The organism is Paenibacillus polygoni (assembly GCF_030263935.1).
GTDB classification, from domain to species: domain Bacteria; phylum Bacillota; class Bacilli; order Paenibacillales; family Paenibacillaceae; genus Paenibacillus; species Paenibacillus polygoni.
The window spans coordinates 4,660,686-4,891,371 of the sequence record NZ_CP127162.1; the positions used below are offsets into that span (position 1 = coordinate 4,660,686).

A 230,686-nucleotide genomic window follows, 5' to 3' on the forward strand; every position below is an offset into this window, starting at 1 on the left:
CTAAAATCCGTAAATAGAATCTGCTGCGTACCAATCCCAATCGTTTCGAGTATGGCATTAGCAAATCCGTACGTACCAAACAGGCCGATAAATGCGTAAGCTTTAAGCAAAAGATTAATCCAGCTTGGCAAAATAACGAGTAACAACCATAACTGTTTATGTTTGGTTTTCGTAAGTAAATAAGCTGTTGGATACGAAATGAGCAGTGCAAACACAGTAATGAGCAGTGCATACCAGAATGAGCTTAGTGTCATTTTCAGATATACAGGTGTAAAGAATTTGATATAATTCTCAAACGTAAATTGACCTTCTACATTGAAGAAGGAGTAATACACAATTAACAGAATCGGAGCAACGACGAAGAAAATGATCCAAAACATGTAAGGGATCAGGTAGAAGTTGCGGTTCTTTAAACTACGATTCATGATTTACCTCTTGAACCTTACCCTCTGAAGACTTCTGTGCATCCTCAACATTGGATTCATAAGATTCCAGACGTTTATCAAATTCTTCTTCGGTTTCACCAAAGCGCATAACATGAATGGCTTCTGGATCAAAATAAAGACCGATTCTTTCCCCAACGGTAGCCCGCTTCGTAGAATGTACAAGCCATTCGTTGCCCATATCATCGTAACTTGAAATTTCATAGTGTACGCCGCGGAATAACTGAGAGTCTACCCGTACTTGGAGTTTTCCTCGCTCAGGTGTTGTAATCTCAAGATCCTCTGGGCGAATAACAATCTCAATCGGTTCGTCAGGTCTAAGCCCTTGGTCAACGCACTCATACGTCTTCCCTGCAAACTCAACTAAGAAATCTTGTTTCATTTTTCCTGAGACAATGTTGGATTCCCCGATAAAATCAGCTACAAATCGGTTAATCGGTTCATCGTAGATATCAAGTGGTGTTCCGCTTTGCTGAATGACCCCTTCGTTGAGTACGAAGATTTCATCAGACATCGCAAGTGCTTCTTCCTGATCATGAGTTACAAAAATAAAAGTGATACCCAGACGTTGCTGAAGTTCGCGCAGCTCATACTGCATCTCGGTGCGAAGTTTGAGGTCAAGCGCAGACAAAGGCTCGTCCAGCAGAATGATCTCTGGTTCATTAACGATAGCCCGGGCAATTGCTACCCGCTGACGTTGACCGCCAGACATTTCAGTAATCTCCCGGTTTCCGTATCCAGCCAGATTGACAAAACGAAGAGCGTTCTCCACTTTCTCTTTGATCTCTGCATTCTTCATCTTTTTGATCCGCAGCCCAAATGCTACGTTCTCAAATACATTCAGATGCGGGAATAATGCATAGTCCTGAAATACGGTGTTGACCTGACGTTCATGTGCAGGAACACGGTTAATAATTTTGCCATTAAAATAAATATTTCCTTCGGAAGGCTCCGTAAAGCCTGCAATCAGCCGAAGGATCGTAGTTTTGCCGCATCCTGATGGACCCAGCAGCGTATAAAATTTACCGCGTTCGATTTCAAAGCTGACCGATTTAAGGATGGGATCATCCTCGTCATATCGTTTTGTCACGCTTTCGAACCGGATAATGGAGTCTTGGTTTATCATATGATAGAAAAACCTCCTTTTTCAGGGGATTACCTTGCGCCTTCTAGTTCATTTAAGCATATTACTGCAGATCCGTTCGGGCACATGTCGCAACTTATTATATAGAAATCATCTAATTGCGCAACCCATTTTTTTATCATTCTATGAAGTTTACTTCTTTCTTCGATATTTTATCCCGGGCATATTTCCAATATTATATTTATCGCCCAATAAACGGAATAAAAGCCGTATCTATAAACTTCAAATTTATCGTTACTTCCGCAAAAAAGCATCTCCTAAGGTTTTATTGACCTCTGAGATGCTCTGGTCCTTGCTCTATATATTGTACCATTTCGTATTCACTTAGCCTACGATTCTATGAATTTACCAAAAAAACAAAATATTTTATCCATGAAAAGGACACTTAGCGACAGCAGGATTTGCTTCTTCCTTCTGACTGGACGCCTTCTCCGAAAGGTTGTCATCCTGATTTTTCGTGTAAGGTGCTGGTTGATGAAAGAAATTGGGCTTTTTCACTTGATTCGAATAGGACTTATGAAAAATATGTGTCGTCGCCGGAGACAATGGCGGAATAAGCCAGGTCCAATTTCCGGTCACTTCTCTGCCGGCCGCAGCTTCCTTCTCTTCAAACTTTGAGAGATGATTGGCAGCCGTATGATGGTCCACGATGCTGACGCCGCTCTTCCGGAAGGAGTGAAGCACCGCGATATTCAGTTCCACGAGTGCCTTATCCCGCCAAAGGCTTGCTTCACTTGTTGTATCCAGCCCCATAACCTTTGCCATAGCGGGAAGTTTATTATAACGGAAAGGGTCCGCTAGATTTCTTGCTCCGATCTCCGTTCCCATATACCATCCATTAAAAGGAGATGCCGGATACTGAATCCCCCCAATCTCCAGCCTCATATCGGAAATCATAGGTACCGCATACCATCTAAGACCAAGCGACTCCATCTGAGGATAATCAGGATGTTCGATGTCCACTTCCATGATCAGATCCTTCGGTATCGGTACATACACAGGCTTACGGCCTGCTACTTCTATGACAAGCGGAAGCACATCGTAATCCGTACCCCTGCCTTGCCAGCCGAGTTTCATTGCTTCTTTGGTGAAGGCGACGGAAGCCGGATCCCCCACTATACCGCTGCTCGTTTCATAACCAGCATAACGAATGAGCTGATGGTTCCAGATGCGGACTGGATCGACTCCTTCCGGCGTTCTTGGAGCAAAAAGAGTAAGCAAAGGAATCACTTTCCCGTGATTGGTAGCTGTACGGATATGCTGAAATAAACACTCGGCAACCTCTTCTGCAGTCCCTGCCTCTCTCGCATCTACAAGCCGTATGGATTGCCACGATAATCGTCCTATACAGCGATTACTGTTACGCCATGCCAACTTAATCCCATACTCAAGCTCCTGCTGGGTATGTCTATACGTACCTGAATCTTCTATTTCCCGCTGAATGTCAAGAAGCCGGGCTTCTGCCGCTTCACGGCGAAGACCCAGCTCCTCATAACAAGTGTATATAAATGTGCTTGCTTCTTGCCACATATCATGTGTATTTGTCATACCGATAATCTCCTCATAATAACGCGTCATACCAGAGAACTCGTCCTAAACTCAGGAGAACGAATGGATTATTTCCATTATACGGTTCGACTGCTTACAAAACCATCATATGAGTCATATGTTCACTTTATATTCACCTAATCGAGAGTTTAGCTACTTATTTGCCAAGAAAAGCATTAAGCATCCAAATATGTTTTTGCAGCGTTTCTTGGTTGCCAATCATCAGATCAGCTGTGCTGTCATCACCGATTTCTTCGGCTGCTTCTTTAGCTTCTTCGAGCACTTCAACCATAGTCGTAAAGTCTTCAACCAAAGCCTGAACCATTTGTTCTGCTGTTTTGCTGCCCCCTGCTTCTTGAATTGGAGAAAGACTCAGATGTTCTTTCAGTGTAGCAACCGGAGAACCGCCAATAGCAAGCAAGCGTTCTGCTACAACATCCATATGTCCTGTTACTTCGTTATAGAATTCTTCAAATTTCTCATGCAGGGTGAAGAAGTGAGTTCCTTTTACATACCAGTGAAAGTTATGAAGTTTTGTGTATAGCACAGACCATCCAGCGATTTGCCGATTTAATGCATCATGTAGTTTTTGCACACCTTGTGATTGGTTGGTTTGATTGGTTTGAGTTGTCATATTAAGATCTCCTTTTTATTTGAAAATGTAATCGAATCAATTCCAAAGACTATTGGCTTATGAAATGGATTCAAGTAAGTAATAAACAATGTTGATTTAGTGATACTTGTCATAGACTTTTAATTATACGCTTTTAATTTAGACTTAATCTAAATCCTAATATCATTATAGCATGGTTTTCGAAAAAGGGAAGCTTACTCCCCTCATTTAATAGATGAAGATTTGATGAAACGCAGCAACAGAGGCATCTTTTGTACTGACAAGGTTAGAATGCCCCATCTGGATATAAAAAAACATGGAAGAACGATCAAAAAGTCTTGGTGATCGTTCTTCCATGTCTTACATTTACACCTTTTGCAGTCCTGCGATCGAAAGCAAGCTATCTTTGATTTCCTCATAGTTATGAACGATAAAATGCGGACGATGGTCCGATTCGGCTTCCGCGTTCCGGTGATTGTACCAAAGTACGGTCCAGCCTGCTTTGATCGCCCCTACCACATCATTTCGCCATGAATCTCCAATGTAGTAACTGTGCTCAGGAGAAGTCTTTGTGATCGCATTTACATGTTCAAACAGTCTAACATCTGGTTTGGCATAACCAACTCCACCGGATACAAAGATCATATCCTCCGGAATGTACCGATGCACTTGCAGTGCTTTCAGCTTCTTCTGTTGGTGCTTCGCTGGTCCATTTGTAATTAGACCCACCTTTATTCCTGAATGAGTCAGTGTCTCCATCAGTTCCATAGCACCATGGAAAGGCTGAATCTGAAACTGTCTATTTACATAAGCTGTCTGAGCAGCTTCCGCTTCTTTTTCATTGAGGAAGATCCCAAATTCCGCTAAAGCCAGCATAAAGCGGCGTCTTCGCATATCAGCTAACGCCTCTTTTTCAGGGACAGCAGATAAATTCTTCTCTTCTGATAACAAATCGCTATAATAACGGAACCGGTAATAAATATCTTCATATGGCATATCATCCGCTAAACCTACAGCCTCCTGCAGGGCAGAGCGAAGTGGTGATAAATGATCATAGAGTGTGTCATCGACATCAAAGAACACTGCTTTTTGTACGCTGTCAGCCAAAAGATTTCCTCCTCTTCCTACATCTCAGTTAACACATAAATACCGTACGGATTGGTGATATGAGAACTCTCTTCCTCAAAGAAACTTTCCTGATGATGGTATTGATACGTGGTCCCATACAATTTGAACTCATTTAATTTATCTTTCGTTCCTTCCCTTGCATTCATCATAAGGTACAAAAACTGGGACATGACCTGCAAGGAGGCATCCGGATCTGTATCTTTGCTCAAGGCTACATCAGGCAAACCAAACATCTGCATCCCGCAGGAGTAAAAATAATGTTCATCCTGCATATAACTGATCATCGTATTCAGCAATTGATCAAGCCGCGCTTCTTCGCCGATCATATTCCACTCTTCTGGAGTAAATGCTTTATCACAATTCTCGATTTTCACAGCAACTCCCCCGCAAGCCAGCAGCATCTGTACAGGAGCTATCATGCGCTGGACTGCTTCGGCGGAACCCATGTAGCCAGACAGATAGATAACTTTTGTATGCTTCTCTACCTTTTGCATCGTCTTGTCCGAGAAATCACCTTTAGAGGATAAATAGAAAGCTTCCGCGAGTTTTGGGTCCTGCTCTTCAATCCTTATTTCAAAAGCACGGTTTCGCTTGGTATCGAGCAAGAGACCGCCAGTAAGAGAATACTCCCCGCTGCTCTTTCTTGTCAGTTTTCGTATCAGTTTGTCTTCATCTTTCCATTGTCCTGGAATACATAGGACAAGCTTATCATTCATCTGTAATTCCCTTCTTCCTCGCCTAGCCTTACTATAAAAACAAACCACTGCCCTTCTTCTAAGCGCTCAGCAGCAACTTGAATGAACGGCAGTGGTTGATATTGCAAAAGTTATTCTTTATGATCCTTTGCTTCTATAGATGAAGCTTAGTATCTTTTTGGTGCTGCTTTTTTTGCTAACTCTGTGAGATAGGAGAAAAATGCATCCGGGTCGGTATCATAGACAAGATTAACTGGTTTTCCAGCTGGATCTATTACGGTGCGTCCCTGACTTGGCCCATCTGGAATTACGCTGCACTTCACCACTTTGCGCTTTACTAGCTCTTCTCGTCCCAGCGCAGCTGTGGTAAGTACATCCCACAAATAATAGGTTGAATTGGTCTCGCTGTATACAAGCGGAGGTACTCCCGAATAACAGTTACCAAGGAAGTCTACGCCTTCATAGCAGCGCTCTTTCGCCCAGCGATTACGCACTGCCGGCGTGAGCGGTACTTTGTTTGTACTTTCAAGTGCAACAAGGTCAATCTCAATCCCTGTCTGCCAAACTTGATAAGCTGCTTCTGGGTCCCAATATACATTCCATTCTGCCGTTCCATCGTGCTCTGGTTCCTGGACATTCCCTTTTTCAAAGGTTCCTCCCATCCATACCAGCTTCTCAATCTTCTCTTCAATCTCCGGTGCCTCTTCCAGAGCGCGAGACAAGTCTGTAAGGGGTCCCGTGAATACGAGAATTGTTTTTTCTTCCGTCTTGCGTATGGTCTCAATAAGATGCTTATGTGCAGGTAAATCAGACAATGGAGCTTCCATTGTTCCGGATTCATTCAATATAGGAAGTGCATCCACATAAAAAGAATGGATGCGCCAATCGCTTGGAAACGGGTTTTTACCACGAGAATTCGATTTCGATACTTCGACCTGATACGTGCTGAATCGATCGATAATTTTACGACTTGCATCCGTGGCTGGTTCGAGATAACCATCTGCCGGAATAATAGACACCCCTGTCACTTCCACGTCCTCCATCTGTAGAAGCATAAACAGTGATACAAGGTCATCTACTCCGCCGTCATGATTAAAATATACTTTTCTCTTCGTCATGTTTGAAAAATCCCCCTGCTGATCTTATCTATTGGTGTGAAAACTTATCTCATATGTTCTCATCTTAATTCTTTATAAAGTGCAAATGCAACCATTCCTCCTCTGAAAATCCAGAAGTAATAGAAAAAGGGGATGTCAGCAAAATCAAAATTTGCTGACATCCCCTTCATTTCTTTATTTTCCACTATTAATGAAAAGTATGAACTTGCTCTTCTTTCGCAGCCACTTTTCTTTTACCAGGCCAGAAAGCAACTTCTCCAAGCACCATGGTAATGGAAGGTACAAGGAAAGGTCTTACAATAAACGTATCAAGTAGTACTCCAATCGCTGTAATAATACCAAACTGAACAAGTACCTGAATCGGTAAAGTAGCAAGCACGGCAAAGGTACCGGCAAGAATGAGTCCAGCCGAGGTAATGACAGAACTCGTCTCTCCTACCCCTTCTTTGATCGCTTGTTTCAGCGGCATTGTTTTACTCTTTTGCCAAATGCTCGAGATCATAAAGATATTATAATCTTCTCCTAATGCTACTAGGAACACAAAGGAGTAAAGCGGAATTGCTCCTTGAATTGCATCCGCACCAAGTCCGTAATGAATAACGAGCCAGCCAAGACCAAGTGCCGAGAAATACGATAAGATTACGGTAGCAACCAAATATACCATCGCCACCAAAGAACGAAGATAAATTAACAGCAGCAAGCTGATTAGACCCACAACGACTGGAATGATGAGTCTTGCATCATGTTCTCCGGCAAGTTCCGTATCATATTGTTCAGCTGTTTGACCGCTAATCCATACTTTATCATCGGATGCAGTCACACCTGCACTCTCAAGAGCAGATACCGCTTCAGAACGAAGATCGGGAATGTGCTGCATTGCTTCAATGGAATATGGATTCATGCTAAGTTCCACTTGATAAGCGAGAATGTCGCTATTTACAGATCCTTCTTCAGGTTCCGAAACCATTCCTACATAATCTAACGCTTCCAGACGCGATTTCACATCTATATCTTTACCTTCCGTATCCAGCATCAACTGTACTGGGGCAAGCTCTCCTTCCGTGAATTGTTCCCCAATAAGCGTAAATCCTTCTCTTGAGGGAACATCTTCTGGGAAAGAAGACAATAGATCATACGTGTATTTAATCTGAGGTGAAAAGGAAGCTAAAATTCCGAGCACCACAATGGTTGATACGATGACAGTCCAAGGACGCTTTGTCACCACACTGCCAATCCAGCTTTCTTTTTTCTTACGCGGAGCCGGTACCGGCTTCCCTTTTTTACGAGCACGTTCTGCCTGCATCTCTGCTGTTCTTGGTACAAACGGATAGAAGGATGCACGGCCGAAGATAGCCAAGAATGCGGGAACCAACGTGAGACTCGCAATAAACATGATAAGAATGGACAAACTAAAGGGAACTGCAAAGCGCTCGTAAGCACCATATTCAGCTAGCAGAAGAGCGAAAAGTGAGATAACCACCGTAAATCCACTCATTGCAATCGCACCCGAAGAGCTTGTTATCGCTTGGAACAACGCTTTACGTTTATCTGCTTCATTCCATAAAATCTGACGGAATTTAGAGATAATAAATAGACAGTAATCCGTTCCTGCGCCAAACAGCAGAACCGTCATGATGGAAATGGACTGTGAATCAACAGTAATGATCCCTTGTTTTGCTAGATATCCTAAGATCGGACTCGTCACAATGTATGCAAAGCCAACTGCAATTATTGGAATCACAGCAAGCAGCGGCGAGCGGTAAATAAGAAGCAAAAAAATAAGTACAAGCATCACGGTGCCGATAAGAAGGGATACGTCCGCATTCTCAAACAATCCGGTCGCATCTACCGAGATGCCGACAGGACCTGTTACACGAGCACTAAGCTCATCTCCACTGTCTATGTCGGCATCAAATGGATTCGTTCCGAATATAGAAGTCATGCTGGACTTGATTCCATCAAGACCTTGCCCTAGTTCTTCGGCATCTGCTTCGACTTCAAAAAACACAGGCAGCACCAGCGTGCTTCCATCTTCAGATAACTGTGCCGACAGCGCTGGCGGCGGTAATTTATGTAGAGGGATCACCGCTGTTTGATGAGGAACAGGCTTCTCCTCCAGTTGAAGAGTTAACTCCTGCAGCTTTGTCAGATCTTCAGTAGCGAGTCCTGACTCTTTATGGATAACAATTAGAGCAGGGATGCCCGAATCACTCGGAAACTCACGATCTGCTACCATCTGCGCAATGACAGAAGGTTCATTTTCTTTCAAATTGGCTGCATTGTTATTTTCCTGTTCACCAACAGCAGGCCAAATGAGGTTTAAAACAACGGCCAAGATGACCCACACTAAAACCGTGATCCATTTTGTTTTTTTACCAGCGACCCATTTTCCATATCCACCGGGTTCTTTTTCTTGCATTGTAAAAGTCACATCCTTCTTTTTTCATGTTTTTATTGAAATGAACCGCAGGTCATAATACAATCTAGAAGTAATTATATATACCGGTAGGTTAATTATCAACAACTATTTTTGAAATTGGCGGTGGATTCACTTATACTGCTCATCAGGAGGAATCATGATGACTAAACAACCACCTCGTTCACCCGGACGTCCTAAACAAACTTCGGATGAAGTGTCCACCTATGATGCGATTCTAGGAACAGCCTCCAGGCTGTTTATGGAAAATGGTTATGAACCCGTATCTCTGCAGCAGATTGCGAAGCTATGTAATGTTACGAAGGCCTCCATATACTATCACTTCACGAGTAAGCCAGAACTGTTCAAGATCGCTGTCACCAGTATGCTGCGGCGCGGCTACGAACAAACACACAAGTGTTTGATGAAAGCAAATACTTTGAAAGAAGGTCTTCTCTTTATTGCAGAAGCCAAAATTACTACACCTCACGCGGAAATGGAAACGATTCTTCGTGAAGCAGAGGCTTTTCTCAGCAAAGAACAGATCCAAGAGATTAGAGATGGCGAGCGTGCCATTCATCAGCTTTTAGCGGATCATTTTGAGCATGAATTCCAATCTGGAGTTATCAAACAGAAAAATCCTCTTCTACTTGCCCAGGCTTTCTCCGCCCTGCTCATGCTGGGTAATCGTGAGGATATTACGAGTAAATATGCAAGGCCCAGAGAGCTTGCAGAAGAACTAGTTGAGTTATTCTGGCAAGGTGCGGGTTCGTAAGAAAACGGTCTGTTTGTTAAAAATTAAGAAAGGCCCGTGAGGGCTTTTTTTAATTTATACAGATAAAACCCTCTCTAAATGGCATCAGGACCGCCCACTAAAAAAGTCAGTTTATGATCAAGTACGGAAATTTGCGCAGGGGTACTAAGATACACCTCTCCATCTGTATCTGCCTGTTTCTTTTCATCGGTTCGAAGCTTGATATTACGGGCTTTGTAATAGAGAATACTGTCATTCTTCGGCTGCCACTCTCCTTCAGGTTTACGAGCTAATAATTCCCTTAGCAGCGGCAGTCCCGTCTGGCGAATGATTAAAATATCAAATTGGCCGTCTATCAGTGCATCTGGAGCAAAAGGGAGGGCACTCGATCCAAGCGATCGGCCGTTAGCGATATAAATCATCACTGCTTCATCTTGAATTAGCTTTCCATCAGCTTCCATCTCAAAAGCAAAGGGCACTGCTGAGCGGATCGTTTGCAGTGTACTAATAAAATAACTTAGCTTGCCGAGTGAACCTTTTAAGTTCGGATCGATATTTTCCGATGTTTCCGTAATAAGGCCTACCCCAAAAAAGTTCGTAAATACACGCCCGTTCGCATAGCCGAGATCGATATTGATGGTTCTTCCTTCAAGCATCATACGTGCAGACTGCGTAACGTCCACCGGCATTCCGAGTGATCTTACAAAATCATTACACGTTCCGCCTGGCAGAACTCCCACGACTGGCGGATGAATCAGCTGTGTTAACCCATTGATGCATTCATGGACTGTTCCGTCCCCGCCTAAAATAAATACCGCATCTACCTCACTGCCGCGCTCAAGACATATCTTCTCTCCGTCCCCAGGACCTGAAGTCTGAATGATATCCAGTTCCTTAATGGCAGGTGCCAGCACAGCTACGGCAGAACTAACCAAGCCTCCTGCAGCAGATCCTGCTGCATCATTATGTATAAGCAGCGCTTTTGTGATCTTCATAACCGAGCCCCCCTACTCCTCTTATTACCCCTCTTTATGATGCTTGCTACCCTTTCTTTACCCGCTGTAGACAGACTGTTAACCGTTACACAACATCATTTTTAAACCAACTTATTCCATATCTTATTACTTAGAGATGTTATCTATCACCTTGATTCAGGGTAATAACTTTACAAATTACATCTTTATAACCAAGGAGGCAATTTCTATGATTCCTGCAACACATAAAGAGCTGGAAGAAATCAGAACACAGTGTCGGTCCATGGTAAAGAGCCGGGCATTTGCCTCTGGAAGCACCTCACTCATTCCGATCCCGGGAACTGATGTTGTTGCCGACGTCGGAATTTTAATGCAGCTGCTTCCCGCTATTAATGAGAAATACGGTTTAGCCAAAGAAGATGTAGAGGGTATGGATGCTGAAACCAAAGCTGCCTTTTATGGACTCGTCCTATCGATGGGCAGCGCTGTAATCGGAAGGCTCGTTACTCGAGAAGTAGTCATTAAACTGCTACAAAAAGTTGGGGTGCGAATGGCAGCAAAACAAGCGACACGATTTGTCCCTTTTGCAGGGCAGGCCTTGTCTGCTGTACTCAGCTTCTCAGCAATGCGCTATATCGGCAACAAACATGTAGAAGACTGTTACCAAGTTGCATTAAAGCTCCTGGAAGATCAACGAGCGAAAGAGACTGTACTCCCAGATAACTCTGAAATCCTCAGCAGAATAACGGAATCCGTTCCTATCGACAGTCATGCTCATTCTAAGAATGAATCAGCAGACACGGCACCTAAGGAATAACCGAATTTATCATGAAAAGATAAAAAAACACCGATTCTCTAACATAACAGATGCCCGTCTGTCAAAAGAAAATCGGTGTTTTTTCAGTTTCTAGCCAGCTTCGGAGAACTGACTGTTATATAGATCGGCGTAGAATCCGCCTTGTGCAAGTAATTCTACATGTGTTCCCTTTTCAATTACATCTCCATGATTCATGACGAGAATCACATCGGCATCACGAATGGTGGACAACCGGTGAGCAATAACAAAGCTGGTCCGGTCTTTCATCAGTTCGTTCATCGCTTGTTGGATCGCAATTTCGGTTCTCGTATCTACTGAACTTGTTGCTTCATCCAAGATCAGAATCGATGGATCTGCGAGAATCGCACGAGCAATGGTAAGAAGCTGTTTCTGACCTTGCGAAATATTCGAGGCTTCTTCATTCAGTACCGTGTCATAACCATCCGGCAGCGTACGAATGAAATGATCCGCCCGGGCAGCAATGGCAGCCTGCCGAATCTCTGCTTCGGTTGCTCCTTCTCTTCCGTAGGCAATATTGTCACGAATCGTACCATTGAACAGCCAGGTATCCTGCAGAACCATACCGAACATTTCACGGAGTGCACCACGCGGCATATCGGTAATATTAACCCCGTCAATTCGGATTTCTCCGCCCTGAATCTCATAGAAGCGCATCAGAAGATTGATCAGTGTCGTTTTACCAGCACCCGTAGGGCCGACTATGGCTACCGTTTGTCCAGGCAACACATCCAGATTCATATCTGAAATAAGGGTCTGTCCGCCTTCATATCCGAATTTCACATGTTCAAAGGTAACTGCGCCTTGAACCTCTTCCTGTGCTGCGTTACTTCCTACTTCTTTCACTTCTTCTTCTTCATCAAGCAGTTCAAATACACGCTCGGCTGAAGCTACAGTAGACTGAATGACGTTCGCGATATTGGCCAGCTGCGTAATCGGCTGAGTGAACTGACGAGAATACTGGATAAAAGCAAGAATGTCTCCCACTAAAATTCTCTCTTTGGTGACTAAAACTCCGCCTACGATACAAATTAATACATATCCTAGATTTCCAATAAACTGCATCAGCGGCATGATGAGTCCAGAGATAAACTGAGCCTTCCAGCCCGTATGGTACAGCTTTTCATTAATCTCATCAAAATCATGAATGGATCTTTCTTCACGTCCAAAAGCTTTGACTACATTATGACCAGTGTACATCTCTTCCACATGCCCATTCAGTTCGCCAAGTTTCTTCTGCTGACCGACAAAATATCCTTGAGAACGTTTAGCAATCATCGTTACGACAATGACACTAAGCGGTAACGTTAAAAACGTAATGAGTGTCATCCACGGACTGATTGTGAGCATCATTATGATTACCCCGATAACGGTCACAAGCGAGGTGATGAACTGCGTTATGCTTTGCTGCAAGGTGTTACTAATGTTATCCACGTCATTCGTCGCACGGCTAAGGGTTTCTCCATGAGTGCGTCCGTCAAAATATTTGAGCGGCAAACGTGACAGCTTTTCGTTGATCTGCTCTCTCATCTTGTATACAATTCGCTGTGCTACACCAGACATTAAATATTGCTGAGCATAGCTGAATAGAGAACTTAGCAGATAGAGTCCGCCCAGCAGCATCAAGATACGGTAGATAGCCGTAAAGTCAATTGGCATAGCAGGCTGACCAGACATCTTCGCAAGGGTCGGTTCCGCTAAAATATTTGTAGCACGTGCCATAATCTTCGGTGCAACAATCGTAAACACGGTGCTCAGAATCGCCATAATAAAGACGAGTATCAGCATATTATTCTCTGGCTTCAGATATTTGATAAGCCGTTTCATGGTTCCTTTAAAATCTTTTGCCTTCTCTACAGGACCTCGGCCTGGATGTCCGCCGGGATGACCTGGTCCTGCAGGCGGCGGTGTATGTTTCTTACTCATGCGATCTCCTCCTCTGATAGCTGTGAGGATACAATTTCACGGTAGACTTCGTTATTAGCCAGCAGTTCGCTGTGAGTACCGCTGCCCACAATTCTTCCTTCATCCATAACAAGGATGCGGTCTGCATCTCGTACTGTACTCACGCGCTGGGCAACAAGAATGACCGTTGAGTTTGACGTTTCCTCTTTCAAAGCAGCTCTCAAACGGCTGTCCGTTTTAAAATCAAGCGCAGAGAAACTATCGTCAAACACATAAATTTCAGGTCTGCGTATCAAGGCTCTTGCGATGGATAAGCGCTGTTTCTGACCACCCGATACGTTATTCCCGCCTTGCGCGATGACACTATCGTACCCCTGTTCCATTTCGCTGATAAAATCAGAAGCCTGTGCTACCGAGGCCGCATGCTCGATTTCTTCCTGGGTCGCGTCTTCCTTACCATAACGAAGATTGTCTGCAATAGTTCCCGTGAACAAGATTGCCTTCTGCGGTACGTAGCCAATTTTTGACCGCAGGTCATCCTGTGTCATCTGTCTGACATCTACGCCATTCACCTTCACACTGCCCTCTGTCACTTCATAGAAGCGAGGAATGAGACTAAGCAGCGTTGTCTTACCTGATCCAGTCCCGCCAATAATAGCCGTTGTCTCGCCCGGTTTCGCAATAAAACTGATCCCTTCAAGAGCATATTCTTCAGCACCTGGATATTTGAAAGAGACGTTATCAAACTCCAGTGTTCCATGAAGCTTGTTCGGTTTTACAGGTGTATCTGGATTTTTTAGTTCCGGTTTCATCTCCAGCACTTCATTAATGCGGACAGCAGAAGCCGATGCTCTTGGGAGCATAACGAAGATTACGGAGACCATAATCAATGAAAACATAATCTGCATTGCATACTGGATAAATGCCATCATATTACCGACCTGCATGTCTCCCGTATCAATACGAAGACCGCCAAATCCGATGATCGCAATGATGGTAAAGTTCATGATAAGCATCATGGACGGCATCATAAAAGCCATAATTTTATTTACTCGAATAGCTGTTTGGGTTAAATCCTGATTTGCTTCTTTAAAACGTTTTTTCTCAAATTGTCCTCGGTTAAAAGAACGAATAACCCGAATACCGGTCAGCTGTTCACGCAGCACCAGATTCAATCGGTCTAATTTTTTCTGAATGGCTTTAAATAAAGGAAGCCCTTTAAAAGCAATAAGCGCTACGGTTCCTGCCAAGATCGGCAGAGATACTACAAGAACCAGTGAAAGCTTGGCATCTTGTGAAATCGCCATGACAAGTCCCCCGATAAACATCAGCGGAGCACTAATCATCATTCTCATCATCATAAGCAGTACATTTTGCACTTGGGTAATATCATTCGTTGTACGTGTGATGAGTGACGCTGTTCCAATTTGGTCAAATTCCTGCAGCGAGAAATTTTCGACATGTCTAAACACTCGGCTGCGTAAGTCACGCGCAAACTTCCCAGATACTTGAGAAGCGAGGAAGCTGACTAAGATCGAACATAGCGCTCCGAGCAGAGCAATAAACAACATTAATCTTCCTACACTCCAGATATAAGGTACATCTCTGTTGGGTATGCCGTTATTCACAATATCTGACATGAGTGTGGGTAAGTATAAATCAGACATCGCTTGTAAAAATACGAAGATAATGACAAGGATCACCGGAAGTTTGTAAACATTCAGCATCCTTAAAAGTTTCAGCATAAATTCTCACTTCCTTCTTTTCTTCTTCGTTCTTCCTTCTCTTTCCGAACCATGTCATGGTACTCATGAACTCGGTTTAGAAGCAGGGTAAGCTGCTTTGTATCCTCTTCTCCGAGATACTCCACAAGACCTTGCATCGTAGTCATCATTTCTCTATGGACCTCTCTAACTACTTGCTGGCCTGCTTCCGTAATTTTAATGCGGACGACCCTACGATCATCTGGATCTACTTTCCGCTCCACTAAACCTGCTTCTTCCAGAGTCCTGATTACAGGTGTAATCGTAGGAGATTTTACACGAAGGAGGTTGCTGATCTCCGAAGCCTTCAATCCTTCAATCTGCTCCTTCGTCGTGGGTCCCTTCTCCATATATTCGCTGATCTTACATACAACGGAGGCAGGATCGCGTTCGGTCTCCGTACCTCTAATCAGCGCTGTTAAAAGCATGATTTCGCTGGGGTTACGTCCTTCGGTTTTTCGTTGTTTCCATATCCCCCGATTAAACTTCATAAACGTATAAAGCAAACTTTGTACGGTTGTATCTTCATTCATTTTTGTAAATCCCTCCTCTAAAGCCGAATTACCCTTTCATCCCTTCTGAAATTAATGGCAACCTTAGATTGTTAGGCATCCTAATTAACTTCAAGCAAGCAAATTATATTCCCCGAAATCATGAATGTCAACTGATGTTTAATACAGAATAAAGTTCCCCTTCCAGCTTGTTTTTATGAAGCTGTTCTAAAGCTTTAGGCTACATAAGAAAAGCGATGGCATCGTTGCCACCGCTTTCCTCATACCTCTACTATTCCCTAGCTGTAGACACCTGGGAACTGAACTCAAAATACTGCCTTGCATTTCGATATGAAATATCTTGCACGATATTCCCAAGCAGCTCAATGTCATGAGGAACTTCTCCTTGCTCTACCCATTCTCCAAAGAGATTACACACTAACCTGCGGAAATATTCATGCCTTGGATACGAAAGGAAACTTCTTGAATCGGTCAGCATCCCGACAAATCGGCTGATAAGTCCCGCATTCGCGAGTGCTTTCATCTGAGCAAGCATTCCGTCTTTGGTATCGTTAAACCACCATGCAGATCCGAGCTGGATCTTGCCTGGAATCCCGTCCCCTTGAAAACTTCCCGTTATTGCAGCCAGCACCTCATTATCCCTCGAATTAAGTGAATAGAGGATGGTTCTTGGCAGTGCATCTTCGCTTGCAAGCGAATCAAGGAGACTAACTAGCGGACCTGCGATCAGGCTGTCATTAATTGAGTCATAACCCGTGTCCGGTCCAAGCAGATGGAACATTCTCGTATTGTTATTTCGTGCTGCATTGATATGGAACTGCATGGTCCAGCCCCGAGCCGCATACAACTTACCTAGGAAAACAAGCGTATACGTCTTGTATTTCTGCTCATCGTTCAAGCTCACCTTCGCGCCAGACCGAGCTTGTTCAAAAATAGCAGCTGCCTCTTCTTTTGTTGTATCTGCATAAGGAACATAATCAAGCGCGTGATCGGAGACCCGTCCTCCAACAGAGTGAAAGAAATCCACCCTCTCTTCCATGACTTGCAGGAAGGTATCATAGTCTTCTATCTTTCGCTTAGCAACCTGTTCAAGCTGGGTTAACCAGGGACGGAAGCCCTCACGATTGATCTCCAGTCCTTTATCAGGACGGAAAGAAGGCAACACTTCGGTATCGAAGTCCGGAATCTCTTTAATTAAAAGGTGATATTCCAGCGTATCAGCCGGGTCATCTGTTGTACAAATCACAGTAACATTGGATTTCGTTATAAGATCACGTGCACCAAAACCTTCACTATTCAGTTTGGCATTTACTTTTTCCCAAATCACAGGTGCATTCTTCTCATTAATCAGTTCATATACACCAAAGTATCTTTGCAGCTCTAGATGTGACCATGCATAGACCGGATTTCCGATTGCCAGTGGTACAGTTTTAGCCCAGGCCATAAACCGGTCATAGTCGCTGACACTTTCATCCCCGGTTATGTATTTCTCTTCTACTCCATTTGCACGAAGCAGCCGCCATTTGTAATGGTCCCCATATAACCAAGCCTCCGTCAGATTACGGAAGGTTTTATTTTCGTAAATTTCCTTAGGACTTAAGTGACAGTGATAATCGATGATGGGCATATCCTTGGCATAGTTCTCAAACAACGTAATCGCTGTGTCGTTCGTGAGCAAAAACTGCTCATCCAGAAAAGACTTCATCTACCCTTTCACGCTCCCTATAAGTTCCTTTTAGTTCGTTTCGGTTTACTTACTACCTAAAGCTACACTGTTTTCCCAAAAAATTCAATATAAATTGACAGCGCTAACAAAACCTTTTTTTCTATAGAACACCTTTTTCCATCTTCATGGATTTATGACAAGGTACTTGCTAAGTGATCTAACTCATTGAAGAAGTTCTGTCTTTCATGCAAAGTGTAACGAAATGTACCAAAGGGGCGAACTTGAATGGCAAAAGTAATTTCCAATATGCACCTGAATGAAAAAGTGGGTCTGCTTGAGGTGGAATGTGACCGCGGAGGAAGACCTGGACAGTTCTACATGCTTCGAGCCTGGGATACCTATCCGCTCCTCCCAAGGCCTATTAGTATCTTTGATTGTACGGATCACAGCATCCGTTTTCTATACCTGGTTGTTGGCGAGGGAACCCGCCGTCTATATCAGCTCCGCGCAGGTGACAACCTGACGCTGGAAGGACCATTTGGCAATGGTTTTCCTGAACTGAGCGGAAAAATTGCGCTGATCGGCGGCGGAATTGGAATTGCACCTTTCTATTATGCAGCAAAAAACTATGAGAATGCAGATGTCTTTCTCGGTTTTAGCGATCAACCTTATCTCGTAGAAGAATTCAAACAAGTCTCTTCATCCGTTACGGTTAATGTTGGCGGTACGATTTTGGACACCCTGTCGTTTTCGGATTATGACCATGTCATCGCATGCGGCCCTGAAGGGATGCTGAAAGCAGTTCAAGCGAAACAAGCTGCAGAGCAGACCACGGCGAGCGTCTATGTTTCTCTGGAGAATAAAATGGCTTGCGGTGTTGGTGCTTGCCTTGCTTGCAGCACAAAACATACAACAGGACGCAAAAAAACGTGTACGGACGGTCCTGTTTTTCGAGCAGAGGAGGTTTCTTTTGTATGATCGATCTTTCATGTAATATTGCAGGTATTTCATTTAAGAATCCCATCGTCATGGCCTCTGGTACCTTTGGTTTTGGACGGGAATACAGCGGATTCTACGATATTAATAAACTAGGCGGATTTGTAGGTAAGGGCCTTACCTTGCACCCCAAAGAAGGCAACAACGGGACTCGTATGGCGGAAACCGCAGCAGGAATGATGAATAGTATCGGTCTTGAGAATCCAGGGATTCATGCTTTTCTTACCCAAGAATGTGCTTACTGGCAGTCGCTGGATACTGTTCGAATTGTGAACCTTGGCGGCGGAACGCTTGAGGATTATAGAACCGGCGCAGAGCTTATTCAAGAACATGAGCAGAGCGTCCGCAAAGAGACCGGCCGATCCTCCATTGATATGATTGAGCTGAATATCTCCTGTCCGAATGTAAAAGAAGGCGGAATGGCTTTTGGCATTCAGACGGATGCAGCTCGTCATGTCGTACGTGCCGTGCGAAACAAGACAAACTTGCCTCTTATTGTAAAGTTGTCGCCGGGTGCTGAGAATTTAGCGGAAATGGCAATTATGTGTGAGCACGAAGGAGCAGATGCTCTCTCCCTCATTAATACCATCTCTGCTATGAAAATCGATATACGCAAGCGCAAAAGTGTATTCGAGCATGGTTATGCCGGGCTGTCTGGCCCTGCGATTAAACCGATTGCGCTTCGTATGGTTCATCAAGTTGCCCACGCGGTTACCCTGCCTATTCTCGGTATGGGCGGAATCACAACGGCTGAGGATGTGATTGAGTTTATTATGGCGGGCGCTGATGCCGTTCAGGTAGGCACGGCTAATTTTATTAATCTTCGTACAGGACCCGATCTAATAGAAGGCGTTACAGCCTGGATGGAACAAGAAGGCGTTCAGTCGCTTGATGAAATTCGCGGCATCATCAAATTGATTTAATAGATTGAACTCGGGTCATCTAACCTAGAAACAAAACATAAGTTTTATTTTATATACAACCTCTCTTTCGTTTAAAGCGTCCTTTCCAGCAAAGAGCGTTATAATAAACATGAAAGAGAGGTGTTTTTATGCAGATTCAATTTCTTGGAACCGGCGACATGTTCAGCTTTGAACAGGATCATAACAGCGCTATGATCGAGCATGAAGATACAAGGCTCATTATTGATTTTCCCGAGTCTAACAGCAAGGTACTTCACAAATTAGGAATCCCCCTCAGCGATGTACGGGATGTGTTTATTACTCATCTGCATGACGATCACATCAACGGCTTACAGCAGCTTGGCTACTATGCACAAGTATTTGGCGATCATAAACCGACTTTGTATATTCACGAACAATTGGTTGACCCGCTGTGGCACACACTCGAACCCGGAATGAAGTACACCGTAGGCGGTGAAAAAGCACTCGAGGATTATTTTCATCTCGTACCGCTCCAAGAGGGGACTCCCTTCACGATTGGCGGGATAACGTATGAGATGACCAGAACCGAGCATGTGCCAGGGATGATAAGCTGCGGTCTGCTCGCAAGAGGGTATTTCTATTACAGCGGAGACGCTACCATGGATCAGGATCTTCTGCTGAACATTAATCAAGATGTAAAAGTTATTTTCTATGAATGCCATATGCAGGACGTAACCATCAGCTCGCACACATCACTCGGCGATATTCAGGCCCTGCCCGAATCCATTCAGCGGAAAATACGGCTCATGCATTACCATGACGGGTACGCAAATAGGGAAGTGAGAGAACGATTTAACCAAGAATCACTGGCAAAGCTTGCCCATCCGCTAGAGGTGATTGAGCTATGACAGATCATCACCCGAATAATCATCAACCGAATAACAAAAACACCCCTCCTCAGGAGGGGCGTTCTGTTTCACCTACTGCATCCATTGCAAAGGTAGCACTCTACACAAGTGTCACCATCGTTATTGCTTTTGTGCTGGTGAGTTTATTCAGTTCAATAGGCTTTAATATAATTGTGATAACCCTGAATCTTTCTACCCCTATTCAGTGGACTACCCTGTATATCTTGCCTTGGATTTTTCTCTACTATTTCATTCAGTTCGTCAGGGCTTTTGTGAAAGGGAAGCAGGGTTAATGAGCTGGTATTCTCTCCACTCTTCAGGCAGTAAGGAGCGATAAGGTTCCTGGGTAAAGCGATCATCAATCAGCACGAGCACGCCTTCATCTTCTTCGGTTCGAATGAGCCGCCCGCCTGCCTGAAGCACTTTATTCATGCCTGGAAAAACATACGCATAGTTAAATCCATTACGCCCTGTTTTATTAAAATAATCCTTCAACATGTTGTTCTCCATGCTAATCTGCGGAAGTCCCGTTCCCACTACTATAACGCCGTTTAGTCGATCCCCTGGCAAATCCACACCTTCTGAGAACACACCCCCAAGCACGGCAAAAGCAAGCCGAGTTCGCTCTGGATGCGGTTGAAAAGCTTGCAAGAAGGCATCGCGCTCCTCTTCGCTCATGAAGGATTGCTGGATCACTGTATCGATTCCTTTGCCCTGCTCCTGAGTAAAGGCATCATATACCTCCTGCATGTACGCATAAGAAGGGAAAAAGACAAGCAGATTCGCATGCGGCCGCTCTTCAGCGACTTGCTGAATCAGCTTTGCGATGACCTGCTTCGAGCGCTCGCGATCATTATAGCGGACCGAGACAGGGACAAGCCTTACATCCAGCTGATCCTTACTGAATGGAGAAGGAATACTGAGTGTATAATCCTCCTCCCCTGCGCCAAGCATATCCCGGTAATAATTCATCGGTGACAGGGTCGCTGAGAAATGAATAATGGAGCGGTACCCTTTTCCTGCTTGCCGCAGCAGCTCCGAGGGATCCAGACAGAAGATTTTGATTTTGAAATCACTGCGAATGATCTCCGCATAGGTAAGATAACGTTCGTCATAGAACTTCGCCATCCGAATAAAGTTTTGTGCTGCAAAGTAGGTACTAAGCAGTTCTTCCTGTGCTTCTTCACTTACCTTAGATGCCGCCGTTCCCGTAACCAGCTCGATTTCTGCGGTCTCTACAAACTTCTCCAGTTTTTGAATTAGTGCTTCAGGAAGTTCTGACTGGATGATCCGTCCATCGGCATTGCAATTATTCTTAACGGCAAGCAAGAAGGAATTCACCTCTCCTGCTGCGCGTGATACACCTTCATTTGCCGTCTTATACTCGCTCTTGATTCCAAGAAACACAGATTTAACAAGTTCTGCTGAGAACATGTTTCTGCCTCGGTCCACTAAGTTATGTGCCTCATCGACTAGAACGGCTGTCTTTTTCTTCTGGTCTTCCATCAGCCGCTTCAGAGATACTCTCGGATCGAAAATATAGTTATAGTCACAGACGACCGCATCTGCTGCATAAGCGATATCCAGAGAATATTCAAACGGACATACCCTGTGTTTGCGTGCATACTGTTCGATCACGGGCCGTGTCATGATCGTCTCATTTTTCATAATATCGAGAACAGCTCCGTTAATCCGGTCATAGTATCCTTCACATAATGAGCATTTTCCTGCATCACATGCTTCCTCTTCTTTAAAACAAATCTTGTCTTTAGCTGTAATCGTCACGCTGCTCACATGAAGACCCTGTGCCTGCATCCTAGCAAAGGCTTCTTCTGCTGTGGCTCTTGTCGTCGTCCGCGCAGTAAGATAAAAGATTTTGCTGATATGTTTTGCTCCCATCGCTTTCACAGCTGGAAACAAGGTGGACATCGTCTTTCCGATTCCTGTAGGTGCCTTTGCCATAAGTCCCGCACCTTCTTGAATGGTCTTAAAAACAGCACCAGCAAATTTCCGCTGACCCGCCCGGTAATTCGGGAATGGGAACGGCAACGCCTCTATGGAAGCATTCCGCTCCTCTTCATGGATACGGAGCATGTCCGCATAAGGAGCATACGCTGCTACAACCTCGTGTGCGTAAGCTTCCAGCTCCTCAAAGGTATAAGCTTCGAGTAATTTTCGCTGTTCTCCGCTGCCCGTACGTACATAGGTAAGCTGAACCTGCATACGGGGCAAGTTCTGTGCTTTGGCATGCATATAAGCATACATTTTCCCCTGCGCCCAGTGAACTTGTAGTCCTTCTCCCAAGTCCTCCAGCGGTGCAGCGGTTGATTTGATCTCATCAATTGTCCACTCTCCGTTTAGCTGGATGAGCCCATCACAGCGCCCTTCGATGTGAAATAACAGCTCCTCATGCTGGATATCGGTTGTAAGAAAGACTTCCTTCTGGTCTGTTTCCGCATAGGTTTTCTGAATGCTCTGATGAATCCGGGTTCCTTCATGCATCGTAGCATTCGTTCGGAAACCGCCTGTAATACTGCCGCTGCGATAGACGTACTCTACCAGCGGTCTTACCGATATGGAAATATCGTAACTCAATTCATCACCCGCTCCTGGTCTTATTCATCTCTTCACTGTAACAGAACAGGATGCCAGAAACCAGTGAACAACAAGTTAGAAAAACCAAGTATTATACAATAAGTAGATTACATTATTTGTAATATAATGAATGAAACAAACACACAAAGGAGACTAGGCATGCTCTTTATGATTATTTTGCTAGGGATCGTTATTCTTATCCTCCTTTTGGATATTAGAAGCAAATTGCCAAAGAGACGAAATATAGTAAAAGAAGAAATTGATAAATCGAGGCAAGTAAGAAAGAAACTCCAAAATGAGCGAACAAGATATCGTAAAAAAGACGGCGATCAATAGCTAATCGATCTGCCAAGTTTAGAAAGCGACCTGTTTATATGCTATATTTTGATGGTAATACATGTTATCTCAAATAGTGCACAGGAGGTTGTTATTATGTATCTTTATATTTTCTCATCACCGATCACAGATGCACGCGAGGAACATCACTACGTCACGCTCCATGGCGAAGAAGGTACACGTTACATTATCGAAATGGATAATCCAATCGAGGGAGAAGCAGCGGTTCCCGGATATGAAGTCATTGATGCAAATGGCACGATCGCAGGCAGTAACTTCATCGTCATGAATAACATCCCTGTTACCGAAGAGGGACGAGAAGCATTTGAAGCACGATTCATGAACCGGGCACGTAAAGTGGAAGGCGAATCTGGTTTCTCCGGGATCCGTGTACTTCGTCCACTGAACAGTGACACGTATGTCATTCTGACCGCATGGGTATCCAAAGAAAGTTTTGAAGCATGGCAGAAGTCTCAAGCCTATTCCCACGCACATGCTAAACGCGATACAAGCGAAGGTATTGCTGCACAAGCACCGTCAATCTTCGCTCGTCCATCCTTTGTAACGACGTACACCGCAGAGTAATCTAAAATAATATAGCCCCGTCCACTCCCTGTTCTAACCTGAATAGGGGTGGACGGTTTTTTGTGTGTTCTTTTTTTGCGCACTCATTTTTTGGGTGCTCTTTTTGTTTAATTTTTTTGTTCTCTTTTTGTTTATCTCTTTTTGTGCACTCTTATTTATGTACTATTTTTTTGAGTACTCTTTTTGTTTATTGATTCTTTTGTGTACTCTTATTGTTTATTATTTTGCGTACTCTTTTTTGTGCACTAAACTTTTTATATGCTTTTTTACACTCTTTTTTTATGTACTATATTTTTGAGTACTTTTTCTGTTTAATCCCTTTATAGGTATTCATATTTTACTTATTATTACTTTACATATTTATATTTGACCTACCCACATTAGCGCTAATATCCCTTCGCCCATATCCCTTTTTCTATTCCTTACTTCATTTTCCTTGGACTCGTTGCTCATCTCAGGGAGCAACGATGTCCCTTACCGCCCCCCACTTTGGGGAAGGACTGATCTTACCCGGCACTTTCGGCACTGCGCAAGCGTAACTCAAGGGAATAAGGAGATTACGAGATCGGCGCGACTTTGGCTTTGGCTGGACCTCCTCGCCTTGAATCCACCCTGTCCAGACAAAACAAGCGGAGCAGAGAGCACGTAATCACCGTCTCCCTTCTCTCCAACTTCCACATCACCATCATCCTCATCTCCCCGACTTCTGCACTAACACCGTCCCCCTCTTCCGCTAACCTGTGCATTACTGGGTATATTACTCTAAAGTGATGAATAGATTGTCTTTTGACATCCCCAAGCGTGCATAGGATAATATTTCTTACAAATGCGGAGATGCATATATTCTAAAATAAGATATAATAAAACCATTATTTTACATTATAACTTGTCGCATGGAATAGTTTGTCGCATGGAAATGAAGGAGGGAACCTGTTGGAACGCCAAATCTGGAGCAGATGGATTACGAAGCCATTTGTATTCTTCACCTTAATTATGATTATAAAAAGCTACCTGACTTGGTATGCCATCTTTGACAACATTCCTTTCTGGCAACCTTTACTCACCGAGGTTCCTTTTGTATGGCTTATTTTTTGTTTTATTGAGCGCTTTGCTCATAAACGTAAAATTGGCTATTACATGATTGCCAATCTGGTCATTACGATCGTTTTCTTCGCTGCCATTATGTATTACAAATATTACGGAGTCATCGTTACCTATCATGCCTTAGCTCAAGTGAACCAAGTGACTTCCGTCAACAGCAGTGTTTTCTCTCTGCTTGCACCCTATTATCTGCTGATCTTTGTTGATGTTATTGTGCTTAGTGTTTATTATATTCAGCGCAGGATTAGGCAAAAGAAACAGGGTTCTAGATCAAATATAACCTTGCCTCGCATAGGTAAGCGGACAGCTGTCGTTATCTTTGCTTTTTCTGCGCTGCTGACCCTCTATAACATTTGGCCGAATCGTGCCAGCATGAATGAGCTGAATCAAGCCGAATCGATGGGGATACTCAATTACGAGGCATATATGATTGCCGCAGATAAACCAAGTGATCCCGTACCTGCTGACCAGATTACCCAAGATAAAATCAATGAACTAAAAGGGTTCTCCGCCGATCAGCCTGCCATTTCTACTTATTGGGACGCAGCCAAAGGACGGAATGTCATTATTATTCAAATGGAGTCATTTCAAAATTTCCTAGTCGGGCTTCATATTGATGGTAAAGAAATCACACCTAATTTGAATAAACTTGCAAAAGAAAGCCTGTATTTCCCTCATTTCTATCAGCAAGTCGGACAAGGGAATACTTCGGATGCAGAGTTTGTTGTGAACTCTTCTTATTACATTCCAGCTAGAGGGGCTTCTTCCCAGATATATGCCGGTTATGAAGTACCTAGTTTAGCCAAACTGCTGGATCAATACGGATATAACACAACCACTTTTCATACGAACAAGGTAGAGTTCTGGAATCGTAAAGAGATGTATGCAGCGCTAGGCTTCGGAAAATATTACGATATGGACTTTTTCGGTAATGAAGATGCCGTTGCCTTTGCTGCTTCCGATGAAGTGCTGTATAAGAAGACATCTGAAGAACTGAAGTCCCTCCAGGACACGGATAAGCCTTTCTATTCTCAGGTCATTTCCATGTCCGCGCATCATCCGTATCATCTGCCTGAAAGTAAATATAAAATGGAGCTTCCAGCGCGTTATGAAAACACGCTTGTAGGTGATTATATAAGAGCTCAGAACTACGCTGATTATGAACTTGGTATTTTCATTGATCAGCTGAAAGATAACGGGGTGTGGGATAACAGCCTCATTGTTCTATATGGAGATCATCTTGGACTCCCGCTCTATTCACTTGAGGAAGATGATCGGGTCCTGATGAAAGAAATTTTCGGACGGGATTATACCCGCGCAGATATGATGAACATTCCGCTCATTATCTCTGCACCGGGTGCTACTCACGGGGCTCGTATTGATCAGCTTGGAGGTCAAGCCGATATTGTTCCTACTGTGGCAAGCTTGCTTGGCATATCCATGGACGATTACATCCATTTCGGTCAGGATCTGCTGAATGGGCATTCTAACCTTCTTCCTGAGCGCTATTACCTTCCTTCTGGATCATTGATTACCGAAGAAGGCATGTTTATTCCAGGCAGCGACTATGAAGACGGTACACGGTATCCCCTTCCTTTAATTGAAGAGACAGCCGATCCTTCGTTTGTATCTGCTCTGAATCCACCGCCGGATGCGCTGAAGGAAGCAGGCAAGAACATAAACAAGGGAACCGTCAGCAAAGACAAATACGATCGTGCGCTTGAGCTGCTTCACCTTTCAGACAGCTATGTAACCCAGTTACCGAAGCGATAAATCACCATTTTCCTTAGTAAAATAGCAAACGCGAAGAACCCTCTGTACTTGTATAGAGGGTTCTTCGTATATTTTGTTTACTACTAGAGCTAGAGCTACTAAAGACATTAAGGAACTATAGGAACTAGAGACACCGGAGGAATCCAGATGCGCTAGAGCCAATAGATGTATCGCCTCTATTATATCTAGCAAAGGGGCTCATCATTGGCCTTTTTTAGCATCGGCTCGGTGAATGCGATCCATTCCCTGACCGCGAAGGATTGATAACGATCTTTACGCCAAACCATGCCAAGTTCCCAGGGGATACGTTCGTGAAGCGGCAAGATACATACTTCCTCCACATCCAGCTCCCTGCAGATCGTCTCCGGCATGAGCGCCACACCAAGCCCTGCTGCTACCATATTGCTGATTAGATCCCACTGGGCACTTTCATAGATAATACGAGGCTGGTAGCCTGCTTTTTGACAAGCACCAATAATACGATCATGCAAAGTAAAGTCTTCACGAAACAAGATAAATGCATCTTCCCGAAGTGCTGATAAATGAATCTCTTCTTCACCAGCAAGCGGATGTGTAGGATGAAGCACGACTTTAAGTGATTCTGTAACAAATATATATCCATCTAGCAGGGAATCATCGGTTGGCAAGACCGTAACACCAATATCCAGTGCACCGGATACCACGTCTTTCTCTACTTTTTTCCCGCCATCCTCAAACAGCTGAATAGTTATATTTGGATACTGTTTGTAGAACTCTCCGATGACCTTTGGGAAGAAGCTCGCACCAATCATAGGCGGAAGCCCAATCCGGATATGCCCCTTTTTGAGATGCATTAAGTCATCGAGTTCTGAGGACAAGTTATGAAAAGAATTCACAATCTCTTGGGCCTGTCTTGCAAAGACTTCTCCCGCATCTGTGAGTTCGACTTTCTTCCCGTACCGATCAAGAAGAGTCACTCCTAATTCTTCTTCCAAATTTTTAACCGTCTTACTGATCGAAGGCTGGGTTATATAGAGGGCCTGAGCTGCTTTGGTAAAGCTCTTTTGCCGCGCTACTTCCAAAAAATAATTCAGATGCCTAATGTCCATAAGTGAACTCCTTCCCTACTATAGATAAAAGGAATAGTAGAAATGCTTAATATGCATTTTACTCATGAAAGAGTTTAATGTAAAATTTTCAGTAACAAAACATTCCAATTTCAAAGTGAATTATTACCTATATAGCTTTGTTTTTCTAAGGAGGTCCATCACATGAAACAAACAGGAAAGATCGTATTTCAGGTCCTGATCCTGCTTTTGTTCGCTCTGCTTATGAACGGGATGGCCAATCTCCTGCACCTGCCTATTCCTGGATCGATTCTTGGTATGGTGGTTCTGTTCATCCTTCTGCAGACTCGTATTATTAAACTCAGCTGGATTGAAGCCGGTGCAAGCTGGCTGCTCGCAGAGCTTCTATTATTTTTTATCCCCTCCGCTGTGGGGGTTATGAATTATTTCGACATGATGAAGCAAGATGGTTTCAGCATTCTGCTCGTCATTCTCATCAGTACATTTCTTGTGATGGCTGTATCTGGACTTATTGCTACCATCATGACAAAAAGAAAGGAGAAAAAACAAAATGACCGCATTACTATGTCTCGTGTTCACTCTAGCCATCTACCTGCTAGCCAAAAAAATGTATAAAAAGATGCCTAAAGTATACTTATCTCCCCTTATCATTGTGCCTGTGGTCATTATTGTTGCTCTTCTGACGACGAATACCTCTTATAGCTCATATAACAAAGGCGGCAGTATACTAACGTTGCTCTTGCAGCCCGCAACCGTTGCATTTGCGATTCCGCTTTATAAATATCTGAAAGAACTCAAGCAATACTGGCGTGAAATTGTGACCGGTGTATCGCTCGGTTCGCTAGTAGCCATCACTTCTTCTGTCCTTGTTGCCAAGGGACTCCACCTTGATCCGGGACTTGAATCAAGCTTACTGCCACACTCGATCACAACACCCATTGCCATGAATGTAGCTACCATGGTTGGGGGCGTGCCGCAAATCACTGCTGTCTTCGTCGTGATGACGGGACTCATGGGGCTATTAATTGGACCTTATACCCTGAAATTGTTGAAAATTGACGGGGAAATTGCTCGGGGAATTCTATATGGTACAAGTGCGCATGGTACCGGGACTTCCAAAGCATTCGAATTCAGCCCGCTAACCGGGACAATCTCCAGCATATCCATGGTACTCTCCGCGATCATCACTCTGGCCATATCCCCTGTTCTATCGATGTTTTTGTTCTCTTAATACACCTTCTATCCCTTTTTTTTCAAAAAAGTTATTGTATTGCAGGACACTCTTACCTTAAAATGAAAGAACGATAACATCGCTGATTAGCGGGGGAGATTACCCATGAAGAGAACCGGTATGAAAAGAGCGCTCGACCGCCTTGGCCGCATTGTCCTACCAAAAGAAATGCGTGATACCATGGAGATAGATATCGGCGACCCGCTTGAGTTCTTTATTGAAGGTAAGGAGCTAATCCTTCGTAAATACAAATCTACGCTATGCATTTTTTGCGGAAATGTAGATACTGAAATGTATTTCAAGGAGCAGTTTATCTGCAAGAATTGTGCCAAAGAGTTAAAAATCGCGGAAAATCTAATCGATATTTCAGCAGGCGAACGACAAGAAAAGACACTTTCTGAGCATGAACGACGTGCAACCTATTTTATTAAGCCAGAACTGTCAGCAAAACCTAACGTACATAGACATCCGTTCGCCACAAGCTCCGACGAATTTGCCCGTGATGTAAGACCGAAGACAGCGCAAATGCTGCGTAAGATGAAAGAAATAATAGATACACATCCCGGTATCTCTCAGAATCAAATCGCGGAGAAACTAGGGATCAGCCAAGGGCGTGTATCTCAGCTCAAGAAACTTCTTTAGTAAACGGTATCATGCAGGAACATCAGATTTTAAAGTAGCAGTTACATGACAAAAAGATATACCAAGTGAACAAGCCCCTCTTCATTAAGAAGAGGGGCTTGTTTCTTGTACTTTCTCTGAAAAAGAAATGACCGAAGATTACCTTATACCCATTTATCTGTCGACTCAGAAATAAACAGCCGATCTCCGTACCTGGCAGACTGTAATGCAGCTACAGTAACTGCCTGTGTACGGAGTGCATCTTGGTAATCTGAGCGAATGAGGCTTCGATCTCCTGTCCGAACAGCATGCAGAAAGGCTTCATTTTCACGCTGATAAGGGTTATTCTCACCCGCTATGGTTTGCTTCCCTTCTGCTGTAGAAATGACCAGCTGTTCAGGATTCCACTCCCATATGCCTTCCGCGGTATAGAAAGTAAGTCCGGATCGTCCCGCTACTCCCTCAGGTAAAATACAGGTGTTCATAATATTGGCTACTGCCCCATTTTGCATCTTTAAGTTTACCGTCCCTACATCGGGAACCGTAACTCCTTCATGAAGCTTGTGCATGCTGCGCCCTGCATACATTGCCTGTACCTCAGATACTTCGCCGGCTACATAGCGTAGTAAGTCGACAATATGCGTGGTCTGTTCAATAAACTGCCCGCCAGAGCCTTCTAGGTCACGCCACCAAGCTACGCCTGGCATTCCTCCATTCCAGCAGCCACTCGCCATCCCGATCGTTTGTCCTGCTAATGCCTGCTTAAGCTTTTCTGCGTTCTCCTGATATCGAAAATGATAGCCTACAGCTGTCAGCAGACCCTTCTCACGAATGGCAGCTTCAATTTGCATGGGCAGCTCCAGATCAACCGACAGCGGCTTCTCCACAAAGAAGGGGATACCCCGTTCGATTAATGCTAACTCTATCTCTCCATGCGCCATCGGCGGAACACAGATATAAACAGCATCCAGCTTTTCCTCTTCAAGCATCGTATGGAGATCTTCATAAGGATTTGCCTCATATTTTACAGCCATCGTCTGTGCCTTTTCGAGACTCGTACCGAGAATCGCTTGTATCTTCACATCTTCTGCCTCCTGAAGCAGATCGGCATGCACTTTACTAAACCACCCCGTACCCATAATTCCGATGTGTAACATCATGTCAGCATCTCCTTTATATCTAATCTAGACCCGCTGCGGCTTTGCTTCTCGGATCAGTTGTTCAAGCTCCTGGTTATACATATCTTGTTCCATGTCCGTCCAAGCATTTGCCTCAGACATATAAGCTATAACGGCCGATTTATACTGCTCCACTTGCTGAATTCGGAAAAATAAGCTGCCCGTTCGCCGTACGAAGAAGTCTGCCGGTGTTACCGCCATCTCTTCTTCCATCGCATACTGAAGCTGAGTGAGTAATGGAGCAGGCAGATCATATTCCTGACCGTCTTGCTCTAATCGCTCTGCGATCTGATACAGCCGCTCCGTATTGGAACCATACATCGCAGCTAGAGAGGATGCTTCTTCCTGAGTAAATCCATACTGCTGTCCTTCATTTATCAGTTGTTCCACAAAAGCACGATACCCGCCGCTTCCACCGACATGGCCTCCTGAGATCGGCATTTGTTTTGTCTGACAAGAACGGAACACATGCCCACTCGTCTCAGAGAGTAACTTCGCAGCTAAATCTACGACCGTTTCCGCCATCTTTCGATAGCCGGTTAATTTGCCGCCAGCAATCGTGATCAGTCCTGTTTCTGACTGCCAGATTTCATCTTTTCGTGAAATTTCAGAGGCGCTTTTTCCTTCTTCATAGATAAGAGGACGGATTCCTGCCCAGCTCGATTCCACATCATCGTAAGTAACTCCGGCACTCGGGAACATAAGCTGAATCGCCTTCATGACATAATCCAGATCCTCAGGTTCTACCTGGGGGTGAGCCAAATCTTCCTCATAGACCGTGTCGGTCGTACCCACATACGCTTTGCCCTCTCGAGGAATCGCAAAAAGCATACGGCCATCCGGTGTATCAAAATAAACAGCCTGCCTTAGCGGAAAGCGGCTCTGATCAATGACTAGATGCACACCCTTTGTGTGCTGCAGCACTTTTCCTTTTTTGGAATGATCCAGCTCACGAAGTTCATCTACCCAGGGACCGGCTGCATTCACCACTTTCGCTGCTCGAACCGTGAATTCCTTTCCTGATATCAAATCTCGCACGAGCGCACCTTTGACCTGCTGATTTTCATAGAGAAACTGATTTGCCTTTACATAATTTACTGCATGAGCTCCCTGCTTAACTGCTTCTTTCATCACTTCAATGGTAAGTCTTGCATCATCCGTCCGGTACTCCACATAGTAACCCCCGCCTGACAGGTCCTGATCATTCAGCAAAGGTTCCTTTTGCAGTGTCTGTTCTTTATTCAGCATCACTCTGCGCTCATTCTTCTTCACTCCAGCGAGGAAATCATACACTCGAAGGCCAACCCCGGTCATGAATTTGCCATACGTTCCTCCCTTATAAAACGGAAGCAGCATCCACTCGGGTGTCGTAACGTGCGGGCCATTCTCATATACAATCGCTCGCTCTTTACCGACCTCCGCTACGACATCAACTTGAAATTGTTTGAGATACCGAAGGCCTCCATGCACAAGCTTCGTAGAGCGACTGGACGTCCCGGCGGCGTAATCCTGCATTTCCACTAAAGCCACTTTCATCCCGCGGGATGAAGCATCGAGAGCGATCCCTGCGCCTGTAATTCCTCCGCCGATAATGAGTAAATCATATGTATTCTTCTCCATCCTATGGATCATTTCTTGTCTTGATATCCCTGCAAATCCTGCCTTCATATGAGAAAACCTCCGCCCCGATCATTTCTATAACCTATGTAAAAAAGACCGCAAAATAGCACACGGGATATTCCCCAAGTGGATTTGCAGTCTCTCCTTCTCTTCCAGACCCATATTTACTTTTATCTGTATCTTACCACGCAGCTGCATGATTGACACAGATTCTTCCATTTATATTTTAAAAGCCATGGCAGCATGTACTGCTCTTTGCCAGCCGCTATATAATCGTTCTCGCTCTTCTTCCTTCATCACCGGTTCGAAAATCCGCTCTGAAGCCCATTGTTCACTAATCTCTTCACAGCTGCTCCAAAAACCAACAGCAAGACCCGCTAAGTAAGCTGCTCCGAGGGCTGTCGTCTCACCAATGGTCGGTCTTTCCACCGGACAGCCTAAAATATCACTCTGAAATTGCATCAGCAAGTTATTTCTTACCGCACCGCCATCGACTCGCATCCTTGCCAGCCCATTACCTGAATCCTGCTGCATCGCTGTTAGTACATCCCTCGTCTGATAAGCAAGCGACTCCAAGGTAGCACGAATGAAATGCTCTTTGGTTGTTCCTCGGGTCAGGCCAAACATCGCTCCCCGCACATCGCTGTCCCAATAAGGGCTGCCGAGACCTACAAACGCAGGCACAAGGTATACGCCATCCGTAGAATCTACCCGGGAGGCATACAGCTCACTGTCTTTGGAGTCTCGGATCATACGCAGTCCATCCCGCAGCCACTGTACAGCCGATCCGGCGATAAAAATACTGCCTTCGAGTGCATATTCCACCTTACCGCCAACGCCCCAAGCAATGGTTGTAATTAGTCCATGTTTTGAACGGATCGCAGTCTCACCGGTATTCATCAGCATAAAGCAGCCTGTACCGTATGTATTCTTAATATCACCCTCACGGTAGCAAGCTTGACCGAATAAAGCAGCTTGCTGGTCGCCTGCGGCTCCTGCGATAGGAATCTCAGCACCAAAGAAATGATAAGGCACGGTATAAGCATAGATTTCAGATGAACCTTTCACCTCAGGCAGCATCGCAGCAGGAATTTGCAATAGATCTAAAATCTCTTGATCCCATTTCAGTTCATGAATGTTATACATCATTGTACGGGAAGCATTTGAATAGTCCGTGACATGCGCTTTTCCGCCTGACAAATTCCAGATCAGCCAGCTGTCAATCGTTCCAAAGAGCAACTCGCCTTTTTCCGCTCTCTCCCGCGCTCCCTCTACATGATCTAGAATCCACTTCACTTTTGTCGCAGAGAAATAGGGGTCGATAAGAAGCCCTGTTTTCTCACGGATCAGATCCTCTAATCCATCTTCTTTCATCTTCGAGCAAATATCTGCCGTCTGTCTGGACTGCCAAACAATCGCATTATAAATGGGATGTCCCGTATCCTTCTCCCATACCACTGCTGTCTCCCGCTGATTCGTAATACCGATGCCGGCAATCTGTGCAGCGTTTACCCCTGACTCAGCTAAACAATTCGCAATGACAGCTAGGATTGAACTCCAAATTTCACTCGCGTTATGTTCCACCCACCCCGGCTTCGGAAAATACTGCGTAAACTCGCGCTGAGCACTATAGACGATATCCCCTTTTTTATTGAATAAAATCGCTCTTGAACTTGTTGTTCCCTGATCCAAAGACATAATATATTGCTCCATTGTTTACCTCCTTACGTTCTCCTTCTCTTTACTCACCTTTTACTTATTTTTCACTTCTCTTTTACTTACGTGTATTCTTTTCTATTCCTCTAAATGATTGAAGGCATTATACCTGGTAATACTTCAATAATAGCCCGGTATCTTTTACCATTCATCCATCCTGATGAAAGCAACTATGATGAAAAGGATTCATTCTCTGTAATTCTTATCTCATCCAAGCCATATATTCTAATCAGCCTGCTCGCCAGAAGCTAAATGCAAGTACCCAATTTTATGTATAGTTAATCTATATGCTGGCTTTGCGGAAGTCAACCATGAGTCATTAAGCGGGGGGGGCAAAACCTGGTCTTTTCATTACATATAAGGAGTGACACCTATTTATGCTGAAAGCTCTACAAAGACTCGGCAAATCATTAATGCTGCCAGTCGCTGCGCTTCCCGCTGCCGGGATTTTGCAAGGCTTCGCACTCATTGACTATCAAAAAGACATTCCGCTCGGAGCTGTCGGCGGATTTATCAACCAGTACATCACTCCTTTTCTGAGTGCGGGTGCTGGAACGATCTTTAGCAATCTTGCGATTATATTTGCTGTGGGTGTCGCCATTGGTTTGGCTGGGGATGCTGTCGCTGCCCTGTCTGCGGTTATCTCGTATTTGATTCTTGTAAAGGTTATGGAACAGGTTCCGCTTGTTTTTGACTATATACCGGACGATGTGAAGCTGGATACCGGGGTGCTTGGCGGTTTTATTACAGGGATTCTATCTGCCTATCTCTATAGGCGTTTTCACAATATGAAACTGCCGGAGTGGCTCGGCTTTTTTTCTGGGAAGCGTTTTGTGCCCATCATTACATCGATTACCACGATTATTCTGGCTGCTTTGCTTGGTATGATCTGGAGTCCTATACAAGACGCCATTGCTGTCTTTGGAAATTGGGTCGTCGGTCTCGGAGGAACAGGTGCCTTTATTTTCGGTGCAGCAAACCGCCTGCTTGTTCCTGTCGGACTTCATCATGTACTGAATTCTATTGCTTGGTTCCAGATTGGTGACTTTACGAATGCAGCGGGTGAAGTGGTTCACGGGGACCTAACGCGTTATTTTGCAGGAGACAAGACAGCTGGCGTCTTCATGTCCGGATTTTTCCCGATTATGATGTTTGCCATGCCGGCAGCTGCCCTTGCGCTTATACATACCGCTAGACCTGAGAAACGTAAAATGGTTAGTGCCATCTTTATTGGTTCAGCGCTGGCTTCTTTCCTTACTGGGATTACAGAGCCGCTGGAGTTTTCCTTTATGTTCCTTGCCCCTGTTCTTTATGTCATTCATGCGCTGCTTACCGGCTTGTCCGGACTCGTTATGTACTTGCTTGATGTTAAGCTTGGGTTTGCTTTCTCGGCGGGTCTGATTGATTACCTGCTGAATATCAAGTTATCGACTAACCCTTTTCTGCTCCTTCCAGTTGGTCTCGCCTTTGGCGTTATATATTACTTCCTGTTCCGCTATGTTATCGTCAAATTCAATCTAAGAACACCAGGACGCGAAGATAGTGATGCAGAGGTCCTAGAGACAGCAGAAGAACCCGAAGTACCTGCCATGAAATCAACATTAGAGGAGATCAAAGCAGAAAGAGTGCTCCGAGCCATTGGCGGCACGGATAACATTGAAAGTATTGATGCTTGTATTACCCGCCTGCGTCTCGTGGTACGAGATGAGAATATTGTGAATGATATCGAACTAAAAAGAGCAGGTGCGGCGGGTGTTGTGCGGCTCGGTCATGGTGCTGTTCAGATTATTTTTGGTACTTCTTCTGAAGCGCTAAAAGATGAAATCAAGAAAAAAATGTAATACAAAGATCAAGTGAGAAGCCCGGCGCTTACAGCGGCAGGCTTTTTTTATTTATTTTACTTAGCTGTCGTTCTTTCTCTGTTTGAAGTCATAACAAATTAGGCACGCAGGAGGATACATATCATCACATATAAAGCATAAGATGGTATTAAATCTAGTCTATTACCACCAAAGGGGGCATCTTCAAGATGAAACAGAGAACCTGGTCACTCGTTATCCTAATTGCGGTTCTTGTTATCAGCGGCTGCAGCTCTTCACCCACTGCAGATCCATTGTCATCCAACAAAAAGATAACGCTTACATTATGGTATTGGAACCGTAGTATTGATGATCAACTGCTTCAAAAAGCAAAAGAACAGTTTCCCAACATTCATCTAGTGACCCAAAAGATTGGCGGTGACTTCAAGTCCAAATTAAAGACAACGATGGCGGCCAAGTCTGGCGAACCCGATATTGTTGCTCTAAATGACTGGATTATGGAGCTGTTCCCAAGCCAGGATCGTTTCTACGATCTTTATGAGTTTGGAGCCGCTGAAGTGAAGGATCAGTATCTAGACTGGAAATGGCAACAAGGGGTTACACCGGATGGTCAGATGATTGGCTTCCCAATGGATACCGGACCAACGGCTCTATTTTACCGAGAAGATTTATTTAAAGAAGCCGGGCTGCCAACCGATCCTGAAGAAGTGCATAAGCAGATGAGCACATGGGACGATTATAGGCAGGCGGGTCTTACCCTGAAGGAAGCATTCAACGGAAAGGTCTTTATGTATGACAATATTGAAAACGTATACAACGAGATCATCTCACAAAGTGATAAGAAGTATTTTACTCCAGAAGGAGATTTTATAGGGGATTCGAATGAGACCATTCGTGAGGCTTGGGACATGTCAGTCGCTTTTCATAAGGACGGACTCATTGCAAATGCAGACCACTGGACACCCGAATGGAACGCTGGTGTGAACAAAGGGAAGATCGCTTCTTTCGTAGGCGCGGTGTGGATGAAACAGCCTCTCCAAGAAGCAGCTCCAGATACCGCAGGAAAGTGGCGGGTAACAAGAGCTCCAGGAGGAGACGGAAATGTAGGCGGCTCGTTCATGGCCATTCCAAAATCAAGCGAGCATCCTAAAGAAGCTTTTGAAGTCATTAAGTGGCTCCAGAACCCGGAGAACCAGCTGACAATGTTCAAAACAACCAACCTATTCCCGTCCACCCCGAGCGCTTATGACAGTGACACAATTCGGGAAGGTGAACCTTTCTTTGGAGGACAAGCGACAGGTGAAGTTTTTGCAGAATCAGCACGAAATGTCCAAATCTCCTTCTTCGGAGAACGGTATCCTGCCGTTCACGGGGTGATGACACGCTGGCTGAATAATATTGCGAATCTTGATCCAGCTACTGCCTTCGATGAAGCGATGCAGCGGGTAGAACGAGAACTGAAGCGATAAGCCCAAATGAAAAGGAGGTACCTTTATGCAGCAACCTGTAAAGCATAAACCTACACAAACCTATATGCCGGTCCCGCCAAAACGCCAGCTTGCTAAGGAAATTTGGAAGAACCGGGCCGTGTATACCGCTATCTCCCCTTTTTATCTCTTGTTCGCTGTCTTCGGTTTGTTTCCGATCGGATTCTCACTCTATCTTGCCTTTCATAAATGGGACGGCATTGGCGAGATGACATTTAACGGATTCAATAATTCCAGCTATATGCTGACCGACCCCGAGTTCTGGCAAGCCGTAGGCAATACCTTTATGATCTGGATTTACTCTACGATCCCCATGCTCTTCTTTGCTCTAATTGTCGCTTTTTTACTCCATGCCCCTTTTATCAGGTTCAAAACCTTTTTCCGAATTGGATTCTTTCTACCGAATGTTACCTCGATTGTAGCTGTATCTATTATTTTCGCTGCCTTATTCGCGAACAACTATGGGATTTTAAATTATGTAATGGGTGTATTCAATCTTCCTCTTGTTGCTTGGCTCGATGTGCCTTGGGGAATTAAAGCCGCTCTTTCCTCTATGGTCATCTGGAGATGGACCGGATATAATGCCGTTATTTATCTTGCCGGGCTGCAGAGTATTCCAACTACCTTATATGAAGCTGCCAAAATCGACGGTGCTACGGGTATTCAGTCTTTTTTCCGTATTACCATTCCGCTCCTTCGTCCCGTTATTCTCTTCACCGTCATCACTTCCACAATCGGGGGTATGCAGCTCTTTACTGAGCCGCAGATTCTGCTTGGCAATAATGGCGGAACCGGCGGAGCAGGGATGACAATTGTCCTCTATCTGTACCGTGAATCATTTATCAATAATTACTTTGGTTACGGGGCAACGGTGGGCTGGGGGATGTTCCTGATTATTGCCTTGTTCTCATTCATTAACTGGAAAATCGTTCAAGGTCCATCATCCAAATAGAAGGAGTGAGGTTCCATGAAGCAGTCAAAGTTTACATCGTTTATTCTCTATCTTGGCTTAGCCATCGGACTTATGATCTCCATGTTTCCCTTCTATTGGCTTATTGTGATGTCGACCCGAACCACATCGGATATTTATCAGTTTCCTCCAAAACTTTGGTTTGGCGGGGAACTGTGGAATAACATTTCGCGGGTCATGACACAGATTGACTTTTTTGGTGCCTTTTTAAATACCTTATTCGTAGCAACGGCGGTTACGGTACTCGTGCTTTTCTTTGATTCACTGGCGGGATTTGCTTTTGCTAAGTATGAATTCCCGGGAAAAAAGATTCTGTTCGTCATCCTGCTCACGACCATGATGGTTCCTTCACAGCTCTCTCTTGTTCCTTCCTTTGTCATTATGGCAGAGCTCGGCTGGGTCGGAACGTTCAAAGCCCTGATCATCCCTGGAATGGTCAATGCCTTCGGCATCTTCTGGATCAGACAGTATGCTGAAGGTTCGATTCCAAGCGAGCTGCTCGATGCCGGCCGCATGGATGGTGCAGGTTTCTTTCGAATCTACTTTAATGTAGCGCTGCCTATCTTGCGTCCCGCGTTCGCTTTTCTAGGAGCGTTCACTTTTATAGGAGTATGGAATGATTACCTGTGGCCGCTCATTGTCCTTACGGATGAGAAAAAGTATACGCTTCAGATTGCCTTGTCCCAATTAAATGGACTCTATAATACCGATTATTCCATGATTATTGCCGGTACACTGCTTGCCATAATTCCACTTATCATCATGTTCTTATTTGTGAGCAAGCAGTTTATTTCCGACATTGCAGCGGGTGCGATTAAAGACTAGACTCGCTTTCCTTTTCCACTGTTATTTCTGTTTCATCTAAAAAAGAGGGAAGATTAATGGGTAGTATTAGAGGTTAATGCATAAGTATAGCTCTCAAGGCTTTCATTCGTAAAAAGAACACGGAAAGTGGTCATAGCCCCGTCAAGTAGACATTAAAAAAAGAGGATTTTCCATTTACGCGGCGACTTTTTCCCGGAATTCGATTGGGGAGAGGTCGCCGAGTTTGTTTTGGAAACGTTCCTTATTGTAAAATGAAATATACTCCGTAATTTGGCTTCTTGCTTGTTCCAGATTATTAGGCTTTTCCAAATACAGCTTTTCCGTCTTTAAGTGGGAAAAGAACGACTCGATACAAGCATTGTCATAGCAGTTTCCACGTCGGGAATGACTCCCTGTCAACTGCTTCTCTTCAAGCAACTTAGCATAGCTTTTCGAGGTATACTGAAACCCTTGGTCCGAATGGAGCAAAGAGGGTCCATCTTTTAGTTGCTGCACAGTGTCCATAACGAGTTTTAGGTCATTGCGCTCGGAGAGTTCCCAGGCTACTATTTCGTTGTTATATAAATCCATTACAGCCGAGAGATAAGCAAATTCATGCCCAATCCGGACATATGTAATATCTGTCACAAGCTTCTGCACAGGAGCAGTCGCAGAGAATTCCCGATTTAAGACATTAGGGAACAAGGCCGATGGTTTGCGGCCACAAAACGGACGTTTCTTGCGAATAACAGAACGAATCTGAAGTTCTCTCATTAAGCGACGGACCTTCTTGTGATTCACAACGAAGCCTTCTTTTCCTAAAGCAGTACGCATTCGCTTGTAACCGAAATACGGACGAATTCGATGAATGCTCAAGATGTGTGCCTTTAGATCTGCATCACGATTTGCTCGTTTCTCTCGATGAACTAAATTCTTCTTCCATTTATAGTAGCCTGCACGTGATATTTCAGCGATTCTACATAGCCAAACTACGGGAGCCACTTTGCTTATTTCTCGAATGGACTGGCACCGGGCTTCGAAATCCAGCTTCCCTCCCCGTGCAAGTTTGGATTTAGCTTTTTTAGATATTCTACCTGCGCTTTCAGATATGCATTTTCTTCTTCCGCACTACTAAAATGCTTCTTCGCCCAACGTCCCCGGTAATCCTCAAACCCCTCACCATTTTGGCATTTACGAACCCATGTGATAATCTGGCTCTCACTTTTGATTCCAAACTTCTCCATGATTCGACTGTACGTCCACCCTTCTTCTACTCGCAAACGGACAGCCTCTTTCTTCGTTTCTTCACTATATCGATTAAAAGTTTGACCTTTCTTCGCTGACATAACAAAAATCCCCTCCGGTTTTCCAGTGTTTGAGTTCATTGTAACATGTTCTCTTTTTTCACTGTCTACCATGAGGGGATAATACCAAAAGGGCCGCTGCTGTTGCGGTCTTTTTCTATTTTTCAGGAAGAAGGTGTATTCAATGGGCACAAGTCATGAGGCTTCCTATATGATTGGAGTCGATATTGGTACCACCAGCACCAAGGCTGTCCTGTTCCAGGAAGATGGAACAATTATTGCGGAGGCAAGTCAAGGCTATCCCTTACATACCGAAGGCGCAATAAAAGCAGAGCAAGACCCTGATTTGATCGTGAAAGCCGTTGTTTATTCGATTCAGGAGGTAATGACGAGTAGTGAACTACCCGCTGATAAAATACAGTTTGTCTCCTTCAGCTCTGCTATGCACAGTGTGATTGCCATGGATCATTCGGGTAATCGGCTTACCCCCGTTTTGACTTGGGCAGATAATCGCAGCGCAGCATATGCAAAACAGCTTAAGAAAGACAAGACTGGTCAAGAAATTTATACAAGAACAGGTACACCGATTCATCCGATGTCCCCGCTCACCAAGATCATGTGGTTTACTCGGGAACAGCAAGACCTAATGCCTCAAATTCATAAATTCATATCGATTAAAGAATATGTATTCTATCAGTTCTTTGGGGTATACATGGTTGATCACTCTATCGCTTCCGCCACAGGACTCCTTCGCATGGATACCTTGGACTGGGATGAAGAAGCCCTGCGTTTGGCAGGGATCTCGGCTGATCATTTATCGGAGCTTGTTCCTACGATGCATGTGATACAAGATCTCCATCCCTCCTATGCTGAGCAGATGCATCTCTCCCCTTCCACTCCTTTTGTGGTAGGTGCGAGTGACGGTGTGTTATCTAATCTAGGCGTAGGGGCCATTGACCCCGGCGTTGTTGCCATTACTATCGGTACGAGCGGGGCGATACGCACCGTAGTTGATCGCCCTATTGCTGATCCGAAAGGCCGTTATTTCTGCTACGCGCTAACGGAGCAGAAGTGGGTAATCGGCGGCCCTGTGAATAATGGGGGCGTGATTTTCCGCTGGATCCGTGACGAACTCGCTTCTTCTGAAGTCGAGACAGCAAAACGGCTGGGCATGAATCCTTATGAAGTACTCGCTGCTATTGCAGAAAAGGTTCCTGCCGGTTCGAATGGACTTTTATTCCATCCTTATATGATGGGAGAAAGGGCGCCTCTATGGAATCCTGAAGCCCGCGGTTCCTTTTTTGGCCTGACGCTGCAGCATAAGAAAGAACATATGGTACGCGCCGCTCTGGAAGGAGTTCTGTTTAATCTATATACCGTCATGCTCGCCATTGAGGAACAGATCGGAAGACCGAAAACCATTCACGCGACCGGCGGTTTTGCTCGTACAGAATTATGGCGGCAGATGATGGCTAATATTTTCGATCAGAAAGTTGTTTTTCCAGACAGCATCGAAAGTTCTTGCCTCGGTGCAGTAATTCTCGGGATGTACGCAACAGGGAAAATCGACTCTCTTGATGTAGCAAAAGACATGATGGGCTCTACCTATCATCATGATCCTGAAGCAGAACCGGTTTCCGTCTACCGCGAGCTGCTGCCTATCTTTATTCGGATTTCTCGCAAATTTGAAGAAGAATATGCGGCAGTTACTGCTTTTCAGATCGAGATGGAAGAACGGCTTCCTAAAAACATTTAACGCATCATAAAAGCATCCGACCTCCCCCTGTTCTGAACGGGATAATCGGATGCTTTTTTATCTAATATAATGAATCATATACTTCATCAGGCCAGTGAAGCTCTACGCCCTGCTCCTGCAGCAGTTGCTGAAAGGAAGCCAGATGCTCTGCTGATTCGTATACCTGTTTTGGACGAATACCATGGGTCACGCTGTATGCAGCAAGATATCCTGCTGCCTCACCTATATTCCATTCCGTTGGATGCAGGCGATAACATCCATTAGCGATCTGCGTCATCCCGATATTTTTACAAGCCGGAAGATAGTTGGTCATCCGTATGGGAATGAAGGAGCCAAGCGGAATTTCATAAGGGTAATTTGGTATGTAGAACGAACGCTGAGACTTTGTCGTAGGATGCAAGTCCAGATGATAACTTCCTACGCCCACACTATCTGAATAACGCTTAATCCCCTGGTCGCCGCGCAGTTCTTTACTCACATCATGCTCACTAATCGTATACAGGGCCTTAAGTCTCCTCGATTCCCTGATATATGCAGTCTTTGCGAGACCATCTTCCGTCCCGAGTACATCTCCGCGAAGCCTTACTCCCGGATAACCTTTGCCTCCATCTAATCTCGGTGCTTCGGTCTGCAGCCAGTATACGAGCGAGAGTGTCAATTCTTTCGCTTGCTCTGCATGCGCCCTCTTCTGCTCCGCTGTCACACCAATGACAGGAGCTAAGTAATAATCATTTTGTGCCCAGTTGAGTAGAGTAACTTCACCGGACGGCAGCGGTTCACGCCATATGAATGGATCGACGATACGGCGGTAGGTCCACAGCGAAGGAATCCCCTGATCATTAGGGAACATCGTATACTGTTTCCGTTTAGCGGTATCCTTCACATCTGCGGTAAACCAGCTGAGGATAGGAATATCCCCGAAGAGCGGCGTATAACTTCTCCAGAACTCGTAATTTGCTGGGCGGGGGATTGTAAAGTTTCCGCCTTCTACATACTCTACTGCTGCCACATGTGTAATGGACTGAATATCTTCCGGATCCGCTTCATCCAGCGCATGGGGTTCACCGGTCTGCCGGACTGATTCACTGCCAATTAGATACTCTGTGCCTGTCATCGGCAATAGGTCTCCGTTATCCGTACCATCCAAAAAATATTGTCCGGTCAGCTGATATTCTTCGCCGCTCTTCTCATTTCTTGCTCGCACTGAAATAATCTCTGGACCTTGCGTATCTGCGGAGATAGCTGTCGTGTTATATAGAATTTGAATTTGTCTTGTATTCACATAAGGAGCGAGCATATCTTCCAGCACACGCAGTGCAACTTTGGGTTCATGTGCGATCCGGCTTACCCAACCATTACCCGGGTTTAAAATAGAATTACCCATTGCCTCATCGGTGAGTGGATAATTATTTTTATAATAAGCTCTGACACGGTCCCGAAATTCGCGGTAACTTGCCGTACAGCCAAAAGATTCAATCCACCTGTGTTCATCCGGCGGTACAGCTTGTGAAGTAAGCTGTCCTCCAATCCAGTCCGTTTCTTCCGTCATAACTACACGTTTTCCTGCCTTAGCTGCGGCCCTGGCTGCAGCCACTCCCCCAAGACTTGCTCCGATGATGACGATATCTGCTTCCATGAACGTAGTCTGCATCATGCTTCCTCCATTCGAATGAAGTTAGTTACTCGGCTAAGTGTTAATTTCTTAATAGCTTCGATCGATGACGGCTCTTGCCGTCTTTTCTTTCATCTGTTTTGTCAGCACAACATTACGGCGGGCCAAACCCTCGCAGATAAGATCAATGATGAATAATTGCGAAATTTTAGCCCCGATCGAACCGCCTTCGAGCGGCATCTCTTTACCGGCGGTAAGGAGCACAATATCTGCTATCGCTGTAATCGGTGATTTGGCATAATTCGTGATGGCGATCACTTTAGCTCCATTTTCTTTGGCTTTCATCAGCATATTATTGGTATCTATCGTACTTCCCGAAACACTGATCCCAAAGGCTACATCTCCTTCTGACATACTGACCGCCATCATCGCCTGAATATGACTGTCGGTTGCAGCTTCCGATCTTCTCCCTATACGAAGCAGCCGGTTCTTCGCATCCAGTGCGGTAATTCCTGAAGCTCCCACTCCAAAAAATTGCACATGTCTCGCTTCGTCTATCCATTCAATGGCCTGCATCAAGTTCTCTTTTGCAAGCAAACTCATGCTCGATTTCAGAATATTCACATTTGTCTCGTAGATCATTTTCACAAAATCACTATGATCCTCATCTTCGTCTTCGTCCTGACCATCTGTCCTTCTCACCCCAACATTCTGGGCAAGCGATAATTTAAAGTCTTGGTAGCCGTTAAATCCAATTTTTCTGCAAAACCGCATAACGGTGGTCTCCCCAACACCCGCAAAATCAGCAAGTTCGGTAACCGAGTAATACATGAGATCATCGGTATTCGCCAGGACACTTTCCGCTACTTTTTGCTCTGACCTTGTTAGGGAAGGTAAATACGTATGAATCCGATCATTCATTTCCATTGAGTAGGATCACTGCCTTCCGTGCGGCATCGGCAAACCGTTTGGTAATCAGCTGTGGTCTGGAGATTGCAGAGCCGACGACCACGGCGTATGCTCCAAGCCGAAGTACTTCTTCTACCTGTGAAGGTTCTTGAATCCTGCCCTCGGCAATGACAGGTATAGTTAGTTTATGGACTGCTTCTTTTATAAGTTCGAGATCCGGTCCTTGTAGATTTGGAGAATACGGTGTATAGCCAGAGAGTGTCGTTGATACACAGGTAACCCCAAGAGAAGCTGCATACTCGCCCTCCTGAAGCGTTGATATATCTGCCATGATCGGTATATTCAGTGAACGCATATAATCTACCATCGTCTCAAGTGTGATCTCTCCAGGTCTTTTACGCTGCGTGGCATCTATGGCAATCATATCTGCTCCTGCTTCAATCAATTCATCGACTTCTCTGGGAGTAGGAGTGATATATACCTCTGAATCAGCGTAATCTCGTTTCACGATCCCAATGACAGGCAGCTCTACAGCTTGTTTGATTGCTCTCACATCTTCGGCACTGTTGGCCCGAATCGCAACAGCTCCTCCTGCCTCGGCTGCTTTTGCCATTTTTGCCATCGTATCCGAACCGAACAGAGGCTCTCCGGGCAAAGCTTGGCACGAGGCAATGAGTCCCTTCCGAATCTGCTTCATAATGAGTTCCAACGTTGATGCACCTTCTTTCCTTCATCCTTCTCCTAAGTACGAAAACTATCTATCTGTATCCATTGATCTACTCCTGCGTATATTTCACTTTCAATCCGACTTCAAACGTACGATTCCATGGCATATAACAATCGGTGATCGTTACCTTACCCTCGGAACCATTGATCTTCTCTTCTAATACTTCTGCTAATCTCGCTCTTACATAACTTGCTACTTCACCGCGAGGCCCATCCAGCAGAAACTTGTTATATCCCATCTGATCTACGAGACCAGCATTCAGCTCTTTCCGCACGATGGCGCAGTAACCCGCATCCTCAGCATATCGAAGGGATAGAAAATCGAGATGTTCCTGCGTACGTCCATAATGGGTGTATAGAAGGGCCTGGGATATCACGGTCCCGAGTGAATTTGAACTTGTGTTCCAAGCGGCATAACCTGCCAGCTGAAACAGCATTCCTTTTTGACGCAGCATCTTTACAAGCTTCAGATCTGCCCCGTTGGCATATCCTACATCGGCTACCGCTACCGCTTTTCCCTGCTTCAGCAGGTAACTCCCGTACTCCACCAGCTCCATTAAATTTCGGTACACATCATAACTGAAAAAAGGATGTTCCTGCGAAACAGCTTCCATCATGGTCTCTCCAGGTGTGCTTGCCAGTAAGATGAGGTCCGCTTCCGCTGCACTCGAAGCAATCAGTGCACCTGCCGCAGTAATCTGGTATTTCAGTGTTTCATAGAAAAAACGATCCTCATAAACCGGGGTCACAAAAGCCCCTTGAATGGAAGACAGCCTTGGATATACAAGCGGCTGTACCCCTTTCCACTCGTTAATCAGCCTCGCCATCAGCGTACATCCCACCTCATCGGCTCCCGGATACATATACGCTTTCAGTTCCAGATCCAGTTCTCCAATACGCTGCCTTGCTACCTGCTGATCCTTTGCTGTATAACCATACGGTGCAGAGTCGTCCTGCGGAAAAATCAGAAACTCAATCGTCCCGTCTTTTACAAGTTCCAGCACAGCTTTGTTCGCTTCCATATTGATTTTTCTTCGGCCTAAATAATCATTCAGCACCTCATCCGGCAGGCGGCTATTGATATCGCTCAGTTCCTCCAGTTCTTCTGGCGCTACAATATTCAGCTCTTTTCGGTGATCAATGTACCCCTTCCGGAAAATTTCGCGGCCCCAGTCGGCATAATAATCCGGTTCTTCATCCGAGATCGAATACTGCGGACAACGCATGATGAGCTGGAAGGCCAGCAGTTTCAGTTCAGGACGCTTCTCTTTTATTTTTCGCAATCGGTTCAGCCGTTCGAGTAATACGGTTTCACTAAAATAATGCAGGCGAGAAGGGATGATTCCTCCATACAGCAATGTATCCAGCGCAATAACCGCTCCATCTGCGGTTTCTATTTTCTCTTCGAGCCATGTCCACAGTTGTTCCCAGTCTCCCGGTGTTTTCTTTTGTCCCATCATGGACAATGGGGGGCGGTCGATTTTATGCTCCGTTCCTTGGACAAGCATGTACGGGAATTCGTAGTTACATGGTCTTTCATCTAAAGGGATAAAGGTGATTTGCACGTTATCACTCCTCGCTTGTATTCGGGGGCTCCTGTTCGGGCGCTCCTGTTCTGGCCTCTTCGCTCCGACTTGTTTTGAATGCGAAGGGTTTCTAGGTAGAGGAATCTCTGCATTCAAAGCCAAAAGTCGCTCAGAATCCAGAACACTCGCTCTGCAAGGGGGACTTGGGGGCGGGGCGTTTCACTCCACCCTTACCTCAATATTAGGTGCTCCTGTTCTGACTCCTTCGCTCCGACTTGTTTTGAATGCGAAGAGTTTCTAGGTTGAGGAATCTCTGCATTCAAAGCCAAAAGTCGCTCAGTATCCAGAACACTCGCTCTGCAAGAGGGACTTGGGGGGCGGGGCGTTTCACTCCACCCTTACCTCGATATTAGGTGCTCCTGTTCTGACTCCTTCGCTCCGACTTGTTTTGAATGCGAAGAGTTTCTAGGTTGAGGAATCTCTGCATTCAAAGCCAAAAGTCGCTCAGTATCCAGAACACTCGCTCTACAAGGGGGCTGGAGGGCGGGGCGTTTCACTCCACCCTTACCTCAATGTTAGTTAGTTTGATGCCTTTGGCATGTCAGCCTAATATCCACTTGGCTGACTGGTTTGTTAGGTGTTTTTAGCCTTCGGCGTCGATCTGCCGTTTCTACACTAGGCAGATGAGGTAGGGCAAAACCTCTGTAGCCTTCGGCGTTTGTCTGCCATTTCTACTTTAGGCAGACGGGGTAGGGCAAAACCCCTCTAGCCTTCGGCGTTTGTCTGTCGTTTCTACTTTAGGCAGACGGGGTAGGGCAAAACCTCTGTAGCCTTCGGCGTTTGTCTGCCTTTCTACTTTAGGCAGACGGGGTAAAGCAAAACCTTGTAGCCTTTGGCGTTTGTCTGCCTTTCTACTTTAGGCAGACAGGGTAGGGCGAAACCTTGTAGCCTTCGGCGTCGATCTGCCTTTCTACTTTAGGCAGACGGGGTAGAGCTGTCTCTTGCTGCTTCCATTGGCAAGGGGCAACTTATCCTTTTACAGCTCCGGCGATGCCTTCCATGTAGTAACGCTGTGTGAAGAGGAAAACCAGGATGATAGGGATAACAGAAATCATTGTTCCGGCGGCGATCCAGCCGAAATTATAAGAGAACTGTCCATTTAGGTAGGTCAGTGCAGAAGACAGCGGATACTTATTCGTATCCTCAAGAATAACAATCGGCCACAGGAAGCTATTCCAGAATGACATCACCTCAAGCAGCGCAATAACAGCAATCCCTGGTTTCACCAAGGGTAAAATGAGCTGCCACCAAATCCGGAATTCGGATGCGCCGTCCATCTTCCCTGAATCTCTCACATCAATTGGGATACCAAGGAAAGTCTGCCGCATCAAAAAGATATTAAATACGGAAACAGCTGCGGGCAGCACCACACCCAAATACGTATTCATCAAATGCAATTCTTGTATCGTTAAATAGTGCACGATCATTGCGGTGGAAGAAGGGATAATCATGGTGGCAATCATCGTCACAAACACGAAATTTCTGCCCTTAAAACGGAACACCGCAAGCGGGTATCCGGTCATACAAGCTAGTACAATATTAAATACTACGCCAAGTGCGGTAATAATGACGGTATTCAGGATGTACCTTGGAAAGTTAAGGAACGCCCATACCTGTACGTAGTTATCAAAATCAATAAACGTTGGAAAGATGGCAGGTGGTGTAGCAAACACATTTCTGCCCGGCATTAAGGAAACGCTAAGCAGCCACAGGAAAGGTCCCATCATAAAGATAGCCAGCAGAATCAAAAAGAAATAAGTAACCGCCATATTCATAATCTTGCGTACGTTTTTTGCTCTTCTCGTCGTTTCCATCAGTAAGGATTGACACCGCCTTTCTGATTGAACTTAAATACGAGCACGCTTAGTCCGCCGATCAGCACGCTGACGATTAATCCAAGCGCAGAGGCATAACCGAAGTTAAATTGGTTAATCCCTTTTTCAAAAATATACACACTCGATACGAGCGTTGACGTTCCGGGTCCGCCTTTTGTCAGAATATATACTTCGTCAAAGACCCGCACTGCACCCATGACAGAAATCAAGGAACAGAAGAAAATATGGGGACGCAGCAGCGGAAGGGTAATACTCCAAATCAGCTGAAGTCGGTTCGCACCATCCACCCTTGCTGCCTCGTACAGATCATTCGGAATCCCTTGCAGACCTGCTAAATAAAGCATCATATAATATCCAAGCGCCTTCCACATGGTAATGAACATCAAGGTCGCAAGTGCCGTTTCACTAGCAGATAACCACGAGATTTGCTCACTAATAATTCCTACTTTCATAAGCAGGTAGTTCACTACCCCGTTATTACTTAGGAGCCAGCTCCAGATCAGCGCCACAGCCACCATCGAAGTAACAACAGGAATATAGAACGCGGCACGAAACAGCTTAATTCCCGGAATGCGACTATTCACCAGGATAGCCATCAGGATGGAGAAAATCTGAATGAACGGCACTACGATAACATACAGCAGTGAGTTCCATAGCGAGATCGTGAAGTTCTTATCTAGAAAAGCATTTTTAAAATTAGTCAGCCCGACATATTTGGTCTCTGCGATGACAGAATAGTTCGTTAGTGATAACGGAATTCCGTAAAGAATCGGCCAAAATACGAATACGGCGATAATGATCAGCCCCGGGGTCATGAAAGCCCAGGCAGCAAAAGACTCGGAGCGAATCCATCTCACTTTACATTCCTCCTCATAAACAGCAGGAGGCAAGAACAAGTCCTGCCTCACTTTTTGGTTTATCTGTTAGAGCTGAATCTATTTTCATATCTCATTACTATTGTTTCAAAATATTATTGACCTCAGTTTCCATCGACTTAAGGGTGGCTTGAATCTCTTTCCCATTTAGCAGCATATCTTGTAATCCGCGGGCTAGAGCAGAGTTAATGTCCGATGCATTCGGTACGCCCACCATATGGTCGGTTGCTTTATCAAGACTTTGACTCGAAGCAAGTTTTGCTTCTGCTTCAAGTGAACCATCGGATTCCGTAAAGAATGGATCTTCTACTGATTTTTTAGTCGATGGCAGTGTATTTGCCTCTTTAGAGAAAGCAGTTTGGTTCTCTGCATTGGTAATGAATTTAGCGAACTCTGCTGCTTCTTTTGGATGCTTAGATTTACTAGGTACAACAAGGTCCATGGAATTTGATAAACGAAGCCCTGCTTTTCCAGTTGGAAGAGATACGGCTACTGTATTCTCGTAAATTTCTGGAGCGGATGTCTTAATAAAGTTGATAAATGTTGGTCCTGCGAGTACAAAAGCAGTCTGCTCTGCAGAATAGAACTGAACCTGCTTCCCAAGATCGGAATCTTCTTTAACGATGAGTCCTTCATCCATCAGTTTCTTGAGGTTCTCTACTGTAGCTGCCATCTCCGGTGTGTTAAAAGCAGCGGCGGATTTATCTTCATTAAGAATCGGGATACCATCAATGGTCAGCAGTTTCGTAACCAGATTTAAGGCATATCCCATTTTGCCTGTCTTTTCTTTTACTGTACGAGCCCAGTCTGCAAGCTCTTCTCGCGTTTGAGGCGGGCTTGCTGGATCAAGTCCGGCAGCTTCCACTATTTTTTTGTTCATAAAAAGAACTTCCGTGCCTGTGTACCACGGCAATGCATATGCTTTATCTCCAAGAACGGTTGAATCGAAAATTCCATCAAAATATTCGGCTTTTTCTTCGGCGGTGAGGTATTCATTTAGATCAACCAGAGCTCCTTTGGTGCCCATCTGGTTGGCAAATTCCGTATTGAGGTTTACAACGTCGGGGCTTGTGTTACTTGCACTGCTCGTGAGCAGCTTCTGTGTAATAGCATCATAGGGGTAATCCTGCCATTCGATTGTGACATTCTCATGGGCAGCTTCGTACTCGGTAATGAGCTTGTTGAAATAATCGTTAAACTTGGGCTGCAGTGCAATCGTCCAGAACTTCAGTGTAACGGGTTCACTGCTTACTTCCCCTTTTCCCGGATCAGCAGGTTTCGGATCAGCCGGTTCTGCCGTACCTCCTCCACCTGAACAAGCACTAATAAACATAGCTAACAGTAAAACGGTAAGGCAGGTTAGCTTCATCCCTTTTCTGTTTCTTCTCATTCCTTTTCCCCCTTTAGCTTTGGAAAATGTCATTTTTGAAGAGAACAATATGATGTGAGAATCTCGGAAGTTTTTTACTTCTAATTCCCTTTGTGGGAGATTATAGCAAAACAATCCTAATAAAAAAAGGTTTTTCCACTATTTTTATAAAAAGCGGAATATTTTTTCTTTTTAGACTAACACCCCTGTTTTACTTGGTTTATCTTCATATGAGCCGCTTGTCTCTTCCCTTCTTAAGCCTTCTGCATATTCTAATAAATCATTTGGAAGACTAGTTATCATACTTAGACTCCCGGAGGAAACCGCTGAACATGAAGAAAATATTCTCTATATACACTCAAGATTTAAACCGCATTGTTCACAATTGGCCTGCCCTGGTCATTATTCTAGGTCTCGTTATCCTTCCTTCTCTCTATGCTTGGTTTAACATTGAATCTTCTTGGGACCCCTACAGCAATACCGGTGGAATTAAAGTGGCTGTCGTAAGCAAGGATGAAGGAACAGAGCTCCTAGGCAAATCCATAAATGCAGGGCAAGAAATCATAGATACACTACATACGAATAACAAAATTGGCTGGGTTTTCACGAGTGAAGAAGAAGCTTTATCCGGGGTGAAAAAAGGGCGCTATTACGCCAGCATTATCATTCCTGCAGATTTTTCTGCCGGGCTTGCTACTGCACTTTCGGATAACCCCTCGGAGCCGGAACTCGAGTATTATGTAAACGAAAAAATAAATGCCGTTGCACCCAAAATCACTTCTTCGGGTGCGACGAGTATTGTGAGCGAGATTAGCAGTAATTTTGTGAAAACGGCAAATGGCGTGATCTTCAAAGCATTTAATGAAATAGGGGTGAAGCTGGAAGAGGAGCTCCCTTCCATTGAAAAGTTAAAAGCCCTTGTTTATCGTTTTGAAGATATGGTACCTGATCTAGTAAAGGCAGCAGATACCGCAACTCAAGATGTAGCTGATCTTAAAAAGATGGTGGAACAGGTAAAAGAAATTCTGCCATCCATGGAGCAAACCGTAAATCAGGCTTCTGAATTCTCGGCTAAACTTGCGGACGTGCTGCCTAAGGTACAAGATACCCTAGAATCTGTATCACCGCTCATCAAACAAGACATCACTCTGATTAACCAGGCAGCCAGTTCTGCCCTCACCGCACTTGAAGCTATTCAAAATGCGGCGCTCACCCCAGCAGAGATTACCGAGCGCCTTGATCATCTTGAGCCGAAGCTTACTTCGCTTCTCCAGTTGACCGAAGATGCAAGAGGATGGATAGAAGCGATTCAGAACTTTTTGCCGGAACAGGTGTATACCAATTTTATTTCAAAGCTCTCATCATTGTCTGACAGATTAACAGCGCAGCTGAATGCGATAAACAGTATCCGCGGCGCGCTTGAAGAGGGACAAGATCCATCTGAACTGCTGGACAATCTATACAACGCAGCGCAAGAAACAGCTTCCATCAGTAAAAATATACTCCTTCGGTATGACAGTGAAATTGCTCCTGCTGTGAAGACGGCGGTGGAGAAAGCAGCCGATACTGCCCAAAAAGCTAATCAAACGCTGCAGACAGCGGTAACAGCTTTGCCTCGTATTAAAGAAATCATAGCAGACGCTGAAAAGGGCCTGATTGCAGGGGGAGAGGCTTTGACGAAGGTCAAGTCTGAACTGCCCGAGGTCCAGAAAAAAATAACCGAAATCGCTAATAGTATTCGTGAGTTTGACCGTACCGGCAATCTGCAAGAAATTATTGATTTATTGCAGATTGATTTTCAGAAAGAGAGCAGCTTTTTTGCCTCTCCCGTATCTTTAGTAGAACATAAACTCTATCCCATTCCGAATTACGGATCAGCCATGTCTCCCTTTTTTAGTACCTTATCTCTGTGGGTGGGAGCACTGCTGCTTGTCTCTCTGCTGTCAGTGGAAGTACATGAACCTTCCCACTTGGAAAAAGAGGAGAATCACTCTAGTAATCACCAGGTAAAATCCTCTTATCAACCTTATCAAGTGTACTTTGGCCGCTACCTGACTTTTATGACACTGGCACTGTTGCAGTCGCTGGTAGTTACACTTGGTGATATATTTTTACTGCACGCCTATGTGCATGACCCTGTATATTTTGTATGGTTTGGAATGCTGATCAGCAGCGTATTCATGATCATTGTATATACACTCGTCTCCGTCTTTGGCAATGTAGGTAAGGCAATAGCTATCGTCCTGCTTGTCTTGCAGCTTGGCGGAGCAGGCGGTACATTTCCTATTGAAGTGACCCCTTTCTTTTTTCAGCTGATTCATCCGTTCCTTCCTTTTACGTATGGCATCAGCCTCATGAGAGAAGCGACCGGGGGCATCTTATGGGAAGTGATCACAAGAGATATTGTAGTTCTTCTGCTCATGGCTGGACTCTTTATGCTGCTTGGTTTGTTACTTAAGAAACCGATCAATCAATTGTCAGAACCACTCGTTAAAAAAGCGAGAAAAAGCAACATCATTCATTGATATTTGACAGCTCAATCAGTTCACAATTCCCCAACATTCTCCCTCTGTTCTGCGCTATAATGGTGAGTAAGAACGGAGGGAAATTTATGAAAAAGAAGATACTTACTACCTTAATAATCATTCTTATTCTTGCTGCTGGCGGCATAACAAGCAAGATGTTGAGTGCTCAAACGATTATTACTCCCGCTGAGGTCGTAAGCGCTTTAGAGAGCAAAGACATTCAATTGCTGCCGGCAAGTGAGAGCACTGATAAACCGCTTTTAAATCACGTTCCTGCAGTTCAATATATTCTGCAACCTGAAAATGCTACAGGTCAGCCCGAAGCTTTATCTATCTTCACTTATGCATCCGCAGATGCTTTGCAAGATGCAGTAACCGAGCTAGAGCAGCAAATCGATTATTTAGATAATGCTCCTGCTGTATATGAACATAAGAACGCACTGATTCTGCACTGGAAAGGCGATTCCCCTTCTGATTCTCTAAATCAGATTCTAGAAGAAGCTCTTTTAGATCTATAAAATTGATCTGTCGTTTTGATCTGTAATATTGACGTTAGTAAACAGCATTTTACGCTATAGATAACATCTGCCTTAGAAGATGCAGGTAAGGTTAAGTCTATAAAGTGGATGTTGTCCTCGCATATAAACTGCGATTCCTTTCTCGGGATTTGCAGTTTTTTGTTATAAAAAGATCGACAAATTACAAACCTATATTTAATATAAATGTATAATATAGAAGAAAGTGGTGAATTCCTCATTATGCTTTATGCAGGAGCCCTTATACTATCCATAGCTATTGTTGTTTTTCTAATTCCCCCGCTCGGGCGTCTGGCCCTTCGAATCGATTTTGTAGACAAGCCCCGGGAAGATGAAGAACGTAAATTACATAAGAAACCGATTCCTTTAACGGCAAGTTATGCGATTTTCATCGGTTTTTTCATTACATATCTTCTGTTTTCAGGAGAATATACTTGGCAGACAGGGGCTTTATTTTTAGGCGGATTACTGCTTCTTATCATTGGCACCGTGGATGACTGGTTTAAGACTAAGGGAAAAGATTTCCCTGCTCTGCCCAAAATGGTAGTTCAGATGTCTGCTGCTGTCATTGCCTACCTTGCTGGGATTCGCTTCAGCGGTTTCTATAACCCGTTCAGTGAAGAATATATTTCTCTTCCTGTCTGGCTGCAGTTTACCCTCACCATTCTCTGGATTTTCGGTGTAACAACAGTAATTAACTTCTCGGATGGAATGGATGGTCTAGCTGGAGGGTTGTCCGCTATTTCGGGAACAACTTTGTTTATTGTGGCACTGACCATGGGACAAGGGAATTCTGCCATGCTGGCTATTGTACTCGTGGGTGTGACCATCGGATATCTCAAGTTCAACAAACCGCCTGCAAGAGTCTTTATGGGAGATGCCGGAGCCACTTTTCTTGGTTTCATTCTTGCCGTTATTGCCTTGGATGGTGCCTTCAAGCAGGCTACGGTACTATCGATTCTCATTCCGATCCTGGCGCTTGGTGTTCCTATTTTCGACAACCTGTTTGTTGTGGTCAAAAGATTTCTGGGCGGCAAAGCCATCTATCAAGCAGATGCCAGTCAAGCACATTATAGACTGCTTCGTGCCGGGCTTTCTCAAAAACAAGTTGTTGCCGTTCTATGCCTTGTCAGCGTCTGCTTATGTTTGTCTTCCATCATTCTTATGCTCGTTCAAATGTAGTCTTCTATCTTAGCGAAGCAGGACCGACAGGTCCTGCTTTTCTGCAACAAGAGGCAGCCTTACAGTAAATGTCGTTCCTTGTCCAAGGGAGCTCTCTACACATACTGTTCCCCCGTGCATCATTACGATCTTTTCAATAATGGAAAGTCCAAGTCCACTTCCCCCGCTCGAATGAGTTCTTGATTTATCCGCTTTATAAAATCGTTCAAAAATATGTTCCTGATCCTCTTCCGATATCCCAATTCCTGTGTCCTCCACCCGAACTATCGCTTCTTTTTCATCTGCTTCCAAGAAAACTTGAATTGTCCCCTTTTCCGGAGTGAACTTAATCGCATTGTGAAGAAGATTTACCCATACCTGAGATAACAAGTCCGGATCAGCCTCCATATTAATCTGCCTCAGGCCTACAATCATCTCCAAATCTTTGGCAAGCCACTGCGGCTCACAAGCCAGGATTAAAGACTGAATCTGCTTATCCAGCCTCATCGGTACAGGATAGAACGGATGCTGCTCGGAATCGAGAGATGCAAGCCGCAGCATGTTCTCAGACAACTTAGAGAGCCGAACACTTTCTTTTTCAATAATATCTAAATAATGATTCCGTATATCCTCACTCAGCTTTTCTTCCTTCAGTATTCTTGCAAAACCACTGATCGAGGTGAGAGGGGACTGAATTTCATGAGACACATCAGAAATAAAATCCTGACGCATGGACTCCAGCTTGCCCAAGTTAGCTGCCATATCGTTAATGCTTTCGATTAGTTGTTTCATAGGTCCCGCTTCATACCTGTCATCAGGGTTGATCATTACTCCAAAATCACCCTTGGCAATTCTACTCAGTGCATCAAAAATTATTTGGTTAAATATACGTTGTCGTTTATCTAAAAGTTTAGACAATAGGTACGTTAACAATCCAAACATAAAGAATCCAAGAAATGAATTTAATAACTGAAGAAACAAGGGTCGCAACTGCCATCCAATCCAGGAGGTTAGAAAAAATGCTATAGTCCAGCATATGAACAGAGTGAGAGTAACCCAAAGTAAGCCTGCGACGAATTTAATCAGCATTTTTCCCTTTAAAGTATGATCTCTCATCTTTTCACCTCGAATCGGTAGCCTAGACCACGAATCGTCCGTATCGTAAAAGCATGATCATCAGACTTAAAACGATCACGCAGCCGGCCAATATGTACATCTACAGTGCGTTCCACTCCTTCATAATCATAGCCCCATATCCTTTCAATGAGCTGGTCACGAGGGAAAGTTTTCCCTGGGTAACTTGCCAGCAAGAATAAAAGTTCAAACTCTTTTAGAGGAAGCGTTATCGCTTCCTCTCCGTCATAACATTCGAATGTACTGCGATCAAGTTTTAATTTACCTATCTCAACTTGCTGTGAAGCAGCAACTCGGTAACGTTTAAGGAGTGCATGTACCCGAACAACCAGCTCCATCGGATCAAAGGGCTTTACAAGATAATCATCAGTACCAAGTTGAAACCCTCTAACCTTGTGCGTAATTTCGCCCTTTGCAGTAAGCATCAACAGCGGAATGCTGTTATAGTCGTCAGCTAACTCCTTGCAAAGATCCCAGCCATCCATACCCGGCATCATAATATCCAGAATGACAAGATCAACCTTTATCTTCTCCAAGACTTCAAGTGCTTCGATTCCATTGGAAGCTTCTGCGGTAGTAAAACCTTCTTTCTTTAGCAGGTGATTTAACAGCTCACGAATATGTGAATCATCATCTACAATAAGAATCGTTGGCATGATAAATACTCCTTTTTTGTATACTTCAATTAGCGATTTCGTTCTGATCTCGTGAACATCAGCGTTCCGACAACGGTAAAGACAAGGAAGAATCCAGCCATCACAATCAGGTTAGTAACCGGATGATGGAGAACAATCTGATCATATACGGGAGTGCCTGCATAAAATACGGCACGTGCAAAGTCAATGCAGTATGTCATCGGCATGATTTTAGCAAGAATACCTAATATTCCAGTAGAATGCTGAATTGGAATCATTGCACCTGAGAGAAACATTTGCGGCATAATTAGCAGAATGGAACCCATATCTGCCGTCTTGCTGTCTTGGACAAAACCGATAAAAAATATTCCTAATGCTCCACCCACTAAACAGAATAGCGGAGAGATGAGAAACAAATATACGATATGTATTCCACCTAGTGGGATTTGCATAAGAAGAGAAATAATCAAAATCCCTATTAGACCAACGAGACTAGTAAAACTTGCACCGATCATTTTACCAAGGATAATAGAATACCTAGAAATCGGAGAAACGTAAAGTTCTTGCGTAAAGTTAGTATTTCTCTCTTCTATTAAAGAACTCATACCAGTAACAAGACCAGTAAAAATATTATTCACCATCATACCAATCATTATAAATTGTAGATAATTATACGAGGCCAGCCGCCATGTTTTGAGACAAACTCCCACCCATAATGCCCATAAAAATAACAGGCATAATAATACTTACAGCTAAATAAATCGGATTTTTTATACTTTTTGTTATTTCGCGTGCTGCTATTGCTATTACGGCATTTCCTTCTCTTTTTGTTAAAGCAATCATTTTACTACTCCCTTTCATTTTGTTGTACCAATTCTAGATAAGCCTCTTCGAGAGTAGGCTGATGAATCTCAAGCCTTGTAAGCGGTGTGCGAAGCTGCGACAGCAGCTGCTGTGGCGTTTGTTCCTGATACGTGACCTTCAAAGCGTCATTTACCTCTGTAAAATCTGTCTGCAATGAAATCAGCTCTTCCTTTAGTTCTGTAAGATCGCTTGCTCCAATGATCATTGATCTATCACCCAACAACTGCCGCTTGATCTCATCAGGTGTACCTAGGACTGCTATTTTCCCCTTTGTAACCATACAAACTCGGTCCGCTTCCTCAGCTTCTTCAAGATAATGCGTTGTAAGAAAAATGGTCATGTTCTCTTCCTTGCGAATTTTTTGTAAATACGCCCATAGAGATTGACGTGCGGATGCATCAAGTCCCTGTGTCGGTTCATCTAAAAATAGAATCTGCGGCTTATGCATAAGACTTCGCAAAATTTCGAGCTTCCTTTTCATTCCTCCTGAAAATCCTTTTACTTTTTTAAATAGGTTTTCATGTATACCTACAATTTCCGCAAGCTCTTCAATTCGCTGTTTATAAGCAGCAGGCATCATACTATAGAACGGTCGATACGGATACACCCCATATACACTCACATGTAATCGAATATTTTCCTCAGCCGTTAAATCGAGATCAAGACTTGGGTTCTGAAAAATAATGCCTACATTTTGGCGCACCATAGATGCCTCTTTTTCAACGTCATAACCTGCAATTTTAACCATTCCTTCTGTCTTTGATAACGTTGTGGTTAATATGGAAATCGTCGTGGTTTTGCCCGCACCGTTTGGGCCTAGAAGAGCAAAAAACTCTCCTTTCCCTACCTCAAAGCTAATGCCATCTACTGCTGCCCGTTCACTATTTTTATATTTCTTCTTTAAGTTTTCTACTTGTATAATCGTCTCCACTTTTTGCCGACCTCCTCAATATCGCAGTCCAGTCAGGTTATATTACCTTCTCTCCTGAGGACGTACTTAAGGATAATGGAGATTTGTAAACTGAATTTAAACTGTGAAATGCTTTTTCATTTCAGTATGGATATTAAATCAGCACCTAGACGGAAAATAATTCTCTTGTTCATTGAAAGAATTCAACCGCATATTTCATAAAATCGAGTGATTTGGATATAAGAAGAACCCTCATCATACGTCACCATGCCGGCATCATGCGGATTATATAATGCATACAGGGAATTTGAATTATGACGAGAGTTAGAATGAGATTTATGACGAAATGTATGATGTAGAGGAGTAAAAGTGCCGCAGGACCGACAGTTCCTGCTTTTTTTCGTTTAAAAGCGTTAAAACTACATGATAAACATTTGCAATAACTTTTACAGACCCTAAAAACATGTTCTGAGGCAACTGCCCATATACTATAACGTTCGTGCTAACATCCGCATCAAGAAAGGAGCTGTGCGATGCTCTCTTCTTCCATTGTTGTATTTCCTCCGCGTGAACCGGGCCCCTTGCTTACCAAACTCTTATCTGTGCTGTGTGAGGAATATGATGTCTATTATCTGTCTGAACCTAAGCTTCAAGAAGGAGAACAGGTAAAAAACGAAGCACAACTCGCCGAGCTGCCGTCAGATGTGCTTTTACTCACGCCCTCCGAACTTCATACCGTCTGTGCAGAAGATACCCTTGCTATTGTTGCTCATCCATACTGGCTGCATGTGGCCGCTTCCCAAACAGAAGCACAGCTCATCATGCTCGATTTCGAAGATGAAGAAGACGCAAGCAGTCTATTCCATACTTGCTCAGAACAACTTCGGGCCATATCTTCGCTTTATTGTTCCCGCTCTGAGATGAAGTGTCTGGATGCGACTTTTCGAGGGACGCCAGCTCTATTCTTGGATGAGGAACAAGGAAGCCTAGACCTGGACCTTTTTATACATGCAATCCATGAAATCACGGAGGATGTCCCTGTCTCTGCCCCTGAGATTCAGTGGACTAAGCGTAAAGCGCACTACCGTGCTATGAGAGAACAGAACGGACCTCATGAGACATTTTCATTTCTTTTAGCTGTATATCATTACTTATTAGGAGAACAAGAAGCACTGCATTATGGAGAAGAGGCCTTTCTGCAGGCAGTGATAAGCGGTCAGCATCAGTCTCTGATCTCTCATTACCGGTTTCTATCCGCCATTCATGCAAAGCTAGGCAACCTGCAAACAGCAGCAAATATATACGGGATTACGGCCTTTGGTGAAACCGAGGCAAGACAATATGAGAACATCCTATTTCTTCTGGCTGAAGATCAGGAAGTCCTTGCACGAGCGGAATTACTTCGACTGAATGATGACTATGGGGCAGCATTCACTCTTATTAAGCAGCTCCCTGCTGATCATCGTATTCGTCTCCTGCTGTTTCATATGTACCGAGAAACGGGACGACTGGAACTTGCTCTATCACAGGTTCACTCCTCTGACTTGCTCTCAGCAGAAGAACGGTATCTGTTTCGCCTGTTGTGCGGCCAAGTGGAAGCAATCCGCGGAGAACGGCACGCAGCCATTCGCCTATTTCTAGAGGCATCTGCCGAGAAGGAAGAGGCTCTTGTTCATATCGCTGCGCTAGAGGTACTGGATGACAAGGTTCATAATTTACTGAAAGGGAGCTGATTGTACTGATGTCAGATCCTTCTCCCTCTATCTCTAATGTACGTAAACCAGAAGGTAATTCATTGACCGCCATGCTGCAAGTACACAATGAGGAACATCGCTACTTGGAAGAGGTACTTACGGACCTCTCTACGTATGTTGATCACATTGTTATCGTTGATGATGCCAGTACAGATCGTACAGTCGAGATCTGTAAGTCATTTGAGAAGGTAATCAAGCTTGTACAGCTGCCAGCATCCTTATTTGCAGAGGAATGGAAATTACGTTCTATCCTGTGGCAAGCCGCTGCTTCTACTTCTCCCGACTGGCTGCTTGCTGTTGATGCTGATGAATTGTATGAAGAACGGGCCAAGCGTAATATACGAGGGCTTATTAATCAGAATCGTTATGACTCAGTCAGCTTTCGGCTCTATGATCTGTGGGGCAGCCGGCAGTATTACCGGGAAGATAACTTGTGGCAAGCACATAAAGGGGCAACCATGACACTTGTTCGCTTTTTCAAAGACTATCCCTACTTTTATCCCAAAATGCAGCATCATGTACCTCGGCTGCCGCTTACCTGTTCCGCGCTTCCAGGGCTTACCACAGACTTACGTATCAAGCACCTGGGCTGGTCAGGACCACTCGAAGAACGGGTTGAGAAATATGTCCGCTACAAAAAAATGGACCCGGAAGGGCGATGGGGAAATGTTGCCCAGTATGAGTCCATTCTGGATCTGAAACCCAACCTTCTGGAATGGAAGGAGGAAGATTAATTGTACGTCAGCATTCTTACGCACAGCTTTGCAGACGGATATAACCGTGATTTCGAGAGGCTATTTGGAGGCGGGCTGGAACGATATATCTACGAGCTCTGTCAGGTGATTCGCTCACTCGGTCATACTCCACAGGTTCATCAATTATCCTACTATGATTCTTTCCACCGCCATATTGAAGAGATTGAAGTGTTTGGATATGCTTATGATCCGCAGCGTATACCGGATGCATTTGAGGAGATGGCTTCAAAGGCAAAGGGTCCCCTCATTTATGCCAGCTGTATATGGCATCCGCTGCGTTATTCCCCGAATAGTCTCGGGATATGTCACGGAATTAATTGGGATCGCCCAAGTCTTCCAACTGAAGTGAAACAGGAAGTAGCGGTCTCAATACAACACGCTCTGGATCATTTAGAGACTATTGTGTCGGTTGACTCTCATTTTCTCACCTTTTGCAGAGCCGTTTGTACCTTTAACGATCCGCAGAAGATTATCTTAATTCCAAACGCAGTTGATACTCATTATTTCAAACCGCTGGAGTCTGCTTTAAAAGAAACAGAACTTGAAGAGCATACTTTACGCAAAAAAACCAATTACAGAAAGGTTCATCTTCACCAGTCAGAAGAGGAGCTTGAAGCAAGTGACGAGGAACAGCCGGGACGGATACGAATTCTTTTTCCACGTAGAATTAGTCTAGAGCGTGGAATCATTCCGATGATGCTTTCGGCTGACTATTTATTAGGTCTATACCCTCAACTCGAAATTGAGTTTGCAGGAGAGCGGGTACAGGGAAGCACCGTGGGCAGAGCTTTTGAAATGTGGATGAAGCATCATCCTCATAAAGCACGCATTTTTTCCAAAAGCTATCTTTTTGATGAGATGATTACCGCCTATCATATGGCAGATATCGCGGTTATTCCTACGATTTTCTCTGAGGGAACTTCCTATGCCTGTCTAGAAGCCATGAGCTGCGGACTTCCGGTTGTAGCAAGCAATGTCGGCGGTCTCAATGATCTAATACAGGATGGCAATAACGGCCTGTTAGTCTCACCTGAAGAATCTCATATTACAGCTGCCCTATGCCGCCTTATTGACGATGAAGACCTCCGGTTACAGCTTGGCAAGCAGGCACGGCAAACCGCACTTAGTTATGATGAAGAGAAGTGGAAATCGGCTTGGAAAAAGGTACTGATCCCCTTCCTCAGATAGCGTGACGTCTATCTAGACTACAATAGCACAAGCGGATGTAATTCAGACCTTTTCAGCGGTGTGCTGATTACATAGGTAAGAGCATTCCATCCGCAGCGTGCGATATGCACCTCTGAAGCGGGTATATATTTCTCCTGTTGTTCTTGTAGAAATGACCTTAGTTTCGTATCAGACAGCAGCTCATTTTCCCCAGGAATCATCCGGGTATGAAGAGCAATCCACAGCATATAGCAATGACTTTTCAGGATTTCATCCGGCTCTTGATCTCGTTTCCGTTCTCGTTTCCCTTCCCGCTGTAGTTCCTGCTCTAGCAAAGAACGCAGCTGCTCTACTACCCAAATCGGTGCATGAACGAGTGCCATCTTCATCGCTGGAGATAGGGCAGACAGCAGCATCCCAGGAGATGGATCACTGCGCAGCATAGAAGAAAAACCGTACCATGCACCGATACGAATGAACATTTGGCAGGCATCCGCGGCAGAGGAGAATCGATGCAATTGAGGTTTATCCAAACCAGTCTGCATGCCGCGATGCCCTAATTTGAGTGCAGTCTTGCTATATTCTAAGGCCGCTTGGATGGTTTCTGTCGGTTCACGGTGGGCTGGAGATTGTACCCACGGCTGAATATAACGGCAGGCCGTGCTGTATTCTCCGATCTGTGCTTGTAAAAGTGCTTCTATCCAGGGTTGGGCCAAAAAGGCACCCTGCAGGTCTTCTTTATGTTTTACAATCCAAGCTGGCTGTTGCAAATCGAGCATGAGATAAAATACGAGCAACTGTACTTTTTTCGGAATTCCATGCTTCTTCACCCAATCATTCAACTGCTCTATCTGCCCGGTACCAACAACAAGCGGAAGCCATCTCTGCCATGCCGGCACATAATCTGGTCGGTACTCAAGAGAAACCCTATAAGATTCACAAGCTTTCTTCCACTGACCTTGCCGCTCTAGCAGCATCCCTTGTAAATAAGCGGTCCGGTAAGTCCCCGCTCCCGACACCGAGGTATACTCCCTCGATATACACATACCATCCAGCACATGAAGAGCCTTGTTATCTTGTCCCTCATCCATGAGGAGTACAGCATGAAGCTCCTGTAGATCAGCAAAGTTAGGAAAAGCAGTCAGTCCTTGCTCAATCTGCTGCAGTGCATCTTTTGCCCGGCCTGTTTCTCTAAGTGCATACATCGTTTTTAGGAACAGATCGGAAGCATAACCTTCCGTAACAGGCAGACTCGCAAGCAGCGGTTCAAAGATAGGAAGTGCCTGCGAATAGTCTGCTTGCTGAAAATATTCTGTGCCCAGGGCATATAGCAGTTCTCTGTTTTTTGAATCAGCAGCCAGCGCCTCCTTAATAAGCCGAAGATTGCGCTCGGTTTTATTTTTTTGTTCAATAATATGGGTGAGGTAGCCGTAGTGAATAATTTCCAGGTCACAGCGCTTTAACTGCTGACCCGGCTTCGCTTGAACTGCAGAGGCAATCTGTTCGTGAATGGATCCGCTAAACTTTATTTCGGGATCATTACGAAACAACCGGCACACATAGTCTGTTACCTGCTCATCGCCTTGGTGTCCAAGTAGACTTTTGATTTGCAGTTCATATCCTGCAGCCGCTTCATCTGCACAAAGTGCACACAATTTTTCTTTCTGACCATCAGCAACACATTCATCTGCATCCAGAACGAGAATCCATGGCTTGGTAGCGAGTTTTAAAGATTCATTTCGTGCAGCTGCAAAATCAGACTGCCATGAATACGAAATGACCTGTGCGCCGTATTTTTCTGCTATGGAACAGGTTGCATCTACCGAGCCGGTATCGAGAATGATCACTTCCGATACCATATCAGCTACGGAAGACAAGCACTGGGAGAGAACCCATTCTTCATCTCTGACAATCATACAAAGGGACACAGGAGAATCTGGATTCATTCGCGTATAAGCCTCCTCTTATCCTTAGTGGATGTGATCTACCTAAATCCGTCTGGCCATGGAAGTCTAAGCCGAATATGCTGGACAAGACGAGTGTTCACATCACCATTTGCCTGCGTTTGGATTGCAGATAGATGCCCGTCTGCTGCCGAAACCATACTGCTTACATACTTCTTCGTTCCCACTAGAGCTGTCTCAGACAAGGCTTCTCTGTTCTTTTCTAAGATACTGCGCCAGACGCCTGTAATCCCTACAAACATCTCTCTCTTCCCCGCATGATCCGCTGCTTCCAGAAGTTCTGCAAAGCTAGACCAAGTCTCCTCGGTTAAAGGCTTTAACTCCTTATCTATCCCCTGTTCGATGAGGAGAATGGCCTGATCTTTAAAGACCTGCTTCTTCCCTGCACCAGAAGGGATATCTAAACTCCACATCAGCCAATCTTTCTCTTGTTCAGAAAAGTCAGGGTTCTCGTGCAGCAGACGAGCTGCACTCTCCCAATCCCCGCTCCGCCACCGCGCCATGGGCTTACTTACATGGATCGTCTTATGAAGAACGGACGGCTGATCCCATTCCTGCAAAATGGATAAGACAGCTAAGTAGCATCTGCTATCATTCAGGATTCCAATCATTTTCCACATTGCTTCTTGTGATTCTATACGAAAGCGTGCCTCGATAAGCTCTGGCAGTCGCTCCTCCTGTCTAGTAACCTGCAGGATACGGCAGATCCGGTATAACGGCGGAAGCAGACTTGGCTTATACCGAACTGCCTCGACATAGGCATCTACGGCTTCTTCGAGCGCTTCTCTTTGTTCCGCATACTGACCTAGCATATAGAGCGTTTGGAAGGTGCCGATCCCTTCCTCTGTATGGTACATCTCCGCTGCAGGCCCCATATGGAGGGCTTCTTGAAGAATCTTTTCGGCCTCCTCTGTTCTCCCGAGCGTATTCTGGGTAAAGGCCTCAGCATGCAGCAGATCTGTATAGCCCGGGTACAGTCTACGCCCTTCCGCAATCTTTTCCATTGCCTCTCCCCATTGCCCAAGTGCCTGCAGACATCGCACTTCATATTTAAGAACCAAATGCGCATAACTGACACGTGCGGGGTCTAAGCCGCTCCATGACTTCTGAAAACACCTTAACGCCTGCTGTAGTTCCCCCATTCGTAAGTACTCCACACCCAGATTGTAATCATGAAACGGATTCCCAGGATCTTCTTCGATAATTTGCTGGAGCAGCTCCATATTTCGATTCACTTTGTTCTTAGCAGAGACAATCGTCTCGCTGTACCCGTAATGATGAATAATTACATCGGTCATATGAAAATGAGCTTCTGTCCGTTGACTCACAATGGATTCGGCGATCTGTTCATGAATTCTTCCCTGAAAACGGTACTCTGGTCGATGCCGAAACATACGAAGTACCGGATTAATCGTGACTCCACCCGAACCGTTTCCTGTATAATTATGGATTTGTAAAAAGTAACCTTCGATCCCATCCTGCTGCGCCCAAATCGGAAGTTCTCTTGCTCCCTGTTCATCTATTCTTTCATCTGCATCAAGAAACAGAATCCAGTCACCGGCAGCTGCCTCAAGCCCCGCATTTCTAGCCGCCGCAAAATCATGAGACCACGTAAAGTGGACGATAGAAGCGCCGTAACTTTCTGCGAGCTGAACCGTGTTGTCTGTTGAACCCGTATCCACAACGATGATTTCATCAACAGCTCCCTGTACACTTTCAAGACATGCGGGCAGCATTTGTTCCTCATCTTTTACGATCATGCATAGAGAAATGGTTTGACTCGGCAATTCTCACACCCCTCTCCTTCTTGCCTGACCGTCCCAAGCTGTTTTCCAGTTCAGGTCATCTAACCTTTGCAGACTGCCCGTGAGATCGGCAACATCCTGAGCTAAGGTAGCATATGTGCTTTCTGAGGTTTTTGCAGTTTCAGTATTCAGCATTCGTACAGCCGCTTCTCTTGCCAGTTGCAAGCAGCTGGCTGCTGCCCCTATCCTAGCGCGGTTATGATCTTTGGATAGTGTGACTGCCTGCTCAAATAAAGCAAGGGACTCCGAGTAGTTCGCACGGTCATACATAAATTCGGCCAGGTGAGACATCCCCTCTAAATGAAGGTGCCCTTTTGCTAATTGCTCTAAGTACTGCTCTGCTGCCTCCAATCGGTAACCGTGTTTATATAAAAGATCCGCTGCTGTACCAGGTGACAATAACCCAGCCTTTTTCATGAATAGCAGCAGATCTTTCTGCCCGCAGGCTGCCGCTCGGTCCGCTAGTTTCTCTGCTTTCTGAAGTAGTATTCCTAAATCCAGCTGAGGAAGATCTTGAGTTTCATTCTGCTGTTTTATGTTTAACAACTGCCGCTCTATCTCCAAATAGAACACGCTGTCCTCATTACTATGCTTATAGAACACTTGCGGTAATGGCTCAGCACAGGACCATGAACAGATCGCCCAGTCCATTACGGCTAAATCTATTTGCTTCTGATCGTATGGAGATATCGGCAGATTACTGAATTCCTCAGTAAGTCCCTTGATTCGCTCTAATAACAGCTGGGATCGCTGTATTGCTTGGGGCTTTCTTTGGGTCTGAATCAGACAGGCGCGGGCCCAGCTTTCCTCTTCTATGCCAATGGATTGCACAGGCAGAATGGATAGAGCCGCTTCATATGCTCCGCACGACATGAGTGCATAAGCCGCCTTTTGCAGATGTCCGGGGTTCTCTCTGTCGATTAACTCCACTAAAACTTGCTGAATAGAGGGATCTGCTATCCCTTCTTTTTGCAGCAAATCAGCTAACCCGCTTATCGCCGGAAGATAACCTTGATGTGCCTTTATAGCAGCCCGGTAGTGATCCTCTGCATCGGATGATCTCCCCTTGCGTTTATCTATTTCTGCCATATGGGTGAGTGGAATATAGCTGTCTGCCCCAGCCTCCGTAACATAAAGTGCAACTTGGTTCTGGGTAGAAATAGAGGACTTCACTGCTTTTTCAAAATAGCCATAAGCTTGCTCAGACATCCCGTACTCCTGTTCAACAAGCCCAAGCAGAGTGTAAAGATCAGGATAATCTCTATACCGCCTGATTTCTGCCAGCAATAAATTCCTTGCCTGTTCTAACTCCTGGTTTGCATAAAGCAGCTTTCCTAAGTCCCGTACTAAAGTCGCTCGGTATGGAGCATTCACGGGGCTGCTACTTAGTGCCTGCAAGAAAGCTATTCTAGCCTGCTCCCTATCTTCTAATTGGCAGTACGTTACCCCAAGATTGTAGAGATGAAAAGCATCATCCGGGTTTATTAGTAGCGCCTGCTGGATTATTTTCAAATTACGCAGAGCCGTCTGTCTACTCTCAATGACCGCAGGAAGATACCCATAATGATTCACTTTCAGCGGACAGATGGAAGGAGGCATGGAGGCTGTTTTTGTCCTAGTCGAAGAGCATTTCACTCCATGCCCTATATTCAGCCGAATATTCAGTCCGATCTCTCCCAAAGACTCTTGATCTGCTTGAACAAGCTGTTCGTGAATCAGCCCTTCATACCGGTAACCATATCTATTTCGAAACACGCGCGGTGCAAAATAATGAATACACTCCTCGGGACCAGATCCCGTCCAGTTCACAAGTTCAATCAGACACTGGCTTCCTTCTTCCTGACTCAGAAACTCCTTAATCTCTTCCTGCCCGGCTATCACCTGTTCATCTGCATCCAGCACTAGAATCCAATCTGTATTTGCATGCACTAACCCTGCATTACGGGCTTTTGCAAAGTTATGCTCCCACGGACTGCGAATTACCGTCGCTCCGTACTCTTCTGCTATGGCAATAGACCGATCGGTAGAACCCGTATCGACAATAATCAGCTCATCAGCCAGCGTATGAACCTGTTCCAAACATGCGCCTAGCCATTTTTCTTCGTTATATACAATCAGGTGAACTCCCAAAGTAGGAATACTCATCGTGAACTCTCCCCCGGTTACAAAAAAAATACATGGGCCTCTGTTGAGGCTCCATGTACGTATATGTGTGCAGCGCTTATTATGTGCCTTGTCCGTTGAAATACACACTAATGGTGGCAGGTATTCCTGGCGTGCTGGATCTATAAGCAAGCCTTGTATATTTGAGAAAACGCTGCGGAACAAGCACATCAACAGATCCTGCAGCAATTCCTGTAACTGTATCCACATCAGTGAACCAGTTCGTACCATTCGCGCTGATTTCAACCCTTGCATCCGCACTGCCTGTTGTCCCTGAGTTATACACAAAGAAAGAGTAGGTTCCAAACACACTTGTCGTGACTGGAGATAGCGGGGTGTAAGCATCCGCTGTAGTAATGCCAAGCGTCGGAATTTCCTGAAAGCTTTTCTGTGATATGGATGTAATACTATCTAGTCTTCCGGCTGTAATGGTTGCTCCGAGTACACTTGTGATCGTACCGTTCAGCAAACTCGATAGAGTTCCTGCTGTGATGGTTGTTCCCAGTACACTCGTTATCGTCCCTGCGGTAATTGTGGTTCCTAGTACACTCGTCAGCGTTCCCGCTGTTATCGTTGCTCCGAGCACACTTGTCAGTGTTCCATCCAACAAGTTCGTGAGTGTACCTGCAGTGACTGTGGCTCCTAGCACTCCCGTTATCGTCCCTGCGGTAATTGTGGTTCCGAGTACGCTCGTCAGCGTTCCTGCTGTGATCGTTGCTCCGAGTACACTTGTCAGGGTTCCATCCAACAAGTTCGTGAGTGTACCTGCTGTGACTGTCGCTCCCAGCACGCTCGTCAGTGTTCCATCCAGCAAGTTCGTAAGTGTACCTGCTGTGACTGTCGCTCCCAGCACGCTCGTCAGTGTTCCATCCAGCAAGTTCGTAAGTGTACCTGCCGTAACTGTAGCTCCTAGCACACTCGTCAGCGTTCCCGCTGTGATCGTTGCTCCGAGTACACTTGTCAGTGTTCCATCCAACAAGTTCGTGAGTGTACCCGCCGTAACTGTAGCTCCCAGCACGCTCGTCAGTGTTCCATCTAACAAGTTCGTGAGTGTACCTGCCGTAACTGTGGCTCCCAGTACTCCCGTTATCGTCCCTGCTGTAATCGTTGCTCCGAGCACACTCGTCAGTGTCCCGTCCAACAAGTTCGTGAGTGTACCTGCCGTAACTGTAGCTCCTAGTACTCCCGTTATCGTCCCTGCTGTGATTGTAGTTCCGAGTACGCTCGTCAGCGTTCCCGCTGTGATCGTTGCTCCGAGCACACTTGTGAGTGTCCCCGCCGTAATTGTCGTCCCGAGTACACTTGTAATTGTACCCGCAGTAATGGATACGCTCGTGATGATAGGCATGTTACTAATCGTACCATCCAAAATAACACCCACCAGATTACCTGATGGATCCGTACGCACAGGATGGGATACTTCGTCATTATCCGTACCATATATCAGCGTTCTTAAATTGTCCGGGTTTAAATTAAAACTTGAAAAGTTTGGCATCAAGGGCCTCCTCCATAGAACATGATCTAACACCGCAGCAGTGCTACGTCATTCTATGCCAGGACCCAGCGAGTAGTAACGGCTCAAGCCGCACTCTTTTTTTCAGGGTAAGGACAACCCAAACCAAAGACTCATTTTTTCCATATACTAGTCTTGGATAATATTTATCATTAGCCGTGTTCAAGCAGCCATAACGAAGGAAACTTAGGAACTGAATTCTACTAAAGGAGGAAGATTGATGACCAACTATCATGTATTTAATTCACCCAATCGGCCTTTGTACACACAGCAGATGAATACTTATGTATCCCCTGGTGTTGAAGCTACTCCTGATGCAGGAGCTGCGGCCGCTGGAAGACTGTTCTCCTTAACAACGGGAAACGTTGCGGTAGCTTCGGGTAGCAGTCTGTTATTACAGGTAGTTAACCCCGCAGGCAGCGGTCGTACTCTATACTTCTCGCAAGCGATTGGGGGGACTACTGCTGCTGCTTCGCTTATTTTATACCGGGGAGGCACGTTAACTGGCGGAGCTGGATTGACTCCGATTAATAATCTTTTTGGAAGCCCGATTACAAGTGTAATGACAGCGCAGCAAGTAACGGGTTCCATTACAGGAAGCCCTGTCAGCATCATGAGCATTCCTCTAACCTCAGGTGCTTATCAAGTTCGGCTTCCGGGGACAATCCTTGTTCCACCAGGTCAATCCGTAACATTTAGTCTTGGAACAGGTGCACTGACGGGATCCATCAATGTAAGCTGGTGGGAATTTTAAAATGAAAAGTTATGAAGGAGGGATACTACTCTATGCCTAACGATCACATTTTTAATAGTGCGAAAAAACCTCTGCAACAGCTCCAACTAAATACGTATCAGTCCCCCAGCGCAGCAGCTCCTACAGAAGCGAGTGCAAGTCAGGCGGGAAGGCTGTTTACAGCAGGAGCAACGAACTCAGCTACGCTTGGACTGCTTGGCGGATCTTCTATCATTACCATACAGCTGACCAATCCCGCAGGCAGTGAAAGAACCGCATATATTTCTCGCATTTCGGGCGGCATCAATGTTTCACTTAGCTTGTTATCCTCATTTACCGGGTCTATGACAATTAGTAGAAATGGTACTTTAACAGGACCGACTACACTGACAGCCTCTAACTTAAATTTTGCAAGCAGTAACTCAAGTCTTATGACTGTCCGCTCATCTACCTCTGCTTCTACTGGAGGAACTTCCATTCTCTCCATGCCTCTAGCTCCAGGACCCCTTGAATATAACGAGTTCGGAGATTTTATCATCCCTCCAGGTCAATCTTTCTCAATAACCATAAGCGGCGCTTTGTCTGTTGCAGGGGTTCTTGCCAGTACAGCCAACCTCGTCTTTTGGGAGGTCTAGACAGACTCTGCCTCTGTTCTTTTCATAGATTTTGTGGTTTCTTTGTTAGACTTTTCGCCCCATAAGAAGGAACCTAATGCAAAACCAATAAGTCCAATCACAGCCACCGTACATCCAATCCAAAAGAAGGTCGCTTGCACCCCAGCAGATTCAATAACAAACCCTCCAAAGAGCGGTGCAGATACAAGCACGACACTAACCACCGTATTACTTATACCAAAGACACGTCCGACCATATCCTGGCGGCTTTCTTTTTGCATAATGGTCTGGTTGGTTACCATGAATAGACCATTTCCTACTCCGATCAGAACAGCAAACAGGACAATAGATAGAGCCCCATGTGCATCCCCAAGCAGTCCCAATCCAGCGATGCCAAGTCCAATTCCAAGGTATCCGCCTCCGAGTCCAAGCACATAGGAGAGCTGCCCTATCCTATTAATAAGTACCATAACAACAACCGACCCTGCTCCAATGGCTGCTACAAGAATACCAAGCATCGACTCCCGGTCTGGAGCTATTTCCCTAAGCAGTACGGTAAACTGATAATCAATCATGAGCAGCGCAAATAACCCAAACACAGCATATATTAAAGTGCAGATCAGTATTCTCTGCTGAAAAAGATACCCCCATCCTTCCTTCCATTCAGTCCATAGGGAGGGATGCCCGCTGGCAGAATCTATTGCCTTCGATTCCACGTCAAGTTTCTCCTCTTCAAGGGACAAGTTCTCAGTGAGCAACAACTTGTCCCTCACCGATTCCACACCCCTTATACTCCACAACAATGATGCGGAGGCAAATCTCGCACAAGCTCCAATAGCGATACATACTTGCGGTGAAAAAACGGCAAGTGTTACTCCTCCGAGAAGAGGACCTGCAATTTTGGAAAACTGGTTAACCAGACCATTTAGTGAAGTAGCCTGAATGAGCTGTTCTTCCCTTACGAGCGATCTTGTCATCGCTTGATGTGCGGGCATGATAAAAGAAGAGACAGCTGCACGGCACATGAGTATAGGAATGACCGCATAAGGATGGGAAGCCGTGAGGAGGATGAAGGTAAGCATACCTGTTAAGAGATCTGCCAACATCATGAGCTTTACTTTTGGAAAACGGTCTGCTGCCACTCCTGCAAATGAACCAAGAATAAGACCTGGCAATGCCATCGCCACAGGAACCAGGGCTAGTGTAACCGGGCTTGCTCCCCACCTGTACACCATAATAATCTGGATCGCAATTGCATCAAACCATTCTCCAAAAGAAGCCGTCGCATAAGCGGTAAACATCCGCATAAAATGTTTGTTTTTCAATAAGCTGCTCTCGCTTTTGCGTTTGGGTGTTATAAAATTGATTGTCATATGAAGAATCCCCCGTCACCGTAAGTTTGTTCTTACGATAACGGAACATTGTCAGAGGAATATCAGACAGAAGCGAGGAAATTTAATATTCTGTCATGTGCTGGGCCTAGTAAAGCATCATATTGATGCTTCTCATTTAATTCAGCGAGAATACGCTTCAGCTTTAGCTTCAAAGTTTTGGTCTCTTTTTCAAGAGTTGGGTGAGGATTTCGATCTATATAACGCAGGAACTGTCCAAGCGAGATGAGCAAATGCGGGGTGCTTTTAGACTCGTAATATACTTGCATTCCTAAATCAACAGAAGAGATCGCATCTTGAATAATCCCCTGCGAATACTGCCAGATTCCCTCCAAGAAATGAAACCGAATCAGCTCTCGAAGATAAGGTGTATCCTCCAGCATGAGACGGATTTGATCCATCTTCTTGTTCACTTTATCAGGTTCATTCTGCAAGATATAGAGGTACAGCTCAGCAGCAGCCACTGGAATATGAAACCCGATCAGTTCATCTTCCTTTACAACCCAGCGGGTCTCGATTAACCGTTTCTCCGCCTCTGCAAATCGGCCATTCTCTGCATAGATGTCTATGATATTCAGGATATACATCTCCCTATGCTGATGAGGAGACAGCAGACCCGATTGAAGGATCTTCTCTAAAAGTCCAAGTGCTTCTTCAGGCGGAATAAGGATCCCATATAGAATCGATATCCAGTAGAGCTGATCGTGAACAGGCGCGGTGTGGTCATGTACAAAATAGGCCAGATCTCCATCTAGAAAATGCAGATATCTGGAATAGTATGAATTAACCTCAATCCCAAGTACCTCCTGCTGCGCAGCAAGAGCCATCATGGAGTCGCCTTGACCAAGCAAATGATATTTCTGAAACAGCTGACCTACCGCCGCTTGTAATTCCGCATCATAGAGGGAGGGACGCATACGCGGACCATTCGTTTCATGTAAGCTCAGTCGATATCCTGTACCGCGTACGGTAAGAAGTTCGAATTCAGGAAGAGAAACGAGCTTTTTACGAAGCCGATAAATGTGATCATCCACCGTACGCTCTGAAGGGTATTCCATCCCCCACACCTGATTCAGAAGATGCTCCCTGGTAAAGGTTTGCCCTTGATGGCGAGCTAAAAAGATAAGGAGTGCATACTCTTTTGCCAGCAAGTATTGCTTTGCCTGACGGGGTAGTAACAGAGTAGATGCCTTCATCAAAATCAATCATGAGATCTCCTCCGTTTGTCTTTATCGTTCACTCTCTTTCATCTCATTTTACACGCTGCGCTAACGACATTACTTCCGCATTTATTAACAAAAAAACCGGCACTCTAAGAGTGCCCGCTTCCTGTTCCATGCTCTAAGAGCATGGCTCTAACCAAGATCTCTACCCAAGAACAACCCGATCATCAGCGAGTGTTGTTCCGCTAATCTGCTCGAACTCCCGCAGCAGTTCAGTCACGGTGAGGGATGCTTTGCGCTCCGCATTTACATCAAGGATAATCCGGCCCTTATCCATCATAATCAGCCGGTTCCCCAGCCGAATCGCTTGTTCCATATTATGAGTTACCATCAGGGTAGTCAGGTTCATTTCTCGGACAAGCGTTTCTGTGATGCTCGTAATCAGCTCAGCCCGTGATGGGTCAAGTGCAGCAGTATGCTCATCGAGAAGCAGTATCTCAGGGCGAGTAAATGTCGCCATAAGCAGGCTGAGCGCCTGTCTTTCCCCGCCAGACAAGAGTCCTACCTTGGCTCTAGTCCGATTTTCAAGTCCAATCCCGAGCTTCTCCAGTTGTTCCCGGAATAGATGCTTCGTCCCCTTACTAATTCCAAAAGAAAGCCCTCTTGATTTGCCGCGGCGGTAAGCCATCGCGAGATTCTCTTCAATCGTCATCTGAGGCGCAGTCCCTGCCATCGGGTCCTGAAATACCCGGCCGATCCACTGACTCCGCTTATATTCTGGCAAACCGCTTATCGTCTTATCTTTAATTCTCACTTCTCCGGCATCGGGTCTCAGTACACCTGATATCACATTCATCAAGGTAGATTTGCCTGCCCCATTACTACCGATGACTGTTACAAAGTCGCCTTGGTTTAGGGTTAAATTCGCATCCATCAACGCAATTTTTTCATCTACCGTACCTGGATTAAATAATTTGGAGACATGATCAATGTGCAGCATTATAGACCACCTCCTACATTTTTTCCTGTATACCCTGTTCCAGATAACAGATCTGCCGTCCGCTTCTTCGCCATCTTCTTCTGCTTTATTTTTCGCTGAGTGGAAGGAATAAGCAGTGCCAGAATGACGATCACGGCAGTAATAATCTTAAGGTCCGAAGTCTCCAGCCATTCGATACGATAAGCTAACATGACCACAATTCGGTATACAACCGAACCAAGAATGACGGAAACAATTGCCCAAAAGATACTCCGCTTACCAACAATCGCTTCCCCGATGATGACAGAAGCCAGTCCGATCACGATCATTCCGATCCCCATCGAAATATCTGCAAATCCAGACTGCTGTGCAATAAAAGCACCGGACAAAGCAACAAGACCATTGGACAAGCTGATCCCTACGAGCTTGGTTATGTCTGTATTCGCACCAAAGCTGCGAATCATACGCTCATTGTCACCCGTTGCGCGAAGGGCAAGTCCTAGATTTGTTTTAAAGAAAATATCAAGAAGCAAGATCACGATGACAGAAATGATCAGCATGAAATACAGAGGAGATACACCTGTAAACAGCGTATCCGTATTAATCAGCGACACGTTGGGAGCTTTGAGAATTCGCATATTAATCGAATAGAGGGCAATCATCATCAGAATACCGGATAACAGGCCATTGATTTTCCCCTTGGTGTGCAGCAGTCCTGTACATGCCCCCGCCGCAACTCCTCCGCCAAAAGCAGCCAGGGTGGCAACCCAAGGAGCGTGTCCCGCTGTTATCATCACTGCCGCAATGGCCCCGCCTGTCGTGAAACTTTGGTCAACCGTTAGATCGGGGAAGTCGAGAATCCGAAATGTAATATATACGCCCAGCGCCATGAGTCCATATAAAAGCCCCAGCTCAATCGCTTTTGGCGTGGATGCAAGCAGTTCGAGCAGTGTACTAACCATACTTTTCTCCTCCTAGTTAAAGAGAACAGGGTGAGAGTCCCGCCCTGTTCCGCATTGCTGTCCTGTTCCTAGTTACCATTCAGTTTGCCTAACCTAAATACCATACATCTTGTCTAACCTATTACTGAATAATATTGGTTTCCTGATCTGTTACGCTTGCCTTCATTTCCTCTGTGACTTCAATTCCTTGTTCTGCAGCCGCACTGAGGTTAAGAATAAGATCAAGTTTGTCTGGTACGGTAATCGCAAGATCGGCTGGATTTGCACCATTTTTTAGAATATCTACAGCCATTTCGCCTACTTGATATCCATGGTCAAAATATTTAAAACCTACGGTTGCGAATGCACCTTTCTCTACCGTATCACGGTCACTGGAGAAGAACGGAATATCTTTATCGTTCGCAATTTTGATAATTGTATCTACTGCACTTACCACGGTATTATCGAGTGTAATGTAGAGGGCATCGACTTTGCCGACTAGGGAATCTGCTGCCTGCTGTACCTCGGACGTATTCGTGACTGAGGCTTTAATGAGTTCAATATTATGCTCCTTGAAAGCTGCTTCCGCATTGCCCGCCATAACTACCGCATTAGGTTCTCCTTCATTAAGTACAAGGCCGACTTTTTTAATCTCCGGCATTTGCTGTGCAATGAAAGAAGCCAGTGTCTTAATTGCCTCTGGATTCGTATCCGATGCTCCTGTAACATTGCCGCCCGGTTTCTCTAGATTGGTCACAAGTTTTGCATTCAGAGGATCTGTTACCGCAGCGAATAGTACAGGCTTATCTTTTACCTGCTGGACAACAGCTTGAGCAGAAGGGGTAGCTATACCGAGCACAAGATCACTTTTATCTGTAGCAATCTTCTGAGCAATGGATAGGTTATTCGCAGCATCGGCTTGGGCATTGCTGAGGTCAATCTTCAGATTGTCTTCCTCTACCAGACCACCGTCCTTCAAAGCAGCCATAAAACCTTCTCTTGTGGCATCTAGCGAAGGATGTTCAACGTACTGCGAGATCGCAATGGTATACATCTTCTTTTCGCCTGCGGAATCTCCGCCTTCTCCGCCCGAGGTACCGTTCGTCCCCGTACTCCCTGCATCGTTTCCACAACCTGCTGCCAAAGCCATCGAAGCACCAAGAATCAAAGACATCCACATTTTTTTCTTCATATTATAAGACCCCTCTCTTTTTCTTCTCGCTTACTGTACTCCCACTTCATACATACCTCTTACACACGGTGTTACATAGTAGCATTACTGTGTTAAAGCGTGCGGAGCTAAAAAGGCATCATCCCTTCAAGTTCCTCCAAGATGAACCGTTTGCAAGAATTAGAAAACGGGTCACCCACGCGTTTATTAACGCATGGTCAGAAACAACTTTTCCCTAATATTACGGGTGCTTGTACTATTCGTCAATTACTACTTTTACTGGAAGTTACAAAAATAAAAAGAAAACGCCACAATGGAACCTAAGTTCCATTCTGACGTTTCCCTAATTAAGATGATTTTATCTTATACGTACAGCAGCGTCCGCCTTTGGCAAGGCATTCGGTGCGGGTTACCGAAGCTTGCAGCAGGGATTCGAATAATTCTAACTCACAGCGGCATGCCTGTTGATATACATCGGCAACCTCAGAAATCGGGCAATTATATTCACGCAGAATATAACCTTCTTCGTCTTCTGTAAGTTCCGTCATATAACCGCCATCATTTTGAATCCGTGCCAAAGAATGAACCCGGCTCTCTAGATCTTTGTCTTCCATCTCTTTAATATATCGTTCGCGAAGCTTGTTTCTGCGCCTCTCAAACAATAAATCGATCATTTCCTCACCGGCTTCGTCTTGCAGTTCCTCAAGCAGATCCAGCGTAACCTTTGGATAGGTTTTGGGGAACAATGTTTCACCTGTATCCGTGAGTCCATACACGGCAGAAGGACGGCCAGCAGTCTGCCGAACTAGATGAGGGGCAATATACCCGTCCTTCTCCAGTGTTGCAAGGTGCCTGCGTACCGCCATCTCTGTAATCTTCAGTTCGGCAGTGATCTCACGGGCACTCAGCGGACCTTGAAGCTTTAACATGTGCAGCACTTGCTGGCGTGTTGACATATCTCTTGGTGCACTCATAAGAATCACCTGCTTTCGTGTTTATGAGATCGAAGCAGCCGCTACGTTCGCTTTCTCCCGGCAAGCATCCGAACAGTACAAGTCATGCTCTTCCGCACAAGAATCACAGGACACATACTGTAAATTACATGTCGGGCAGTTCACATATTGGTCTTCTATCGTTCCGCAGTGATAGCAGGAAGCAATCACAATATCTTCGTCTGTACGGTTAATCGGTACAGAAATACGTTCGTCAAATACATAGCATTTACCGTCAAACAGTCTGCCCTGAACCTCAGGATCTTTACCATAAGTAACAATTCCGCCTTCAAGCTGAGCGACATCCTGGAATCCTTCTTTTAGCAAGAAACCGGTAAGTTTCTCACAGCGAATCCCGCCTGTACAATACGTAATGACTTTCTTGTCTTTCACATCGCTGAGGTTCTCACGAATCCACTGCGGGAATTCACGGAAAGACTCGACTTCAGGGCGGATCGCTCCGCGGAAATGCCCAATTTCATATTCATAATCGTTACGGCCGTCAATTACCACAACATCATCGCTTTGCAGCTCTTCATAAAATTCCTTAGGAGAGAGACGTTTGCCGAACAAGACGTTTGGATCCAGCTCTTCTTCATAGCGGAAAGTCACTAGTTCTTTTTTGTGACGCACAAACATTTTTTTGAACGCGTGACCTTCTACTTCGTCAATCTTAAACCAGATATCGCTAAACAGCGGGTTTGCTTTCATATCCTGCATGTATTGCTCTGTTTGCTCATAAGTTCCTGATACCGTTCCGTTGATTCCTTCTTCCGCAATCAGTATCCGGCCTTTCAGTCCTAGATCCTTGCAATATTGTAAATGTTCCTGAGTTAACGTCTCTGGATCATCAATGTGGACAAATTTATAGTACAGCAGTACACGGTAATTAGATTGACTCATTCTCTGTTTCCACCTGTCATTATTTATAGTTCCAAGCTATGAATTAGACGACAACAACGAGGAAGCAAACCTTACGATTGTTCACTTCACAGTTCAATTACAGACCTTTAAACAACAAGAAGCAGCCACAAGAAGGTTTAAAAGTTCCCTCTGCCGCTACATGTGTAAATTCATGGTCAAAATGATATTCCTAGTCTAACGAAGTGTCCCCACTTAGTCAATATAAAGGTATAAAAAGTTGAATAAGCCCTTATCATTGTTCCTCTCTTTCTTTCATAAAAAACGCCCTGTACTCCCTCGCTTAGGAAATACAAGACGTTCTTATTTTGCTAGCTTATTAAGCTTTGATAGATCCCTGAGTTACCCCGTTAATAATCCACTTTTGAGCAAAAATGTAGATGATAATCATCGGCAGCATTGCCATGAGATAGGAAGCGAATGCAAGGTTAAAGTCCGTGTTAAACTGTCCTTGGAAAATATACTGCACAAGCGGCAGGGTATACTGACGCTGATCACTAATCATAATGAGCGGCAGCAGGAAGTCATTATATGTTGATAAGCACGTCAGAATTCCGACGGTAGCACTCATGGGAGCAAGCAGCGGGAAGATAATGCGCCAGAATGTACCCCAAGTCGTTGCTCCATCCACTTTCGCCGCTTCTTCCAGTGCCATGGGGATCGAACGAATATAAGCCACATAGATAAAGATATTAAAGGCAAGACCATACACCGTATGCAGAAAAATGAGACCTACTAAATTCGTCATATGCAGACCAGACGTTAATTTTACGACAGGCAGCATAATAATTTGGAAAGGAATAAACATGGCACTGACAAAATAAAAATATAATCCTTTAAAAAATTTATGATTCATATTTCTGGCGATCGCATAAGCAACAAGCGAATTTGTCAGCAAAGTAAGCATGACGGTTGCTGTAGTAACCAATGTACTGTTCCCGAGTGCTCGGAAGAATCCCGTCATCTCAATTGCTTTTGAGAAGTTACTCCACTGGATATCCGCAGGAAAAGCGAAGATGGACTGACGCATCTGTTCCGGGTTTTTCAGTGCGATGGTAACGGTCATATAGAGCGGAAACAACACAACGATGGTCCCGAGAACAATCAGGGTCATGACGATCCAATTCGTACGATTACGAGATTTCTTCATTATACGTCACCCTCCCTTCTCTGCAGGAAGCGTAGTTGTATGATCGAGATAAAGGCAATCAGAATAAAGTAAATGATGGCATTCGCCGACTGATAAGCAAATTCCCCGCCTTTAAATCCGCCTGTGTAGATCAGATGGGCAATGGACTGCGTTGCCCGCCCAGGTCCGCCATCGGTCATGGCAACAACAAGGTCAAAGACCATAAGCGAGTTCTTCATCGCAAGTACCATATTAATCGTAAAAAAGGGAGCGATCAGCGGGAATGTAATACTCCAGAATTCACGCCACTTACCTGCCCCGTCTAGATTTGAAGCTTCATATAAATCCGTTGGGATCGTCTGCAGACCCGCTAGATAAAGAATCGTGTTAAAAGCAATCCCTTGCCAAATGGCAACGGTAACTACACCGACCCAAGCCAGATCCTGACTGCCTAGAATGTTTGTTGTCAGTGCCGTTAGCCCAAGGCTTTCTCCCCATAATGGAAATACGTTAGAGAAAAGATAATTAAAAATATAGCCGACAATCAGAATACTCAGAATATTCGGTAAGAAGTAGACTGCACGAAAAAAGTTACGAAACTTAATCTTGGCATTTAGACCAAGCGCAATGAGTAAACTGATGATATTAATAAAAATAGTAGCCACCACAGCAAACCTGATGGTAAACCAGTAAGCATTCCCAATATTGCTGTCCTGGAACAGGTTAACGTAGTTTTTGAATCCAATAAAATCATATGTATCTCCGAAACCGTTCCAATTGGTGAATGAGTAGTATAGACCCTGCAAGGCAGGCAAAGTCATAAATATAAAGAAAAGTACCACAGCAGGCAGAGTCATCCAGTAATACGGAGTGAGCCGGTTCTTCATCTTCCATCCTCCTTCGTGAGGAGAGGGACTTTTGGTTCCTTATTTTCAAAAGCCCGTTCTCTCGTCAATCTCTTGTTGATTTATCTGCGATTCGCTACCTTATCCCACTCTTTATCGAGTTTGGCTAGATACGCGTCAATATCTCCATTTTGCAAAAACTCCTGTACGATGGAATTGAGCTCTACTGCCGAAGGAATATAGTGATCGGCAAAGTCTGTGACTTGTCCTTTTTCGATGTAAGGAATTACACCCGCGACACTTGGGTCCTCCTGCTTTACACCCTCTACAGCAGAAAATAAATTCTGTTCTGTAATGTACTGTTTAATGTTGTCTTCACGAAGCAAAAACTTAATAAATTCCATAGACTCCTCTTTATATTTTGTATCATTCGATACCGTCAGGAGCGTATCAATTCCATTAACAAGATTGATCTCTTCTGGGTTGTTACTCGTCGGAAAAGTAAAAAAGCCAATTTCGATATCCGGATTCGCTTTTCTTATTTCCGGGATTGCCCAAGTTCCTTGTATGTACATATAGGCTTCGCCATTTGCAAACGCTCGGTTACCGTCAGCATACGTTTTACCAAAGTTATCACTATGTCCGTAATCTAAAATGGCCAGCTGTTTCTCCGCGATTTCTCTGTACCTTTCCTGAAAAGTCGTTTTGTCTTCTCTGCGATCGATATAAAAATCAATCCCTTCTAGATTCAGAGCTAACGCATTAAAAGAAAGGCTCGCTTGCCAATCATCTTTGTAGGTTAAGTAAAATGGAATTTTTCCTGCATCCTTAATCTTTTTCGCGGTTTCGAGCAGTTCGTCCCAAGTCTTCGGAACGTCCAGCCCCATTTCTTTGAAAAGCGTTTTGTTATACATAATGCCGTTTGCATTCGTTGCATAAGGGATACCGGTCAGCTCATCCATACCGCTTGTATCTGTCACCATCTGAAGGTAACTCGGATTAATGAGATCGATCATCTCTTGATCCGTTTGTTCCATAAAAATATGGCTTTGAGAGAGCACTGAGAAGGTATCCGTCGCTCCAAGCGCTATGATGTCAGGGACATCATTTTTGACAAGTCTTGTCTTGAGCACCGTCTCCGCATCTGGCGGATTCACTTGTGTTACCTCAATCTTGGATTGTTCACTATTGAATTTATCAACCAACTTGTCGAAGGATTCCTTTGCCTCCGATTTATTCTGAAAAAACTCCAGCTGAATCTTGTCCGATGCTCCGCTGGTACTGCATGCGCTCAGTGTCAGCACGGCTCCTCCGATAAGTAAAAGCAGCTTACAACCTTTGAGTATACTAAATCCCATGGTAGCCCCCTCCTCATGATGTACATAAAATCGCTTACATTTCCCTATGTAAAAATTGCACTGTGCTGATCCATCAAAACGATTCACATAGCGCCCAAATCAACCATTTATCCTTATTAACCTAAATCACACAAAATTACACATTTTCTTGTATTTTTCATACCAAAATGCATACACGAAAAAAGGCCACCTCAGCAAGGAAATGAATCCTTGGAGATGACCTTTGTGTACCATTATCATCAGTTACTACGTTGTCCAAATCTGAATAAATAACGCGATAACCATCATCAGTCCGCATAATACGGAAGACTGCTGGGAAGCTCCAAATAGAGGTAAATAAGCTTCCGTAGGATTTTCTTTGTCACTTAGTGTTTTATACACTTTATAAAGTGGAATAATCGAAATGATCGCAATAAGACCATACACCGGCAGAGCATCAAATGCAACGGCGATAATCAAAAATACATAAGCAAGACTCGTCATCATTTTTGATGCGCGCAGCCCCTTCTCTTCACCCCACACGACAACTAAAGTGTCCTTACCTGCTGCAGCATCCGCATTTCTGTGCAAGAAATGATGATTATACAAAAGCATCGTAGTAAGCATCCCGATTGGGAACGACAGTAACAGCGGTGTAAGACTAAATTCGCCGGTCTGTACATAGTAAGCACCGAGCACAGGCAGAACGCCAAAGGAAATGAAGATTGCCATCTCACCATACCCTTTTCCTCGGTAACCTAACTTCAGCGGGGGTGCTACATAGAAATAAGCAAGCAATGCTCCGACCACAGCCAAAGCCAGAATAGGCCAACCGCAGATCATGGTAAGTACAAGACCGCATACCGCAGCAAGCAGCAAGAATGCCCATGTAATACTTGCAAGGCGCTTTTCCGTTATTTTACCTGATGTAAGAATCGCGGAATGTGTAGCAATGTCACCTTCTAGCTCGACCGCTTTGGTATCCGCCCCATTGCGGTAATCCCAGAGATCATTGATGAGATTCGAGAAAATATGTGCAGATACGGCCCCCACCAGTGTGACTAAAAATAAAAACCAATGAAACTCTCTCGTCACTGCATAAGCAGCTACCGTTCCGAGAATCACGGGAACAATCATAACCGTAATTGAAAATATCCGGGTAAGTTGTTTGAAAAATTCCCATTTTTTCATGATGTAATAAAAGCCTCCTACAAAAATTCATGACTATTGTATAAATACTTTGTGACAATGTTCACACAATGTTAAATTATACACCCAAATTGCCAATTTTGTCATAGGAAAATTATATACTTTTCAAAAAATTAATTCTGAAGATAGCAACGAACGGTATTATGAAATTGATTCTTTTAAGGAAAATTCCTTTTCTTTTGTTGAGAAGAAAAATAGTTCAAGATCATCCCTATAATATAGAGAATGATTCCTGCATTTAGAGCCAGATCGGCGATATTCATAATACCTCCGCCTTCCGAGAAGACAATAAAATCCGTTACGGTTCCATGCCAGAACCGATCGATCATATTCCCCGCTGCACCCCCGACAAGAAATCCTGCTCCCGCATTCGAAATAGGACCCTGAATATCCCCTTTGGAGCGATAATAAAGAATAATACAGATAAAGATGACAGCAACTACACCAAATAAACGAGCATACCCCTGAAATAAGCTGAACGCCATACCTGAATTCTCATAATGCTGGAGTTCATAGATAATCCCTCTTACAGGAATCACTTCAGATATTGCGATATGGTCACGTACCCACCACTTACTAAGCTGATCAAGCAGAATAACAAGAAATGCCGTAAAGTAAAATACCATCGCTTCCTCCTTATCCGTGCAATATGTAATCTGTATGTACCTTACTAATGTACCATAGCCGCAGCTTGTACATCTAAGTGAGATTATAGATCACTGCATACAAAAGAGGCCCCTCACGAATGAGAGTGCCTCCTAGATCCATTAGTTGATAGCCGATAATACATCGATCAGCATCTGTTTAAATGCCTCACGATCTATATCTTCACATACACGTACATTCGGGGTTTGCCCAAGACGACCATTGATATCAACAACGCTGTATCCTCTTGTATATTGCCCTGCTGCTTCTACATCGACAAAATAGGTGCCCGACTTCGTCATAATCGATTCATTCGCAGCCACTGCCATTAGAAGCGTATCTGGGTGTGTTGTGCCCGGAAGCTTATGTACCTCTTTATTAAACTGCATAACCACTTTATTGATATCGATGAAGAATTGAGATCCTTTTGTACCTAGAGCCGCAATTTCTTCATGATCTGCATCATCCATCACCGAATAACGAGTACACATCTCCCAGCCGACCATCGTCATTGGGATGCCAGAGTGGAGTACAATTCGTGCTGCCTCAGGATCGGTATAGAAGTTATATTCTGCTGCAGGCGTGATATTACCAAGTGCATTATTCGCCCCGCCCATGATATAGATATGAGGGATAAGCGGAATAATCGTAGGGTCTTTTTGAATCGCCATAGCAATATTCGTCAGCGGTGCAATCGCTAGGATATGAATTTCCCCAGGATTTGCGTGTACCGTCTCAATGATATAATCTACCGCATGTTTGGTTTCAGGACGCTGAACTGCTTTTGGAAAATGAGCTCCACCCATGCCGTCATCCCCATGTACATCATCGACATAACGGTGCTGAGCTGTTCCAAGGGTAAGCATGGGACGCTCGATCCCTTTATATACAGGAACTTGTCCGCTTTTGCCTGCTACTTGTACCGTATATAGTGCGTTCTCTACTTCCTGATTAAATTCCACGTTTCCCCCGGTGATCGTAATTCCTTCTACCTGAAAATAATGGAGCGCTGTCAGGATCGCTATTGTATCGTCTCCTGCCGTATCCGTATCAATAATCACTCGTTTCATCTGTATACACTCCCTGTTGTCTAGTTCTTTGTCATAAAAAAACTTGTACATCCTTCATTATTGAACCATTTCCTTCATCATTCTTGCAAGTATTTATCCTGCTTCTGACCCGATTAGGTTGATCTCTCATATGAGTAAATTATCCGTTAATCCTCTTCCTTTATTTGCATTCCTTCTTACTTTTCGTTACCATTTTAAAAAGAACTCATTACGATTACACAGGAGGATTATTATATGTTAGAAATGCAAAGCTTTATCCAGCATTGGAACACCCACCGTGAAGTGCTACATAAACTCGTCGAACTAAATCAAGAAGGACTTGCTGAGTTTATACCATGGGATGGCAGCATGAGTTATGGAGAACTTGCTCTTCATATCGCCGGAGCGATGGAGATGTTTGCAAATACGGTGGTTCGCGGCGAATTTACGCCTCCACAAGCAAACCATGAGTGGACTACGATGGAAGATGTTCGTAACCTCGTGCATCGTTATACAGAATCTACATCCTCCCTGCTTGCTTCTATTACCGAAGAGCAGTTGCAACAAGAAATTGCTTTGTTCGGACAAAAAGCACCCGGCTTTGCGATTCTAACTAGAGCTCTTGACCATGAAATTCATCATAAGGGTCAGCTGTTCACCTTTGCTCGTGTAGCAGGAGTTAGTGAACTTCCTTTCTTTATGTAAAAAGTAAAAAACATCAATTTGTCATCTTTGAGCCAGTCCTATATGAGATTAGTAGTGGGCTGGTTCTTCTTTTTAACTGCTTCATTTATTTATTTCCTGTTATTGAATTCATTTTCTTGAGATGTGGGTAATGAGTAATAACTTAACTTGGGGGGTACTTTCTTTTGAAAAAGTGGAATGTAGTTATCATGGGGATCATCCTTGTTCTCGTCCTTGCAGCTTGCGGCAATAACGATGCTGAGCCAAGCACAGGGGGTACAACAGAAGGAGCTCCAGCAGCAAACGACCAAACTTCAGGTAACAACGAAAACGTAAATGATGCAGAACAACAAACCCCTACAGCAGAAGAATTACTCACACAGATTACCGAAGCAAGCAAGGGAATAAAGAGTTACTCTATGGATAGCAAAATCGAACAAAATCTCACAGTTACCATGGATGGCCAAGAGCAAAAGCAAGATGTAAATATGGATATGAAAACCGATCTGGTGCTGAACCCTGTCTCTGCATATCAAGAGATCAAAACCTCCTTGCCCGGTCAAGAGGGTACACAGGAGATCAAACAGTATATAACGGAAGATGGGGTATACACGCAAATGGGAGATGCTTGGATGTCCCTGCCTGAAGAATCCACCGCTCCCCTGCTGGAACAGATGAAGAATCAGTCCAACGCAGGTTCTCAGTTCGAACAACTGAATAGTATCGCAAATGATCTCAAGGTTGAAGAAGAAGGAGATGTCTACTGGCTGAAAGCTAACCTTTCCGGCGATAAAGTCAAAGAACTTGCAACCACCATGCTGTCTCAAAGCGGTGCCACCGATCCGCAAATGGCAGCCATGATGCAGCAGATGAACATTAAATCCATGGACATTTCCTATAGTGTAGATAAAGAGACCTACTATCCAAAAGACCTCGTCTACTCCATGGATATGGATATGGACATGGATGGTCAGGCCCTCGCGATTATAATGAAGATGGACAGCTCACTTAGAGATTACAATAAGACGGAAAGCATAAAAGTACCGCAGGATGTAATCGATAGCGCGGTTCAACAGCAAATGCCAGCGGAGACAACAACTCCATAAAAGACATAAAAGAAAAATAGCGACTGATCCCTTGTGGGAAGGTCGCTATTTCTTTTAACTATAAAGAACCTAATTAAATGCTCGCTTCGTTATCGATTTTCTATTAATTATAATTTGAAATTTGAACGGAAATCCACTTTTAATCAATATCATTTCGAATTTCTTTAACTTGATGTGCCAAATCGACCTGAGGGTGATCCAAATCTACTTTTACCTTACCTTTACGCCGCAATTCTCGCCATTCATTCAATTGCTCTTCCGTCTCTAGCTTGAGTTCAGCAATCTCTTTTGCACGATCGAAAATGTATTTGGATGTATAAAGCAATCGATAGATACCTAGACCACCCGAGATAATTGGCTCTTCTCGTTTGACCCATTTTTCGACCGATAACTTCACATAAAGCTTATCTTCCGTTCCCTTTCTAGCAGGGCGTTCCTTGATTTCACCTCTCCGTACGACTTTCCAATCGCTTACCTTGCCATACCAATGAATTCCCGTTTCACCCGTACCAGAGAATTTTCCTTTCGACTGATAAAGGGCGACGTACTCAATCTGTGTAAGAATTGTGTGGTCAGATATATTCTCAAGGGGTAGATGGTAGTAATGATATTGTAGTGCACTTTCTAATTGAGTAACTTCTCTTAATGAACCTACCAGAACATTTTTACCGGATAGCTTATCCTGATAATAACTTTTCGTCCCGCGAGGACGGGTTGATCGCTCGTATGCTTTTTCTGGACTATCCATAATAATCTCATCCAAGAATGCATCCATTAACTCCGTAGAGTTTGGTAAAAAGGGAAACGCACCGACGTTAACGAGCTCAATGCTTTTATAAAATTTATGTTCACGATACGTTTTTTCGTCATGATAGGGAAATAGCACGTAAGCTCCAAACATACTTCGTTCTAATTCCTGCCCCCCATCAGCATACACAATCGCATCTCTATACCTATGCATGGTATTAATATCATCCTCTTCAGGCCCAGGCTGCTTGTACTTCTGATAATAGTAAGAACCTTCATAGGCAGGATTAATCCGATATTTAGCATCAAAGATATATTTGTACTCCATATCAGACTCATTCTTTTTCAGGGTCAATACATTATCTGGTTTTTGTCCAAGGGTTGCACTACGGTCACCACGCGGCAGAGCATTATAGTACAGTGTAAAAATTTCTCCCGTTTTCTGATTACGGTATACCATTTTGGCTGCTTGCGATTTATCCAGCGTAAAAAACATACCCGTACGATTAACCTTGATGATATCTTGTTTTAACAACTCATATTTGCGGGCTAGCAGCTCATTAATCTTCAGGAAGCACCAGTATTCGTACAGCTGGGCTAAGTCCTTCATAGACAATCGGAATAAATCACTGTGAACCGTGAGCCCTTTCATCAGCATTAAGTAACTTCGATATACCTCTCTATATCCTGGTGCCATCTGCAGTACCAGCGTGACAGAGAGTTGTTTCATTTCCCCTACATATTTCAGAAAGTCCAGTTGCAAGAGCCGTTGTAACTGATTCTGCATGGATGTTATTTTCTTATCCAACAAAGGGTCCTGGAGTTTCCCTGATACAGCGAGTTTCGTCTTCATCTGTTTCAGTTTCTTAGAGACTCGCCTTAATACCCATCTAACAAAACGATTCTCCATCGTATCATACTCAGCATGACGTTTCGTTTCGAGGGCATGCGTTGGGTACAGCCTTTGCCCTTGATGCGGAATAAAACCATGCTGTTCATGATGCGTAAGAAGATGTGGATGTTTTGTTATGTAAGCTATATTCTCTTTGCCGGCTTTCTTTACTTTAGACGCATCGACCACTCTCGGTTCTTTTTCCAGCCTATAATGAGGATTTACATGAATCCGTTCTACGGCTTGTTTAAGCTGGTCAAAAACATACTGTAAGATTGTAAAAAATTCCGTAAGACTCTGATGATGTGTCTCTTTTAAACCCGTTAGATGATAGGTTTTCCTCAAAAAATCAAACGACAAATTATATATCTGCCGATTAATATCACTTAAGATCATCTGGTAATCTCTTTTGTAATCCATCTTAGAGGGATAGATTTCAAGTTGCAGCTGGAATAACGGTCTACCTCGGTACTGAAGTTCTAGCTCTGTAAGCCCTACCTCATTCTGAAAATTCAGAATGCCAGAAAGAATTGAACGGCCTAGTGGCTTTACAGCCTGACGAATATAAACATTGTTATGATGAAAAGTAAGTTCTGCCGTTTGCTTTTTTTCAATCACAAGTTCATAGGACTGCGTTTCATAGAATAAAGGGTAGCTTTTGTCCCCTGTCTTCCATAGAATCAACTGCCCCTGTTCCGGCGAAAAAACATACATATTCTCTAGTACAAGCTCATCCGATAGGATCTCCATCTGCAAGGTATTTGAATCGATCCATGCTCCTGTATCCTTACGATGGAGCTGTAGAGATTCTACTGCAGGATGATACGGCTTTCCCTGGATATATAGGTTAAAAAGATTTGTCTCTATTCGAATGAGCTCTACACTTTGATTAAGAAAGCCAGTATGAGGTGAATCCATCTTCCTCCAACCTCCGTAACATAAAGGCAATCTTTCGTGCAGATAGCGGATATTTCACGTCTCCATCCTGTTGCTTTCTGCCGTATTTCCCATACAAATCAGAAGCATCATCTAGCAGATCCTTAATTGGGATAGACTTACCTAGAGCTTCCTGCATCAGCTGCAACAACACTCTTTTTACAGATAAGCTGCTCCCCTGAATTCTTGGTAATATCTTTTGAAGAAGTTGTCCGTCAAAAGCCTTATCATGTGGCATCAGGTCAAAGCGCTGATTATACACCATATAAAAACAAATGGAGTCACGAATTCGGAAGCCAACATGGGAATGTATTTCTTCGAGAATATCATTGATTCGAACAAGCTTGTCCGTTGTCGAATGCACCAGATCTTGATATGTACTGTACACATCAGATAACTGTAAATAATCACTTCTCAGAAACAGATTATTTACCGCAGGAGAAGCAAAACCTTCTTCCTCAACATAATCAGGATATTGCTCAAGATTAATGTAGTTGAACTCAATCGTGTTGGCGCGGTCCAACACCTTTTTGCTGAACGGATGCGTCGTCTCATCCATATTAACCGTTCCAATAACGTACACGTTATCTGGAAGAGATACACCGCCGTACAATGGCTGGTCTTCCTCTCTTAATGACTCAGACCCAATCAGAGGAGAAGTAATAATACGGTCACTGTTCCATTCCTGGGTTTCCATGACGCTCAGAATATCACTAAAATAATACTCCACTCGTGCCAAGTTCATCTCATCTAGGCATATAAAATAAGGCTTGTCCTTATTCTCCCGCTTAGATGCTTCTACTAGCACTTCCGTTAATCTTCCGGGTCTAAAGATGCCCGCAAGGTCTTTGTAACCTAAGAGATCAGACGGATCACTCCAGTCCGGCCTAACGGGAATCAAAGTAAATTGTCCGTTATCCATCGTAGCACCTAATGCTTCAGCAAAAAGTTTTACCAGCTTCGTTTTCCCTGTCCCCGATACACCAGCAAGAATGACAAAGGGCTTTGACTTGAGAGACAAGTAGAAGTTTTCCAAGAGGCCATCTGGATATAGGAACCCTTTATGGTGAATATACCTTTTTACTTGTTCCAGTTGTTCTTTCACTGTTAATGTCACCGGATTTGGCTCCTTATCTGAAGTAAGTTCTTCTCTACTGTGAAGCACAATATCTACATATTGATTATAGTTAGAGACTAAGTTCCGGAGGTCCTGTATAAGCTCGTCATCCTCTGGTAGATCATCCCGTTCGTATTTGATATAAGCTACCGTAGAAACTTGGTAGTCTCGGCCTAGACCGCTTCTATCCGTGAGAAAGATATTCTCATCTTTATGTAGTCCTTCTAATGGAATCAGGTTACGAATTTCATCTGTTTTCTTTTTGAGATATTCATATTTTTTAGTATACCCATCCTTGGGAGGGTTTTTGACTCCTTGAGCCAAAGTAAGATATACCGCCTTCATATCTATAGAAAATAAATAAACTATATATTCCCCTCGCTGAGTCGTTTTGGTTATTCTCCTATCCATTACAGCAATCCAAGGGATATCTGCCCATTTCCCTTTCCCAGTAGACCCCTCAATCAGATATTCATTACCCAAAGAAAGAAGATCCATTAATTTATTCGGGATAGTTTTCCTTACCAGGATCCCTAATGGATGTTGCGTAAAGGGCTCTGTTTTAGCTTGCAGATATGTGTTCATGATTTGGGATAAAGCATTGTGAAGGGAGAAAGAAGGTTGCTCTCTGCTCAATTCCAGTTTTTTATTATATTTATTTAGCTCTTCCATGGCGTATTCTTTCAGCTCTTTAAGTGTCTCTTCGTTGAACCATTCTGGATTGACCAAGGTGAGAGTCTGATTGGCTTGATCGAAATTGAGTATGGCTGATAGGGCCTCGATCGGTGTTTTTAGCAGTCCCTTTGTTTGTGATAGAGTGAATTCATTCCATCCAGAAGCTTTCTGTTCTGGTGGAGTATCTACCGTATTCCCTGCTTCACTCTCTTGTTGAAAGTATGCCAGGAACTTTTGGGCTATTTGGTCTATTGAAGCCTGATACGAGTGAGTTCTTTGATAAAGTTCAATGATAGATAAGATAAGGACCATTTTGTATGATTTTTGTTTAGCTCGAAAGATATTAGAAAGTGCCTCTGGTAGCATGATAACCTCCAAGTAAGAAAACATGATTAATGTAATTATAAAGAAATAAAAGCAGATTCCCAATTAAAATTAGGAAACTGCTTTAACACTACTCGTGATGGCGTCTTTCCACTTATGACTATTGCCAAGAAGAGATACATCAATCGCCTGCTTATTCTTCTCCCGCTAGAATCCATGCTCTTTTCAAGGGGATTTCTGCTTTAATATCAGCATCTAGTGAATCATATGATTCTAAAAGCTCATTAATAATTGCTTTTTGGTCCCATAACCTCACGTTAAAAAACTGTGATGCCATTTCTCTATCTACGGAACTCTTAAATCCTCCCCAGGATACAAGTAGCCCGTGGCTAGCTTTGTGGTTATGCATTGTTCCGATTAGTTGATCTAACGTTGGTCTATCTACGGGAGTGTCCGATGTTTTCACTTGGACGCAAATTTTTGGTGTCCCAAAACCTAGACTGCCTGGGGCCGCTAAAATATCTACTCCTTTGTCTGGACCTTCTGGACTTATGTAAGTTGTAAAACCTTTTGCTCTTAAGATAGCATCTATGATTCTAGCCATACCATGCCCTTTAAATTTACGTATGATATATTTTGCTATTGCGTCATTTGCATATTCCTCAATATCAAACATACTCTCAGCTTCTTCCTGAGAATCTTGGCTATCCATATTAATTTGAACTTTTGAGCTGCCACTAATCCAATTATTTTTATGCATTGTTTTGATACGTTCTTCTGCATCGTTTCTAGATATTCTACATACCGTCATAAAAGCCCCAAATGAATATAAAAGATCCTGGTCGAAATTAGTTCTTGGAATATCAGTAGCAAACCAATTCACTTTACGACTATGAAAATATGGATTACTATTGTTTGGATTAAACTCGTAATTACCTGTAATCTCGCCAATGTGAATTGCAGACTTGTGTTTGCTAGGCAAGATAACCCAATCTCCTATTTTCATCTCACTTGCAATCGGCATAATTTGACTTGCCCAATTCCTTGCTCTACCTAGTTTCTCAACCTCATAATCATTCATTAAATATTCAATTAACTGAGTTCTTTCTTTAAAATTTCTAAGATCAATATTTAGCTCATCCCAAGTTAAATAAATTCTATTTTCGTTTAGAAATTTCGACTCATATTCACCAGACTTTCCAGCACGGAATAACCATAACGCCATTTTCATATCCCCCTAAATCCATATGTTTCGGTATAAATTTTTCATGTCATTTACCACGTAATTTGATTTATGTACCTTGGTACCTTTAAAACTCAAATAGATCGAACCAATGTCTATAGCTTTTATTTTAAGAAGAGAAGAAGAACCTATCACAAGCATTACATAAGAACTACCCTTACCATTATATAGAACAAATTGGCTATATAATATATAAATTTGCAAAAAATGAAGGTCGAGATAGCAAATTTGAGATTATATCCTGTATTCCTCTTCTACTCTTCGCTTTTACGTAAGTCGGAGTCATAAACCCGCCCTAATGGGCGGAGACATCCTAAACTATTTCTTCTAAACCACATATCCTCAAACCCCTACCTACTGCTCACTCCGTTTCACCCCATAATCATCATAGTTCCCAAGATAAGTACTCAGCTTCCCTGAATCCAGAGACCATACCTTCCCCGCAATGCGATTAATAAAATACCGATCGTGTGAGATCGCAAGTATGGTGCCTTTGTATTCGTCCAGTGCTTCTTCGAGTGCTTCACGAGAGGTGATGTCCAGATGATTGGTCGGCTCATCGAGCAGAAGTACATTTGGCTTCTTGTTCACAAGAACCGCTAGACGGAGCCGAGACCATTCACCGCCGGATAACTTGCCGATCTCCCGAAACACTTGCGGACCATAGAACATGTACCTCGCGAGCACCGACCTCGCCTCTCCTTCTTCCATGGGGGCATGCTCACGGAAATAAGAGAGTACGGTTTGTTTTGGCTCCTGAATTTCTTCCTGCTGTGCCAGATAGCCTACACTAACTCCCGCGCCCCATTCCATGTATCCAGCATCCGCGGCCTCCTGATCTAATAGCAGCTTGAAAAAGGTTGTCTTGCCAGATCCATTTGCACCAAGCAGCGCAATCTTATCCTGATAAGCCATCATGCCTTCTACTCCATCTAAGATGGTCTTATCTCCATAATGCTTGGTGAGTGCTTCAAATAGAAGCACGATCTGACCAGAACGCTGATCCGGTTTAAGTGCAAATTCGGCTTGTTTCTGTACAAGCTTTGGCTTCTTCATCTGCTCGATTCGAGCAAGTGCTTTGCGAATCGATGTGGCCCGCCGGAAGAATTTTTCATTCCCGCCGACCCGTCCCCATTCTTCGAGCTGACGAATGGTTTCTTTCATCTTCTTGATTCTCTTCTGCTGTTCTTGGTATTCGGTAAACTGCTGCATGAGCCGTTCTTCCTTTGCAATGACATAACGGGAATACGTTCCTGGATAGGAGAATGCTTCTCCATCTTCTAACTCGATGATCTGACTTACCACCCGGTCCAGAAAATAACGGTCATGCGACGAGTGAATACACGCACCGGGATAGTTTCGTAAAAACTGCTCCAGCCATTCCACACCGGAGAGATCCAGGTGATTCGTTGGTTCATCTAATAGCAGTAGATCGGGCCTTCGAATGAGCTGAGAAGCGAGGACAATCCTTGTCTTCTCCCCGCCTGAAAGGGTGCTGAAACTTCTACCATACATCGCTTTATCTATCTGCAGACCGGTTGCCACCATATCGATGCTGGCATCCATCTCATAGCCGCCTTCTCGCTCATATTCTTCTTGGAGAACCGCATAACGGTGCAGCAGCTTGGCTAGGAAATCCTCATCTGCGGCCGCTTCGAAGCTTCCCATTTGCTGTTCTAACCGCATCATTTTCTGCCGCATCAGCAGCAAATCCTCGAATCCATGAGCGAGCACCTCATGTACTGTCTTCTGCTCAAATTCCGCAGGAATCTGGGGCAAGTATCCGACTCTTACCTCTTTCTTCACCGCAAGCATGCCTGCGTCCGGTTTCTCCATCTTGGAGATCAAGGACAGTAAAGTAGACTTTCCACTCCCGTTCACACCAATGAGCCCTACTTTTTCTCCTTCTTTTACTTCAAAAGTTACATTATCCAGCACGAGGTTTGCCCCGTGGTATTTCTTTACGTTTTGTCCGTTTACGATGATCATATTTGTATCCTCCTGAGTAGGAAGATGCATCTCACCACACAAAAAAAGAGCCGCGGGAACAAGCCCGCGACCCTTCACTCGGAAATAGGTATTACAATCCGCTTGAGGTTAAGGTAGGCATCTTCTCGAAATGGTTAATCTTATCTAAGGCAAAATGGACAGACTTCTCCCGTGATAAGAAACCTCTGAAGAAAATGCCAGACAGTACCATTGGCAGCTGGCTCAAGCGGCTGTTCACCATTTCAATATTCACCTACCTCACCTCCTTTTCTAAAGTTATGACTAACTGAATCAATTTCATAATACCTTCAGCTGCTTTAATCTAAGTATATAGATCAAAATGGTTTAGTTTGTCTATATAGTTTCAATTTCAATATTTTATTCACCTATGATATTGATTCGACTATATCACATAAACCTGAGCTATAACACCTGGCACGCGCCAAGAAAATAACTATAACGGTTTATTACCGAAGCCATGATTCAAAAAAGGCCCGATACCCTTCCTTCATCACGGTTCTTGAAAAAGCACCAAATGCATACTCCCTGTTATCTTCCGATACTTTGCGAGGTGCAGCGGATGCCATATTAAGCAGTTCAAAGAAGTTGCGTTCATTCCCGCCAAACGTATGGGTCGAACTGATATGTCCATAACAAGGATGCTCTGGCTTCACGACCATTTTCCCCATCGCCATCGCTTCAGTCAGGGGCATCGCAAACGTATCAAAACGCGAAGAGCTCCAGTACACCTTAGTCGAATTCATCAGCTGAAACACTTCATCCTGACTAAGTGCAAACTTCAGTTTCACGTTATTTGGGATGTCGTATTTCTTCATACTTTCTCTATAGCGCTCCCCGCCGAATACCATGTAAACTTCTTTATCCGGATTCTGATGCGCATATTCAATAACCAGATCAGGGCGGCGGTTGGCTTCATCCCGTCCGATCCACAGAATGCGGTTGTCGACGACTGCAGAGGGATCATAATGTTTATGGGCTAGTCCTTCATCAAAACCAATTGGGATCACCGTTACATCATGAACACCGTACTGAGCCGCCATCTCCCTTTTCAGGAAATCGGTCTGCACAATCGCTTTGTCCACGATCTGGTAGAAAGGCTTCATCATTTCGTACCCTGTGAGAGCAGGGTCAGGAAAGCTGTGCGGAAACAGCACGCTGTTCTTCAGAAACATCTTGAGATATGTAAAACCAGAAACCGTATAGATGACATGGTCGATATTCTGTGAATAGATCTGATCGAGAACGATATCATAGTTGACTAGGTCGCCTTTTTCATGCTCATATCCTGGAACCCAGTCATAACCGCTCACGTGACGCTCTGGTGAGATGAATACAATCTCTACACCCAGCTCTTCCCCAATGGCTTTTAGCCGATCTGCAAAAACCCGGGGTCCTTGCGCTTCCGTAAACTGAATTTTACGCATCACGAGTCCTACTTTATCCATCAACGTATCCTCCTTTTTTCCATAGCACAAAAAAACCGCCATATGGAAGGAGAATCCTCGCCGTATCGCGGTACACTTACAGAGCTTTGCTATTTTTACAAACACTTACTTATGCAAAAACGATTATGGTACTAACTCGTTACCCTTTTCTCATTGCTTTCAAATCATTTGCTGCGTTGGATAACACGGGCAACATTCTCATTTCCCGTTCCATCGGTGAGGAACATAAACTGCATTGCGGCTCGCTATCGAATGCGAAATCATCACGCATCCAACCTTTGCAGTCGTCATTGGTACAAGACCAGACCTTCGTGTTCTCCTCGGGGATTTCCTCTGATACTTGACGTCTGTACATGAATACTTCCCCCCTATCTACAGAATAGACGAACTCGATCGCATACTCCGTATCGCTTTTTTTTGGAATGAAAACAAGAACTGCCTTCAACTTGTCAGTCAAAGGCAGCTTGCAGGTCGGATTAGTATACTTTTACTACGTTCTCTGCTTGTGGTCCGCGGTTACCTTCTACCACGTTGAATTCAACGCGTTGTCCTTCGTCGAGGGTTTTGAAACCTTCGCCTGTGATTGCGCTGAAATGTACGAAAACGTCGCTTCCGCCTTCAACTTCGATGAAACCGAAGCCTTTCTCTGCGTTAAACCATTTAACTGTACCTGTTTGCATTTGGTCATTCTCCTTTACACTTATATTAATATGGTTATTTTCTTTGAAAAAAATTCACATATTGGAAAAAGTGTCATTTTCGGAATGAGTCTCTTTCCAAAATGTGAATTACATGACAGAACTAATAATAGCATAATTACCAAATCAACGCAAGAGATCACCACATAAAAATGGTTTAATTTGACATAATATTTAGACTTAAGACGATCCCCATTACTTATCATCTCTTCCTATTACTTATCTTCGCTTCTTCATTATTTCCACAGAAATAGGGGTTTCATACCAATTCCGTATATAATATCATCGATTTATTGCTATATACCGCCTTTTTTCCAAAATATTCTTTTACTAAATGCACAAAAGATAAGAAGCATACCGCTCGGCATGCTCCTGCTTATTCGTGCTATCTTTTAATCGAACGCGTCCAAAATCCACCATGGAATTGTTTGGGTTCTACTGTAATAATAAAAGCTTTTGGATCGAGTTGTAAAATCGTCTCATAGAGCTTTTTCTGGTTTTTACGTTTTGCCAGTATTTCCATTACCAGCCGATCTCCATCTCGGCCATTGCCAAGCCAAGACGTTACGCCATATCCCTTTTCCCGAAGTGTGGTTACAATCGTACCGCGGGTCTGATCACATATTACCTTGACAGTTATGTAGCCAAGTGCAATTTTTTCTTCAATCCAAGCACCAACCAGAATGCCCAGTCCATAACCAAGTGCATATACCACAAGAGCTGAGATCTGGTCTAAGTAGCTGAGCACCATATTCAGTCCTAGTACATAGATCACGATTTCGACCATACTGATCAAGGCTGCGATGTACTTCTGGCCCTTTAAAGTTAGAATCATGCGTAAGGTATACGCCGAGACATAAACAATCTGGATCGCAAAAATGAAAAGTAGCGTTTGAGCCAAGGCTATCACTCTCCTTACTGCAGAACTTTCCGCAAAACAAAACCATACCATCCAAAATACCACATCTTTGTTCTCATGAAACCCCTTTTCATTAAAATTTCATAGGATAGAGGCTTTTATATGAGTTGCAAAATGAGTTCATTACCGATAGAAACGTTATTTATCAGTTCATTCACAAGAAAAAAGAGCACCTGTCATTACAAGCAGGTGCTCTTCGTACTCTTTTCGCCTGAATGCGATATGAATGTAATGGATTTAGTCGTCCTCACGGTCGATATCAACAGATAAGATGTCTCCTGTATTTGCATCAATCGTAACTTCGGCTTCGTAGTGATTATTTACAAGTTCGATTTCATATTCATAACGACCATCGTCAAGATCAAGCTCTGTGCTGATTACTTTACTGTTATCCAGTTGTTTTAACGCAATTTGGGTTGCTTGTTCAAGAGAAACTTTTACAACTGCCTCCGAAGCGGGTACTTCAAAGTCAAGGTCTTTAGACACGTTAAGCACTTCTCCTGTATAAGCATCGATGTATACCGTAGCATCCACTTTATCTGACTCGATCTCTACTTCGTAGTATACTTTTCCGTGATCTTTCTCTAAATCAATATCATCAATGGTACCTTGTACCTCTTTAAGTGCTGTTTCTTTCGCCTGCTCCGCAGTAATCATTTTGTTTGTTGAACTAGTTGAACTAGATGTAGTTGTAGAGGATAGTTGACTAGCTTCCACTGTTGACTCTGCACCTGTAAATGCTGCTGCACCACCAATTAAAAGCGCCGCACTCAGAACTCCGCCTGCTAAAATACGTTTATGTTTCTTCATGTCTCATCGACTCCTCTTCTTGTTTTGTTATTCACGTCTCACTTGCTTACAAATATATCTTACCTCTGCCAAATGAGAGTAAAGAAAGAGTTAGATTAGAATTTGATGAGAAAAGAAAAAGAGCTTCTAAGAATTAGTCATCCCAGGTTACAGACTGGACTTGTCCGGTGATTGCATGAATTTGAATAACGGCTTCTTTATCATCGTCCGTCTCAATTTCAACTAAATAATAAGGATGGTTGGTGTCTTCCCCTCGAAGTTCGGTATCTTCTACTTCACCTTCTACTTCTGCCATCGCAATTTTCTCTACTTCTTCTTCCGCCAGAAATTTTTGATTCTCTTCTTCCTCGTCCTCTTCGTCATCCTCTTCATCGGTGGTAATCGTTTGTCTTGATAACACTTCTCCCGTATAAGGATCGATCTCAAATAAAGTACGCTCTGTATCTGTCTTTACTTTGGCTTTGTAGATATCTTGATCGTCCTTCGTAATCAGCTCCAGGAAGAGCAGTTTGCCTCCTGTCTCACTCAGCAGCTTCTCTTTCACCGTATCCCTGCTCAGAATAGCATGTTCCTTCACACCTGACTTACTGATCTGCTGAATTGAGATAATACTGCCATCGCTGCTATCCACGATAAATTCATAGGTTCCTGTATCCGTGCTTATTCGCAGGTGATATTCCCCATTCTCAAGCGTACTCTTCTCCACTGTACCTGGATATTGGCTTATTACCGTCTCCTCTACTGCCTCGGCAGACAGAACGGAATCTGCATGATTCCATGGCTGAACAAACAAGAGAACAAGTCCAATCAGAACGGCAGCTCCGGCTCCCGCATATCCTAGTTTTTCTTTTATATACATAATAGAAAACTCCTTCCTATTTACACTTCACACCTGCCACCAGTATAACTCTTAACAATGAGAATTCTCTGAGAAAAGCAAATCATCTTGCCTTTCTGCTTAGGCAAGATGATGAACTGGGAACTGTATATATGCTGTGGTGCCTTTACCATAAGTACTTTCCAAACCAATTTCCGCCTTAATCTGCGCAGCAATCTCACTTGCTAGTGCCAAACCAAGACCTGTTCCGCCCTGTTTACGCGATCTTGCCTGATCCACCCGGTAGAAACGGTCAAACACTTTGGGAAGTTCATCAGCAGGAATGCCCGGACCATAATCCGTTACGCTTATGGTAACGTAACTGGCATCAGGCTGAACACGGATAAGGATGGAGTCCTCGCTATATTTTCTGGCATTATCCAGTAAAATAACAAGCAGCTGCTTTGCCTTGTTGATATCCGTATAAGCATAGCAAGGTTCTGATGAGGGAGTTTCCACCTCAATTTCCCTCTGGTACGCTGTCCCGTAAGAACGGGCCATATCATTTACCATACCGGCTAGATCGTGTTGCTCTAACGCAATGCTAAACGACTCGGTTTCTCTCGCCATCATAAGCAGCTGTTCTGTCATCTCTCGCATCCGGATGGCTTCCGAGTGAATAGCTTCAACGGATTCTTCAAAAAGGTCTGGGCGCGACATGCCTCTCCTCTTCAATAGACTGGCATAGCTTTCAATCACCGTCAGCGGTGTCTTGAGTTCATGAGAAGCATTGGAGACAAACTGCTCTTGTTTCTCATAATTTCGCTTCAGTCGGCCCATCATTCGGTTAAACGTCTCACCCATCTCGTATAGCTCGTCTTTGGACTGATTCTGCAAATCAAGGGTCTTAAATCCGCCCCCGTCTTCAATGATCCTCATTGTCTGCGTCATACTTGATATCGGCCGGATGATAATGCTTCCAAGCAGCCGGCTTGAAGCAAATACCGCCAGCAGCGCAACTAGAGACACGGAAATCAAGACAACCTGGAGCACCTTCAGATTGTTATCTACACTTGCAAGGCTTTCTGTCACCTGAAGGTTCACTACTTCTCCATCGGCCCATATCACGGGCATGGATACAAAGACATAACGTACACCTTCTATTTTTAACACTTCGGTATGTTTATTCGGATAAAAAGCAGGGTTAATCTGAGCAAGACGCCGCTCCGAGAGCGAAGTAACTGCAGGCGGATTATCGCCTGACATTCTCACCATCCTAAGCATCCCTTCTGCCGGTACAAAAGAACGCAGTAAGTCGTCTGGAGCTACGATATCAGCTGCATTACGTACACCTGTTGAGATCGAATTTGCTTCTGCTTCCGCTCTTTCCATCTGGGTGTCTGTCGACATTCGGTCAAACATGAAATAGATAAATCCATTAATCAACAGCAACAGGACAATAAAAAGCACCGAAGTATATACATAGATGGTTGTACGCAGCTTCATGTCTCGGTCCTGAGAACGTAACCTACACCGCGAACCGTGTGGATCAGCGGAGAGCGTCCATGATCTATTTTCTTACGAAGATATCGGATATAAACATCAACCACATTGGTGTCGCCCATGTAATCATACCCCCATACGGCCTCAAGAATCTGCTCCCGGTTCAGGACTTGCCGCTGATTACGAAGTAAATAAACCAGCAGATCAAACTCCCGGGGAGTAAGCTCTATTCCATCTTCGGCTCGCAGTACCTCTCTTGTTTTTTCATTCATCTTCAGGTCACCGGCAGACAGCCATACTTCCTGTTCTTGATTTTGTTCTTCAGTTCCCGTCATATTCAATTTTTGAACTTTTTGAACTTTACTATGTAAACGGAGGGCGGCACGAATCCGGGCAAGCAGCTCTTCAATCTGAAAAGGTTTTGTGACATAATCTGTCGCCCCAAGATCAAGACCGGAGACTTTATCTTCAACGGAGCCTTTAGCCGTCAGCAAAATGACAGGGATATGTTCATCATGACTGCGTATACGCCGCAAGACTTCGATCCCGCTAAGACCCGGTAACATGATATCAAGTAATACCAGATCAAAATCACCATTCTGAAAAGCTTCCAGCCCTTCCGTACCGCTCATTGCCTTGGAGACCTCATAATCCTCATACTCCAGTTCAATTTCTAACACTCTAGCAATTTTCTCTTCATCTTCGACGATGAGAATGGATGGTTTCATAGCTCCTCCTCCGCTTTGTTCAAAGCAATGTTATATATTTTGCACCATTTCCTGAATTAAATGCTCTCCAGATACAAGAGGAATCGCTTTTCTATACGTATTCTCTGCATTCAGTACCGCTACAATAACCGATGCCACATCTTCACGCGGAATGCTTGACTCTCCTTGCTCGATATCCGTTGTTACTTTACCGCGACCCGGTTCATTCAGCAGTCCGCCCGGACGCAAAATCGTATACTGCAAAGAGGATTGTTCCAGCTGTTTATCTGCGTAATGCTTGGCTACATAATAAGGTTTAATTTGTTCTGGCCAGCGTGTCCGATCTTCTGCATACAGAGCACTTACCATAATATATCTCGAAATTCCTGCCTGCTCTGCAGCTTCCATCGTTTTCACAGCTCCATCGAGGTCAATAAGCAGAGTCTTATCAAGACCTGTGCTTCCGCCGGAACCCGCCGTAAACACAATTGCATCGCTGCCCTTCATCGCCTCCGCAAGTTCCTCTACGGTTCCTTCCAAGTTAGCAAGTACAGGTTCTACACCCGCTTTATTAAAGGCCTCTGCCTGTTCTTCTTTCCGAACCATTGCTCTTACCGTATGCTCTTTGTCATCCTTAAGCTGTGAGATTACTTGCTTCCCAATCTGTCCATTTGCACCAATTACTAAAATATTCATGACTCATTTCTCCCTTCAAAAGTGGATTTCTTTCAATCATCCATTCTCTCCCTTCATTTACCCTCCAGGCCCGATCTATAACAAATCTGCACCTGATGAAGGGCAGGGTGACAGCCACGTATCAAATGAAAAAAGAAGGCAGACAACCTATAGTGGTCGTCTGCCTTCCTATTCTTCTATCGTAATAGATTAGTACGCAAGAGCGAACAAACCATCGATATGTTTAAGGTAACGGATGTTACTTGCTTCTTTCATCATTGTTGCAGGCAAGCCTTTCAAGCGAGTTTGGCTTCCGCCAAGCATAGCGATTGCATCTTTACGTCCCAAGCTTCCGAGAGTACCGGAGAAGACTGGAGTGAAGACTTCAAAGTCGCCGCCTTTGATGGTTGCAGCAAGGTTATGTCCAATCGTTTCACCCATTTGCCAAGCAAGCTGAGCTGTTGGAGGATAAGGACGAGCACCTTCGCTAGGAATAACAACTGCACTGTCGCCCGCGATGAATACATTCTCGTGGGAAGTAGAGTGCAGTGTTTCTTTTACGGTTGCACGGCCACGGTTTACTTCGATACCACAGTTAGCTACAACTGCGTTACCTTGTACGCCGCCTGTCCAGATCAGTGTGCTTGTTTCGATGGAGCTGCCATCTTTCAGCATTACTGTGTGTTGCTGCATTTCAGTGATTGCCACACCAACGATGAATTTCACACCGCGTTTTTCAAGACTTGTTTGAGCACGCTCAACAAGCTCTGGCGGGAATCCTGCAAGAATAGAAGGACCTGCTTCTACGTTGTAGAGCTGTACTTCTTCACGTTTGATGCCTTTTTGTTTACATACATGATCCAGAATGTCAGCATATTCACCAACAAGCTCGATACCTGTCAAACCGCCGCCGCCGACAACGATTGTTGCGTCTGCTTTGTTTCCGGTTTTTTTGTAATTATCCAGGCAAGCTTCCACGTGTGCACGGATTTTGTTAGCATCGTTTACGGATTTCAGAGTAAAGCTGTACTCTTGAAGTCCTGGGATACCGAAGAATGCTGTTTCACTACCAAGAGCAACTACGAGATAGTCATAGCTGTAGATCGTTCCGCTTTGCATTACAACTTTGTTCTCGTCTGGTTTGATCTCGGAAACTGTGTCAATTTTCAGGTTAACTTCTTTACCGCGAAGAAGTTTCTCCAGTGGAAGTGCAACAGCTTTCTCAGCGATGGAACCTGCTGCAAGACGGTGTAATTCAGTAATAATTTGGTGAGTTGGGAAGCGGTTCACAACTGTAATTGTTGCTTCTTCAGCGGACAAGTACTCACGCGCTGACAGCGCGCTTAGCAAGCCGCCGTAGCCTCCGCCCAGAATCAAAATTTGCTTCGACATATCCATCCTCCGTTCTTACTTTCGTATCAATAACTTTTTTAGTCTTGTTTTTGCCCTTGACGCTCGTTAAGCACATTCAGGAATGCTTGAGCAAAACGAAGTGATTGCTGTACGTTAGGATCTTTCAACATTTTGAGCATACCGAAAAGACCAACAGAAGACTGTTCCGCTTGAGCACGGTCTCCAGCTTCGATAGCCGCGGATGCTACACCTTTTGCTTTTTCTACTACAGGCGTTGTAAATTCTCCAAGAGCGACTTTCATGTCGTTAACGAAGACTTTATCTGTTGCCAAGCCTTGAGCGAAATCATAAGCTTTTGTCATAGCAGTTACCATTTCAGCCAGTTTAGGCAGATTCTCCACAAGAACAATAAGAGAGTCTTGAACCTCCGGCTTCATCAATTGATCAAGTACATCCTGATTTTGTGCAGGAGCTGCACCGTTTACTGGTACCTCTTGTTGAGTCGGTTGTGACATAAGAGAACGTCCTCCTTTACTTTGGGTTAAAAAGCCCGCTTGCTTGACCCTACCTGATAATCAAATGAACGACCCTGAATGCACACTGAATTGTAATGTAACAATTTTCACACATTAGAAAAAGCCGCGTCCTTTCAAGCGGCACAGGCAGCTTTAGCATACACATGTGATGTACTTCATGGATCTTTTGCAAAAATGAATAGTTGTTTATTCCATCGCAATCACAAATTTATCCGAACAGGCCAATTACGAACCTATACCCTAATATTACACTTATTACACATAAACACGAGTTAAATCTAACTATACTTGTGAATACCTTGTGAACATTGTAACAAAACCTCTATTTTTGTCAATACAATGAATTTTCGCTTTTAGGCTTGAAAAAGGCACATAATCTCGCTTTTTCTACTATATACAGTGCTAATTAATACCATTGTTAACTACATCTATTTATTTGAAAAATAGAGATATCATTTCGTTTTTTTTGAAATAGCAATTCTTTGTATCTTACAAATTCGCAGAGAGAAGTCTTATAGTCCCCACACCCGGCCCTCGCCAGCCCAAAAAAATCAGCATATGGTAGTAAGAAGTAACATTACCTTGTACAGATGTAAATAGTGCGTGGGCTAAATTGTAAGTATAGGGCGCCCGGTTCCCTTCACTATTTTTATGAGATCCAGACTTGACCCGCTGGGAGGCTTATGCTCGCTTTTTTTCATACTGACTACCAACGTTAGGACTTCGCTGCTGCAATTGAATCTAGGACGTTCTTATGACGATGACAATGACGAATCTATAAGTTCAGTTGTCCAGTTGAGCTCTTGAATACGCGTATCGAGCTTACGATGTTCTTTGGCAAGCTCATCAATTTGCTTCTGCAGTGCGCTGATATCAACGGTTGTTATAAACTTAATCTCTGTCCTGCTGGTCCGGTCGTAACGAATAGATGCAGTATCCATCACATCACTGAGCACACTTCGTTTCAATTGGAGCTTCTCCCTGCGTGCAAGCGCATCAGTAATCGTCATTCCCTCTGCATATTCGGTCTGTGAATTGGTCTTGTTAATTCTCTGAACAAGGGACTCAAACTGCTCAAGTACTCCATTCAGTTCACGAAAAAGATCGGCCGGATTCTCGGCTGCCTCTTCGCCTTCTTGAATTTTAATTACATTACGCAAACGAAAACGGAGTTCCTGGATTTTCTTTTGTAGATCAGAACGTAGAATGAGTGCTTCGGCAAGTTTCATAATCGGATTTACGCCTCCACATATTAGATGTAATCTAATTGTAACTTATTGGTATACGGATATCCAATCTCTTACATCCATTTTGGATGAATGCCTGTTTAACCCTTCTTGTTATGTGGTACATAACAGTAAATAGTAAATTTGGAATATAACGACTATAAGCCATGATAAAAGGCACAGACAGCCTTATTCATGGCTTTATTTCTATCAAAGGAGGACTTTTAGAATGAGAACGACTCATGTAGAGACGAGTGTATATTATTTTAAAGATGACGGGAAGATTCCTAATAACTCTGAACTACCTGTCGTTCTCTATCCCGGCGCATTACGCGGTGAGGAGAAGAATACGGAGAAAATTTTCAACAAGCATAACTGGCGAAACAGCTGGACAGGCGGTGTATTTCCGTACCATCACTATCACAGCAACTCGCATGAAGTACTCGGTGTCATCAAAGGATCGGTTAAACTCCACATTGGAGGAGAAAAAGGGATTATTCTGACGGCAACTGCCGGCGATATTCTTGTCCTTCCTGCCGGAACAGGTCATAAAAAGCTAGAGTCAAGTCTCGATTTTCAGTTGGTAGGCGCCTATCCAGATGGGATGTCCTACAATACCCACACGGGAGACAAAGAAGAACGCCCGCAGGTACTCCGGGAAATTACTCGTGTTCCGGTTCCAGATCAAGATCCCCTGCTAGGTGCCGAGGGTCCGCTTCTCGTCCACTGGAAAAAGGCAGAGAACCCTAATTAACATGAGCTTCTAAACATGAGTGTTCTGAGGAGTTTGTTGATATTAGTGAGACGATAAGAAAAACCTGCCATCCATGTTCACGGGGCAGGTTCTTTAGATTATTCTATGATATGGATTCTGAAAACTTCATTGACTGGTGCACCGCATCTGGCGGTACAGACGACAGATTGGGAGAAGATCCTGGAACTTTTCCACATTCATGGAGAATGTGCTCCACATGCTCCAAAACGTCTTTTACTACTTTTCCACAAGCTTGACACTTCATTATTAAATCACCTTTAATCATATATTATTAACCAAGAATGAGATCATTCTAATTAGTCCATGTCCTTGTTATGCTAAACATGGATGTGAGGTAATACTCGAATATTCGGCTTCTTCCTTTGCCCTCTTCCTATTAACCTCATGCCCGTCTCACGAAACGGAAATAAACCTCTCCTTGGTCCGGACTTCCATTATATTCAGCTCGTTACCGAAATATGACACCCTTTTACCCACTAAAATAATAAACGCTGCAAATAAAAAAAGGTTTCGGCATCCGTCCATTTTTACCATATATTGTTGACTAATCCTTTGTTTGGTTGTATGGTTAATTACATAAGTAACTAACCAACTTGGTGGTGATAATGTATGGGCATGCAGATGGATGATGACCGCCCGATCTTTTTACAGATTGCAGAACGAATTGAAGATGACATCCTCGAAGGAAGGCTGCCCGAAGAATCACAGGTCCCTTCCACGAATCAATTTGCATCCTTTTATCAGATTAATCCGGCAACAGCGGCCAAAGGCGTAAATCTCCTGGTCGATCAAGGAATTCTGTATAAGAAGAGAGGGATTGGCATGTTTGTAGCAGATGGAGCACAATCTGTGCTGGTAGAGAAGCGGCGTGAACAGTTCTATGAGCAGTTCATTATCCGAATGGTGCAAGAAGCACAGAAGCTTGGGATTAGCAAAGCCGAATTATCTGAAATGATACACAGGGAGGAGAAGTAGAATGGCAGATGTAATTGAGTTAAACGGCCTGACCAAAAGCTATGGAAAAACATTTCATGCCCTTCAGGATATAAACCTCACCATTCAGGAGAACAAAATTTACGGTCTGCTTGGACGTAATGGTGCGGGAAAAACTACACTGCTTCATCTCATTACAGCCCAGCTGTTTCCCACAGCAGGAGAACTTAAAGTGTTCGGTGAAGCACCGTATGAGAACAAGGAAGTCCTCCGGCAAATTTGTTTTATTAAAGAAAGTCAAAAGTATCCGGATACGTTTCGAGTACGTGATGTACTCTCGGTAGCCTCTTCCCTTTATCCTAACTGGAACACATCGCTGGCTGATTCCCTAGTCTTACAATTCAACCTGCCCCCAAATCGAAGAGTCAAAAAACTATCAAGAGGCATGCTTTCTTCTGTCGGCATCATCATCGGTCTTGCGAGCCGTGCTCCGCTTACCATCTTTGATGAACCTTATCTTGGGCTTGATGCCGTAGCTAGACAATTATTCTATGATCAGTTAATTCAAGACTATATGGATTATCCGCGAACGATTATTTTATCGACGCATCTTATTGATGAGATTAGTGCCATGCTCGAACAGGTGATTGTACTTCATCAAGGGAAGCTTTTGCTAAATGAGGAAGCAGAACAATTTCGAGGATCGGCTTTCCATGTTAGCGGCAAGCAGTCTGATGTAGATCACTTCGTTATAGGAAAAGAAGTGCTTCATCAGGAAGAACTCGGCTTTATGCGTAGTGCTGTCGTTCGAACAGCTGACCAAAAAGACTTCCGCAAACAAGCAGAATTAAACAACATCAGTCTTGCTCCTGTCTCTCTGCAACAACTCATGGTGTATTTGACCAAACAAACGAACCGGGAAGAGGTGCATTAAGTATGCCAACGATCAAAACCGTAATGCGTACCCATCTTGTTGATTATTGGTTATGGCTTATCGTTCCCCTCATTGTGCTTATGAGTAGTTTTGTAGTTAATTTGATCATCAGTATATCGATTGGTTCATTTACGACCGGAGGACTGTTATCAATCTATGGGTTCATGATGAGTGTAGGAATTGCGGTAATTCCCATGAATTTCTCATTTTCACTGAGTTTCGGTATTCGGCGTAAAGATTATTTCCTAGGTACAATCAGCATGTTTCTTCTCTTCAGCCTGCTCTATTCCACTGCACTTACCATCGTTAGAGAGATAGAACAGCTTACTTCAGGCTGGGGTACAGGGCTGCATTTTTTTGATGTCCCTTTCCTCAGCAGTCTCTCCTTCCTGCATCTCGCCCTGCTGAACTTTGTCGTCATTTCTCATCTGTTTCTATTCGGTTTCGTTATGTCGAGTATAGCGAGAAGATTCGGGAAACTGGTCTTAATAAGCTTGATCCTGCTCATCGTCATTGTCTTGGGTGCAGCAAGTGTCCTCGTGACTTACTGGGAATTATGGGATGAAATCGGCAAATGGGTCATGACCTACCAGACCGATATTATCTGGTTCCTCGCTCCTCTTACTTTGCTGTATGCTTTCCTATCCTACGTATGGCTGCGAAAATCCACGATCTAATATATACGCAAAAAGAAGCATCCCCACATAGACGGGAATGCTTCTTTTTTATGAAATATTACGAAATAACGATAAACGATAACCGTTAAACGATAAGGTATTCTCGCTCGCTTAAGCAGGCAGATTTGGTTTTTTGGGTTCCCCGGCTCCTCGCTGCGGTTTAGGCAGGTTACCGAACAGAATCCAGGATTTAGAGAAGTGAGATGCCAAACCAACCACGATATATGATCCGATCAGCGCAAGCAGGAATCCACCAACATACCATAAGTGATGAAGGATCGAAATTCCGGTTTGCGGCGGGAATTCACGATAAACAAGCAAGAAGAATGGATGAATTAGATAGATCCCGAAGGACAATCCACCAATCTTAGTCATCGTACGTACCAGAGCGCTCTTACCGTTGCCGTACAGCAGGAAGGCAATCTGGAATAACACCAGCGCTGCAGAGAAGGTATGCAGATTCCACAGGAATTCATACCAAAGCGAATCATAAACGGCAATTCCTTTTCGGTTCAAGTACCAGATATACACATGTGCCAGGCCTGCACAGATCCATACAATCCATAATAGCGCCCATGCTGTAACCTTTCCTGGTGTAGCGTAGCTTCTTCTGATTACAATCCACTCTTTAATCTTAGGGAAGTACACACCAAGACATGCGCCGAGCATGAAATAGGCAAAGTACGATAAAGACCAGCTTCCTTTATTCTCTACGCTGATTACACCGTATTTATTCATAACAATAAAGCCCCACTGAATGGCAAGTCCAATCGGAACTGCCCACTTAACAAGAGAAGGTACTTTTTTGAATAAAGCGAGTACCAGCGGGAACATAATATAAAACTGCATATTAATAAATACAAAATATAAATGAGTGTACGCTTTACCTGTAAACAACTTGGTTGTAAAACTTACAATGGTATCGATCAAAGAACGATCAGGATAGTGCACAACATGTAAAATCAGAAAATAGAACAGCGAGAACATAAAGTAAGGAATTAAAATGTAAAGCAATCTCTTCTTATAAAAACCAAGAACCAGTTTCTTATCCAGCGGTCTCGTATAGTAATTATAGAACAACACAAAACTACTTAAGAAAATAAACGTCGGTGTACCAAACTTCATAAAAATATTAAAAAAGTTATACAGCCAGTACATACCCGAATCCACCATATTAACGGTAGCAAAAGAAGTGGAGTGTACACTGAGTACACCAAGAATTGCTATACATCGTACAAGATTAAGCTCGGGCAGACGTTCCCTTTTTTCAGCTGTCATTGTTTGACTCATTATATTAACTCCTTGGGGTTTAGTATGTCGATTAATAGAGACGTTCCAATCGGCCGGCTCAAAATCACTTTATCTATAGTAAAACTTCCGAAAACAATTTACATTAAAAATCCCTTAACTTAATAATAATAACAGAATTATTTAAGGATTTGGACAAATTACGATAACATTTATTCCAAAAGTATCCTAAATCATAATAAAACTGGGTTTTTGTAATTTGTAGCTCCTATGTATATTGACATGAAAAAGCCGCCTTTACGGCGGCAGATACATATGCTGAGCAGCTGCATCATATGGACAACCCTCGCTTAGAGGCTAACTGCAGATCATGAAGTTTATAATGCAGCGGGCACAGCAGTATCGGAATCTTTAGAAGCAGGCTGCTCTACGAGTGCATGACGGCGCCAAGCTCCATTTTTCCAGCGATAATGCATGATGAAGGCACGAATCCATTCATCCACTGCGTTTGCAACCCATACACCCAGGATTCCCATATCTAAATGGAAGACAAACCAGTAACCAAGCGGAAGACTCACACCCACCATGGAGATCAGCCCCATATACACTGGGAAACGAGCATCCCCTGCTGCACGCAAGGAATTGATCATAATCATGTTACACGTTCTTGCGGTTTCCAGTACGATACTAAACAAGAGTACTTGAGAACCTAATCGGATGATCTCTGCGTTATCCGTGAAGATCCCCATCAGCGGCTCTCGAAGCAGGATAATAATAATATCTACGGTTATCGTGGAGATCAGGCCGATTTTCACACTTTTCTTCACTCTTGCGTAGGCTTCATCTTGCTTTCCTGCCCCGACAAAGCGTCCTGTCAGAATCGATGTTCCGAGCGATACAGCCATACTAAATAAGTAGATATAATTAGAAATCTGGGCTGCATACTGCCGTGTAGCAAGTGACTCTGTTCCGAGATAAGTCACATAATACAGAAAGACGAGCTGACACATTTGATACGTAATTTGTTCAAAGGCAGAAGGAATACCGATATTCAGTATTTTTTTTACATAATCTTTGGAGATCGTGAAATAATGTCTCCATTCGATCCTTACGGCCATAACTTTATAAAGTAACCAAATAAAAATGGCGACACAGACCAGTCGGCTGACTACGGTCGAGATGGCTGCTCCTTTTACCCCCATCGGACTGAATCCAAAATGACCAAAGATGAGTGCGTAGTTACCAACTAAATGAAGGAGGTTCATGACAAGCGATACAAGCATCGTTTGTTTGGTGAAACCATAGGTACGAATAATTGCGGACATAATATTAATCAAGGCTTGTAAGAAAATACCCCCGCCGACAATTGTTATGTAGGTATTCCCGAGTTCCAGGATTTCGCCATGAAGATTCATGAGCTGTAAAATATGTCGACCGCTGAACACAAAAATAACACTAATGAGGAGTCCGACACATAAGTTAAGTGTAATCGCTACGGCGGATACGCGAGATGCTTCCGCAAGTTTTCTCGAACCGATATACTGAGCTACCACAATGGCTGCTCCATTCCCAATCACTTCAAGAATGAGGATGGCAATCGATACAATCTGATTGGACGTACCTACTGCAGATACCGCCTCATCGGATACAGCACTGATCATAAAGGTATCCACGGTACCCATCAGCATAAATAACATAATTTCTAAAAAGATAGGCCAGGTTAATGAAAAAAGATTGAGATTTTCTGTCTTAAGAACACGCCCGTCGGCTTCTGTTGTCATAGATTCACCTTCAGCTTAATAGTAAATGTTTATATTTTCATAAAATTACGTAAATTTTTCTGAAACAAACCGTATCTTAGCATAAAATTTTCATATATGCACGATAATTTACCATCTTTTTTAAGCATGCCTAAAGAAGATAAGCAACCTTATCGTCTTGTTCCTTGTCCCATATATTTTCTTAATAGGGTTTAGTTCTCTCCCTGGGTGGTTATTTCTGAATAAAAGCACTTATAGATTGCGGCAGTCTGTCATCACGCAAACCACATCCTTTATGGTGTGCTGTTGTAAGAGAACGATACTAATGAGAGGGGGCGGTCGTATGATAAAACGCAATCATACTATGATGCAGTTCTTTGAATGGCATGTAGAAGCAGATGGAGCACACTGGAAACGCCTGTCAGAAAGAGCTCCTGAGTTAAAGAAAAAAGGAATCGATTCCGTATGGATCCCTCCTGTCACCAAAGGCAGTTCACCTGAGGATACAGGCTATGGAGTATATGATCTCTATGATTTAGGAGAGTTTGACCAAAAAGGTACGGTGAAAACCAAATATGGTTCGAAAGAAGAACTTTTAGCAGCCATGGGAATCTGTACTCAAAATGGGGTTGCCGTATACGTAGACCTTGTGATGAACCATAAAGCAGGGGCAGATGAGACCGAACGATTCCAAGTCATTGAGGTCGATCCGAACAATCGTACCAAGGATATCTCCAAGCCATTTGAAATAGAGGGATGGACGAAATTTGATTTCCCTGGCCGTGGTAATACCTACTCCTCATTTAAATGGAACCATACTCACTTTAATGGAACAGACTACGATGCAGCCGAAGACCGAACTGGTATTTTCCGAATAGCGACTAACGAAGAAGGCTGGGACGAGAATGTAGATGATGAATTTGGAAATTATGATTACCTGATGTTCGCTAACATTGATTATAGAAAACCAGAAGTTCGCGAAGAGATGATTAACTGGGGCAAATGGATGATTGATACCCTCCAGTGTAATGGATTCCGTCTGGATGCGATTAAACATATCAATCATGAATTTGTTAAACAGTTTGCCAAGGAGATGATTAAGAAAAGAGGGCAGGATTTCTATATTGTAGGTGAGTTCTGGAAACCGGATCTTGCTTCCTGCCAAAAATTCCTTGATACTGTCGATTATCAAATAGATCTCTTTGATGTTTCACTCCATTATAAACTTCACGAAGCTTCGCTTGCGGGTAAAGCTTTTGATCTAACTACGATTTTTAATGATACGCTTGTACAAACCCACCCCACCCATGCGGTTACCTTTGTTGATAACCATGATTCTCAGCCCGGAGAAGCGCTCGAGTCTTGGATTGACGACTGGTTTAAACAAAGTGCATATGCACTGATCTTACTTCGTCAGGGCGGATACCCATGTGTGTTCTACGGAGATTACTACGGTATTGGCGGAGAAAATCCGATTCCTCCGAAGCAAGCAGCCCTTGACCCTCTGCTAGCCGCAAGATACCATCACGCCTACGGCGACCAAATCGATTATTTCGACCATCCGAATACCATTGGCTGGGTAAGATGCGGTATCGCTGAAATTCCTCACTCCGGCTGTGCCGTCATTATCGGTAACGGCGAGAATGGAGAAAAGCGGATGTGTGTCGGTAAAGAACGTGCGGGGCAGACTTGGTATGATATTACAGGTAACCAAGAACAGACGTTTACAATTGAAGAAGATGGCTGTGCTAACTTTACCGTCAAAGGCGGAAGTGTCTCGGTCTGGGTGGAACAAGTTGAAGATCAGGAATCAGACGATCAGAAGCAAGAGGCACAAGCTTAAAAATATGGCATAAAAAGAGGCAGACCTTTGATAGGCCTGCCTCTTTCTTTCCTTATTCGTTCAGTTTGAGCTCAGGATCAATAAGATCCGCCGCTGCTGTATTTTCATCCATCCAATTATCGACGATTTCCTGTGCCTCTGCTAAACCTTGATCACTTAGCATGTAGTACCAGCCATACTTGTTATTCTCACCTTCACCCTTCAGCATGTAACTGCTCATCTGGGGAACGGATCCTTTCTCATACAATAGTTCCGCTAGATCAATAATAAAATCAGAAGTCATGTCTGTCTTCATATTGGAACTCGCTATATCGATTAACTGCGGAATCTTCGTAATATTACCGAGCGATAATGCTCTCTCTGTTGCTTGCTTGATAAAAATCCGCTGGCGCTCTGTCCGCTTATAATCCGAATCCTCACGATAACGCACATAATTTAGGGCATCTGCACCGTCATAGATTGGTTTGTTCGGCTCAATTCGGAGCTTTATGTGGATTCTTTGTTTGTTCTCAATAACTTCGGTGATTGGCAGCTTCACACCGCCAAGCGCATCGACTACTTCTACCAGCGCTTTGAAATTCACTTTTGCATAATAATCGACATCTGTCTGAAGCAGCTGTTCCACTGTCTCTACGCTCATTTTTGTTCCTCCATAAGCGTAAGCTGCATTGACTTTATCTCTCTTATCTCGTCCTACAATCGGAACATACGAATCGCGAGGGATCGACATTAATAACATTCGGTGCTCTTCCGGGCGGAATACCGCATAGATCATCGTATCTGATCTTCCGACATCGCCTTCTCTTTCATCTACACCGAGCAGCAGCATACTGAATGGTTTTGTCAGCTCGTCCTGCTTTTCTTCATCCCCTGCAGGACCTGTCACCTGAATCGGCTCGTATGCATTATCAATGTGGCCTTTTACTGTATCCTCCAAAAACAGCTGAAATGCTACAGCAACAAGTTCTTTACGGAATGCAAACCCCATCGTTCCTATAAGCAAGAGAATGATCGCTGTAATAATCAGCGGTTTCTTTGATTTCGGTTTCTTCGTTTTTTTGTTCTGGTGTCGTTTACTCCGCGTCAGCGGGTATTCTTCCTGGTCACTCATGTGCTTCTCCTCTCTGCACTCTTTTTCTTTTTTTCGACAGATTCAAGCTATAATTTCAGACTACGGTTGCTTTTGTTTAATTAAAAATTATGTACAGTTCTGCTTACAAAGGGATAACGCAATTACTATACTACAAGTTTCCATAATAAGGAATATCAATTTGGTGACAATGTCGAAATCTTGCTTTCCTATTCCAAAATACTGCTCTATATGCCAAGGAAGCCTATAATAAGAAATGAAGCGGAGGTGTAGAGTAGATGCGGGAACAAAGTGAACTTTTTGAAAAGGTGTATCAGGCTGTATTAGAGCGCAGTGATCGATACGACGGAATCTACTATACAGCGATTCGGACAACGGGAATCTACTGCCGCCCTTCTTGCCGCTCTAAGACGCCAAAACCGGAAAACGTAACAATTTACTCGGCCGCAAAAGCAGCAGAGCGAGACGGTTATCGTGCCTGCAAACGATGTCAGCCAGACATCAAAGAACTGCACAATCCGGATAAGGAGATCTCGGAGCGCGTCACATCCTATATCGATCACCATTACTCAGAGTCTGTGAGCTTAAACCGTTTGGCAGATGAGATCAAAGTTAGCCCCTATCATCTTCAAAGAGTATGTAAAAGAGTAACCGGGCTGACCCCCGCAGCATATTTGCAGAAAGTACGACTGGAAAAAGCAAAAGAGGAACTCCTAAGAAGCGACCTGGAAATTAGAGAAATCGCTGTCCTTATCGGGTATAAAAGCACCTCTCACTTCATTGCTGTCTTTCAGAAAGAAATCGGTCAAACACCGCAGCATTACCGACAATCGAGCGAAAGAAGGGATACACCGTGACCCCTGTCTATTGGACGAAGGTTCAACATGATTTGTTACAAAATCAATGTTTATATCTAGCAGCAACCGAACAAGGAATCTGTAAAATCACCTGGCCGTCAGAGAACTGGGAGGCATTCGAGTCCTGGATTTATCGTCACATCCCAGATGCTGCACTGCTTAAGGATGAACAGCAGCTTGAACCTTATAGAAAACAGCTTACAGAGTATTTGAGTGGAGAAAGATCAGAGTTCTCTGTACCCCTTGATCTTCGCGGAACTGCTTTTCAAACGGAAATATGGAATGCACTACAGCAGATTCCTTATGGAGAAACACGCAGCTATTCCGATATCGCAAATCATGTCGGCAGAGCGCAGGCGGTCCGTGCTGTTGGCACAGCGAATGGAGCGAATCCCATTCCCATGCTGGTTCCTTGTCACCGGGTTATCGGTAAGAACAAGAACCTCACCGGATTTCGCGGAGGACTCCATTTCAAGGAAGCACTTCTTACACTGGAGGGATATCATGACTACACCCGAAAAGGACATGCCCGTTTTGAATTCTAACGATCCCCATATAGGGGCGGAAATATTAGCAAATCACATAGAAACTGAACGAAAACTTACCTTGCCTGAACCTTTTAATTACTCAGAAGTTCTCTATTACTTGAACCGTTCTACACTCGAATGCCTGCATGAAGTGGAAGAAGAACGAATCTACAAATCACTGGATATACAGGGCAGACCCATTCCAATAGAAATTCGTTATGAGGCATTATCCCATGCTCTATGTATCCGCTGCCTATGTGCAGAACCGGTCTCTGCAGAAGAATGGAGTCTCATCTTCCTTTTTATAGAAGAATGGTTTGATCTTCGGAGAGATCTTGTTCCTTTCTATCAACTGGCTGAGGATGACCCCCTGCTCGGTCCACTGGTTCAATCTTTGAATGGACTCCGAATTATCGGAGTTCCTGATCTTTTTGAAGCTCTGTGCTGGGCTATTATAGGACAACAGATTAACCTTACCTTTGCCTATACGCTGAAGAAACGGCTCGTTGAGAATTTCGGGGAGACTTATGAGTGCAATGGAAGAACCTATTACCGTTTCCCTTCGCCGTCGGCATTACTTGGTAGTAACACCCTGGCCACTCTTAGAGAACTGCAATTTACTACCAAGAAGGCAGAATATATGGTGGATATCGCTGGGCGGGTCGTGCGTGGAGAATTACAAAAAGAAACACTGCTGGCTTCGGGATATGAGGCAGCGGAAGAGACACTGCTTCGCATCAGAGGGATTGGTCCATGGAGTGCACATTATGTTATGATGCGCTGTTTGCGTAATCCAGCCGCATTTCCCATAGGAGACGCAGGACTGCATGCAGCTCTGAAGAAACAACTTGGTCTGTCCGTTAAGCCCACTCCAGCTGAGATTAAATCTATTTTCGAACCTTGGAAAGGTTACGAAGCCTATGCTGTATTCTATTTATGGCGAAGCCTTACGTTATCGTGAGTACAAGAAGAGCGCAGCGGGATTTACCTGCTGCGCTCTTTTTTATCATAATTCCATATCCATGTGGAGCTTATAGCTTGATTCTGCTTCTCATATTCGTTTGTTATTTAGTCCATATGAGAGCCGCCGTTGATGTCTATTTCCTCTCCAGTAATGTAGGATGCCTCTTTGGAGGCAAGGAAGGCAATAGCTGAAGCAATTTCCTCGGTTTCGCCTGGGCGGCCCATAGGAATAGTCGCGATGACGCCGTTCGCTGTATTTTGGTCAAGTGATTTCCAGATATCTGTGTTTACGAGCCCGGGTGCAATACAATTTACTGTAATACCATCTGTAGCCACTTCACGGGCAAGGTTTTTAGAGAAACCTAGTACTGCCGCCTTTGATGCAGAATAGTGCGCTCCACCGAAGACGCCGCCGCCACGCTTAGCCGATACAGAAGACAAACTAATAATTCGACCGTATTTTTGTTTTTTCATCGGTTCCAACACAGCTTGAGTACACAAGAACAATCCGAACATATTTACATTAAATACCCGTGTTACATCCTCTAGGGTCATTTCTGCTACAGTCGCCTTCTGAGATATGCCTGCATTATTGACCAAGATATCTATTCGTCCAAATGCCTCAAGAACCTTCTCCACCATTGCTTGATTCGATTCTTGGCTAGTCACGTTTAACTCTACGCCGATCGCTTCTCCGCCTTCGGCACGGATAGCATCAACCGTATCCTGAATTCCCTCCTGGTTGATATCGGCAATGACAAGCTTTGCCCCCTGTTCAGCCAAAGTCAACGCAATGGTGCGTCCAATTCCCCGCTTGCTTCCACTTCCTGTGACAATCGCAACTCTATTGTTTAATTCAAACATGCTAGAACACTCCTTCTAATTGGATGGTTGGGATATATGATCAGATTTCGAGCAGCATTTCAGGATTAGCGAGTACCTTTCAACAGGGAATGTGCCGTGGCAACGATATTTTCGATTGTAATACCGTTCATTTCCATTAATTTTTCATATGGTGCAGATTCTCCGAACCGGTCCTGAACACCAATTCTGCGTACGACAGCTCCGCCTTCTTCGGCCACAACTTCACTCACTGCACTTCCTAAGCCATTGAGAATATTATGATCCTCTACTGTGATGATTCGTCCGGTGCTCAGGCAATCCATAACAGCCTCGCGATCGAGAGGTTTAATGGTATGGAAGTCAAGTAACTTAACGGAGACGCCCTCATTTTCTAGTAATTGCGACGCTTTCAAGGCAAGATGAACGGTATCGCCATTAGCAATAATGGCAATATCTTTGCCGTCCTTCAGTTTTTTAGCTTTACCTATCTCAAACTCTTCATCTTCTCCGTAAATGACGGGAACTGTGTCACGCGTAAACCGAAGATATACCGGGCCATAATGCTCTGCTGCTTTGGCAACCAGCTTGCGCGTTGAAGCATAGTCAGCAGCCATAATAACGGTCATGTTTGGAATGGTGCGAAGCACGCCCATATCCTCAATTGCCTGATGACTTCCGCCATCATTAGCCGGAGTCAATCCACCATGAGAGCAGGCAATTTTCACATTCAGATGAGGATAGCAGACTTCCTGCCGAATCTGTTCAAGCATTCGTAGTGAGCCAAATACGGCGTACGTACTGATAAATGGTATTTTTCCTGTTGTTGCCAAACCGGCCGCCAGTCCGGCCGCGTTTTGCTCAGCAATACCAACATTGATATGTTGATTAGGGAGCTGTTTAGCAAACTCGGTTGTCTTGCATGATTTACCAATATCGATATCAACAACGTAGATGTCCTTGTTCTTTTTACCAAGCTCAACAATCTCATGTCCAAAACCCTCACGTGTCGCAATTTTTTTCTCGGCTACATTACTTTGTTGTATGCTCATCATTTTAGACCTCCCGCAATTTCTTCTAAAGCTTGCAAGTATTCAGCTTCCTTAGGAGCAACTCCATGCCAGTTACATACATCTTCCATAAATGAAACCCCTCTGCCCTTAACCGTATTGCACACGATGCATATTGGTTTTCCATGCTGAATACCTCGAATTTCATCCAATGTATCTACAATCTGTTGCATGTCATGTCCATCAATCCTTCTGGTATCAAAGCCAAAGGCCTTAAATTTCAATTCCAGATCCAGGTTCGGCATGATCTCATCGCAAGTCCCGTCGATCTGCAAGTTATTGTCATCAACGAAAACGATTAGATTATCAAGTTGATACTTGTTCGCAGTTTGAGCTGCTTCCCAAATCTGTCCTTCCTGACACTCGCCATCCCCTAACATAGCGAACACCCGATATGCTTTTCCGTCTCTCTTACCCGCAATGGCCATCCCTACTGCACAAGAGAGACCTTGACCCAAAGATCCTGTCGAGATGTCGATTCCCGGACATTTTTTCATGTCAGGGTGCCCTTGAAATGGAGAACCGTATTGTCTTAGCGTATGCACTTTCTCAAATGGAACGTATCCCCGATGAAGCAATGCTGCATATTGGATCGGGCATACATGTCCTTTGGATAACACAAAGCGATCACGGTCTTCCCACTTCGGATTTGCTGGGTCAAGGTTCATTTCTTTAAAATACAAGGCAGTAATGATATCGGCTGCGGATAGTGAACCACCAGGGTGGCCCGACTGTGCTTCATGAATCATAGTAATTGCCGTTTGTCTCAACTGGATTGCTTTTTGTTTAAGTTCTTCAATAGTCGTTTGGTACATTATGCTCACCTCATGTATCGTATTGTTGGTATTTTTGTATACTTGTTAACTTGTATCCTAAGTTGTTGTAAAAAAAACGAGTTCTTCTCTCAGAGACATACTCGTTTCTTGACCCATTAACCGATTTTGCTCGAATTCGTATACTCCAATGTTCTTCCCGGACTGACTTTCTGACTTTTGCCGGTTTGTTTAACAAGGAAAATGATAACGATCGCACTTATGATCATACTAATTCCAAGGGCGATCATCCCCAGATTATGATTACCCGTCATATCATTGACATATCCTACAAAATAGGGGCCGAAGAAACCGCCCAAATTGCCAATACTGTTGATCATTGCAATCGCACCGCCTGCCGCTGCGCCCGTCAGGAATGATGGCGGAATTGCCCAGAATGGAGAGTAAGCTCCAAATGTTCCGCATAGACTGATGGTCAGAAGTATAAACGCACCAACCAAACTAAAATCTGCTACATACACACTTGCAATCATTGCTATTGCACTAATCGTCACACAACCTGCTACATGGAATTTACGCTCGTTTTGTTTGTCTGAGCTTTTTCCTACAAGATACATGACCACCATTGCACACAGATACATAAGCCCAAGCAGCCAGCCAATACTTTGTAAGGACCACCCTATCGATTCGGTCAATCCTCTCGATATCGTTGGCAAGAACATGTTGATGCCATAATAGCCAAACATCCAGAAGAAGTATCCAAGCGCCAGAATGAGTACATCTTTATCACGCAATACTTGAAGGAACGTAGGCTTTTTGTTCTTTTGCTTTTCAAGTGCCTCTTTGTGAGTCACATCCAGCAGCCAGGTCTTCTCTGGTTCCGTCAACCAGTTAGCATCCTCGATGCGGTCTGTTAGATAGAAGTAACAGATAATACCGAGAAGAATTGCTGGAATCGCTTCCAAAATAAACAACCACTGCCAACCAGCTAAACCAAACCAGTCAATCTGTAACAAGAATGTTGATAATGGTGATCCGATAGCGTTCGCTGCGGGAATAGCGATCATGAACCCTGCAATTGCTTTGGCATGATGCTTGGATTGATAAAAACCACTTAGGTAATGCACCATGCAAGGATAAAAGCTGGCTTCCGCCACACCGAGTAAAAAGCGAACGATATAAAATTGGATCGGCGTCTGAATAAATGCCATGATGATGGCGATAATCCCCCATGAAACCATGATTCTGCTAATCCAGCGTCTAGCACCAATCTTGGTCATCATTGCACTACCCGGTACCTCAAGCAGGAAATAACCGAGAAAGAAAATGCCTGCCCCAAACCCATACACAGCCTCGGAGAATCCAAGGTCTTCATTCATTCGCAATGCTGCAAACCCGATATTGACCCGATCCAAAATTGAAATCGCAAAGCACAAAAACAAAAATGGGATCAATCGCAAAGTTACTTTGCGAACCGTAGACTTCTCCAGTTGACTTAGATCCATATGAATATCCCCCTAGTAAACGGAATTCTAACTATTAAAAGTTTAAGCGCTTACAATTTCAAATAAAAAATATCACTTAAAACATAAACCTTGGAGATGAAGGGCTTTCAATATTACCTAGAATGTTATACACCGCCTGTCCATTTGTATTCTTGTTAACTTGTATCCTAAGTTTTCTATACTGAATATAACAAGTTCATTTTTAATTGTCAATAACTTGTTTTTTTTGTTGCGGATGGATTAAAACCAATAAATAATCCCTATGCTGCGTGGATGCATAGGGATTATTATTAGTCTTTCCAATAGCGATTAAACAGATTTTGCATATGTTGAGTCATCAACTCGGATGCTTTATCTGCCTGTTTTTTCTCAATAGCATCAATAATTTCTTTGTGTTCGAGAAAATTGGTATCTCGGTAATCGGGACGAGTGACTGTGCGGTCTCGAATGAATCTCCACATTTCCTGTTGCTTCATAGCTTGGATGATCACAGTGATGAACTGAATGAAAAGATCGTTATGAGAAGCTCTAGCAATCTCCATATGCAAGCGTTCATCGGTCTCCGGCACATAATGTCCAGCTTCTGTCTCTAACTCCATCTGTTTAATGGTTTTCCGAAGAAGCCCAATCTCGTCAGAAGTCGCTCTTTGAGCTGCCAAACTGGCAATAAGCGGTTCGATGTTCATTCTCGCTTCCACAATATCCTCTGGAGAAACTGAGTTGATTAACGATTCATCTGCAAGTACCTCTTCTTGAACCTTCGTGTTTTTAACGTAGACACCTTCTCCCTGTCTGGAGTAGATGTAGCCCTTCATTTCAAGTGCACTTAGTGCCTGTCTAATAGGAGCACGACTTACACCGAACTGTGCGCATAATTCACGTTCTGTCGGCAGCTTGTCCCCTAACTGTAAGGTTCCTGATTGTATTTCAGAGAGAATCTGATCGTAAATTTGAATATACAGTTTGTTGCTTGATACCCGATTGAATTGTATTGCAATCACATCCCCTTGGTGGATTCACTCGTTTGATCGCTAAAAACTTTCTATCTCTAATCATTATATAAATTAGGAACTTGTTAGACAACATGATTATCATACAAATGCAGTCTACCCAAGTAAAAATACATAGTTTTGACAATGTTTTTCACTCAATTCCTCTAACAATGAAGTTTTTGTAGGTAGCTGAAGAGACACTGCTTCGCATCAGAGGGATTGGTCCATGGAGTGCACATTATGTTATGATGCGCTGTTTGCGTAATCCAGCTGAGATTAGAGCCATTTTCGATCCTTGGAAAGGTTACGAAGCCTATGCTGTATTCTATTTATGGCGAAGCCTTACGTTATCGTAAATACAAGAAGAGCGCAGCGGGATTTACCTGCTGCGCTCTCTTTGATCTAGATAGACCTTCTCTTCAATCGGAAGTATGCTGTCAATCCTTCATTACAGGTAAAGCTCCACAACACCGCAGCTCGGAAATATAACCTTATGCTTGAACTACAGAAGCAAGCTTATTCACAATGCCGCTCCATCCTCGGTCCATGCGGTCACGAACAATATGATGTTCTTCTCCAAATGAAGTTTTCTCTCCAGCCTTCCAGCCGCCATGGATTAAAGTAAATTCTGTCTGCTCTTCCTTCTCTTCTAACTTGAAAGTGAGCAGCCAATCTTTATCCCAAGTAAAACTCAGCGTATTCGGCGGATCTAACTCCGTTACTTTACATTTCGATTTACCAAAAGGCCCTGCTTCAAGAATAAATTCATGACCAAGCACAGGTTCAAAGGTACTTGGCATAAACCACTGTGCGATTCCCTCTGCTGTAGAGATCTGTTTCCACACCTTCTCCATGGGTGCATCCAGCAGAATGGTTTTTCTAATTTCGGGCAATGATGTTGTCATAAGTCGCTCCTTTTACAAATAGGTTTATCGTTTACTAGTAAAGAATGCGGCAATTATAGCACCTTTTGGTTGCACGTCAATGGAATCTCAAGTGGTTTTCTAATATTGTGCAACCCCTTTTCCAGATTTATGCATGAGGGCAGGGTTCGTGATAAACTACATCTATAAAAGTGAACTACATAGGAGCTGATGTAACGTGAAAAAGGACTTAATTAAAAGACTAACGAGCTATGTACGTGTGGACACCCAGTCGGATGAGAACAGTGAGACTTGCCCTACAACTCCAGGACAGCTCGAACTTGGACGCAAACTGGTAGAAGAGCTGCACTCCATCGGCATGCAAGAGATAAGTATGGATGATAACGGTTATGTGATGGCCACACTTCCTTCTAACACGGACCATGATGTTCCTGTGATTGGATTTCTTGCTCACCTGGATACAGCCACTGACTTTACAGGAAAGAACGTAAACCCTCAAATTATAGAGCAGTATGATGGCGGAGATATTACGCTGAACGAGGAACAACAGATTATTATGTCTCTAAAAGATTTCCCAGAGCTTGCAGGTTATAAAGGTCATACGCTAATCACAACGGATGGAACGACTCTCCTTGGTGCAGATAACAAAGCAGGAATTGCCGAAATTATGACTGCCATGGAATACCTGATTACTCACCCAGAGATTAAACACGGGAAGATCCGGGTTGCTTTTACACCCGATGAAGAGATCGGCCGCGGGCCGGAGCGTTTTGATGTAGGGGCATTTGGTGCAAAATATGCCTACACCGTTGATGGAGGGCCGCTTGGTGAACTGGAGTATGAGAGTTTTAATGCCGCAGCTGCCAAAATTATTTTCAAAGGCAAAAATGTCCACCCAGGGACTGCGAAAAATAAAATGGTGAACTCCGCCAAAATCGCAATGGAGTTTCACGCAAGACTTCCTATTCAAGAAGCACCGGAATTTACGGACGGGTATGAAGGATTCTACCACTTGTCTTCTGTTAAAGGAGATGTAGAAGAAACCGAACTGAATTATATTATTCGTGATTTCGATCGAGACCAATTTGAAGCACGGAAAGCGAATCTGGAGCAGATCGCCAGAATCCTTCAGGCTGCCTACGGCGAGGAGCGAATCCAGCTCCAGATCCGTGACCAATATTTCAATATGCGCGAAAAAATTGAGCCCGTGAAATTTATTGTGGATATTGCCGGAGAAGCCATGAAACAGCTCGATATTGAACCTCATATTGTACCGATTCGCGGGGGAACCGATGGTTCTCAATTATCTTACATGGGACTGCCGACACCGAATATTTTTACAGGCGGAGAGAACTTTCATGGACGTTATGAATATGTATCCGTAGATCATATGGAGAAAGCCACTCAGGTCATTATTGGAATTGTTCAGCTGTTTGAGCAGCGCGGAGAATAAACGGATTTGATGGATTTAAAAAAAGGGCGATAGATTACCTGTTCGAGGTAATTCATCGCCCTTTTTATGGTTTTTTGTCCACTAGAAGAAAGTCATTGCCTGTGTGAATGCTCAAGCATCCGCCCTTCTTTCTCAAAAATCGCATGATTCTCCAAGAAAAGACGCTGCGCTGGCACTGCAAGTTTAACGCCTTCTTCTTCCAGGATTCGCAAGATTTCAAAGTTGATGGATTCAAGCACTTTCATGTGCCTGCTTGTTCATCGTTGTCATAAGAGAATACTGGACCTATTGTAACAAAAGACATCACCCATCACATCTATATAGCTATATTTACATATAAATAAAAAGACAAGCAGGGTCGCTGCAGAAGCAGCTATTCCGCTTGTCTAGAATAGACGTATATTTGTTACATTTACCTTACATTTTGCGATCCCAGAAACGATGCGCAGCTACAGCTTCCACAAATTTGTTCTCAAAACCGGAAAGCTCTTCCGTAGACCGAGCCGTCACAATCCCTGGTACACGCAGGTCTTCTATTGCCAGCGACTGCTGTAGGAAAGCTACCCCTTCATTCACGGCACCGATCGGTTTAAAGTGCTTGTATGCTTCGCGCACAAATTCTTTTGCATCAGGTTCAGAGGCAATAAGATTCACGCCCTCTTTTCCACCCGCAATATAAATGGCGTCGAATAATAAAGAATCGCTGGTGAGGAAAGTATGCAGTGCCTCAATGCTTTGTCCACCTTGTCCGCTGATAGGACCAAGTCGGTCACTAACCACCTCTGGCATGGCACCTGCTTCCTTCAGCGCTTCTATAACTTTGGTTGTTGCCTGATCGAAACCTTCTCCTGCAATGATCGCAACCTTACGAGTCTTCGCACTGAAAATCGTATTCATCATGCTGAGTGCCGGAGAATCGGTTGGAACCGGGTCCTTAGTTGCTTCTCCTGCTTCCGGAAGCTGTACACCGATCTTCGGCGCAACACTCGCTGCAAGAGCAGTGTCGATATTCATCAGCAGATTTACTACCGATTGACGCACTTCCTTGCGCTGAACTTTTCCAAGCTCAAATTGGAACGCAGTAATAATATGCTTTTTCTCCACTTCCGACATGCTGTTCCAGAACAATTTGGCCTGGCTGTAGAAGTCTTTGAAACTTTCACTTCTTGCCTGTACTTTTCGGCCATCGACCCTCTCGGTATAATGTTCATAACCGCCCTCGCTAGGTGCAGCCGTAGAAGGACTGTTACCGGCCATTCCGTTACGGTGATAGCTGACCGGGCCGCGGTTAATTGTCATGCGGTGCATACCGTCACGCTGGTTATTGTGTACGGGAGCAATCGAACGGTTAATAGGAATTTCGGCAAAGTTTGGCCCGCCAAGTCTCGTAAGCTGTGTATCTGTATACGAGAATAGACGACCTTGAAGCAATGGATCATTGGAAAAATCAATACCTGGAACAACATGCCCAGGATGGAAGGCCACCTGCTCTGTCTCGCTGAAGAAATTATCAGTGTTTCGATTCAGCGTCATTTTACCTACTTTACGAACAGGTACGAGTTCTTCTGGCCATAGCTTAGTGGGATCAAGGATATCAAAATCGAAACTAAACTCATCCTCTTCCTTAATAACTTGAAGCCCAAACTCAAACTCTGGATAATTACCGGACTCAATCGCATCCCATAGATCGCGGCGATGGAAGTCAGGGTCTTTACCCGCAATCTTCTGAGTCTCATCCCAGACAAGGGAGTGAACACCAAGCACTGGTTTCCAGTGGAACTTCACAAAATGGGCTTTTCCTTCGGCATTAATTAGTCTAAATGTATGTACACCAAAACCCTCCATCATCCGGAAACTGCGCGGCAAAGCACGATCGGACAGATGCCACAGCATCATATGAGCGCTCTCTGGGTTATTCGCTATGAAATCCCAAAATGTATCGTGAGCTGAAGCAGCCTGCGGAATTTCATTATGAGGTTCTGGTTTTACCGCATGAATGAAGTCCGGGAACTTAATCGCATCCTGAATGAAAAAGACAGGTATGTTGTTACCGACGATATCAACGACTCCTTCTTCGGTATAAAACTTCGTGGAGAATCCGCGCACATCTCGAACCGTATCTGCTGATCCGCGTGACCCTGCTACGGTTGAGAAACGGACAAAGACAGGAGTCTTTACACTTGGGTCTTGCAGAAAACCTGCTTTAGTGAGCTCAGTAAGCGGCTCATAGACTTGAAAATACCCATGGGCACCGAAACCGCGGGCATGCACGACCCGTTCTGGAATCCGCTCATGGTCAAAATGCGTCATTTTCTCACGAAAATGAAAATCTTCCATTAGCGTCGGTCCACGCTCTCCTGCTTTCAGCGAAAACTCATCTTCAGACACCTTAAGCCCTTGGTTGGTCGTTAACTTCTGTCCGTCATTATCTACTCGGAATGAATCGAGCTGCTCGTCTTTCGCATCTTTTTTCACGTTCATATCTTTCTCACTCATTCTTATCACTCCTCTTCGTTTTCGCTCCTTAATCAGTAACTAACAACGAATCTACCGAAAAAAAATAGTAACTTTGCATTATTAGTGTAAGTACCCTTCATCACATCGAATTAAACGCTTGTCCAGAATCAAATCTGATTGTTGCCTCGTGGAAACGTTCCATCTTCTATTATGTATACAAAATAAAGAAGCCGGTCGCGGTTGAAATAACAATCCTGCGCCCGGCTTCTCTTACCCAATTCCTAGTTTATTTCACTTCAACACGAATGACTTCACTTCTTACCTGTCCATGGCTGTTAGACAGTTCAATCTGATATTCGTATACGCCGGCTGCCTTGCCTGTAATCTCAGTGTAGGCTGTCTGTGCATCAGGCGTCACTGCTGCTAATTCCTGTGTATCGACGAGTTCCCCATTCTCATACAGATTATAGAGGGTGCCGCTTGTTCCCCACCACATGTTCATCGTAATCCGGTACGCTCCGTCTTGATCCCAGTTATCGCTTGATATACTAGGCTTACTCGGAGCTGCATCTTTTACCGTTACCGTGTGAGGAGTACTTTGTGTTGTTCCGTGTGCGTTTATCAGTTCTGCCGTGTACACGTACGTACCATTATCTCTTCCTGCCAGTGGAACATGAACACTTTGTGCATCAGGTGTACTATCAGATAAAAGCTCTGTATGGATCAGCTTCCCGTTCTCATACAGTTTATATCTGGTTCCATTCTCACCCCACCACATATTCATAGAGATCGTGTATTCTCCATCCAAAAGACCATTACTGTGTCCGTTATTATCGGAAAGCACAGGAATCCCCGGCTTTCCTTTTGCTGATCCCTGATCCTCAGCACCCGTATAACGAATGTTTGGAGCCGCAGGCATCTCCATTCCTGCTCCTAAATAGAAGCCTGTATGTGGAGGCTGATTATAAGCAACATTCTGCCATGCAACACCTAAGCGGTAGATTGGATCATGCATTAACGTACGAATACGATAGTCCGATTCATCTGTTGTTGTATAAATCCGAAGCTCTGTGCTGTCCTCCGAACGCCAGATAACTTCTTCACGCCAGTCTCCCAAAAGATCCGCTTGTAAACTTGGATTCGCTTTTGTGGAGTTGTTCGACGCAGCGCCTGTTGCTGTGAGTAAATTGATCGTTTTTTGATTTTTGTAATCCCATTTATCGATTCGGATATCATCTTGCAGCTCTCTTAGCAGATCGCCGTCCCACCAGATCCCAAAGTTTGTCGATGAAGGGATTTTAGATGATATTTTCTCCCCTTTAATCGAATACAAACCGCTTAGCGGAATATGCTCTGCGTTCGTAATCGTAGCAGACCATACTTCTTCTCCTGGGTAATTCGGATCAATATCGGCTGACATCCCTCTGCCTACATCAATTCCGAGAGGTACTCCCCATAGAATATCACCTGTATTTGCATCACGTACTTCCATGCCGTATTTCGCATTTTTGTCTTCATGAACACTAAAGATTTCAAGACCTTCACGCTGAGGATCGAGATCACCAAAATGCATAGCATCGCCGTGACCGAGTCTTGTATTGTGAAGCGGAGTACCGTCATCATCAATGGCAATGGCACCAAACAGGATTTCGTCTTTGCCATCGTTATCTACGTCACCGACCGACAGGTTATGATTCCCCTGTCCTGCATAGCTGCTAAGACCTTCATCATTCGTGTCAAAACGCCAGCGTTTGGTCAGCTCCCCGCCTCTGAAATCATAAGCAGCAAGCACGGTTCTTGTATAATAACCTCTCGAGAAAACAAGGCTTGGATGCTCTCCATCCAGATAAGCAACTGCCGCAAGGAACCGGTCAACCCGGTTTCCGTATCCATCTCCCCACGAACTTACATCACCGCGAGGCGGATCATAAGGAACAGTGCTTAGTGCCTTACCCGTTGTTCCTTCAAATACAGTGAGGAATTCGTTTCCAAGAAGAACATATCCAGAGCTATTGCGATGATCGAGTGAACCATCTCCGATAACTACACCCGCACCGTCTTTGGTTCCGTCTGCTGTCTTCATCGCAACTTCCGCTTTCCCATCTCCATCAAAATCATAGACTAGGAACTGAGTATAATGTGCCCCTGCACGAATGTTAGGACCCATTTTAATACGCCATAGTTTTGTTCCGTCCATTTTATAAGCATCCAGATACACTTCGCCTGTGTAACCAGATTGTGAGTTATCCTTGCTGTTCGTTGGCGACCACATCATAACGATTTCATACTGGCCATCCCCGTCGAGATCACCTGCGCTCGCATCTCCTGCATAATAAGAGTAAGGCTGACCATCCTTGGTATAACCATCTGCTGGTTTATCGAGCGGGATGGATTTATATTGCTGCTGCCATACGGAGATTGGCTCCGTCGCTTTTTGTTTGACTCCACCTACTATTGGTTCAATCACGTATTTTGATTTATCCGTACCCCCTGCATCCACATAGTTGGTACGATCTGTAATCGGTTTGCTCGTAATGAGCTTGTTATCTCGGTAAATTTGAAAAGCGATGGAGTCCGGGTCCAGACCAAGCATTCTCCAGCTAATAAATATGCCGTCTTCTGTCTTGACTGCAACAGGTGCACGATCAAGGTTCTCCATTTGACGATACAACGTGGTTACCGCTTCGGTAACAAGCACCTCTGACAAATCCGAGATTCCTCCCGCATTTACAGCCGCCACTTTATAATAATAAGGTATTGTACTGAGAATGGTTTGATCTGTGTACTGTGCTTCTTTTGTTTTACCGATCAGATGGTAGACTCCATTCGCTTGATCCGAACGGTATACGTTATAGGAACGAGCCTTTGCGCTTGGTTCCCAAGTAAATGTAACCTCATTTTTATGAATAGAACTTACTTTTAAGCCCGTAGGAACGCCGGCTTTCTCTACAGAGGAATCAATCATGGAAACCTCTAGCGGTGTTGAAGCAACCGATTCAAGCCCTGCTGCATCCACTGCGGATACGGTGTAAGTATATTTCATACCAAAGTCCACGGTTTCATCTTTCCAAGTGAGTTCGGAAGTTTCCGCTAAAAATGATGGTTTCGCTTCTCCTTCTGCCTGACGATATACACGGTATAAGGCTGCACTATCCATGCCTTTCCACGCAATGTCCGCGGAAGGAACTTCACTCGCAAGATCTACTTTCACCAGTTCCAGACCCGTTGGTGCAAGCAGAAGAGGTGTAATCTCAATTCCGTTCACATGAGCGGTTTGTCCAGAGAAGATCATGTTGATCTGCCCATCTTGTACAGTTATAGGAGCATGCAGCTTCTCAGCAACATTCTCTTTGCCAGAACTTATTGTTCCATAGTCCTTCCCTTCAATGTTCACGTTCGTTCTTGTAGAACCAATCCAGTCTCCCGTATAGGATTTCACGGCATATGTACCGTTAGGAAGATCTACCTTAAATTCGTAAACACCGCCGAAATTAATAATAAAATCACGGCGAAGAGCATCTGTAGCCCCGCCTCGATCACGGTCTGCCAAAGCACCTTCATGAACGACAAGACCATAACCGCGTTCCTTGGTATACAGAATATTACGATTAATCTCCGTGTATCCTTCTGCTACCGGGGAGCCCGGAGGACCAAAATCATAGCGATAAGCAGCTGATTTGGTTCCAATCGTTACTTCTTCAGAAGGATCAGAGGAACCTTTGCCATTTACCGCAATAACATACGCTGTATATGCTTTTCCTTCGGAAAGACCAGCCAAGGAGAAGCTAGGCACGGTAGCAGTTCCTGCTAACTTATACGCAGATTCCGCATCTGTCTGAAGCTTGACGTAGATCCGGTAAATATCAGCACCCTCTACCGCATTCCATTTTAATAATGCACCGCTGTTACTGATGTTACCGGCGACAAGACCGGTTACAGCACTCGGTTTCGCATCCGGCAAGTCCTGCTCTTTTACATATTCCGATAGTGGGATATTCAGCTCTTTGATCGACTGAGCAACCATTCTAGCAAGCTGAATCGCTCCATACTCCTGGAAGTGTGTATTGTCTGCTGATCCATTCGGGAATGCTGCGTACACTCCTGGGTCGGTATACAAAAAGACCGATTTAGTCTCTTCTGGACCAATGGAATCATAGTAAGCTCGGCTCAGTGTACTAAGATCGATAAGTTTTGTATTTTCCTCTGCTGCTACCTCTTTCATTGCATTTACGTACTCAGGGAAACTCACATTGAATTTACCTGTATCTGCATTGAAATCTCTTCTTCCTACCGGTGTGACAAGAATCGGGGTTGCCCCGCGCTGTTCAGCACCGTGGATATAGGTTCTGAGAAACTCCTTATAATCAGCCGGCGATGCGTACCGTTCAGGAATCGAGATCGTTGCATCGTTATGACCGAATTGAATGAGGAAATAATCAGCCGGCTGAATGACTTTTAGAATATCATCAAGTCTGCCTTGATCAATAAAAGACTTCGTGCTTCGTCCACCAATAGATTGATTCTTAATCACAATCTCTTCCCCGAAGAAACGAGGGAGCATTTGTCCCCATCCAGCTTCCGGTTTCCAGTAGGGATCGTAAGTCTGCACTGTGGAATCTCCAGCGATATAGATTGCGGGATTACTGCCTGGTGTCCGGTCCGGCAGCCTTGTAATAACCAGTGCGCTCAGTTTAGCTGCAGAACCGGTGATGGCGAGATTCAGCTGACCATCCACCAGTGCAATAGAGAAATTCATCTCCAAAAATTCGCCTGCCCCTTTGGCAGTCAGCTGCACTTTTTGCATCCGCTCTGTACTTATCGCAATCTCTGAACCTTCCTCCTGATCTCCAGCAATAAGGGCTACGTCATAATCGCCATTAGGCAAATCAATCTGAAATATGCCGTTATCCACATGTGCATAATCAGAGCGAAGCGGGTCATCTCCTCCGCGGTCATGTACCGTCACTGTGGACAGATCTGTAAATCCATACCCTGTCTCTTGTGAATAAGATGACTGTGCACCGACTCCGATATAACCTTCCGCTACCGTTCCATTCCCGAAATCAAAGCGATATTCGCCTTCAGCAGCCATCTTCAGGTTAATCTCTGCATCATTCGTCTGTGGAGCCGCAGCATCGCGACCCGCATCCGCCTGCGTCTCATCCCCTTGCACTTCCTCCTCTACTCCTTCCTGACCTTCTTCTGCTCCTTCTTGTCCTTCTTCTATCCCTTCTTGCCCTGCTTGTGCATCCTCCTGTACTTCTTCTTGTACACCCTCGTCTACTTCATCTTGTATAGCCTCTGCCTTTACCGTCTGTCCACCCCATTCCATTGGCATTGCCATCGTTGACAGCACCATAAGAAAAACAAGAAAAATGATAAAAAATCGAGATTTGCCAGGATGGTGCTTCCTGCTCGCTTTCATGAAGATGCCTCCTTTGCATTCTAAATGTAACCCCTTTCATCGTAGCTTTAGATCACTTCTTTTAACATCAAAAAAACAGTGTATTTCGTGCATATATCAGTGTTCTTTATCCCAGGTATTGAACAAAAAAAGTGACGATTTCTATTCGAAATCGTCACTTTTTTATACTTCTCATCCTTTTATTACCTATTTAAATAGGGTAAGGTTATTAGAAAGTAATTTCTTTATATTTCGTTACAGAATCAATTTCATAACTCATTAAAATGATGAATTTGTAACTATATATAGACAAACAAAACCATTTTGATCTATATATACCCCGGATTAAAGCAACTAAAGGGATTATGAAATTGATTCTACATGCTGAGTTTATTCATAAAAGAGGTGATATAACGATGTTTTCCTTTTTGTTCACTTTGGTTGTTGCAGCCACATATATAGCCATCAGTCTAATAAAAGGGTACGACTATGATAGTAAACTGCTTACGATTTTTTCATCTGTCATTGCAGTTGCTTTCATTGGGACACAATATTTTCTTATGGGAATTGATTCTGTTCTTACAGCCGTTTTCTTGGCTCTAGCATTAACGGCAGTATTTGGTTATACAAGTACAGTTTATAGGAAGCAGCAAGGCCAAGTTAGAAAGCCATTAACCCCTTACTAGATCTTATTATGCGGAGCAGCCCCTATCGCTTTCATTGCCTTCTATGAACTGATTATGTTAAGAACGCCTCCAGCAGATGTTCCATGGCTTGAAATTGTGATTCGCATTACGCTTACTGTTGTCGTACCTATGTTTATCTTCCGTTACCTTGAAAAGCGAAAATCACATTCTGAATAAAGAAAAGACAGCATGTTATAGAAAGATCTTCTTCCCTGTCCTTGCACTCTCTAGAGCGTAAAAAACCATGGCTGCACTATGGATGTGATCCAACGCATCGGTTTCTGCCGGTCTATCTTCCTCTAGTGCGGTAAACATCTCATCTAGGCATCCATTATGCCCTTCCCTTCCGTTCCAACTTGCTTTTGCTTCCGTTCGGACAACCTCATGAAAGAACCCGTCACCAGCGTGTTCTTTCCTTTGCTCGCTATAAGGCATATGGATTCCGTCCCAGCGGGCAGTGCCCTCACTTCCCACCACTCGCCAGTCTGCTTCCCATGAGGTAGGCAGGCCGATGGCTGACCAAGACCCGCGATAGCTAAATACAGAACCATCACTCATTTCAAAAATGCAGATCGCAGAAGCGTTTCCCTGATACCAGGAGCCTTCTGCATTATATTCATGACAGTACACCGATACCGGATTTGCTCCCGTAATAAACCGGGCTTGGTCAAATGTATGAATCGCCATATCAATAATAAGCGGGCTGTCCATGACATCCCGAAACCCGCCAAACCGAGGCCCAAGGAAAAAGTCAGCGTGTATTGATCCTATTTTGCCAATAGCCCCTGATTGTAAATGGTCACGAAGTGCTCGAATTTGCTTGAGATAACGGCGGTTTTGCATCACAGCATATCGCTTACCCGTACGCTTACTGACCTCCACAATCTCGCGTGCATCTTCTAGAGATTCTGCCATGGGTTTCTCCCCAAATACATGGCATCCCGCCTCAAGCGCTGTAGTTACCACTGATTTATGACTTGAAGGTATCGTTACGTCAAATACTAGATTCGCATTCACAGACTGAAGAGCAGCACTAAGATCGCTGTAGATCGGCACCTTAAGTCCTCTCTTCTCTGCCATCTTCACCGCATTTTCCTCATATATATCTACTAAGGCAGCAATATGTACATCGTCCCGCTTTGCCGCATAGTCTAACCAGGCGTTCGACATCCCGCCGCAGCCTGCCACAATAACTTGATGATTCATGTTCTCCCTCCTAATTATTATAAAATTAGTAATTATAGGAATTATATGTTTTAAATCTAAAAAAAACCAGCTCTCACTTCACATCGCGAGGGACTGGTTTTCTTTGTTATTTATGCGGGAGGAATTGCCTTGTTTTCTAATGCGGTAAACTAACCTTTAATACCGGAATTCAGGTTAATGGATTGAACAAAATACTTCTGTGCAAATAAGAACAGTAGCAAAGTAGGGATAATAGCAAGAATGGCAGATCCCATCAATTGTCCGATCATACGGTAGTTTCCATAAATATCTTGTAATAAAAGAAGTCCTGCTGTAACCGGCATTTTCTCAACATCCGTATACACGATAACCGGCCAGAGGAAGTCATTCCATGATCCGGTGAAAGAGAAGAGCGCGCACACAATTAAGATGGGTTTAACCAGTGGAACGATAATAGATAAATAGATTCTAAAATCAGATGCCCCATCGACACGAGCCGATTCGTCTAGATCTTTGGGAAGTCCATTCATGAACTGTCTCACGAGGAATATATTCCCCATCCCTGCTAAACCAGGAATAATCATAGCCCAAGCTGTATTTACCCAACCGAATGCATCAATAATTTTGTAAGAAGGAATAAGATTGACGACACCTGGAAAGAAAGAAATCCCAAGTAGTGTAAAAAATAAAGTATCTCTTCCTTTAAATTTCATACGGGAATACCCGTAACCTGTTAATGAAATAATGACAACAACGAGCAGTGTATGTGTCGTTGCGATAAACAGGGAGTTCCATAGCCACCGTAGAATAGGGGCTGTAGACGTATTCGTTAAAGTTGCAATATAATTGTCAATCGTCCAATCTTTAGGCAACAATCTAAAACCGGAAGATACGACTTCAGTTTGAGATCTAAAAGATGTGGAAATCCCGAAGACGACAGGGATGATCCAAATCAGGCAAAGTAATATTAAGAAAGTATAAGCTGCGTATTTAGATACGCTATTATCGGAAGGTTTCTTTTTCCCTCGAGTATTCCTTTTCAAGGGCTGATCAATCTGATTCACTAACGGATTTGACATAGCGGTCCATCTACCTTTCCATTTCCATTGTAAGCAAAATATTATTCTCTATGAACTTAAGCAGCGTTTCTGTTCATCACATAATATTGCAGGGCCGAGATTACTAAGATAACGAGTCCGAGCAGTACTGCCATAGCAGATGCCATACCGGCAATGGATTCTCCGTTACCAAACGCCAACTGACGGATATACATCATGAGCACATGGGTGCTTTGGCGCGGTCCGCCGTCTGTCATCATTAACGGCTGTCCAAATACGTTAAAGGCACCCCCGGTAGTCATAACGAAAGTATAGATTAACGGGAAACGGATGGAAGGCAAGGTAATGCTGGCAAATCTCCGGACAGGTCCTGCCCCATCAAGTTCTGCAGATTCATACAAATCTTGCGATACTCCACTGATGGAAGCGCGGTAGATAATCATATTACCGCCAACACCGCCCCAGACTGTAATCACGAAGATAATAATCCAGGCATAAGGCTGAGTAGCAGGCCATGCAACATCGGAACCAAATAAGTTCCCCGTAATACCGAGCTGTTTATTAAAGATCAGTAGCCAGATCAGAGCTGCTGCTGATATAGAAATAAGTCCCGGAATGTAAATTATGGACTGGATCAGGTTTTTCATTTTTACTTGTTTATGCTCTAAGGCAACCGCGATCATCAAAGGAATGATGATGAGAAGAGGGACACTGATGCCCACAAAAATAAAGGTGTTTTTCATCCCATTAAAAAACTGAGTATGAAACGTAGAATCTTGGTTAAACAGAATCGTTTTATAGTTATCTAAACCTACCCAAACTGGTTCATTCATTAAGTTCCATTTTGTGAATGATGCATAAATACCATAGATCGTTGGAAGCAGTATAAAGATAGCGAATAATATAATATGAGGGCCTACAAAGAAAGCGGGAGCCCAGTTAATTTTCTTTTTCATAGGAAATCATTTCTCCTTCTGAATAAAGTAATGTGCCAATGGATGGCACATTACTTTATACAATCTATTCAGTTCTAGCCCTTACTGTCCGCCTGTACCTTCTGCAATTTTATCTTCTACAAATTTTTGCATTGTTTTTAGTGTTTCATCAATGTCCACATTACCGCGAGCCAGCTCAAGTGCATAAGTATCTACCGCTTCAGCAACGTATGCATAGTATTCATATGTGTAGATGTACAAAGATTCAATCTCTTTCTCATTAGAAGTAAAGAAGGACTGCATATATTCTTGGTACTCAGGGCTTTCGTTAACTTGCTTACTTGCTACGTTTTGTCCAGCTTTTGCCCATTCAAGGGAATTCTCACGGATAAATTCAAGGAATTTCGCAATTCCCGCTTCTTTCTCATCTGTTCTCTCATCGTTTTTCAGCATAGCGAACAAGTGAGAAGAAGATCTGTTTGTGAATTTATCTTTAGTTGGAGAGTACACATTTGTTACACCAAAGTTCAATCCCTCAACACCAGCATGAGCTGTGGAACTCCAAGTTCCATCTGTAGAGAATAGAACGTTACCAGATTGGAACATCAGGTAGCCGTCTTCACCATAAGGTGTCATCAAGCCAGCGTCCGCAATTCTCTTCACTTCTTCAAAAGCTTTTTTCATAACAGGTGTATTCACTGCAGGTTTACCATCTTCTTGGATGTCTCCGCCGAGATTCTGAATTTGAGATAGGATAACCCAGCCGAGCAAGGCATCATTTACTACAAAGTCACCATCATCCAATTTACCTTGCAAGGAAAGCATCTCATCAATAGTTACGACGTCATCATCAAGGAAAGATTCAGCATCGTATTTCTTAAGCAAATCTTTGTTGTAATACATAACCACACTATGAATGTCCAAAGGAACTGTATACTGAGTGCCATCAATCGTTCCTGTTGACCAGGCTTGAGGAAGATAATTTTCTTGTTTAAGTTCAGGCTCAGCAGCCATCACATTTGTCATATCTTCTAAAGCACCTTGTTTAACATACCCTGGAACACGGTCAGCATGGATAATAGATAGATCGGGAACCCCTTTACCGGAGTTTAGTACGGTAGAGTTCTTCGTATACATATCTGACGTAATTACATGCTTAACCTTTATTTCAGGATTAGTCGCATTGTAATCCTTAACGAGCTGATCCATGTAAGCACCATCGTCACCCGTTAGTGGCGTCCAAAATACAATTGTGTTTTTATCATTCCCACCACAACCGGACAAAACTGTAATTAGCACAACAGCAAGAAGTAAAGATGTAAGACCCCGCATTTTTTTCAAGACGTTTTCCTCCCGTTTTCTGTATATTGAAAAATATTACAATTCGCAATCATCATACATCTATACTGAAAGCGGTGTCAATAACTTTTATGTAAATTTAATTCTTTATTTTAAAGTAAAGTTAACAAAAACGTTAATCAAACGGATGTATACAGTATCATTATTTACTTTGGTTACCTTTCGTGTTACTTTGGTACTGGTTAATAAATGTCAAGATTAATTATTTGGGAAAGAAGTGGATAACATGCAGCTGGAAATCGATAAGTCCTCGCTCGTTGTTTACGAAGCCTTGGCAAGTGAAGTGCGAATTAGAATCATTCAGTTACTTTCAAAGAATAAAATGAACATCAAAGATCTAGCAGAAGAGCTGCAAATTAGCAGTCCGATTGTTACTAAACATATCAAGAAGCTGGAGGATGCCGGGATTATTAAGACAGAAAAGGTCCCCGGAAAGTCTGGTCTTCAAAAAATCTCCACTCTTAGAGTCGATCACATTGAAATTAATTTTCCCAAAAAGATCTTTCATTCTTTTGCCTCTTATGAGACCTCTGTTCCGATCGGTCACTATAACGATTTCGATCTGAAACCAACCTGTGGTCTTGCTACGGATAAAGAGTTTATAGGAAGAGTGGATGAACCAAAGTATTTCATGGATTCAAAGCGGGTAGATGCGGAGATATTATGGTTTACTCAGGGGTTTGTTCAGTACAATATCGCTAATTTTCTAAAAAAAGAAGAAGAACTTCAACAATTCGAAATCAGCTTAGAGATTGCCTCCGAATTCCCTTTCTCCAACGATGTATGGCCTTCTGACATCACTTTCTCTCTCAATGGATTAGAGCTCGGAACATGGACAAGTCCAGGGGATTTTGGAGATGCAAGAGGGAAATTCACACCGAAGTGGTGGCCGCATAATATTAACCAGTATGGTTTGTTAAAAACCATTCGTATTACAAGCCATGGCACCTATATTGACGGGGATCCGATCTCAACGGTTTCGGTGAAAGATTTAGATACCACCTGCAGTCGTTGGACCTTCCGTATTGAAGTAAAAGAAGATGCGAAGCATATTGGCGGAGCAACTCTATTTGGCAAGAAATTTGGGAATCATGATCAAGATATCGTATTTAAACTATATTATCTATAATTGACCTTACCCTCAGAAGAAAGTCATCCAAGACAAAGAACATCCATTCCTCGGATGTCCGTAATATAAGTGATATTCTCTTCTCTTTTTCTGTCACCATTGCTCTAGCATGCGAAGTGTAACGACTACATCAATATCTTCCATCAGTGAATCTATGACGAGGGTGAGATTCGTTCCATCTTCTAGATAGCACATCACACCCTCTTCCATTAGATTAACGGAGGTTTTGGTAAATGCTCCGGCTATGCCTGTCAGGGTCCCTTGGGTAACAACTCGTCCATTCGTAACGACCGAGCACGTTGTATTTACTTCTAACGCGGTTTCTTCTGCAGGAATCTGCGTAGTCGGCGTAGGATACTGAATAAAATTCCCGTCGATGTTCCCTCCTTGGATCAAGGTATATCTAGCAGGGTTCCTTGTTAGAATATCTAACCCTTCTACATAGACAGAAGCGGCTACGCCATATGGATTCGTAAAGGAAAGGTTTTTCCTAAAACTTATGACAGCATAATTATCAACTTGTGTAATAGAATTGACAGATCTAATCTCAGAAGTGACTCTACTGATATTTACCTCCTCCATGTCTATTGGAGTATAGAGTCCCCCTGCATCAACTCCGTATAAGGCGATTTCTAACCCTAGGGTCGAGTAAATGGCATTAATCTGAAAATGGTCATATCCCACGTCATATGTGCGGGTGATTATTTCCTCTGTATCCAAGAAAAAAAGATCTTCTGCAAAAGGAGCTTGCTGGCTCCCGTTATTCACGAGACCCTTCAAGTAACAAAGCCCAGAAGAGGTATTATTATTAATGACTTTGACAATGACTTGAACGTATGGCCTATCCCCTTGAATCGGTATATTTATCAGATTTCCTGTCGTAATAGATGGCATACGGTCCCCCCTTTTCCCTCTCTTGATCCACCTGATATTATATGCTCCGATGATTATAAAAAGTTCGGGTGTTATGATATAGTAGACTAGGCTTTGGTCTCCTTTTGGCCAATTACAACATATTGTAACTGCCTGTCATTCTACTCTTGAGTGATAATAGTTATCACCACCACTGCTGAAATAGGAGTCATGAAATTGAATAATTCAGTCTCAAAAGATCATAATTCTTCAAAATTAAAAATACATGCCAGACCTGTCAGAGCTTTTTTGACTCTCACTATAGGTCTGATTGCTGTCATTCTATTCATGGGTATATCGATTGCTGTGGGTGCAGCGGATATTCAGCTTTCTACGGTTTATGAATCCCTTGTTAACTTCAATCCAGACGTAACCCAGCACACCATTATTCATGAGCTCAGAATTCCGCGTTCGATCGCTGATGTACTCATTGGCGCAGCCTTTGCAGTCGCCGGTGCAGTCATGCAAGGGATGACGAGAAACCCGCTTGCTGATTCAGGTCTTCTTGGTATTAATTCAGGTGCAATTTTCATGATTGCCGTCGCACTGGCCTTCTTCCCAGAAATGTCCTATAACGGTACGATGATCTTCGCCTTTGTTGGTGCCTTTATCGCAACCGCGCTTGTATATGGTACAAGTTCTCTAGGTAAAGCGAGAGTCACTCCGATTCGGCTCGTGCTTGCAGGTGCTGCAGTCTCTGCGCTGCTAACTGCGCTGAGCCAAGGGATTGCGATTCACTTTAGGCTGAGCCAAGATCTTGCTTATTGGGTCGCAGGGGGTGTCGCAGGCATTAAAATGCCTCAGGTGTTATCCATTCTTCCATGGATCTCCTTTGCACTGATTGCCGCCATGCTGGTCTCAAGGTCGATTACGCTGATTAGTCTGGGTGATGAAGTGGCATCCGGTCTTGGACAAAAAACGGGCCTAATTAAAATCATTGGCGGTATCATTGTGCTCGTCCTGGCTGGTGCAGCTGTGTCGGTTGCCGGACCGATTGGCTTTGTTGGACTTGTTGTTCCTCACCTTGTCCGTTACATCGTTGGGGTGGATTATCGTTATATTATTCCTTGCTCAGCCGTTGTCGGAAGCCTCTTGATGCTTCTTGCTGATATTGGTGCGAGGATGATTAATCCCCCTTACGAAACACCCATCAGCGCCCTTTTTGCGCTTGTCGGTGTTCCCTTTTTCCTGTATATCTCACGTAAATCAGGGAGGGGTCTCTAATGAAAAAATCACTTGCTGAACAAATGCAGCAAAGTACAGAGAAACGTCGTAAACGCCAGTGGGCAGTCATGATTACTTTTGCTGTCCTCATGATTGCTTTCATCTTCCTTAGTATGAACACTGGTTTTTCGAAGCTGGCCCCTGCAGAAGTACTAAATACACTCTTTGGCAAAGGTACCTCTCGGCAAAACCTTATTTTGTTCGAATTTCGACTGCCTCGCATTGTAATATCCATGCTCGTAGGTGCTGGGCTTGCTGTATCAGGCTGCATTCTGCAAGGGGTATCGAGAAATGCGCTTGCGGACCCGGGTATCCTGGGAATCACTTCAGGTTCGGGGCTCATCGTTGTGCTCTACCTGTCTTTCTACAGCAGCACGGCGAAAGCCCCTACGCTGCTACTGCCTTTTCTCGCCCTAGCTGGCGGTCTAATGGTTGCAGCTATTATTTATGTACTCTCTTACAGCAAAAAGGATGGGCTGAATCCCAATCGAATGGTGCTGACGGGAATTGCAGTTACTGCAGCTGTGAATGGCCTAATGATTGTCCTTATGCTCAGACTTAATCCGAATAAGTACGATATGGTAGCCAGCTGGCTTGCCGGAAGCATATGGGGATCGACCTGGAAGCAGGTACTTACTCTCCTGCCTTGGGTGTTGCTGCTTATCGTCTTCGCCTTTTTGAAGTCGCGAAAGCTTGATGCTCTATCACTGGATGAGAACATTGCCTCCTCGCTTGGAGTAAATCTCAATCGTGAACGGCTATATTTGCTGCTCATTGCGGTAGGATTAGCTGCTGCCTGTGTTGCCTTTACGGGCGGAATTGGATTCGTTGGTCTGATTGCTCCCCATCTTGCACGCCGTCTTGTGGGTCCAGGGCACCGAATGTTGCTGCCTGCATCCGCACTCGGCGGCGCCCTGCTGCTGCTCATGGCAGATACGCTTGGCCGATTGGTATTTCCTGCTACGGAAATACATGCCGGAATTATGGTGGCTATTATCGGTGCTCCCTACTTCCTTTATTTGTTGTCCAAGTCAAAAATGTAAGCAGGTCAGATCGAGTGGAATGAAGCTGCCAAGCCTATGCTTGGCAGCTTTTTTTTCGTCCTCTATTAGATTCCATATCTTGTCTGTTCAGCTTGCGCAAGAGATGATACAATTCCATTTCAATAACCTTTATATCTGTCACAGATCTATCATGATTAAGTGTGACATTTTTCACTGAGTCGGAAATCAGGCCTATGATATTTTATGCCGTATCTAACCTTTTTATTTTCTACCCATCACCTATTAACGTGTGTCTAAACACTTTATCAGATTAGCGTGTCAGTGTGGTGTCCTCTTTTCTTTATCATTTTTTGTTAAAAGAGAAGGATAGTGGGTATAAATAAACGGAGTGAATTTGTGAATTATATATAGGTTGTTAAAAGAAATATGGAGTTCCTGAATTTACATGTCCCATATCTTTTGACAGTCCAAAACATATAAGGTTATTATATCTATCAAATCAGGGAGGTTATGTAATGGCAGACATCACGAAAAAAGAAATTGTAGACAGTGTCCCCCAGAAAGGATTTTTTGGACACCCTAAAGGATTGTTCACCCTCTTCTTTACTGAGTTCTGGGAACGTTTCTCGTACTACGGAATGCGAGCAATCCTCGTTTACTATATGTATTACGAAGTTTCACAAGGCGGTCTTGGTCTTGATCAGTCGCTCGCTCTATCGATCATGTCAATCTACGGTTCCCTTGTCTACATGTCAGGGATCATCGGCGGTTGGTTAGCAGACCGTGTCTTCGGAACATCAAAAGCCGTATTCTATGGCGGTGTTCTCATCATGCTCGGACACATCGCACTTGCTATTCCCGGCAGTGTTTCTTTATTCTTTGCTTCCATGGTTCTCATTGTCCTTGGGACAGGCTTACTTAAACCGAACGTATCCAGCGTAGTCGGGGATATTTACAGCCCTGAAGATAACCGCCGTGATGCTGGTTTCAGTATTTTCTACATGGGAATTAACCTTGGCGGATTCTTGGCACCGCTTGTAGTAGGATCGGTTGCAATGGATAACGGATCAAACAACTTCCATCTTGGCTTTAGCTTAGCAGCTATTGGTATGTTGATCGGTTTGATTGTTTTCGTTGTTTCGAAGAAGAAAAATCTTGGACTTGCTGGTACGGTTGTAAATAACCCGCTTGCTCCACATGAGAAGAAAAAGATCTTTACTACAGTAGCAGTAGGTTTTGTAGTCATTGCTATTCTTGTTCTTATTGGTATTCAAACTGGAACCCTTACATTCCCGTTATTTGTAAATATTATCGCATTCCTCGGAATACTGATTCCGGTTAGTTACTTTATTGTTATGTTCCGCAGTCCAAAAACAACTGCTGTGGAGCGCTCGAATCTAGTTGCTTACATTCCATTGTTCATAGCAGCTGTTATGTTCTGGGCAATTCAAGAGCAAGGTTCCACGATTCTTGCCAGCTATGCAGATACGAGAACACAACTGGAAATCTTCGGGTTTAGTATTAAGCCGGCTTTCTTCCAGTCTCTAAATCCACTATTCGTTATCTTGCTTGCACCTGTTTTTGCTGGACTCTGGGTGAAACTTGGCGGTCGTCAGCCGTCTGTTCCTAGAAAGTTTGCCTTTGGTCTGCTGTTTGCAGGTCTATCTTTCTTGGTTATTCTTCTACCTTCTTACTTCGGAGGAGAAAACAGCCTGGTAAGCCCGCTGTGGCTGGTACTGAGTTACTTCATTGTCGTGCTTGGTGAGCTTTGCTTGTCGCCGGTTGGTCTTTCTGCAACTACAAAACTTGCACCTGCAGCGTTCTCTGCACAAACAATGAGTCTCTGGTTCCTGACGAATGCAGCAGCACAAGCGATTAACGCGCTTATCGCACCTCTGTATTCAGAAGAAACAGAAATGGTTTACTTCGGAGTGATCGGCGGAGCGTCCATCGTCCTCGGTATTATCCTGTTTATCATTGCACCTAAAATTCAATCCTACATGAAGGGGATTAAATAAAATAGAACGTAAAAAACCTCTGTTCCTTGATGAATCTTTCGTTCATCTTGGATACAGAGGTTTTTTATTGTACCTACTATCTGGTATTGAATTCACTGCTATAGCAGCTTGATCTCAATTAAGATGATACTTTCTCTAAACTGCCGCCTTGATCTTTACGAATTTGCTTACTCCGAAGCTGGCCGCAAGCTGCATCGATATCTGCACCATGTTCAAGTCTCACACTAACGCTAATGTTCTGCTTCTTCAGCACATCATAGAAGGCAGTAATGGAGTCTTTCTCACTCCGCTGATACTGACTATGCTCGTCTACCGGATTATATGGAATCAGGTTGACAATCGCTAAATTCCGTCGTTTTTTCAGCAGTTCTGCAAGCTCAAGTGCATGCTCCGGCTTATCATTCACCCCTTGCAGGAGGATATATTCAATCGTAATCCGCCGATTTGTAGTATCCCAATAATATTCGATAGCTTCCATCAGTTTCTCAATCGGAATCGCTTTATTAATCTTCATAATCCGGGTACGAAGCTCATTATTCGGTGCATGCAGTGACACAGCAAGATTCACGTTCAGGTCCGAGTCAGCGAATTCTTTAATTTTATCCGCTAGTCCGCTAGTCGATACCGTAATATGTCTTGCTCCGATAGCCAGTCCCTTATGATCCTTCACCACACGGATAAAATCAGATATATTGTCATAGTTATCAAATGGTTCACCGATACCCATCACCACGATATGACTCACCCGCTCACCTTTACCCGCTTGGTCCAGATGGAACTGAACTTTCATAATCTGCTCTACAATCTCTCCGGCAGAGAGGTCACGGCTTTTCTTAAGCAGACCACTCGCACAGAAGCTGCAGCCGATATTACAGCCTACCTGCGTTGTTACACAAACAGAAAGTCCAAATTTATGACGCATCAGCACTGTCTCAATGAGATTGCCGTCTGCCAGACGAAAAAGGAATTTAATCGTTCCGTCTGCCGATTCCTGCCTTGTATGCTCCGTTAATGTCTCTATTACAAAATGCTCAGATAACAGCTGAACACAGCTCTTGTTCACTTCCGTCATCTCCGCAAAATCTTTCACTCGTCTTCGGTACAGCCACTCCCATACGTGGGATGCCCGAGATTTCTTATGGCCGCGTTCTTCCAGCCAAGCTCCCATATGTTCCTGAGTTAATCCATAAATGGATGGTTTCTTCATGACAAAACGGCCCTCTTTTCAAAACTTTAAAATAAAATCTATTCAAACCTTTGCGTCTCATATACAAAAATACGATACTTATCTTCCTAAGTCCGTTTATTATTGTCCCAAACTTTTCAGGTTTAAACAAGGTCTAATCACGAATAACACGGACAAAATAGCAAAAGAAGACCTGAATTAATGACTCGCCCGATAGGCAGAAGGGGAAGTTCCCATCAACTTTTTAAACTTGCGGCTAAAATAAAACTCATCCGGATATCCAACAAGATGTGCAATCTCCCTCAGCTTCAGCTCAGGGTCCATCATAAGCCGTTTGGCGTGCTCCATACGGACGGCGGCTATGTATTCTGTTACACTGACTGCGTAATGCTTTTTGAACAGCTCGCTGTAGTATTTCAAACTGAGTCCTGCCATTCGGCAAAGTTTGTCTAGCGGCAAGTTTTCTGTGTAATGCTGATCAATGTAATCTTTGGTGAACTGTAGTGCAGAATCAGTGTCTGCCCGGGTCTGATCCCTGCTTTTCGCGATCCAGTATAGAGCCTCCTGAAAAAGAAGCTGACTGCGATATCTCCCGAGTGCTTCCCCGCTGTGCCAGTGACCATAAATTGAATTACATATACCGGTAAACCAGTTGACCTCATGATTCGATAGATCCAGTAAGTGTCCCACAGGCGGTACCTCTGATCGAAGAAGATGCTGATTCGGGTGGACTTGCTGATATACATCATAGCTAATTATGGTAAGGTTCACTTTGTTGCTTCCTATACACTCCATCATCAGCTTCTCCTCATTCATACACGAATAGATGCAGGTACCATCAACGGGAAGAGAACAATTCCTCCCTCTTAAACACCCCTGTCCCTCAGCAACCATCAGCAGATGAGAAGAATGAGGATTTATATCAGAAGTACTCCACTTGTTACTTGCACTTACTTTAAGAACTTCTTTCAGCTTAACAACAGAGCTATCCAAGAGTTGCTTGCCTTGTACCTTGCCTGCTGTTGAAGTTGTCATCTCAGCCACGAAATATCATCACCGCCTTATTATTGATAATGATTATCAATATCATAAGACAGAGTTTATCATACTTTTCTGTTTAGCAGTGATTTAATTCTCACTTTTATAAAATTAACATTTTTCTCCTGATCTATCGGTAAAAAAAGCAAAGAACCCCCAAACATAGCCGGGGGCTTAAGCTTACTTATCCGTAAAGATAAGGGTTGTTTTTGAGTTGTTTATATAGCCGATTTTCGTTCCCAGCTTTTCCGATACAAATCGGAGGGGAATACAGGTCACTCCATCCTTTAACATTAGCGGCGCATCATAGAGTGTAATCTTGCCATTTACCTTCACTTGTCTATTATGAGCAGTCCACTGGATGAAGGTATCATTCTTCTGAATGGTTATCTCTTTCTTCTTTTGATCCCATGTAACATCGGCTCCAAGCTGCTCAGATATAAAACGAAGGGGCACATAAATACGTCCTTTCTCAAGAAAAGGAGCAACTTGAAGTGAATAAGCCCCATCCCCCATATAAGCTGTTTTTGATCCTTCCTGAAGTCGCTGGTATTTCCCCTGCGGAGTCACGTCTTCTGGGTTCCCTCCAAGCTCAGTGAACAAACTCCAAGTATCTGATCCATAAGTTAGATCAAGATAATTATCTTTTAGATTAAGCCCGTAATAAGGAGGTTCTCCTGAGGATTCTTGCCGTATATAGGTAAACTGATGATTCTGGATCGGCTTCAGATCCCAAACTAGATTACTGGATAGATTTAAACTCTGTATATGGCGCAAACGCTGTAACGGTTCAAGATTAAAAATTAGATTCTTGGACACATCGATATTCGTTAGTAATTTTAAATTCTCCAGTGGTTCTAGGCTAGTTATCTGATTATCAGAGGCACTTAGGTCCGTAAGCTGCTGTAGATCTTGAATAGGAGCAAGGCTGTCTAGCTGTAAGCCTGACAGATCTAGAATCTCAAGATTCACAAGATGACTCATATTTTGCAGCTCGTCTATATTGGACAAAGGATTATGTGCAAGCTTCAGACTGACAAGGGATCTAGGTAATTCATTTATGTAGGTTGCATTTGTTATCTGGTTCTGATTAAGATCGAGATTTTGCAAATTTTCAAGCTTGGTAAGAACGGATATATCTTTGATTAGGTTAGCGGAAGCCAGCAGTTCCTTTAATGATGTCATGTTTACTAAAGGTTCTAGACTTTCAATTTTGTTAAAATTGATGTCTAGCGCACGTAAGGATGCTGCTCCTGACAGACCATCTAGACTTGTGATCTGGTTCCCTCCAGCATAAAGAGTATGCAACCTTGGAAAGTTACGTGTCACACCGAGTGATGTAATGGCATTATTGCTTACAATAAGTCGTTCCATCTGTGTGTTTTTCTCAAGCGACTCTATGGAACTGACATAGTTATTCGTAACATCGATTTCCCGCAGGGTTGTAATCTCTTTAAGCGGTGACAAATCCTCGACCTGGTTATATGGAATCCGCAGATGTGTGAGGTGAACCGCATGTTCCAGCCCGGAAAGACTTCGGATTCCCGCAGAAGGAAGGTCAATCACCGTTAATTTTTCCAAATCACTTACTGTAAGTTCCTCATCTTGTGCTTTATTTAGGATCATCTTGAGACCATTGTCCAAGTAAGGGTCTGTTACTAGACCTCGCTCCGCAGCATATAGATATGCGCCCTGTCCTCCCCAGCCCATCGTAATTAAAAACGCAAGTACAATGGTTATTGCTCTCTTCATTCCCGGTATCCTCCCCTTTATAACTGTACTTTCTACTCTTATACGTATTCGAATTCCTATATAGGAGACTAATATCCTTATGTTTAAGCCATAATTTAATAATAAGACGAAAAGTAGAGAACCTATGTTTCAAACATCCCTCTACCCTTTACCCAGATCTAGATGAAAGGAATACATTATGAGAAAAATATTCAATAAATTTCTATATATATGTTCTGTTTCCCTGCTATTAGCCCTGTTGCTTCTTCCTGTGATGAGCCCTTTATTTCATGAGCCTGCCCAGGCGATTCCTTCTTCTACTGCCGCAGACCCTGAGCAAAAGAATGAAATACCTGCTGTTAAACAATTTCATCTCTATGCTACAGATGGCACTCTTGCACTGCCGGACGGTACTTCCGTTTATGTATGGGGTTATAGTGAGAAAAATGAGAAAGGATCGGCAACTTATCCTGCCCCTGCCTTGACGGTTAACGAAGGTGATCAAGTAGAAGTTACTCTTACTAATATCGGCACTGCCAAGAAAGGAATAAAGAGGGTAGGCCATACCATTCATTTTCATGGATTAGATACGGATCAGGCGAATGATGGTGTTCCTCATACCTCAAAAGATTTGCTCGTAGGAGAAAGCTTCTCCTATCAATTTCAGGCTACACATGCGGGGACTTATTTCTATCACTGTCATGTTGATACGGTAGAACACTTGCAGATGGGCATGACAGGTGCATTTATTGTACAAGCAAAAGATGGAGCAAAAGCAGCTTGGACGAGCGGTCCTGGCTTTACGAAAGAGTATACTTTTATGCTGAACGAGATTGACCCTGTGTGGCACAAAGCTGTGGAAGAAGGTAAGAAGTATGATCGAACCACCTTCCATCCCACCTACTTCACCATCAATGGGAAGGCCTATCCGGATACAGAGAAAGACCCAGCAACCATGATAGATGGAAAACTCGGAGACAAGGTGCTCGTACGCCTCATTAATACAGGGTATCAAGCTCACGCTATGCATCTGCATGGATTTCATTTTGAAGTGATTGCTTCCGATGGAAGACCGCTGGCTTCGCCGCTGATGAAAGACACCGTTAATGTTGGGCCTGGAGAACGATACGATCTGCTTATTACCTTCGATCAAGATGGCTCCTATCCTTTCCATAGCCATAACATTACCGACAATACGAACAATGGCATTTACCCGGGCGGGATGCATACGATGGTCCAAGTCACTAAGGATGGGAAAACACCGCAAGGGACAAACCATCATCAGCATACAGCTACCCTTCCTGAAGAAATCAGAGAGGGAAATATCGTTGTTATAAGCGATATGCGTTACTCCATTCCCGAACTCAAAGTAAAGCAAGGGACCACTGTCACTTGGATAAACAACGATCCTATGTTTCACACCGTGACTTCAATAGATGATCAATTTGATTCTCGTCATATTGAACCTGGCAAGCAGTACTCCTATACTTTTCAGGAAAAAGGAACTTTCCCTTATTACTGTGCTACGCATCCTAGTATGGAGGCAAGTGTGATTGTGGAATAACTAAAAATCGCCTGCTCATCAACATGTGGGAGCAGGCGATTATTTTATTTACTTGTTCTATTGAATCAATTTCATAGTACCTTTCGTTGCTTTAGTCAGGAGTATATATAGATCAAAATGGTTCTATTTGTCTATATATAGTTTCAAATGTATCGTTTTAATGAGTTATGAAATTGATTCTATTTACGTATTTTACTGACTTATATGCTTTCCGGTTCGAATGCATCTGGCTCATCATCGCGGATTGCCTTATCTTCTTCATTCTCATTCGGATCTGTATTTTTCAGCCATTTTACCATCGAAATCCCTCTTTTCAAAGATAGATTTTTAGTAACTTATCTTCTTTATATATAACCGCATATTCCGTTCTCTTAAACATACAGCCCAGCCGCCCTTCTCCACCTTACTTCCGGTGAAATTACATCACTCTCTTTAAAGGAAGAGGCTTTTTCGGTTACACTTGCCCTAGGAGATTTAACTTGTCAGAAAGCGCGGTGACACTCTTTGTTTAAAATATTACTTATTGAAGATGATGCAACCCTTTTTAATGAAATCAAGGAACGACTTGCTCAGTGGTCATATCATGTATATGGAATACAGGATTTTGATCAGGTATTTCAAGAGTTTACAGCAATAAAACCAGACCTTGTCATCATTGATATCCAGCTTCCGAAATTTGATGGTTTTCACTGGTGCCGGATTATTCGGTCACACTCGAATGTGCCGATTATTTTTCTCTCCTCCAGGGATCACCCAACCGATATGGTTATGTCCATGCAGCTCGGTGCCGATGATTTTGTACAGAAGCCGTTTCACTTTGATGTGCTGATCGCCAAAATACAGGCTACCCTGCGGCGGGTTTATAATTATAATACTGAGCGCATTGAACTGCGGACCTGGCGCGGAGCCACCATCGAGTACGTCAAAAATACAATCTCTAATGAGCAAGGATCGATCGACCTTACTAAAAATGAAATGTTCATTCTCAAAATTTTAACCGAGCATAAAAACCAGATTGTCAGCAGAGAAAAACTCATCCAAAACTTATGGGATCATGAACACTTTGTCAGCGATAATACCCTGACGGTAAACGTGAATCGGCTGCGTAAGAAACTTGAAACGATTGGCCTGGGTATCTATATTGAGACAAAAGTGGGACAAGGATATATCGCTACGGAAGAGGTCAGCGTATGATCTGGACCTTTCTTAAAGAACGCAGAACTTGGCTTCTTCTTTTATTGTCTATACAGCTAATCATTCTGTTTATTTCCTATATCGATAATACAATTCCGTTTATGTCCATGCTCTACATTGTTCTTCTTCTCACTCTCCTGTGCACCTGCTTTGTGGTGCTGAGATACACGAAAGAGACGAAATTCTATGCAAATATGAAGAATTGGGACCACACTTATGATCTAGCTGAATTACGTAGTGCGGACAGTCCTTTTGAGCAGATTGTTCTGGACGCTGTCACTTTACAGACCGAACGTTACAAACGCGAAACTTCTCATCACTATATGCTCCTTGAACAGGAAAAGGACGAGCTGCTCTCCTGGATCCATGAAGTAAAAACACCGCTGACGGCAATGCAACTGATGATCGACCGGCTTCCCGATGAGACCCTGCAAAGACAACTGATGTATGAGTGGCTGCGAATTCATCACCTGCTCGACCAGCAGCTGCACCAGAAGCGAATTCCTTTTATTCAAAATGATCTCTATATTGAAGTTTCTGAACTGGAGCCTATCATCTACCAAGAAATTCGGGCCTTGAAATCCTGGTGTATTCAAAAAGGAATCGGTTTTGATGTTTCTCTGACAGAAACGAGTGTACTGACCGATGCCAAATGGCTTGGCTTTATCCTAAGACAGCTGATTACCAATGCAGTAAAATACAGTGCATCCTCCGATATTCTTATTGAGAGTTCACGCCTAGATGATCATGTTGTACTCACAATCCAAGATGCAGGCAGAGGAATTGATCCAAAAGACCTGCCTCGTATTTATGAGCGAGGATTTACTTCCACAACGCATCATGAAGACAGCGCCTCTACGGGAATGGGCTTATATTTGGCAAAACAAGTGGCGGATTCCTTACATATTTGTATGAACGTTTCTTCTGTACTTGGAGAAGGTACGACTTTTACTTTGACCTTCCCCAGAAAAAATGAATTTGTTCGTATTACGGGCATGTGACAACATCGTCACATGCTTTTGTATATTGTTCGTTAAATCGAAGGAAAGCCGGCACTGCTTTTATTATGATAGATACATAACAAAGGAGTGAGTGAATTGATCATACTTGAAGCAAGTAAAATTCATAAAACATACGGGAATAAATTCAACAAACAAGAAGTCCTCAAAGGCATAGACCTTCGAGTTAATAAAGGGGAATTCGTAAGCATTATGGGAGCTTCGGGTTCGGGTAAAACAACCCTGCTGAACGTCCTTTCATCCATTGACCGGGTAAGCCAAGGAACGATTCAGATTGAGGGCAAAGACTTTACAGCGATGAAGGAAAAACAGCTGGCAGAGTTCCGCAAACATCATCTGGGCTTTATTTTTCAGGAGTATAACTTACTGGACACACTGACAGTTCGGGAAAACGTACTGCTGCCGCTGTCCATCAAGAATGTATCCAAAAAAGAAGCGAACGAAAAGTTTCAGAACATTGCTTCTGAGCTTGGAATCTATGAGCTGAAGGATAAATATCCGAGCGAAATTTCAGGCGGCCAAAAGCAGCGCACCTCTGCAGCAAGGGCCTTTATCCATGATCCGAGTATTATTTTTGCTGATGAACCAACGGGCGCTCTCGATTCCAAGTCCGCTTCGGATCTGCTCAATAAACTGAGCGACATGAATGAGAAACACCAAGCGACAATTATTATGGTGACGCATGATCCGGTAGCAGCCAGTTACTGCAGCCGAGTTGTCTTTATCAAGGACGGCCAGATCTATACTCAGCTTAATAAAGGGGAAGAATCAAGACAATCTTTCTTTAATGACATTATTAAAACACAAGGCGTGCTGGGCGGTGTTCAAGAGTGAACCTTAACTACCTGATCTTTCGCAACTTAAAGAAAAATATTAAAAATTATTATTTATATGTCTTTGCTCTTATTTTTAGCGTAGCCCTATACTTTTCATTTGTTACGCTTCAGTACGATCCTGCGATGGATGAGGCAGCCGGGTCAGTAAAAGGAGGCGCTGCAATCGGTGCTGCCTCTGTCCTACTTGTCGCTATTGTTGCTATATTCTTGCTGTATGCAAATACGATCTTTATTAAACGGCGCAGTAAAGAAATCGGATTATTTCAGCTGATTGGTCTCACGAAAGGAAAGATATTTCAAATCCTCAGTGCTGAGAATCTCATTCTTTATTTTGGCTCCATGGTCGTCGGTATTGCGTCTGGATTTGCGGTTTCCCGCTTGGTGCTGATGATTCTGTTCAAAATCCTCCAAGTCGATGAAATTGCAAAACTGCGTTTTTCTACAGAGGCACTTTCTCAAACGATTATGGTGTTCGCAGCGATCTATCTGCTTATCATGGTCATGAACTACCTGTTTATTAAGCGCCAGAGTATTCTCTCCCTATTTCGTGTTACTTCTTCTACACAGCAGCGTGTACAGAAGATGTCTGTATGGGAAATCATTATGGGACTGCTCGGCTTAGCTCTCATTATCATTGGCTATTATGTATCCTCTCAGCTCTTCGGAGGTAAATTTACCGAGATGAATCAGCTGATGATCGGGATGCTTTTTATTCTGGCAAGTGTCATTATCGGAACCTATCTGTTCTATAAAGGATCGGTAAGCTTTATTTTTAATCTGATTCGTAAACATCGTAAAGGCTACTTATCGATAAGTGAAGTGCTTTCTCTGTCGTCCATTATGTTCCGGATGAAGTCAAATGCGCTATTACTCACGATTATCACTACCGTGTCGGCGCTTGCGATCGGTCTTCTGTCACTTAGCTATATTTCATATTACTCAGCAGATTCAACAGCTAAGAACAGTGTTCCTAATGACTTTTCATTTTCTACAGTAGAAACGAAGGATAAATTTCTAACAGAGCTTACGAACCAGCAAATTGCATATAAAGAAACGTTTAGAGAGCCGGTTATGCTGAAATTTGATATTTCACATATTTTGATTGGCGACAATACAATTTCTAGTAGTTTAAAAGACAGCTTTGTCATTCCTGTCATTTCAAAATCACAGGCGGGCAGCATAGATGTAAAACCGGGGGAAGTCCAATTCGCAGGTTATACCGGCGCAATCAGCTCATTTATGACGCTGAAAGATAAAGGTGAAGTAACCCTTCTTGGACCAACAAAATCACAGACATTGCAGCTCACTGGCATGAACGAAGAATCTCTGCTCAGTTATTATTACAGCGGCGGAATGCCTACTGCCATCGTTGATGACAGTGTATATGAAGAATTCCGCGAAGAGTATGATTCGGAGTACCAGAGTGAATATAATTCTGCATATTATGGCATCGATATCACCGATCGTTCCAAGCTCTCTGCTGCTAATGATATTTTTCATGCACAAGGGTTTGACTCCCAAAGTTCCTCTCATCTGGGGTTATCTCAGCTGGATATGAAGCTGGCACAGATCGAAAATATGGGTCTGATCATGTTTATTGTCGGATTCTTGGGACTTACATTCCTAATTACTTCCGGATGTATCCTATACTTTAAACAAATGGACGAAAGTGAGGAAGAACGACAAAACTATACGATTTTACGGAAACTCGGGTTCACACAAGGCAATCTGCTTCGCGGCATTCAGTATAAGCAGCTATTTAACTTTGGGATTCCGCTGATGGTAGGACTGTGTCACAGCTATTTTGCGGTAAAATCAGGCTGGTTCTTCTTCGGAACAGAAATGCTCACACCTATGATTCTGGTTATGGTGGTGTATACCGTTCTTTATTCCATCTTTGGCATTCTGTCTGTACTGTATTATAAAAAAGTAATTAAAGAGTCATTATAGAGAGTCTTTCCCCATTTAGCCCTTCTGCATCTGTACACTTGAAAAAAAGGCCGCAAGCCCTGTTATTCATGGGTTTGCGGCCTTCTGTATTTTATTCTAATTAAGCACTTTTAGTGTATGGTCCTGCGCTTCTGCCTTCTCTTTTCTGCCTACCATTACGTAGTACACGAAGAATGAGATCACAAGCAGTCCTGCCATCACCATGTACATCCCTCTATATCCAATGAATGGAGTCAGGAACCCAAGTAAGAACGGACCTACGCCGATTCCAAGATCTAAGAAGATATAAAAGGTAGAGGTAGCCAGCCCCATACGGTGTACAGGTGATTTTTTCACTGCATATGCCTGTGCACTTGCCTGGGTTGTACCATATCCAAGACCTACAAATACCGCAGACAGTAAGAGGATGAGTCCTGAATGAACCTGACTAAGCATGATCATAGCAATAATAAAACAGATAATAGCCGGATACATTACAAAGTTAACGCCATGTTTATCAAACCATTTGCCTGTGAACGGTCTTGTCAGAATAACAACAACCGCATATACGATGAAGAAGAAACTGACGACTTCTGTAAGATTGATCTGTCCAGCATACAGTTTTAAGTAAGAAAGAATGCTAGAATAGGCAAGCCCCATAAACAGAATTGTGATCGCAATAGGTATTGCCTTAGGCTCGAAGAAATTAGAGATTTTAAAGCCTTTCATTTCACTCTTTTGTTCTGCAGTCAGCGTAAGTTTAGGCACGTTCAAGAATAAGCCGGCCAGCAGTGAGAATACAGCAAGTACAGCACATAATACAAAGTTTCCTGTGACTGAGCTGTTATTACTGATCAATACACCGAGGAAGGGCCCGATTGCAGAAGCAACGATAATACTTACCCCGTAATAGCCTGTCCCTTCCCCTCTTCTGCTGTGTGGTATAAGACTAGCAGAGATGGTACCTGTGGCTGTCGAAGCCAAAGCAAACGCTAAACCATGAAAGAAACGAATAACAAGCAAGGTAGTTATACTGCTGATAAAGAAGTAACACAAGCTAAGGATGGTAAAGAAAATAAGTCCTATAAATAACATACGTCTACGACCTACATTCTCCATCAATCTTCCCGCTGCAATACGACCAATAAGAGCGCCGATAACAAAAATACTAGATCCTAACGCTGCGATGCCATCACTGACATGAAACTCATCGATCGCATAGGAAGGAATAATAACGACAAGCAAATAAAAACATAAAAACAATAAGAAGTTCACACCAAAAACGATGAGGAAGTCTTTTGTCCATAATCGTTCTCTTGTATCTGCAGTTTCCAACTCCATCACCTTTTTTCAATAATTTTGTTTCGGACTTGATCCATCACCTGAATGACCAAATTCTGTTCCTCAGGCGTTACTCCCTCCATAATGCTCTTCTCATACTCATCCAGCAGAAGACGGATTTGCGATGCTGTTTCCTTGCCCTTCTCCGATAACTGGATCCTTTTCTCCCGCTTGTCACTGACCGGAACTTGCTCCACATATCCAAGACGCAGAAGCGTCATTACCGTTCTTGTAATCGTTGGTTTCTCCACATATAAATGTTTGGATAGCTCCACGAGCGAAAAACTAGTCTGGTACATATCAAGGTAATACATGATAGACCACTGGGCGTTGTGAAGCTCATAATTCGCAAGAATACGATTCAGCTCACTGACAAAGGGACGATAAAGCAAAAAGTATTTATGAAAAAAAGTTCTATGGTCCTCCATTTTAAACCTCCGAAATTTAGTTACTCTAGGTAACTACTTTCTTAAGTATAGTGATAATTCTTACATATGTAAAGTTTTTTTCTGAAAACTTTTGTAAAACTCCCGCTTTTTTTCAGGATGTTTCATTATTCGTTCTATTTGTGAAGATGCCGCCCAGCTCGTAAGTTAAGACGAAAAAAGCAACCTCCCTCTGGCTTCCTTACCAGGGTGATTGCTTTTTGTTCTGCCAATGACAGATTAGTTCGTTTTCGCTTTTTTGAAAATCAAATGATCAAGTGACCAGCGTGTTACTTCTGCAAATACAAGATACAGAGCAATGAGCATGAACGAGAGATCAAGCTCGTACCCATTAAGCAGCCCCATAGAGAGCTTAGTAGTTAGTACGGCTCCAAGCAGAATAATGAACAAGATAGCGGACACATAACGTGTAAACAAACCGAGGATCAGCAGAATTCCTCCGATAAGTTCGACAGGCCCCACGATATAAGCCATAAATCCAGGAATATGGATACTCTCAAACCATCCAGCTACATTGCCAAGCCCTGTGTTGAACTTGTCCATCCCATGTGCAAGAAATAAAATACCGAACACAACTCTCATAATCGTAGTCACTATATTCATTTTCATCATACTTCCCCCTAAATACGTCTCAATATATTAGTAATACAGAACTTTTATTTATATACATAATTACATGGCACTTGTGTTCATGTCAACAAAAATATAGTTAATATATATTTTATATTTGTATTTCTAATATTTTAACCTGCTTAATGATCCCAAAACTGTGCGATTCTCCCCACAAAGTGATAAACTATAAGGAATGATAAGGTTGGGATGAAAGGATGAATAACCCTTGGATATTGGCTCTACCATTCGTTCTATACGTAAACGCAAAAACATTACCATTGCTCAAATATGTGAAATGACAGGTTTATCTCAAGGTTTCATGAGTCAGGTGGAGACGAACAAGACCTCTCCCTCTATTGCTACACTTGAACATATTGCTGGGGCACTGGGGGTTCCTTTAGCTTATTTACTGCTGAAGAAAGAAGAACAGATGCAGATTATTCGCAAGGAAGATCGAAAGCAGACCTCAAGCGGGCCTGATGAGCTGAAAGTATCTCATCTTGCCACCACCAAGCACGGCCGTATGATGATTGTTGAAATGCCGCCTGGATCTTCTACCGGAGAGGAGCCGCACGCTCACGAAGGGGAAGAAGTTCATCTTGTCATGAAGGGAACAATCTTAGCTGAACAAGGAGAAGATGAAATAGTACTAACGGAAGGTGATTCCTTTAGCTGGAATGCCTGTACTCCGCACAAAGTAAAAAATATTGGTGAGGAAACAGCACTCATCATGATCTCGGTATATACAGACGAACCCAAAGATTGGACTGTGCTTTAGCCAGCCATACAATCCAGGAGTGAAACGACACAATTACAAAAAAAGCCTGCACTGACATAGGTCAGAGCAGGCTTTGCTATTATCTATTCAGCCCCTGTGCTGAGATGAGCAGCTGGGCTATGCTTTATTTTTCTTAATTGAAGAAGGGAGTCTTTTATGTCTTGTCCATCTTCCATTTGCTTGCTGCAGAGCACACTGCACTCACGGAAAGCGGCATGCTGACAGCCATAGCATGTACCATGCTGAATGCGGGTCAAGGCCTCATTAATCGCTTCTCCGGTATGATCATAGAAATGAGATTCTCCGATCTTCTGGTATAATCCAGTCCGCTGTAATAAGGATAACGGCTGTGACTGAATACCCGAAATGAGCAGCTTGCCTCCTGCAGAATGCACCTTTTCGACAAGTGTTTCTAACATGAGTTCAGCTGTTGTATCCATAAAAGGAACTTTCCCCATTCGAAGCAAAATCACTTTATTCTTTTCTGCCGCGGATAAAGGAATCGTGTCATCAAACCGGTAAGCTGCACCAAAAAATAACGGCCCTTCCATCGTGTAAATTCCAATTTGCGGGCAATCATGATGTTCGCTCACCATATGAGGTTTTACTTTGACGGTCTCTGGATCAGGGAGTACTTTAGATACGTTATGCGTATCTCCCATTTGCTTCACAAACAGAATAGCGGCGAGCACAAGACCTACCTCAACCGCAAGCGTTAAATCCGTAAACACGGTAAGCAAAAAGGTAATGACAAGCACGATGGAATCTCCCGTCTTTGTCTTGAACAAACGAGCAAACTCTTTTCGCTCACTCATATTCCACGCAACCACCATCAACACAGGCGCCATAGCTGCTAGAGGAATGTTTGAAGCGTAAGGTGCAAATAGTAAAAGGATTAAGAATACAACGATCCCGTGAATGATCCCTGACATCGGGGATACGGCACCGCTTTTAATATTGGTAGCTGTTCTTGCGATCGCTCCGGTTGCGGCAATCCCGCCAAACATCGGAGCAGCAATATTCGCAATGCCTTGACCGATAAGTTCTCTGTTACTGTCATGCTTTTCTCCCGTCATTCCATCAGCAACGACCGCAGATAGCAAGGACTCAATGGCTCCGAGCATCGCAATCACAAAAGCAGGCTGTATGAGCTGTGTTATTCGTTCCCAAGTAATATGAGGGAACTGAAACTTAGGAAGTTCACTCGGAATAGCCCCATACGCAGAACCAATGGTAGCTACTTCGCCTTTAAAGAACAGACTTGCTACCACAGTTGCCAGGACTAGACCCACTAGGGATCCAGGCACTTTAGGAGCATATTTTTTCAGCACTAAAATAGCCACCAAAGAGACGACAGCTGTGATGATACTATATATATTTATAGTAGAGATGTGAGCACCAATCTCTTTCATATTGTCGATAAAAGCTTCGTGACGCTCCATCCCGGTGAGACCTAGAAAATTCCCAATCTGACCTGTAAAAATAATAACCGCAATCCCTGCTGTGAACCCGATGGTAACCGGTCTTGGAATAAACTTAATAAGTACTCCAAGCTTAAATACGCCCATCAGTACCAACAAGACACCCGCCATCATCCCTGCAATAAGCAGGTTTTCATATCCATACTGCATCCCAATCGCAAAAAGAATCGGGATAAAGGCGCCCGTCGGGCCGCCAATCTGAAACTTTGACCCACCAAACAAGGAGATCAGAATCCCGGCAATAATCGTCGTATAAATTCCGTACTCCGGTTTCACACCGGATGCAATAGCAAAAGCCATCCCTAGAGGAATGGCAATAATTCCAACGATTGTACCTGACACGATATCCTTACGCAAAGAAGCCATATTATAGCCTTTGAATCGGCCCCATCCTGTCATATACGATAACCTTCTTTTCTTTAAATATTTGATTATTTGAATATATGAAGTATAATACGACGCCATGCCAAAAAAATCAACGTCAAAAATCACAACACGCTCACTTTCGCGTCTTGTTAATTTTTACGCATATCTTCGAGCATGGAAATCGCACTGACTAATTGTTTATCAAAAATTTGTTTGGCTACAGCCAGCAGTTCCTTAATAAGAGGATCTCGAAGGGAGTAGATCACGGAAGTTCCTTCTTTCACACTAGACACCACATTTTTAGAGCGAAGTACGGCAAGCTGCTGAGAAACGGCAGAACCTTCGGATCCAAGAATCGTCTGAATCTCGTTAACTGTTTTTTCTCCTTCGCTGAGTACCTCAAGTATTCGGATACGCATAGGATGAGCCAGCGCCTTGAAAAATTCAGCTTTAAATTGTTGGACTTCATTATTCATAGGTAGTTAACTCCTTGGATTGTTCCTGAAAATATATTGTTATCATAGCACAGGACCTGCTGTGCTGAAACCTCTAGTCAAAAGTTGACTATTCAGTGACCTTATCTGCTGGGTAATGGATAAAAGATACTGAATTATAAATAACCTTACAATAGAGGAGACCATGGATTATGAAGCAAGCCATGATTATTATCAATCCTTCTTCCGGAAAAGAAGAGGCACTGGAGTACGTCCGCCAAGTGGAAGATATTTTGCGTAACAAGGGATATGAAGTCCGTGTAAGTGAGACTGCTAAACCACTCGATGCAACCAAATTCTGTCTGCAGGCCTGCAAGGAATATGTTGATCTTGTGATCTCTATTGGTGGTGACGGCACCCTTCACGAGACGATTAATGGACTCATAGACCAAGAACACCGCCCTACACTCGGTGTAGTTCCTCTCGGTACAGTTAACGATTTCGCCCGCGCGCTGAACATTCCCCTTAATCCGGAAAAGGCCATTCAGACCCTCACATCGTCTCTCGTCAAAACTGTAGATATTGGAAAAATGAATGACCGCTTGTTCGCCAATGTCGTTGCAGCAGGTTCATTAGCGGAATCCTTATCTTCCGTATCTTCTGAGGAGAAGACGAAGCTTGGTGCTTTTGCTTATTTGAAAGAAGGATTCAAAGAATTAATAAAAACATCATCACACCCTCTTACCATTACGCATGATGGGGAGACTTGGAGCGGTGAGTCCCTATTATTTGTCGTTGCACTCACGAACTCCGTAGGCGGCTTTGAAAAAATGGTGCCTGAGGCATCTGTTGATGACGGTCTGCTCCACTGTTTTATCATAAAAGATATTAACGTATTTAGTACGATTACCGTAGGTACATCTTTGTTATTTGGAAGCCTGAAAGAACATAAAGATGTCGTCTATTTTACCGCCAAAGAGGTTCAAGTAACTTCATCAGCGCAGCTGCACACCAACGTCGATGGCGAGGATGGTCCTCCTCTTCCGCTCGAACTCCGCATTCTGCCTTCTCATATTCAGGTTATTGTGCCGGAAGAGTAGTTAATTATGCTGTTATGAAGCCTTGCTGTAAGGGTGGACACAGTTCCGCCCTTTTTCCTTCGCCATATAGAGAGCCTCATCCGCCTGTCTCATAAGTGTAATTAGAGGAAGGGTTTCACCCTGCTGTATATGGACATGCGACACTCCAAAACTGGAGGTGACCCGGACCTCCTTGCCATTCACAAGCATACACTTGTCAGCAACATGAGCTCTTATGGAATCAGCGACTTTATATGCCTCGGTCAGCGAAGTGTCCGGCAGACATAATATGAATTCATCGCCGCCATACCTGCCTGCAATATGTACCGGCTGTATATTGATTTTCACTGCTTCTGCTACATGGGTGAGAACAATATCACCTGCTTCGTGTCCAATTTTATCATTCACTTGTTTAAAATAATCAACATCAAACATAATCATGGAGAAAGATCCTCCTGATTGACTGAGCTTGTTCAAATAGTCCTCCGATTCACGCATCAGTGCCCTTTTATTGAGCATTCCCGTTAAACTGTCGGTATCGGCAAGTTCTTTTAACTTTTCCTCCATAACCACTCTTTCTGTAATATTGGCAAAAGAAACAATGGTTCCGACTCTTTCCTTACGTTTATTTCGAATGGGTGCAAAATGGATATGATAATAACGTGTCTCTCCATGATGTAAAAACTGCTGATCTTGCTCTCTTCCTGCCTCAATAATCGCAATCAGCTCAGGATAACCGCTAAACGCTTCACTAATCTGCTTTCCGATCGCTTTCTTATGAAGTGCAGGTACGATATCCAGCATAGCCTGATTATAATCAACGACCCTTTCTTTTTCGTTAAGCACCACAATTCCATCTCCCATATTCTTAAATACAATATGTCTTGCAATAGGGATGACATCAAACATTTGGTAGCGCAAGAGTGCAATACCATGAAATACATAAGAAATACTTGTGAAAACCGGCCCTAAGTCCAATCCATACGGACTCAGCTCCATCAAATAAAGAAATCCGCCAATTAGTGGAACGATCAGCCCGGTGACCATTACGAGAATTTGAGACCGGAACTTGGAACTGTGTGCACTGCGAAGGCCTCGGAATAGTATAGTAATACTTGCAATCATGCAGCCGTATAAGAAAGCCGTATGCACACCAAACCATAACCCATATTCTAAATCCACCATAGGAAAAGGACGATCGCTGCGGAGTTTCATTGATGTGTAGTACAGATGGTGAAAGTCGTTTGTCGCTTGAAGCAATAGAGTGATCGCAGGAATCAGAAATAGACTGTAGAAAATAGACCGTCTTAGCTGAACTCCCACGTATTCTACACACATGAGTAAAGTAAAAACCGGAATCAGCACCAGTGGTATATACTCAATTCTAATCCAGAACATAATCCGCTCTATAGAGGTACTCACCAGTTCAAAAATATACGCAAATGAAAAAAGGGAGGCTAACAGAGATAATACAATGTAATAACGACCTCCCGGAGAATTCCTAAATGTCAGCGTACCGTAAATGCATAAACAGAGACTGAGTGTCCCTCCAAATAGAATAATAATAATAGGTGCAAGCAACGCTTCTGTCATACTCATATTCCCATCTTCACCAGCTCCGATTTTAAATCTTGATGCCTTATTATATAGCAGAAACTTCCATAAAAACAGCAGAAAATTACAAAAATCGACAAATCAAAAAACCTCGAAATCCTCTCTGTTACAGGAGAATCGAGGTTTTTTATAGGTTAGAAGCTTAGATACCGCCTGCAGCTTCCCATTTTGCAATCTCTGTACGGACCATAGGGGCTACTTTGGTGCCCAGCAGTTCGATCGCCCGCATTACGTCCGCGTGCGGCATCGTACCAAGAGGAACATGCAGCATAAACCGGGTGATGCCCACATTTTTGCGTAGATAAATGATCTTCTCTGCCACTGTCTGCGGATCACCTACATATAGTGCTCCTTCGAGACTACGAGCGGCATCATAACTCGAACGAGTATAAGAAGGCCAGCCACGTTCCTTGCCAATCACGTTCATGCTCTGCTGCGTCGGCAGGAAGAAGGTATCTACTGCAGACTCTAAATCATCACCTACAAAACCATGAGAATGAGAGGCAACCGCCAGCTTGGAAGCATCATGACCAGCATGGGTTGCTGCTTTTTTATATAACTGAACGAGCGGCGCAAACTGAGTCGGTCTGCCCCCAATGATCGCAAGTACCAGCGGTAAACCAAGTAGACCGGCACGAATGACGGACTCCTGATTGCCGCCGCTTCCAATCCATATTGGCAGCGGATCTTGCACCGGACGCGGATATACGCCTAGATTTTGAATTGCCGGACGATGTGTACCGCTCCAGGTTACTTTTTCGGATTCACGTAACTTTAGTAAGAGATCCAGTTTTTCATCAAATAACGTATCATAATCGTTCAGATCATATCCAAACAAGGGGAAGGATTCAATAAAGGAACCCCGTCCTGCCATAATCTCTGCTCGGCCATTTGAAATCCCATCTAGTGTAGCAAAATCCTGAAAGACACGTACAGGATCAGCCGAAGACAGCACTGTTACTGCACTTGTTAAGCGAATATGGCTTGTTTGGGCTGCTGCTGCAGCCAGTACCATAGCGGGACTCGAAGCCGCATAATCTTTTCGATGATGCTCCCCTACTCCATATACATCAAGGCCTACCTCATCTGCAAGCACGATCTCCTCGACTACTTCACGCAAACGCTGTGCGTGACTCATGACTTCACCTGTGTGCACATCTGGAGAAGTTTCTGCAAACGTACTAATTCCAATTTCCATCCTAACCCCTCCAATATATTTAGACTTAAAATTGTAAGTAAATAACTTTATTATAATAACTATATATTGAGGGTTTCTCTTGGTTTTAGCAAGAAGTTTCTCCAATATTGGATAGAGAACTCTTATTGTATGCAAAATGTAAAAAGAGCTGTTTATCCCAAGTTAGCTTGCTTGAACAAGCCATTGGTTGAACAACTCTGTATGTGAAATGACTATCTATTTTTATTTTTTCATCGCAGACTGAGCGGTACGGAGTACGGAAATGATTTTATCGCACCACTGATCAAACTCCTCATCTTCTACCTGATACTCAGGATGATCAAGAATATAATCTACCGTCTCCCTAATCCCCTGATCTACCCTCGTTGTTGCTGCATATTCTGGAACCAGTCTTTTCAGCTTGGAATTATCAAAAACAACGGTGTTGGCCTTATCCCCGAGCAAGCCGCCGCGATAATCTTCACTGCTGCAAGCATCGAGAAATTCAGAAGCGACATGAACAGCGTTCAGTTTCACTCCGAGTGCATCAGCAATTGTTTCGTAAATCTGATTCCAAGTAACGGATTCATCCGAGGTAATATGCACGGACTCTCCTATAGCATGAAGATTTCCCATAAGACCAATGAATCCCTTTGCAAAATCACGATTATGTGTCAACGTCCATAAGGAGGTACCATCTCCATGAATTAAAACCGGCTTATTTTCCAGCATTCTTTTCGCAACCTGCCACGTTCCCTTGCTGCCATGAACACCAAGAGGGATAGAGCGCTCGTCATACGTATGGCTAGGTCTAACAATCGTAATTGGGAACCCGTCTTCTCTGTATAATTTCATTAAATAGTCCTCGCAGGCAATTTTGTTGCGAGAATATTCCCAATACGGATTGGCTAGCGGGGTTCCTTCCGTAATTCGGTAATCCGATAGGGGTGTCTGATAGGCAGACGCAGAACTTATAAATATAAATTGCTTGGTTTTCCCTTTAAAAAGCCGGTAATCCCGCTCAAGTTGAGCTGGTTCAAAAGCAATAAAATCAGTGACAACATCAAAATGAAGATCTTCAATTAAAGTCGCTACTTCTTCTTCGTTACGAATATCCGCAGTTAGTATATGTGCCCCTTGGGGTAAGTCTGTATTTCGGTTTCCTCTGTTCAGCAAGTACAACTCACAGCCTTGTTCTATTAGCTGTCTAGAAATTGCTGTACTAATGGTACCTGTTCCTCCAATGAATAGCACTCTCATTACTGCACCTCCGAAGATTAGAATAGGACGATTCTAGTTTAAGATAGCATGCATGCCCATCGATTACAATTTGTTGCTATTCTACCAATACTAAAGGGGATGTTTGCTGATTTAAGCTTGACATTATGTATAAAAAAATTAATTACTTCAGAGGTTAAAAAAACATCGGCAACTAAGGACATTAACTCATCGTCCTCAGCTGCCGATGTTCTATATCGAATAAATTATACCTTTTTAACAAACTCTGACTTTAATTTCATCGCTCCAAATCCGTCGATCTTACAATCGATATCGTGATCTCCGTCAATCAGGCGGATATTTTTCACTTTTGTACCGATCTTGATCACAGATGAGCTTCCTTTTACTTTCAGATCCTTAATTACAGTTACGGTATCTCCATCGTTTAGCACGTTACCATTCGAATCTTTAATTACTCTTGTATCTTCATTGCTTTCCATATCAGCAGGGTTCCACTCATGGAAACACTCGGGACATACTAGTGAAGTTCCATCTTCGTACGTATATTCAGAATTACATTTCGGACAGTTAGGCAAATCAGACATCTTTTCATTCCTCAATTCCTTAGATATTTGTTTGTCGTAGACAGACCTTTCGGTCCTTAGTCCGTTCTATAATATCATAATTTTCAGATATTAAGAAATATGCAAATAGATTTAGTCTTGTAAACGGTAACAGTTGTATGTCAAAATCAATAGGGAGCATAGTTTGTCTACATAAAAAGGAGGAACATGAATGAGAACGATGAAACTTGGAAGCAGTTCACTTGAAGTACCCGTAATAGCGGTAGGCTGTATGCGTATAAACTCTTTGGATAAAGCAGGAGCTGAACATTTTGTTCAAACCGCTCTTGAAGAAGGAGCTAACTTCTTTGATCACGCGGATATTTACGGCGGTGGAGAATGCGAAGAAATTTTTGCAGATGCCATTCATATGAACGATGACATCCGAGAAAAGATCATCCTCCAATCCAAATGCGGTATTCGAAACGGCATGTTTGATTTTTCCAAAGAGCATATTTTAGATTCCGTTGACCGTATTTTGGCTCGTCTCAAAACCGATTATCTAGATACCTTGCTGCTTCATCGTCCAGATGCACTTGTTGAACCAGAAGAGGTAGCAGAGGCTTTCGATATTCTAGAGAGTTCAGGTAAAGTTCGTCACTTTGGGGTGTCCAACCAGAACCCAATGCAAATTGAACTCCTAAAGAAATATGTGAAACAGCCGTTAATTGCAAATCAGCTGCAGCTTAGTATCACGAACACAACCATGATTTCAAGCGGCATAAATGTAAATATGGAGAATGAAGCTGCGGTCAATCGAGACGGAAGTATCCTTGATTATTGCAGATTACATGATATTACGATTCAGCCATGGTCCCCGTTCCAATATGGATTCTTTGAAGGGGTGTTCCTTGGAAGCGATAAATTCCCTGAACTGAATCAAGCCATTGACCAGATTGCGGAGAGATATTCGGTAAGCAATACAACGATGGCAATCGCCTGGTTACTTCGCCATCCTGCACAAATGCAGCCTGTCATTGGAACCATGAATTTGGAGCGTCTAAAAGACTGCTGTAAAGCAGCTGATATTCGTTTGACTCGTGAGGAATGGTATGAAATTTACCGCGCAGCCGGGAATGTACTTCCATAAAATAGTTATGAAACGATGATTAATAAGCCAGCCTCTGTTCTACGGAACAGAGGCTATATTTTTAGAAACCAACCTGCTACTCTGCTAAAGTTGTTACCTCTATGGAGTTCGAACCGGAGGAATAAGACAACAGCAAGCCTGATCTGCATCAGCGGGCTGAAAGACAACCGGTTGTAAATGTCCTGCGTACCGAATGGTAGTATTCTCTGTGTCAAAGTAACGCAAGGCGTCATATACGAATTTGCTGTTTAATGAAACTTGAAAATCCATGCCGGTTTTCATCGAGGCCGAGAGTTCGTCATTCATATCCCCTACTCCGGAGAGATTAGAATGAAGCTTTATTTTGTTACCAATGATGGAGAAATGAATGATATTTTCGCTTGCAAGTACAGAGGCACGTTCTATCGATTGCATTAGGCTTGCGGTATGGAGGGTCACCTCTGACCCAGTCAATTTAGGAATGAGATGTTCCGTATGAGGATAATCCCCTTGAAGAAGGACGGATTGGAGCGTTAACTGACCAGATAAGAACCTAATGTTATTGGTGTCGATTTGAATTTCTGTTGTACCTTCCCCTTCCATCGTTTTCACTATTTTAAGCAGTTCTTTGATACTTTTTCTAGGTACCACCACTCGCTGGGCCCTATCATGCTTAACCTCTAGTACTTCTATAGTCATTGTTGCTAATTTTATACTATCTGTTGCCGTCAAAGTCAGCTTCTTGTCCTTGTACTCAAAGAGCACACCTGTTAAGAGTGGCCGTGACAATGTATCTACTGTAGCTGACAAGGTTTGTTTTATCGCTGATCGAAGAACTTTGTTAGATACAAGGAACCTGCTCTTATCGTCACCTGCACTATGCCGCAGTAAAGGAAAATAATCTGCCGATTCTTTCCCCTTTATACGAAAACGAGCTTTATTTGAAGAGATGATAAGAGTCGATTTATCGCTCGCCTTTAACGTAACGTGCCCTGCGCCTAACTTCCGTATAATTTCGTATAAGTATATCGCTGGAACGATTATGCTTCCTGTCTGCTCTATAGAACAGATGTAGTCATCACGGTCTCCAGTAACCGTATGTTCAAGGATCAAAGTGGAGTTGCTTGCTGTAAATATAAGTCGATCCTTATTAGCCTGAATATGTAATCCTGAGTTTCCTGGCATCGTATCTTGGGATACCGCTCTCATGATAAGCCGAAGTACTTTGTACAATTCCTCTCGTTCAACTACCAGAAGCACATTCATCACCTCAGCCTCTCTAACCTATGTTTTTAAACTAAAGGTATTGTGAAATGGATTCACCTCGATGAAAAATATTGCTCCATCATCGTGCGTATCGCTTCTGATTTAGATAATTCTAATTCTGCACAATGTTTATCGAACTGCTCCCACATCTCCTCCGTTAAGGTCAGCGATACCTTCTTCGTTACACCTATACTTTTTCGTCCTGCCCCTTCACGAAGCCCGCCTTTGGTAAAAAGAAATCCTAGCTGACCTTCTTTATTAGAGATGCCTACTTTAATATTGTCATCAGTCAAATTCATCCCTCCTAAGGATTGAATTAAGTAACTTTAATCATTTATATAATTTAATCATATCACCACTCTGATCTATTTACAATATTTTCAAGGACGGTAGAAACACAAATAAAATGAGACCTCCCATTCTCACTTTCTGAGATGATATCGTAGGACCCTTCTATTTGATTAGTAACTAGTGAACAAATCAACAACCAGAATGAGTAACCAGATCAAAAAGGTAGAGCCACATATGATGATTTCAAAAAAATGCAGTCGCATTACTTTATAATCACTCTGTTTGGCTTGGCGAACTCCGAAGAAGTCACCATGCTGAAAAATATAAATAAAACCACAAGCAAAAACGAAACCACCCGTAATAAATGTCCCAGAAGGTAAACTCATTACATAGTAGGGATTCCCGCTTGTCTCTAAGCCCAAAGTAAACCCAAACTGCTTAGATAATAAAAAAGTGAACACAATCAGGGTGAACAGAATCAGCGGTATACTAAAGGGATGTCTTCGGTAATCAATTCGTTTCAGAAGATCTTGAACTCTACGGCTTTTCGGTTCAAGATCGGCCTTGATTTGGTCTTCCGTTTCCTCTTGCACAATCTCCAAAAACCAATAACCGGTCATCCCTATAAAAATAACAGGATTCAGCAGACTTATTGCCAACACAAAATCATAAATAGCAAGAAGAATAAAGAAAATAAGCAAGATTAAAAATGCTCTATTTGCTATTTTCTCACCATCTGCCCATACTTTCTGGAGAAAAACTCGGTGATCCTTACCTCCCCCTGCTTTACTATTTACTCCAATCGGAGTCACCTGCCTCTGTCCAAGCAGAATGATTAGATGAGCAGCCAAAGTTAAGCAAAGTCCGAGGATAAGGCAGATGAACGCTTCTGCCGGATATGTATCATAGGTATCGTAATGCTCCACAATCCAAAGACCATCCACAACGACACAGGCGAGTCCAATGAACAAGATATAAGGAGCTGCCCTTTTAATCATCATTTTCGCCCCCTTTGCTTCTTCAAAATAAATCGGTATATGTTAACATACGAGAGAATGTGAAACATAAAACTTACAATTCATATCTTATAATGTATTATAAGGAAATTCTAGCATAGACATCGTTATTCTCAAGGTCACTTGCTATTCTACAAAAAAATAAGAGCACCCCGCAGGGTGCCCTTATTTTTGAATTTAACTTACTTACTATTATCGATGATATACATTAATTGTACCAAGCTGCCTTCTACTTTATAGGCAATTACAAACGTATAATATCCCTTCTCTTCATTTGTTAAATCAAAGGTAAATTTCTCAGGGGACTTCGACCATTCACTACCATCAAGCACTGTCTCTTGGGATGTTTTATTGTTTCGAATTGCTGCTGTAACAGGGATTACTTTCTTACCATCTATCCCTGTAACGAGATTATCCACTTCAACAACAGGTCCATTTAATTGGGCTACCTCCATGTATTGAGGGTCCATAGTGAAGTTACTCAGTTTCACCAAGCCGCCAATCGGAGAGAAATCGGTGACTTCATTTCCACTGATATTAAGGGTCTCCAGATTTATAGCATACTCTAATCCTTCAAGAGAACGAACTCGATCTCTCCCCTTAGGCAAACAGATTAATGAAGTAAGATGATACATATCACCTAGTGTAACTTCCCCGGTAACGCCTAACGTTTTCTTAATGGTGTCGTTTAAATAACTGTCTTTTACCGTTATGACTTGAGTAAGATCTATCTGTTTCAAACCTTCTTTTGCGCTATGTAAAGCTTTTATTGCTGCATCAACTTCATTTTGAGTTGCTCCCTGATTAACAAGGACTTCTTCTGCTTTTGCTAAGCTCGTTGTGAACACCTCGATACTTTCTGAAGTGTATCCTTCTAAAATAACCGCTTTTGCTTCCTCGATTGCTTGTCCAAGCTCATCCGTAAACAAGCGATTGGCATTAGCATAATGCAGCTTCGTATCTCCCCATGTTGCGTGGTCAGACCCATTTCCATTCCCACCATCGGTAACAACTAACCTAAGTTCTTTTGCTCCATTGATATCCACTTGAATGAACTTCTGCGGATCTCTTGAATTCATCAGTCCGCTGTCAAACTTCTTCTCTCCATCTACAAATACTTCGAAACTGATGGAACCTACAGAACCATACATCTGACGATCCACCCCAACGAAAGAGGTGAAGTAATCAACATTCTTATCCGTTAGATCATACACAATAGTGGAATTAGAGTGTGCACCAATCCCTCTTTTGTAGGAAATTTCTCTGCTATGCTCATCCGTCAATCGTAAGGTCTTCGCACTAATAGAGATGTCTTTCAGCGGTGCTGTATAACTGTTCTGCGTGGAACTCCAGTCGTAATCGGTTAGATACGTATAATCTTCCATATCCACAACAGCGATCGTTCTTGTCTTTGTGGACGTATTTCCATCAAGGTCAGTTACCGTATAAGTAATAGGGTATTCTCCCGCTCTATTAAAATTAACTTGATCTTCACCCGCCACGATGACCTCGGAAGTTAAATCACCATCTTCTGCATCAACAGCCGAATAATCAGCACGAATCGTAATTTCTTGACCTACTGTAGTAGATACGGATTTAGGTATGAAAAGCTCAGGTGCACTTGAAGCCGTCGTAAATTTAGCACCAGCCCATACGGTATGATCTTGTGTGTTACCATCACCGGCATCCGTTGTTACAAGTTTCACTTTTTTCGCTCCTGCAACCGGTACTTTTATGAATTCATGCTCTGTGCTTGCTTTCATTACATCACTAGAAAATTTCTTCTCACCATCTACATACACCTCAAATATAGCTGATGCCCTTGTTCTATCGGCTGCATAATCAACGCCGATAAAACTTTCAAAAAAGTCATACCCTTTACCCTCAATATTGTATATCAACTCAGAGTTAGCATGTACTCCGATGCCTTTTGCGTATGTGGCCGTAAGCCCTTGTCTGAGAAGCGTAATTGCATTGCCGCCTGGCGCTGTATCTTTTTTGAACTGACCATAACCTACTTTAGCCGATTCTGCAGTCAGATCAGAAGCATACTCCAAGTTACTTGTTACAATAACATTCGCTGTTTTCGTCAAAGTTGTCCCTTCGCTCTGAACTTCGTACACCACTTTATAGCTTCCTTTTTTCGTAACATCCACATCGCTTGATTTAACAACGACTTCCCTTGTAATCTCTTTTCCTTGATAATCTGTTGCTTTTACATAATCTACTAGATCAAACGTTTGATTTAATTTCAGGGTTATCTGCTCTTCTACTGATAATTTAGGCTGGAATGCCTTACATTGGGTCGGGTTTAATGGGTTCAACTTTTTATCATACGCAATGATTTTATAGGTATGGTTAATGCTTGTATCTACATTTGTATCCATGAACTGACTCTTGCTTGTGAAACCAACGAGGATATCATCTCTGTAAATTTCATAACCTAAGATATCATCCTGATACTTCTCATCTATACTCATGTTTAAGGTGTTCGTCTTAGCCGCAGCATTTACTAAAGTACTGACCTGCACTGAATAGGTTGCATCTTTATCTTCAATTCCTGTTCCTTCATATGTAAGAACCGAATTATTTAAGTACCAAAGTTTCTTCGGCTCTGGATACTTAGCTGTCTTTACTCTTGTCTCCTCTGTAACAGTGAAACCATGTCTAGCAAAATAACTGCTTAAGTCATAGCCCAATAGCTCAGAAGAAAATTCTACATAATATTGTTGTTTTGAAATATCTCCGTTTGTAAGAGAAACCTTCCGTTCACGGTACATCTGGGACAGTTCTCTCCAGTATCCTGGATGAGCAAGCTCCAATTGCCAGTAAGCACCGAGCTGTGCAGCAAGCCCTTGCTCACTCATGGCAGCTCTATTTTCTTCAATTACGTAGTTATAGATCGTTTCAAAAGGAATACGGTCATCAATTGCAAAACTGTCATTCATATTATGGGCTTCCACTGACATCAGCATAGATACCATATTGTTGGTCACTTCGGGATATTCCCGTTCTCCGATCGCAAGACGGTGCCCGATTTCATGGTTCAGTCCCCATCCGGGAGCCACCTTTCTGAAATCAGACAACATCAATGCTACAGTTCCATTTTGAATCCCCGTATGATCACCAGCTGCGTACATCGCACCATAAGGCTGCATCAGGCGGATATTTTCACGCATCAATTTTGGATCGTTCACTTCACTGGTTCCATCTAGACCATAATTTTTGAAAATCTGATTCATCCATACGTCATAGCCGGTTATGGTATCCACTGGGTTGTTGCCTTTAGTAATAAACTGGTGATAAGCCTCAGAAGCCGTTCCTGTGAAAATGATATGGTTGCTGACCATCTCCACAACATCAACTACTTGGCGATCAGTCACATTAGGATGTGCTGCTGCATCCTCATCTATTTTCTTTTGATAGGTGATCAGCTCTTGTTTAAACTGTTCGGGAGCGGTATCCGAAGTCATCATCGGAATTTTCTCTACCCCCTCAAAACGGAGCATCGGAGCTTTCCCTTGCTCTTCTGATGTATAGGGATTAACAATATAAATGGTTCCGCCCTTCGTAACACTGCGGGAATAAGAACTTGTCGCAATTTCGGGTACGGTTATTGTATTTTTCCCTGGCTTAAGCTGTACACTTTTTGCAAAGCTCGACCATGATCCTTCTTGCTGTGTGAAGACTAAGGAAGGGATTTTGTCAGCAGACTCTACCTCTAAATAAACATGAATAATATCACCCGGTTTAGCTGCAAATCCGGTTGGCTGGTTGTTCGTACCTAGATTCATTCGTAGGTTTTGCTGTGCATGCTTTCTCATATCGCCGCGCTGTTCGGCCTTTAATAGCGTCTCTTGTAATTCTATTTCACCGCTGACCAGCTTTTTAGCTAAATCAATCTGATCTTTATAAGCAGCATTTAACGGATGTTCTTTTGCTTCTTGCTCCAGGGTAATCAATTTGTCGATTTGGTTATATTCTGGTATCACTGCACTCATCGTTCCATCTGTGAAAAGAGTATTTATAGCATCTCTAACCTTATCTTCTCGATAAAAAGAAAATTCAGCTGCGCTTGCCCAGTTTTGATTTGCTTTTTTGTATACAAACTTAATTCTCTTAAACGTTGTTGCGGCAAATTGAATTTCTACGATGTTCCCTGTGGAACCTATGTATTCTCCTGTAGTTACTAATGTAAAATTATTTCCTTCATCTGTAGCCGATCCGTATATTTCAAATTCTTGTGCAAACCCTTTACCTTTAGCGATGTCCTGTCTAGCTGCATACACGATTCGATCTAATGTAGTGATTTCATTTAACCGGAAAACAACCTCATTCGTAAATGTTGTACTATTTGGCTTTCCGGTTTCCCATTGGGTACTCATATCTCCATCAATTGCTTTACTAATCTGAGATTTTGGGTAGTTGCCGCCATTGCTTGTGATGGATGCTATGTTTGCATTTTCCATTTTATAAATACGATTGTATGTAGGTAATACCTCTTGCCCATATAAATCAAAAGGAACTACCGCTGCTTTGCTTGCCGAACCAACCTCACTTTGTGCTGCGCTTTTTGCTAGTTTAGCATTTTGCACTTCACTTGCCATAACATAACTCGTCTCACTTAACACGCTGAGAAGCATTGCCGCTGATACAGCGATTGCTATCATTTTCTTCATACTCTCTACCTCCTGATGTGATGTGCAGTACTTCACCAACCCTTACAACTTGCACAAAAAAAGCTACTCTTACAGAGCAACTTATACGCATCTAAAAAAGCATAAGAAATAAACTCCGTATTCTTATACATTCTTATATCAAAAAGCGAAACACACTCTTTGGCAGCTGGCTGACAATAGTTTATATAAAACCGTAGTCCCTATAGCTTTGCGTCCCTATGTTTCCATAAGTTTGCCTATTAAGTTTTGGGGGTACAAAAGACAATATTTACTGTCCTGTTTTATTATCGGAACGTCCCTTATGAATTACAGATAGGTAATTATCATTAAATTTTTTTGAAATATGCAGGGGGTTTGTACTTTATCCCAGTACATTTTCATTCTTATGGACTATGACGATCAAAAGTTTATATGACTCCAGTTCTGTTTCTTATGTAAAACTGACATTTGCGTGAAATTAGAGAGAAATCAAACAATAGAGTATACTGGATAGATACAGGTTAGATTAGAGACAAAAATTCTATATGTATGTGAACTGAAATATAGTGCAGAAGAGGTTGAGAATGAGTCAGAAGCAATTTACAGATTATCCTTTAGGTGAAGAAATTATAAGAGCACTTCATAGCTTAGGTTATGAAACGCCAACAGAAGTTCAATCGGAAGTCATTCCTGTCGTACTCCAAAATAAAGATTTGGTAGCCAAATCACAAACAGGCAGCGGTAAAACCGCATCCTACGGTATTCCCCTTTGCGAGCAAGTAGAATGGAACGAAAATAAGCCGCAGGCCCTCATTCTGACGCCAACTCGCGAACTTGCCCTCCAGGTAACAGAAGATATCACGAATATAGGCCGCTTTAAACGGATCAAAGCTACCCCGCTTTATGGGAAACATCCGTTTCATATCCAAAAGGCTGAATTAAAACAGCGGACTCACATGGTGGTTGGTACACCTGGACGCGTACTTGATCATATTGAACGGGGAACACTTGCGCTAGAAAGAATCGCTTATCTTGTCATTGATGAAGCCGATGAAATGCTGAACATGGGCTTTATTGAACAAGTTCAGTCGATCATTCAGGCACTGCCGAAGGATCGAGTTACGATGTTATTCTCTGCTACTTTCCCAGAAGATGTAGCCAAGTTGTCTCGTAAGTATATGAATCGTCCAACTGAGATTGAAATTAAAGCAACCGGGATCACAACAGCAACGATTGAACATACGCTTATTCAGGTACAAGAGGGAGACAAACTCGCTCTGCTGGAAGATGTCCTTATAACGGAGAACCCAGACAGCTGTATTATTTTCTGCCGTACTCAAGAGCATGTGGATTCCTTGTTCAGAGAACTTGCAGAGCTCGAATATCCATGCGATCGGATTCACGGCGGTATGGAACAAGAAGAACGATTTGAAGTGATGAACGCTTTTAGAAGAGGACAATTCCGTTACCTGATTGCTACTGATGTAGCAGCTAGAGGGATTGATATCACGAATATTACACATGTTATTAACTACGACATTCCACTGGAAAAAGAGAGTTATGTTCACCGTACAGGGCGTACGGGGCGTGCAGGCAAGACAGGAAAAGCGATTACCTTTGTTACTCCTAGAGATGGCAGACGATTAGCGGATATTGAGGCCTATATTGGGTTTGAGATTCCTAAGATGAAAGCCCCTTCCGAAGAGGCCGTTGACCTGCGCAGAGAAGAATTTGAACGAAAATTGCATGTTCGTACCGAACTTAAGAAAAATAAACGTGAGCTGTTAAACGAACAGATCATGAAGCTCAACTTCAATGGCGGCAAGAAGAAAAAATTTAGAGCGGTAGACTTTGTGGGAACCATTGCGAAACTGGATGGAATTACTGCAGATGATATTGGTATTATTACCATTCATGATCATGTAACAGATGTGGAAATTCTGAATGGCAAAGGACCTCGGGTGCTTGAGATGATGAAGGATACAACTATAAAAGGGAAGCTATTGAAAGTCCGTAAAGGAAACAAATAGAGCTTTAATTATATAAAAAGACGAGAGAGAACGCGCAGCAATATCGTTCCTTTCGTCTTTTTCTATTGCTTATTCATTTTAACCGTCTCTTCGGTTGTTGCGGGTATCGTTAAGAGAAAGGTAGTTCCCTTGCCTTTTTCACTATGCACCTCAATGTTACCCTTCACCTTATTCATGGTACTGTAAACCATCAGCATTCCAAGACCGGTTCCTTCTTCTTTCGTTGAATATCTAGGCTTATACAGGTTTGAAATTTCTTCACTAGTCATGCCAATTCCCGTGTCTTCAATTCGGACCCTAATATTCTGCTTTTTTTCCGAAATATCGATGAGAAGTGTTCCGCCTCCCTTTTCTGTCATGGCTTCAATCCCGTTTTTGTATAGATTAATAAGACACTGCGTGATTTGGTTCCGGTCGTAATGTGCCTTTAACGTGTTATTAAATGTAAGCCTCACATCGACATTATGTAACAAGGCATAAGGCATAATGATTTCGCGGGTGTAATCGATCTCTTCTCTCATGTTGGAATAAATCATATTTTCCGATTGTGGTTTAGCAAACGAGAGATAATCACTGACAATCTTCTCTGCCCGCTTCAGTTCCAGCAAAGATAAGTTAATATATCTTTTTTCTTTCTCTGTAATGGTTTTGGATTTCGCTAATAATTGCAAGAACCCATTGGTTACCGTAAGCGGATTTCTTATTTCATGAGATACACTAGCTGCCAGTTCACTAGCAACATTTAAATTTTCGGAGTAAAGGATTTGGTCGCGTCCCTTAATATTCGTAATTATTTTCTCAATAAGGATCATAATGATCAGCATTACTAGCGTATGTGTTCCAAGTGCATTAACAACAAGCATCCAGAAATCATGATCTAAATCCTTAATAATGCAAGCTAGAGTGATAAGATAGCAGCCCATAGTTAAGAAAGAGAAGAACGTTGCAGTGATAAGACGGCCTTTGGACTCTAATCTCATAAACCGCTTGCTGAACATGGGAACCACAATCAGTACACCCGTCGAGAAAAGAAAGGATTGAAGTGTTCCCTCTCCCCCCACATAAACCCGCATAATATTGAGCAAGAGATATAAAGGCAGGACACTTTTGTACCCTCCAAATAAAGCAACAATAATAAAAGGAATATATCGCAGATCAAAAATAAAGCCGGACTCTAAGCGAATCGGCATCATAATACAAAGGCTCATGGTTATTGCCGAGAGAGCCACAAAAACATAACGAATGTTACAAAAAGGCTTGTTTTCAAAAAAGATCAGAAATATGAGGACTGGAAAGAGTAAAAACAAGAAATTAAGCAGCAAGATTTGAAACAAACGTTACCTCCACTTCTAACTTTTACTACAAAAGATAGCAGTTGTAATATTTTTGGATTAATTTAGCACATGCACTAATTTATTATTATAAGTAAATTTGAACCTGCTGACTATAAAATCCGCGCCATTTCGTCCATCCAATTTTATACAATTGAAAAAAGCATCCGCGAGGATGCTTTTTCGTTAAGATCTTTATAGGAGACTTCGGAGATATGCAGATAACTCTTCAGCGGCTTTTTCGTGGGCTGTTGCCCCTGGGTGGCTTCGGGCACCCATTGTTTCTTCTGTCATATTTGGCAATTGGAATACAGAGACGTTCTGGTCTTCTGTTTTCTGCTTAAATGCATCAACCGCTCGGTATATGGCTGGCATCATGGGTATTCCTAACATTCCGTAAGCCCATACGATTTTCGCCTGCTTGTTATACTTTCTTATCTTCATAAGAAAACGAACCGCCGCATTCTCAAAGGATTGTATATCTTCCTCGTGATAGGAACCATCCTCATGTAATCGTTGTTTATAGATCTCCCCCGTTACTTCATCCTTCCATTCAGGGGAATAGAATGCTCCTCCATCATTTGTTCCGAGATTCACGACTACCACATCCGGTTGCCATGATTCGAAATCATTTTCCTCAAAGGCGCCCAAAGCTTCATTTTTCTTTCCTGTGAGAATACCGCATACCTTCTCATAATAATCGGGCATATTTGCACGCGGATTGTTATCCCAACTTGTAAGGACACCCCATCCACTTTGAGAGAGAATTCGGTAATCCGCTTGTAACTTATTTGCAGTCATCGTGCTGTAATTGTGAATTGCACTGCACCACATCGGGATCCAATCCTCTTCCGTTCTCGCACCAATGGCTCCTTCTCCCGTTGTAATGCTGTCCCCGATGAATTCAATTTTGTAAGGTTTCTCTTCCACAGGCAGAAAGTCTCCATCAGTCTTTACGGCATGAATCTGCAGTAAATTTTCAGGGTCTCCGCTCATTGCCTGCATGTCTTTTACTATACGCACATTTTTTACAACGTCTTTATTCATCCCTCTAAATACACAAATAAAGCTTCTTCCCGCTGTTACCATTTGCCTGCTTACAGGAACCGAGTTAATCAGGATACTAATCCAAGGCTCATATGTATCATAATCTGCCTCTACTTCCACCCATAATTCCGATCCTCTGACATTGAATTCAACTGCACTTCCTGTCCAGAATAAGGTGAGCGGAGAAAGCCGTCCTGTCGTTCGTCCGTGAACTTTCAAATGTTCAATCTCAGATAAGGGATGCACTTCTAGTTTAGCTAACGTTTCCATGTAATATCCTCCCAAACATTCCTCTTTCCTCTTTCCTTCTACTACATTTCGCCAGATGTAAAATATACCCTTTTAAATAGCAAAAGACAGATCCAAAAAGGACCTGTCTTATGTAAAATTTATTGTTCAAACCCTTGTAACAAAGCTAAAGCTTCCTCATGATCGGGTTCAAGTTCTAACAGTTTTCTGAGATAATGAAGTGCTTCTTCAATCTTCTCTAACTCGAAGCAGCATATTGCTAAACAATAGTAGACGGTAGATACGATCTCTTCCTCATCTTCGCAAAGCTCAATTGATATTTCTAAGTAATGTTTGGACTCTTCATACATCTCCATCTCAAACAATACTAATCCTGCATCGAGTGCTAAGTCATAGCGCTGTTCCATCACATAGTACGATGACCACATGATTTCAATACCTCTTTTAATATCCAGCAGCTCTTCGTCTCTTGCCTCCGGCAGCAGACTGCTAATCTGCTTTGCACTCTGAATAAAGAATTCTGCATCGTATCCGCCGAGACGCCAGAAGCTTAGAATCTGCTGCAACCCCATACTGTCTATTCTTTGATCGACCCATTCTTTCATACTATAAAATTCATCGGGACCAAACCGCTCAATAAACCGGCGATAAGCCAGTCTTGTATTTGAATAATCCTGTGGCTGATCCAGCTGAAGAATACAGCCGACATTTATATTACGATAGTGATGCGGAGAGAATAATGCCTCGGCTCCTCTCTGTTCAAAAACTTGCTGAAGTGCATGGTAATTAGCTGTTAATGAGAAACTTCCGTGCATAATCAGCTCCGGCGGCTCTGAGAATCTCCAGTAGTCGAGTAAATGCTCTCCTTTATCTGCTGTAATTAATACAAAACCTTCTTGTGACAACTGATTCAAACGTTCCAAACAAGTGAGTCCTGCTGCAGGAAATAAAATATGCGATTCTTCTAATTCTGCTTGATAAACAGCAATGACATCACGATAAGGATATGCCTCCTGCTCATACTCAGGTGTTCTCCTATGTTCATAACGCAAAGATATTTGGTCTAATACTTCTGATGGTTTAAGTGTATCCATATGTTCAGGATATTCCACAAAAACATCTGCCTCATATATGTTTCCATCCTGAATATAAAGGAGTTCCTGAGGAATTCCGCAGAAGAAGTAATTAGCCACAACCAGTAAAGGTTGCTTTACATCTCCTTTACTAATCGTGATGCCTTTCATCACTAGATTCAGCTCCGTGTCTTGAACGGCATCAAATTTTGCAAAATCAAGTACGCCATCCGCTATAAAAGATTGCAGTGCCGGATGCTCTTTCCAAGCGAGTACATTACTCATGGCAAGATCCGTCATTACATAGCGGAAAGGCGGCAGCGATATCCCCGCATAGTCCCTGAGTTTATACAGCTCCAGAAGTACATGGTAAGCAAGTCGTCCTGCTCCTGCTCCGAGCTCTACGATCGTAACCGGATCTGTGGTATGTCTTTGAGAGGCCCGATCTTGGAGAAAGCCAAATATCATCTCTGCATAAGCTGCAGCAATCATGGGATTACTCGTTATATATTGAGGGACCTGGTCATTATTCCATGCCTTCATTCCCTTTTCTTCATAATAAGCTCGCGATAAGTCCCATATGGGTGCTTCGCTAAAGCGGTATCGTTGTTTTTTGTTCTTTATCATTTCCATTGTATCCTGCTCTCTACCCGTTTTTTATTGCTTTGTATCCTGCATCTTTCTTCTTACTCTATCATACTCTTTTTTTCCTTCTGTCACGAATTCTACAGCAAAACAGGATACATTCCCATCTAACATACGGGTCACATATCCTGTTTCCTTAAGCTTCATATGATGATTCTTGGTGTTTACTGTCAGGTCCCGCAATAGGTCCGGTACGGTACAGCTGATTTCGGCGGTAGTGCAGCAAATTCAGCTTGTTCAGCTGTATAGGCATAAGGGTCTTTAAGCACATCTAGCAGCTGCTCCATAACGCTGTAGTCTGCTTGATTTACTGCTGCCTCTAACGCCGCTTCTACCCGGTGGTTACGAGGAATCACGGCAGGATTACTGCGACGCATCAGCTCATAGGCCTCAGCCTTTGTTTCTGGTTGTGTGTCTAGTCTTGCCTGCCACTGCTCAAACCAAAAATTGAATTCATCACTCCCGTACATGGCCACCTCTTCAGGCTTTTGCAAAGTTAGAGAACGGAATGTGTTCGTGTAATCGGCATCTTGCTTGTACATCATGGTAAGCAGATCTTCGATCAGGGTTTCATCCTCCTGCACTTCCGTATATAACCCTAGTTTTGCTCTCATTCCCGCCAGCCAGTGCTGACGATATAACTTAGGAAATTCAGCTAGTACGTCTTGGGCCAGACTCACTCCCTGCTCCGTGTCCTCATGCAGCAAGGGCAGTAAGGCCTCTGCTAATCTTGTGAGATTCCAACCCGCAATACTTGGCTGATTTCCATAGGCATACCGCCCCTCCCGATCAATGGAACTAAATACGGTTGCCGGGTCATAATCGTCGAGGAATGCACAAGGACCATAATCAATGGTCTCTCCGCTGATCGTCATATTATCGGTATTCATCACGCCATGAATAAAGCCGACTAACTGCCATTTACTTATAAGAAGGGCCTGTCTTCGAATTACTTCTTGAAGCAGATGGAGATATGGGTTCTCTGCATTCGCCAAATCTGGAAAATGCCTTTGTAAAGCGAAGTCAGCTAGGGATTTCAGATCCTCTTTCGTGCCCCAACTCGCAGCGTACTGAAATGTTCCTACACGCAGGTGGCTTGCTGCTACTCTGGTTAGAATAGCGCCCGGCAGATAGGTTTCACGAATAATCAGTTCACCTGTCTTCACCACGGCAAGACTACGGGTTGTCGGAATTCCAAGACCATGCATTGCTTCACTCATGATATACTCACGCAGCATTGGTCCAAGCGATGCCCGGCCGTCTCCCTGTCTTGAATATGGTGTTCTGCCTGATCCCTTGAGCTGGATATCAAATCTCTCACCGGATGGTGTAACCTGTTCCCCCATGAGCACAGCTCGTCCATCCCCAAGCATGTTGAAATACCCAAACTGATGACCTGCATAAGCTTGAGCAAGCGGATCAGCCCCTTCTGGGATTTCGTTACCTGCAAGCACGCTTGCACCTTGATCACTATTTAGCACCTGTTCATCTAGTCCAAGGGTCTTCGCTAGTTCATCATTAAATATAACGAAATGTGGTGAACGTACCGGTTCAGGCTCTTGGCGGGTATAGAATAGATCAGGCAGACGGGAGTAGCTGTTGTCATAATTCCAGCCTGCATCTGAGATTTCCTTTTTATTCATGAGTTCATCTCCTCTTTTGGCCTGTAGAACACTTCTTGTTTTGTAGTATACCCTTTCCATCCTTTCTTTGCTTACCGCTCAAATATTTAACTGTTTTTTACCCACTTGCCTCACTTTAGACTACATTTTTTGCATAATCTGAGTTAAATAGTCCTTCTGGGTGTTCTTGGAGGTAGGGTTGCTTGGTGATATTAAGAGATGAAGAACGTTTATAAACGAATTGCCGAGGAGGGTACAAATAGGTGTGTAAACTAGGAGAATGCTGCTAAATGCTGATAAATGCCGATAAACAAAGACGGTTTAACATATTATTTTTAGTACGAGTGGTTATAAAAAAAGATGCCGATCCTACCGATATAGTAAATAAATCGCAAATTGGGATTGCAGAAAGATATATGGGAAGCGCTGTCATTTTATTGTTTCCTGAATGATGTTTTAGGGGATTGTGAGATACAAGAAAATACAAGGGTTTACAGTTTATTACTGAGGGGTATATGAGGTTCTAGTTTTTTTACTCTTCACTATTTAGTTTTTGGTATAAATGAATTAATTGATCTCGTTCTTGCTCTGTTAACTTCTTAAATAGATTCATACGCAGTTTCTCACCTGCTTGGGTTGCTCTATTCAAAACATCTACACCATCATCTGTAATTTCCAAATAGATCACACGGCGATCACTTTCATGCGTCAACCGATTAGCGAACTTTCTCTTTACCAATTTATCTGATAAATAACTGAGCGTGGGAGGAGTAAGTCCGAGTGTTTTTGCAATGTCCGATGGCCGGCTTTTTCCATTCATTTTTAAATGTCCGAGCACAATAATTTGCGAAATACCGAGGTCTTCGTGAAATGTTTTATTCCACTCAATAATTAATTGATTGGTAACCTTATCCATACTATGTATAAGTTCAAAAAAGGGTTGTCTTTCCATAGAATCCTCCTCGGTTATACATGACAGCTCTTAAATAAAGAGGTAAGAGCTGTCACGCTGGTTACTATATATTATTGAGCAGAGAACCCGCCGTCAATGACTAATTCAGCACCTGAGATATAAGAAGAATCATCAGAAGCAAGGAACAAAGCAGCTTGTGCAATATCGCTAGGTTGACCCAAACGTTGCAGTGGAGTTGCTTGTACCAAACGATCTAACAGATCTCTTGAAGTGCTCAAGTTTTTAGTCATTGGCGTTTCAATGATTCCTGGGAACAAAGCGTTTACGCGAATTCCTTGACGTCCGAAAGTCGTAGCTGCTGCTTTAGATAAAGCACGTACAGAACCTTTGGATGCAGAATAGTGGTTAAATCCTTGACCGATGATTGCGGTGTAAGAAGAAATATTAATGATCGAACCTTTCTTTTGAGCAGCCATGTAAGGAGTTACATGTTTCATACCTGCAAATGGTCCAAATCCATTAATGGAAAGCATTTTTTGCCAGTCTTCTTCGTTGATTTCTGCGAAAGGTTTCTCAGAAGAGATACCTGCATTGTTAACAAGGATATCGATTTTGCCAAAACGATCGTTTACTTCTTTAGCTAGTTCTTTCCAACTTTCATCAGAAGCAACGTTTAATTTCAATCCGTATACATTTTCTTTTTGGCTTGCTTTTTCCAGTGCTGCCTCATTGATATCTGCTGCAATGACAATAGCACCTTCTTGTACGAATAGATCCACCATGGATTCTCCAATACCGGAAGCCCCACCCGTAATAATTGCTACTTTATTATCTAATTTACCCATTTTAAAAGCCTCCCATAACCCAAATATTTATCTTTATATTCAATATTTAGACGTCTAAATATTAACTATCTAAACTTTAACAGAGAATTTAAGAGAAAGCAATGGGCAATGTAAGGGGATACAATGCAGAATATCACTATAATCAATTAAACTTGTTTATTAATTCTTAATATTTTGCTATAATTCATCCAGACATTAAAATCAAAATTAATAATTTTCTCTCATATAATCGCAGGGATATGGCCTGCAAGTTTCTACCGAACCCCTTAAAGGTTTCGACTATGAGCAGTGATAAGTATTGGTGTTTTATACTCTTATGTTTATGGTAAGAGTCTGATTTTGTGCAGAAACCCAGGAACTATTATCTACTCGTGGAAGAGTATGGTAGTTTCTGGGTTTATTTGTTTTATTAGACAAATAAAGATAATACCAGGTGTTCATTCCCCCCTTTTATTTTCAGAGAAAAATAAAAATATTTTAATGTTACCATCTCAGATCACTAGAAGGAGCAAAACCAAAATGTATTTATTGATAAACCTTGTTGGAATTTTAGTCTTATTAGGGCTAAGCTATCTTTTGTCATTCAATAAAAGGGAAATCGCTTTAAAGCCTATTATTATCTTATTTGTTCTGCAATTAGCGACAACTTGGTTTATGTTATCCACGGATATTGGCGGACAAGTGATCACCTGGATCTCTGACTTCTTCTTATGGTTAATTGATAGTTCCATGTCTGGGGTAAACTTTGTGTTTGGAGATTTTGCTCCCCTTGACGGCTCTGTCTATACGTTCTTTATGAATGTACTCATGCCGATTATCTTTGTTGTTGTATTTTTTGATATCCTTACCCATTTTGGTATTTTGCCAGCTCTGATTAACGCGGTCGGTTGGGCATTCTCCAAAATAGCAAAAACTCCGCGTTTCGAAAGTTTCTATTCGATTCAGGTTATGTTTCTTGGGAATAATGAGGCTTTGGCCGTAACCCGTACTCAGCTCAATAAAATGAGTGACAAACGGCTGCTAACCGTTGCCATGATAAGTATGTCCTGTGTTAGTGCACCGATGCTGAGTTCCTACTTGCAGCTGCTAGACGCTAAATATGTACTGACTGCCATTCCACTGAATGCCATTGGAGCACTTATCATCACCTCTATCATTAATCCGTACCGTGTTACGGCTGAAGAGGATATTGTATATACTCCATCCAAAGAGGAAAAAGGTAATTTCTTTGATATGATCTCAAAAAGTATGATGACAGGCGGTAAACTGGCATTGATTATTGCGGTCATGCTGATTGGTTTTGTCTCCCTGATTACCGCAATCAACACGATTTTGGGATTATTTCATGATCAGCTCACGCTTCAGAACATCTTTGGTGTTGTCTTCTCACCAATTAGCTTCTTAATGGGTGTAGATTTCTCACAGATCTTCACTGTAGGTCAATTAATGGGCGAGAAAATTGTTTTGAATGAGTTTGTTGCTATGACGAGTTTAAGTGAATTTATGTCCAGCTTAACTCCGCATACGGAAGCTGTTATTTCTACGTTCCTTGTATCATTCTGTAACTTTACAACGATTGGTATTATCCTTGGCAGTATGCAGGCCTTGTTCGGTGATGTAAGAGCAAAATTTATATCCAAATATACATGGCTGCTGTTAGCAAGCGGTATACTCGTATCCAGTCTAACGGCAATGGTTGTAGGACTGTTTGTTTGGTAAAATGAAAGTAATACAGATCTTATAGGAGGTTTACAGCGATGCAAAGACAAGACGCGCAATATTATGTATCGAAGCTAGGTCTCGAGCCACATCCCGAGGGCGGATATTATAAAAGAACTTTCGAATCTCAGGAACAGACCTCAGATCAAGAACTGAGTGTAAATTTTGAAGGAACTAGAAAGCTTTATACCAGTATCTATTTCCTTCTCGGTTCAAATGATATCTCTCATTTCCATCGTTTGAAATCTGATGAGCTATGGTACTATCATGCAGGAAGCCCGCTTACGATTCATGTCATTGATGAGAATGGTGAATATAAAGCGCACAAATTAGGAATCAATTTGGAGCAAGGCGAAGTGCCTCAGATTCTCGTTCCTAAAAATTCAATCTTCGGTTCCTCTGTGATGGATGAAGATACTTTCTCTCTCGTTGGATGCATGGTGTCACCTGGATTTGAATTCCGAGATTTCGAAATGTTTACACAAGAGCAGCTCTTGGCTACATACCCTGAGCATAAAGAAATCATCATGAAGTTAGCTTATGAGGTACTCCCAGATTAGGCATTCATTATCATTGTTTCGTAATAAACACCTTGAGTTATAAGATGGGCACCATGCCGATCCTATAGCAAAAGGTGTTTTTTGTTTTTGCTTATGATTATTTATAGGAGCTCATTCTATCTAGGTACAGCACAAGGACCCGCTGCCAAATAAGACCTTACTATATAACAACAGGCATCGTTCTCTGCTTCTTAGCGAGAACGATGCCTGTTTATCAATTTAATCGAACCGATTTATTTACTCTGTAGAGCCCAAACATGAATCAGACACTACTTGATGGACGATTGTAGTTCACCATTGTTTAGACCGAGTGTCCGTGCAGTAGAAGTATGAATTTGACGGATAAGATCAGGATTCTTCATTAAAGACATTCCGTAGGAAGGAATCATTTCTTTTAATTTCGGTTTCCAATTGTTCAAATGCTCAGGGAAGCATTTCTCAATCACTTCAAGCATAACAGGAACAGCGGTCGAAGCCCCTGGAGAAGCGCCCAGTAAAGCAGCAATTGAGCCATCCGAGGCACTTACCACTTCCGTACCAAATTGCAGAGTCCCTTTGCCTCCAGCCTTGGTATCTTTAATAACTTGGACGCGCTGTCCTGATACAAGCAAATCCCAATCTTCGCTTTTGGCATCGGGAATGAATTCTCGCAGTTCTTCCATCCGTTTTTCTTTGGATAACATCACTTGTTGAATGAGATATTTTGTTAAAGACATATTTTTAGCTCCAGCTGCGAGCATCGTGAGCACATTGTTGGGTTTTACGGAACCGATCAAATCGAACATTGATCCCGTCTTTAAAAATTTGGGTGAGAAGCCGGCAAAAGGTCCAAAAAGTAATGATTTTTTATTATCAATAAATCTTGTATCTAGATGCGGAACTGACATAGGCGGTGCTCCTACTTTTGCTTTGCCATACACTTTAGCATGATGTTTAGCGATCACTTCTGGGTTATTACACACCATGAAAAGTCCGCTGATTGGGAATCCGCCAATATGTTTGCCTTCAGGGATTCCTGACTTTTGTAGTAAGGGAAGACTGCCGCCTCCGCCGCCAACAAAAACAAATTTAGCGGTATGGCGCTCAACCTGACCGCTGCCATTTCGTACTTTTAATTCCCACGATCCATTACTGTTTCGTTTTATATCTTCGACACTATGTTTAAATTTGATGTCCACGTTTTTGTTCTTTAAGTGGCCAAATAACATCCGCGTTAAAGCTCCAAAGTTTACATCCGTACCTGCTTCCATCTTAGTGGCAGCGATAGGCTCATTTGTTTTGCGATCTTTCATAATAAGCGGAATCCATTCCTCTAGTTTCTTTGGATCACTGGAAAACTCCATGCCTTGAAACAGAGGATTGCCGATCATTGTATCATAACGTTTTTTCAAAAATGCTACATCTTTTTCGCCATGTACTAGACTAATATGGGGTAATGGCATAATAAAATCATGTGGATTGCGAATCAAATTACTTTTTACTAGATAAGACCAAAACTGCATAGATACTTGAAACTGTTCATTCACATTTACTGCTTTATTGATATCGATTGAGCCATCTGCTTTTTCAGTTGTGTAGTTAAGCTCACAGAGTGCGGCATGACCCGTTCCTGCATTGTTCCACTCATTAGAGCTTTCCTCACCTGCACTTGCTAACTTTTCAAATACTTTAATGTTCCAGTTCGGTACTAATTCTTTTAGCAATGTCCCTAAAGTCGCACTCATGATTCCAGCACCAATTAAGATTACGTCTGTTTCGGTTTGTCTGTTGCTCATAATTACCGTCCTTATACGCTAGTATTTGAAGAAAAGATGTATACGCTATCATGCAAGTTATAAATAGCCTTTTCGCATACCTTTTCTAGATGAATTGAACCTATACCTAGCATATCACTATTTTATCGACTTTTAAATAATAGAAAACTGTGTAAATTTTGCTGTTTGTTAGGATTATAATTCCATTATAGATATAAAAACACGGCACAGTGGATGTCATCCCTGTACCGCATCTTTACGTACAACGAAGGTAACGTTCTCCCTCTATTCTTTTACTTTTTTATCATATCCTGAGTCGAATTATGACTCACTGTCGCTTCTTCAATATCTTGCGAGGCCCAGTGATCCAGTGACACGTCAGACCACGATGAGACAGTGATGCCGGCTAGCGGTCCTCTGTTTAGTACTCTATTGATTAGGGTCACCGCTTCTGCTCGGCTTAGATATTGATTCGGCTTAAAGCTTCCATCCGGCATTCCTTTCATATAACCTGCCTTTTGTACCAAGGCTATATTTTGTTCTGACCAATGACCTTTTGTATCGATGAATGGTGAAGAGGAATCTCCACTCAAATCCATCCAGCGCACCACAACTGCCGCCATCTCTGCTCTAGTTAGCATCTTATTCGGCCCAAAGGTCCCGTCTCTATATCCTGTCATTAAACCTGCTGAAGTGACATCATGGATCTCTTTTGCTGCCCAGCCGAGATCGTCAGTGTAATTTATCGTCTGAGCGGTTACCTCTTGTCCTGCATGAAGCCTCGAAAGGATAGTGGCCATTTCTGCTCGAGTCATCGCTTGATCAGGTTTAAAGGTACCATCCGGATATCCTGTCATATACGGTTGATGGACATTTGGCTGTGAGTCTGCAGGCGGGGCAGGATTCTCAGGCGTTGGAGCTGGACTCTCAGGAGTCTCTGGCTGAGACTCCCCCCCTCCAGGACTCTCCGGTGCTGTCCCTGTACCTGAATCAGGAAGGGATTCCACCCCTTTTACATAGTTCAGATAAAAATCATCAATGGTTCCCCAAGCACCGCCGCCTGCTTTAATATTCGCTCCGATCGTAATGGTTCCATCCGTAACGAGAATATTCTGAATCTCTGGATTTCTCCACTGTGCCCATCCACCTACATCGGTAGCCACCTTCACTTCTTTACCGCCGGATACAGCAAACAGATTCATATCCGAACTCGTCGCATCGCCCCCTTGGATAAACATAGAGAGATTATAATAGCCGTTCTTCAGTCCTGGGATCGTCTGCTCCACTCTAAAGTCCACTGCTTCTGCGGAGTAGAAATGCAGAGAATAGCTGCCTGTTTTTGCATCGGTCACTTTGTCCTGATAATTGGTATGCGGCTCTCTTCCTTCTCCATAAGTGATCTTCCACATACTCCGGTTCTCACTCTCAAAGCCTCCATTACTGACGTGATTCTGTTTCTTAATTTCAAGAATAGCCTTTACCGTTTTTCCACCTTCAGCCGTTCCACTAATCTCATAACTGCCTGGACCTTTGCTTTCGGCTTGTTCCAGCTCACTTTGATTCCACACAACCGATAACGCCCTTGTACTTCCATCATTGTAAGTAACATTTACAACGGTCGGCAAAGTGATCTTCTCTCCTGCTATCGCTGTCACAGCTACATCCTTAATTTCATCAATAGCAACGGGAGCAACAGCCCCTGTATTGACATATTTGAACACATTCAGTGAAGGGAGCGGGTGACCACTAAAATCAAATAGAGCCTGATTATCAACGGCACTTCCCCCGTACCATTTTCCTGCATCATCAGGATCATATTCTTTGGAATAGCTGGATGCCCAGCCCGATCCATGCTCTTCCCATTTGACTTTGTTCTGCTCTAAGTTTTCACTCGGACCCACAGGAAGCCATGCCGGCTCCCAGTAGAAAACACCGATTCCTGCCTTACCGACATTGGCCACCGCTTGAATGACGTCTCTAACCGAGTTAGCCTGACCTTGTGGAGTGATCGAATAGTTTAACGTTTGACCAGAGCCCGGAGCCGTATTACCATGTCCGTCACCGTCTTCTTTCGTATACGTATAAGAAGTTTCTGCAACCATCACTTTTTTCCCATAGCTATCGGCAACTTGTTTCAACACCGAAGTTAGATTACTCAGTGTGCCGTGCCAGAATGGATAATAGGAACTTGCAAATACGTCATAGTCTACCTCATTTTTCTTCAATTCTTGTGCATAAGAATCATACCGGCCGGCCGTCTCTGGATTCGTAAAATGCAGAGCAACGAGAATATTCTCATCGATCTCTCGAACAGCGCTGCTTCCTGCATTAAATAACTCGCTCATCTTTGTCCAATCGGATTCACCCACAAATTGCCCATTGGTTTCATTCCCGATCTGCACCATGCCAATATCAATGCCTTGTTTGATCATTTCTTGTAAGCTAGCTTTTGTATATTTATACAGTTCACTTTTCTTTTCTGAGAAACTTAAACCTTCCCATGCCTTGGGCGTGTGCTGTTTGGCAGGATCGGCCCAAAAGTCAGAGTAATGGAAGTCCACCAACAGCTTCATATCATTTTCAGTAGCCCTTTTACCAATCGCTATCGCAGTTTGCAGATCATTATTACCGCCGCCATACCCTTTTCCAGCTGAATCGAATGGGTTGTTCCATACTCGTACCCGAATATAATTGACTCCTGCTTCTTTTAACGTTGTAAATATGTCCTGTACTTCGCCGTCCTCTCTATAGAACTCCACTCCGCTTTTTTCCAAAGAAATGATGCTGGAGATATCAACACCCTTAATAAAATCAGGTGAGAGTCCCTCTACCTTTTTCACAAAAATATTTGCTTTTTCTGGCTGAGTTGTATCGGTACTTACTTGCTTCAGTTCAAAACGATCGATATATCCCCACGCACCTGGAGCCCCGCTTATATTGGCCCCAATGACAAAATCAGAAGCATCTTCTTTTAAGACAAAATTCAGATTGGCTGTTTCCCAAGCATTATAGCCCGTGGTAGAAACCGCTGCTGCTTTATCATCTCCCGCAAATAGTCCAACGCTTCCCGCCGCCTTATCAGCTCCACCCATCGACTTCACTGACAACTCATAAGTCCCTGCTGGGAGGGACTTAATGGACTGTTTTAACGTGACTACTTGGGTATTTGGAGCATCTGGTTTAATCCAATATTTAAAGGCATGCTCCCCTTCTTCAGCTTTGATTGAGGCATCAGCAGCATAAGCGAAATGGTCAATTTTTACGTTATCCCATACTTCTGTTTCTACCGTCCAAGACTTGTCTATCCAAAAATCAGATTCAAATCCCCCATTCTTGATATATGTACTGATTACATCTTCTGCCTTCGCTGTCCCCATATTGAATGAAAACGTGCTTAACACCAAGATCAATACCATGAATAAAGATATCTGTTTTTCTTTTCTTTTCATGTTTAGACCACCCTTTACCCCTTTTTTCACTACAAAAGCGACTTCCTCCTCTTGTAAGCACTTACATTTAAATATACAAGAGAACATATGACGGGTAACGTATGTAAAAGAAATATTTTGTATCCTTATGCAAGCATTCATCTCACTTAAACCACTCCTGGCAAACGGCAAAAAGCCGTTCCCTTTTGAAAGAGAACGACCCTTCGCAATGAATATATAAGTTCATTTCAATCCAGTGTCTTTGATATTACGATACGCACGCTTGTCCCATTATGATCTGATTGGATGTGTACTCCATACTCTGGCCCGTAATACAACTGAATACGCTCATCTACGTTTTTGATTCCGACACCGCCAAGTTTTGTCGATTGATTCGCTAGGTTCTGTAGCAGTGCATCTTTATCAAATCCATCTCCATTATCGCGAACTGTAAACACAACCTTTTCTCCATCCGTTTCTGCACGAACCTCGATTACACCTTGGCGATCCAGTCCCCGTATCCCATGATACAGTGCATTTTCAACGATCGGCTGTAAGATAATCTTAGGCATTTGTACTCTTAATAAGGATGGATCACAATCAATGGTATACACCAGTCCATCACCGTAACGCTCTTTTTGAATAAATAAATACTGCCTTACATGATCGAGTTCATTCTCTACGGTAGTCAGCTCATTTCCTCCACTTAGCGATAAACGGAAAAACTGTGCCAATGCCTTTGTCATTTCAATGACCTTCTCACTATCATTAAACTCCGCCATCCACACAATAGTATCAAGCGTATTGTAGAGAAAATGGGGATTAATCTGACTATGCAGTGTGCTGATTTCAAGGCGCCGTAAATCCTTTTCTTTGTCCGTAATCTCCTGCATTAGCTTTCTAATCTCCATCATCATCCCGTTAAAGTGCTGAGAAAGGCTTTGCGCTTCATAACATCCCCTGCTATCAACCTTTATCTCTGTAAGTCCTTTTTCAATATCTTGCATGGCTCGCTCTAATTTACGAAAAGGCGTCGTAATCCTTCCTGTAAAAAGAACCACACTGACAGTGGCAATGACGAGAAATCCAAAGCCGAAGAGGACGAAAATGTTAAATAGTTTGTTTTTAATTGCTGTCAGTTCATCTTGGGAGGATACACCGGCAAATATCCAGTCTGCATTCCGTAAAGAATACAAATGTGTAAAAGTCTGCTCGTTCTGATCATACACTGCTGGATTTAAAGCAATTTTATACAGTTCCTGCTGTTTGATTTCATTTTGAAAATAAGCAGGATCTTCATGATATACGACCTCATGGTTGGCATTTAAAATAAAGGAAAATCCCGTATGACCTAAATCTAAATTCTCCAGATAATCTTCAATCACTTTATACTGAACATCAATGAGAAGGACGCCAATATTCCTGCCCTGTTCATTTTTTATTTCACGGCTGAGCGAGATCACCCAGTTATCTTTATCCATACTAAAATCCTGCATGCGCGCCGAAGTGAGAACAGGAACGTTCCCATTATCAATGGCAGATACATACCATGCCTCTTTCATCATATTGCTCGACATGCTCATCGATAAACCCGATTCGTTGGAGATAATTTGCCCGTCCTTACTGACCATAACAATCGACTCAATGAACGGATCGGTAGCTATGGAGGTATCAATCATGCTAAGAATCTTTTCTTTATCTGCTTGCTGCCGATCTGTACTTGAAAAATAATCAACAAGCTGCGGATTCTCCGCAAGTAACCGCGAGAGAGCTTTTAGCCGGTCAATATACAAATCAATGTACATTCCGCTTTGCTCCACTGCATTCTCCGTATTCGTTGTTGCTTCTTTCTGAACAATGGAGGCAATACTAAAGTATAAAATAATGCCGATAAACAGCAGGGTCAGCACACTTGCAATAATATAGTGGAGGGCGATTTGGACACGCAGTTTCTTAAAAACATAGAAGCGTGACATCCTCATTCCCGCGCCTTTTCCCGAAATTGATTAGGGGATAGCATAAATTTTCGTTTGAATGAGGCACTCAAATAGTTCGGATCTTCAAAACCAACCGCATCCGCAATTTCATACACCCGCATATGAGTGCTAAGCAGCAGAATCTTGGCACGTTCTAGGCGCATGGTTACCATGTACTCTTGAAAAGTCTGACCATACAGACGTTTAAAAAGACTGCTGAGGTAGGATGTGCTGAGGGCCAGCTGTTTTGCTAGATACGTTAAGGAAAAATCCTTATTCGCAATATTATCTTCAATCTCTTTTTGTATTTTCACTTTATAACCCGTATCGTCTGCTGTATCCGCATTCTTCTTCAAATCTTGTACAAGTCGCGATACCTCTATGTAATTGTCCGCTTGTTGTCTTTTTTCAATGAGTTTCTTTAGCATTTGCTCAATATCTTTTTTAGAAACCGGCTTTAATACATAATCATCCACACCTGCTTTTAAAGCAGAAACAGCGTAATCAAAATAATCATAGCCTGTCACAAGGGCAATTTTGACGTCTGGTTTAAGGCTCTTCACCGCAATGGCAAAATCAAGCCCATTCATTCTCGGCATATTAATATCCGCTAAAATAAAATCAGGTTCGTGCTCTTTAAAAATTTCTAACGCAGTTTCCCCGTTTGAGGCTTCAAATACCTCAGAGATGGACAATGCTTCAAAATCAACAAAGGAACGAATCCCTCGAATGATGATGGGTTCATCATCAACTAGAAGTAGTTTATACATTGTCTCCTCCTTCTTAAGGCCCCGGCCACTGGTCCATCACAAAGAAGATGGCTTTCACCATCTCCCTTGTTTACCTTATCTCTATTGTACAATACTGTATCTATTTTGTAAGATGTTCCAGATATCCATAACCGGCGGCTTCCATCTCTGCTTGTGGGATAAACGTAATGGCTGCACTGTTAATACAATAACGCAGACCCCCGCGGTCCTTTGGTCCATCTTCAAATACATGACCTAAATGACTGTTCCCGGTGCGGCTTCTTACTTCGGTACGAATCATGTTATAACTAGTGTCTTCATATTCAAGCACCACTGCTGGATCGATTGGTTTCGTAAAGCTCGGCCATCCGCACATCGAATCATATTTATCTGCAGATGAGAATAAAGGCTCGCCTGTTACTACATCCACGTAAATCCCTGGTTCGTAGTTATCCCAATATTCATTAGAGAATGCTCGCTCCGTGCCTTTCCCTTGTGTAACTTCATACTGTTCATCCGTGAGTTTTGCTTTAATCTCATCCTCACTTGGCTTTGGATAGAGAGCTGGGTCGATCAGAGAAGGGATCTCCTGATTTTCTAATGAATCAAACTCCACGTGGCAATATCCATCCGGATTCTTCTCTAGATAATCTTGGTGATATTCTTCCGCGAGTGTATATCCGGTCAGCTTCTCAACTTCCGTAACAATGGGATCATCATAACGTTCTTGCTCCGCTGCTATAACTTTATCTATCACTTTTTTATCTTCTTCATTTATATAATAAATACCTGTACGGTATTGCTCTCCGCGATCGTTCCCCTGCTGATTTAGAATGGTTGGGTCAATGATTTTAAAATAATAAGTGAGCAGTTTCTCTAAATCAACGCGCTCTGGATCATACGTGACATGAACCGTTTCCGCATATCCTGTATTACCGCGAACCACCTGCTCATAAGTGGGATTCTCTGTATGACCATTTGCATAACCAGATGTCACATCATAAACCCCGTACACACGGGTCATATAAGCTTCGACACCCCAGAAGCAGCCGCCAGCCAGCCAAATCTCCTCTAGATTATTCTCATCAAAAGCTAAATTCACATTTGGATTTTCGGGGTACTTTGACTCTGCCTTCAGTGATAAACCTGATCCGCTCGTCGCTTTTACCGTTCCGCATCCTGCGATTACAATAACCAGTCCCAAAAGCAGAAACCATCCCATCTTCTTCATTCATCTTCACAGCCTTTCCTTTACTTTATTGATGCGAATTTTTCGGTAATTTGTTCGTTACCCGCATGACCAGGCAGGGTTTGAATGAGTTTTCCTTCCGAGTCAATATACGCAGATGTTGGATATCCACGAACCCCGAATTCATCAGCTACTTTACCCCCTTCATCAAGCAGTACCGTTGTATTCGCTGCTTCTTCCACACCACTAAACCATTTTTTAAAAGCCTCTGTTTCTTTTTCATTTTTATAGCCTGGAGAAACAATTGTTAAGACAACAAAATCTTCATCGCTTTTTGCAAGCGCGTCTACCTCTTCAAGACCTGCTAAGCAGATCGAACACCAGGATGCCCAGAACTTCACATATACTTTTTTTCCTGCATAGTCAGATAAGCTGTGAGTCTTACCGTCAGTGTCAGTTAAAGTGAAATGGGGTGCCTCTGCATTTTCTGAATTTCCTGCACTTGCTGTACTCCCTGCTTCTGTCCTCTTTGTTCCAGATGAACAAGCAGCAAGCAAAGAGATCATGGTTACGGCGAGCAAAATCAGCATCATCTTTTTCATTGTTTTCACTCCTCTTACTGTGGAATCAGTGTAGTAAACCAGTTTAGATTATTAGTCATAAGGAACAGCCCCATAATAATAATGATGACACCGCCAGCAATCTTCATTTTGTTCATATGCTTATTTAATTTTTTTACCTTACGCAGCAAAACATCGGAAAATAGAGCTAAAATTAAAAACGGAATAAGTAAGCCAAGTGCATAGATGAACATAAGGAATGCTCCGTATACTGCCTGACCTTCATTCGCAGATAAACCTAGTACAGCTCCTAAGATGGGCCCAATACAGGGAGTCCAGCCGATACTAAACGTAAAACCGAGTAGATAAGTGCCAACGAGATCCCGCTTTTCACTGCGATTCATCTGCACTTTTTTTTCGCGATTTAACATAGGAACCTGAAACAAACCAACTTGATGTAATCCAAGCAATACCACAATGGCACCACAGACAACGATAAACCAGCTTGTATTCAGTACTGCGCCTAGAAAGCCCGCTCCAAAGCCGAGTATAATAAAACTTGTAGATAAGCCGGCTACAAAAATAAACGTTTTCAGCAGCAAATGAAGGTTCAGCTTTCCTTTAGACAGCGAGCCCCTGCTATTTGTTGTTTGTCCCTGTTCATTTGTAGATAAAATGGAAATGTACACAGGAAGCAGCGGTAATATACACGGAGAGAAAAAGGACAATAAACCTGCTATGAAGACGGAGCTTACTACCAGCTGTTCAATAGCCAACAGGAACACCTCCTTTATACTTGCTTCATTCATATTACAAGGAATTTCCTATTTATGACATAGAATGAGATGTTGTAAATCTTGAAAATGATCTTGTATCTATTCAGATAAAAACGAAAAACGCCAGACACGGAGACACCGTAATCTGACGCTTATTCATTATACTTTGAACTTTCCTACGAGTACTTGCAACTCCTCCGCCATTGTAGACAAGGAAGCCGCAGATGATGTTATTTCTTCCATCGAAGCTAACTGTTCTTCCGTAGATGCAGCAAGGTTCTGCGATTCAGCAGCCACTGTCTTGGAGCCTTCTGAGATCAGCCCTATAGAGTGAACAACCTGCTCTGTACTTACTGATATTTGCTGAGAAGCTGCCGAGATTTCCTGAACTTGATTAGAAACCTCTTCAATATTTTGCTTAATCACTTCAAATAAGTCGCCTGTCTTATGAACAACCCCAATTCCATCGCTGACTTCCTTCACACCTGCTTCTGTTGTTTCCACTACATGATGCGTCCGGTCTTTAATCGTCGTTACGAGCTCGGCTATTTGTCCTGCCGACTGGGATGATTGTTCAGCTAATTTCCTTACTTCATCAGCAACTACGGCAAAACCTCGTCCATGTTCCCCCGCCCTAGCCGCTTCGATCGCTGCGTTTAGGGATAACAGATTGGTCTGAGCCGCAATTTCTGAGATCACTTCCACAATCATTTCTATTTTTTCTGATTGTTCTTCCATGTCTGTCACGGCATCCACTAAGTTGTTCATGGTGAGCTGGATGGACTCCATCTGGGATACGGTCAATTGTATGGACTGGTTACCTTCTATAGCTTTGCTTGCCGTCTCCATAGTAAGCGAGGAGGTCATTTGGGCATTAGAAGCGATTTGCTGAACACCAGATGACATTTCGTGGATTGCCTGAAGGCTCTCATCTACGCTTCTTGACTGCATTTGAGCATTGCTCGATACTTCTTGAATCGTGACTGTGATTGTTTCGGATACCTGACTTGACTGTTCTGAGCTTGCGGTTAGTTCTTCAGACGAGGAAGCTACATGCTCTGAACTAACGCTGATTTGACGAACTAAATCCTGAAGATTATCCCTCATCTGGTGGAAGGAGTTCGCCAACGTTTTAATCTCATCTTTACTTTTTACTTTGGCATCTTGTACTGTCAGATTTCCGAGCGCGATTTGCTCAGCAACAGAAGTGATCGCCACCACCGGTCTCGATATCGAACGTGAACAGAGGTAACCAATGAGTAGAGACATAATAAATGCAAATACACTAACATTTCTAACATTGATAACGGCCTCTCTGAATAAATCGGAGCTTTTCCCGCTTGCTTCATTCATTGATTTCATCTGGTCGCTTGCCAGTTGATCGACGATAGGATCCAGGTTAATTCCTAGTGGGAATACTTCACTCATGAAGTACTCGGTTACCTGATCGGCTGGTGTATTATCTTTGATCATTTGAATTAACTGGTCATTCTTTTGTTTAAATTCATCATTTCCTTCTTGGATCTGCTGCAAGGTTACTTTAAACTCTGGGATATGAGTTAAATTTATAGTATCTGCAATCAGTTGGGTTGCTGTGTTGTATTCATTGGTTAATTTCTCTAGAAACTGAGCGTCTTTCGTAACAATATAAGCTCTGATCAAACTATTTTCTTTTGAAATGTTCACTTGAACTTTTAATATGTTGGAGTAAACCACGACTCTTCTATCTATTAAATCGCTATATTTACTATCAAGTGTCGTTAGGTATAAAGTCGAGATAAATCCGGAAACACCCAATAATAGAGCTACAGCTAAAAAGCAGCTAACTAACTTTCGACCAAGCGTCATTCTAAATTTAAACTTGTTTCTTAACCTACTCGCAAATCCCATATCGCTTCACTCCTTTATGTACTCACCTATCTTATTAACAGCAAAAAAAGTCACTCATTTTACATCGGGCGAGATGGTTGAACATGATGTGTTCATTTTTAGCTGAATTTATTACCTTTCAGAAATAGAAAGCCCTCCTATGTTCTACACTTTTCATTTTCTCAATATATATTGTATCGGCATCCAATACTCATGTATGAATAGGTGACATCCCTTTGTCCGTTTGTGAAAATGCGTATATTTCTATCCCTTCTATAGAAATACGTGAAAATAAGGAATGTGTATGAGGTAACTTTGATCTGGTGATAATACATTTGTTAAGATACTTACTTACTATCATATAAGTCAGAAAGGAACGATAATGCGACAAAACCCAGATCCTAATCGAAATCATAGGTTTTATTCTATTTATGAATTGATGTTGTACATTATATGTGGAGTATCCATTGTCTATTTTGCTATAAATGGAGCTTACGATAAGACTTTTCAAGCAGGTCTAATTATTATCGTCCTGCTACTTTTGAGAGGAATAATGAGGTGGACCAAAACGGAGTTACCTCCTGCCCTATACTTGTCCGTCCTGATCTTTATCACAATTACGATGATGCTTGCCAATCTCTTCGGTATGTATGGTGTCATTCCTTATCTAGACAAGATTGAACATCTGCTGTCTGGGGTTATACTATTCTTCGTTGGCCAGTTCATCTTGAATAAGTTAATAAAGCGTAAAGGGATCGATAGCTTACCTTTCAACATTATCATTTGGTTCTCTTTATTCTTTGCTATTGCTATGGCTGGAATGTGGGAAATCTATGAGTTTTCCGTGGATCATCTATTCCGTCTCCGTTCACAAAATGGCAGTTTGACGGACACCATGTGGGATATCATCTGCGGAACGGTTGGTGCTGGTGCTACCGCCCTCTACGTAATGACTAAACACGTAAAAACAGACAGAATGAATTAACATCACACAATAAGCTTGCAAATAGATCTGATAAAAAAGACCTCTCTTCTCCGAATCAGTCATGCACTTCGCTGACTTCATTCAAGTAGAAAAGAGGTCTTACTATTATATTTTACAGTTTAAACCCACCTGTATATCTTAATATCTACCCCGATTTCCGTTGGGAAACCTTCGGCTACAAATAGCTCCTCATTCAAGTAAGACAGTGCTTTACTATTCGTGATTAATTTAGGATAGGTTCGAAACAAAGCTTCCCTCTCATTTTTCTGAAAGTCACCATTGTTCTCAATATAAATTTGGCAGGTTTCTCCCGTGTAATCCTTGCCGTGAAGCATGTATCTTGCAGATAGACTGTGGCTGCCAGACTTACGGATGATCTGAGTATCTACTCCTCCATCTAACACTTTCCCTTGAAACAGTTCCCCTGTAACTTGTCCTGTAAAAGAAATCATGACTACGGTATCTCCATCATTACTCTGAAGCTCGGCTGAATTTTCAATCTTAACTTGCACGGTGAATACCTCTTCCCATGTCAGCATATTAGTTCACAGTCCCCTTCTTTCTCAAAGTGTACAGAATATATAACAAAACAAACCATAGAGGAGTTAGCAGTAATGCTGGGCGTGTCTCATCCGCAAACAGCATAATGACAAGAATAAATGCGAACAGTGCTAAGACAACATAATTCACAAAAGGGGTGAATGGTGCTTTAAACTTGGATTTTGCATGTAACTCAGGCTTTGTTTTCTTATACTTAATATGACATATGAGAAGTACACCCCAGACCCAAATGAAACAAATGGCACTAATAGTGGTGACGACTCCAAATGCCTGTTCTGGAATCAGTTTACTAAGCAAAGCTCCTGCAGATAGGACAAGCGTTGATACTAATAATCCGTTTCTAGGTACATGATGTTTATTTAGTTTAGAGAAAAAGGAAGGTGCCTGTTTATTGCCTCCTAAACTATATAAGATTCGGCTGGTTGAGAACATCCCGCTATTACAAGCAGAAGCTGCTGAAGTTAAAACAACAAAATTAATCACGCCTGCAGCAATGGGGATCCCTACTAAACTGAATGTTTTAACAAAAGGACTTTCGTTTGCACTAAGTTCCGTCCAAGGACTAATACATAATAGCGCAATAATGGATCCCACGTAGAAAAACAAAATTCGCAGCGGAATTTTATTAATAGCCGATGGAATGTTCTTCTCTGGATTCGATGTTTCCGCAGCTGATACACCGACCAGCTCCACACCGACAAAAGCAAACACTACCATTTGAAATGAAAGTAAGAACCCTGATACCCCATGCGGGAAGATGCCGCCATGCTCCCAAATATTTTTTACCGTGACCACTCCTGTATCTGTCTTAAATTGAGTCACGAGCAAAATAACGCCAATACCAATTAAAGCAAGAATGGTCACTACCTTAATGAGTGCAAACCAAAATTCGAGCTCTCCAAAGTTTTTCACTGTTAACAGATTGAGCCCTAATAAGATGATTAAGCAGATTATTTCGGGTACCCACTGGGGAATATCAAACCAGTATTGTACATACACCCCAACAGCAATCACATCCGCCATAGCGGTCATGATCCAGCAGAACCAATAAGTCCATCCCGTTACAAATGCTGCCCGCGGGCCAAGATAATCTTCAGCAATATCCGTAAAAGACTGATAACCCGCTTTTGATAACAGCAGTTCTCCAAGGGCCCTCATTACAAAGAAAATGGCGATACCTATGATTAGATAAGCAATGATGATTGAGGGGCCTGCCAGCTGTATCGCTTTACCTGATCCTAAAAATAATCCAGTACCAATCGTTCCGCCGATTGCAATGAGCTGTACATGACGATTCTCTAAACCCCTCTGTAACTCTTGTTGTGCCATACGTATCTCTCCTTTATCCTACTAAAATTGTCTACATCCTTCTAAACAGTAAAAAGAAAATAAAAAAAGAGACTGGATATTCTCCAATCTCTCAAGGTCATATAAGTAATAAATAAGCTTTGTATATACATAAATAAACATGTATAACAAATAAGTTATTTAGTACTCTTCTGTCCTTTTGCCTGAGATTGTGAACCCTTCGGCGCCATGAACGATTTCATGGTCTCTCCAGAAGCTGCTCCTGCTATAGTGTGATCCATAGCAATCATAGCCTGCTAGTTATTTAATTTTTTCGTGTGTTCACTCTTTAAATATGTTCACAATATTAATCACAGTCAAATATTTTGTCAATGACATTCACACAACTGTAAAACCCGTACATCCATTATTACTGTCCGGTTATCTGGTTCTCCTTACGAATCTTGATACCTCATCATCAAAAAAAGGAGGTAAGAGATGCGATCTCTTGCCTCCTTCTTCATAAAGAACTATACAGCTTTTAAATGCCAAACTAAGCTTTGGAAGTCGCCTTTCATCTCAACGGGAATATGCAAGCCAGCATACATTAATTCATCCCCGCCGAATACCTCACCATCTCCAGCTACTGCATACTGTTTCGCAGGATCGATTCCTTTTAGTCTTAAGAAGGTGCTAGGTGCTGCTGCCTCATCTAAAACACGGAAATAGAATACAATGGCTTCTGACTTATCTTTATTTGTGAACAACCAAGACGTAATATTGCCTTCAAAAGGACTTTCTAGTCGATAGAAGTCTCCAAATTGAATTAATCCACGGATTTCTTTGTAATTAGAAACTTGTTCTTTGACAATCTTCTTCTCCTCATCCGTCATTTGAGTCAAATCAAGCTCATATCCCAAGTTACCGGACATCGCTACATCTCCTCGCATCTGTAACGATGTAACTCGGTGGACTTGATGATTAGGAACAGCGGAAACATGGGATCCCATTGAAATGATTGGATATACAAGACTTGTACCGTATTGAATTTTCAGCCTGGATATCGCGTCTGTATTGTCGGAAGTCCACGTCTGCGGCATATAATACAGAATTCCTGGATCAAATCTTCCACCGCCGCCAGAGCAGCTTTCAAATAAGATGTTCGGGAAGGAAGATGTGATGGCATCCATTACTTTATATAGACCAAGCATATAACGGTGTGCAGTCTCTCTTTGCCGATCTGCCGGAAGAAGAGCCGAACCAATCTCCGTCATGTGGCGGTTCATATCCCATTTCACATATGAAATGGGAGCACTGGCCAGGATGCTGCACACCCGTTTCGTAATTTCTTCACACACATCATCTCTCGAAAAATCGAGTACAAGCTGTCTGCGGCTCTCCGAACGGCTGCGATTGGGTACATGAAGACACCAATCAGGGTGATCGCGATAGAGGTCACTCTCAACAGAGATCATCTCCGGTTCAAACCACAGTCCAAACTGCATACCTATATTGTTTACACTCTCTGCAAGATGATCGAGACCCTCAGGGAGCTTATTGCGATCAACAAACCAGTCTCCCAGCGAGGTAGTATCATCATCGCGCTTGCCAAACCAGCCGTCATCAAGAACGAATAATTCAATCCCTAAGTCTTGACCTACTTTAGCAATATCCATAATCTTCTCTGCATTGAAATCAAAATAAGTAGCTTCCCAGTTATTCACTAATATCGGACGTTCTTTGTCCCGGTAAGTTCCCCTAACTAGACGGGTACGATATACCTCATGGAATGTTCGAGACATTCCCCCAAGCCCCTCGGATGAATACACCATAACAACCTCAGGAGTTTGGAAGCTTTCGCCGTTTTCCAGTTTCCAACTGAAATCAAATGGATTAATTCCCATCGTTACACGCGTATTTCTAAACTGATCCACCTCGGCCTGAGCTAAAAAGTTCCCGCTATAGACAAAGTTAAATCCATATACTTCTCCATGATCTTCTGTCGCATCTTTTCTGAGAAGTGCCATAAACGGATTATGTTGATGACTGCTTGCCCCTCTTGTACTTTCGACAGACTGGATTCCATGACGCAGCGGCTGACGTGCAATATGTCTTTCTTTTACATGGGCGCCGTGCAGGTGTAAAAAGTCGAATTCAGCATCACGAAAATCAACAGATGCGCTTAGCGCACTGAGTAATTTAATAGAATGAGTTCCCTCATTCACAAAACGAACAGACCGAGTAATCACATTGAACTGTTCAAAGACTGTATAAGTTAAAAACACCTTCAGACCAATTAACGAATCTTCCAAGAGGATCTCAAGCGTTTCTGCCTCATCCTCTTTTTCAACATAGGTGGAAGGAAGCCCCTCTAGCGGCATTTTCCCTTTACTAATTTTATGATCAACATACCGTAAGTCTGTAATGGTTGAGCCATTATCCAGTTGAACTTGGTAAGCAGGCTTTCTAAAATCGGTATTCCCATACTGCGGATATTCCTGCGGCAATGTATCCAGAGAAAACGTACGATCATGTCTATGATCATACGGATTTCCCGAGAATCCCCGGTCTACATATTGAATCGCATTAGAATGCCGATAGTCGCTAACACCTCTGCCCCAGTAATAATGCGCAAGGTACCCATCACGTAATACACCCATTACATAGCTGGTATCTTTAGCCCTCAAATGAAAGGTCTTATTTTCAGAATTATAATGAATTCCCATTGTAATAAAACAACTCCGATCTCAATTTGATTGCTCCTTTATAACCGTGTCTATAATAGGTCAATTGATCTTTCTAGTATGTTTTTGCTATAACACTATCTCGAATGACCAACTCCGCAGGAAGGATCACCTTTAGTGGGATGGTCCTTCCTTTTAAACGATCATAGAGGAGTTTCACTGCTGTTTTCCCCATTTCATCCCCGTACACTTTTACGGTGGATAACGGAGGATTCATATAAGCCGCAGCTTCAATATCGTCATAACTGAATATAGATACATCTTCTGGGACCCGGATCTCTGCTTCATGGAGCGCTCGAAGCACTCCTACTGCGGTAGGATCACTTCCGACAACAATTGCACTTGGCAAATCATTCATTTCAAGTAGCTGTTTCGTTAATGTATATCCGCTTGCTGTACTCCACTCACCGATTAAGACTTTCTCTGGATTATATAATCCTTTTTCCTTCATCGTTTTCTCAAAAGTACGCTGTCTGGTATCTTCTTTATCGCTCGTCTTAAATTTGCTGACGCCATAAATTTCCCCTTTGCCTCCGATATAAGCAATATCAGTATGGCCAAGTTCGAGTAAGTAGGAAATAACGAGCTCTGTAGCGCCTTCAAAATCAGAGATCACAACATCAATGTTTGTATCTTTTGGTACATAATCAACAGCGATTATATTGTTGTTATGAGCATAAATCCCTTTTAAATCAGCAATATCTACATCTCCGATAACAATTAACCCATCTAAATCGCTTACACTATCAGCTGTGATCTGACTTTTCCCAACGATCATTGTGGAAACGATACGTAAGGGATATTGATTACAAGCATCTTCCGCCCCAAGTCGAATGGACTGAAAATAGGGATCAATTGTTTCATCATTGAGCATAATGACACCAATGTTATAGGCTTCTTCCTGTTTTTTTACCTTCACACTTTTTTTTCGAAGCGGTTTATAATCTAACTCATCAACGATAGCCAAAACCCTTTTTCTCGTTTCTTCAGATACGGAAAGGGAGGGATCGTTATTCAATATTCTTGAAACGGTAGCAGTAGAAACTTGAGAATGTCTTGCTATATCTTTAATTGTTACCATGGTATCACCTATACTTTTTAAGTTAATTTTACTTAAATAATCATACCATGAATATGAATCTAAGAGACTAGGAAAGACTTACTTCACCCAGTTTCGCTCTCTTCTCTCCAGACAGCGTAAATATAGAGATAAGTGTGAAGACAAATGCAACCGTACCTAAGAGCAGGTAAGCGCTTTTAAATCCGACAGTATCGTACATATTACCAGCAATGGTTGATAAGAAGATCGCTCCTACTTGCTTTGAAAACTGGAAACCAATTAAATAAATCGTTGCCGATAATCTCATATCAAAATTAGCTGAAATGTATTTAAATACACCGACAAGTAAAATAGGCACTTCTGCGGCATGCATTAATTTTAATAAACTGATGGCAACAGGCCCGTCTGCAATACTGGAACCCAGTATTCGGAATGACATAATAAATCCAGCATAGATTAAGGCTTGTTTTGCACCAAACTTATTAATGATAAATGGTGCGAGAATCATGACGATTGCTTCAAGGAATACTTGGAGGGTGACAAGGTTTCCAAAAACCTCTGTACCCTGACCTTCTGATGAGAAGAACTGAGTAAAGTAGACTGGAAATTGCTGATCATATACATCATAAATACAGCCAACACCAAGGACATAGATTACAAAAAACCAGAACTTTCTATTCTTAAACAGAGAAACTGTTGAAACTTTAGGTGCGGAGGGCTGATCCCCATTATAGAGCGCTTCAGCTTTGTTTCCGCTCATTTTTGCAAAGCTTAATACGAGTGCTAATAAAATCGCTGCAATGGAGCAAATCCAAAAAATAATATTTGGATTGGTAGCAAATAAATGACCGGTTACAAAGGTACTAATTGCAGCACCGATATTACCAAACACTCTGACGCGGCCATACTCAAAATCATTTACATGGCTGACTTTTTCAATGTAGGCTTCGATTACTCCTACACCGCCATTAAAAACAGCACCAAGGTAAGCGCCTCCAACGATGGCTGCGAGAATGATATTGGTTTTGAGCAAAGCGGGAAATAGATAGACGAAGAAAGGACCAATCAGAACTAACAGTCCTACGAAAACCCATAATAAATTTTTCTTTAATCCCAATCGATCTGAAATAATTCCAAAAAACGGCTGATAGCAAATGGCTGCGATGGAGATTGCAGAAAAGACAATTCCTGTACTTGTAGAGCTTAATCCCCCAACTTGTGACAGCCACAAAGATAAAAACATATTACATGCGGCCCACACAAAGAAATACAGTAGAAAGAAACAACCAAATAGCCAATAGTTCTTATTAAGCGTCTTCATTTCAATCCTTCTTTCATCTTTTTTCAAGAAAGCAGTAAAACGATTACATAAAGCGATTACATAAATAACTAGTTATCTTGATGCTGTTTTAGTAAATTTAGTGTAACAAAAAAGTTTGTAAACTACAATAGGAGACTTTTTTTATTCATAATCTCTAAAAAAAGCAGGTTTTTTATGATTTTTCTTATATTATTTTAGTAAATCAAGTTAATATAACATCCTATTTTACTAAAATAATAAAAAACAAGCTAAGATAACTGTTTTTCAAATTATAAAAGGAGATAACAAAAAGGCCTATGTTTGCACCCTGCCTCTCTCATTAGGTGCACACAAAAGCCTTATCATCCCTTATATTACCTATATATTTATTCACAAAATGTTACTGACACAGAAAAACTATTTTTCGAGATAATAGTCAATGGACAATTCCATATACTCATTATTAGTAAAGAAGGTGTTTTTTATTAGTTATCTTAAATCATCTAAAATTCGTATTCTGTCTGTTGCTTTGATCCTATTCTTTATTGCAGCAGTAGGTAAATGGCTTATAAACAAGGATACTACATCCTATTCAACATGGCTTTGGGATACCTCGGTGATCGAGACAGATATGGAGCATACGGTAGAGTCCATTCTTAACATGAACATTCATTCTGTATATTTACAGTACTCTTCAAAAGTTAGCAACGATACCTATAGAAACTTTATTTCTTCCTTGCAAAAAGAAGGAGTAGAGGTATATGCATTAGATGGTGCTCCTGATTGGGGGATTACAGACCATGAAAGTAAAGATCAGTTTCTAGATTGGTTTCATAACTACCAAGCAGATGCGCTTTCTCACGAGCAATTTAAAGGCATTCATCTCGATATCGAGCCTTATCTGTTAGAAAACTGGGACACGAACCAAGAGGAAATTATCTACCAGTATCAAACCCTCCTCTTACAAATAGGCAATTTCGCTGAAAATTTGAACGCAACCTTAGGAGTCGATATCCCTTTTTGGTTTGATGAGATAACCTATGATAATAAATATGGACAAGGTTACCTATCGCAGTGGCTGATCCAAAACACAGATGAAACCACTATTATGGCATATCGAAACTTTGCAGAAGGCAAAAACGGGATTATCGACCTCAGCACACAGGAAGTAGACTGGGCCGAACAGGAGAATAAGAACATAACAATTGCTGTTGAAACTGAAAAAACGCCGGAAGAACACGTTTCATTTTATAATAAAAATAAGCACACCCTTGTTTCGGAGATCAAACATGTACAGAATCATTACAAGGGCCGGATCGCTGGAATCGCTATTCATTCCTTCGAGAGTATGATAGAACGATCGGAGTAGATCCCTAACCTATCTGAAGAATATAAAAAATGGTGTCTATAAGAAAGAATAACTCCTTCTTAAGACACCATTTTTATCTGCTTATTTTTATGACATGTAACTCTCAAAAAAGCCCCGTGATAAACTATATTTACTAACCGATTGCTGTTTAACATCGCATCTTCCCAGGATGTCACTAAGCCACCGATATAAAAATTTATTATATTTTACTTCCAAGACTTTTGTGTCAAAATCAAATAGCGGATACAGAACCGTATTTGGATTAAAAAAGTCTAAATCAATCTCATTACTGCGGATCTCTGAATCTAGCGTGATCCGAATATCATTGGTCGGATGTATAAATGCTTTTCTTCGATATTCAATGATAACAACCGGACGATAATGATCAATCTTCATAATATTATAAATGGTATTCGCTGCTTTACTATTATATTTTAATAAAACATCGTAATCACATTCCATTAATCTCTCAGCATCTTCACGGTCGATAACGACACTATCTTTTCTTTGCGCCGTGCCAAATTTCCGTTTAATCTCTAACTTTACCTTTGGATGATTCACATCATACGTTCTTATTCTAATTTTTTTGCGATTTTCTATTCCGTCTACTCGTTCATAGAAATCCTTATTAAAAGGGGTATCAAAGTATAAAGAACGAATGATATATCCAAAAGCTTTATTATTTTTGTCAGGGATAAGAACATCATTCAACATGCTTGATAACTCAGCATACTGAAAAGAATTGATCACATACTTCATTTCTTTTCTTGATACATTCAAAGTTGTTTCACTCATTAGTAAGAAATCCTTTCGTTCCCTTATTCCATTGAAACACGCTCCATATTTCCCCACTTATGCTTTCCTTTTCGTGTACCCACAAAAGCACCAATTCGAAATAGGGAACACATTTGTCTATAACCGAAACATTCCAATACCGATACAGCAAGAAGTTTACATACACCTTTCGGTGACAGTAAATCACGAAATAAATAATTACAGTAAATAATTGAGATCCAGGAAGCGACAATATTAAATACCATATAAAAAATCAAAAAGAAGATAAGGAATTCCAGATTAATCATATGAAAGAAAAAGGATAACGTTACCGTCAATATTCCGAGAATCTCTAGTAAAGGGGTTATATACTCGAATAAAACGAAATACGGATACGAAATCATACCCACCGTTCCATACATGGGACGAAAGAACATAAAAGAGTGAGAAAAGAGTGCTTGTCCCATCCCTATATGCCAGCGTTTTCTCTGCGATCTCAGCACTGATATTTTCTCAGGGACTTGCGTCCAGCAGATCGCATCGGGTGCATAATCAATATGATAAGGGAGGTTGTTTTTTCGATAATAACAGTGCAGTTTCACAATCAAATCCATATCTTCGCCCATTACATCTGTGGTATATCCGCCCACTTTGATTACTGCTTTTTTATTATAGAGACCAAATGCTCCTGAAATAATTAAATTAGAATTCAGTCCATTCATAGCTACACGTGACATGAGAAACACACGGAAATACTCAATCATTTGGAACATGACAAGCCATTTGTTAGGCGTATCAATTTTTACAATTCTACCATCTTTCATTGTGGCCTGATTTACAACTTTAATATTACCCCCAACGGCAATGACATCATCACTTTCCAGGAATGGTACCACAATTTTCTCCAAGGAGTCGTACTGTAAAATAGAATCTGCATCCAAGCATATAAACAAGGGATATTTACTTACATTAATTCCGGTATTAAGAGCGTCGCTCTTTCCCCCATTTTGTTTATCTACCAGTACAATTCGCTTTCCTTCAACATCACCTTCATAAATATGATGAATCTCTTTGCAGTCTATTTGTTTATGAATAGGGCGTCTTACTTCTTTTAACTCAAAGTGGTCCAGTACTTTCTGCATGGTGGAGTCTTTCGATCCATCATTAACAATAATAATCTCTACTTTGGGATACCTTAAATGCAATAAAGAGGTGATAGAACTGATAATGGTTACCTCTTCGTTGTAGGCAGGAACGATAATAGAAATAGGGATATAATTCTCCCTATGATGAAGCTGCGGGTACCCCATATGGCTTTTCTTTACGAAAAAATCATCAAGTTGGAAGGAAGCCACCATGGTATTTAAAAACACGTAAATCGCATATAGAAACATATAGACCAAGAAAAAGAAATTAATGAACAAGATGATTTGTTTTAAATCCATCTCTTCTCTCCTCCTTTTCCACGTTCTCGATCTGGAAGCGGGCTAATTTCACTTGATCATGATCAGAGTTAATTAGACCTTTGGAATAGAGAGTGTAAATCATGATATCTCTCGCAAAATTGTCTTTTTCACAAAGGACTTTCCTAATGGAACTATCTTTATTAAAAATGTCCTCTTCTTCCAAGCGAAAAAGGGTAAAAGCACAATTGTACCGTACGAACCAGTTCGCATCTTTTATATATTCATGGAGCAGTGTAATCGTTTCTTCACATGGATATAAACCAATTGCCCGTGCACACACGGCTCTCATTTCGTAGTCTTTACTTTTGAAGTTTTCAACAATAAATGGGTATGCCTCTTGTTTATGAACGACTCCAAAATAGCGGATTCCAGCGATGATTATTTCTTTATCACTAGATGTTGTAATGAACTGTAACATTTCATCAGCATATTCACTTATTCTGCGGTTTGTAAAATGATCTAAGATACCCCGCTTTATTTTTGGGCAGAATTCAGCTATATGACTAGCTAACGCTTTATTTAACTCCTGCACATCTCCGCAAAAACTATCCATAAAATCCACAATCACTTTATTATTAAAGTACGATTTTCCTTTTGAGATTCTACGATATGCCTCCATCATGGTATCTACATTTCCTGTGTTTCTTAGGACTCGGAGTGCATTATTCCTCACATACAGCGAAGGATCGTCTAGACTTTCTAGTGCAAAATTGGTGACCTCTTCCGAGTTCATATAATATTCAGCACACAAATATAAGATATAGCTCTTTCGATACTTATTGCGCACGATGCGATTGTTATTTAACATTTCAAAGTCGATAACATGAGTCACCAACTGATGCAGCTTCTCCGTTAAACCGTCCTGTTTCACTCTGGCAAAATAAATAGAATTAAATGCCTGAAGACCTGCTTTGGCTTGGACCTTCTTCCGTAGATTATCCATCTCATCTTCTGAAATGATAGACCCACTTTCTAATTGCATATACTTATCAACAATTGGCTGCATTTCGTTCTCCAATTGGCTGACTCTTCTATGGTCCATTGCTTGTTTCACTTTTGAAAAAACAAGATATAAAATAACAAGAAATAAAACAACGAAGAAAAAAATAATAGAGAAGTATATCAGATCCATAGTCGTCCTTTCTTAAGAGTCACCTACCTTTTCAAAATAGGCTTGAAGCACTTCATAAGATTTTTTAGTTCTTTCCTGATAGTGAATATCCATATTTTTTAGACGTATATAGCTGGGAGAAGTCACTTTCGTTATTTGCCCATCGCTCTCTGCTACAACCTGTACCCCGATTTGATCTATTGCTGCTTTGGCATTGATTCCATCCTTATAAAAATCTCCTAAGGCTGTCCCGCCAATCGGGTCAATTACATTCATTAACAGCCACGGAATTCGGATTTCAATCACACCATCTTTTACATAAAAATCAGCAAGTGAATTATACTCGGTAGAATGATAATCGGAGTTTCCAAATACAAGTGTGCCTGTTTCCATATATTTCGGCGGTACTTTCTCCATGGTTCCATCATTCTGGAATACATTCCGTGTTAATAGATAAATGGGATCAAATATATCTGTATTTTCCGCAGGAATCGTCGTCATTTTATCCACGAGATTAGAGTAATACTTATAACGAAAATCAAAAATATTGTACCGAGAATGAACCTGAATATCGGAATCGTTTTTCCCTTGTATTCTTGCCACGAAATCAGCATTCATATCAAACATCCCATTATATCCTTCATAGTTCACAGTTCCCATCGATGGGTTAACATCAATAGCTATGCGCAGATGATCCTTCGTAAAATGAAAGTTGTCCTTTTGAAGCATCAGATATAAATAGCTGGAGTCATATTTGGCGTACAACTGTCCATTTTCATTATCGTATAGTAAATCTTCTTCCTTCCAATCCGTGGTGACCCCATCCACTTTAACCGCCTGCTCATCGCTTGGAACAAACTGCAGAATGCCAAAATGTTGTTCACTCGATTGCACGTCTAACCAATTTTCTGTATTCTCTATGTTTTTGATATGACGTGTATTCCAGGTTCTGCTTCGCTCCCACTCATCCTGCCAATGATATACAATGGCCCCTGCATATTGATTTTGGTAAATATCATCAAGCAACTCTGTGAGATACTTCCCCTGTTCCTCTTCGGTCATTCCTCCGCGGCTGTAATGACTAACTTCATCTTCTTTGGACATGGCTCTTGAAGTAGATAATCCAATACTCGTAATTACAATCGGTTTCTGATGAATGCTCTTTAATTGCTGTAAATAACCTTCAAAGGACCCTTCTAGCTCTGAAGGAAGCGAATTTTCTGAGTTCACATTTAGAAAATCAGTATCGTTTGGTGATGCCTGATAACTAGCAAAAATTCCGGTGTAGAGATCATTCGTCACCTTGATTTTCTCAATATTTAATTCCGTATTACGAAACACGCTGGATTGTGCCGAATGTACAATAGGATCAAGCTCGGTGGTATTTAAAAAGGATACTAATCGCTGCTGATTATATTTTTCCGTCTCATATTGGATCGTATAATCTAGAGCCTCAGCCATTATATATTCAAACCCATTTAGAGAATCGGCCGTAACATAACTCCCCGTATAAGTTGAATGCTCTTGATCTTTTTTGTTCATAATTTTAACTAACGTAGGGTCCCACGAGTTACCAATAACGTAGCCTAATACATAAGGAGAAACATCATTCGCATACCATTTACTTGAGAAAATCTCTTTATTCCACATCATTTTTCTGCCATGGATAACATCAATGGTATTCTTAATATTAGTTTGCAAGTGTTTCGTTAATTCTTCACTTGTTTGTTTATATTCACCATCAATGAATTCTTCATCGATAGGGATATCATGGATGATATAGATAGGATTCTGATTATTCTTATTAAACTCGTAAACTGCATTATACAAAGCGGGTGACTGAATAGAAGGAATTCGAATCGTGTTGACATTCATCTTGCTGATTTGATCTAGCCAAGCACTCATTTTCTCTTCCAGTTCGTCGGAACTTAGTTGCTCTTTATTAGGTAGACTTTCACTTAGAGATATCCCTTTTATTACAAAGGGACTCCACTTTTCACCATCATAATATTCAATCTGATCTTCACTGACTCTAACTGCATAATGAACCCCATTTTGTTCAGTCGAGTTCTTAAAAGCACTCTTTTTAAAAGGCAAACCACCTAGAAAAAACAAATATATCAATAACATGATGATTAGTATCATGCTAGAGACAATTAGCATAAATTTACGCAAGTTACATCAATCCCTTACAAAGCACTCTCGTTCATTCTGTATAAGATAGCTGTATTTTGATCAAGCCAGCTTGCCCGTTTCGCAATATAGTCTTTCATTTGTTGAATTTCCTTTTCATACTCTTCCACTTGGGAAGAACCATTCCATTTCACATGGTTTCGCTGGATCGCATCTCCCAGTTCTTCAACCGCACGATCGATCAGATCATATAAGTATTCTTCTGATAATACATTCTTCCGAAGGAACTGATATCTTTCTATATACGTATCAACAAAATAAGGATCCTTAAAGAGCTGATCAAACCAAGTGGTGTTGAACATTCTATATCCTTCTGCACTAGAATATGGGGAATTCTCAGGTAAACCGAGAATCAAATCAAAATCCCAAACCGGTCCTGCATGTAGACGACCACCTATATCTCTGTAGAAATAGGTACTGACATCGCCACCATCCACATTATTAAAAAAGTCATTAATGATCGCATAATCAACAAAGGATTTCACATCAATGTATTTTCGATATCCGCTTCTTTTGTTGGTAAAGTCACGAGAATATAAGGTCAATTCAAAATCATTAATATAGTCATCTATGATTTGTCTTTGGTTATCTGTAATTCGTGCCTTGCTAGGATACACATACGTAAGTCTACTTCTTTTCTTGACCGTACCATCTGCACTTACAATTTGGTCTGTTAAGACACTGCTCCATAAGCTGTCTAATACAGGCTCTCCTACTTTAATCTTGTCCCTAGCAATGATAAAGCTCGTGTCTGTGTAACGCTCATCGGTTTTTGTTATATTCACCCGGTCAGAACTGCGTGTAATTTTCTCCATGATCATATATACACCGCGGTAGCTTACATCGTTGATCTCATTTGTCTGATCATCAAGGATATACACTTCAACAAACCGAGTTTCAGGTGCAAATGCCATGATTTCACCCGAAACTTGGTAAGCTAAATGATTTCGAATGAGAGAACTGTCTGCGGAAACCCCATTTAATACCCACTCATTGTCTTTGGGCATATTTAATAGGGATACATCTTTCTCTCCCCCGGTCTCATTCATAAATTTTAGAGAGAACTGTTTTTTTGGATTAACACGTGAAGATTGTCCTCTAATACCAATCTCCACCTTTTCTTTAATTGCTGGTTTTGTTTGCGGATCCATACAGGTGGTTCCATCAGAATTAACATCATATAGAGAGAAATCTACCGTATACCTATCCGTCTTTTCATTGACTGATAAATCAGAGATGGTTTCAATATTTTGACCATCGGTATCAATAATAACAACCGGTAAGTTGTGATCTCCTTCACATGAATATAAATCATCAGGATTTGAGGTTGCCTGTTTCTCGGAATTTTTGTTTCCAGAAGTGTAGGTGAGGCGAGGAATTGCAACAATAAAACTAGCAATCAATAATATGATCATTATGAACAACAACGTTTTCTTTCCATTATTCCTTTTGTTCATATGTCATACACCTATTCAAGTGTTTCCCCATTTTGAGAAACGACGTTAATGGACATAACACCTTTAATCTTTTTCATATTTTCATATTCTTTTGTTGAAGCATTGCCTTTTAGCTTGATTTGATAAACAAGTTCAACAAATTGATCATTTACCGTCTCTGAACGTAATTTATAACCTCTGCACACTTTAAACATATGCGCTCTTATATCTTCTAACGATTGGTCTATATTTTCAGAGCGGATAATAATTAAATAACGTTCGTCACTTCCAATACCATAGTTAAAAACAAAGCAGACTAAGGAAATGACAATCGTTCCGATAATCGTAATCGCCAAACTGCCTGAACCTGCTCCTAATCCGATAGCAATGGTCCAGAAGATATACGCTGTATCACGTGGATCTTTAACCGCCGTACGAAAACGAACAATAGAAAGAGCCCCGACCATCCCTAATGACAGGGCGATATTCCCGCCAATAATACTCATAATTACGGTAGTGATTAAGGTTAACATAATGAGAGAAATATTAAATTTCTTACTATACAGAATGCTTCCATATGTGAACCGATATGTAATAAATACGATTAAACTCAGTGCTAACGCGACTAACGTATTCCCGAGCAGCTGGGTAGTCGTAACATCAGCGGTACTACCATACAAAAGTTCATATAAAGCCTCTTTCATCCATCACAACTCCAAATCATAAAAATTAATTAACTTTAGACCGGTGTAAACTACCAATCCTTTATAACTAGTAGTTAAGATAGCATCATCAATAAATGTCGTCAAGAATAGAGAATGGAAATGAAAACCGCTGTATAATTCGATGTAAAATATACACAAAAATACGGCTGATATCCTTATATCAGCTGTATTTTTAGTGGTTGCAACTACGATGAAAGCAACGACAGGAATTATGAAATTAATTTTTGCCGAAGTCTATATAAAACGGAAGAAAAAACATAAAAAACGAATCTACTTCAGTGCCTGTCATTCATTTAACCGTTTTAATAAAATCATAGAACACTAGCACCAAACAAACACTAAAGGATACTTGTAGATACAAATGAAAATGAGCCCGGTATCATTACCGAACTCATTTCATGAAACTGTCTGACTCATATTTAATTTATCTAGTTAAAGACACTTCACAGTTGAAAACAGCCTCTTAAGGCTTAAGGCTTCGACACCGATACAAGGAGCTCGTTATCACCAGAGATTACTGTCACTTCTGGCGGTAGAACCAGGTCTTTCACGAAGAGCGTTTCCCCAATTTCCATCGCGCTGATGTCCAGCTCAACTATAGACGGCAGGTCTTTCGGCAGTGCCTCCACTTCGACATATGGGTCTTGGATTTGCACAACTCCTCCCCACTTCGCTCCGGCAGGGGTACCTACGATCTTGACCGCAAGCTTTGTCCGAATGATCTCATCAGTTTGCACAAGCTGAAAATCGACATGCAAAGGTTGGCGGGTTACTGGGTTCCGCTGAAGATCTTCTAACAGAACGATAAACGAATGATCGCCTTCGATCTTCAGTTCAATAAAGCCAGAAGCCCCCTTCTTTATCCACTTTTCAAATTGTTTGGTGCAAATATGAATAATTTGATTGTCTGCATTTTTCCCGAATACAACCGCTGGTAAACGCCCCTCCTGACGTAAATTTCGAAGTCCAGAAGGATTGAGTTGCGAACGTCTTTCGGTATGAATGTATGTAGCCATGCTCTACCTCTCCTTTTCATTGAGTGATCTTAGCGCACATGATTAGCAGCCGTCGAACCGCCCCTGAGCGGGGACCAATAGAGAAACACAGCATCACAACCTCCATCCTTTTTCGGGTAGATCATAATACATTAATGTGAAAAACCCATAAATATAGACGAAAGCACTCCTCTCGGGATGAGTGGAATGCCTATGGGTTTCATCAACCATACCATATGTTGTTATTTATGTCGATGAATCACTGTTATGTGAATAGGATAATCTTTATTTCTATGCGGATAATCGTAAAGGTGGAAAAAAGATAAGACCCAGATCTCAAAGTCATTGGAGTCAGAGTCTTATCCCGTTTGCACAAATAGTAGGGATTATTGAACCTCTTTAAACGTACTAGCAGCATTAATGAACATATCGCGTTTTTCATCCATCTGATTTTGAAGAGTCCAGAATAACAGTTGAGTAAAGTTACCTTCGGTTTCAACAAGTGTGATCAGGTAACTAATTTTAATTTTGTCGATTTCCCCACTTAGCTCGTATTGTACAGCTGGCTGTCCATTGACCTCCATTTCCTTGGGGTCTGTTAGTGTGGCATTCAATAATGTTTGTGACATGGAGTCAGTAACCGCTGTAGAATAATCAGTCAATGTGAAGTTATCGGCAAAAGTATCCTTACTCTCACGGAGAACCATCATATATTCTTCTTGCTGCATACGTGAAGCTTGAATGTCAGCATCAGGAGACAACTCCATTTCGTAGGACATAGTAGCAGGAATCGTAATCTCTGCCTTCTTGTCATCGCTCGTCAATGTGGTCAATTCTGTATTCTGATCATCTTTGTTGTTAGGATCTGTAGATTCGGGGGGCGAAGTAGATGTAGAAGCTGGAGTTGTTGGTGTTTCCTTTATTACCTTAAATGATTCAATCGCTTGTAAAAGCTCTTCTTTGTTAGCTTCAAATTTAGATTGTGTAGACCATGTAATAATCTGATAGAAGGAGCCGCCCTTTTCGAGTAAAGCTACTAGATAATGCACTTTCACCTTCTGCGCCTCACCGGTAATTTCAAATAGTTGAGCTTCAGTAGAGTCCACATTTATTGTTTTGTTGTTAGATTCCTCCGCATTTGTTATAGACAAGTCAATATTACTCATAAATATAGCTTTGAAATCGTCTAATGTCGCACCGTCCGCCATATTCGATTTTAGAAGAGAATTTACTATTGCATACTTTTCATTTTTTCTTTCGGAAACTGCCAAAATAGCCTGTTCATTAAGAGGCGGATCCTCTACCCAACCCTTATTCACAGTTAACTCGACCTGCCCGTCTTTAGAAGTAAATGTTTTCTCCTCTTTGTCATCACCGGATGTGTCATTTGCGTTGTTACTTGAACTACAAGCCGAAATAAAAAGAACAGATATCAGCAAAATAATAAGTACCTTGCCGGTACTTCGCTTACTTTGTTTTCTCAATTTGTTCTCTCCTCTTCCTTATGTATAATACGTTACTCTTAAACCTCTTACTAATGAATGAATCAGAAATTTCGTTTTTTAGTGGAAATATGTAATAACTGGGTTCGCTATAGCGCTGAACTGCACATCTATCTGGAATTTGTGCATGCGTTCGAGAACAATACAGCAGAACCCAATCAAGCTCTTTTAATTACGGATCGTGGGTTAGACTAGACATTATATTACCTGGGGCACGTATTTATACAACATAAATACTGTGATTCATTCAGATGCGGATCGCTGCGGCGTAACCGTCTTCTGATATCGATCAGCAAGATCAGAAGTTGCAGTCAGCTCTAGTTGTCCCAGCAAGACCTTGCTATCCTGCCCCGCATAGATCTTCCGGTGCTCCGTGATGTCAGTAGAGTTTTGTTGTTTTGTTATTTTCTAAGTAGAAATTCCGATCGATGTATTTTCATATTCTGCATGATGTAATGCTTTGAGAATAAAATGTGCGACGTCAGCACGCGGTATGGACCTTGCGTTCTTGGGTACACTTGTCGTAGATTCTCTATACCTCCCGGAAAGGGGACGATTGGTTAAGCCCAAAGGTCTAACAATGGTGTAGTTCAGTCCATGTGCCTCAATATCATCCGTAGCAGCCCTGTGATCTGCTAGAGTATTTTTAAGCATTCTCATGATCAGTTTCCCGCTTATCCCTGGTAGCTCGTTATGTATTCCTGCAGATGCAGTATAGACGATTCGTTTGACATCATGCTCCTGCATGCCAGCAATAATATTCTTCGTCATCTCCTGGAGATCGGTTGATTTTTTCATCCCTTGATTAGAGCCTAAGCATGACACGACCGCATCATGACCAGCAATTGCTGCTGCGACTTCTGCTTGGTTGAAAGCATCTCCTTTTATAATTTTTAAATTATCGTGTGTAACTTCCAGCTTTGTTGGTGTCCGTACAAATGCTGTTACCTCAAAACCATTCTCTACTGCCTGCTTCACGACAGACTGACCTACACCGCCCGTTGCTCCGAAAACAATAATTTTCATAGCACCTCACCTTTCTTTCCGATCATTTTCATCTTCTTGATGATATCCTATTAATCATAGAAACGTTACTATTACTCGACAAGCGAAGTCTCTAATTCTTTTTGATCATTCGTTTGCTAAGTTGCTCTCGTCGCTTAACTACTGCCGTGAACCCAAGAATGTCAGGTCCTTGGTTAGTGTCTCGATTTGGTTTATAGAATAGATCCAATCTATATCTTCGATTCGTCTCTTCGCGTTATCGCTCTTTATTGTATTTAAATCAGAACCGCCATCCAATAACCGGAAGAGCGGTTTTTTATATTCTACTTCTCCTGCTCTTTTATCACCTGCTCAATCCCAAGCAGAATCAGCTTCAATCCAAATTCAAATGCACGATCCGTTCCCATCAGCTTGAAAAGCCCATTTCTGAACATGCTCCGAAAAAGTCCAGCTTCCGCTTCACTCATGGAGTCCAGAAGGCGGTTCATCTCCTCACCCGGAAGTGACTTCTGTTCCTTAAGGATAGCGGCGACATTACGCTCATGCTGGTAACCGTCCAGAACGAAGTAGTAAACATAGTTCGCAAGCGTAGTAACCACCTGTATTTTCTGCTCTTGTTCAAGCGGTGTCGATTCCACGCAAAGCAGCATACGGTTGGTGTAACGAATGATGTCCGGTTCATGAGGCAGTGTCATCATCATAAGCTGCGTAGAGCAGGGATAGCGGCTAAGCACGCTCCGTACTGTTACTGCAAGCACAGTCAGCTGTTCCTTCCAATCCCCTTCAGAGTCAAACTCCTCCAGAATTATTTTAGATACCTGGTTAGCTAAACGCTGGTAGAGGTCCTGTTTGCCCTTGAAATACCAGTACAGAGAGGGAGCCTGAATCCCTAGCCTGTCAGCTAATCGTCTCATGCTGAATTTCTCAATTCCCTCCTCTCCTAGAAGCTCCCATGAAGCTTCCAAAATCTTATCTTCCGAAATTTGAGGTTGCTGCTTTTTTCTCATAGATATCCGCCCTTTTATCTAACAGTGTAAGTTTATGCTTTACAGATTCATAAGATCATGATAACATCTAACACTGTTAGACTCAAACTAACACCGTTAGATAATTATGAAAAAGAAAGAAGTGATCCGCATGGATGCAGAAAACCTCCATTATTTCGAGAAAGCGCCAGTCGCTAAAGCCGTAGCTCACTTTGCAGTACCGATGATGTTAGGCACGTCAATGAGTGTAATATACTCCATCTTGAATGCCTACTTCCTTGGTACGCTCCACAATACTGCCGTGTTAACCGCACTTGCATTAACCTTACCACTATTTGCGATCATTATGGCGCTGGGCAACCTGATTGGAGTGGGCAGCGGTACGTTCATCTCCCGTTTGCTAGGAGAGAAAAAATATGATGATGTAAAATATGTATCTTCATTCGCTTTTTACAGCAGCTTAGTGCTCGGTCTGATCATGATGGCTGCCGGCCTACCATTAATTGATTCCATCGTTCAAGGGTTAGGGGCAACGTCTGAATCCTTCGGATTTACGAAAGACTATGTGACGGTTATGCTTCTCGGCTCACCATTCGTCGTATTATTCTTCACACTAGAAAATATCGTACGCTCAGAAGGGGCAGCGATCACATCAATGATTGGTATGATTCTTAGCGTTGTCATAAATATTATCCTCGATGCAATGGTTGTTTTTGTCTTCCATTGGGGCGTAATTGGTGTTGCATCCGCTACGGTCGTCTCCAACTTGGTTGCGAGTGTATTCTACGCCTTCCATATGGGATACAAAAGTCAATTCCTAACCGTATCCGCAAAATGGTTCAAGGCTACTAAGGACATTCTAGGCAATGTTTTCAAAATTGGTACTCCTGTCTTTATTATGAGTATCTTCATGGGCGCAATGTCGCTCATCTTTAACCATTTTCTTGTCGAATATGGCGATCTAGCCGTAGCCGCTTACGGAATTTCATCTCGTTTATTGCAATTGCCTGAGTTTATACTGATGGGATTATGCGAGGGAGTCGTGCCGCTTATTGCTTTCTCTTTTACAGCGAATAAATTACGAATGAAGCAGACGATTGGATTCACCGTTAAAGCGATTTTAGTGTTAGCGGTCGTGTTCGGCATCTTCGTCTATTTCATCTCCGATAACCTGATTGGTTTATTTACGAATGACCCGCAATTAGTTGAAATGGGCAGCTACATTCTGCATGTAACATTCTTATCCCTATTCGTTTCAGGAATGACTACGTTATTTATGGGGATCTTCCAGGCAACAGCGCAAGGAACTGCTGCATTTATTATGTCAGTTATTCAAGGAATTACTCTGATTCCTGTGCTCTATATCGCTAATCATATGAATGGCTTTCACGGAGTGGTCTGGTCACTTGTCATTGCGGATACTGTCGCATTCCTTGTTGGTGCCATCATGATGTATGTTTTGCGGAACAAGTTGCAGCCGGATTTGGATAGTTTAGTACAGTAAAAAAACATATAACATGAAAAAAGGCTGGCTCAGGAAATTTCCTGAGCCAGCTATTACGGTACAAAACAGGTAATAAGATTTTATTTCCTCAATACACGTTATGAAGGTGACATTCCCTCTTCCAATTTAGCTCGGACTTCTTCTTTAAAACACAATTCCTTAATTAGTCATTGATACCGGAAATCCTTACTTAGGCCTGATAAGTAAACAAGCATAGATTTAATGAGAGACCTAGTTCCACGATTCATTCCCACTCATTTTTTAGTTTGACGGATTGTAATATGAAGTGCGACACCTAGTTCAAAATTAAAAATGGCCCATGGCCGGATTCGTGTAGAATGGAGTTACCACACAACACCTACAAGGAGAATCCGCCATGAGCTACACACATCTTAGCATAATTGAACGCAGTAAACTAGAAGTATTACATCAACTGGGGCTGTCCGCCCGAGCCATTGCTCGCGAATTGGATCGTCATCATTCCACGATCAGCCGGGAACTGAGGAAAAATCAAAGCCTAAATGGTTATCAAGCGGTAGCATCAGAGCATCGTTATAAGCATCTTCGCCAAGCTCAGAAACCTAGAGAAAAATGGACGGAGACACTCGGAAAAGAAATTGAACAGCGACTTCACGAAACCTGGTCTCCTGAGCAAATCTCTATGCGTTATAGACTGAAAGGAGAGCCCATGGTTTCGTTCAAAACGATCTATCGCTGGCTTTATCAAGGACGTATGATTCGTAACACCGTTCAGCAGTTAAGACACAAAGGAAAAAGACAAAAACCCCAAGAAAAACGAGGTCGCTTCCTCGTAGGCACTTCTATCAAACAACGGCCTAAAGAGATTCGTTCCCGTGAAACCTTTGGACACTGGGAACTGGACACGGTCGTCTCCAGCCGAGGAAAAAGTAAGGCTTGTGTCGCTACATGTATCGAGCGAAAAACAAGGCTATACACTGCTATTAAAATGCCAGATCGCACTTCATTATCAATGGAAATTGCTATTGGTGTAGTTGCTGCACAGTACCCTGCCCAAACCTTCCAGACAGCTACCGTAGACCGTGGTAAAGAGTTCGCGTGCTTTCGTGAATTGGAAGAGTCACACGGTATGACGGTATATTTTGCAGATCCTTATTCCTCATGGCAACGAGGCTCCAATGAGAATGGAAACGGGCTCCTTCGAGAGTTCTTCCCAAAAGGAAAGGACTTTGCAAAGGTGACCGAGGAAGAATTAGAACACGCCCTCCAACTTATTAACAACAGACCAAGGAAATGTTTGGGATGGAAAACTGCTCACGAATCATTTGAAGAAGAAGTGTCGCACTTGGATTGACAATCCGTCGTTTATTTAGTTTTATCAAGATTTTATGTTATCAGTTTTCACAGAATACCCAAAAATTTCACCAATCATGATAAGGTTCACCTTAACATTCTAATGACTAACTTTTAATATATTTTTTCCGTATCCACTATTACCTTAGATTGATCTGTATTACCAATTTTATAATTTTCTTCTGTAACTACTATAGAAAAGAGCATCCTCCGGTCGGACGATGCTCTTGGTTCTTCTTAGTCTGTAGACTATCTACCCATATGTAACACATGGCAAATGTTCACCAATACTGCAAATAATAATTTTTTCACGTTCATAATCTATATGGAAATATATTCTATTATTATAGGCAGCGCCTTTTATATGATAACTGACGATTATAGTTTTACCAAATGGAGTTCTAAATGTATGCTGTTTTTCATATGTTCGGAGTGTTGATTCGCTTTCAGGTGATGTATTTGGAAGATCACGATAATCAAAACCTTTCCAATCCCAACTTGAAAAATAATGTTCTAGAATTAATATTTTTTTTATTGACTCAACTAATAATATTCGTTCAACTTTTAAAATTTGCTTTTTCACATTATCACAAAAGACTAAAGTCGGAAATAAAATCTCTTTTTTTTCCCATAATTCAATGTTATGCCTTATATTTAGTGCATCCTGTCTGTTTAAATAATCAATAATGTCTCTAATCTCTACCTCTAATACATGCTCAGGTGTGGAGAGATGATATATAGTAGCATCTTCAGTAATATAGTTTGCATCAATATCTAGAAAGCAATGCAGACCAACAATAGTAGATTCAGAAAATTTTTTCGATAGAAAGCTTAATGCAATATGTTGCTCTTTATAACATTTCAGCAACGATTGTGACTTGTCGCCATTATTTAATATAAAGTCTCCTTCTTGAATATCATTAGTACAAATCACTTCTGATTTGTTCAATATACTAAGAAATAATTGATACTCGCTTCTTAAATCTGGATTAGCTTTGATTTCATTCCGCCAATGATAAATATAATATCCTTTAGATAATTCAATATTATTAAAATCTATTTCCTCAGGTATTAATATACTACCCGATATCCCTTGATTTATAGCACTTTTAATTGTATTAATAAGTCCTCTCATTTTAATTATAGATTGATATTTATCTTTCGATAGTTCTATTGAGGATAACTCATTTAGTAACATCCGCGCATTACCCATTTAGAACAACTCCTCAATTGCCTTATCCCACTCGTCAAAAAAACCATCAGGCCAATATGTTAACCTTCCATCTCTCTTAATTTCGGGGGTATGAACAACATGGGTAATATCGTTTGATAAGACCCTCTCAAAAAACATGATATTAACATCATTGTTATTAATTTGTTCGTTTTTAATCGACAATCTAATTCCATTCAAGACATGATCACTATGCGTCTCAACAATAACTTGAATTCCACCCGCTGCAGCTAATGAAATCAATTCGCCCATTTTCCTTTGTCCTGCTGGGTGTAAGTGAGCTTCTGGATTTTCTATGATTACAATGTCATTTTTCCTGGCCTTTAGTAAAGAAAGTATAACAGGTAACACATATGTTATTCCAAACCCTACATTAGCTGGCCTATAAAAATTGCTAACCTCGGTTTCATTTATTCTAAAACGATATTTCAATGAAACCAGTTCTGTGTTTAGATGCTTATCTACATCAAGTTGTGTGTTAGGTACAATTAAATTGAACCACCCATGTAGCTGATTCTTCAGATATTTTTCCGGTATATGGTTTAATATAAGCTCTTCATTTTGAACTTCATCTAGTGAAAATTCCGATAAATATTGAATTGAATATTCCCCACCGTTACCAAGTTGTCTCCTATGAATAACATTATAATCAGATTCTGGATACACACTTTTGGGAGCTATTCTAAGTGCACTAATATATTGGATATTATCGATTATTTTAGTAAAACTACCAAGATCACCATTTATTTCTTTTATTGGCAAGAAACTTTTATCCAAATGATAGCTATAATTAAAGGTTATATCTTTATCGTCATATCTATAACCTAATTTTATATTTTTTTCATCTCCGAACTCACAAAGAAGGTCCTTACCGGTACCTAATTCAACCATATCTCCATTTAAAACAAGTCCTTCTGTCAGCATCTTCTGGTGTGCTGCTTGGATAGGAAGTAGTAAAGATTGTATAAAAGTAGACTTTCCTGTCCCATTGAGACCTGATAATACATTTAGACTCTTTAATTTGAAGGACTGATCTTTAAAACATTTAAAATTCTTTAGTTCAACTCTCTCTATCATTAATTACTTCCTCCAATATATACCTTATCGTTCTGAATCTTCCTCTAACATATCCTTCAAAACTTCCATTCAATGAGTCCTCAAAGGATGAGCTAGTACTCAGTTTAGTCATAAATGCATTATCAATCTTGCTTCCTCTATCAATTGCCATTTTAATTTGTTGATCAGTTAGTTTTGCTAGTTCAACAGACCACGACTCAAATAGTGCTTTATTAATTGGATTTCTTCTCGACTTGTCAAATTGTTTCCTAAATGCAAACATTCCAAATATCTTAAATGCCAGCTCCATAGATTTCTTGAATTTAAGCTCTAAATCGATCAATTCATGTGAAGTAAGCTTGTTAAGACGTTTCATACCTTCAATTAGAAAGTCATCAATACTTCCTTTATACTGCTCCTCGCCTAATAGATAAAAGGAACAAAACCTTAAGACAAATTCCCTATCTAACATACGATCGGTTTTGATACTGCCATATGTAGCATGTTTAAATTCTTCACTTTCTGCTAATTTCTTTAAAAAAGATGTTGCTTGTCCTTGGTAAAGTGCATGCCTTATTTCTTGCGGCTCTAACTTTAATCCCCCTGTATTTATCCGCTTAAATATATTAAATTTCAGATTTTCTGGTGTTCCTGGACTAATGACATAAGCAATAATTTGAGTTTCTTCAATTCGTCGTGTATGTGTTCTTGTTAAATCATCAAATCCAAATCCATCTAAATCTCTAAGAAATTCTAGATTCGTGAGACGCATAGATTTATCTACGAAAAATTCCTTGATAACAGACAATCTTTGAAGACCGTCAATTATAAGCCAATTTGAATTATTAGAACCATCAAAATAAAAAGCAGGTAAAGGAACTCTCAATAGTAACGACTCAATTAGTCGACTCTTTTGTTCCGAATTCCAAAGTCCTGATTTTCGTTGAAAATCAGGAAAAAGGTCAATTTCATCATTTTCCAACCGTTTTATTAATAAATCAAAAGTTAGAGTATTCATTGCTATATCTACTTTCGATGGATCAAAGGGTGTCATAGAATTGTTTGAATCATCATTTTCCTCTTCTACATCCTCCATTTGCACTTGTAGCCCTGCAGCTTCAATGTAATTTACCACATCAGTAATCGATATTAAATTCTCATGCATATTTTTTTCATTAGCATAAAATATATCCGCAATAATAGAAAAACTAATTCCTGTGGGTTTACTTTTCTTACGCTGTATTGAACTTACTATTTTATCCAAGTCGTCTTTTAATCTTTTATTTGTTTCGATCATAAAATAATACCCCCATAAATATATTCTTATTGTATATCTTCTATATATTAGGTGAAAATGAAGTTAGGAGGGGAGTTTATGGACAAATATATCATCGAAATCTCAATGAGCCCTGATGAAGTTCACATACTTAATCCATATTTTTGGTGTGTTTTAAAACTTCATGAAACAACTTGGGTGAATGATGGCTTCGGATGGAGTATTAGCCCAGAAGATGCATGGACTGAAGCAAATAAATACTACCAAAACAAATGAAAATAATGGTATTTATGATTATATATTAACTCACAAAATATGTGAATTCAAGGCATTAATATTATTCTAAATCACGTCTTATACAGCAATCGTTCACATCTAAGTTTAAAATAAAAAGAACTTCGGTGCTCTCCATTCTAAGTTAGCTTCATTCCAGAATGTTATCTAAAGAAACCGAATTTCAGCTGTTTTGCTCCACAAGAACATTTTCGCTCTACTTATGATACGGTTCCCCACGGTTAATCTTCACCGCACGGTAAATCTGCTCCACAAGCACAAGGCGCATGAGCTGATGCGGTAGAGTCATTCGTCCGAAGCTCAAACGCTGCTGTGCACGTCGAAGCACCGCATTCGAGAGTCCATTGCTGCCGCCAATTACAAAGACGATATGGCTTGTCCCATAAGTAGCAAGCTTATCGATCTCGGCAGCTAAATCTTCCGAACTCCACAGCTGACCATCCAGTGCTAATGCAATCACATGGGCATCGCCCTTGATATGACCAAGGATCTTCTCCCCCTCACGGTCCTTCACATTCTGAATCTCCGCATCACTCATGTTCTCAGGAGCTTTTTCGTCCGGTACTTCAATCACCTGAAACTTGATATAAGGTGCGAGGCGTTTTGCATACTCCTGAATGCCCTGTACTAAATATTTCTCTTTTAATTTTCCTACACTAATAATTTGAATAAACATCCTTATGCTTACCTCCTATATAAAACGGCTTTTACCGCTATGTACTGACCCTGCTGCTTTCCTCTTTATGCTCCGCTCATCTTCTTAATCCACTTACCATCTACGTTATATATACAAGCAAAAAGAGCGCAAACTTCACGCTCTCCCCATGTTAACTATTCGACTATATCCGTGCGAAGCATGAACCTCTTAGACCACTAGGAACTCCGCGTTGTTATCACATTCTGAGCACTTTACCGGCGGGTCCCAGTCGGAGAATTCGGTTTCTTTCAAATCTACAATATCGGGTGCATCCTCGAATTCATCAACAAACTGGTCAATGGCATGCTCCACATGATCTTTACATACGGTGTACATTCACTCAAGCATCCTTTCTGTCTTTACCCTTCTTACGGCTGTGTCCTTATGCTTCAAGGCAAACGCCCTCACATATGGACATGCTCCTTCTCTTGTTCTACCACACCTGCGCTTGAAAAGAAACCCTTTATCCTTTTTCTCTCCTAACAATGGGGTAGAACAAGACTTTTCCACGTGACTTTTTCTGCTGCCTATGTGTAGGCTTCCCAGATTGAGTAACCTGCCATGCATGCTCAGAAAATAAAGAGCAAAAAATAAAAACGGCTTCCACCTGCCCGGGGAAAACCGTTTTCGCTCTAGTGCTATTCATTAGGTTTATCTGTAAGCTTAGCGGAAACTTCCGTCAGCTCCCCATCACGATAAAACTTTATTTTGAGTTCCTCGCCAATTTTCTTCTTCTCATACAGGTGCTTACGCAGATCGAGTGTTGATTTAATCTTCTTTCCATCAAACTCCACAATGACGTCATTCATCTTAAGCCCTGCTTCGTCTGCTGGACCGGATGATTCAAGCACGATCACGCCTTCTTCAACGGAATCAGGCAGCTTCATCTCTTCCCGCTGTTCTTTATCAAGCGGAGCGTAAGGACTGGTTAAATCTACGGTGTATACACCAAGATAAGGACGAGATACTTTTCCATCCCCCATCAGATCATCGACAATCGTCATCACATCATGCGTTGGAATTGCGAACCCTAGCCCTTCCACGCCCGTATCTGCAATCTTCATCGTGTTGATCCCAACCAAATTGCCCTCTAAATCAACCAAGGCACCGCCGCTGTTTCCTTCATTAATGGCAGCATCCGTCTGAATAACCGACTGTTCCCAGTCATATATTCCATCCTGATTAATCGAGACCGGAATCTGACGATCAATATAGCTTACAATCCCTCTTGTCATCGTTCCGCCAAGTCCTAATGGGTTTCCGATAGCAAGTACGGTCTGACCTCGGCGCAGTTTGGTAGAATCTCCGAGCTCCACTGCTGTATTAATCCCGCTGCTATCAATGGACAGCACAGCAATATCACTGATTCGGTCTTTACCAATCAGTTCTGCCTCTTTGGATACCCCGTCTACGGTTACAGCTTCTAGGTTCTCCCCACGATCGACAACATGATGATTAGTCATGATATATGCTTTCTTACCTTCAATTTTAAAAATAACGCCCGACCCTAAAGCTGAATCCGAAATTTTAGAACCTTCAACGTCTTTATGGCTCACAATACTTACTACAGCTGGACGCACCTTATCTCCCGCTTGCATGATTTGCGTCTCGTAAGAGTCAGTCCCTCCGCTCGCATAGGAACTTTGTCCGGCAAAAGCCATTTGTGTATTCCCTGGATATACAATCCACGCAAATAAAGACACAGATACAATGGCACTAATCACCGAGCTGATTACAGCAACCTGAATCGTTGAAAAAGTGGAAGATTCCGTATTCTTTACTGTTTTCGGCCACCATCTTTTGCGGCTGACTCTAATTCGATTTGGAAGATTTCCGGTCCGTTTTGATACTTTGGTGGAATAAAACTCGTCGTCAAACAATCCCATTGGATTCTCTCCCCTCGTATCACTTGCATCAAGACCGTTTACTGCCTTAATACGTGCTTATTTCTCAGTTCACATGAATAATGATTTATAAATTGCTACAAGTTTCATATCTTCTCTACTATAGTTAACCCATTTAAAACGGAAAAGTTTCGAAAAAAAGGGGAAGTAATCATTCTCTATAACATATATCACCATCATTTTACCGCTTTAAGCGCGGCAACGTAAATGGATTATAAACCTCATTTTTTGTCCGAGTAACCGAAAAAACAAGGTCTTTATTCCCAATTTTATACCAAGCTAAAATCCTAAAAAAGCTTCCTTAGCATAGCATGACCCTTCCTTCTCTAGAAACAGGAAAAAACAGGAATGTTTTTGCCCCTGTCTGACTACAATACAATTAAGAGCTTACTAGAGTCACTGAAAGTTTCATATAAGGGAAAGCCCAAATCAGAAGGAGGAATCATAATGAATCGTGTATACACAGCTATGGAAGAGGTAGGTCTTGCCGCCAAGTTAGCAGATCTCAAAGAAGAACATTACCGCAACACGCTTGCGTTAAGCACCATCATTGAATTGCTCATCGAAAAAAACATCCTTACCCGGGAAGAGGTAGAAAAAAAAGCTGCCGACCTCGACAGCTTTATGGAGAACTCACCTTATCCCACGGTGTAGGCCGGTCATAATACGTTTCGCAAAGTTGGAATTCGCTATCCTTATAGAAGCATCCTCGTTCTTCCATTGCATTTCGTACCGTAAGTTTGGCGAGCTCCATCATATTATGATCACGGCTCAGATGAGCCAAATATACACGTTTTGTAATTCCATTCATCAGTTCGCTAAGAGCAGCACCTGCAGCTTCATTAGATAGATGACCAAGGTCGCCCATAATCCGTCTCTTGGTATTCCAAGGGTAACGTCCCATTCGCAGCATATCAATATCATGATTGGCTTCTAGTACCATGACATCTGCATCTGAGATCGCATCGCGGACTTTATCACTCATATAGCCAAGATCGGTTGCCACACTAAGCTTCTCTTTACCATCATAGAAAGAATAGCCTACAGGCTCTGCTGCATCATGAGAAATACCAAACGACTCCACGCGAAGTGATTTAAACTCTGTTACCTCTCCGCTCTCCAAAAATCGTATGTTTTCCTCAGCGATTTTACCAATCGATTTTTGCATTGCTTTCCATGTGTTCGTATTCGCATAGATCGGCAAATTATATTTCCGCGCTACCGCACCAAGACCCCGAATATGGTCTGAATGTTCATGTGTAACTAAAATTCCGTCCAGTTGTGAACCCAGCATGTCCCGCTCTAGCATGAGTTCATCGATTCGCTTCGCACTGAGTCCTGCATCTATTAATAAAGCCGTATCATCATTACGAACGACTGTCGCATTCCCTGTCGAACCACTCGACAACACGGTAAAACGTATCCCCATAACTCATTACTCCTCCGATTTATCTGTCTTCGGACTAATCACCTCTCCGCTGATGCCCTGAA

At 42.7% G+C, this 230,686-nt stretch carries 194 protein-coding genes, 2 pseudogenes and 3 riboswitches (2 of these 199 only partly in view); of the genes and pseudogenes, 60 read left to right on the forward strand and 136 right to left on the reverse strand.

Features of this window, described 5'->3' with window-relative positions; translation table 11 throughout:
* From QPK24_RS22325 to QPK24_RS22365, 9 genes are all read right to left on the reverse strand, one after another.
* Positions 1-425 carry the 5' portion of an ABC transporter permease gene (locus tag QPK24_RS22325; RefSeq protein ID WP_285744830.1) on the reverse strand. It extends 397 nt beyond the left edge of the window, so only the first 425 of its 822 coding nucleotides appear in the window; its start codon is at positions 423-425; its stop codon lies off the left edge, out of view.
* Positions 415-1,569 (reverse strand): ABC transporter ATP-binding protein, encoded by a 1,155-nt coding sequence (locus QPK24_RS22330; protein WP_407082941.1) that lies wholly within the window; start codon positions 1,567-1,569, stop codon positions 415-417. The genes QPK24_RS22325 and QPK24_RS22330 overlap by 11 nt, the downstream gene beginning before the upstream one ends.
* A 384-nt stretch (positions 1,570-1,953) precedes the next feature.
* A complete protein-coding gene (locus tag QPK24_RS22335) occupies positions 1,954-3,135 on the reverse strand; it encodes a nitric oxide synthase oxygenase (RefSeq protein ID WP_285744832.1) in 1,182 nt (393 codons plus the stop codon).
* A 157-nt stretch (positions 3,136-3,292) separates the two neighbouring features.
* Positions 3,293-3,769, reverse strand: a complete 477-nt coding sequence (locus tag QPK24_RS22340) for a Dps family protein (RefSeq protein ID WP_285744834.1) — start codon at positions 3,767-3,769, stop codon at positions 3,293-3,295.
* A 207-nt stretch (positions 3,770-3,976) separates the two neighbouring features.
* On the reverse strand, positions 3,977-4,105 hold the full coding sequence (locus tag QPK24_RS22345) for a hypothetical protein (protein ID WP_285744836.1): 129 nt from the start codon (positions 4,103-4,105) through the stop codon (positions 3,977-3,979).
* Positions 4,106-4,114: 9 nt separating this feature from the next.
* The gene (locus QPK24_RS22350; protein WP_285744838.1) at positions 4,115-4,855 is read right to left on the reverse strand and encodes an HAD family hydrolase; all 741 of its coding nucleotides are present in this window, start codon (positions 4,853-4,855) and stop codon (positions 4,115-4,117) included.
* 17 nt (positions 4,856-4,872) lie between these two features.
* Positions 4,873-5,592: a hypothetical protein gene (locus QPK24_RS22355; RefSeq protein WP_285744839.1), complete on the reverse strand. Its 720-nt coding sequence runs from the start codon at positions 5,590-5,592 to the stop codon at positions 4,873-4,875.
* Between the two features lie 146 nt (positions 5,593-5,738).
* Entirely contained in the window at positions 5,739-6,689 is a 951-nt protein-coding gene (locus QPK24_RS22360) for a nucleoside hydrolase (RefSeq protein WP_285744841.1), read from the reverse strand.
* 187 nt (positions 6,690-6,876) lie between these two features.
* Complete coding sequence (locus QPK24_RS22365; RefSeq protein ID WP_285744843.1) at positions 6,877-9,108, reverse strand: MMPL family transporter; 2,232 nt, start codon at positions 9,106-9,108, stop codon at positions 6,877-6,879.
* Positions 9,109-9,265: 157 nt separating this feature from the next.
* On the opposite strand from QPK24_RS22365, the gene QPK24_RS22370 reads away from it, so the two are divergent.
* Positions 9,266-9,880 carry a TetR/AcrR family transcriptional regulator gene (locus tag QPK24_RS22370; protein WP_285744845.1) on the forward strand — a complete coding sequence of 205 codons (615 nt, stop codon included), beginning with the start codon at positions 9,266-9,268 and terminating at the stop codon, positions 9,878-9,880.
* A 74-nt stretch (positions 9,881-9,954) separates the two neighbouring features.
* On the opposite strand, the gene QPK24_RS22375 is transcribed toward QPK24_RS22370, so the two are convergent.
* Positions 9,955-10,854 carry a diacylglycerol/lipid kinase family protein gene (locus tag QPK24_RS22375; RefSeq protein ID WP_285744847.1) on the reverse strand — a complete coding sequence of 300 codons (900 nt, stop codon included), beginning with the start codon at positions 10,852-10,854 and terminating at the stop codon, positions 9,955-9,957.
* A gap of 208 nt (positions 10,855-11,062) precedes the next feature.
* Between QPK24_RS22375 and QPK24_RS22380 the strand changes: the two genes are divergently transcribed.
* Positions 11,063-11,650, forward strand: coding sequence for a hypothetical protein (locus QPK24_RS22380; protein ID WP_285744849.1), 588 nt, complete (start codon positions 11,063-11,065; stop codon positions 11,648-11,650).
* 90 nt (positions 11,651-11,740) lie between these two features.
* On the opposite strand, the gene QPK24_RS22385 is transcribed toward QPK24_RS22380, so the two are convergent.
* From QPK24_RS22385 to uxaC, 4 genes are all read right to left on the reverse strand, one after another.
* On the reverse strand, positions 11,741-13,594 hold the full coding sequence (locus QPK24_RS22385) for an ABC transporter ATP-binding protein (RefSeq protein ID WP_285744851.1): 1,854 nt from the start codon (positions 13,592-13,594) through the stop codon (positions 11,741-11,743).
* Positions 13,591-15,318: an ABC transporter ATP-binding protein gene (locus QPK24_RS22390; protein ID WP_285744853.1), complete on the reverse strand. Its 1,728-nt coding sequence runs from the start codon at positions 15,316-15,318 to the stop codon at positions 13,591-13,593. The genes QPK24_RS22385 and QPK24_RS22390 overlap by 4 nt, the downstream gene beginning before the upstream one ends.
* Positions 15,312-15,869: a MarR family winged helix-turn-helix transcriptional regulator gene (locus QPK24_RS22395; RefSeq protein ID WP_285744855.1), complete on the reverse strand. Its 558-nt coding sequence runs from the start codon at positions 15,867-15,869 to the stop codon at positions 15,312-15,314. Before QPK24_RS22395 ends, QPK24_RS22390 begins: the two co-directional genes overlap by 7 nt.
* A 250-nt stretch (positions 15,870-16,119) precedes the next feature.
* Positions 16,120-17,553 (reverse strand): glucuronate isomerase, encoded by a 1,434-nt coding sequence (gene uxaC / locus QPK24_RS22400; RefSeq protein ID WP_285744857.1) that lies wholly within the window; start codon positions 17,551-17,553, stop codon positions 16,120-16,122.
* Positions 17,554-17,799: 246 nt separating this feature from the next.
* On the opposite strand from uxaC, the gene QPK24_RS22405 reads away from it, so the two are divergent.
* From QPK24_RS22405 to QPK24_RS22420, 4 genes are all read left to right on the forward strand, one after another.
* Positions 17,800-18,492, forward strand: coding sequence for a dihydroorotate dehydrogenase electron transfer subunit (locus QPK24_RS22405; RefSeq protein WP_285744859.1), 693 nt, complete (start codon positions 17,800-17,802; stop codon positions 18,490-18,492).
* Positions 18,489-19,433 (forward strand): dihydroorotate dehydrogenase, encoded by a 945-nt coding sequence (locus QPK24_RS22410; RefSeq protein ID WP_285744861.1) that lies wholly within the window; start codon positions 18,489-18,491, stop codon positions 19,431-19,433. Before QPK24_RS22405 ends, QPK24_RS22410 begins: the two co-directional genes overlap by 4 nt.
* Before the next feature lie 128 nt (positions 19,434-19,561).
* Complete coding sequence (locus QPK24_RS22415; protein ID WP_285744863.1) at positions 19,562-20,302, forward strand: MBL fold metallo-hydrolase; 741 nt, start codon at positions 19,562-19,564, stop codon at positions 20,300-20,302.
* Positions 20,299-20,595, forward strand: a complete 297-nt coding sequence (locus tag QPK24_RS22420) for a hypothetical protein (protein ID WP_285744865.1) — start codon at positions 20,299-20,301, stop codon at positions 20,593-20,595. The genes QPK24_RS22415 and QPK24_RS22420 overlap by 4 nt, the downstream gene beginning before the upstream one ends.
* Here the strand turns inward: QPK24_RS22420 and QPK24_RS22425 are convergent.
* Positions 20,564-22,897 (reverse strand): ATP-dependent DNA helicase, encoded by a 2,334-nt coding sequence (locus tag QPK24_RS22425; RefSeq protein ID WP_285744866.1) that lies wholly within the window; start codon positions 22,895-22,897, stop codon positions 20,564-20,566. The two genes, QPK24_RS22420 and QPK24_RS22425, sit on opposite strands and share 32 nt — an antisense overlap.
* Positions 22,898-23,056: 159 nt before the next feature.
* Here QPK24_RS22425 and QPK24_RS22430 point away from each other — a divergent pair, with 159 nt between their 5' ends.
* From QPK24_RS22430 to QPK24_RS22440, 3 genes are all read left to right on the forward strand, one after another.
* Positions 23,057-23,233, forward strand: a complete 177-nt coding sequence (locus QPK24_RS22430; protein WP_285744868.1) for a hypothetical protein — start codon at positions 23,057-23,059, stop codon at positions 23,231-23,233.
* 96 nt (positions 23,234-23,329) lie between these two features.
* On the forward strand, positions 23,330-23,818 hold the full coding sequence (locus QPK24_RS22435) for an antibiotic biosynthesis monooxygenase family protein (protein WP_285744870.1): 489 nt from the start codon (positions 23,330-23,332) through the stop codon (positions 23,816-23,818).
* A 993-nt stretch (positions 23,819-24,811) separates the two neighbouring features.
* Positions 24,812-26,692 (forward strand): LTA synthase family protein, encoded by a 1,881-nt coding sequence (locus QPK24_RS22440; protein ID WP_285749515.1) that lies wholly within the window; start codon positions 24,812-24,814, stop codon positions 26,690-26,692.
* 185 nt (positions 26,693-26,877) lie between these two features.
* Here QPK24_RS22440 and cidR read toward each other — a convergent pair whose 3' ends face one another.
* A complete protein-coding gene (gene cidR / locus QPK24_RS22445) occupies positions 26,878-27,780 on the reverse strand; it encodes a cidABC operon transcriptional activator CidR (RefSeq protein ID WP_285744871.1) in 903 nt (300 codons plus the stop codon).
* A 162-nt stretch (positions 27,781-27,942) separates the two neighbouring features.
* On the opposite strand from cidR, the pseudogene QPK24_RS22450 reads away from it, so the two are divergent.
* The 3 genes and pseudogenes from QPK24_RS22450 to QPK24_RS22460 form a co-directional block, all read left to right on the forward strand.
* Positions 27,943-28,311: pseudogene (locus tag QPK24_RS22450) on the forward strand (CidA/LrgA family protein); the annotation flags it as partial.
* Positions 28,310-28,990: a CidB/LrgB family autolysis modulator gene (locus tag QPK24_RS22455; RefSeq protein WP_285744873.1), complete on the forward strand. Its 681-nt coding sequence runs from the start codon at positions 28,310-28,312 to the stop codon at positions 28,988-28,990. The pseudogene QPK24_RS22450 and the gene QPK24_RS22455, both read left to right, overlap by 2 nt.
* A gap of 105 nt (positions 28,991-29,095) precedes the next feature.
* Entirely contained in the window at positions 29,096-29,632 is a 537-nt protein-coding gene (locus QPK24_RS22460) for an AbrB/MazE/SpoVT family DNA-binding domain-containing protein (RefSeq protein ID WP_285744875.1), read from the forward strand.
* A 143-nt stretch (positions 29,633-29,775) separates the two neighbouring features.
* Here QPK24_RS22460 and QPK24_RS22465 read toward each other — a convergent pair whose 3' ends face one another.
* The 3 genes from QPK24_RS22465 to glpK form a co-directional block, all read right to left on the reverse strand.
* The gene (locus tag QPK24_RS22465; protein ID WP_285744877.1) at positions 29,776-30,771 is read right to left on the reverse strand and encodes a Gfo/Idh/MocA family protein; all 996 of its coding nucleotides are present in this window, start codon (positions 30,769-30,771) and stop codon (positions 29,776-29,778) included.
* Positions 30,772-30,795: 24 nt separating this feature from the next.
* Entirely contained in the window at positions 30,796-32,457 is a 1,662-nt protein-coding gene (locus QPK24_RS22470; RefSeq protein WP_285744879.1) for a glycerol-3-phosphate dehydrogenase/oxidase, read from the reverse strand.
* 171 nt (positions 32,458-32,628) lie between these two features.
* Positions 32,629-34,122, reverse strand: coding sequence for a glycerol kinase GlpK (gene glpK, locus QPK24_RS22475; protein WP_285744881.1), 1,494 nt, complete (start codon positions 34,120-34,122; stop codon positions 32,629-32,631).
* A 380-nt stretch (positions 34,123-34,502) separates the two neighbouring features.
* Here glpK and nagE point away from each other — a divergent pair, with 380 nt between their 5' ends.
* The 4 genes from nagE (at position 34,503) to QPK24_RS22495 (ending at position 39,227) form a co-directional block, all read left to right on the forward strand.
* Entirely contained in the window at positions 34,503-35,966 is a 1,464-nt protein-coding gene (gene nagE, locus QPK24_RS22480; protein ID WP_285744883.1) for an N-acetylglucosamine-specific PTS transporter subunit IIBC, read from the forward strand.
* 188 nt (positions 35,967-36,154) lie between these two features.
* Entirely contained in the window at positions 36,155-37,414 is a 1,260-nt protein-coding gene (locus QPK24_RS22485; protein ID WP_285744885.1) for an ABC transporter substrate-binding protein, read from the forward strand.
* 64 nt (positions 37,415-37,478) lie between these two features.
* Complete coding sequence (locus QPK24_RS22490; RefSeq protein WP_320416930.1) at positions 37,479-38,384, forward strand: carbohydrate ABC transporter permease; 906 nt, start codon at positions 37,479-37,481, stop codon at positions 38,382-38,384.
* Positions 38,385-38,399: 15 nt separating this feature from the next.
* Complete coding sequence (locus QPK24_RS22495) at positions 38,400-39,227, forward strand: carbohydrate ABC transporter permease (protein ID WP_285744889.1); 828 nt, start codon at positions 38,400-38,402, stop codon at positions 39,225-39,227.
* 174 nt (positions 39,228-39,401) lie between these two features.
* On the opposite strand, the gene QPK24_RS22500 is transcribed toward QPK24_RS22495, so the two are convergent.
* Positions 39,402-40,552, reverse strand: a protein-coding gene (locus tag QPK24_RS22500; protein ID WP_407082915.1) for an IS3 family transposase whose coding sequence is annotated in 2 segments (ribosomal slippage) — positions 39,402-40,291 and positions 40,291-40,552 — 1,152 coding nt in all. Because the reading frame shifts where the segments join, the coding sequence is not laid out codon by codon here.
* A gap of 142 nt (positions 40,553-40,694) precedes the next feature.
* Here QPK24_RS22500 and gntK point away from each other — a divergent pair.
* A complete protein-coding gene (gntK, locus tag QPK24_RS22505) occupies positions 40,695-42,266 on the forward strand; it encodes a gluconokinase (RefSeq protein ID WP_285744891.1) in 1,572 nt (523 codons plus the stop codon).
* Positions 42,267-42,327: 61 nt separating this feature from the next.
* Here gntK and QPK24_RS22510 read toward each other — a convergent pair whose 3' ends face one another.
* The 7 genes from QPK24_RS22510 to QPK24_RS22540 all read right to left on the reverse strand — a co-directional run bounded on the left by QPK24_RS22510 (position 42,328) and on the right by QPK24_RS22540 (position 51,199).
* Positions 42,328-43,917, reverse strand: a complete 1,590-nt coding sequence (locus QPK24_RS22510; protein ID WP_285749517.1) for an FAD-dependent oxidoreductase — start codon at positions 43,915-43,917, stop codon at positions 42,328-42,330.
* 51 nt (positions 43,918-43,968) lie between these two features.
* Complete coding sequence (locus tag QPK24_RS22515; protein ID WP_285744893.1) at positions 43,969-44,805, reverse strand: MurR/RpiR family transcriptional regulator; 837 nt, start codon at positions 44,803-44,805, stop codon at positions 43,969-43,971.
* Positions 44,792-45,484 carry an N-acetylmannosamine-6-phosphate 2-epimerase gene (locus QPK24_RS22520; RefSeq protein ID WP_285749519.1) on the reverse strand — a complete coding sequence of 231 codons (693 nt, stop codon included), beginning with the start codon at positions 45,482-45,484 and terminating at the stop codon, positions 44,792-44,794. Before QPK24_RS22520 ends, QPK24_RS22515 begins: the two co-directional genes overlap by 14 nt.
* Before the next feature lie 79 nt (positions 45,485-45,563).
* Positions 45,564-47,078 (reverse strand): DUF4127 family protein, encoded by a 1,515-nt coding sequence (locus QPK24_RS22525; protein WP_407082942.1) that lies wholly within the window; start codon positions 47,076-47,078, stop codon positions 45,564-45,566.
* A gap of 989 nt (positions 47,079-48,067) precedes the next feature.
* Positions 48,068-48,913 carry a carbohydrate ABC transporter permease gene (locus tag QPK24_RS22530; protein ID WP_285744895.1) on the reverse strand — a complete coding sequence of 282 codons (846 nt, stop codon included), beginning with the start codon at positions 48,911-48,913 and terminating at the stop codon, positions 48,068-48,070.
* Positions 48,913-49,791: a carbohydrate ABC transporter permease gene (locus QPK24_RS22535; protein ID WP_285744897.1), complete on the reverse strand. Its 879-nt coding sequence runs from the start codon at positions 49,789-49,791 to the stop codon at positions 48,913-48,915. Before QPK24_RS22535 ends, QPK24_RS22530 begins: the two co-directional genes overlap by 1 nt.
* 97 nt (positions 49,792-49,888) lie before the next feature.
* Positions 49,889-51,199 (reverse strand): ABC transporter substrate-binding protein, encoded by a 1,311-nt coding sequence (locus QPK24_RS22540; protein ID WP_285744899.1) that lies wholly within the window; start codon positions 51,197-51,199, stop codon positions 49,889-49,891.
* Positions 51,200-51,510: 311 nt separating this feature from the next.
* Here QPK24_RS22540 and QPK24_RS22545 point away from each other — a divergent pair, with 311 nt between their 5' ends.
* The 3 genes from QPK24_RS22545 (at position 51,511) to QPK24_RS22555 (ending at position 55,421) form a co-directional block, all read left to right on the forward strand.
* A complete protein-coding gene (locus QPK24_RS22545) occupies positions 51,511-53,703 on the forward strand; it encodes a YhgE/Pip family protein (protein WP_285744901.1) in 2,193 nt (730 codons plus the stop codon).
* An 86-nt stretch (positions 53,704-53,789) separates the two neighbouring features.
* Positions 53,790-54,221, forward strand: a complete 432-nt coding sequence (locus tag QPK24_RS22550; RefSeq protein WP_285744903.1) for a hypothetical protein — start codon at positions 53,790-53,792, stop codon at positions 54,219-54,221.
* 240 nt (positions 54,222-54,461) lie between these two features.
* A complete protein-coding gene (locus tag QPK24_RS22555) occupies positions 54,462-55,421 on the forward strand; it encodes an MraY family glycosyltransferase (protein WP_160032598.1) in 960 nt (319 codons plus the stop codon).
* Positions 55,422-55,430: 9 nt separating this feature from the next.
* Here the strand turns inward: QPK24_RS22555 and QPK24_RS22560 are convergent, their stop codons facing one another.
* The 5 genes from QPK24_RS22560 to QPK24_RS22580 form a co-directional block, all read right to left on the reverse strand.
* On the reverse strand, positions 55,431-56,228 hold the full coding sequence (locus QPK24_RS22560) for a sensor histidine kinase (RefSeq protein WP_285744906.1): 798 nt from the start codon (positions 56,226-56,228) through the stop codon (positions 55,431-55,433).
* 284 nt (positions 56,229-56,512) lie between these two features.
* Positions 56,513-57,190: a response regulator transcription factor gene (locus tag QPK24_RS22565; protein ID WP_285744908.1), complete on the reverse strand. Its 678-nt coding sequence runs from the start codon at positions 57,188-57,190 to the stop codon at positions 56,513-56,515.
* 29 nt (positions 57,191-57,219) lie between these two features.
* Positions 57,220-57,879, reverse strand: coding sequence for an ABC transporter permease (locus tag QPK24_RS22570; RefSeq protein WP_285744910.1), 660 nt, complete (start codon positions 57,877-57,879; stop codon positions 57,220-57,222).
* On the reverse strand, positions 57,839-58,012 hold the full coding sequence (locus QPK24_RS22575; protein ID WP_285744912.1) for a hypothetical protein: 174 nt from the start codon (positions 58,010-58,012) through the stop codon (positions 57,839-57,841). The genes QPK24_RS22570 and QPK24_RS22575 overlap by 41 nt, the downstream gene beginning before the upstream one ends.
* A 4-nt stretch (positions 58,013-58,016) precedes the next feature.
* Positions 58,017-58,964, reverse strand: a complete 948-nt coding sequence (locus QPK24_RS22580) for an ATP-binding cassette domain-containing protein (RefSeq protein ID WP_285744914.1) — start codon at positions 58,962-58,964, stop codon at positions 58,017-58,019.
* A gap of 512 nt (positions 58,965-59,476) precedes the next feature.
* Between QPK24_RS22580 and QPK24_RS22585 the strand changes: the two genes are divergently transcribed.
* The 3 genes from QPK24_RS22585 to QPK24_RS22595 are packed head-to-tail and all read left to right on the forward strand — an operon-like array spanning position 59,477 to position 62,640.
* Complete coding sequence (locus QPK24_RS22585) at positions 59,477-60,676, forward strand: hypothetical protein (RefSeq protein WP_285744916.1); 1,200 nt, start codon at positions 59,477-59,479, stop codon at positions 60,674-60,676.
* A gap of 8 nt (positions 60,677-60,684) precedes the next feature.
* The gene (locus QPK24_RS22590; RefSeq protein WP_285744918.1) at positions 60,685-61,431 is read left to right on the forward strand and encodes a glycosyltransferase; all 747 of its coding nucleotides are present in this window, start codon (positions 60,685-60,687) and stop codon (positions 61,429-61,431) included.
* Positions 61,432-62,640, forward strand: coding sequence for a glycosyltransferase family 4 protein (locus QPK24_RS22595; RefSeq protein WP_285744920.1), 1,209 nt, complete (start codon positions 61,432-61,434; stop codon positions 62,638-62,640). It abuts the gene before it with no gap.
* Between the two features lie 17 nt (positions 62,641-62,657).
* On the opposite strand, the gene QPK24_RS22600 is transcribed toward QPK24_RS22595, so the two are convergent.
* The 4 genes from QPK24_RS22600 to QPK24_RS22615 form a co-directional block, all read right to left on the reverse strand.
* Positions 62,658-64,565, reverse strand: a complete 1,908-nt coding sequence (locus QPK24_RS22600; protein WP_285744922.1) for a tetratricopeptide repeat-containing glycosyltransferase family 2 protein — start codon at positions 64,563-64,565, stop codon at positions 62,658-62,660.
* A gap of 38 nt (positions 64,566-64,603) precedes the next feature.
* On the reverse strand, positions 64,604-66,370 hold the full coding sequence (locus QPK24_RS22605; RefSeq protein WP_285744924.1) for a TPR domain-containing glycosyltransferase: 1,767 nt from the start codon (positions 66,368-66,370) through the stop codon (positions 64,604-64,606).
* A 3-nt stretch (positions 66,371-66,373) separates the two neighbouring features.
* Complete coding sequence (locus QPK24_RS22610) at positions 66,374-68,533, reverse strand: tetratricopeptide repeat-containing glycosyltransferase family 2 protein (RefSeq protein WP_285744926.1); 2,160 nt, start codon at positions 68,531-68,533, stop codon at positions 66,374-66,376.
* Between the two features lie 79 nt (positions 68,534-68,612).
* Positions 68,613-70,046, reverse strand: a complete 1,434-nt coding sequence (locus tag QPK24_RS22615; RefSeq protein WP_285744928.1) for a DUF6385 domain-containing protein — start codon at positions 70,044-70,046, stop codon at positions 68,613-68,615.
* A 238-nt stretch (positions 70,047-70,284) separates the two neighbouring features.
* Here QPK24_RS22615 and QPK24_RS22620 point away from each other — a divergent pair, with 238 nt between their 5' ends.
* Both QPK24_RS22620 and QPK24_RS22625 read left to right on the forward strand, forming a co-directional pair.
* A complete protein-coding gene (locus QPK24_RS22620) occupies positions 70,285-70,818 on the forward strand; it encodes a hypothetical protein (protein ID WP_285744930.1) in 534 nt (177 codons plus the stop codon).
* 32 nt (positions 70,819-70,850) lie between these two features.
* Positions 70,851-71,432 (forward strand): hypothetical protein, encoded by a 582-nt coding sequence (locus QPK24_RS22625; protein WP_285744932.1) that lies wholly within the window; start codon positions 70,851-70,853, stop codon positions 71,430-71,432.
* On the opposite strand, the gene QPK24_RS22630 is transcribed toward QPK24_RS22625, so the two are convergent.
* From QPK24_RS22630 to QPK24_RS22690, 13 genes are all read right to left on the reverse strand, one after another.
* Complete coding sequence (locus QPK24_RS22630; RefSeq protein ID WP_285744934.1) at positions 71,429-72,784, reverse strand: MFS transporter; 1,356 nt, start codon at positions 72,782-72,784, stop codon at positions 71,429-71,431. The genes QPK24_RS22625 and QPK24_RS22630 overlap by 4 nt on opposite strands.
* A gap of 62 nt (positions 72,785-72,846) precedes the next feature.
* On the reverse strand, positions 72,847-73,998 hold the full coding sequence (locus tag QPK24_RS22635; protein ID WP_285749522.1) for a winged helix-turn-helix domain-containing protein: 1,152 nt from the start codon (positions 73,996-73,998) through the stop codon (positions 72,847-72,849).
* A gap of 172 nt (positions 73,999-74,170) precedes the next feature.
* Complete coding sequence (locus QPK24_RS22640; RefSeq protein WP_285744936.1) at positions 74,171-74,965, reverse strand: ABC transporter ATP-binding protein; 795 nt, start codon at positions 74,963-74,965, stop codon at positions 74,171-74,173.
* Positions 74,965-75,906, reverse strand: coding sequence for an ABC transporter permease (locus QPK24_RS22645; RefSeq protein ID WP_285744938.1), 942 nt, complete (start codon positions 75,904-75,906; stop codon positions 74,965-74,967). Before QPK24_RS22645 ends, QPK24_RS22640 begins: the two co-directional genes overlap by 1 nt.
* 121 nt (positions 75,907-76,027) lie before the next feature.
* Positions 76,028-77,077 (reverse strand): ABC transporter substrate-binding protein, encoded by a 1,050-nt coding sequence (locus QPK24_RS22650; RefSeq protein WP_285744940.1) that lies wholly within the window; start codon positions 77,075-77,077, stop codon positions 76,028-76,030.
* Positions 77,078-77,403: 326 nt separating this feature from the next.
* Complete coding sequence (locus QPK24_RS22655) at positions 77,404-78,030, reverse strand: helix-turn-helix transcriptional regulator (RefSeq protein ID WP_285744942.1); 627 nt, start codon at positions 78,028-78,030, stop codon at positions 77,404-77,406.
* A gap of 21 nt (positions 78,031-78,051) precedes the next feature.
* Entirely contained in the window at positions 78,052-78,951 is a 900-nt protein-coding gene (trhO, locus tag QPK24_RS22660) for an oxygen-dependent tRNA uridine(34) hydroxylase TrhO (RefSeq protein WP_285744944.1), read from the reverse strand.
* A 337-nt stretch (positions 78,952-79,288) separates the two neighbouring features.
* A complete protein-coding gene (locus QPK24_RS22665; RefSeq protein ID WP_285744946.1) occupies positions 79,289-80,119 on the reverse strand; it encodes a carbohydrate ABC transporter permease in 831 nt (276 codons plus the stop codon).
* Complete coding sequence (locus QPK24_RS22670; protein ID WP_285744948.1) at positions 80,119-80,985, reverse strand: carbohydrate ABC transporter permease; 867 nt, start codon at positions 80,983-80,985, stop codon at positions 80,119-80,121. The genes QPK24_RS22665 and QPK24_RS22670 overlap by 1 nt, the downstream gene beginning before the upstream one ends.
* A gap of 80 nt (positions 80,986-81,065) precedes the next feature.
* Complete coding sequence (locus QPK24_RS22675; protein ID WP_285744950.1) at positions 81,066-82,301, reverse strand: ABC transporter substrate-binding protein; 1,236 nt, start codon at positions 82,299-82,301, stop codon at positions 81,066-81,068.
* Between the two features lie 246 nt (positions 82,302-82,547).
* Entirely contained in the window at positions 82,548-83,471 is a 924-nt protein-coding gene (locus tag QPK24_RS22680; RefSeq protein ID WP_285744952.1) for a prenyltransferase, read from the reverse strand.
* A 176-nt stretch (positions 83,472-83,647) separates the two neighbouring features.
* Complete coding sequence (gene lspA, locus QPK24_RS22685; RefSeq protein ID WP_285744954.1) at positions 83,648-84,115, reverse strand: signal peptidase II; 468 nt, start codon at positions 84,113-84,115, stop codon at positions 83,648-83,650.
* 141 nt (positions 84,116-84,256) lie between these two features.
* A complete protein-coding gene (locus tag QPK24_RS22690) occupies positions 84,257-85,204 on the reverse strand; it encodes a nucleoside hydrolase (protein ID WP_285744956.1) in 948 nt (315 codons plus the stop codon).
* A gap of 234 nt (positions 85,205-85,438) precedes the next feature.
* On the opposite strand from QPK24_RS22690, the gene QPK24_RS22695 reads away from it, so the two are divergent.
* Together QPK24_RS22695 and QPK24_RS22700 are read left to right on the forward strand one after the other, a co-directional pair.
* The gene (locus tag QPK24_RS22695) at positions 85,439-85,888 is read left to right on the forward strand and encodes a DinB family protein (RefSeq protein ID WP_285744958.1); all 450 of its coding nucleotides are present in this window, start codon (positions 85,439-85,441) and stop codon (positions 85,886-85,888) included.
* Between the two features lie 164 nt (positions 85,889-86,052).
* Positions 86,053-86,973, forward strand: a complete 921-nt coding sequence (locus QPK24_RS22700; protein ID WP_285744960.1) for a DUF6612 family protein — start codon at positions 86,053-86,055, stop codon at positions 86,971-86,973.
* A gap of 139 nt (positions 86,974-87,112) precedes the next feature.
* Here the strand turns inward: QPK24_RS22700 and QPK24_RS22705 are convergent, their stop codons facing one another.
* The 17 genes from QPK24_RS22705 to QPK24_RS22785 all read right to left on the reverse strand — a co-directional run bounded on the left by QPK24_RS22705 (position 87,113) and on the right by QPK24_RS22785 (position 105,609).
* Entirely contained in the window at positions 87,113-89,530 is a 2,418-nt protein-coding gene (locus tag QPK24_RS22705; protein WP_285744962.1) for a restriction endonuclease-like protein, read from the reverse strand.
* On the reverse strand, positions 89,502-91,706 hold the full coding sequence (locus tag QPK24_RS22710) for an MrcB family domain-containing protein (RefSeq protein ID WP_285744963.1): 2,205 nt from the start codon (positions 91,704-91,706) through the stop codon (positions 89,502-89,504). The genes QPK24_RS22705 and QPK24_RS22710 overlap by 29 nt, the downstream gene beginning before the upstream one ends.
* Before the next feature lie 151 nt (positions 91,707-91,857).
* Positions 91,858-92,889, reverse strand: coding sequence for a restriction endonuclease (locus QPK24_RS22715; RefSeq protein WP_285744964.1), 1,032 nt, complete (start codon positions 92,887-92,889; stop codon positions 91,858-91,860).
* Between the two features lie 372 nt (positions 92,890-93,261).
* Entirely contained in the window at positions 93,262-94,896 is a 1,635-nt protein-coding gene (locus QPK24_RS22720) for an ABC-F family ATP-binding cassette domain-containing protein (protein ID WP_285744965.1), read from the reverse strand.
* A gap of 91 nt (positions 94,897-94,987) precedes the next feature.
* Positions 94,988-95,149, reverse strand: coding sequence for a hypothetical protein (locus QPK24_RS22725; protein ID WP_191802631.1), 162 nt, complete (start codon positions 95,147-95,149; stop codon positions 94,988-94,990).
* A 214-nt stretch (positions 95,150-95,363) separates the two neighbouring features.
* Entirely contained in the window at positions 95,364-96,362 is a 999-nt protein-coding gene (locus QPK24_RS22730) for a glycosyltransferase (RefSeq protein ID WP_285744966.1), read from the reverse strand.
* A 139-nt stretch (positions 96,363-96,501) separates the two neighbouring features.
* Entirely contained in the window at positions 96,502-96,717 is a 216-nt protein-coding gene (locus QPK24_RS22735) for a cold-shock protein (RefSeq protein WP_285744968.1), read from the reverse strand.
* 121 nt (positions 96,718-96,838) lie between these two features.
* Positions 96,839-97,042, reverse strand: a complete 204-nt coding sequence (locus tag QPK24_RS22740) for a cold-shock protein (RefSeq protein ID WP_047912726.1) — start codon at positions 97,040-97,042, stop codon at positions 96,839-96,841.
* 403 nt (positions 97,043-97,445) lie between these two features.
* Positions 97,446-97,961: a DUF2179 domain-containing protein gene (locus QPK24_RS22745; protein WP_285744973.1), complete on the reverse strand. Its 516-nt coding sequence runs from the start codon at positions 97,959-97,961 to the stop codon at positions 97,446-97,448.
* A gap of 255 nt (positions 97,962-98,216) precedes the next feature.
* A complete protein-coding gene (locus QPK24_RS22750; RefSeq protein ID WP_285744975.1) occupies positions 98,217-98,789 on the reverse strand; it encodes a PepSY domain-containing protein in 573 nt (190 codons plus the stop codon).
* A 133-nt stretch (positions 98,790-98,922) separates the two neighbouring features.
* Positions 98,923-99,648 (reverse strand): PepSY domain-containing protein, encoded by a 726-nt coding sequence (locus QPK24_RS22755; RefSeq protein ID WP_285744977.1) that lies wholly within the window; start codon positions 99,646-99,648, stop codon positions 98,923-98,925.
* A 99-nt stretch (positions 99,649-99,747) separates the two neighbouring features.
* Positions 99,748-101,112 carry a sensor histidine kinase gene (locus tag QPK24_RS22760; RefSeq protein WP_285744979.1) on the reverse strand — a complete coding sequence of 455 codons (1,365 nt, stop codon included), beginning with the start codon at positions 101,110-101,112 and terminating at the stop codon, positions 99,748-99,750.
* The gene (locus QPK24_RS22765) at positions 101,109-101,837 is read right to left on the reverse strand and encodes a response regulator transcription factor (RefSeq protein ID WP_285744980.1); all 729 of its coding nucleotides are present in this window, start codon (positions 101,835-101,837) and stop codon (positions 101,109-101,111) included. Before QPK24_RS22765 ends, QPK24_RS22760 begins: the two co-directional genes overlap by 4 nt.
* Positions 101,838-101,867: 30 nt before the next feature.
* Complete coding sequence (locus QPK24_RS22770) at positions 101,868-102,512, reverse strand: SDR family oxidoreductase (RefSeq protein WP_285744982.1); 645 nt, start codon at positions 102,510-102,512, stop codon at positions 101,868-101,870.
* Between the two features lie 189 nt (positions 102,513-102,701).
* Entirely contained in the window at positions 102,702-103,883 is a 1,182-nt protein-coding gene (locus tag QPK24_RS22775) for an NAD(P)/FAD-dependent oxidoreductase (protein ID WP_285744984.1), read from the reverse strand.
* 38 nt (positions 103,884-103,921) lie between these two features.
* Positions 103,922-104,359, reverse strand: a complete 438-nt coding sequence (locus QPK24_RS22780; protein ID WP_213530733.1) for a DUF1641 domain-containing protein — start codon at positions 104,357-104,359, stop codon at positions 103,922-103,924.
* A 773-nt stretch (positions 104,360-105,132) separates the two neighbouring features.
* Complete coding sequence (locus QPK24_RS22785) at positions 105,133-105,609, reverse strand: DIP1984 family protein (RefSeq protein WP_285744987.1); 477 nt, start codon at positions 105,607-105,609, stop codon at positions 105,133-105,135.
* A gap of 226 nt (positions 105,610-105,835) precedes the next feature.
* Here QPK24_RS22785 and QPK24_RS22790 point away from each other — a divergent pair, with 226 nt between their 5' ends.
* The 4 genes from QPK24_RS22790 (at position 105,836) to QPK24_RS22805 (ending at position 108,925) form a co-directional block, all read left to right on the forward strand.
* Complete coding sequence (locus tag QPK24_RS22790) at positions 105,836-106,360, forward strand: cupin domain-containing protein (protein ID WP_285744989.1); 525 nt, start codon at positions 105,836-105,838, stop codon at positions 106,358-106,360.
* Positions 106,361-106,990: 630 nt separating this feature from the next.
* Positions 106,991-107,356, forward strand: a complete 366-nt coding sequence (locus QPK24_RS22795; protein ID WP_213530743.1) for a GntR family transcriptional regulator — start codon at positions 106,991-106,993, stop codon at positions 107,354-107,356.
* Between the two features lies 1 nt (position 107,357).
* Complete coding sequence (locus QPK24_RS22800) at positions 107,358-108,248, forward strand: ABC transporter ATP-binding protein (RefSeq protein ID WP_285744992.1); 891 nt, start codon at positions 107,358-107,360, stop codon at positions 108,246-108,248.
* Positions 108,249-108,250: 2 nt separating this feature from the next.
* On the forward strand, positions 108,251-108,925 hold the full coding sequence (locus QPK24_RS22805) for a hypothetical protein (RefSeq protein ID WP_285744994.1): 675 nt from the start codon (positions 108,251-108,253) through the stop codon (positions 108,923-108,925).
* Positions 108,926-109,036: 111 nt separating this feature from the next.
* Here the strand turns inward: QPK24_RS22805 and QPK24_RS22810 are convergent, their stop codons facing one another.
* Both QPK24_RS22810 and QPK24_RS22815 read right to left on the reverse strand, forming a co-directional pair.
* Complete coding sequence (locus tag QPK24_RS22810) at positions 109,037-110,215, reverse strand: acyltransferase (protein WP_285744996.1); 1,179 nt, start codon at positions 110,213-110,215, stop codon at positions 109,037-109,039.
* Positions 110,216-110,550: 335 nt separating this feature from the next.
* Positions 110,551-111,954, reverse strand: coding sequence for an MATE family efflux transporter (locus QPK24_RS22815; protein WP_285744998.1), 1,404 nt, complete (start codon positions 111,952-111,954; stop codon positions 110,551-110,553).
* Between the two features lie 325 nt (positions 111,955-112,279).
* Between QPK24_RS22815 and QPK24_RS22820 the strand changes: the two genes are divergently transcribed.
* The gene (locus QPK24_RS22820; protein ID WP_285749524.1) at positions 112,280-113,776 is read left to right on the forward strand and encodes an alpha-amylase; all 1,497 of its coding nucleotides are present in this window, start codon (positions 112,280-112,282) and stop codon (positions 113,774-113,776) included.
* 52 nt (positions 113,777-113,828) lie between these two features.
* On the opposite strand, the gene QPK24_RS22825 is transcribed toward QPK24_RS22820, so the two are convergent.
* Positions 113,829-114,887 (reverse strand): LCP family protein, encoded by a 1,059-nt coding sequence (locus QPK24_RS22825; RefSeq protein WP_285745000.1) that lies wholly within the window; start codon positions 114,885-114,887, stop codon positions 113,829-113,831.
* Positions 114,888-115,144: 257 nt separating this feature from the next.
* Here QPK24_RS22825 and QPK24_RS22830 point away from each other — a divergent pair, with 257 nt between their 5' ends.
* From QPK24_RS22830 to QPK24_RS22840, 3 genes are read left to right on the forward strand one after another with little or no spacing between them, the layout of a single operon-like run.
* Positions 115,145-115,723 (forward strand): bifunctional transcriptional activator/DNA repair enzyme AdaA, encoded by a 579-nt coding sequence (locus QPK24_RS22830; protein ID WP_285745002.1) that lies wholly within the window; start codon positions 115,145-115,147, stop codon positions 115,721-115,723.
* A complete protein-coding gene (locus QPK24_RS22835) occupies positions 115,720-116,268 on the forward strand; it encodes a methylated-DNA--[protein]-cysteine S-methyltransferase (RefSeq protein WP_285745004.1) in 549 nt (182 codons plus the stop codon). The genes QPK24_RS22830 and QPK24_RS22835 overlap by 4 nt, the downstream gene beginning before the upstream one ends.
* Entirely contained in the window at positions 116,228-117,211 is a 984-nt protein-coding gene (locus QPK24_RS22840) for a DNA-3-methyladenine glycosylase 2 (protein ID WP_285745007.1), read from the forward strand. The genes QPK24_RS22835 and QPK24_RS22840 overlap by 41 nt, the downstream gene beginning before the upstream one ends.
* Before the next feature lie 107 nt (positions 117,212-117,318).
* Here QPK24_RS22840 and QPK24_RS22845 read toward each other — a convergent pair whose 3' ends face one another.
* The 5 genes from QPK24_RS22845 to QPK24_RS22865 form a co-directional block, all read right to left on the reverse strand.
* Complete coding sequence (locus QPK24_RS22845) at positions 117,319-118,077, reverse strand: SDR family NAD(P)-dependent oxidoreductase (protein WP_285745009.1); 759 nt, start codon at positions 118,075-118,077, stop codon at positions 117,319-117,321.
* Between the two features lie 65 nt (positions 118,078-118,142).
* On the reverse strand, positions 118,143-119,105 hold the full coding sequence (locus tag QPK24_RS22850) for a transketolase family protein (protein WP_285749526.1): 963 nt from the start codon (positions 119,103-119,105) through the stop codon (positions 118,143-118,145).
* Entirely contained in the window at positions 119,105-119,956 is an 852-nt protein-coding gene (locus QPK24_RS22855; RefSeq protein WP_455430336.1) for a transketolase, read from the reverse strand. Before QPK24_RS22855 ends, QPK24_RS22850 begins: the two co-directional genes overlap by 1 nt.
* 98 nt (positions 119,957-120,054) lie before the next feature.
* The gene (locus QPK24_RS22860; protein WP_285745012.1) at positions 120,055-121,401 is read right to left on the reverse strand and encodes an MFS transporter; all 1,347 of its coding nucleotides are present in this window, start codon (positions 121,399-121,401) and stop codon (positions 120,055-120,057) included.
* Between the two features lie 290 nt (positions 121,402-121,691).
* Positions 121,692-122,402, reverse strand: a complete 711-nt coding sequence (locus tag QPK24_RS22865) for a FadR/GntR family transcriptional regulator (protein ID WP_285745014.1) — start codon at positions 122,400-122,402, stop codon at positions 121,692-121,694.
* A 179-nt stretch (positions 122,403-122,581) separates the two neighbouring features.
* Between QPK24_RS22865 and QPK24_RS22870 the strand changes: the two are divergent.
* Positions 122,582-122,749 (forward strand): annotated as a pseudogene (locus QPK24_RS22870) (DNA-3-methyladenine glycosylase); the annotation flags it as partial.
* A gap of 135 nt (positions 122,750-122,884) precedes the next feature.
* On the opposite strand, the gene QPK24_RS22875 reads toward QPK24_RS22870, so the two are convergent.
* Entirely contained in the window at positions 122,885-123,298 is a 414-nt protein-coding gene (locus QPK24_RS22875) for an SRPBCC family protein (protein ID WP_285745016.1), read from the reverse strand.
* A 196-nt stretch (positions 123,299-123,494) separates the two neighbouring features.
* On the opposite strand from QPK24_RS22875, the gene pepT reads away from it, so the two are divergent.
* On the forward strand, positions 123,495-124,730 hold the full coding sequence (pepT, locus tag QPK24_RS22880; protein ID WP_285745018.1) for a peptidase T: 1,236 nt from the start codon (positions 123,495-123,497) through the stop codon (positions 124,728-124,730).
* A 92-nt stretch (positions 124,731-124,822) separates the two neighbouring features.
* Here the strand turns inward: pepT and QPK24_RS22885 are convergent, their stop codons facing one another.
* The 3 genes from QPK24_RS22885 to QPK24_RS22895 form a co-directional block, all read right to left on the reverse strand.
* Positions 124,823-124,969, reverse strand: a complete 147-nt coding sequence (locus QPK24_RS22885) for a hypothetical protein (RefSeq protein ID WP_285745020.1) — start codon at positions 124,967-124,969, stop codon at positions 124,823-124,825.
* A 178-nt stretch (positions 124,970-125,147) separates the two neighbouring features.
* On the reverse strand, positions 125,148-127,226 hold the full coding sequence (locus tag QPK24_RS22890; protein ID WP_285745022.1) for a catalase: 2,079 nt from the start codon (positions 127,224-127,226) through the stop codon (positions 125,148-125,150).
* A gap of 247 nt (positions 127,227-127,473) precedes the next feature.
* Positions 127,474-132,612 carry a rhamnogalacturonan lyase family protein gene (locus QPK24_RS22895; protein WP_285745024.1) on the reverse strand — a complete coding sequence of 1,713 codons (5,139 nt, stop codon included), beginning with the start codon at positions 132,610-132,612 and terminating at the stop codon, positions 127,474-127,476.
* A 395-nt stretch (positions 132,613-133,007) separates the two neighbouring features.
* Here QPK24_RS22895 and QPK24_RS22900 point away from each other — a divergent pair, with 395 nt between their 5' ends.
* Complete coding sequence (locus tag QPK24_RS22900) at positions 133,008-133,277, forward strand: hypothetical protein (protein ID WP_285745026.1); 270 nt, start codon at positions 133,008-133,010, stop codon at positions 133,275-133,277.
* A gap of 192 nt (positions 133,278-133,469) precedes the next feature.
* Here QPK24_RS22900 and QPK24_RS22905 read toward each other — a convergent pair whose 3' ends face one another.
* From QPK24_RS22905 to QPK24_RS22920, 4 genes are all read right to left on the reverse strand, one after another.
* Positions 133,470-134,483, reverse strand: a complete 1,014-nt coding sequence (locus tag QPK24_RS22905) for a Gfo/Idh/MocA family protein (RefSeq protein WP_285745028.1) — start codon at positions 134,481-134,483, stop codon at positions 133,470-133,472.
* Between the two features lie 149 nt (positions 134,484-134,632).
* Complete coding sequence (locus QPK24_RS22910; protein ID WP_285745031.1) at positions 134,633-135,541, reverse strand: carbohydrate ABC transporter permease; 909 nt, start codon at positions 135,539-135,541, stop codon at positions 134,633-134,635.
* A gap of 56 nt (positions 135,542-135,597) precedes the next feature.
* The gene (locus QPK24_RS22915) at positions 135,598-136,476 is read right to left on the reverse strand and encodes a carbohydrate ABC transporter permease (RefSeq protein WP_285745033.1); all 879 of its coding nucleotides are present in this window, start codon (positions 136,474-136,476) and stop codon (positions 135,598-135,600) included.
* Between the two features lie 81 nt (positions 136,477-136,557).
* A complete protein-coding gene (locus QPK24_RS22920; RefSeq protein WP_285749528.1) occupies positions 136,558-137,787 on the reverse strand; it encodes an extracellular solute-binding protein in 1,230 nt (409 codons plus the stop codon).
* Positions 137,788-138,040: 253 nt separating this feature from the next.
* On the opposite strand from QPK24_RS22920, the gene QPK24_RS22925 reads away from it, so the two are divergent.
* Positions 138,041-138,943 carry an ArsR/SmtB family transcription factor gene (locus tag QPK24_RS22925; RefSeq protein WP_285745034.1) on the forward strand — a complete coding sequence of 301 codons (903 nt, stop codon included), beginning with the start codon at positions 138,041-138,043 and terminating at the stop codon, positions 138,941-138,943.
* A gap of 93 nt (positions 138,944-139,036) precedes the next feature.
* Here QPK24_RS22925 and QPK24_RS22930 read toward each other — a convergent pair whose 3' ends face one another.
* The gene (locus QPK24_RS22930; protein WP_285745036.1) at positions 139,037-139,837 is read right to left on the reverse strand and encodes a hypothetical protein; all 801 of its coding nucleotides are present in this window, start codon (positions 139,835-139,837) and stop codon (positions 139,037-139,039) included.
* A gap of 189 nt (positions 139,838-140,026) precedes the next feature.
* Here QPK24_RS22930 and QPK24_RS22935 point away from each other — a divergent pair, with 189 nt between their 5' ends.
* The 3 genes from QPK24_RS22935 (at position 140,027) to QPK24_RS22945 (ending at position 144,101) form a co-directional block, all read left to right on the forward strand.
* Complete coding sequence (locus QPK24_RS22935) at positions 140,027-141,079, forward strand: FecCD family ABC transporter permease (RefSeq protein WP_285745038.1); 1,053 nt, start codon at positions 140,027-140,029, stop codon at positions 141,077-141,079.
* Positions 141,079-142,122: a FecCD family ABC transporter permease gene (locus tag QPK24_RS22940; protein WP_285745040.1), complete on the forward strand. Its 1,044-nt coding sequence runs from the start codon at positions 141,079-141,081 to the stop codon at positions 142,120-142,122. Before QPK24_RS22935 ends, QPK24_RS22940 begins: the two co-directional genes overlap by 1 nt.
* 476 nt (positions 142,123-142,598) lie before the next feature.
* Positions 142,599-144,101 (forward strand): peptide MFS transporter, encoded by a 1,503-nt coding sequence (locus QPK24_RS22945; protein WP_285745043.1) that lies wholly within the window; start codon positions 142,599-142,601, stop codon positions 144,099-144,101.
* A gap of 118 nt (positions 144,102-144,219) precedes the next feature.
* Here the strand turns inward: QPK24_RS22945 and rlmN are convergent, their stop codons facing one another.
* The 3 genes from rlmN to QPK24_RS22960 all read right to left on the reverse strand — a co-directional run bounded on the left by rlmN (position 144,220) and on the right by QPK24_RS22960 (position 148,077).
* On the reverse strand, positions 144,220-145,308 hold the full coding sequence (rlmN, locus tag QPK24_RS22950; RefSeq protein WP_285745045.1) for a dual-specificity RNA methyltransferase RlmN: 1,089 nt from the start codon (positions 145,306-145,308) through the stop codon (positions 144,220-144,222).
* Between the two features lie 177 nt (positions 145,309-145,485).
* Positions 145,486-146,322, reverse strand: coding sequence for a helix-turn-helix domain-containing protein (locus QPK24_RS22955; protein WP_285749530.1), 837 nt, complete (start codon positions 146,320-146,322; stop codon positions 145,486-145,488).
* A 183-nt stretch (positions 146,323-146,505) separates the two neighbouring features.
* The gene (locus tag QPK24_RS22960) at positions 146,506-148,077 is read right to left on the reverse strand and encodes a leucine-rich repeat domain-containing protein (protein WP_285745047.1); all 1,572 of its coding nucleotides are present in this window, start codon (positions 148,075-148,077) and stop codon (positions 146,506-146,508) included.
* Positions 148,078-148,255: 178 nt separating this feature from the next.
* On the opposite strand from QPK24_RS22960, the gene QPK24_RS22965 reads away from it, so the two are divergent.
* From QPK24_RS22965 to QPK24_RS22985, 5 genes are all read left to right on the forward strand, one after another.
* Positions 148,256-149,620 carry a multicopper oxidase domain-containing protein gene (locus QPK24_RS22965; RefSeq protein ID WP_285745048.1) on the forward strand — a complete coding sequence of 455 codons (1,365 nt, stop codon included), beginning with the start codon at positions 148,256-148,258 and terminating at the stop codon, positions 149,618-149,620.
* Between the two features lie 504 nt (positions 149,621-150,124).
* On the forward strand, positions 150,125-150,814 hold the full coding sequence (locus tag QPK24_RS22970; RefSeq protein ID WP_285745050.1) for a response regulator transcription factor: 690 nt from the start codon (positions 150,125-150,127) through the stop codon (positions 150,812-150,814).
* Positions 150,811-151,815, forward strand: a complete 1,005-nt coding sequence (locus QPK24_RS22975; protein WP_285745052.1) for a sensor histidine kinase — start codon at positions 150,811-150,813, stop codon at positions 151,813-151,815. Before QPK24_RS22970 ends, QPK24_RS22975 begins: the two co-directional genes overlap by 4 nt.
* 96 nt (positions 151,816-151,911) lie before the next feature.
* Positions 151,912-152,667 (forward strand): ABC transporter ATP-binding protein, encoded by a 756-nt coding sequence (locus tag QPK24_RS22980; protein ID WP_285745054.1) that lies wholly within the window; start codon positions 151,912-151,914, stop codon positions 152,665-152,667.
* The gene (locus QPK24_RS22985; RefSeq protein WP_285745057.1) at positions 152,664-154,619 is read left to right on the forward strand and encodes an FtsX-like permease family protein; all 1,956 of its coding nucleotides are present in this window, start codon (positions 152,664-152,666) and stop codon (positions 154,617-154,619) included. The genes QPK24_RS22980 and QPK24_RS22985 overlap by 4 nt, the downstream gene beginning before the upstream one ends.
* Positions 154,620-154,715: 96 nt before the next feature.
* Here the strand turns inward: QPK24_RS22985 and QPK24_RS22990 are convergent, their stop codons facing one another.
* From QPK24_RS22990 to QPK24_RS23000, 3 genes are all read right to left on the reverse strand, one after another.
* Positions 154,716-155,939 (reverse strand): MFS transporter, encoded by a 1,224-nt coding sequence (locus tag QPK24_RS22990; RefSeq protein WP_285745059.1) that lies wholly within the window; start codon positions 155,937-155,939, stop codon positions 154,716-154,718.
* A complete protein-coding gene (locus QPK24_RS22995; RefSeq protein WP_285745061.1) occupies positions 155,939-156,367 on the reverse strand; it encodes a MarR family winged helix-turn-helix transcriptional regulator in 429 nt (142 codons plus the stop codon). The genes QPK24_RS22990 and QPK24_RS22995 overlap by 1 nt, the downstream gene beginning before the upstream one ends.
* A gap of 237 nt (positions 156,368-156,604) precedes the next feature.
* Positions 156,605-156,997 (reverse strand): DoxX family protein, encoded by a 393-nt coding sequence (locus tag QPK24_RS23000; protein WP_285745063.1) that lies wholly within the window; start codon positions 156,995-156,997, stop codon positions 156,605-156,607.
* Between the two features lie 226 nt (positions 156,998-157,223).
* Between QPK24_RS23000 and QPK24_RS23005 the strand changes: the two genes are divergently transcribed.
* Positions 157,224-157,775, forward strand: coding sequence for a helix-turn-helix domain-containing protein (locus tag QPK24_RS23005; RefSeq protein ID WP_285745065.1), 552 nt, complete (start codon positions 157,224-157,226; stop codon positions 157,773-157,775).
* 83 nt (positions 157,776-157,858) lie between these two features.
* Here QPK24_RS23005 and QPK24_RS23010 read toward each other — a convergent pair whose 3' ends face one another.
* Positions 157,859-159,655: a SulP family inorganic anion transporter gene (locus QPK24_RS23010; protein WP_285745067.1), complete on the reverse strand. Its 1,797-nt coding sequence runs from the start codon at positions 159,653-159,655 to the stop codon at positions 157,859-157,861.
* Positions 159,656-159,771: 116 nt separating this feature from the next.
* Positions 159,772-160,098 (reverse strand): ArsR/SmtB family transcription factor, encoded by a 327-nt coding sequence (locus QPK24_RS23015; protein WP_160032527.1) that lies wholly within the window; start codon positions 160,096-160,098, stop codon positions 159,772-159,774.
* Between the two features lie 170 nt (positions 160,099-160,268).
* On the opposite strand from QPK24_RS23015, the gene QPK24_RS23020 reads away from it, so the two are divergent.
* A complete protein-coding gene (locus QPK24_RS23020) occupies positions 160,269-161,156 on the forward strand; it encodes a diacylglycerol/lipid kinase family protein (RefSeq protein ID WP_285745070.1) in 888 nt (295 codons plus the stop codon).
* A 12-nt stretch (positions 161,157-161,168) separates the two neighbouring features.
* On the opposite strand, the gene QPK24_RS23025 is transcribed toward QPK24_RS23020, so the two are convergent.
* From QPK24_RS23025 to QPK24_RS23040, 4 genes are all read right to left on the reverse strand, one after another.
* Entirely contained in the window at positions 161,169-162,734 is a 1,566-nt protein-coding gene (locus QPK24_RS23025; RefSeq protein ID WP_285745072.1) for a histidine kinase N-terminal 7TM domain-containing diguanylate cyclase, read from the reverse strand.
* Between the two features lie 157 nt (positions 162,735-162,891).
* Positions 162,892-163,947, reverse strand: a complete 1,056-nt coding sequence (locus QPK24_RS23030) for an LLM class flavin-dependent oxidoreductase (protein WP_285745074.1) — start codon at positions 163,945-163,947, stop codon at positions 162,892-162,894.
* A gap of 222 nt (positions 163,948-164,169) precedes the next feature.
* Positions 164,170-165,186, reverse strand: a complete 1,017-nt coding sequence (locus QPK24_RS23035) for an SDR family oxidoreductase (protein WP_285745076.1) — start codon at positions 165,184-165,186, stop codon at positions 164,170-164,172.
* Positions 165,187-165,410: 224 nt separating this feature from the next.
* On the reverse strand, positions 165,411-165,749 hold the full coding sequence (locus QPK24_RS23040) for a zinc ribbon domain-containing protein YjdM (protein WP_160032524.1): 339 nt from the start codon (positions 165,747-165,749) through the stop codon (positions 165,411-165,413).
* A gap of 190 nt (positions 165,750-165,939) precedes the next feature.
* Between QPK24_RS23040 and QPK24_RS23045 the strand changes: the two genes are divergently transcribed.
* Entirely contained in the window at positions 165,940-166,857 is a 918-nt protein-coding gene (locus QPK24_RS23045; protein WP_285745078.1) for an aldo/keto reductase, read from the forward strand.
* 99 nt (positions 166,858-166,956) lie between these two features.
* Here the strand turns inward: QPK24_RS23045 and dnaN are convergent, their stop codons facing one another.
* The 4 genes from dnaN to QPK24_RS23065 all read right to left on the reverse strand — a co-directional run bounded on the left by dnaN (position 166,957) and on the right by QPK24_RS23065 (position 174,088).
* Positions 166,957-168,102, reverse strand: coding sequence for a DNA polymerase III subunit beta (gene dnaN, locus QPK24_RS23050; RefSeq protein ID WP_285745081.1), 1,146 nt, complete (start codon positions 168,100-168,102; stop codon positions 166,957-166,959).
* Positions 168,103-168,155: 53 nt separating this feature from the next.
* The gene (locus QPK24_RS23055) at positions 168,156-168,395 is read right to left on the reverse strand and encodes a ribbon-helix-helix domain-containing protein (RefSeq protein WP_285745083.1); all 240 of its coding nucleotides are present in this window, start codon (positions 168,393-168,395) and stop codon (positions 168,156-168,158) included.
* A 168-nt stretch (positions 168,396-168,563) separates the two neighbouring features.
* Positions 168,564-169,394, reverse strand: coding sequence for a hypothetical protein (locus tag QPK24_RS23060; protein ID WP_285745085.1), 831 nt, complete (start codon positions 169,392-169,394; stop codon positions 168,564-168,566).
* 197 nt (positions 169,395-169,591) lie between these two features.
* A complete protein-coding gene (locus QPK24_RS23065) occupies positions 169,592-174,088 on the reverse strand; it encodes an NPCBM/NEW2 domain-containing protein (protein WP_285745087.1) in 4,497 nt (1,498 codons plus the stop codon).
* A gap of 158 nt (positions 174,089-174,246) precedes the next feature.
* A riboswitch (cyclic di-GMP riboswitch) is annotated at positions 174,247-174,335 on the reverse strand.
* Between the two features lie 316 nt (positions 174,336-174,651).
* Between QPK24_RS23065 and QPK24_RS23070 the strand changes: the two genes are divergently transcribed.
* Positions 174,652-176,097 (forward strand): DEAD/DEAH box helicase, encoded by a 1,446-nt coding sequence (locus tag QPK24_RS23070; protein ID WP_285745089.1) that lies wholly within the window; start codon positions 174,652-174,654, stop codon positions 176,095-176,097.
* Between the two features lie 62 nt (positions 176,098-176,159).
* On the opposite strand, the gene QPK24_RS23075 is transcribed toward QPK24_RS23070, so the two are convergent.
* The 4 genes from QPK24_RS23075 to QPK24_RS23090 all read right to left on the reverse strand — a co-directional run bounded on the left by QPK24_RS23075 (position 176,160) and on the right by QPK24_RS23090 (position 182,085).
* A complete protein-coding gene (locus tag QPK24_RS23075) occupies positions 176,160-177,290 on the reverse strand; it encodes an ATP-binding protein (RefSeq protein WP_285745091.1) in 1,131 nt (376 codons plus the stop codon).
* A 333-nt stretch (positions 177,291-177,623) separates the two neighbouring features.
* Entirely contained in the window at positions 177,624-178,745 is a 1,122-nt protein-coding gene (locus QPK24_RS23080; protein WP_285745093.1) for an SGNH/GDSL hydrolase family protein, read from the reverse strand.
* 119 nt (positions 178,746-178,864) lie between these two features.
* A complete protein-coding gene (locus tag QPK24_RS23085) occupies positions 178,865-180,424 on the reverse strand; it encodes a tetratricopeptide repeat protein (RefSeq protein WP_285745095.1) in 1,560 nt (519 codons plus the stop codon).
* A gap of 188 nt (positions 180,425-180,612) precedes the next feature.
* Complete coding sequence (locus QPK24_RS23090; RefSeq protein ID WP_285745097.1) at positions 180,613-182,085, reverse strand: protein adenylyltransferase SelO; 1,473 nt, start codon at positions 182,083-182,085, stop codon at positions 180,613-180,615.
* A 269-nt stretch (positions 182,086-182,354) separates the two neighbouring features.
* Here QPK24_RS23090 and QPK24_RS23095 point away from each other — a divergent pair, with 269 nt between their 5' ends.
* On the forward strand, positions 182,355-182,516 hold the full coding sequence (locus QPK24_RS23095; RefSeq protein WP_285745099.1) for a hypothetical protein: 162 nt from the start codon (positions 182,355-182,357) through the stop codon (positions 182,514-182,516).
* 80 nt (positions 182,517-182,596) lie between these two features.
* Here the strand turns inward: QPK24_RS23095 and QPK24_RS23100 are convergent, their stop codons facing one another.
* Both QPK24_RS23100 and QPK24_RS23105 read right to left on the reverse strand, forming a co-directional pair.
* The gene (locus tag QPK24_RS23100) at positions 182,597-183,016 is read right to left on the reverse strand and encodes a MarR family winged helix-turn-helix transcriptional regulator (RefSeq protein ID WP_285745101.1); all 420 of its coding nucleotides are present in this window, start codon (positions 183,014-183,016) and stop codon (positions 182,597-182,599) included.
* A 71-nt stretch (positions 183,017-183,087) separates the two neighbouring features.
* Positions 183,088-183,822, reverse strand: a complete 735-nt coding sequence (locus tag QPK24_RS23105; protein ID WP_285745103.1) for an SDR family NAD(P)-dependent oxidoreductase — start codon at positions 183,820-183,822, stop codon at positions 183,088-183,090.
* A 201-nt stretch (positions 183,823-184,023) separates the two neighbouring features.
* A riboswitch (purine riboswitch) is annotated at positions 184,024-184,124 on the forward strand.
* A gap of 217 nt (positions 184,125-184,341) precedes the next feature.
* Between QPK24_RS23105 and QPK24_RS23110 the strand changes: the two genes are divergently transcribed.
* Together QPK24_RS23110 and QPK24_RS23115 are read left to right on the forward strand one after the other, a co-directional pair.
* Positions 184,342-185,541, forward strand: a complete 1,200-nt coding sequence (locus QPK24_RS23110) for a NupC/NupG family nucleoside CNT transporter (RefSeq protein ID WP_285745105.1) — start codon at positions 184,342-184,344, stop codon at positions 185,539-185,541.
* 38 nt (positions 185,542-185,579) lie between these two features.
* On the forward strand, positions 185,580-186,101 hold the full coding sequence (locus QPK24_RS23115; RefSeq protein WP_285745107.1) for a cupin domain-containing protein: 522 nt from the start codon (positions 185,580-185,582) through the stop codon (positions 186,099-186,101).
* Between the two features lie 269 nt (positions 186,102-186,370).
* On the opposite strand, the gene QPK24_RS23120 is transcribed toward QPK24_RS23115, so the two are convergent.
* From QPK24_RS23120 to QPK24_RS23155, 8 genes are all read right to left on the reverse strand, one after another.
* On the reverse strand, positions 186,371-187,876 hold the full coding sequence (locus QPK24_RS23120) for a malate:quinone oxidoreductase (protein ID WP_285745109.1): 1,506 nt from the start codon (positions 187,874-187,876) through the stop codon (positions 186,371-186,373).
* Positions 187,877-188,148: 272 nt separating this feature from the next.
* A complete protein-coding gene (locus tag QPK24_RS23125; protein ID WP_285745112.1) occupies positions 188,149-191,304 on the reverse strand; it encodes a glycosyl hydrolase 53 family protein in 3,156 nt (1,051 codons plus the stop codon).
* A gap of 227 nt (positions 191,305-191,531) precedes the next feature.
* Positions 191,532-193,265 (reverse strand): sensor histidine kinase, encoded by a 1,734-nt coding sequence (locus QPK24_RS23130; protein WP_285745113.1) that lies wholly within the window; start codon positions 193,263-193,265, stop codon positions 191,532-191,534.
* Complete coding sequence (locus tag QPK24_RS23135; RefSeq protein WP_285745115.1) at positions 193,262-194,029, reverse strand: response regulator transcription factor; 768 nt, start codon at positions 194,027-194,029, stop codon at positions 193,262-193,264. The genes QPK24_RS23130 and QPK24_RS23135 overlap by 4 nt, the downstream gene beginning before the upstream one ends.
* A 100-nt stretch (positions 194,030-194,129) precedes the next feature.
* The gene (gene msrB / locus QPK24_RS23140) at positions 194,130-195,239 is read right to left on the reverse strand and encodes a peptide-methionine (R)-S-oxide reductase MsrB (protein WP_285745117.1); all 1,110 of its coding nucleotides are present in this window, start codon (positions 195,237-195,239) and stop codon (positions 194,130-194,132) included.
* Between the two features lie 20 nt (positions 195,240-195,259).
* Positions 195,260-195,799 (reverse strand): TlpA family protein disulfide reductase, encoded by a 540-nt coding sequence (locus QPK24_RS23145; protein WP_285745118.1) that lies wholly within the window; start codon positions 195,797-195,799, stop codon positions 195,260-195,262.
* Positions 195,800-195,813: 14 nt separating this feature from the next.
* A complete protein-coding gene (locus QPK24_RS23150; protein WP_285745120.1) occupies positions 195,814-196,533 on the reverse strand; it encodes a cytochrome c biogenesis CcdA family protein in 720 nt (239 codons plus the stop codon).
* A 159-nt stretch (positions 196,534-196,692) separates the two neighbouring features.
* Complete coding sequence (locus QPK24_RS23155) at positions 196,693-198,423, reverse strand: methyl-accepting chemotaxis protein (protein ID WP_285745122.1); 1,731 nt, start codon at positions 198,421-198,423, stop codon at positions 196,693-196,695.
* Between the two features lie 532 nt (positions 198,424-198,955).
* Between QPK24_RS23155 and QPK24_RS23160 the strand changes: the two genes are divergently transcribed.
* Positions 198,956-199,387, forward strand: coding sequence for a DUF2238 domain-containing protein (locus tag QPK24_RS23160; RefSeq protein ID WP_285745124.1), 432 nt, complete (start codon positions 198,956-198,958; stop codon positions 199,385-199,387).
* A 119-nt stretch (positions 199,388-199,506) separates the two neighbouring features.
* On the opposite strand, the gene QPK24_RS23165 is transcribed toward QPK24_RS23160, so the two are convergent.
* The 5 genes from QPK24_RS23165 to QPK24_RS23185 all read right to left on the reverse strand — a co-directional run bounded on the left by QPK24_RS23165 (position 199,507) and on the right by QPK24_RS23185 (position 206,360).
* Entirely contained in the window at positions 199,507-199,926 is a 420-nt protein-coding gene (locus tag QPK24_RS23165; protein ID WP_285745126.1) for a DUF3237 family protein, read from the reverse strand.
* A 1-nt stretch (position 199,927) separates the two neighbouring features.
* Positions 199,928-201,277 carry an amino acid permease gene (locus QPK24_RS23170; protein ID WP_285745128.1) on the reverse strand — a complete coding sequence of 450 codons (1,350 nt, stop codon included), beginning with the start codon at positions 201,275-201,277 and terminating at the stop codon, positions 199,928-199,930.
* A 160-nt stretch (positions 201,278-201,437) separates the two neighbouring features.
* A riboswitch (glycine riboswitch) is annotated at positions 201,438-201,519 on the reverse strand.
* Positions 201,520-201,765: 246 nt separating this feature from the next.
* Complete coding sequence (locus QPK24_RS23175; protein WP_285745130.1) at positions 201,766-203,961, reverse strand: alpha-galactosidase; 2,196 nt, start codon at positions 203,959-203,961, stop codon at positions 201,766-201,768.
* 73 nt (positions 203,962-204,034) lie between these two features.
* Positions 204,035-205,060 carry a LacI family DNA-binding transcriptional regulator gene (locus tag QPK24_RS23180; RefSeq protein WP_285745132.1) on the reverse strand — a complete coding sequence of 342 codons (1,026 nt, stop codon included), beginning with the start codon at positions 205,058-205,060 and terminating at the stop codon, positions 204,035-204,037.
* Positions 205,061-205,127: 67 nt separating this feature from the next.
* Positions 205,128-206,360 carry an MFS transporter gene (locus tag QPK24_RS23185; protein WP_285745134.1) on the reverse strand — a complete coding sequence of 411 codons (1,233 nt, stop codon included), beginning with the start codon at positions 206,358-206,360 and terminating at the stop codon, positions 205,128-205,130.
* 418 nt (positions 206,361-206,778) lie between these two features.
* On the opposite strand from QPK24_RS23185, the gene QPK24_RS23190 reads away from it, so the two are divergent.
* The gene (locus QPK24_RS23190; protein ID WP_285745136.1) at positions 206,779-207,708 is read left to right on the forward strand and encodes a hypothetical protein; all 930 of its coding nucleotides are present in this window, start codon (positions 206,779-206,781) and stop codon (positions 207,706-207,708) included.
* A gap of 87 nt (positions 207,709-207,795) precedes the next feature.
* On the opposite strand, the gene QPK24_RS23195 is transcribed toward QPK24_RS23190, so the two are convergent.
* The 10 genes from QPK24_RS23195 to QPK24_RS23240 all read right to left on the reverse strand — a co-directional run bounded on the left by QPK24_RS23195 (position 207,796) and on the right by QPK24_RS23240 (position 219,922).
* Entirely contained in the window at positions 207,796-208,503 is a 708-nt protein-coding gene (locus tag QPK24_RS23195) for a polyphosphate polymerase domain-containing protein (protein ID WP_285745138.1), read from the reverse strand.
* A 23-nt stretch (positions 208,504-208,526) separates the two neighbouring features.
* Positions 208,527-209,927, reverse strand: coding sequence for a glycosyltransferase family 2 protein (locus QPK24_RS23200; RefSeq protein WP_285745140.1), 1,401 nt, complete (start codon positions 209,925-209,927; stop codon positions 208,527-208,529).
* Entirely contained in the window at positions 209,896-211,080 is a 1,185-nt protein-coding gene (locus QPK24_RS23205) for a HEAT repeat domain-containing protein (protein ID WP_285745142.1), read from the reverse strand. Before QPK24_RS23205 ends, QPK24_RS23200 begins: the two co-directional genes overlap by 32 nt.
* Positions 211,081-211,092: 12 nt before the next feature.
* Positions 211,093-213,156, reverse strand: a complete 2,064-nt coding sequence (locus QPK24_RS23210; RefSeq protein WP_285745144.1) for a hypothetical protein — start codon at positions 213,154-213,156, stop codon at positions 211,093-211,095.
* 92 nt (positions 213,157-213,248) lie between these two features.
* Positions 213,249-214,709 (reverse strand): CotH kinase family protein, encoded by a 1,461-nt coding sequence (locus QPK24_RS23215; protein ID WP_285745146.1) that lies wholly within the window; start codon positions 214,707-214,709, stop codon positions 213,249-213,251.
* Positions 214,710-214,720: 11 nt separating this feature from the next.
* Positions 214,721-215,392: a DUF4956 domain-containing protein gene (locus QPK24_RS23220; protein WP_285745148.1), complete on the reverse strand. Its 672-nt coding sequence runs from the start codon at positions 215,390-215,392 to the stop codon at positions 214,721-214,723.
* A gap of 491 nt (positions 215,393-215,883) precedes the next feature.
* Positions 215,884-216,429: a 50S ribosomal protein L25 gene (locus QPK24_RS23225; RefSeq protein ID WP_285745150.1), complete on the reverse strand. Its 546-nt coding sequence runs from the start codon at positions 216,427-216,429 to the stop codon at positions 215,884-215,886.
* A gap of 365 nt (positions 216,430-216,794) precedes the next feature.
* Positions 216,795-217,892, reverse strand: a complete 1,098-nt coding sequence (locus tag QPK24_RS23230) for a hypothetical protein (RefSeq protein WP_285745151.1) — start codon at positions 217,890-217,892, stop codon at positions 216,795-216,797.
* A gap of 426 nt (positions 217,893-218,318) precedes the next feature.
* Positions 218,319-218,936, reverse strand: a complete 618-nt coding sequence (locus QPK24_RS23235) for an NAD(P)-dependent oxidoreductase (protein WP_285745152.1) — start codon at positions 218,934-218,936, stop codon at positions 218,319-218,321.
* Between the two features lie 302 nt (positions 218,937-219,238).
* A complete protein-coding gene (locus QPK24_RS23240; RefSeq protein ID WP_285745153.1) occupies positions 219,239-219,922 on the reverse strand; it encodes a TetR/AcrR family transcriptional regulator in 684 nt (227 codons plus the stop codon).
* 130 nt (positions 219,923-220,052) lie between these two features.
* On the opposite strand from QPK24_RS23240, the gene QPK24_RS23245 reads away from it, so the two are divergent.
* Together QPK24_RS23245 and QPK24_RS23250 are read left to right on the forward strand one after the other, a co-directional pair.
* A complete protein-coding gene (locus QPK24_RS23245; RefSeq protein ID WP_285745154.1) occupies positions 220,053-221,405 on the forward strand; it encodes an MATE family efflux transporter in 1,353 nt (450 codons plus the stop codon).
* Positions 221,406-221,781: 376 nt separating this feature from the next.
* On the forward strand, positions 221,782-222,738 hold the full coding sequence (locus QPK24_RS23250; RefSeq protein WP_285741540.1) for an IS30 family transposase: 957 nt from the start codon (positions 221,782-221,784) through the stop codon (positions 222,736-222,738).
* A 252-nt stretch (positions 222,739-222,990) separates the two neighbouring features.
* Here QPK24_RS23250 and QPK24_RS23255 read toward each other — a convergent pair whose 3' ends face one another.
* Genes QPK24_RS23255 through QPK24_RS23265 form a run of 3 tightly spaced genes read right to left on the reverse strand, consistent with a single transcriptional unit; the run spans position 222,991 to position 226,321 of the window.
* Positions 222,991-223,950 (reverse strand): hypothetical protein, encoded by a 960-nt coding sequence (locus QPK24_RS23255; protein WP_285745155.1) that lies wholly within the window; start codon positions 223,948-223,950, stop codon positions 222,991-222,993.
* Positions 223,951-225,045 carry an AAA family ATPase gene (locus QPK24_RS23260; RefSeq protein WP_285745156.1) on the reverse strand — a complete coding sequence of 365 codons (1,095 nt, stop codon included), beginning with the start codon at positions 225,043-225,045 and terminating at the stop codon, positions 223,951-223,953.
* Positions 225,029-226,321, reverse strand: coding sequence for a DUF262 domain-containing protein (locus QPK24_RS23265; RefSeq protein ID WP_285745158.1), 1,293 nt, complete (start codon positions 226,319-226,321; stop codon positions 225,029-225,031). Before QPK24_RS23265 ends, QPK24_RS23260 begins: the two co-directional genes overlap by 17 nt.
* 78 nt (positions 226,322-226,399) lie before the next feature.
* On the opposite strand from QPK24_RS23265, the gene QPK24_RS23270 reads away from it, so the two are divergent.
* The gene (locus tag QPK24_RS23270) at positions 226,400-226,576 is read left to right on the forward strand and encodes a hypothetical protein (protein WP_285745160.1); all 177 of its coding nucleotides are present in this window, start codon (positions 226,400-226,402) and stop codon (positions 226,574-226,576) included.
* A 214-nt stretch (positions 226,577-226,790) separates the two neighbouring features.
* Here QPK24_RS23270 and rlmH read toward each other — a convergent pair whose 3' ends face one another.
* The 3 genes from rlmH to QPK24_RS23285 all read right to left on the reverse strand — a co-directional run bounded on the left by rlmH (position 226,791) and on the right by QPK24_RS23285 (position 229,177).
* Positions 226,791-227,270, reverse strand: coding sequence for a 23S rRNA (pseudouridine(1915)-N(3))-methyltransferase RlmH (gene rlmH / locus QPK24_RS23275; protein ID WP_285745162.1), 480 nt, complete (start codon positions 227,268-227,270; stop codon positions 226,791-226,793).
* 189 nt (positions 227,271-227,459) lie between these two features.
* Positions 227,460-227,627, reverse strand: coding sequence for a CxxH/CxxC protein (locus QPK24_RS23280; RefSeq protein ID WP_160035581.1), 168 nt, complete (start codon positions 227,625-227,627; stop codon positions 227,460-227,462).
* 302 nt (positions 227,628-227,929) lie between these two features.
* On the reverse strand, positions 227,930-229,177 hold the full coding sequence (locus QPK24_RS23285) for a S1C family serine protease (protein ID WP_285745165.1): 1,248 nt from the start codon (positions 229,175-229,177) through the stop codon (positions 227,930-227,932).
* A 465-nt stretch (positions 229,178-229,642) separates the two neighbouring features.
* On the opposite strand from QPK24_RS23285, the gene QPK24_RS23290 reads away from it, so the two are divergent.
* Entirely contained in the window at positions 229,643-229,849 is a 207-nt protein-coding gene (locus tag QPK24_RS23290; RefSeq protein ID WP_191802428.1) for a hypothetical protein, read from the forward strand.
* Here QPK24_RS23290 and QPK24_RS23295 read toward each other — a convergent pair.
* The gene (locus QPK24_RS23295; RefSeq protein WP_160035575.1) at positions 229,818-230,624 is read right to left on the reverse strand and encodes an MBL fold metallo-hydrolase; all 807 of its coding nucleotides are present in this window, start codon (positions 230,622-230,624) and stop codon (positions 229,818-229,820) included. The genes QPK24_RS23290 and QPK24_RS23295 overlap by 32 nt on opposite strands.
* Positions 230,625-230,630: 6 nt before the next feature.
* Positions 230,631-230,686, reverse strand: partial view of a two-component system regulatory protein YycI gene (yycI, locus tag QPK24_RS23300; protein WP_285745169.1) — the end only. 691 nt of this gene lie beyond the right edge of the window; only the last 56 of its 747 coding nucleotides appear in the window; the start codon falls outside the window, past its right edge — the gene reads right to left on this strand; the stop codon is at positions 230,631-230,633.

Bases quoted from the DNA above. Each gene is read 5' to 3' on its own strand.
- QPK24_RS22330 (WP_407082941.1), bottom strand. From the start codon at position 1,569: ATGATAAACCAAGACTCCATTATCCGGTTCGAAAGCGTGACAAAACGA.
- QPK24_RS22335 (WP_285744832.1), bottom strand. From the start codon at position 3,135: ATGACAAATACACATGATATGTGGCAAGAAGCAAGCACATTTATATAC.
- QPK24_RS22340 (WP_285744834.1), bottom strand. From the start codon at position 3,769: ATGACAACTCAAACCAATCAAACCAACCAATCACAAGGTGTGCAAAAA.
- QPK24_RS22345 (WP_285744836.1), bottom strand. From the start codon at position 4,105: ATGGAAGAACGATCACCAAGACTTTTTGATCGTTCTTCCATGTTTTTT.
- QPK24_RS22355 (WP_285744839.1), bottom strand. From the start codon at position 5,592: ATGAATGATAAGCTTGTCCTATGTATTCCAGGACAATGGAAAGATGAA.
- QPK24_RS22360 (WP_285744841.1), bottom strand. From the start codon at position 6,689: ATGACGAAGAGAAAAGTATATTTTAATCATGACGGCGGAGTAGATGAC.
- QPK24_RS22365 (WP_285744843.1), bottom strand. From the start codon at position 9,108: ATGCAAGAAAAAGAACCCGGTGGATATGGAAAATGGGTCGCTGGTAAA.
- QPK24_RS22370 (WP_285744845.1), top strand. From the start codon at position 9,266: ATGATGACTAAACAACCACCTCGTTCACCCGGACGTCCTAAACAAACT.
- QPK24_RS22375 (WP_285744847.1), bottom strand. From the start codon at position 10,854: ATGAAGATCACAAAAGCGCTGCTTATACATAATGATGCAGCAGGATCT.
- QPK24_RS22380 (WP_285744849.1), top strand. From the start codon at position 11,063: ATGATTCCTGCAACACATAAAGAGCTGGAAGAAATCAGAACACAGTGT.
- QPK24_RS22385 (WP_285744851.1), bottom strand. From the start codon at position 13,594: ATGAGTAAGAAACATACACCGCCGCCTGCAGGACCAGGTCATCCCGGC.
- QPK24_RS22390 (WP_285744853.1), bottom strand. From the start codon at position 15,318: ATGCTGAAACTTTTAAGGATGCTGAATGTTTACAAACTTCCGGTGATC.
- QPK24_RS22395 (WP_285744855.1), bottom strand. From the start codon at position 15,869: ATGAATGAAGATACAACCGTACAAAGTTTGCTTTATACGTTTATGAAG.
- uxaC (WP_285744857.1), bottom strand. From the start codon at position 17,553: ATGAAGTCTTTTCTGGATGAGCAGTTTTTGCTCACGAACGACACAGCG.
- QPK24_RS22405 (WP_285744859.1), top strand. From the start codon at position 17,800: ATGGCAAAAGTAATTTCCAATATGCACCTGAATGAAAAAGTGGGTCTG.
- QPK24_RS22410 (WP_285744861.1), top strand. From the start codon at position 18,489: ATGATCGATCTTTCATGTAATATTGCAGGTATTTCATTTAAGAATCCC.
- QPK24_RS22415 (WP_285744863.1), top strand. From the start codon at position 19,562: ATGCAGATTCAATTTCTTGGAACCGGCGACATGTTCAGCTTTGAACAG.
- QPK24_RS22420 (WP_285744865.1), top strand. From the start codon at position 20,299: ATGACAGATCATCACCCGAATAATCATCAACCGAATAACAAAAACACC.
- QPK24_RS22430 (WP_285744868.1), top strand. From the start codon at position 23,057: ATGCTCTTTATGATTATTTTGCTAGGGATCGTTATTCTTATCCTCCTT.
- QPK24_RS22435 (WP_285744870.1), top strand. From the start codon at position 23,330: ATGTATCTTTATATTTTCTCATCACCGATCACAGATGCACGCGAGGAA.
- QPK24_RS22440 (WP_285749515.1), top strand. From the start codon at position 24,812: ATGATTATAAAAAGCTACCTGACTTGGTATGCCATCTTTGACAACATT.
- cidR (WP_285744871.1), bottom strand. From the start codon at position 27,780: ATGGACATTAGGCATCTGAATTATTTTTTGGAAGTAGCGCGGCAAAAG.
- QPK24_RS22455 (WP_285744873.1), top strand. From the start codon at position 28,310: ATGACCGCATTACTATGTCTCGTGTTCACTCTAGCCATCTACCTGCTA.
- QPK24_RS22460 (WP_285744875.1), top strand. From the start codon at position 29,096: ATGAAGAGAACCGGTATGAAAAGAGCGCTCGACCGCCTTGGCCGCATT.
- QPK24_RS22465 (WP_285744877.1), bottom strand. From the start codon at position 30,771: ATGATGTTACACATCGGAATTATGGGTACGGGGTGGTTTAGTAAAGTG.
- QPK24_RS22470 (WP_285744879.1), bottom strand. From the start codon at position 32,457: ATGAAGGCAGGATTTGCAGGGATATCAAGACAAGAAATGATCCATAGG.
- glpK (WP_285744881.1), bottom strand. From the start codon at position 34,122: ATGGAGCAATATATTATGTCTTTGGATCAGGGAACAACAAGTTCAAGA.
- nagE (WP_285744883.1), top strand. From the start codon at position 34,503: ATGCTGAAAGCTCTACAAAGACTCGGCAAATCATTAATGCTGCCAGTC.
- QPK24_RS22485 (WP_285744885.1), top strand. From the start codon at position 36,155: ATGAAACAGAGAACCTGGTCACTCGTTATCCTAATTGCGGTTCTTGTT.
- QPK24_RS22490 (WP_320416930.1), top strand. From the start codon at position 37,479: ATGCCGGTCCCGCCAAAACGCCAGCTTGCTAAGGAAATTTGGAAGAAC.
- QPK24_RS22495 (WP_285744889.1), top strand. From the start codon at position 38,400: ATGAAGCAGTCAAAGTTTACATCGTTTATTCTCTATCTTGGCTTAGCC.
- gntK (WP_285744891.1), top strand. From the start codon at position 40,695: ATGGGCACAAGTCATGAGGCTTCCTATATGATTGGAGTCGATATTGGT.
- QPK24_RS22510 (WP_285749517.1), bottom strand. From the start codon at position 43,917: ATGCAGACTACGTTCATGGAAGCAGATATCGTCATCATCGGAGCAAGT.
- QPK24_RS22515 (WP_285744893.1), bottom strand. From the start codon at position 44,805: ATGGAAATGAATGATCGGATTCATACGTATTTACCTTCCCTAACAAGG.
- QPK24_RS22520 (WP_285749519.1), bottom strand. From the start codon at position 45,484: ATGAAGCAGATTCGGAAGGGACTCATTGCCTCGTGCCAAGCTTTGCCC.
- QPK24_RS22530 (WP_285744895.1), bottom strand. From the start codon at position 48,913: ATGGAAACGACGAGAAGAGCAAAAAACGTACGCAAGATTATGAATATG.
- QPK24_RS22540 (WP_285744899.1), bottom strand. From the start codon at position 51,199: ATGAGAAGAAACAGAAAAGGGATGAAGCTAACCTGCCTTACCGTTTTA.
- QPK24_RS22545 (WP_285744901.1), top strand. From the start codon at position 51,511: ATGAAGAAAATATTCTCTATATACACTCAAGATTTAAACCGCATTGTT.
- QPK24_RS22550 (WP_285744903.1), top strand. From the start codon at position 53,790: ATGAAAAAGAAGATACTTACTACCTTAATAATCATTCTTATTCTTGCT.
- QPK24_RS22555 (WP_160032598.1), top strand. From the start codon at position 54,462: ATGCTTTATGCAGGAGCCCTTATACTATCCATAGCTATTGTTGTTTTT.
- QPK24_RS22560 (WP_285744906.1), bottom strand. From the start codon at position 56,228: ATGATCAACCCTGATGACAGGTATGAAGCGGGACCTATGAAACAACTA.
- QPK24_RS22565 (WP_285744908.1), bottom strand. From the start codon at position 57,190: ATGCCAACGATTCTTATTGTAGATGATGATTCACATATTCGTGAGCTG.
- QPK24_RS22575 (WP_285744912.1), bottom strand. From the start codon at position 58,012: ATGATTGCTTTAACAAAAAGAGAAGGAAATGCCGTAATAGCAATAGCA.
- QPK24_RS22585 (WP_285744916.1), top strand. From the start codon at position 59,477: ATGCTCTCTTCTTCCATTGTTGTATTTCCTCCGCGTGAACCGGGCCCC.
- QPK24_RS22590 (WP_285744918.1), top strand. From the start codon at position 60,685: ATGTCAGATCCTTCTCCCTCTATCTCTAATGTACGTAAACCAGAAGGT.
- QPK24_RS22600 (WP_285744922.1), bottom strand. From the start codon at position 64,565: ATGAATCCAGATTCTCCTGTGTCCCTTTGTATGATTGTCAGAGATGAA.
- QPK24_RS22610 (WP_285744926.1), bottom strand. From the start codon at position 68,533: ATGAGTATTCCTACTTTGGGAGTTCACCTGATTGTATATAACGAAGAA.
- QPK24_RS22615 (WP_285744928.1), bottom strand. From the start codon at position 70,046: ATGCCAAACTTTTCAAGTTTTAATTTAAACCCGGACAATTTAAGAACG.
- QPK24_RS22620 (WP_285744930.1), top strand. From the start codon at position 70,285: ATGACCAACTATCATGTATTTAATTCACCCAATCGGCCTTTGTACACA.
- QPK24_RS22625 (WP_285744932.1), top strand. From the start codon at position 70,851: ATGCCTAACGATCACATTTTTAATAGTGCGAAAAAACCTCTGCAACAG.
- QPK24_RS22630 (WP_285744934.1), bottom strand. From the start codon at position 72,784: ATGACAATCAATTTTATAACACCCAAACGCAAAAGCGAGAGCAGCTTA.
- QPK24_RS22635 (WP_285749522.1), bottom strand. From the start codon at position 73,998: ATGAAGGCATCTACTCTGTTACTACCCCGTCAGGCAAAGCAATACTTG.
- QPK24_RS22640 (WP_285744936.1), bottom strand. From the start codon at position 74,965: ATGCTGCACATTGATCATGTCTCCAAATTATTTAATCCAGGTACGGTA.
- QPK24_RS22645 (WP_285744938.1), bottom strand. From the start codon at position 75,906: ATGGTTAGTACACTGCTCGAACTGCTTGCATCCACGCCAAAAGCGATT.
- QPK24_RS22650 (WP_285744940.1), bottom strand. From the start codon at position 77,077: ATGAAGAAAAAAATGTGGATGTCTTTGATTCTTGGTGCTTCGATGGCT.
- QPK24_RS22655 (WP_285744942.1), bottom strand. From the start codon at position 78,030: ATGAGTGCACCAAGAGATATGTCAACACGCCAGCAAGTGCTGCACATG.
- trhO (WP_285744944.1), bottom strand. From the start codon at position 78,951: ATGAGTCAATCTAATTACCGTGTACTGCTGTACTATAAATTTGTCCAC.
- QPK24_RS22665 (WP_285744946.1), bottom strand. From the start codon at position 80,119: ATGAAGAAATCTCGTAATCGTACGAATTGGATCGTCATGACCCTGATT.
- QPK24_RS22670 (WP_285744948.1), bottom strand. From the start codon at position 80,985: ATGAAGAACCGGCTCACTCCGTATTACTGGATGACTCTGCCTGCTGTG.
- QPK24_RS22675 (WP_285744950.1), bottom strand. From the start codon at position 82,301: ATGGGATTTAGTATACTCAAAGGTTGTAAGCTGCTTTTACTTATCGGA.
- QPK24_RS22680 (WP_285744952.1), bottom strand. From the start codon at position 83,471: ATGAAAAAATGGGAATTTTTCAAACAACTTACCCGGATATTTTCAATT.
- lspA (WP_285744954.1), bottom strand. From the start codon at position 84,115: ATGGTATTTTACTTTACGGCATTTCTTGTTATTCTGCTTGATCAGCTT.
- QPK24_RS22690 (WP_285744956.1), bottom strand. From the start codon at position 85,204: ATGAAACGAGTGATTATTGATACGGATACGGCAGGAGACGATACAATA.
- QPK24_RS22695 (WP_285744958.1), top strand. From the start codon at position 85,439: ATGTTAGAAATGCAAAGCTTTATCCAGCATTGGAACACCCACCGTGAA.
- QPK24_RS22705 (WP_285744962.1), bottom strand. From the start codon at position 89,530: ATGGATTCACCTCATACTGGCTTTCTTAATCAAAGTGTAGAGCTCATT.
- QPK24_RS22710 (WP_285744963.1), bottom strand. From the start codon at position 91,706: ATGCTACCAGAGGCACTTTCTAATATCTTTCGAGCTAAACAAAAATCA.
- QPK24_RS22715 (WP_285744964.1), bottom strand. From the start codon at position 92,889: ATGGCGTTATGGTTATTCCGTGCTGGAAAGTCTGGTGAATATGAGTCG.
- QPK24_RS22720 (WP_285744965.1), bottom strand. From the start codon at position 94,896: ATGATCATCGTAAACGGACAAAACGTAAAGAAATACCACGGGGCAAAC.
- QPK24_RS22730 (WP_285744966.1), bottom strand. From the start codon at position 96,362: ATGGATAAAGTAGGACTCGTGATGCGTAAAATTCAGTTTACGGAAGCG.
- QPK24_RS22735 (WP_285744968.1), bottom strand. From the start codon at position 96,717: ATGTACAGACGTCAAGTATCAGAGGAAATCCCCGAGGAGAACACGAAG.
- QPK24_RS22740 (WP_047912726.1), bottom strand. From the start codon at position 97,042: ATGCAAACAGGTACAGTTAAATGGTTTAACGCAGAGAAAGGCTTCGGT.
- QPK24_RS22750 (WP_285744975.1), bottom strand. From the start codon at position 98,789: ATGAAGAAACATAAACGTATTTTAGCAGGCGGAGTTCTGAGTGCGGCG.
- QPK24_RS22755 (WP_285744977.1), bottom strand. From the start codon at position 99,648: ATGTATATAAAAGAAAAACTAGGATATGCGGGAGCCGGAGCTGCCGTT.
- QPK24_RS22760 (WP_285744979.1), bottom strand. From the start codon at position 101,112: ATGAAGCTGCGTACAACCATCTATGTATATACTTCGGTGCTTTTTATT.
- QPK24_RS22765 (WP_285744980.1), bottom strand. From the start codon at position 101,837: ATGAAACCATCCATTCTCATCGTCGAAGATGAAGAGAAAATTGCTAGA.
- QPK24_RS22770 (WP_285744982.1), bottom strand. From the start codon at position 102,512: ATGAATATTTTAGTAATTGGTGCAAATGGACAGATTGGGAAGCAAGTA.
- QPK24_RS22775 (WP_285744984.1), bottom strand. From the start codon at position 103,883: ATGTCGAAGCAAATTTTGATTCTGGGCGGAGGCTACGGCGGCTTGCTA.
- QPK24_RS22780 (WP_213530733.1), bottom strand. From the start codon at position 104,359: ATGTCACAACCGACTCAACAAGAGGTACCAGTAAACGGTGCAGCTCCT.
- QPK24_RS22785 (WP_285744987.1), bottom strand. From the start codon at position 105,609: ATGAAACTTGCCGAAGCACTCATTCTACGTTCTGATCTACAAAAGAAA.
- QPK24_RS22790 (WP_285744989.1), top strand. From the start codon at position 105,836: ATGAGAACGACTCATGTAGAGACGAGTGTATATTATTTTAAAGATGAC.
- QPK24_RS22795 (WP_213530743.1), top strand. From the start codon at position 106,991: ATGGGCATGCAGATGGATGATGACCGCCCGATCTTTTTACAGATTGCA.
- QPK24_RS22800 (WP_285744992.1), top strand. From the start codon at position 107,358: ATGGCAGATGTAATTGAGTTAAACGGCCTGACCAAAAGCTATGGAAAA.
- QPK24_RS22805 (WP_285744994.1), top strand. From the start codon at position 108,251: ATGCCAACGATCAAAACCGTAATGCGTACCCATCTTGTTGATTATTGG.
- QPK24_RS22810 (WP_285744996.1), bottom strand. From the start codon at position 110,215: ATGAGTCAAACAATGACAGCTGAAAAAAGGGAACGTCTGCCCGAGCTT.
- QPK24_RS22815 (WP_285744998.1), bottom strand. From the start codon at position 111,954: ATGACAACAGAAGCCGACGGGCGTGTTCTTAAGACAGAAAATCTCAAT.
- QPK24_RS22825 (WP_285745000.1), bottom strand. From the start codon at position 114,887: ATGAGTGACCAGGAAGAATACCCGCTGACGCGGAGTAAACGACACCAG.
- QPK24_RS22830 (WP_285745002.1), top strand. From the start codon at position 115,145: ATGCGGGAACAAAGTGAACTTTTTGAAAAGGTGTATCAGGCTGTATTA.
- QPK24_RS22840 (WP_285745007.1), top strand. From the start codon at position 116,228: ATGACTACACCCGAAAAGGACATGCCCGTTTTGAATTCTAACGATCCC.
- QPK24_RS22845 (WP_285745009.1), bottom strand. From the start codon at position 118,077: ATGTTTGAATTAAACAATAGAGTTGCGATTGTCACAGGAAGTGGAAGC.
- QPK24_RS22850 (WP_285749526.1), bottom strand. From the start codon at position 119,105: ATGAGCATACAACAAAGTAATGTAGCCGAGAAAAAAATTGCGACACGT.
- QPK24_RS22860 (WP_285745012.1), bottom strand. From the start codon at position 121,401: ATGGATCTAAGTCAACTGGAGAAGTCTACGGTTCGCAAAGTAACTTTG.
- QPK24_RS22875 (WP_285745016.1), bottom strand. From the start codon at position 123,298: ATGACAACATCATTGCCCGAAATTAGAAAAACCATTCTGCTGGATGCA.
- QPK24_RS22890 (WP_285745022.1), bottom strand. From the start codon at position 127,226: ATGAGTGAGAAAGATATGAACGTGAAAAAAGATGCGAAAGACGAGCAG.
- QPK24_RS22895 (WP_285745024.1), bottom strand. From the start codon at position 132,612: ATGAAAGCGAGCAGGAAGCACCATCCTGGCAAATCTCGATTTTTTATC.
- QPK24_RS22900 (WP_285745026.1), top strand. From the start codon at position 133,008: ATGTTTTCCTTTTTGTTCACTTTGGTTGTTGCAGCCACATATATAGCC.
- QPK24_RS22905 (WP_285745028.1), bottom strand. From the start codon at position 134,483: ATGAATCATCAAGTTATTGTGGCAGGCTGCGGCGGGATGTCGAACGCC.
- QPK24_RS22910 (WP_285745031.1), bottom strand. From the start codon at position 135,541: ATGTCAAATCCGTTAGTGAATCAGATTGATCAGCCCTTGAAAAGGAAT.
- QPK24_RS22915 (WP_285745033.1), bottom strand. From the start codon at position 136,476: ATGAAAAAGAAAATTAACTGGGCTCCCGCTTTCTTTGTAGGCCCTCAT.
- QPK24_RS22920 (WP_285749528.1), bottom strand. From the start codon at position 137,787: ATGCGGGGTCTTACATCTTTACTTCTTGCTGTTGTGCTAATTACAGTT.
- QPK24_RS22925 (WP_285745034.1), top strand. From the start codon at position 138,041: ATGCAGCTGGAAATCGATAAGTCCTCGCTCGTTGTTTACGAAGCCTTG.
- QPK24_RS22930 (WP_285745036.1), bottom strand. From the start codon at position 139,837: ATGCCATCTATTACGACAGGAAATCTGATAAATATACCGATTCAAGGG.
- QPK24_RS22935 (WP_285745038.1), top strand. From the start codon at position 140,027: ATGAAATTGAATAATTCAGTCTCAAAAGATCATAATTCTTCAAAATTA.
- QPK24_RS22940 (WP_285745040.1), top strand. From the start codon at position 141,079: ATGAAAAAATCACTTGCTGAACAAATGCAGCAAAGTACAGAGAAACGT.
- QPK24_RS22945 (WP_285745043.1), top strand. From the start codon at position 142,599: ATGGCAGACATCACGAAAAAAGAAATTGTAGACAGTGTCCCCCAGAAA.
- rlmN (WP_285745045.1), bottom strand. From the start codon at position 145,308: ATGAAGAAACCATCCATTTATGGATTAACTCAGGAACATATGGGAGCT.
- QPK24_RS22955 (WP_285749530.1), bottom strand. From the start codon at position 146,322: ATGACAACTTCAACAGCAGGCAAGGTACAAGGCAAGCAACTCTTGGAT.
- QPK24_RS22960 (WP_285745047.1), bottom strand. From the start codon at position 148,077: ATGAAGAGAGCAATAACCATTGTACTTGCGTTTTTAATTACGATGGGC.
- QPK24_RS22965 (WP_285745048.1), top strand. From the start codon at position 148,256: ATGAGAAAAATATTCAATAAATTTCTATATATATGTTCTGTTTCCCTG.
- QPK24_RS22975 (WP_285745052.1), top strand. From the start codon at position 150,811: ATGATCTGGACCTTTCTTAAAGAACGCAGAACTTGGCTTCTTCTTTTA.
- QPK24_RS22990 (WP_285745059.1), bottom strand. From the start codon at position 155,939: ATGGAGTTGGAAACTGCAGATACAAGAGAACGATTATGGACAAAAGAC.
- QPK24_RS22995 (WP_285745061.1), bottom strand. From the start codon at position 156,367: ATGGAGGACCATAGAACTTTTTTTCATAAATACTTTTTGCTTTATCGT.
- QPK24_RS23000 (WP_285745063.1), bottom strand. From the start codon at position 156,997: ATGATGAAAATGAATATAGTGACTACGATTATGAGAGTTGTGTTCGGT.
- QPK24_RS23010 (WP_285745067.1), bottom strand. From the start codon at position 159,655: ATGACAGGATGGGGCCGATTCAAAGGCTATAATATGGCTTCTTTGCGT.
- QPK24_RS23015 (WP_160032527.1), bottom strand. From the start codon at position 160,098: ATGAATAATGAAGTCCAACAATTTAAAGCTGAATTTTTCAAGGCGCTG.
- QPK24_RS23020 (WP_285745070.1), top strand. From the start codon at position 160,269: ATGAAGCAAGCCATGATTATTATCAATCCTTCTTCCGGAAAAGAAGAG.
- QPK24_RS23025 (WP_285745072.1), bottom strand. From the start codon at position 162,734: ATGAGTATGACAGAAGCGTTGCTTGCACCTATTATTATTATTCTATTT.
- QPK24_RS23030 (WP_285745074.1), bottom strand. From the start codon at position 163,947: ATGGAAATTGGAATTAGTACGTTTGCAGAAACTTCTCCAGATGTGCAC.
- QPK24_RS23035 (WP_285745076.1), bottom strand. From the start codon at position 165,186: ATGAGAGTGCTATTCATTGGAGGAACAGGTACCATTAGTACAGCAATT.
- QPK24_RS23040 (WP_160032524.1), bottom strand. From the start codon at position 165,749: ATGTCTGATTTGCCTAACTGTCCGAAATGTAATTCTGAATATACGTAC.
- QPK24_RS23045 (WP_285745078.1), top strand. From the start codon at position 165,940: ATGAGAACGATGAAACTTGGAAGCAGTTCACTTGAAGTACCCGTAATA.
- dnaN (WP_285745081.1), bottom strand. From the start codon at position 168,102: ATGAATGTGCTTCTGGTAGTTGAACGAGAGGAATTGTACAAAGTACTT.
- QPK24_RS23060 (WP_285745085.1), bottom strand. From the start codon at position 169,394: ATGATGATTAAAAGGGCAGCTCCTTATATCTTGTTCATTGGACTCGCC.
- QPK24_RS23065 (WP_285745087.1), bottom strand. From the start codon at position 174,088: ATGAAGAAAATGATAGCAATCGCTGTATCAGCGGCAATGCTTCTCAGC.
- QPK24_RS23070 (WP_285745089.1), top strand. From the start codon at position 174,652: ATGAGTCAGAAGCAATTTACAGATTATCCTTTAGGTGAAGAAATTATA.
- QPK24_RS23075 (WP_285745091.1), bottom strand. From the start codon at position 177,290: ATGATGCCGATTCGCTTAGAGTCCGGCTTTATTTTTGATCTGCGATAT.
- QPK24_RS23080 (WP_285745093.1), bottom strand. From the start codon at position 178,745: ATGGAAACGTTAGCTAAACTAGAAGTGCATCCCTTATCTGAGATTGAA.
- QPK24_RS23085 (WP_285745095.1), bottom strand. From the start codon at position 180,424: ATGATAAAGAACAAAAAACAACGATACCGCTTTAGCGAAGCACCCATA.
- QPK24_RS23090 (WP_285745097.1), bottom strand. From the start codon at position 182,085: ATGAATAAAAAGGAAATCTCAGATGCAGGCTGGAATTATGACAACAGC.
- QPK24_RS23095 (WP_285745099.1), top strand. From the start codon at position 182,355: ATGCTGATAAATGCCGATAAACAAAGACGGTTTAACATATTATTTTTA.
- QPK24_RS23100 (WP_285745101.1), bottom strand. From the start codon at position 183,016: ATGGAAAGACAACCCTTTTTTGAACTTATACATAGTATGGATAAGGTT.
- QPK24_RS23105 (WP_285745103.1), bottom strand. From the start codon at position 183,822: ATGGGTAAATTAGATAATAAAGTAGCAATTATTACGGGTGGGGCTTCC.
- QPK24_RS23110 (WP_285745105.1), top strand. From the start codon at position 184,342: ATGTATTTATTGATAAACCTTGTTGGAATTTTAGTCTTATTAGGGCTA.
- QPK24_RS23115 (WP_285745107.1), top strand. From the start codon at position 185,580: ATGCAAAGACAAGACGCGCAATATTATGTATCGAAGCTAGGTCTCGAG.
- QPK24_RS23120 (WP_285745109.1), bottom strand. From the start codon at position 187,876: ATGAGCAACAGACAAACCGAAACAGACGTAATCTTAATTGGTGCTGGA.
- QPK24_RS23125 (WP_285745112.1), bottom strand. From the start codon at position 191,304: ATGAAAAGAAAAGAAAAACAGATATCTTTATTCATGGTATTGATCTTG.
- QPK24_RS23130 (WP_285745113.1), bottom strand. From the start codon at position 193,265: ATGAGGATGTCACGCTTCTATGTTTTTAAGAAACTGCGTGTCCAAATC.
- QPK24_RS23135 (WP_285745115.1), bottom strand. From the start codon at position 194,029: ATGTATAAACTACTTCTAGTTGATGATGAACCCATCATCATTCGAGGG.
- msrB (WP_285745117.1), bottom strand. From the start codon at position 195,239: ATGAAGAAGATGGGATGGTTTCTGCTTTTGGGACTGGTTATTGTAATC.
- QPK24_RS23145 (WP_285745118.1), bottom strand. From the start codon at position 195,799: ATGAAAAAGATGATGCTGATTTTGCTCGCCGTAACCATGATCTCTTTG.
- QPK24_RS23155 (WP_285745122.1), bottom strand. From the start codon at position 198,423: ATGGGATTTGCGAGTAGGTTAAGAAACAAGTTTAAATTTAGAATGACG.
- QPK24_RS23160 (WP_285745124.1), top strand. From the start codon at position 198,956: ATGAGGTGGACCAAAACGGAGTTACCTCCTGCCCTATACTTGTCCGTC.
- QPK24_RS23165 (WP_285745126.1), bottom strand. From the start codon at position 199,926: ATGCTGACATGGGAAGAGGTATTCACCGTGCAAGTTAAGATTGAAAAT.
- QPK24_RS23170 (WP_285745128.1), bottom strand. From the start codon at position 201,277: ATGGCACAACAAGAGTTACAGAGGGGTTTAGAGAATCGTCATGTACAG.
- QPK24_RS23175 (WP_285745130.1), bottom strand. From the start codon at position 203,961: ATGGGAATTCATTATAATTCTGAAAATAAGACCTTTCATTTGAGGGCT.
- QPK24_RS23180 (WP_285745132.1), bottom strand. From the start codon at position 205,060: ATGGTAACAATTAAAGATATAGCAAGACATTCTCAAGTTTCTACTGCT.
- QPK24_RS23185 (WP_285745134.1), bottom strand. From the start codon at position 206,360: ATGAAGACGCTTAATAAGAACTATTGGCTATTTGGTTGTTTCTTTCTA.
- QPK24_RS23190 (WP_285745136.1), top strand. From the start codon at position 206,779: ATGGACAATTCCATATACTCATTATTAGTAAAGAAGGTGTTTTTTATT.
- QPK24_RS23195 (WP_285745138.1), bottom strand. From the start codon at position 208,503: ATGAGTGAAACAACTTTGAATGTATCAAGAAAAGAAATGAAGTATGTG.
- QPK24_RS23200 (WP_285745140.1), bottom strand. From the start codon at position 209,927: ATGGATTTAAAACAAATCATCTTGTTCATTAATTTCTTTTTCTTGGTC.
- QPK24_RS23205 (WP_285745142.1), bottom strand. From the start codon at position 211,080: ATGGATCTGATATACTTCTCTATTATTTTTTTCTTCGTTGTTTTATTT.
- QPK24_RS23215 (WP_285745146.1), bottom strand. From the start codon at position 214,709: ATGAACAAAAGGAATAATGGAAAGAAAACGTTGTTGTTCATAATGATC.
- QPK24_RS23220 (WP_285745148.1), bottom strand. From the start codon at position 215,392: ATGAAAGAGGCTTTATATGAACTTTTGTATGGTAGTACCGCTGATGTT.
- QPK24_RS23225 (WP_285745150.1), bottom strand. From the start codon at position 216,429: ATGGCTACATACATTCATACCGAAAGACGTTCGCAACTCAATCCTTCT.
- QPK24_RS23235 (WP_285745152.1), bottom strand. From the start codon at position 218,936: ATGAAAATTATTGTTTTCGGAGCAACGGGCGGTGTAGGTCAGTCTGTC.
- QPK24_RS23240 (WP_285745153.1), bottom strand. From the start codon at position 219,922: ATGAGAAAAAAGCAGCAACCTCAAATTTCGGAAGATAAGATTTTGGAA.
- QPK24_RS23245 (WP_285745154.1), top strand. From the start codon at position 220,053: ATGGATGCAGAAAACCTCCATTATTTCGAGAAAGCGCCAGTCGCTAAA.
- QPK24_RS23250 (WP_285741540.1), top strand. From the start codon at position 221,782: ATGAGCTACACACATCTTAGCATAATTGAACGCAGTAAACTAGAAGTA.
- QPK24_RS23255 (WP_285745155.1), bottom strand. From the start codon at position 223,950: ATGGGTAATGCGCGGATGTTACTAAATGAGTTATCCTCAATAGAACTA.
- QPK24_RS23260 (WP_285745156.1), bottom strand. From the start codon at position 225,045: ATGATAGAGAGAGTTGAACTAAAGAATTTTAAATGTTTTAAAGATCAG.
- QPK24_RS23265 (WP_285745158.1), bottom strand. From the start codon at position 226,321: ATGATCGAAACAAATAAAAGATTAAAAGACGACTTGGATAAAATAGTA.
- QPK24_RS23270 (WP_285745160.1), top strand. From the start codon at position 226,400: ATGGACAAATATATCATCGAAATCTCAATGAGCCCTGATGAAGTTCAC.
- rlmH (WP_285745162.1), bottom strand. From the start codon at position 227,270: ATGTTTATTCAAATTATTAGTGTAGGAAAATTAAAAGAGAAATATTTA.
- QPK24_RS23280 (WP_160035581.1), bottom strand. From the start codon at position 227,627: ATGTACACCGTATGTAAAGATCATGTGGAGCATGCCATTGACCAGTTT.
- QPK24_RS23285 (WP_285745165.1), bottom strand. From the start codon at position 229,177: ATGGGATTGTTTGACGACGAGTTTTATTCCACCAAAGTATCAAAACGG.
- QPK24_RS23290 (WP_191802428.1), top strand. From the start codon at position 229,643: ATGAATCGTGTATACACAGCTATGGAAGAGGTAGGTCTTGCCGCCAAG.
- QPK24_RS23295 (WP_160035575.1), bottom strand. From the start codon at position 230,624: ATGGGGATACGTTTTACCGTGTTGTCGAGTGGTTCGACAGGGAATGCG.